This is a genomic window from Bordetella genomosp. 9 (assembly GCF_002261425.1).
Lineage (GTDB): Bacteria > Pseudomonadota > Gammaproteobacteria > Burkholderiales > Burkholderiaceae_B > Bordetella_C.
Genome location: NZ_NEVJ01000003.1, coordinates 3082837 through 3313522 on the forward strand (window position 1 = coordinate 3082837; position 230686 = coordinate 3313522).

Sequence of the window (230686 nt, forward strand, 5' to 3'; positions counted from 1 at the left end):
GGCCAGCTGGTGCCCAGGAAAACCGGCGTGCCGAGCGGCACGAACGAGGTATCCACGGCGATCGACCGGCGCGCCGTCAGGCTCAGGCCATACGCGCCGCGCGGACCCGCCTCCGGATCGGTGACTGCCTCTTCCTTGAAGAAAACCACCGCCGGATTGGCGTTCAGCATCTCGCGCACCCGCTGGGGATTGCGCTGCGCCCAGGCGCGGATGTTCTGCATCGAAGCCTGGTCCGCCGTCAATTCGCCTTTGTCGACCAGCCAGCGGCCGATGGAGACGTAGGGCTGTCCGTTGTGGTCGGCGTAGGCCACGCGTATCGTCTTGCCGGCATCCGGGCCGTCCGTCAGGAGCACGCGGCCGGAGCCCTGCACCTGCAGGAAGAAGTTGTCGACCGGATCGTCCACGTAGACCAGCGCCGGCGGACGCCGCGCGGGATTGTTCTCGAGCTCGGCGCGGGTGTCATAAGGCACGACGCGCTTGCCGTCCAGCTTGCCACGCACCCGCTTGCCCGCCAGCTCGGGGTAGATGGACCCGAGGTCGATGGTCAGCAGATCCTTGGGCGGGGCGTAGAGCGGCCATTGGTTCAGCCCGCCCTGCACGCGCGAACCGCGCACCAGGGGTTCGTAGTAGCCCGTGACCATGTTCGACGCCGGCTTGCCGTCCGGGGCCAGCAGGCGCCAGGGCTGCAGATACGTCTGCAGGAAGCGCCGCACGCTTTCCGCGTCGGTGGCGACGGGCCGGCGCGAGGCGTCTATCGCCGCGGCGCACACGGGCTGCCAGGCGCGCGGCGTGGCCCGCGCCGGCAGGGTCAGGTTGCCGGACGTCGGCCGCATCAGGCCCTTGCAATTGCGCAGGAACACCTGCCAGAACTGGGCCAGGTCGTCGTCGCGCCAGGCGGGAATGTCGCTGAAATTGACGCGCTGGAAGCGGCCCGCCAACGGCCGGGTCGGCGAGTCGGGCAGGCTGGCCAGGGGCGGCACCACCAGGGGCGTTTCCGCGGCGGGGCTGGCGGCCGCGCCCGCGCCGGGCGTGGTGGCGGCCTCTTCCGGAGGAATGCCGTTTTCGACGGTGGAACAGCCGGCCAGGATGAGGCCCAGCAGGGCAAGCGGGGCCAGGCGATACAGGGAATGCTTCATCTAAAAGGGGGCGGTATCTGGGCGTGCCCGCGACGGATGCGCGGGCGGAGTGTCAATGCAGGGTGCGCGGCATGGCCAGCAGGAATTCCTCTATCTGCACCTCGAAGGGAATGCCATTTTCGCCGACGCAATGGTAGCTGCCCCGCATGGTGCCCACGGGCGTGGGCAGCGGACAGCCGCTGGTGTATTCGAAGGTTTCGCCAGGCGCGAGCAGCGGTTGCTGGCCGACCACGCCCAGGCCGCGCACTTCCCTGACGCGCTGGTTGCCGTCCGTGATGATCCAATGCCGGCTGATCACCTGGGCCGGATGCTCGCCGGTATTGGTGATGCGCACGGTATAGGCGAACACATATTCCTGTTCGCCCGGATTGGACTGCTCCGCCACGTAGCGCGGCTCGACAGCAACGGTTAGGTCGTAGGGTTTCACTGGCTTTCCGGCCTTTAGGGGTGGGTCGGTCGATTGGACAGCGGGCGTCGATCCCGGCGAACTACAATATTGGCACATTATCCCTTGAATGCCGCCGACCATGTCCTTCCTATCCCCGGCCACCCGCATCGCGCCCAGCATCCTGTCCGCCGACTTCGCCCGCCTGGGCGAAGAAGTGCGCAACGTCGTCGCGGCGGGCGCCGACTGGATCCACTTCGACGTCATGGACAACCATTACGTGCCGAACCTGACGATAGGCCCCATGGTGTGCGCGGCGATCCGGCCGCACGTGGAAGTGCCCATCGACGTGCACCTGATGGTCGAACCGGTGGACGAACTCGTGCCCCAGTTCGCCAAGGCGGGGGCCAACATTATTTCCTTCCATCCCGAAGCCACGCGCCACGTCGACCGCACGCTGTCGCTGATCCGCGACCATGGCTGCAAGGCGGGGATGGTGTTCAACCCGGCCACGTCCCTGGACCACATGGACTACGTGATGGACAAGCTGGACGTCGTCCTGATCATGTCCGTGAACCCCGGCTTCGGCGGCCAGAGCTTCCTGCCTTCGGCGCTGCACAAGCTGCGCGAAGCGCGCGCGCGCATCGACCGCTGGGCCCTGGAAGGCGGCCAGCACATCGCCCTGGAAGTCGACGGCGGCGTCAAGGTCGACAACATCGCGGAAATCCGCGCGGCGGGCGCCGACACCTTCGTCGCGGGATCGGCCATCTTCGGCCACCCCGACTATGCCCGGATCATCGGCGACATGCGCGAGCAGATCGCCCGGGCCGGCACGTTGTCCGCCTGAACCGGCGTCCCGCATCTTGGCCTGTTTCCGGGCCTGAAGGAAATCCGCTATGAAACCCTTCCAAGCCGCCCTGCTCGACCTGGATGGCACCCTGCTGGATTCCGTGCCGGACCTGGCCACGGCGGCCAACGCCATGCGCGTCGAACTGGGGATGCCGCCGCTGCGCGAAGACGTCATCGCCACGTTCGTCGGCAAAGGGGTGGACCGGCTCGTGGAGCGCGCGCTGGCCGGCTCGCAGGACCACGATACGCTGGATGCGGAGCTGTACGCCCGCGGGCGCACCTCTTTCTACCGCCACTATCACTTGGTGAACGGCGACAAGGCCGCGGTCTTCGACGGCGTGCTGGACGGGCTGAAGGCGATGCGCGAGCAGGGGCTCAAGCTGGCGGTCGTGACCAACAAGGCGACGGAATTCACGATACCGCTGCTGCAGCGCACCGGCCTGGCCGGTTTCTTCGCGGCGGTCGTCTGCGGCGACACCTGCGCCCGCAAGAAACCCGACCCGCAGCCGGTGCTGCACGCCTGCTCGCTGCTGGGCGTGCGCCCGGACCGCGCCGTGACCATCGGCGATTCCATCAACGACGCGCAGGCCGGGCGGGAAGCCGGCACGTCCGTGCTGGTCGTGCCCTACGGGTACAACGAAGGCGTCGATGTGCGCACGCTGGACGTCGATGGTATAGTATCGTCGCTGGTCGAAGCCGCGCAGTGGATCGCGCGGGGCGGCGCCCAGTCGGGGATCGCCCCCGGCCGAGGCGTGCTTTCTACCGGCACCCACGCTGAAAAATTCGACTGACAGCTAAAACTGACAGATACCCAAGCAGACCCGCGAACGAAATGAACGTCTCCACCCCCATCCAAATGCTCGGCGCCTCGTGGCGTTGGTGGCGTTTGTCTTCCGGGTGGCGATGAAGCGATAAGCGAGCTAGTCCCGGCGTCCGACGTTCACGAACCAGGCGCCGCAGCAGAATCCCCAAAGCCCGGAACCAGCATACTGGCCGGGCTTTTTGTTTTTCGTCTTTCGCCCGGCTCGACAGCAGAAAGAACCCGAACGAGACCGATATGACAGAACTGGAATTCAAAGCCCTCGCCAACCAAGGCTACAACCGTATCCCGCTGGTGGCCGACACCTACGCCGACCTGGACACGCCGCTGGCGATCTACCTGAAGCTGGCCCATTCAGGCCCGGAAAACGGCCGCAACAGCTGCCTGCTGGAATCCGTGGTCGGAGGCGAGCGCTTCGGCCGCTATTCCTTCATCGGCCTGCCGGCCCACACCGTCATCCAGGCGCGCGGCACGGTGACGGAAGTCGTGCGCGAGGGCAAGGTCGTGGAAACGCATCATGGCGATCCCCTGGCCTTCATCGAACAGTACCAGTCCCGTTTCAAGGTCGCGCTGCGTCCGGGCATGCCGCGCTTCGCCGGCGGCCTGGCGGGCTATTTCGGCTACGACACGGTACGGCACATCGAGCCGCGCCTGGGCCCGGCGGTCAAGCCCTTCCCGCCCGGCATGGACGAAGGCACGCCGGACATCATGCTGCTGCACGTGGACGAACTGGTCATCGTCGATAACCTGGCCGGCCGCATCTACCTGATGGTCTACGCGGATCCGGCGCAGCCGGAGGCCTATGCCCGCGCGCAGCAGCGGCTGCGCGAACTGCGCCAGAAGCTGCGCAAGCCCGTGGACATCCCCTACAGCCACGCCAGCATGCAGACGGAGGAAAGGCGCGACTTCAAGAAGGAAGACTACCTGGCCGCCGTCAGGCGCGCCAAGGAATACATCGCCGCCGGCGACCTGATGCAGGTGCAGGTGGGCCAGGTCATCACCAAGCCCTTCCGCGATTCGCCCCTGTCGCTGTACCGGTCGCTGCGCTCGCTGAACCCGTCGCCGTATATGTACTTCTGGAATTTCGGCGATTTCCACGTGGTCGGCTCGTCGCCCGAGATCCTGGTCCGCCAGGAGCGCGTCGTGGAAGACGGCGAGCCCAAGTCGCGCATCACCATCCGGCCGCTGGCCGGCACCCGCAAGCGCGGCACGACGCCGGAAGAAGACGCCGCCCTGGCCGCCGAACTGCAGGCGGACCCCAAGGAAATCGCCGAACACGTCATGCTGATCGACCTCGCCCGCAACGACGTGGGCCGCGTGGCCGAGACCGGATCGGTGAAAGTCACCGACACCATGGCCATCGAACGCTATTCCCACGTGATGCACCTGGTGTCCAACGTGGCGGGCAACCTGGACCCCGCCATGACCAGCATGGACGTGCTGCGCGCGGCCTTCCCCGCCGGCACGCTGACCGGCGCGCCCAAGGTGCGCGCCATGGAAATCATCGACGAACTGGAACCCGTGCGCCGCGGCATCTACGGCGGCGCGGCGGGCTACCTGAGCTACGGCGGCGAAATGGACGTGGCCATCGCCATCCGCACCGGGGTGATCAAGGACGGCACCCTGTTCGTGCAGGCCGCCGCCGGCATCGTCGCCGATTCCAATCCGGAATCCGAATGGGCGGAAACCGAAGCCAAGGCCCGCGCGGTGCTGCGCGCCGCCGAGCAGGTTCAGAACGGCCTGGACCAGCCGTTCTGAACCGCCGGACACCCCGAGAACTGGAACAAGGGTAGAGCCATGAGCCTCCTGATGATCGACAACTACGACTCCTTCACCTACAACCTGGTGCAGTATTTCGGCGAACTGGGCGAAGACGTGCGCGTCGCGCGCAACGACCAGATCACCCTGGAAGAAATCGCCGCGATGAAGCCCGACCGCATCTGCGTGTCGCCCGGCCCCTGCTCGCCCACCGAGGCGGGCATCTCGGTGCCGGTGATCCAGGAATTCGGCGGGCGGATTCCCATCCTGGGCGTGTGCCTGGGCCACCAGGCCATCGGCACGGCCTTCGGCGGCGATATCGTGCGCGCGCCGACCATCATGCATGGCAAGACGGTGCGGATCAGCCACACGGGCACGGACATCTTCACTGGCCTGCCCACCCCGTACACGGTGATCCGGTACAACTCGCTGACCATCGCGCCCGACACGCTGCCCGATTGCCTGGAAGCCACCGCCACCGCCGAGGACGGCGACATCATGGGCGTGCGTCACAAAAGGCTGCCCATATACGGGGTACAGTTCCATCCCGAATCGGTGCTGAGCGAACACGGGCATGCCTTGATGCGCAATTTCCTGAACATCCGATAAAGAACCGGGAAGCCGGTCCACCAGGAGGGAGTCCATATGACCATCACCGCGACCGAGGCGCTGACCCGCTGCATCGAGCACCGCGAGATCTTTCACGACGAGATGCTGCACCTGATGCGCATGCTGATGAGCGGTGAAATGTCCCCGCAGATCGCCACGGCCTTGCTGATGGGCCTGCGGGTCAAGAAGGAAACCATAGGCGAAATCACCGCCGCCGCGCAGGTCATGCGCGAGTTCGCCACCCCCGTCCATACGCCCTATCCCGAGCAATTGCTGGACATGTGCGGCACCGGCGGCGACGGCAGCCAGACCTTCAACATCTCCACCGCCGCCATGTTCGTCGCCGCCGCCGCGGGCGCCAAGGTCGCCAAGCACGGCGGCCGCAGCGCATCGTCGTCCTCGGGCAGCGCCGACGTCCTGGAGGCGCTGGGCGCGAACCTGCAGATCAATCCGGAACAGGTCGCCGAATGCATCGCCAACGTGGGCATCGGCTTCATGTTCGCGCCCGCCCACCATGGCGCCATGAAGAATGTCGCCGCGGTCCGCAAGGAACTGGGCGTGCGCACGATTTTCAACATCCTGGGCCCGCTGACCAACCCCGCCGGCGCGCAGAATCAGCTGATGGGCGTCTTCCATCCCGATCTGGTGGGCATACAGGTCCGCGTGCTGGAACGCCTGGGCTCGCGCCACGTGCTGGTGGTACATGGACGCGACGGGATGGATGAAGCGTCCCTGGGCGCGGGCACCCTCGTGGGCGAGCTGAAAGACGGCAAGATCCTGGAATATGAAATCCATCCGGAAGACTACGGGCTATCCATGATGTCCAACCGGGGGATCAAGGTGTCCAATCGTGAAGAATCGCGCGACCTCATCCTGGAAGCGCTGAACGACAAACCGGGCCCGGCACGCGATATCGTTGCCCTGAACGCCGCCCTCGCCATCTATGCGGGCAACGTCGCTCCATCGATTGAAGCCGGCCTGAAACTGGCGGCTGATACGATTGCCTCTGGTGCCGCTCGCGGCAAGCTGGAAGAATTTTGCGCCTACACCCGGAAGTTTTGAAATGAACGACATTCTTGCGAAGATCCTCGCCGTCAAGGCCGAGGAAGTCGCCACCGCCCGCCAGATGCGCAGCGAAGCCGAGCTGCTGCGCGAAGCGCAAGCCCGCCAGGACGTGCGCGGCTTCGCCCAGGCGATCGAAGACAAGATCGCGGCGGGCAAACCCGGCGTGATCGCCGAAATCAAAAAAGCCTCGCCGTCGCGCGGCGTCCTGCGTGAAAACTTCAGCCCGTCCGAGATCGCCGCGTCCTATGCGGTGCATGGCGCGGCCTGCCTGTCGGTGCTGACCGACGTGCAATTTTTCCAGGGCTCGCACGACCATCTGCGCCAGGCGCGCGCCGCCTGCCCGCTGCCGGTGCTGCGCAAGGATTTCATCATCGATCCCTACCAGGTGGTGTTTTCGCGCGCGCTGGGCGCGGACTGCGTACTGCTGATCGCGGCCGCGCTGGCGCCCACGCAGCTGAAGGACCTGGAAGCCTGCGCCATGGACCTGGGCATGGACGTGCTGGTGGAAGTGCACGACGCCGCCGAGCTGGAATTGGCCACGCAGCTGCGCACGCCGCTGATCGGCATCAACAACCGCAACCTGCGCACGTTCGAAACCACCTTGCAGACCACGCTGGACCTGCTGCCGCGGGTGCCCGCCGGCCGCCGCGTCGTCACCGAAAGCGGCATCCTGCGCCCGGAAGACATCCGCATGATGCGCGAAAGCAAGGTCGACGCCTTCCTGGTGGGCGAAGCCTTCATGCGCGCGCCGGATCCCGGCGCGGAACTGGCCAGGCTGATCGCCTGAAGCAGGACGGGATACAGAGCATGGACGAAGCTTTCAGCCACCAGTTGTCGATGACCATCCTGATGACCCCGGACATGGCCAATTTTTCCGGCAATGTCCATGGCGGCCACATCCTGAAGTACCTGGACCAGGTCGCCTATGCCTGCGCCAGCCGCTACGCCGGCCAGTACGTGGTCACGCTGTCGGTGGACCAGGTGGTGTTCCGCGAACCCATCCACGTGGGCGAACTGGTGACCTTCCTGGCCTCGGTCAATTACACCGGCCGCACCTCCATGGAGATCGGCATCAAGGTGGTCACCGAGGACATCCGGCAGAAGCTGGTGCGCCACACCAACAGCTGCTACTTCACCATGGTGGCGGTGGACGAACTGGGCAATCCCACGCCGGTGCCGCCGCTGGAGCCGCGCAACGAAGAAGAGCGCCAGCGCTTCGAAGCCGCCGACCAGCGCCGCGCGCTGCGCCAGGAAATGCAGCGCCGCCACGTCGCCATCAAGCGCAACGTCGCGGACAGCGGAATCACCGCTGCAGAGCCTCGCTGACCATCGCGGCCAGCTGATCCAGATTGAAGGGCTTCTGCAGCACGCGTTCGTGCTCCAGCACCGTGCCGCCGACCTGCGCGTCGGCGTAGCCGGTCGCGAGGATGACGGGCAGGTCCGGAAACAGGCTGCGCGCGCGCTCGATCACCTCCGCGCCGTTCAGCTTGGGCATGACGAAGTCCACCATCAGCAGGTCGGGCGGCTGTTCTTCCAGCATCGCCAGGCCTTCTTCGCCATCGGCGGCCTGCCGCACCTCATAGCCCAGTATCTGCAGGCACTCGACGATCAGGTGACGCACCGATGCGTCGTCGTCGATCACCAGGACGCTGGCGGCGCGCGCCTTCGCCGGCGCGCTGACGTCGGTGGATGGCATGCCGTCCACGGCGGCGTGATCGGCCAGCGCGAGCCAGATTTCCACCACCGCGCCGTGGCCCTCCACGCTGGAGACGCGGGCCGTGCCCCCGGACTGGCGGGCAATGCCGTAGACCTGGCTCAGGCCCAGGCCCGTCCCCTTGCCCACGGGCTTGGTCGTGAAGAAGGGGTCGAACACCTTGTTCAATACGTGGGGCGGGATGCCGGTGCCCGTGTCCTTCACCGCGACGACGATGTAGCGGCCCGCCGGCAGGTCGCCATCCCCGCTGTCGCGCACGGCGGTCGCCAGGCTGACTTCGCCGCCCGCCGGCATGGCGTCGCGCGCGTTCAGGCACAGGTTCAGCACCGCCAGCTCGAGCTGGTTCGCGTCCGCCGTGGCCAGCGGCAGGTCGGGCGAGAAATCCGTCAGCACGCGTACCGTGGGCCCCAGGGACAGGCCCAGCAGTTCGCGCATCCCGGCCAGCAAGGCGTTGATGTCGGTGGGACGCAGATCCAGGTTCTGGCTGCGTGAAAACGCCAGCAGCTGGGACGTCAGCTTGGCGCCGCGTTCGACGGCATGCTTGGCGTTGAGCGCGAGCCGCCGCAGCCGATCGTCCGATGACGTACGCTGTATCAGCTCCACGCTGCCCATGATGACGTTCAGCAGGTTGTTGAAGTCATGGGCCAGCCCGCCGGTCAGTTGGCCGATGGCTTCCATCTTCTGCGATTGCACCAGCGCGCTCTGCGTGCGTTCGCGTTCGCGGATCTCCTTCATCAGCCTGTCGTTGGCGCGGGCCAGGGCATGGGTGCGCTCGGCGATGCGGGTTTCCAGCGTCTCGTTGAACAGGCGCAGCGACTCTTCGCTCTGCCCCTGGCGATGCAGCGCCGCGCGCGCCTCGTATTGCCGGCCACGTCCGCGCAAGGCGGTGGTGACGGCGCGGTGCAGGACGTCTTCGCGCAAGGGCCGCTGCAGCAGGGTCACGTTGCCGAGCCGATCGCAGGCGTCAACCGGATCGGCACCGGCGGCGCCGTTCGCCGCCCGCGCTGGCGGCGAGGCGGGCTCCATCACCAAAAAAGAGAAGTCGGACCACGGTTCCTGCCGGGCCACCCAATCGGCCAACTCATCCAGCACCGACGCATTCAACGATTCTTGTGCGACGATGGCGCAGGCAGCGCCCGTGCGCAACGCGGCCAGCAGCTGCGCCGCGTCAGCGCAAGCCAGGCCTTGTCCGCCCACCGCGTTCAGCGCCCTGCCTATGATCCGCCCGTCATCGCCATGCGGGGCCAGCACCAATACTTGCATGGCATTGTCCACCGTAGCTCCCGTTGTTCTTCGATGACCCATTACATCAGCTCCCGCGAAGGGGTGGCTGTTACGCCGTGTTGCAGCGGGTGCGGGATATTTTCTCTGCGGAGCATGCCTAAGCATTCCATTACGAGTTTGCGTACATGATAGGCTTTGGCCCATCCATGACGCCTTGGGAGAACTGCGCTTCATGTCGAAACCGCTGGAAGACTACGGAATCATCGGCAATATGCTGTCCGCCGCGCTGGTGTCGCGCGACGGCTCCATAGACTGGCTGTGCCTGCCGCATTTCAACTCCGCCGCCTGCTTCGCCGCCCTGCTGGGCACTGAAGAGCATGGCTGCTGGCGGCTGCGGCCGCGCGGCGTGTTCAAGTCCCACCGGCGCTATATCAGCGGCACCGCGGTGCTGGAAACGCGATTCGAAACCGCCACCGGCGCGGTCACGCTATTCGATTTCATGCCTTTGAGCGATGACGAAGAACGCGTGGACGTCGTGCGCATCGTGCGCGGCGACCAGGGCCAGGTCGACATGGATATGGACCTGGTGCTGCGGTTCAACTATGGCCAGGCCGTACCGTGGGTGCGCCGGCGCGACTATGGCATCAGCGCCGTGGCGGGGCCCGACGCCGTCGAGCTGCATACCCAGGCGCCCCTGGAAGGCAAGGACCTGCGCACCGTTTCGCGGTTCACGGTGCGGGCCGGCGAACACGTGCCTTTCACGCTTTCCTATCATCCGTCGCACAAGGTGCCGCATTTCGTTCCCGACCGCCTGGAAAGCCTGGATCGCACGGTGGCATGGTGGAAGGAATGGTCCAAGCGCTGCCGCTCCGACCACCGCTTTCCCGAATGGCACGACGCCATCGTACGTTCGCTGATCACGCTGAAGCTGCTGACGTTCCGGCCCACCGGCGGCATCGTCGCCGCGCCCACCACGTCGCTGCCCGAGAACATCGGCGGCACGCGCAACTGGGACTACCGCTATTGCTGGCTGCGCGACTCCGCGCTGACCTTGTACGCCCTCTTGAACGCCGGCTATCGGGAAGAAGCCGAAGCCTGGCGCATGTGGCTGATGCGCGCGTCGGCCGGCCATCCCAACCAGCTGCAGATCATGTACGGGATCGCCGGCGAGCGCAGCCTGCCCGAAATGGAGATCCCCTGGCTGCCAGGCTATGAAGGCAGCACGCCGGTGCGCATCGGCAACGCCGCGTCGGGGCAGATCCAGATGGATATCTACGGCGAGCTGATCGATACGCTGCATGCGGCGCGCGAAGCCGAACTGGCGCCGCTGGAACAGGCATGGCGGCTGCAGCGCATCCTGCTTACGCCGCTGGAGCACGGCTGGAATACGGACGATCATGGCATCTGGGAAGTACGCGGCGCGCGGCGGGCGTTCACGCATTCGCGCCTGATGTGCTGGGTGGGCTTCGACCGCGCGATCAAGTCGGCGGAACGCTTCGGCCTGCAAGGCCCCGTGCAGCGCTGGCGCCATATCCGCGACACGATACGCGCGGACATTCTGCAGAACGGCTTCGACAGCGGACTGAACAGCTTCGTGCAGTACTACGGGGGCAAGGGGCTGGACGCCAGCCTGCTGCTGATCCCGCAGGTGGGATTCCTGCCCATCGACGATCCGCGCGTGGCCGGCACCGTGCAGGCGATAGAAAAAGGCCTGCTGCGCGATGGGCTGGTGATGCGCTATGTGCCGGAACAGTCGGACGACGGCCTGGCGCAGGACGAAGGCGTGTTCCTGGCATGCAGCTTCTGGCTGGCGGACAGCTACGTCATGCAGGGCAGGCTGGACGAAGGCGCCGAGCTGTTCGAGCGGCTGCTGTCGCTGCGCAACGACCTGGGCCTGCTGGCGGAAGAATACGATCCGGTGCGGCAACGGATGGTGGGCAATTTCCCGCAGGCGTTTTCGCATATCGGGCTGGTCAACACCGCCTACAACCTGCTGCAGGCGCAAGGGCCGGCACGGCAGCGCTCGCGCAGCGCGGCGCCGCACAACGGGTCGGGCGCGCACAAGGAATCGCAGTCGGCGGCCGCTGCGACGGAGGCGGCCGACGCGCATGCCGCGACCGCGCATTCGGCCAGCGAGCAGCCCGCGGCCGGCGGCCCCCCGCCGCGATAGCGGGACTGGTCACAGGGGCTAATCCGCCGCCACGTGCTGCAGTTCCGCGTCATCGGCGGCCTGTTGCGCCGATGGCTGCCCCGACGCCGGCCGCCGGGTGCGCATGAAGATCAGGCACGGGATGGCCGCCAGCGTCAGCCACATCATGAAGCGGAAGTCGTCCAGATAGGCGATGAAGGCCGCCTGGTTGTTGAGGATCTCGTTCATGCCCGCCATGCCGGCGGGCGTGCTCATGTCGAACATGCGCGACAGCGCATCCGGATGGATCATCATGGCGCCCGCCGTGATATAGGCGCCCAGGGACGCATGCAGGATCGCGGTATTGCGCACCAGCAGCGTTTGCATGGCGGAGATCCCGATGCTGCTGCCGATGTTGCGCGACAGGCTGTAGATCGCGGTGCCATCGGATCGCAGCGACCGGTCCAGGGTCGAGAACGTCATGGTGGTCAGCGGCACCGACGTGAATCCCAGGCCCAGGCCCTGGATGAATCCCGGCACGATCACGTCCCACTCGGTGATCTGCGGCGTATAGCCGGACATCTGCCACAACGACAGCGTGGTGAGCCCGAACCCCAGCGCAATGACCAGGCGGCCATCGATCTTGCCCACGATGCGCCCGGCCACCAGCATGGACACCATGGTGCCGAGGCCGCTGGGCGCCGTGACCAGGCCGGTGGTCACGACCGGGTAGCCCAATATCGTCTGCAGCAGCGGCGGCAGCAGCGCGCGCGTCGCGTAGAGCAGCAGGCCCAGCAGGAAATAGAAGGCCAGGCCCATGGCGAAGTTGCGGTCGCGCAGCAGCGCGACCTTGAAGAAGGAGTGTTCGCCGCTGGTCGCCGTATGCAGGATGAAGAACGTGAACGACACGAAGGCGCAGACGGCGTAGATCCGGATCTCGATCGAATCGAACCAGTCGGCCTGCTCGCCGCGGTCCAGCATCAGCTGCAGCAGGCCGATGGCGATCGCCAGGGTGGCGAAACCGAAGACGTCGAAACGGTTGTCGCGCCGCGCGCCGTCGTCGTGGATGAAGCGCGCGACCCCGTAGAAGGACATCAGCCCCACCGGCAGGTTGATCAGGAAGACCCAGCGCCAGTTCATGTTGTCGGTCAGCCAGCCGCCCAGGGTCGGCCCCAGGATCGGTCCCAGCATCACACCCATGCCCCACACCGCCATGGCCTTGGCGTGGTCCTTGGGTTCGTTGACGTCCAGCATCACCGCCTGCGACAAGGGCACAAGCGCGGCGCCGAAGGCGCCCTGCAGCAGTCGGGCCAGCACGATCTGCGCCAGGTTGCCCGCCGCCCCGCAGGCCAGGGACATGACGGTGAACCCGGCAATGGACACCAGGAAGACCGACTTGAGCCCGTAGCGTCCCGTCAGCCAGCCGGTGACCGGCGTCGCGATCGCCGCGGCGACGATGTACGAGGTCAATACCCAGGTGATCTGGTCCTGCGACGCCGACAGTCCGCCCGCCATGTGCGGCAGGGCGACGTTGGCGATGGTGCTGTCCAGGGTCTGCATGATCGTCGCCAGCATGATGGAGACGGTGATCATCGACTTGTGCGGGACGGCGCCCGGATGGCCGGCGGGGGACATGGATTTAATAACCTACGTTACTATTTGAAGAAAAAAAGGGAGCGCTTCCGCCCCCGCTCGCCCTACTCCACCTGGGTCAACAGCTTGCGCAGCAAGCGCTCCAACGCATCGACTTCCGCCGCGTCGAAGCTGGCGAATAGCGACTTCAGCTGCGTGCGCCGGCGCGGCAGGTATTGCCGCACGAACGTCTGCGCCTTCGGCGTCAGTTGCAGGAACACCTGCCGGCGGTCGCTTTCCCCGGCCAGCCGGGTCACATAGCCTTGCCTTTCCAGCTCGCGCGCCACCCGCGTGCTGTTGGTGCGCGAGGAATTCATGAATACACTCAGGTCGGACGGCTTGAGGCGGTGCTGTTCGCTGGCATAGATGACGACCAGGGAAGTCCACAGCGTAGAATTCAAGCCATGTTCGCGCAGCGGCGCATCCATGTGATCCCCCAGCCGCGCGGCCACATGCATGAATAGCCGGCTGATCACCGATTCGCGCAATTGATGGCGCGATGCCAGGCGCAGGGACAGTTCGTCCATGGCCTGCTCGAAGGGATCGAAGGAAGACGGGGGCATCGCGGCTCAGCGCATCCGGCGCAACTAATAACGTACGTTATTATATCGCCGATCCCGCTGACGAAGGACTGAACCGGGCGCCAAGCCCGGACCGAATCCGCTGTCCCGCGCGTCGCGATTCGGTTTAAATCCGGGGTTCCGGCCAGCGCGCCCCCAGCCTATCGACACCATGCCCGTGCAATCCGAAAACGTACCCCACAGTTCCGACACCCTGACCCTGCGGGCCGACCTGGCGCTGGCGCTGCGCGCCGCCGCCTACCACGGGCTGGAAGAAGGCGTCTGCAACCACTTCAGCGTCGCGCTCGACGACGGCAGCGACCGTTTCCTGATCAATCCCCACGGCCTGCACTGGAGCGAGGTCGAAGCTGACGACATCGTGATGGTGGACGGCCGGGGGGCCAGGCTGGCCGGCCGGCACAACGTCGAAGCCACCGCCATGTTCATCCACGCGGCGATACATCGCATCGCCCGCAAAACCTGTGTGCTGCATACGCACATGCCCTACGCCACGGCCTTGACCCTGACGGCCCGGCGCGGCCTGGATACGCGGCTGTCGCAGAACGCCATGCGCTTCCACGGCCGGGTGGCCATCGATGCGCGCTACGACGGCCTGGCGCTGGATACGGCCGAAGGCGAACGCATCGCGCGCGCCATGCACGGCGCCGACGTGGTGTTCCTGGGCAACCATGGCGTGGTGGTGTGCGGCGAACGCGTCGATTACGCCTACGACGATCTGTACTTCCTGGAACGCGCCTGCCAGGCCGAAGTGCTGGCGCTGTCCACCGGCGCGCCGCTGGAGCCGGTGCCGGAAACCATGGCGCGCCACGTGGCGATGCAGATGCAGGGCGAGCGGCTGCAGTCGACGCTGTTCTTCGAATCGCTGCGGCGCCGCCTGGGCGGGGCGTCGCGCGATAAGGAACGCGATACGGGACGCTAGCTGGCCCGCCAGGCAGGCCCCATGCCGGTCCGCCGATCCGGCGTCAGAACGCCGGCACCACCGCGCCCTTGTACTTTTCCAGGATGAACTGCTTCACCGCGGGCGTATGCAGGGCCTGCACCAGCTTCCGCACGGCGGGCCGGTCCTTGTCGTCGGGCCGGGCCACCAGCACGTTGGCGTAGGGCGAGTCCGCGCCTTCGATGAACAGCGCGTCCTTGGTCGGCACCAGGCCGGCTTCCAGCGCGTAGTTGGTATTGATCAACGCCAGGTCGACGTCGTCCAGCGAACGCGGCAGCATGGCGGCTTCCAGTTCCTGGAATTTCAGTTTCCTGGGGTTGTCGGTGATATCCAGCGGCGTCGCGCGGATATTGCCGGCGTCCTTGAGCTTGATCAGGCCCTGCTTCTGCAGCAGCAGCAGGGCGCGGCCGCCGTTGGTGGGATCGTTGGGGATCGCCACCGTCGCCCCGCTCTTCAGATCCGACACGCGCTTGATCTTGCGCGAATAGGCGCCGAACGGCTCGACGTGCACCTTGGCGATCGCCACCAGGTTGCTCTTGCGATCCTGGTTGAAGGTGTCCAGATATGGCTGATGCTGGAAGAAATTCAGGTCCACCTGCTTGTCGACCAGCTGCACGTTCGGCTGGACGTAGTCGCTGAACACCTTGATGTCCAGGTCCACGCCTTCCTTGGCCAGGGTGGGCTTCACGAACGCCAGGATCTCGGCGTGCGGCACCTGGGTCGCGGCGACGACCAGCTTGTCGGCCGCGGCGGCGGGCCAAGCCACCAGGGCGGCCGACACCCCGGCCGCCAGCAGCGCCATGCCGGCCATCCAGGCGCGGCGCGCGGGGTGCGCGGGCGCGTCGGTTGCGGACGCGCGCCGGCCAGCGTCGGCCAGGAGCTGCGCGGCACGCGCGCGCGGCAATGATCGATTCATTTTTTTTCCTCCTTGTCGGGGTTCCCGCTTGGACCGTTTAATACGAAAGGGATCAAATCTACATGAACCCGGCTTTTTTGTACTCCATCTGTTTATTACGCGCTGGCATAAGACTCAACGGGTAATACAATGCCGTTCAGCGGCGGCGACCGCGCCGCATGCGCCCGTCGCGCTCGTCTTTCGCGCCCCTATCCATCATCGCGTTTTCCAGCCGCCATGACTGCCAATTCCGATACCGCCGCCCTGTCTCCCGCGCTGAAGGCCAGCGTTCTGTCCGAAGCCTTGCCCTATCTGCGGCGCTTCCACGGCAAGACCATCGTCGTGAAGTACGGCGGCAACGCCATGGTCGAAGAACGGCTGCAGGAAAGCTTCGCGCACGATGTCGTGCTGCTCAAGCTGGTGGGCCTCAACCCCGTGGTCGTCCACGGCGGCGGGCCGCAGATCGACGACGCCCTGCGCCGCGTCGGCAAGAGCGGCACCTTCGTCCAGGGCATGCGCGTGACCGACGCCGAAACCATGGAAGTCGTCGAATGGGTACTTGGCGGCCAGGTGCAGCAGGACATCGTCCTGATGATCAATGAAGCCGGCGGCAAGGCCGTGGGCCTGACCGGCAAGGACGGCGGCCTGATCCGCGCTCGCAAGAAGCTGATGGAAAACAAGGAAAATCCCGACCAGCCGCTGGATATCGGCTTCGTCGGCGACATCACCCAGGTCGATCCGGCGGTGGTGAAGGCGCTGCAGGACGATCAGTTCATTCCCGTGATCTCGCCCATCGGCTATGGCCAGGACGGCAAGGCGTACAACATCAACGCCGACGTGGTGGCGGGCAAGATGGCCGAAGTGCTCGGTGCGGAAAAACTGCTGATGATGACCAACACGCCCGGCGTGCTGGACAAGGATGGCAAGCTGCTGCGCAGCCTGTCGGCGCGCGCGATCGACGAACTCTTCGCCGACGGCACGATTTCCGGCGGCATGCTGCCCAAGATTTCCTCGTCGCTGGACGCCGCGCGCAGCGGCGTGAATTCGGTACACATCATCGACGGGCGCGTGCCCCACTGCCTGCTGCTGGAACTGCTGACGGACCAGGGCGTGGGCACGATGATCACGTCGCGCTGATGCAGATCCGCCGGCATTTGCTGCGGCCGGCGGCGCGCCTGCGCCGCTCGCGCCGCACGGCCACGGCCTCACCCCAGCGCCTGTGGCTGTTCGATCTGGACAATACGCTGCACAACACCTCGCATGCCATCTTCCCGCGGATCGACGCGGGCATGGCGCGCGCCGTGGCGGAAACCCTGGGGGTGGACCTGGACACCGCCAACGCGCTGCGCACGAAGTACTGGAAACGCTACGGCGCGACGGTGATCGGCATGGTGCGCCATCATGGCGTGAATGCCGAAACCTTCCTGCGCATGAGCCACGATTTCGACGTGCTCCCCTTGCTCAAGTCGGAAAGCGGCCTGCCGGCCAAGCTGCGCCGGTTGCCGGGGCGCAAGGTGCTGCTCACCAATGCGCCGCTGCATTACGCCCGCACGGTGCTGCGGCACCTGGGCCTGCTGTCGCATTTCGACAGCCTGTGGGCGATCGAGCACATGAACTGGCACGGCAACTTCCGCCCCAAGCCTTCTGCCATCCTGCTCAAGCGCGTGCTCGCGCGCGAAGGCGCGTCGGCCGCGCATACCGTGCTGGTCGAGGACACCCTGGAAAACCTGCGCGGCGCGCGCCGCGCGGGCCTGCGCACGGTGCACATACACCATCCGGGCACACCCTTCAGCAAGGGCGGCCGCAACCGGCCGGGCTATGTCGACTTGCGAGTACACTCGGTCAGCGAGCTGCTACTGCAACGCCGCCCCTTGCGGCGCTAGCGCGGTCCTTTTCAGTTTTTGTTTCCTGAACTCAATTACCGGCCGCCTCGCGGACGGCCACACCCATGGCAAGCAGACCCGGCGAAAAGAAAACGCAGATCCTGCAGACCCTGGCGGAAATGCTGGAGCAGCCTCACGCGGCTCGAATCACGACAGCGGCCCTGGCGGCGCGCATGCAGGTTTCGGAAGCGGCCCTGTACCGGCATTTCGCCAGCAAGGCGCAGATGTTCGAAGGCCTGATCGAGTTCATCGAGCAGACGATATTCACGCTGGTCAATCAGATCGGTTCGGCGGAGCCCGATGGCGTCGGCCAGGCACGGCGCATGGTCAACATGCTGCTGACATTTTCCGAACGCAACAAGGGCATGACGCGCGTGCTCACGGGCGACGCGCTGGTGACGGAAGACAACCGTCTGCAGGAACGGATCAACCACATCAACGATCGCATCGAAGCCTCGTTCCGCCAGGCCTTGCGCACGGCGGTGCACGACGGGGCCTTGCCGGCGAATGCCGATGTCAGCGCGCATGCCAGCCTGTTGACGCATTTCGTGCTGGGACGCTGGCTGCGGTATGCGCAAAGCGGTTGGCGCGTGCCGCCGACCGTGCACCTGGACGAACAGCTTCGCCTGGCCTTGGGCTGACGCCAGCGTCAGCGCTTCGGTAGTGGCCTTCTTTCCGCGCAAATAGCGCATTCCTCGTCGCGCGGGACGTTCAGGCTGCGCCATTGCATGGCCAGGCCGTCCAGGCACAGCATGCGGCCGGCGAGCGTTTCGCCGATACCGGCCAGCAGCTTCAAGGCTTCCGCCGCCTGCACGCTGCCGATGATGCCCACCAGCGGCGCCAGCACGCCCATGGTCGCGCAGTTGGCTTCTTCGACGTCGTCCGCTTCCGGGAACAGGCAGTGATAGCACGGCGAGGTCTCGCCACGCAGGTCGAATACGCTGACCTGCCCATCGAAGCGGATGGCCGCGCCCGACACCAGCGGCTTGCGGTGATGCACGCACGCGCGGTTGATCGCGTGCCGGGTGGTGAAGTTGTCGGAACAATCGAGCACCACGTCCGCGCGCGCCACGGCGGCGAGCAGGGCATCGCCCTGCAGGCGCTGGGCAATGGTGTCGACGACGATCTCCGGATTGAGCGACAGCAAGGCGCGGCGCCCTGATTCCACCTTGGCCTGTCCCAGGCTTTCCGTGGCGTGCAGCAACTGCCGCTGCAGGTTGCTGAGTTCGACGACGTCGTCGTCGACCAGCGTGATATGGCCGACCCCCGCGCTGGCAAGATACATCGCGGCCGGAGAGCCCAGCCCCCCTGCCCCGATGATCAGCGCACGCCCCGCCAGGATTTTTTCCTGTCCTTCGATACCGAGTTCGTCGAGCAGGATGTGGCGGGCATAGCGCAGCAACTGCTGGTCGTTCATTTTGCCTTGGCGGGCTCGACTCCGGACGGCGTGATCGTCATGCGTTCCGTCGGCGCCTGCGCGGCGCCGGCGGTCTGCTGCGGCGCGCCGGCCTTGTCATTGGACGCGGTCTTGGGCACGGCCTTCTGGATCGGCTTGCCGTCCAGCAGGTTCAGCGCCTGCTTGAGCTGGAAGTCTTCCTTGCCGCCGAACTCGAACGTCTTGGGCAGCTCGATATTGGCCGGGTCATTGGCGGACTTGATCTCGCCGTTGGGCGCTTGCTGGTTGGCCAGGTGGCGCTGCAGATCGGCTTCGCGCGGCAGGCGGAACAGGTCGCCGGTCGCCGTATCGGCCACCACGTAATCCGGTTCGATGCCGGTCGCCTGGATGGAACGGCCGCTGGGCGTGAAATAGCGCGACGTCGTCAGCTTGATGGCGGTGTCTTCGCTGAGCGGCAGGATCACCTGCACGGAGCCCTTGCCGAAGGTACGGTTGCCCATCACCTTGGCGCGCTTGTGATCCTGCAGCGCGCCGGCGACGATTTCCGAGGCGGACGCGGAGCCCACGTTCACCAGCACCACCATGGGCACGGTCTTGACCCAACCCGGCAGGCCCGAGAGATAATTGCCTTCGCCGCGCGCATATTCGGCCGGGGTGGCCAGATACTTGTGGCGCGCGTCGGGCGTGCGGCCATCGGTGGATACCACCAGCGAATCCGCCGGCAGGAAGGCCGACGCCACGCCGATGGCGCTGGTCAACAGGCCGCCCGGGTCATTGCGCAGGTCCAGCACCAGCGCGCGCGGCGGCTGCTTGGCGCCGAGCTCGGCAAGCTGGCGGGCCATGTCGGCGCCCGTCTTTTCCTGGAACTGGGCAATGCGCACATAGGCCACGTTGCCGTCCAGCATCTTGCTGCGCACGCTGCGCACCTTGATGACGTCGCGCATGATCTTCAGCACGATGGGCTGCGGATGATCGGCACGCATGATGGTCAGCGTGATCGGCGTCTTGGGCGCGCCGCGCATCAGCTTGACGGCGTCGTTCAGCGACATGCCCTTGGTGGGCGTATCGTTGATCTTGGTGATGAGATCGCCCGCCATGACACCGGCGCGCGCGGCCGGCGTGTCTTCGATGGGCGAAATGACCTTCACGTAGCCGTCTTCGGCGCCGACTTCGATGCCCAGGCCGCCGAACTCGCCTTGCGTGGCGGTCTGCATGTCGCGATAGGCATCGGCGTCCAGATAGGCGGAGTGCGGATCGAGGCCGGACACCATGCCGGAGATGGCATTGTCGATCAGCGTCTTGTCGTCCGTCGGTTCGACGTAGTTGTTCTTGATGGCGCCGAAGACGTTGGTGAACTGGCGCAGTTCCTCCAACGGCAAGGGGCTGCCGCCGCGCTGTGCGACCGCGGTCACGCCGACGCTTAGCAAAACACCGGCGACAACACCGAGCGACACCAGGCCGAAACTGCGAAACTTGCGAGTGCTCATGCACACTTCCTGAATTGGTTTAGCCAAACGCTTCTACTGGGCCAACCATTGGGCTGGGTCCACCGGCGCGCCGCCATGACGAATTTCAAAGTATAGGCCCGATTCCACCTGCCCGCCCGTCGCGCCGGCCGAGGCGATGGTGTCCCCGGCGGCGACCCGATCGCCCACCTGTTTCAACAGGGACTGGTTATACCCGTAGACCGTCAAGTACTGCTGGCCGTGATCCACGATGATGAGGTTACCGAAGCCCCGCAGCCAATTGGCGTAAACCACGGTGCCGGGCGCCACGGCGCGTACCGGCGTGCCTTCGGGCACGCGCAGCACGATGCCCCGCCAGACGCCGCCGTCCGGGCGGCCGAGGCCGAAGCGCCCCTGCACGGTGGCGCCCGAGACGGGCACCGGCAGGCCAGGCCGCAGGCCGCGGCCCGCCGGGGGGAGCGGCCGGGCGGGCGTTGAAGACGCCGAGGAAGCGGACGATGGGGCGGAGGAGGCGGACTGGGCGTCCGCGGTCTCCGCCGTCTTCGGTTCGGCCGACTTCGGTTCAGCTGGCTTTAAGCCTTCTATATTGCCGCGCGCCACCGGCAGGCTGGCTTGCGCCGCCCGGCGCGCGGCCGCTTCGGCGTCTTCCGCCTGCCTGGCGGCGGCGGCCGCCTGGCGATCGGCGGCCGCGGCGGCGTCGGCGTCGCGGCGCGCGGCGGCTTCGACCTGCTCGCGCGCCTGCGAGGCCTCGCGCGCTTCCTGCGCGCGGCGGGCGGCGTCGGCGGCCTTGCGGGCATCGTCGGCGCGCTTGCGGGCGTCTTCCGCCTTGCGCCGGGCTTCCTCCAGCGCCAGGCGCCGCGCCTCTTCGGCCTTGCGGGCGGCCTCGGCCTCCGCCTGCCTGCGCGCTTCCTCGGCCTTGCGGCGGGCCTCTTCGGCCTTGCGCGCTTCCTCGGCCTGCTTTTCGATGGCCACCTGCAGGTCGTCGATCAGGCGCGACATGCGCTGATCGTCGCGGCCCAGCTTGACGGCCTCTTCGCGCTGCGCGGTGATCTGGCCTTCAAGGCGCGCCAGGACGCTGGCGCGCTCCTTCTGCTGCGCGACCAGCTGGGTTTTCTGATCGGCGGTTTCCTTGACCACCTGGGCGATTTCCTGGCGCCGCGCGTCGGCCTGGCCCTGCAGGCGCGCCAGTTCGTCCAGGTCGCGGCGCAGCGCCTGCACCGCTTCGGCCCGGGCCTGGGAGACATAGCCCAGATAGGCCAGATTGCGGCCCAGCTGCTGGGGGTCGTCGCCGGACAGCAGCGCCGTCCAGGGCGACAGGCCGCTGGTGTACTGGGCGCGCAGTTGCCTCGCGAGCTCCTCGCGGCGCTGCGCCAGCACCGCCTGCTGCGCCGTCATCTGGCGTTCCAGGCCGGCCAGGTCGGCTTCCGCCTGCTTGCTCTGCGCGGCCAGCTCGGCCAGGCGGCGGTTGATCTGCGAGATCGCGGTTTCCGACTGGCGCAGCGAGTCAGCGGCTTCCTTGCGCGCCGATTCGCGTTCGTCGATGGTTTTCTGCAGTGACTGGATGCGTTCGCGCAATGCCGACTGCTGGCGTTGCGCCTCGGTCTGTTTCTCCGCCAGGTCCGCGGGCGCGGCCCACGCCGCGCCCGCCGCCAGCGCCATCGTCAGCGCGGCGGCCGTCCATCCACTGCCAGCCAGGCGCATCGGTCAGGCCTTTTTCGCCTTGCCTTGCGCAGCCACGGCGGCCATGGCGGCTTCGATTTCGGCCGGATCGCCCAGGTAGTAATGGCGCAGGGGGCGCAGATCGTCGTCGAGTTCGTAGACCAGCGGCTGCCCGGTGGGGATGTTCAGCCCCACGATATCGTCGTCCGAGATGCCGTCCAGGTGCTTGATCAGGGCGCGCAGGCTGTTGCCATGCGCCGAAATCAGCACGCGGCGGCCGGCGCGGATGGCGGGCGCGATCGACTCGTTCCAGAAAGGCAGGACGCGGGCCACGGTATCCTTCAGGCACTCGGTGGCGGGCAGTTGAGCCGCCGGTATGCGCGCGTAGCGGCTGTCGAAGCGCGGATGGCGCTCGTCGTCCACGGGAATGGGATCGGGCGCGATGGCGTAGGCACGACGCCAGATCAATACCTGTTCGTCGCCGAACTTGGCGGCGGTCTCGGCCTTGTTCAGGCCCTGCAGGGCGCCGTAATGCCGCTCGTTCAGCCGCCAGCTGTTGCCGATGGGGGTGTACATCGCGTCCATGGCGTCCAGCGCGATCCAGAGCGTGCGGATGGCGCGCTTCAGGACGGAGGTGTAGGCCAGGTCGAACGCGTAGCCCTCGCGCTTGAGCAGTTCGCCGGCGGCGCGCGCCTGTTCGCGGCCGGTATCGGTCAGGTCGACGTCGGTCCAGCCGGTGAAACGGTTTTCCAGATTCCACTGGCTTTCGCCGTGACGCATCAGAACGAGTTTGTGCATAGTGCGGTCGCTTGAAACAGAGTTGAAAGATGCCGGATTGGCATCATTTTATAATTGCCCGGTTATGCCCCTTCCGGACGGTCCCGCGCCGCCGCCCGCCGGGATGCGGCGCCCGGTGGGCCTTGATCGCCCATTAACCGTCATACTTCAGGACGTTCCGTGGATTTTGTGCATTTTCTGCTAGGTCAGAACAATATTTTCATCGTCGCCGCGGCGGTCGTGTCCGGCATCATGCTGGCCATTCCCGCGCTGCGCAAGACCGGCGGCGGATCCGCCATCGGAACGGCCGAAGCCATACAGATGGTGAACCAGCGGCAGGCGGTATGGGTGGACGTACGTCCGGCCGAACAATACCAGGCTGGGCACATCGCGCAGGCACGCAGCGTGCCGGCAGCGGACATCGACAAGAAATCCGCCGGCCTGCCCAAGAACAAGCCCCTGGTCGTGGTGTGTGAGCAGGGACGCGACGCCAGCCGCGCCGTGTCCAGGCTGAAAGCCCAGGGGTTCGCCGAAGTGGTGGCCCTGCAAGGCGGCATGAAGGCCTGGAGCCAGGCCGGCCTGCCCGTCACGCAGAAAGCCTGACGCGTATCCCGCCAGGGCGGGCGCCGGCGCCGACTGTCGCCCCTTCCGCTTTTCAACGTAGAGAAACGACGATGAAAAAAGTCCTGATGTACAGCTCCGCTGTCTGTCCCTATTGCATCCGTGCCGAAGCCCTGCTCAAGCAGCGCGGCGTCAGCGAGATCGAGAAGGTCCGCATCGACCTCGACCCGGCCCAGCGCGCCACGATGATGGAGCGAACCGGCCGCCGCACCGTGCCGCAGATCTATATCGGCGACACGCACGTGGGCGGCTACGACGACCTGGCCGCGCTGGACCGCGCCGACAAGCTGGTCCCCATGCTGGCCTGATTTGCTGGCCTGATTTGCTGGCCTGATTTCCGGCGCCGTCCGGCGGACGGCGCCTCCTTTGCCTGCCTCAGGCTTTACTCCCACCCTTTCCGGAATTCTTCATGGCCGATCAAACCAACCAGGCGGGCGACGACGCTCCGTCGTTCAATCTGCAGCGCGTCTACCTGAAGGACCTGTCGCTGGAAATGCCCAACGCGCCCCACGTATTCCTGGAACAGGACACGCCGCAGGTTGAGGTCAGCATCAACGTCGGCGGCCAGCGGCTGACCGAAACGCTGTTCGAGTCCACCGTCACCGTCACCGTCACCACGCGCGTCACCGACAAGGTGCTGTATCTGGTCGAAGGCACCCAGGCCGGCATTTTCGAGCTGGCCAACATCCCGGGCGAACAGCTGGACCCGCTGCTGGGCATCGTCTGCCCCACCATGATCTACCCCTATCTGCGCGCCAACGTGGCGGATGCGATCACCCGCACCTCGCTGCCCGCGCTGCATCTGGCGGAGGTCAACTTCCAGGCGCTGTACGAACAACGCATCGCCGAGATGCAGCAACAGCAGCAGCAATCCGGCAATGACTCCGGCATCATCCTGCCGCCCAATGTCACGCGCCAGTAATCCCGCGGACATGCCCCGTCCGCCCGCCGGCACCCAGGTGCCGCCGCGGGTGGCGGTGCTGGGCGCCGGCAGCTGGGGAACGGCGCTGGCGGCCGTGGCCGCGCGCCGTCGTCCCACCTTGCTGTGGGCGCGCCAGGCCGCGCAGGCCGACGCCATGAGCGCCACACACGAAAACGCCCGGTATCTTCCGGGCGTTTCTTTGCCTGCCTCGCTGGAAATCGGCAGCGACTTCGATCGCGCGCTTTCCATGACGGCCGCCGATGGCGGTGTGCCGCTGCTCATCCTTGGCGTGCCGGTGGCGGGGCTGGAAGCCATGTGCCAGGACCTGGCGCGGCGCCTGCCCGCGCTGGGCTGCGCCGGCTGGCACGTGGTCTGGACCTGCAAGGGCTTCGACGAATCCCAGGGCCGGCTACCGCATGAAATCGCGCTGGCGACGCTGGCCGACACCCCGGGCGTCCGCGTCGGCGTGCTGTCGGGACCGAGCTTCGCGCGTGAAGTCGCGCAAGGCCTGCCTGTCGCGTTGACGGTCGCCAGCGGCGACGCCGCCCTGTGCGCGGCCACCACGGCCGCGCTGCATGGCGGCGCGGTGCGGGTGTATGCCGGTTCCGACGTCGCCGGGGTGGAAGTCGGCGGCGCGATGAAGAACATCATTTCCATCGCCTGCGGTATCTCCGACGGCCTGATGCTGGGCACCAACGCGCGTGCCGCGCTGATCACCCGGGGCCTGGCCGAGATGACCCGCCTGGGCGTGGCGCTGGGCGCCCGCGCGGATACGTTTTCCGGGCTGACCGGCCTGGGCGATCTCGTGCTGAGCGCGACCGGCGAACTTTCGCGCAACCGCCGGGTAGGCCTGGACATCGGCGCCGGCCGCAAGCTGGCCGACATCCTGGCCGGGGGCATGACCGCCGAAGGCGTGCGCGCGGCCCGCTCGGCCCTGGCGCGCGCGCGCGCCCTGAATGTCGACCTGCCCATTACCGCCGCGGTCTGCGCGGTGCTTTTCGACGGCGTGTCTCCCATGACGGCCGTGTCCACCCTGCTGGCGCGCGACGCCCGACCGGAAAGCGGAGACCTGCGCGTGCCCGACTAAGCGCCTGCCCCCGGCAGGCCGTTCACCCCAAAACAGCGCACGATCGCCCGACGCGATCGGCCATCCAAGCCAAAGGAGAAATCGATGTTCCTGTTCAATCCCGGCCCCCATGGCGCACGCCTGCCACGGCTGTGGCTGGCCCTGGCCAGTATCGCCACGGCGCTGACGCTGGGCGCGCCCGCGCATGCGGAATGGCCGGAGCGCCCCATCGACATGATCGTCCCCTTCCCCGCGGGGTCGTCTCCGGACCTGCTGGCGCGCATCGTGTCCGAACCGCTTTCGCAGGCCCTGGGCAAGCCCATCATCGTGCAGAACAAGCCGGGCGCCGGCGGCAACATCGGCACCCGCCTGGCCGCCGAGGCCAAGCCCGATGGCTACACGATGCTGTTCACCATCAACGGCCCGTTGACGACGGCGCCGACGCTGTATCGCAAGACGCTGGGCTACGATCCCTTCACCGATCTGGCGCCGGTCACGCTGGTGGCGACCAGCCCGAACGTACTGGTGGTGCCCAGCAGCCTGGGCATCAAGACCGTGGAACAGTTCGTCAAGCTGGCCAAGGAAAGGCCGGGCGCCCTGAATTACGGCTCGGTCGGCCCCGGCAGCGCGTCCCAACTGGCCATGGAAATGTTCAAGGGCCAGGCCGGCCTGGATATCGCCCACATTCCCTATCCCGGCTTTCCGCAGGTGATCAGCGCGATCATCGCGGGCGACATCCAGTCGTCCTTCATGGTGCCGGCCATCGCGATGCCGCAAGCCCGCAACGGCAAGGCGACGGTGCTGGCCGTCACCAGCCTGGAACGCACCGAGACGCTGCCGGACGTGCCCACCATGGCCGAGCAGGGCTATCCAGGCTTCGAGGCGATCTCGTGGGATGCGATCCTGGTGCCGGCCGGCACGCCCAGCGGCGTGGTGGAAAGGCTCAACAGCGAGCTGGCGCGCATCATCAGCAGCGACAAGGTGCGCGAGCAGATGGCGGTGCAGTACTTCACGCCCGCGCCTTCGTCGCCCGAGCAATTGTCCACCCGCATGCGGGACGAGAAGGCGCGCTGGGATGCCGTGATCGAGAAGCTGAACCTGTCGCTGGATTGATCGCGCCGGGTTGATCGCGGCGGGTCCGCGATCAGGCGGCCGCGGGCGCCGGCGGCACGGCGGGCGCCGCCGGAGACACCGAAGCCGGAGCCGACGCCGGGTCCGCCTGGGTGTCCGGCACGGCTTCCACCGGCGACGAACGTTCCGCATAGCGATTCATCGGATTGTTCGCGTCGAACGACCTGCCGGAATTCAACAGGGCCTGCTGGTAGTACCGGTAGATAAAGCGGTTTTCCTCGCCGATCGTGCTGGTGACGGCGTCGGTCTTGAGGAAGTCGTCCATGTGGCCTTCGTACCGGCCCAGCCGGGCCAGCATCTTGTGCATGTGCGTCTGGTTCAGGCGCGCCCACGCGGCGTCGTAAGTGGTGAAGTCGCCGGTATCCGGGCCGGACCACATGCCCCCGTCTCTTTTGATCAGGCTGTCCAGGGACTGCTTGATGCCTTCATAGTCCTTCTTGGAATCACGGTCGAACTTGTCCGACAGACGCACGAGCAGATAGGCGTGGCTGCGCGCTTCCGGCTCCTGCTCAACCGCCTCGCGCAGCGCCGCCCAGCCACGATAGGCCGTCTGTTGCCATTCCATGGAAGCGCGCGGCATCTGGCGCCCGATGTCGACGAATTTGTTGCGCCACCAGTCCTGCACGGTGGTGACCCAGGCGAAGCGCGGCGCCTTGAACCGCATATCCGGGCAAGGCTCCTGCAGATTCCGGTACAGGTTCTTGAGCGCATCCGGCCCCAGCGTCGCCACCGCACGGGAGAATTCCATGCGCAGGTAGCGGTCGCAGGCTTTGGCGGGAAACTGGCTGGCCGCGAAGTGGGCGCGCAGGTCGTCCGCCGCGATCAGCATATCGCGGAACGTGCGCCGCACTTCCTGCGCATCGGCGGGATAGCGCTCCAGGGGCTTGAACGCGTCCTGTATGCGCTGGTACAGGTGGCCCGTGTGATACGAAAAGCGCGCATGCTCCATCCTGGCGCTGCTGCCGATCACCAGGTAGCCGGCCCAGAACGAGACCTTGTCCCACACCTTCCGCAACGGACCGCGCTTCTTTACCAATAGCGCGCCTTCCACGGCGTCGAAGTCCGTCAGGTCGCGCCAGCGCGTCCTGCTGCCTTCGCTGGGGGGCAGCGCGTCGCCTTTCAGGATCACATGCATTTCCTGCAACAGGCGGCGATACTGCGGCACCATCAGGTCGCCGTTCGCGGTGATGCGGCCGATGCCCGCCATCAACGCGTCCAATACGGCGTCCTTTCGCCAGGTCGTCGTTTCCAGCAGTGTGGCGCGCACGTCCGCCGGGGCGCGCTCCATGATCAGGCGCGACAGATAGGCGGTGCGCTGGTCGTCGCCGCGCATGGACAGGCACATGCCGCGCAACAGGGCATGCACGGCATTCTTGCCTTGCAGGTACAGATCCAGCTGATCGGGCAGGGGCACTTCGTCATCGGCGCAGCCGCGATCGCTCATGCCCTGGATCGCATTCGATTCGATGCGCCGGGCCAGCGCGGCCAGTTCGCGCAGCGGCTCGATTTCATAGCGGCGCATGCGTTCGTCGTTGACGGCCTCGCGCCAGGCTTCGAACACGCCCGCGGACTTGATGCGATCGGCCTGGATCAGGATGGCGCCCATGTACCCGCCGGGCGACGCGGCGCGGCAGACCTCGTCGAAGGCGTTGTCGGAAAGGCCGCGCAGGGCCCGGCCCACATGGCGCTTGATGAAGTGCTGGGTTTCGGCGGTCGTGGGCGGCAGCAGGTCCAGGTCGCGCGCCAACTGGCGCATCCAGTCGTCGCGGCCGGGATTGGGCAGGCGCTTGACCCCGTCGATCCGGTCGAGCATGCCCGCGCAGGGTCGGGCTTTTTCGCTTTGGAAATCCGCCAGGGCCTGGTCCCACTGGCCAAGTTCCGATGGACGCTTCCGGCGCAGGGACTCGCCGCTTTCGATCAGGGTGCGGCATTGGTCTATGGTGCTTTCCAGGGACTCGCTGGTGGGGACCTTGCCGCGCAGCCTGGCCAGTTCGTGCGCGAGGCGGTCGGCGTTGGCTTCTTCCTGGCCATGCGTCCACAGGCGATCGATGAGCTGCGCGGCTTCTTCCAGGGTCGGCCTGGAGGACAGCCCGGTGACTTCCCTGCCCTTCTGCAGCAGGCTTTCGAGCAGGCCCGGCCCGTGGCCGCTATCCACACGCGCCTGCGCCACGGAAAGCGTCGGCAGGCCGCCGCACAGGTGGGTGCTGTCCTTTTCAAGCTGGCGGCGTACGTCCTTGCGGCATTTGATGACGGCGGCTTCGATGCGGCCGAGCTTCTTGAGCGTGGCCTTGACGGTGGGCCGCGCTTTCTTGAACGCCTTTTTGTGCGTGCGCAGGTCCGCGATATCGCCGTCGAGCTGGCGCCGCGCCAGTTCCTGCGCGGGATCCATCGCCGCCTTGATCGCGAGCCGGCGCATGGCGCCGGTGCTACCGGGCGCCAGCTTTTTCAGGACGCGCATGCCGGCGTGGATGCATGCGTGCTCCACCTTGGCAACCGCCTTGCCGATATGTTTTTGCAGCCGGCTTTCGGCCGTTTTCACGGCGACCACGCAGCTGTTCACCGCCGGCGTGCCGGCGTGGCCGACGCGCCCGTCGTGCCCGTCGTGCCCGTCGTGACGAGGCCTGCGCTTGGCGGACCTGGCCACGAATTGCCTGCCGTCCTCCGGTGCCGTGCCGGCAAGCGACGAGGCGGAGTTCAGGCGGCCGCGTGCGTGGGATTGGGTGCGGTCGTCCTGGACGAGCGAGCCAGCGCCGGAAGTGGGATAGACGGGCATGATGCGATCCTTCTGCTGCGGTTGGACACGACGCGGCCGCCGACGGCACTTTCCGATCTGTTCCGGTCGTTGCCGCGGCCATCTGTATCGCGATGGTCGTGTGATGGGTACACACCGCATATGCACGGTTCCGCGGAACAGCGCGCGCGCGTTCGACGCACCGGCGGAATGCGATGCGGATCGTCGCGATATTCCACGCAAGCGTTGAAGTTTTATTTACCGCCGGCGTGTTGCCGGTCGCGGCGCGCTAGATGCCGCCGGTATAGCCGGCCTGCCGCCAGGCTTCGAACACGACCACCGCCACCGCGTTGGACAGGTTCAGGCTGCGCTGGCCCGGACGCATCGGCAGGCGCAGGCGCTGGGCGGGCCCAAACAGGGCCAGTTGCGCCTCCGACAGGCCCGCGGTTTCGCGTCCGAAGACGAACACGTCGCCCGGCTGGAAGGCGGCGCCGGCGAAGGAATGCTCGGTACGCGTGGTGAAGGCGAACACGCGATCCGGCGCAGCGCCGGTCGCGGCGATGGCGGCGGGCAGCGATGCATGCAGGCGCACCGGCCGCCACTCGTGATAGTCGAGGCCGGCACGGCGCAGGCGCGCATCATCCAGTTCGAATCCCAGCGGCTGCACGAGATGCAGCTGGGCGCCCGTATTGGCGCACAGGCGGATCGCGTTGCCGGTATTGGGCGGGATTTCGGGTTCGACAAGGATGACGTGATACATGACTGGGGACATGCCGCGCCGGGCGCGGCGGAGCCTAGGGCAGGTGATATTGTGCCAGTACACCGCCCGCATCCGCGGGCGCCCGCGCGGCGACCAGCCCGATGACACTGGCGGCGCCGGCCGCGCGCAGCGCCAGCGCGGCGGCGTGCAGGGTGCTGCCGGTGGTCATCACGTCGTCCACCACCGCGACGGTGCAGGGCGGAACGGCCGTCGGGCAGACGTAGGCATCGCGCGCGACGTGCGAACGGGCCTCGCGCGACAGCGTGCTCTGCTTGGGGCCGTCGCGCCCGCGCGCCAGCCAATGCGGGCGCAGCGGCAGGCCCGTCCGTCGTGCCAGCGCGCGCGCAAGTTCGGCGGCCGGGTTGAATCCCCGGCGCCGGAGCGAGGTCCGCGACGAAGGAATGGGAACGAGGACCGTGCCCGGCGCCAGCGCGGCCGGTGCGCTGGAGAAGTTGCGCAGGATCAGGTCGGCCAGCGGTTCGGCCAGGGCGTAGCGCAATTCGATCTTGTAGCGGGTGATCAGCATGTCCCCCGGCGATTCGTAGTCGAATCCGGCGTACACGGCCGCCAGCGGCGACGGCCGCCGGGCGCAATCCGGGCAAGACGTCCGCCCCGGCCGCAGGCGCAGGGCGCATCGCCGGCAGCGCGGCTGGCCGTCGCGCATGGTGGCGATGACGTCGCCCACGCAAGGCGGACACGGCCGTCCGGCCGCCGCCGGCCCGCCGCACATGGGGCAGTCCGTGGCGATGCGCGAGACCATGCGGTCCCGGGCGGCGCGCCACCCGCGAACCAGCCTGGACGCGCCGGCCGCGAACCCATCCATGTCGATCCCCCACGGACAATTCCCGCGACGCCGCATGGCCCTTGGCGGGCGCGGGCGCGGCGGTGCGCAATAATGAGGGGCTTATCTCATCACATCCGCGCGGGGCCCCGGGCTCCGACGCGACCGAAATGTCCCAGACCCCGCCCGATCTCCCCATCGTCAGCGCCCACGTGGCGCGCCAGTTTGCCCGCCGCGGGGATCTGGAAAATGCCCAGTTCCTGTATGGCGAAATCGGCCGGCGCATGCTGGACCGCCTGCGCTACATCCGGGCACAACCCGCCTTGCTGCTGGACGCGGGCTGCGGCGCCGCCGCCAGCCTGCCACTGCTGCAGGAACGCTATCCGGATGCCGCCTACATCGGGCTGGATAGCTGCGGGCCCTTGCTCGACATCGCGCGCCAGCGGAACGCGCCCCGCCGCGGCGGGCTGCTCGGCCTGGCCGCCCAATTGGTCGGGCGCGGCGACAAGGCGGCCGCGCCCCGCTTCGTCCAGGCCGACCTGTCCGACACCGGCCTGGCGCCGGAATCACTGGACCTGGTCTGGTCCAACCTGGCCCTGCATTGGCATCCGCGTCCCCATGCGGCCCTGGCCGAATGGCGGCGCGTGCTCAAGGTGAACGGGCTGGCGATGTTTTCCTGCCTGGGCCCCGGCACGCTGCGCGAGCTGCGCCAGGCGGTCGCCGACGCGGGCCTGGCCACGGCCACGCCGTCTTTCGTGGACATGCACGATTTCGGCGACTTGCTGGTGGAAAACGGTTTTGCCGATCCCGTCATGGACCAGGAAACCCTGACGCTCACCTATCGGACGACGGACAGGCTGCTGGAAGACGTGCGCGCGCTGGGCGGCAATCCGATCGCGGGACGCAAGGCGTCGCTGGCCACCCGGGCCTGGCGCGACCGGCTATGCAAGGCGCTGGAAGCCCAGCGCCGCGCGGACGGCACGATCGCGTTGACGATAGAAGTCGCCTACGGCCACGCCTGGCGAGCGGCGGCGCGGCAGGCCGCGCCGGGAGAAACCCGCTTGTCCGTCAGCGCGATCGGGGGCCGGCGGCAGCCTGGCCCCTGACATACCTGACATCGGCCTGGGGGGGCTCAGTGCAGGCGCCGCGGCACCACCCCGGGCTCGGCAAGCGTCTGCACGCCCACCCCGCCCAGCGGTTCTGAATTGGCGCGGACGCGCCGGCGCAGCACCGACGTCGGATCGGTGCCGGCCATGCCGACCAGGCCGCTGTCGCCACGGAAGGCGCCCGTCATGGATTCGACCACCGACGGCAGGTCGCGCAGTCGGTGGAACTGGGCGCGCAGCCATCGCGCGTCGTTGCCGGCACGCAGCGCGTCGTCGCGCAGCGACGTCAGCATATCGGCGGTGCCGAGCTCGTCGGCCACCGGCATCAGGCGGCCGAACAGCCCGCGCAGATGGTCGATCAGCCGCAGGCGCTGGCCTTCGCCCGTGACGTAGCTGCCCTGCAAACCGAAGCGGCAGGCCTGGAAATGATTGCTGCGATAGGCCAGCCACAAGCCGCCTTCCGGCGCGGGGTCGCGCTGCAGCAGCACCGCCAGCGCCTGGGCGAACGCCGCCAGCTGGCAGGCGCGCTCGACGGTCAGCGGCGTGTCGCACACGCGGATTTCCACGGTGCCGAAATCCGGCTTGGGACGGATGTCCCAGTACAGGTCCTTGATGCTTTCCGCCAGCCCCAGGTTGCGCAACTGCGCCAGATGGGCCTCGAACTGGTACCAGTCCGTGACCTCGGGCGGCATATGGCCCGCCAGGGGAAAACTGTTGACCGCGTTCAGGCGGCAGCACGAGAACAGCGTATCCACGCCTTCGTAATAGGGCGAGGAAGCCGACAAGGCGATGAAGTGCGGCACGTAGGCCGACAATTGCCGCGTCAGCTTGATGGCCTGGTCGCCGCTTTTGACGCCCAGGTGGATATGCTGGCCGAAGACGGTGAACTGCCGCGCCAGGTAGCCGTACATCTCGGCCAGGTACTGGAATCGCGGCGTATCGGAAATCGAGCGCTCCTGCCACCGCATGAAGGGGTGGGCGCCGCCACCGGCGACGGAAACGCCCACGGCGTCCGCCGCTTCGCACAGCGCGGCGCGCATTTCGCGCATTTCGGCCAACAGGCCCACGGGATGTTCGTGCACCGAGGAATTCAGTTCGATCATGGACCGGGTGATCTCCGGCTTGACCCGGTCGGCGATGGGATGGTCGGCCATCTGGGCCAGCAATTCGTCCGAAGCAGCAGTCAGGTCAAATGTCCGCGGATCGATCAGTTGCAGTTCGAGTTCTATGCCCAGCGTATTGGGGGCGGAAGGGACGAAGGGGATCTGTTCCATTTCCTGCTCCTATGTATCTTATGGTGGGGGACGGCGCCAGGCGCATCCTGGGCCCGGCCCGGCGGAACCTGAGGTCCGGGGCGGTGCCGAGCGGTGTCTGGTGGGTCACGCGAAGCCGCAGTTTAGCCGCCCGTTGCGGTCATAAACGGTGAAAATCGTGACATTAATGCGCAACAACGCGTAACCCGATGGCTTCTCCCCCTTATCTCGTAAGCAAGCACTCACAAGCGAGGGTATCTCCGGAGACGGTCAGCGGCGCCAGAAGGCAGGCGTAAAAAGCAGTAGCACCGTGAAAAGCTCCAGCCGGCCTATCAGCATGCCGAAGGTGCAGAGCCAGGTCTGGAAGTCGGTCAGGATGGCGAAGCTTCCCATGGGGCCTATCGGCCCCAGCCCCGGACCGGTATTGTTGACGCTGGCCACCACCGCGCTGAAGGCGACCACCGGATCCAGGCCGGAGATCAGCATCAGTATGGTCAGCACGGCAATGGACATGCCGTAGAACAGCATGAAGGCCAGGACGGAAGTCATCACGCGGTTGTCCACCACCCTGCCCCGCAGGCGCACCGGGCTGACCGCGTGCGGATGCAGCATGGTCACCAGCTCGGTGCGCGCCTGCTTGGCCAGCAGGATGGCGCGGATCATCTTGATGCCGCCGCCGGTGGATCCGGCGGAGGTGGCCACGCCCGACAGCAGCAGCATCAGCAGCGGGGCGAACAAGGGCCACTGCGTGTAGTCCACGTTCGCGTACCCGGTCGTGGTGATGACGGACACCGCGTTGAAGACGCCGTAGCGCAGGGCTTCGCCGGGCGTTCCGTAGACGCCATCGACATACAGGAACACCGAGATCGCCAGCGCGGCGCCCAGGGTCACGGCCAGGTAAGGGATGGTCTGCGGACAGGTCAGGTAGGGCCGCGCGCTGCGCGCCTGCCACGCGCTGAAGTGGGTGGCGAAGTTCACGCCGGCGATCAGCATGAAGACGATCGCGACGATTTCCACCGGCACCGAATCGAAATGCGCGAAGCCGTCGTCCCAGGTGGAAAAACCGCCCAGGCCCATGGTAGTGGCCATGTGGCACCAGGCCTCGAACCAGGGCAGCCCCGCCACGCGGTAGGCCACCAGGCACAGCAGGGACAAGCCGAAGTAGATGGCGTAAAGGGCCTTGGCCGTGCTGGCGATGCGGGGGGTGAGCTTTTCGTCCTTGATCGGTCCCGGCGTCTCGGCGCGGAACACCTGATGCCCGCCCACCCCCAGCAGCGGCAGGATGGCCACCGCCAGCACCAGGATGCCCATGCCGCCCAGCCAGACCAGCGTCGCGCGCCACAGGTTGATCGAAGCCGGCAGGCGATCCAGCCCGGTCAGCGCGGTGGCGCCGGTGGTCGTCAGGCCGGACATCGCCTCGAAATAGGCATCGGTGAACGACAGCGGCGTGCCCGCGCGGTGGAAGTAGATCAACAGCGGCATGGCGGCCAGCGCCGGCAGCACGGTCCAGACCATGGAGACCAGCACGAAACCGTCGCGGGGACGAAGCTCCGTGCGATGGCGGTGGGTCGCCGCCCACAGGAGGCCGCCCGCCGCCATGGAGATCAGGGCGGCGTCGACGAAGGCGGCCAGCGCCGCGTCGCCGGTATAGACCGCCAGGCCCAGCGGCAGGATCATGGTCAGCGAGAACAGCGCCATGATCAGGCCCAGCAGGTTGAACACGGCCGCCAGGCGGCCATCAAGGATACGAAGGGCTGGCATGGGCGCCGTAGGGTTCAGAAGAAGGACGCGGACACCTGGAACAGCTTTTCCACGCGGGCCATCTGGTTGCGGCCCGGCACGAAGACGATGACATGGTCGTCCTGCTGGATGACGGTATCGGGGTCCGGCATGATGATTTCGTCTTCCCGGACCAGGGCGCCGATGACCGCGCCCTTGGGCAGGCGCACCTGGCAGACCTGGCGGCCGACCACCCGCGAGGTTTTCTGGTCGCCATGGGCGACAGCTTCCAGGGCTTCGATCACGCCCTGCCGCAGCCGGTGCACCGCGACCACGTCGCCGCGCCGCACGTGGCGCAGCAGTTCGCTCATGGTGGCATGGGAAGGCGAGACGGCCACGTCGATATGGCTGCCCTGCATCAATTCCCCATAGGCCTGGCGATTGATCAGCGCGATGACGCGGCGCGCCCCGAGGCGCTTGGCCAGCAGCGACGACATGATGTTGTCCTCGTCGTCGCTGGTCAGCGCCAGCCAGGTATCCATGTCCTCGATGTTCTCGCGTTCCAGCAGGCCTTCGTCGGTGGCGTTGCCATGCAGCACCAGGACGTTGGAGGGCAGCTTTTCCGCCAGGTACTGGCAACGGGCGGCGCCGTGCTCGATGATGCGCACGCTGTAGTTTTCCTCGGCCAGTTCCTGCGCCAGGCGCAGGCCGATGTTGCCGCCGCCGGCGATCATGATGCGGCGCGCGGTCTTTTCCGCCGAGCGCAGCTGGCGCACCGCGCGGCGCGCATGCCGCGTGTCGGCCACGACCACGACTTCATCGCCGGGCTGGATGACGGTGCCGCGGCCCGCCTGCAGCGGCCGGCCATCCCGCATGATGTCGACGATGCGCGCCGAGACGTCGGGCCAGACCTCCGGCAGCGCCTCCAGCGGCCGGTTGGCCATGGCGCTGCCGCGACCGACGCGGGCCGTCACCACGCTGACGCGGCCGCCCGCGAACTCGACGACCTGCAGGGCTTCGGGAAATTCGATCAGGCTGTGCAGATAGGTGGTGACGCTGCGTTCCGGACTGATCAGGGCGTCGATGCAGAAGCCGTCGTCGCCGAGCAGTTCAGGGTGTTCGGCGACATCCGACGACCGGACGCGCGCAATGCGGCGCGGAATGTTGAACACCTGCCGCGCGATGCGGCATGCCACCAGATTGACGGTATCCGAGGCGGCGCAGGCGATGAAGAGATCGGCGTCCTCCGCGCCCGCCTCACGCAGGACGGACACCTGCGCGCCGTCGCCGCGCAGGCCGCGCAGGTCGCAACGTTCCTGCAGGTCCTGCAGGTTGCGCGCGTCGGTATCGATGACGGTGATGTCGTTCTGCTCGGACACCAGGTTTTCGGCCACGCTCGTGCCCACCCGTCCCGCGCCGACGATCAGGATCTTCATGTACTGCGCTTGCGCGCCGACTCGATGCCCAGCTGCTTGAGCTTGCGGTAAAGGTGGGTGCGCTCCAGGCCGGTCTTTTCCGAGACCCGGGTCATGCTATGGCTTTCGCGCACCAGGTGGTATTCGAAGTAGATGCGTTCGAAGGCGTCGCGCGCTTCGCGCAAGGGCTGGTCCAGCGAGATGCTGCCCAGCAAGCCGTTGGACCCGGCGGGCGTTTCGGCGGCGGCGGACGGCAGGGAGGGCACGTCCAGTTCGTCTTCCAGCGGCACGGCCGACAGGGCGGCCGCGGGCGCGGGTTGCGGCACGCGGCCACGCGCCAGCGCTGCCGAAATAGTTTTTAACAACCGCTGCAGCGTAATGGGCTTTTCGAGAAAATCGAGCGCCCCGATGCGGGTGGCCTCGACCGCGGTATCGATGGTGGCGTGGCCGCTCATCATGATGACCGGCATGTCCAGCAGGCCTTGCGAGCCCCATTCCTTGAGCAGGCTCACGCCGTCGGTATCGGGCATCCAGATGTCCAGCAGGACGAGGTCGGGACGCGAACGTAGGCGAGCGGCACGGGCCTGGGCCGCATTTTCGGCCAGTTCGACCGTGTGTCCTTCGTCGTACAAGATTTCTGACAGAAGCTCGCGAATGCCAACTTCGTCATCAACCACCAGAATTCTGGCCATAAACCCGTCCACCTATTGCGTAGCCGCATTATCCTGTTGTTGTGCGGTTGCGTCCAGAGTATCGACCCCGCCCGCCAGGCGGGTCAACAGTATCGAAATGCGCGCCCCGCCTTCGCGCCGGTTCGCCAGATCGATGCGCCCGCCATGCTCTTCCACGATCTTGCGGACGATCGCCAATCCTAACCCAGTCCCGTGCGCCTTGGTGGTCACGTAGGGCTCGAAGGCCCTTTGCATGACCTGCGGCGAGAAGCCCGGGCCGGTATCGGCCACCGTGAAACGCAGGGCCAATTGCTCTTCGCCATCGCCCTGGCGCGCGCGGGTCAGCTGCGTGGACACGCGGACCTTGCCCTCCTGCTGGCCGGTAATGGCATCGCGCGCATTGGCCAGCAGGTTGTGTATGACCTGCCGCAATTGCGTGGGATCGCCTTCGATGGGCGGCAGGCCGGGCTCCAGGGCGACTTCCAGATTGAGCGAATTGACATGATCGCGCATGAGACCTTCGACCGGATCCCAGCCGTACAGGGTCAGGACGTCGGAGACCAGTTCATTGAAGTCGATGCGCTTCATGACGGCCGGCGGCGTACGCGCGAATTCACGGAAATCGTCGACCATGTGCTTGAGCGAGGCGACCTGGTTGACGATGGTGTTGGTGGAGCGCTCCAGCATGCTCCTGTCCTTGGGCTCCAGGCGGTCGGCGAGCTTCATGGCGAGGCGTTCCGCCGACAGCTGGATGGGGGTCAGGGGGTTCTTGATCTCGTGCGCCAGTCGGCGCGCGACTTCGCCCCAGGCGACGGCGCGGTTGGCCGACATCAGTTCGGTGATGTCGTCGAACACCACCAGATAGCCGTTGCCCCGGCCATCCACGCGCAGATGGGTGCCGCGCGCCAGCAACGTGGCGGCCTGCTGGGCCGCGGGGTGGCTGGCGGCGGGACTCAGCTGGATTTCGAACTGCTGCTGCCAGTGCAGGCGCTCCGACCCCACGGCGGTGTGCGCGGCAAAGGCCTGCCGGACGATTTGCGCGAAGGGCAGCATGCCCTCGACGGTTTCCAGGGGCCGGCCGATGACCGAGCGCAGGTCGGCCTGCAGGATGGTCTGCGCGCCCTGGTTCACCGTGGTGACACGGAATCCTTCGTCGAATACCAGCACGCCGGAGGACAGGTTCGACAGCACGCTTTCCAGGTAGACGTTGGAGCGCTCCAGCTGCTGGCGGTTGCTTTCGACCATGCGGCGCGCTTCGTCCAGCTGGCGCGTCATGGCATTGAAGGAGCGCGTCAGCTGGCCGACTTCGTCACGTTCCGGGGGTTCGGGCAGGGGCCGGTAATCGCCGATGCCCACCGCCTGCGTGCCGGCGGCCAGGCGCAGCAGCGGACGCACCAGCCGCTTGGACAGCGACAGCGCGACGGCGATGGCGGTGAAGACCGACACCAGCAGGGCCAGCGTCAAGGTGATGCCATAGAGCTTGCGCAGGCCCAGCCGCGACAGCGCCAGCTCCTGGTAGTCGCGGAACCCCTGCTGCACGCGGTTGGCGTTGTGCGCGATCTGGTCGGGTACCGGCTGCACCAGTTGCAGCCAGCGGGGTTCGCCGCCGGCGCTGCCCAGGGTGTCGAAGCGGTCGGGCGAGATCAGCGGGATCACCACCCGCAGGTGCAGGCCGCCCTGCCCCCGGTCCAGCGGATCGTCGGCTTCGGCCGCGGAATAGCCGCGCGACAGGCGCAACTGGTTCAGCACCGTGGCGGGCGGCAGTTCCGGCAGCAACTGGCCGTACTGGCTGGTGGAAAAGGCGATCATGCGGCCGCCGCCCGTGAATACCAGGGCTTCCTGCACACCGTTGGCTTCGCGCAGGCGGGTCAGCGTCAAGGCGATGTTGGCTTCGCTGGAGCGGTTCAGTTCCGTGGCCATGGAACGCGCCCGCGCATCCAGGTCGGCCAGCAGCGAGTCCAGCGCGGCGCGGCCCAGGTTCAGGCCGGATTCCAGGGCGCTGTCGACCCGCACGTTGAACCAGGACTCGATGGACCGCGACATGAACTGCACCGACAAGGTGTAGATCAGGGCGCCCGGCACCACGCCGATCAGCGTGAAGGCCAGGGCGAAGCGCGCCGTGAGCCGTGCGCCGAACTGGCGCCGCCGGATCTGGCGCACGAGCTTGACGGTCAGCGCCACCACCCAGGCGAACAGCGCCAGCGCGACCACGCCGTTCAGCAGCAGCAGCGCGTCGTAGTAGCGCGCCAGGCGCGAGGCATTGCCGGTGGACCAGGCCAGCAGGCCCAGCAGCAGCATGCCGGCCAGCGCACCCGCGACCAGGGCGATGCGCAGGAGCAGCCTCATCGCTTGTCTCCCGCGGGATCGGCGAGGGCGAAGTCGAAGTCCTTCCACGGCGTGGCCACGGACCAGGAACTACTGTTCAGGGCGTTGACCTGGAAGGGCCGCGCCAGCATCGACGTATCCAGGCGCAGGCGCAGGCGGCCGTCGTAGCGCACGCCGGTCGCCAGGTCGGCGGCGTCGGCCACGGCCCAGCCGCGTATGTGGCGCACCATGTCCATGGCGGCGTCCAGCGACTGCACCGGCAGATTCAGTTCGCCGACGCCGGCGCGCCATTGGCGCGTCAAGGCGTTGTAGACGATGCGCCAGGTCATGTTGGTGTCGGCCACCGTGGTGTCCAGCCACCACCAGCGCGAACGCGTGATGACGACGTCGGCGGTGAAATACAGCGGCACGCCGCGTTCGGCCGCCTCGCGCAGCTGGTCGTTCAGTTCGACGCGGATGTCGGCGTCGATTTCCACCTTGCCATTGCGGATGACAGGATCGACGTTGACGACCTTGGGATCGGCGGCGTGCGCGATCCCCGCCCACGGCAGCGATAGCGCGGTGGCCAGCAAGAGCACGAACAGGCGCGTGGATATGGGCATACGATGAATCAGCGCTGCAACCCCTTTATTCTTGGCGATTCAGCTGGCCTTGGCAAACAAGGCATAGAAAAAGCCGTCATGTTGTGTCGTGTCTGTTGCGCCGGACGCGACGGGCAGCAACTGCCCGGGCGCTTCCAGACGCCGCGCGTCGGCGTGGCGGGCGGCGAAGGCCGTGGCCTGGCGCTCGCCTTCATCGGGAAATACCGAGCAGGTCACGTACAGCAGCCGGCCGCCCGGCGCCACGGTGCGCCATAGCGCATCGACGATACGGGCCTGCAGCTTGACGGTGCGCGCGACGTCGTCGGGCCGCCGCAGCCAGCGGATGTCCGGGTGCCGCCGGACGATGCCCGACGCGGTGCATGGGACGTCCGCCAGCACGGCATCGAAAGGCTTGCCGTCCCACCAGGCGCCCAGGTCGGCGGCATCGGCGGCGCGCAGCGCGACGCGCGGCGCGTCCAGGCCCAGCCGGCGCAGGTTGTCGCCCACGCGCTGCAGGCGGCCCGCGTCGGCGTCCAGGGCCAGCAGGTCGATATCGGCCAGCTCGAGCAGGTGGGCCGTCTTGCCGCCGGGCGCGGCGCAGGCGTCCAGCACACGCATGCCATCGGCTGCACCCAGGAGCGGCGCGGCCAGCTGCGCCCCGGCGTCCTGGACCGACCACCAGCCGTCGTCGAAACCCGGCAGGCGCTGCACCGGACGGGGCTGGTCCAGCATGATGCCCATGTCGGCCACCGGTTGCGCGCCGATGCCGGCCGCCTGGAATGCGTCCAGCACCTGCTGCCGCGTGGCGCGGCGGCGATTGACCCGCAAGGTCAGCGGGGATGGGATGTTGGCGCCCGCCAGTATGGATTCCCAGTGTTCCGGGTAAGCCGATCGCAGCTTGTCCACCCACCATTGCGGGTGGTTCCAGCGCGCCTCGATCTGGCGCGCGAGCTGCGGCAGCAGGGTGTCCCGGTCGCGCAGGAAGGAGCGCAGCACGCCGTTCACCAAGCCTTTCAGCGGCTCGACGCGGGGCATGCCGGCGGCGGCCTGCACGGCCTGGTCGACGACGGTGTAAGGCGCGTACACCGGCGCCGAGGTCCCGGAAGGCGCGGTATCCGGCAGCAGCAGCGTCAGGCTGACCAGCAACAGCGCTTCGGCCAGCGGCTCCGGAGGCGTGCGCGGCGCCAGGATGCGGCGCAGGGCGCGCGCTTCTCCCAGCCGGCGCATGGCATGGAAGGAAAGCGCCTGCGTGCCGGCGCGCAAGGGCGCCGGGACCTCGGCGATGGCGTCGGTCATGGAACGGCCCGCCAATACCGCCCGCGCGACCGCGGCGCTTTCCGCAAGGAGATCGCGCAACGGCGCCGCGGCCGCGGGGGATGACGTCGGGTCTGGCATGGGGAAGCGATAAGGCGGGGTGGGTAACCCCGTAATGGTACCTGCTCGCGGGCGGCGGAACCGGCGTTCAGAACCGATAGCTGATTCCCACGATGCCAAAGGCCGAGGTGCGGCGCTCGACGATGGGACTGTCGCGCGCGTCGCCCAGCAGACTGCGCACGCCCAGCGTGGTGGACAGGCTCCATTGCGTATCCAGGGCGTAGCGCCAGTTGGCGTACAGCGTGGCGGAACGAAAACCCGCGCCCGCCGAATAGCTTCCCAGCCCGGCCTCGCTGCGCGCGGACTCCGCGCTGCTGACGCCGAACCACGTCGACATGTCGTCATGGCTGCCCCAGGTCGTCTCCGCGCCCAGCCGCACGGCGTGGGGCCCGGACTGCCAGACGGCATAGGATCCGTTCAGCTCCACGCGGGTGCCATAGCCCGACCGCAAGGCCTGGATCGCGGTGGCGGTCACGCGCCAGCGGCCCGGCTGCCAGCGCACGAAAGCGCCCGCGGTGGCATGGGTGTCGATATCGTCCAGGCCTTCCAGGCGGTCGTAATCGTCCGCGTCCCGCCCCAGCCGCAGACCCGCGAACACGCCGGCCTGCCAGTCCGGCGCCAGCCTGGTCTGCAGGCCCAGGGACGGCAGGCCATCGTTGGTGCCGACGAAGAATGCGCCGCGCTCGTAGGAAAGCTGCGGCACAGGCCTGGCGCGATAATCCTTGGCGCCGGCGTATTCGGGTACGATCCCCACGCCCAGGCCCACGCTGTTTTCGGCGCGGACGGCGCCGCCGGCCAGCATGGCCCACACGCCCAGCCCCGCCCAGGCGGCGTGCAGCCGGCGCCCTGCGAACGATGCGCCGCGGGAACGCAGCACCCTTGATCTGATTGCCATTGATTTACCCTCGCCCATGGCCGCGCGACGGGGCGGCCTTCCGGGCTGGGATTCTCGGCAAGGCGTTTTAAAAGTTTTTTAATTCCGGACCCGTAATCTGCGCGTCATTCCCGAACCGGAGACCACGCCTTGCACATCCTGCTTATCGAGGACGACCCCATGCTGGGGGACGCCCTATGCGGCGGTCTGCGGGAAGCGGGCTATGCGGTCGACTGGATGACCGACGCGGCGCAGGCGCGCGCCGCGGTCACCGACCACGACTACGGCGCGATCCTGCTGGACCTGCAACTGCCGCACGGTTCCGGCCTGGGCATCCTGAAAAGCGTGCGCGAACGCTACGACGCCACGCCCGTCGTCATCCTGTCGGCGCGCGACCGGCTCAGCGACAGGATCAAGGGGCTGGACGAAGGCGCGGACGACTACCTGGTCAAGCCCTTCCCCGTCGAAGAACTGCTGGCTCGGCTGCGCGCCGTGACCCGGCGCGCCAGCCACCGCGTGGTGCCGCTGATGCGCATTGGCGACGTGCAGGTCGACCCCGCGCGCCGCCACGTCAGGCTGGCGGGCCAGCCGGTCAAGCTCAGCATCCACGAGTACCGCACGCTGGTCGCGCTGCTCGAACGCCAGGGCCATGTGGTGACCCGCGAACAGCTCGAGGACGCGGTATACGGCCGCCATGGCACCATCGAAAGCAATACCGTCGCGGTCTATGTCCACCAGTTGCGCCGCAAGCTGGGCAACGATCTGATCGCCACGGTGCACGGCTTCGGCTACCGCATAGGCGAGGCGCAGCCATGAGGGCCTGGCGCGCCCTGGCCGCGCAGCACGACAGCCTGCGTGTCCGGCTGCTTTGCGCCATGCTGATCGGCATCGTCGCCTTCGGCGGCGCCTGGTATTCGCTGCGGGCCTGGGATATGAAGCGGCCCGAAACGGGCTACCTGGACGAGCGGCTGCGCGACATCGCCAGGCAAATCGTCGAGTCCATCCCGCGCACCTTGTCGCCCCATGACTCCATCGCCGCCTACAGCCTGCCGGACAGCGAGGCGGATCCGAAAGGAGACATGCTTTTCCAGGTCTGGCACATGCCTTCGGGCAAGCTCATCCTGCGCTCGCCCCGAGCGCCTGACCTGCCCATGAAGCCCAGCTTTTCCGAAGGCTTCAGCTCCATCGACGCGGACAATGAGACCCGGCGCGTGTATGCGCTGTCGGACCGCACCGGGACGATACAGGTGCAGACCGCCAAAGGCCAGTCGGAGCTGGCGGCGACCTACAAGGCCTGGGTCAGGGAAGGCGTGTTCGCCGCGATCGGGATCTTCCTGCTGCTGGCGATCATCATGTGGACGGCGGTCCACCTGAGCCTGCGCGCGCTGGACCAGGCCCGCGACGTGATCGCGCGCCGCTCGCCGTTCGACAACTCGCCCTTGCGGCAGGACGGTTTGCCCAGCGAGATCCGCCCGTTCGTCGTCGCCATCAACCAATTGCTGGAACGCCAGGAGGCCGCGCTGGCGCGCGAACGCCAGTTGATCGCGGATGCCGCGCATGAACTGCGCACGCCGCTGGCCGCGATCCAGGCGCAGGCCCAGCGCGCGACGTCGTCGCACGACATCGACACCACGCGCGCCGAGGCCGCCAAGCTGCAGGCCGCCGCCGCGCGCGCCGCGCGCATCGTCGAGCAATTGCTGGACCAGGCCCGCCTGGATTCGGACGAGGCCCTGCCCATGGAAGATGTCGACCTGGCGGATATCGTCGACCTGGTGGTGCGCGATTTCGAGGGCAAGGCCGCGCACAAGTCGCAGAAGATCGCGATCGCCGCGGAAAGCTGCCCGGTGCGGGGGAACATCGACGCCCTGGGCATCCTCTTGGGGAATCTGGTGGATAACGCCGTGCGCTATACGCCGGAACAGGGGCACATCAAGGTGTCCTGCGGCCTGGACCACGGTGCGCCCGTGCTGGCGATCGCCGACGACGGTCCGGGCATACCCTCCGCCTATCGCCGCCGCGTTTACGACCGCTTCTTCCGTGTGCCCGGCAGGACCGAAGGCGGCACCGGCATCGGCCTGTCGCTGGTCGCGCGCATCGCGCGGCTGCACGCTGCCGAGCTGGTGGAAATGCCGGTGGTACGCGGATTCCATCTGACCGTGCGATTCCCGGCGCGCATTGATGGCGCGTTGAAGGTTTCCTGATCGCACAGGGGTCGCCGTCTCACGCGGCTTCCGTCCTGAACGACATGGGCGACACGCCCAGCCGGCGTTCGAAGGCGCGCGCCATTTGCTGCCGCCCGGAAAAGCCGCAGCGCAGCGCGATCTTGTCCAGCGACTGGTTCGTGCCGGACAGCAGTTCCCGCGCCAGGTCCACCTGGGCCGCCCGGATGTATTGGTTGGGCGACAGGTCGAATACGTCCTTGAACGTGCGCGCCAGCTGGCGCGTGCCCAGGCAGACGTGCTCGGCCACTTCGTCCACCGTCACGCCATGCTCCAGCCGCGCGAGGATGAAATCGGTGGCCCGCCGCAGGCGATCGGTGGAACCGCCGTAGGCGGCCAGCGCCGTGCTTTGCTGGCCTTGTCCCGGCGCTCGCACGCGGAACACCACCAGATCGCGCGCGATCGCCAGGGCCAGCTCCCTGCCGAAATCCTCGTCGACCAGGCTCAGGGCAAGATCGATGCCGGCGGAAGCGCCGGCCGACGTGAACATCTTGCCCTGGCGCGTGAACAGCGTGTCTTCATGCACGCGCACCGCCGGATAAAGATGGGCGAAGCGTTGGATATATCCCCAATGCGTCGTCGCCGGCCCGCCATCCAGCAGGCCCGACTCGGCCAGCACGAACGCGCCCGTGCAGACCGAGCCCACGCGCCGCACGCGGGGCGCCACCGCCAGGAGCCAGTTCCTGAGCTGCAGGTCGTGCTTCGCATTCATCACGCCGGGTCCGCCAGCGACGATCAGCGTGTCGAAGGCGCAGATGTCGGGCGGCGGCAACGCGGCGCTCTGCAGGCGCAGGCCGGAGGACGTGGCGATCTCGCCGCCGAACGAGGAAATCGCCGTGACGCGGTAACGATCCGGTTCGTCGGCACGGCGCTGGTGATGATTGGCCCGGCTGAACACGTCGGCGGGGCCGGTCGCGTCGAGCAGCAGGACGTCGTTGAAAACGACGATCCCGACTTCCCGAGTGCCCACGGCGGGCAGGCGCGCCACGACCGCGTCAGTCCGCGGCGAAACCGATTTCCTGGACAACCTGCTTCCACTGGGCATATTCCCTCTTCATGGTGTCGGCCAGCGTGGCGGCGTCCCCATCGCCGATCTCCAGCCCCGCCGCCAGCAGCGGGGCGCGGACTTTTTCATCCTTCACGAGGGCAAGCAAGGCGCTTCGATAGCGAGCCACGGTGGCGGCGTCGACGTTGCGCGCCAGGAAATAGGAAAACCACTCCCGGCTGACCAGCGCCTTGTAGCCTTCTTCGGGAAACGTCGGCACGTCGCGCAGCTGCGAGGTGCGCGAGTCTCCGGTCACGGCCAGTATCTTGAGCTTGCCCGCGCGATGATGATCGAGGATATCACTGGTCGCCAGGAAGGCGAACGGGATTTGCCCGGACATCACGTCGGCCAGCGCCGGCGCTGAACCGCGATAGGCCACGTGCGTGAACTTGCAGTCCATCTCGCGCTGGAGCAGCACGCCTGAAAAGTGGAAGACGCTGCCGGAAGCCGGCGAACCGTAGAAGCCGAACTCGGGGTTCTGGCGGATCAGGGCGATCGCTTCCCTCAAGGTCTTGGCCGGCACCGTCGGCGCGCAGGCGAAGGCGATCGGCGCCGTGGCCACGGTGCCGACGGGCACGAAGTCCTGGAACGGGTCGTAGGGCAGGTTCCGGTAGGTGTGGGGGTAGATCACCATCGACGAACCTATGGTCTGCAGCAGCACGCTGCCGTCGGCCGGCCCGGTCTTCGCGAAGCCCACGGCGACCTGTCCGCCCGCGCCGGAACGATTCTCCACCACGACGTTGGCCTGCAACGCGGCCGCCAGGACCGGCGCCACCACCCTGGCGATCCTGTCGCCCGTCGCGCCGGGCGGAAATCCCACCAGTACGCGCACCACGCCCGGATGGGCGTCGGCGGCGATCGAAAGTGCCGGGCGTATCAACGCCAGGCCGCCCAGCATCTGCAGGGCTATGCGTCTGCGATTCATGATTGACCTTTATATAGACCGCCGACGGGCGGTTCCCCTAGCTGCGAGTGTCGCCGTCCGCGGCCATGGCGACTGGACATTTGCATGCCATTTCAGGACATTCCCGTTCCGCGAATCGCGGCGATGTCTTCAAATGGCACATAAATGTCCGGCACGGACGCCGCCATGCTGGCAGGGTGACATCATGAAAACCGATACCGAAAGCCGCGCCGCGCAAAGCCCGGACGCCAAGGACCAGTCCCGCAAGACCCGCAAGACCCGCATCGGGATGCTGGTCTTCCCGCTGGTGACGTCGCTGGACATCCTGGGACCCTTCGAAGTCCTGGCGCGCGCGCCGGATTGCCAGGCCGAGCTGGTCTGGAAAAGCCGCGAGCCCGTCAGGGGCGACACCGGCCTGGTGCTCACGCCCGACAGGAGCTTCGACGACGCGCCGCAGTACGACGTGATCGTGGTGCCGGGCGGACCGGGACAGACGCCGTTGATGGAGGATGACGAGGTCATCGGCTTCCTGCGGCGGCAGGCGGCCGGCGCGGAGCTGGTCACCTCGGTCTGCACCGGGTCGCTGTTGCTGGCGGCCGCGGGACTGCTGGACGGACGGAAGGCCACCTGCCATTGGCTGTCGATCGACCAGTTGGCGTTGTTCGGCGTCGAGGCGCTGCCGGATCGCGTGGTGGTGGACGGGGACCGGATCACCGGCGGGGGCGTGACGTCCGGCCTGGATTTCGCATTCACGGTGCTGGCCAGGCTGCGCGGCGAAGGCCCCGCCAAGGCGCTGCAGCTGATGCTGGAATACGATCCCGCGCCGCCGTTCCAGAGCGGCCATCCGCGGGTCGCGGCGCCCGAGCTGGTCGAGCAGGTGCGGGCGTCCGCGCGCGACATGCTCGAGCGCCGGCGCGAAGTGTCCGCGCGCGTCGCCAGGAGTCGCGGCGCATAGCAGGCGGGTCGGGGGCCCTGCTGCCCCTGCTGCCCCTGCTGCCCTTTGGCCCCTGCGGCCGCTACGGCTCCTGAGGTCCAAGGTCCCCTGCGCATCCTCCCATCACGGGAATACGGCAATGCCGTATAATCCCGCGCTCATCCCCGTGCCGCCGAGGCACGGCGGCTAGAACCAGGGTGGCGGCGCGCAGCCGCTCCACCCACGCATCGATCAATCATGGAAAAAACCACCCCGCCGGCGCGCGCCGCCCGGCGGCAGCCGTCGCGCATCAGCGAAGCGCGCAGCCGCGTCGGCCTGCCCCAGGCGGACTTCGCGGAACTGCTGGGCGTCAGCGTGCGCACCTTGCAGGATTGGGAGCAGGGCCGGCGCAATCCGTCCGGCGCGGCCAAAACCCTGCTGCAGGTGGCGATGCTGCACCCGGAAACCCTGCGCGACCTGCCGCGCTGGCATGCGGACGAGTCCGGCCTGCCGCCCGCCTGAATCGAAACGACTATCCCGCCGCACGGCCTGGACCCGTGCGCGTAACCACGGTGAACTAGATTGGAAATCCTGGAAAAATCGCGAGCCGCCAATGGCTCCAGCAATACGGCCGCCAGCAAGGCGGCGCCCGCCGGCATGAACGGCGGCACCGGCAACGGCGCGACCGCCAATAGCGGCGGTGGCGGCAACGGCCGCGCGCCGCGCGTCGGCTTCGTTTCGCTGGGCTGTCCCAAGGCGTTGGTCGATTCCGAACGCATCCTGACCCAGCTGCGCACCGAAGGCTACGACGTCACGCCGTCTTATGACGACGCCGACGTGGTGGTGGTGAACACCTGTGGCTTCATCGACAGCGCCAAGGCCGAATCGCTGGAAGCGATCGGCGAAGCGCTGGCCGAGAACGGCAAGGTGATCGTGACGGGCTGCATGGGCGTCGAGGAATCCGCCATCCGCGACGTGCATCCCAGCGTGCTGGCGGTGACCGGCCCGCAGCAGTACGAGCAGGTGGTTCGCGCCGTGCATCAGGCCGCGCCGCCCAGCGCGACGCACAACCCCTACCTGGACCTGGTGCCGCCGCAAGGCGTCAAGCTGACGCCGCGCCACTATGCCTACCTGAAGATTTCGGAAGGCTGCAACCATCGCTGCAGCTTCTGCATCATCCCGTCGATGCGCGGCGACCTGGTCAGCCGGCCGGTGGGCGACGTCCTGAACGAAGCCGAGCGGCTGGTGAAGGCCGGCGTCAAGGAACTGCTGGTGATTTCGCAGGACACCAGCGCCTACGGCGTCGACCTGAAATACCGCAGCGGTTTCTGGAACGGCCGGCCGGTGAAGACTCGCATGACCGAACTCTGTTCGGCGCTGTCGGAACTGGGCGTCTGGACCCGCCTGCACTACGTCTATCCCTACCCGCACGTCGACGAAGTGATCCCGCTGATGGCGGAAGGCAAGATACTGCCTTACCTGGATATTCCCTTCCAGCACGCCAGCCCGCGCATTCTCAAGGCGATGAAGCGGCCGGCGTTCGAAGACAAGACCATGGCGCGCATCAAGCAATGGCGCGAGGTCTGTCCGGACCTGACGCTGCGGTCCACCTTCATCGTCGGATTCCCCGGCGAAACCGAGGAAGACTTCCAATACCTGCTGGACTGGATGAGCGAAGCCCAGCTGGACCGGGTCGGCTGTTTCCAGTATTCGCCGGTGGAAGGCGCGCCCGCCAATGCGCTGGGCGATGCCGTGCCGGATGAGGTCAAGCAGGACCGCTGGGAGCGCTTCATGGCGCACCAGCAGCAGATTTCGGCGGAGCGCCTGCAGGCGCGCGTGGGCCGCGAGATCGAGGTGTTGATCGACGAGGTCGACGAAGACGGCGCCATCGGCCGCAGCAGCGCCGATGCGCCGGAAATCGACGGCAGCGTCTACGTGGCGTCGGAACAGCCGCTCAAGCCGGGCGACCTGATCCGCGCCACGGTGACGGACGCGGATGAATACGATCTGTGGGCCGACGCGATCGAGCGTTGATACCGCAGCAAGCCGGAGACGGCCGCGCCGCCGCCCGGGCCTGATCGCCCGGGCGGCGCGCCGGTCAGTCCAGGAAGTCCGACAGGTCGTCGGCGTGTTCTTCTTCCACGGCCAGGATTTCTTCCATCAGGCGGCGCGTGGTGGGATCGTCTTCGCCGATATAGTCCACGATCTGCTTGTAGCTATCGATGGCGATCCGCTCGGCCACCAGGTTTTCCTTGATCATGTCTTCCAGCGTGGACGCTTCGACATATTCGGAATGGCTGCGCTTGGCGAGGTTGGCCGGGTTCATGTCCGGCTCGCCGCCCAATTGAACGATCCGTTCGGCGATGCGGTCGGCGTGCTGCTGCTCTTCCGTGGCGTGCTCGGCGAATTCCGCCGCCACCGGCTCGGCGTTCATGCCGCGCGCCATGAAAAAGTGGCGCTTGTAGCGCAGGACACAGACCAGCTCGGTGGCCAGGGCGTCGTTCAGCAGGCGCAGCACGGTCTCTCGATCGGCACGGTAGGTTTCGGTGACCGCGCCGTCTTCCAGCCCCTTGCGGGCGCGCTCGCGCATCGCCTGCACGTCGACGTGGAAATCGGCCTTCTTCGATTGGGTGGACATATCCATATAAGACTCTCCTTGTCTAGGGCGTTGTATCGCCGCCCCGGCGGTTGCGCGCCGAAATATGCGTAAACTACCGGGCTTCGGGCTTGGTTTGGGGGGCTACGCAAGTTTCGCGCCCGGCCTCGCCCCTGGCCTTGCGCCCGGCTTTTTCGCGCCACCGCGCCGGGCCTGGCGCATGCGGGATGTGGAATCCAAATTCCGAAATCCGGAATGCGGGACGCAGCCCCAGGCCGTCACGATTACAAGCGATGCAAGCATGAAACTCGAAAACATCTGTGTGTACTGCGGCTCGAATGCCGGCCGGCAACCTGTCTATGCCGAAGCCGCCCGCGCCTTCGGCCGCGAGCTGGCGCGGCGCGGCCTGGGGCTGGTGTACGGCGGGTCCAGCAACGGCATCATGGGCATCCTGGCCGACGCGGTGCTGGAAAGCGGCGGCCGCGCCATCGGCGTGATCCCCGAAGCCCTGGTCAAGAAAGAACTGGCCCACCGCGGACTGACCGAGCAGCACATCGTGACGTCCATGCACGAGCGCAAGACGCTGATGGCGGAAAAGGCCGATGGCTTCGTGGCGCTTCCCGGCGGCGTCGGCACGCTCGAAGAAATTTTCGAAACCTGGACCTGGGCGCAGCTGGGCTTTCACGCCAAGCCTTGCGGCCTGCTGAACATCGCCGGCTATTTCGACAAGCTGACCGAATTCCTGGACCACACCGTGGAAGAAGCCTTCATGCGGCCGCAGCATCGCGCCATGCTGGCGGTGGAAAGCGATCCGGGCCGGCTGCTGGAGCAATTCGCCGCCTACACGCCGCCCACCGTGTCGAAATGGATAGCACCCGCCAAATGATGGCGACGGCAGGCATCCACATCCAGGCGACGGATCAACGCCACGCAGGCGACGCGACCAGGACAGACTCATGAAAACCACCACCGAACAGCTGCTGCGCGATTACTTCCACGCCAAGGACGAAAACCGCCCCTGGTACATGGCCCGCGCCTTCGCCCCGGATGCGCGCCTGAACATGGTGCTCAAGACGCAGGCGATCGCCTTCCCTTCCGAAGTCGCCGGCGAACCCGCCATCGCCGATACGCTGTCGCGCGCCTTCGGCCAGACCTACGACAACGTCTACACCTTCTACCTGGACCGTCCCGCGCCGGACGCGGTGCTGGGTGAATTCAGCTGCGACTGGATGGTGGCGATGACGGAAAAGGCCAGCGGCAAGGTACGTGTGGGCTGCGGCCGCTACGACTGGCGCTTCCAGGCCGAACCGCATCGGGTCAAGCACCTGACCATCACCATCGAATCGATGGCGACGCTGCCCGCCGACACCATGCCGGCGGTGTTCGGCTGGATCACCGCACTGCCCTACCCCTGGCTGGCGCGCGGCGCGCTGGACAGCATGCCGGCGGTGCCGGGATTGGAAGACCTGCGCTGGCTGACGCGCTGACAGCACAGCGCTGAACGCACGGCGCTGAAAGGACTGGGCTGAAAGGACAAGCTCACGCGTCCCGCCGCACCAGGTGGTGGCGGATCATCAACGGACCGATCACTTCCTGGCGCCATGCTCCCTGCGCGGCCGGCGTCAGCCGCACGTCGCTGGCCATCGACGCGAAGCTGCGCACCGGATCCAGCCTGATCGCGGAACCGTCGAAGGCCGTTGCGGTATCGAGCCGGTACCAATAGGGATTGATGCGTACGGTATAGCTGCCATCCGCCATGCGCTTGATGTCGGTACGCATGTAGGCCATGCCCCCGGGCAGGACCGCGACCCCATCGTCCATCCTGACCGGTCCTGATTCCCCCAGCGCGTGGAGCCCACAGATGAAGCCGGCCGCGGCGGTTTGCGTGAGATAGGTCGTCAGCGCCGCCGTGTCCGGACCGGCCAGCCTGCGCAGCGCCAGCAGGCCGCGCTCGACGCCCGGGACGTGCGAGTCTTCCCCGGCGTGGGCACTTGAAGTGGTGTAGGGAATGTAGTTGCCCAGGCGATCGACGCCCGTGACGGAGAACTGCGCGGAGACGCGCATGATCCCGTCCACCCGCAATTGCTCGTCGATCTCCACCACGGTGGGGCCGGCGGGACCGGCGATCTCGTACTGCGTGAGCGTCCGGGGCGCCAGGTCGCCGTTCAGCAGCTCGGCGGCGAAGCGTTCGTGCTGCGCGCGGCTCATCAGCAAGGCGCAGCGCCCGCGCGCCGGGTCGTACTTCACTCCGAAGTGATCGGCGACCGCCCTGCGCAGGTCGGGCGTCCAGCCGTCGATGAACGCTTCGGACCCCGCCGAACGCGATCCGGAATGGTCGTCGGCATCGTCGTCCGGAATGCACACGGCCTGCAGGGCCTCCATCAGCTGGGAAGCGAGCCGCAGGCGGCTGACCGCATGCGACTCGAGCCGATCGCGCCAATCGCCGTCGGATGGCGGATCGGCGTCCAGATCCTGTACCAGGGCGGAGGCCGCGTCGTTCAAGCCGTCATGCAGGATATAGCCCGAGCGCAGCAGGGCGGCTTCGGCGTTCCGGCGGCTGCCCGCGTGATGCGCGATGAAGCGGCGCCAGGCGAGGCTGGCGATCCGCGTGCATACGCGCATGACGTCGTCGGCCGCCATGTCGGTGAAGCTGGCGCATTCCGCGCAGGCCGACGCGGCGGATTCGGCGCCTTCGCGCAAGGCACGCATGGCGTGTTCCGGATCGGAGGCGCCACGTGCCAGGGCCTGCGCGACATCGGCCAGGTGATCGGCGGCGGTTTCCACATGCGGGGCGGCGCGTTCGAGGGCGATCGCCGCCAGGGCATCCTTGTCCAGTGACAGCCCGTAAGGCCGCAGCAGGGGTTGAGCGATGCGCAGGCACTCGACTTCGCGGTTGCACAGGGTCTTGATCGCGGCCTTATCCAGGACTCGCACGGCCAGGACTCGCACGGCCGGGGCGCGGCCGGCAGACGCGCGAGAATCGGCCGGCAGGCCGGGGGATCCGCCAGGGCGGGGACACAAGCCATCGAGGGCCCATTGCACGGCGGCTCGCAGATCCTGTTGGACGTCCGTCGGCAGGGTCAGGCCCGCGGGCAGGCAATGGCTTTCCCAGGCTTGGACCGCCTGGGCCAGCGTTTTGAGGCCTTGCGCGATGGGCCATCGCCGCGCGCCGCCAGCCTGCGTTTCAAGATCGCGCAGGCTGGCGGCCAGCCTGTCCAGATAGCCTTGCGCGTGATGGTCGCGCACGCTGCATAGCAGCGCGGCCGCGCCCGCGTAGTCGGGTGCGGCGCTTTGCATGGCCCGCACCAGTTGCGTCAACGTCCGTACATCCAGGCCATGGGTGTAGGCCAGGACGTCCTTCAAGGGTTTGCCCAGCAAGGCGGCGGCGATCAGCCGGGGCGCGAGCACGGGCGCGCCGCCCGGCGCCAGGACGTCGGCGTAGCCCATGACGGCCAGGCTTTTCGTCAGCGACCCGGCGGCCAGGTCGTACACGGCCTGCGGCGGACGACCCTGCGCGAGCTGGACGTCGATCAGGCGCGACGTCGTGTGGACGAAGTAATCCAGCCGATCGCAGACCGTGCGGTTGGCGGCCGCCCGGAGCTTGCCCATCAGCCCGAGCCGCTGTTGCCAAAGGTCCGGCGATGTGTCCGGCGATGCGTGCAAGTGCCGCAGCGCCCGCCCGAGCGGGCACCGTGCAAGCGCGTCAACCCCGGCCGCGCCGGGCGGGGGCGCGAGCTGCGTGGCCAAGGTTTTCAGTTCGACATGCGACAGCTGCCCCAACGCGACGGCCAGCAGGCTTGCATCCGCGTCCGCCCCGCCGGCGCGGCACAAGGCGGTGGCAAGGCGGGCGCACGCCAGGTCCAGCGCATGGCCGTCGGCTCGGGGCGGTACCGGCAAGGCCTGGATGACCTGCTTCAATGCCGGCAGCAGCGCGCGGCGCGCCAGCTCGCCATCCAGCATCGTCGAAAATGCCGCCCAGGACTCGCGCGCGGGGTCCGCCTTGGGCGCGCGCATGACCCACGGGACCGGACCCGGCGTGGCGCTACCCAGCGATTGCCGCAAGGCCGCGAGTTGGCCGGTATCGGCGCCGGCGAGATAGTTTTCGGCGATGCGATGAAACACCTGGGCATGCGCCTGACCCGCGCAGCGGCGCGTGACGCGGTCGTACAGGCGCTGCATATCGTCCTGGCAAACCGCGCCGCCGGCGTGGGTGCGCGACCACTTCACCATGGCCCGCACCCGATCGGCGCTGCCGGCCCTGGCGTACACCAGGGAGAGCTTGCCGCGCAGGCCGTGCATCTGGCGCATGTCGCCGATCAGGGTTTTCAGCCTTTGGCGGCGGCCGGGACGCGCACGGAAAGCGGCGCGGGCGCCGTCCCCGGCGGACGCCGCCGTCAGGTTGTCCGTCGTGCCATCCATGGGATAGGCCAGGCCGCCGGCAACCCCCAGTCCATCCACCGCCATCACGCTCTCCTGTCCCCTGCATGCGCACGCCCGCGCAAGGCAGCCGCGCATCGTATGGGGTCCGGACACTCGGGCCCACGGGCGGGCGCATATTTGCGGCGGAGTCCGATGGCGCGAGCGGGGACATCCGGCGCGGCATCTGGGCTACCATGGCAGCGCTGGCTCCCAGGCACGCCCGGGAGCCGGACCCTGCCATCGATGACAAACCACGCAATGACGATCGACGACGCGCACCGGATTGCCGACCTGGATGCCCTGACCGCGCTGTACGGGCAGCCCAAGGACACCTCGCTGCTGAAAGAAAGCGCCACCCTGCATCCGAACTACTGCGCGTTCATACGCGCCGCGCCGTTTGTCGCGCTGGCGACCAGCGGTCCCGGCGGCCTGGACGTCTCGCCCCGCGGCGACACGCCGGGCTTCGTGGAGATCCACGACGAACGGACGCTGCTGCTGCCGGACCGCCGCGGCAACAATCGCGTCGACAGCCTGCGCAATGTGATCGCCGATCCGCGCGTGGCGCTGCTGTTCCTGATCCCGGGTATCGGCGAAGCGCTGCGCGTCAACGGACGCGCGCAGATCACGGTGGATCCCGCGCTGCTGGAAAAGCTGTCGATGGACGGCAAGCCGCCGCGCTCGGTCATGGTCGTCAACGTGGAGACAGTGTTCTTCCAGTGCTCGCGGGCGGTGGTGCGGTCGCGGCTATGGGACCCGGCCACGCAGCTGCACAGGGATGCGCTGCCCAGCGCGGGACGCATCCTGCGCGATCTGATCGGCGGCGGTTTCGACGGCGATCAATACGACCGCGAATTGCCGGATCGTGTGAAGAAGACGCTTTACTGAGAGGCTGTTCGGGGGCCTACGCCTTCGCCTGCCAGCCGCGCGCGAAGATCTCGACCGGCTGGCGCTTGCCGCCGGCTTTCTGCAGTTCCAGCAAGCGCAGGATGCCATCCGCGGCGGCGATATCGATGCCGGTGGGCAATACGCGCAACACCGTGCCGGGCACGGTGGCCGACTCCCCGGGCAAGGCCTGGGCGCGCCATACCTTGACCGGCTCGTCCAGACCCGGCAGGCGCACGGTGGCCCCGGGCACCGGGTCGAAGGCGCGCACCCGCCTGGCCAGGGTTTCCGCCGACAGCGAAAAATCCAGCGCCGCTTCGGCCTTGTCCAGCTTGGCCGCGTAGGTCACGCCCTGTTCCGGCTGCGGCGTCGGCGTCATGCCGCCGGCGGCCAGGGCAGCCAGGGCTTCCACGATCGCGGCGGCGCCCGCCGCCGCCAGGGCATCATGCAGCGACGCCGCATTCTGCTCGGGACCGATGGGTACGCGGCGCACCAGCAGCATGTCGCCGGTATCCAGGCCGGCGTCCATCTGCATGATGGTGACGCCGGTTTCCGTATCGCCCGCTTCGATGGCCCGCTGGATGGGCGCGGCGCCGCGCCAGCGCGGCAACAGGCTGGCGTGGATGTTCAGGCAGCCATGGGGCGGAAGGTCCAGCACCCATTGCGGCAGGATCAAACCGTAGGCCGCGACCACCATGACGTCGGGCGCGGCGGCCAGCAGTTGGTCGCGGGCCTGCGCGGCTTCCTCGGGATAACGGCCGTCCAGGCGCAGGCTGCGCGGCTGATCGACGGGAATGCCGGCGGCCAGCGCCGCCTGCTTGACGGGACTGGGCGTCAGTTTCAGCCCGCGCCCGGCGGGGCGGTCCGGCTGCGTAAGCACCAGGGGCACGGTATGGCCCGCCGCCAGGATCGCTTCCAGCGCCAGGCGGGCGAAATCGGGTGTCCCCGCGAATACAACCCGCATCGTTACCCTACTTTTTCGGCTTTGCGCATCTTGGTCTTGATGCGGTTCTGCTTGAGCGGAGACAGATATTCGACGAACACCTTGCCGTCCAGGTGGTCGAGTTCGTGCTGCACGCAGACCGCCAGCAGGCCTTCGGCTTCCATCTCGTAGGGCTGGCCTTCCGCGTTCAGCGCCTTGAAGCGGATGCGCGCCGCGCGTTCCACTTCGTCGTAGATGCCGGGCACGGACAGGCAGCCTTCTTCGTAGGTCTGCTTTTCTTCGCTCTTCCAGGTGATTTCCGGGTTGATGAGCGTCAGCAGCTGGCTGCCGTCCTCGGACACGTCGATGACGACCACGCGCAGGTGCACGTCCACCTGCGTGGCCGCCAGCCCGACACCGGGGGCTTCATACATGGTGTCCGCCATATCGCGGACAAGTTTGCGGATGCGGTCGTCCACCTCCGCCACGGGCTTGGCCTTGATGTGCAAGCGCGGACTGGGGTAGTGAAGGATGTTGAGCAAAGCCATGGAAAGCGCCGTATCCCGCGGCCGCGGATGCTGCGGGCGGGAAACAGGAGAGGATGATTGGAATATCGTAATAATAATTCATTAAGGGCTTGATTTCTAATAGTTTCCGGCTAATGAACGTATAGCGGGACGGATGGGACATTCCGGTCTCTTCCCGCTGCTCCGGCGGCCATGATCGTGCGACACTGCGCCCCATGCTTTCGGACACCACACGCGACGAACTCGCCGCCTGGCTGCGGCTTTCCCTGGAACCCGACCTGGGCGTGATGGGCGCCATCGGCCTGCTCAGCGCCATCGGCATGCCGGAGCAGATCTATGCCTTGGGGGCCCCCGCCCTGTCCCGCCACCTGCCCCAGGAACTCGCCCGCCAACTGGCGGCGCCGCCGCCGTCCGCCATGGCCAGCCTGATCGACGACACGCTCCGCTGGGCCGAAGGCGCCGGCCATCACATCGTCACGCTCGCCGATCCGCGCTACCCGCGCGCGCTCCTGACCACGCCGGATCCCCCATTGCTGCTTTACGTGCGCGGCGACCCCGCCCGCATGGCCGGGCAGGCCCTGGCCGTCGTGGGCTCGCGCAGCGCGACGGCGGGCGGCGCGGAAAACGCGCGCGCCTTCTCGCGTCATCTGGCGCAGCACGGCTGGTGCATCGTCAGCGGCCTGGCGCTGGGCATAGACGCGGCCGCCCACGAAGGCGCCCTGGACGCCGGGCCCGCGGGCGCCGGCACGGTCGCCGTCATGGGCACCGGGATCGACCAGGTCTATCCGCCGCGCAACGCGGGGCTGGCGGAACGGATCGCGGCGCAGGGGGCGCTGGTGTCGGAATTGCCCCTGGGCAGCCCGGCGATCGCCAACCATTTCCCGCGGCGCAACCGGCTGGTGGCCGGGCTCGCGCAAGGCGTGCTGGTGGTGGAAGCCGCGCGCCAGAGCGGTTCCTTGATCACGGCGCGGCTGGCGGCCGAGAACGGCCGCGAGGTTTTCGCCATCCCCGGGTCCATCCATTCGCCGCTGTCGCGCGGCTGCCATGCGCTGATACGGCAAGGCGCCAAGCTGGTGGAAACGGCGCGCGACATCACCGACGAATTGGGGGGTGCCGGCGGCTCGGGCGTTGCCCGTGCAGGCGCGGGCCGTGCAGGCGCGGGCCGTACAGGTGCGGCCGGCTCAGGTGCGGCCGGCTCAGGTGCGGCCGGCTCAGGTGCGACCGCCCGAGGCGGCGCCACGGCCCGGCGGGCCCGCGACGAAGACGTCCCCGCCCCGGCCGGCGAGGAAACCAGCGCCGGCGCGGCGGCCGTCATCGACGCCCTGGGTCACGATCCGGTCCATCTGGACACCCTGCTGGGACGCACCGGCCTGGACCTCGCCACACTGTCCGCGCGTTTGCTGGAGCTCGAACTCGCCGGCACGATTGCCCGCCTGGATGGCGGCCGTTTCCAGCGTTTGGCCGGCGCGCGGCGCGCCGCCAAAGGCTAATATCGCGCTATATCGCCGCATTCAGCCAGGAATACGCCATGCCTGCTCCCTCCCGCGTCAAAATCGTCGAAGTCTCCCCGCGCGACGGCCTGCAGAACGAAAAGGATTTCGTTCCGACCGACGTCAAGATCGAACTCGTGAACCGGCTCGCCGCGGCGGGCTTTCCCAACATCGAAGCCACGTCCTTCGTGTCGCCCAAGTGGGTCCCCCAGATGGCCGACGCCGCGCAGGTGATGGCGGGCATAGACCGCAAGCCGGGCATCATCTATTCCGTATTGACGCCCAACATGAAGGGCTTCGAAGCCGCCCGCGACGCCGGCGCCGATGAAGTCGTGATCTTCGGCGCGGCCAGCGAAGCCTTTTCGCAGAAGAACATCAACTGCTCGATCGCCGAGTCCATCGCGCGCTTCGAGCCGGTCGCGGCCGCCGCCAAGGCGGCGGGGCTGCGGCTGCGCGGATCCATCAGCTGCGCGCTGGGATGTCCCTACCAGGGCGACGTGCCGGTGGCCGCGGTGGTCGACGTGGCGCAACGCTACCTGGCGCTGGGCTGCGATGAGATCGACGTCGCCGACACCATAGGCGTGGGCACGCCCCGGCGCGTGCGCCAGGTGATGGACGCGGTCACCGCCGTGGTCGATCCGGCGCGTATCTCGGGCCATTTCCACGACACCTACGGCCAGGCCGTGGGCAACATCGCGGCGGCGCTGGATAGCGGCATTGCCATCTTCCATGCCTCGGTGGCGGGACTGGGCGGCTGTCCCTATGCCAAGGGCGCCACGGGCAACGTGGCCACGGAAGACGTGCTGTATCTGCTGCGCGGCATGGACATCGAGACCGGCATCGATTTCGACGCGGTCGTCGACATCGGGCAATGGATGTCGGCGAACCTGCATCGCAAGTCTTCCAGCCGCGCGGGCAACGCCGTCGCGGCCAAGCGGGCGGCCTGACAGCCCGCCGCCTAACCATCAGCCACCCGCTGGAGGCGCCGACGCGCAAACCATGAACCGCCCCGCCGAGCCGCCTTCATACATTCCGCTTGCCGCATTGCTGCAAGAGATCGGCCCTTTGCCGCTCAACGGCCAGGCCTGGCCAGACTGGGTGAAGATCCTCGCCTGGATACTGCTGGCGGCGTTGGGATGGGAGATCGTCACTACCATCATCCGGCTGTACAGCGGCACCTTGAATCCGCTGCTGCTCGGCGGGGTGCTGGTGTGCTTCCTGGCCTTGGGCGTGGTGGCGTGGTCCATGCAGACCTCCATCACCACGATAGACAGCCAGGGCTTGCGGCAGACCTGGCTGACGAAACGCGAGATCGCCTGGGACGACATCGGCAGCGCGCGCTTCGTGCCGATGATCTTTTCCAAGCGGCTGATGATCGTCAGCCGCGCGGGCAGGACGCTGACTTTCCAGGGCGGCACGCGCGACCTGGAAAAGGCCTTCATGCAGATCGCTGCGACCTACCAGGGCAGGCCGCCGGCGGCCCGCTGATATCAGCGGATGGGCAGCGCGTACATCAGCCCGCCCTGGTTCCACTGCGCGTTCAGGCCGCGCTGCAGTTTCAGCGGGCTGCCCTGGCCGACATTGCGCTCGAAGCTTTCGCCGTAGTTGCCGACCTGCTTGACGATGTTGTAGGCCCAGTCTTCGCCCAGCCCCATGTTCTTGCCGGCGCCCGCGGTCACGCCCAGGATGCGCTTGATGTTGGGGTTTTCGGTGCTGCCCTTCAACTGGTCCACATTGGCCGAGGTGATGCCGTATTCCTCGGCTTCGATCATCGCCGACAGGGACCAGGACACGATGTTCAGCCAGTTGTCGTCGCCCTTGCGCACGAAGGGGCCGAGCGGCTCCTTGGAAATGATCTCGGGCAGGACGACGTAGTCGTCCGGATTGTGCAGCTTGGAAATGCGTATCGACGCCAGGCCCGAGGCGTCCGTGCTGAACACGTCGCAGCGGCCGGCGGCGAAGGCATTGACCACTTCGTTGAACTGCTCGATGACGACCGGCTTGTATTCGATGCGGTTGGCGCGCGCCCAGTCCGCCAGCGTGTTTTCATTGGACGTCCCGGCCTGCAGGCACACCGTCGCGCCGTTCAATTCCTTGGCGCTCTTCACGCCCAGCGACTTGGGCACCATGAAGCCCTGGCCGTCATAGAAGTTGACGCCGGCGTGGATGATGCCCAGCGCGGTGTCGCGCTGCTGCGTGACCGTGGTGTTGCGGGCCAGCAGGTCGATTTCGCCGGATTGCAGCGCGGTGAAGCGCTGTTGCGCGTCCAGCGGCACGATCTTGGTCTTGTTGGCATCGCCCAGGACCGCCGCGGCCACGGCGCGGCACAGGTCCACATCCAGCCCATGCCACACGCCCTTGGCGTCCGGCGCCGAAAAGCCGGCAAAGCCGGTGGTGGTGCCGCACAGCACCATGCCGCGCTGGCGCACGGTGTCCAGCGTCGCGCCATGGGCGGCCTGGGCCATCAGCGCCAGCAGGACGGCGCCGACGATGGCCGGCAGTTTGAACAAACGGGAGGGGAGTCCGATACGCATGAGTTTCCTTCTTGCTAACAGCCTGGATGATGCGCGGCGCCCGTGGATGGGGCCGCCAGGCGCCAAGCTTAACGCGCCGGCATCGATCGGTGAACCTGAAGCTTATAAGCTCAAGCGTGGTTACGCGTGTCGTCGATGACCTTGCCGTCATTGGGCAGGCTGTCCGGCGCGCACAGGATGACCTCGGCGCGCAGCTTGGCGACGTCGCGCACCGAGCGCGCGATGGCCTCGGCCAGGCCGGCGGGCGCGGCGTCGGCCTCTACCCGCAGGGTCATCGTATCGGCGCCGATCTCGCCGCCGATCACCAGGCGAGCGCGCAATGCCTCGGGATGGCGGCGCAGGATATCGGCGACCTGCGACGGATGCACGAACAGGCCGCGGACCTTGGTGGCCTGGTCGGCCCGCCCCAGCCAGCCGCGGATGCGCGTATTGGTCCGGCCGCAGGGCGACGTGCCGGGCAGCACGGCGGACAGGTCGCCGGTGCCGAAGCGCACCAGCGGGTAATCCGGATTCAGCGTGGTCACCACGACTTCGCCGACTTCGCCTTCCGGGACGGGGTCGCCGGTGCCCGGACGCACGATCTCGACGATGATCTCCTCGCCCAGCACCAGGCCTTCGCGGGCCGGCGTTTCGTAGGCGATCAGGCCCAGGTCGGCGCTGCCGTAGGCCTGGTAGGCATCGACGCCGCGCGCCGACAGGCTGTCGCGCAACGCGGCGGGAAAGGCCTCGCCCGATACCAGCGCGTGGCGCAGCGTCGGCAAGGCAAGGCCAAGTTCGTCCGCCTTGTCCAGGATGATCTTCAGGAAGCTGGGCGTGCCGGTATAGGCGGCCGGCGCCAGGTCGCGGATGGCGCGCACCTGCTGCTCGCTCTGGCCGGTGCCGCCGGGGAATACCGTGCAGCCGATCGCATGCGCGGCGGTTTCCATCATCGAACCGGCGGGGGTGAAGTGATAGGAAAAGCAGTTGTAGACCAGTTGGCCCGGGCGGATACCGGCCGCGTACAGGGCACGGCCGAAGCGCCAGTAATCGCGGCGCGCGCTCTCCGGTTCGTAGATGGGGCCGGGCGAGGCGAAGACGCGCAGCGCCTGTCCCCAGCCGATCGCGGCGAATCCGCCCATGGCCCGGGCGGCGCCGTCCGGCCCCGGGTCGCCGCCAGCCGCGGCGCCATCGCGGCTGGCCTGCTGCCGCGCCAGCAGTTCGGACTTGCGCAGCACCGGCAGGCCGGCCAGGGCCTGGCGCGATACGACGGCATGCGGGTCGACGCCGCCAAGCTGCGCGGCGATCGCGGGCGCGCGCGCCATGGCCTGGGCGATGGCCTGCGGCAGGGCCGCCATCAGTTCTTCTTCGCGCGCCTCCGGCGGCCGCGTTTCCAGCGTATCGAAGTAAGCGGCGTGGCGCATGGGATCGGCTCCGGCGATGCGTGGCTTGGTGGGTATGCCGGCCGGCCTCAGGCCAGCCAGCGCTTGCGGCGGCGATAGAACTTGGTGTCGCGGAAACTGCGCCGCGCGCCGCTGGAAATGCCCAGGTAGAACTCCTTGACGTCCTCGTTGCTGCCCAGCGCGGCGGCGTCGCCGTCCATCATCACGCGGCCGTTCTCCAGGATGTAGCCGTAGTCGGCGTAACGCAGCGCGATATTGGTGTTCTGTTCCGCCAGCAGGAAACTGACGCCTTCGCGCTGGTTCAGGTCGCGCACGATCTGGAAGATTTCCTCGACGATCTGCGGCGCCAGGCCCATGGACGGCTCGTCCAGCAGGATCATGGCGGGACTGGCCATCAGGGCGCGCCCGATGGCCGTCATCTGCTGTTCGCCGCCCGACGTATAACCCGCCTGGCTGCCGCGCCGCTGCTTGAGCCGCGGAAAATACTGGTACACCCTTTCCAGCGCGGCTTCGGTATCGGCGCGGCCCAGCCGGCGCGTGTAGGCGCCGGTGCGCAGGTTGTCTTCCACGGTCAGGTGGGCGAAGCAATGGCGCCCTTCCATCACCTGCACCACGCCGCGTCGCACCAGGTCGGCCGGCGACAGGCGGTCGACCCGTTCGCCGCGGTAGCGGATGCTGCCCTTGGTGACCTCGCCGCGCTCGCCCCGCAGCAGGTTGGACACCGCGCGCAAGGTGGTCGTCTTGCCCGCGCCGTTGGCCCCCAGCAGCGCCACGATGCGCCCTTCCGGCACGCGCAGCGACACGCCCTTCAGCACCAGGATCACGTGGTTGTAGATGACCTCGATGCCGTTGACGTCCAACAGCGGCGCGGGCTCCGCGGCGGCGCTCACCCCTGGGCCCCGCAATTGACCGGGGTGATGTTCTTCTCCTTGGCGTACTTGGCCGCGGTTTCCTTGACCAGGGGATCGACCATGCTCTTGTCGGCCTGGTACCAGTCGGAGACCACCTTGAACTTGGACCCATCCCATTGCACGATGCGCGACCAGTCCGCGCCCAGGTGGTTGGCGCAGGATGTCTTGAACGGCCGCACGATGTTGCCGAAGCCCAGCTGATTCAACCGTTCCTGCGTCAGGTTCAGGTTCTCGAAGCCCCAGCGCACCTGTTCCGGCGTCATGGACTTGCCCTTGCCGTATTTCTCCTGCGCGGTGCGGATGGCCTCGACCTGCAGCATGGAGATGATCATGCCGCGCATATGGGCAATGGTGCCCACGGAATTGCCGGTCTTGTCGCTGCCGTCACCCTTGTCGTAGACGAACTTCTTCAGGTCTTCCGACACCTTGCCGGGCTCGCCGCTGTTGTGGATGGTGATGGCGTTGTAGCCCTTCGCCACGGCGCCCAGGTCCTTGACGTCGCCTTCGGAACCGGCCCACCAGATGGCATACATTTTTTCGCGCGGATAGCCGCTGGCCTGGGCTTCGCGGATGGCGGTCGGCGTCATGATGCCGGCGCTCCACAGCAGCACGTAGTTCGGCCGCGACTGGCGGATCTGCAGCCAGGTGGATTTCTGTTCCACGCCGGGCGCGGTGACCGGATAGAGCAGCAGTTCGAAGCCGTCCTTGGCGGCGCGCCGCTGCAGTAGCGGAATGGGTTCCTTGCCGTAGGGCGAGTCGTGATAGACCAGGGCGATCTTCTTGCCCTTCAGGCTGCCGCCCTCTTTCTTGGTGATGTCCTGGATCATGGTGTCGGCCGCCGTCCAGTAGGTGCCCAGCAGCGGAAAGTTCCACTGGAAGACCGAACCGTCGACAGCCTGCGACAGGCCATAGCCCACCGTTTCCACCGGCACCTTGTCCTGCGGCGCCTTGTCGCTGACCGCGAAAGTGATGCCGGTGGACTGCGTGTCGAAGCCGGAGGCGCCGGTCGGCGCATGGGCCTTCAGGCGCTCGTAGCACTCCACGCCGCGGTCGGTGGCGTAGGCGGTCTCACACTCTTCGAAGGTGATCTTCACGCCGTTGATGCCGCCGTCGCGCGCGTTGACCAGCTTCAGGTAGTCCAGCTTGCCGTCGGCCCAGGGGATGCCCAGCGGTGCGAAGGACCCGGTGCGATAGACCAGCAGCGGGACGAACTGCTCGTCCGCCCAGGCCGGCAGGCTGGCCGAACCGAGCACGGCGGCGAGCCCGGCGGCGACCGCCGCGTATCGAATATTCAAGCGTTTCATCTCCATGTCCTCCAGGGTGGTGTGCGTGACACCTGTTTGTGCCCGGGTCCGGCGCTCGGCGCCGGCCCGGAACGTTATGGATATGCCTGTCAATGCGGGAACGGCCAGATGCGCAGTTTCTCCTTGCCTATGCTCCACAGGCGCGCCAGTCCATGCGGCTCGGCGATCAGGAAGAACACGATCAACGCGCCGAACACCATGTGCTCGATATGCGATGCGATATCGACGGCCAGCGGCAGCCCGAGCACGCGCGGAATATTCGTCAGCAGCACCGGCAGCAGCACGATGAAGGCGGCGCCGAAGAAGCTGCCCAGGATCGATCCCAGGCCGCCGATGATCACCATGAACAGCAGCTGGAAGGAACGCCCCAGGTCGAAGGCCAGCGGTTCCCATGCGCCCAGGTGGATGAAGCCCCACAGCACGCCCGCCACGCCGACGATGAAGGAACTGACGGCGAAGGCGGTCAGCTTGGCGTACATGGGCCGGATCCCGATGACGGCGGCGGCCACGTCCATATCGCGGATCGCCATCCATTGCCGGCCCATGGCGCCGCGCACCAGGTTCTTGGCAAGCAGGGTGAACACCGCCACGACGGCCAGGACGAACAGGTATTTCTGCACCGAGCTCTGCAGCGGCACGCCGAACACTTCCAGCGGCGGCACCGATACGCTGCCCGACGGCGAGTAGTTGGTGAAGAACGGGATGCGCAGGAACGCCCAATCGACGAAGAACTGGGCAGCCAGCGTCGCCACCGCCAGGTACAGGCCGCGGATGCGCAGGCTGGGGATGCCGAATACCACCCCGACGGCGGTGGCGCACAGGCCGCCCAGCACCATCTGCAGCAGCAAGGGCATCGCGGGGATGCGCACGCCGAAATTCCAGGCCGCGTATGCGCCCACGGCCATGAAGGCGCCGGTTCCCAGGGATATCTGCCCGCAATAGCCCACCAGCACGTTCAGGCCGACGGCGGCCAGCGACAGGATCAGGAACGGGATCAGGATGGCGCGCAGGAAATAGTCGCTGGCCAGCAGGGGCACGCCGATGAAGGCGATCGCCAGCAGCACCGCCACGAAAACCTTGTCCTGCAGGATCGGGAAGATCTGCTGGTCGGCCAGGTAGCTGGTCTTGAATTGTCCGTTCTCGCGATAGAGCATGGCGCTTTCCTAGTCCCTTGGCGACCGTCGCCCTAAACCCGATCGATGATTTTTTCGCCGAACAGGCCCTGCGGCCGGAACAGCAGGAAGGCCAGCGCCAGCACGTAGGCGAACCAGATTTCGATGCCGCCGCCCACCATCGGACCCAGATACACCTCCGACAGCTTTTCGCCGACGCCGATGATCAGCCCGCCCAGGATGGCGCCCGGAATCGACGTCAGGCCGCCCAGGATCACTACCGGCAAGGCGCGCAGCGCGGCTGTCGACAAGGTGAACTGCACGCCGAACTTCGAACCCCAGATCACCCCGGCCACCAGCGCGACCAGGCCGGCCACGCTCCACACCACCACCCAGATGCGGTTCAGCGGAATGCCGACGGATTGCGCGGCCTGATGATCGTCGGCCACGGCGCGCAGCGCCCGCCCGGTGCCGGTGTACTGGAAGAACAACGCCAGCAGCGCCACCATCAAGGCGGCGATCACGGCCGCGGTCAGGTCCTCCAGGTTGAGCAGCAGCCCGCCTTCGAACATCTTGTCCAGGATCAGCGCGGGCTCCTTGGGCATGCCGACGTTGATGGAGTAGACCGAACTGCCGAAGGCGATCTGGCCGGCGCCATCCAGGAAGTAGCTGATGCCCAGCGTCGCCATCAGCAGCGTGGTGGCCTCCTGGTTGACCAGATGCCGCAACACCAGCGCTTCCACCACGCGCGCCAGCGCCATCATCAGCGCCGCGCTGACGATGAATGCCAGCGTGTTGGCCAGCAGGGGCGAGTCGAAACCCAGCCAGCGCGGGATCCATTCGGAAAACCGCGCCATCGCCAGCGCGGCCACCAGCACCATCGCGCCCTGGGCGAAGTTGAACACTCCCGACGCCTTGAAGATCAGCACGAAGCCCAGGCCGATCAGCGCATAGAGCATCCCGCTCATCAGTCCGCCGAACAGGGTTTCCAGGAAAAATCCCATCGCGCGCTCCTTGTCGCGTCAGTGCGATACGCCCAGGTAGGCGCGCACGACTTCCTCGTTGGCGCGCACCTGGTCCGGATCGCCGTCGCCGATCTTGCGGCCGTAGTCCAGCACGACGACGCGGTCGGAGATGTCCATGACCACCCCCATATCGTGTTCGATCAACACGATGGTGGTGCCGAACTCATCGTTGACGTCGAGGATGAAGCGGCACATGTCCTGCTTTTCCTCGATGTTCATGCCGGCCATCGGCTCGTCCAGCAGCAGCATGCGAGGCTCCATGGCCAGGGCGCGGCCCAGGTCCACCCGCTTCTGCAGGCCGTACGGCAGACGGCCGACCGGCGTTTTGCGATAGGCCTGGATTTCCAGGAAATCGATGATGTTCTCGACGAACTCGCGGTGCCGCACTTCCTCGCGGGCGGCGGGGCCGATGCGCAGGGCCTGCGCCAGCAGGCCGCATTTCATGCGCAGGTTGCGGCCGGTCATGATGTTGTCCAGCACGCTCATGCCCTTGAACAGCGCCAGGTTCTGGAAGGTGCGGGCGATGCCCATTTCCGCGGCACGGCGCGGGGTCATGCGCGCATAGTGCTGGCCCTGGAATACGATGGCCCCCTGCTGCGGCGTGTAGACGCCGTTGATCACGTTCAGCATGGAGCTCTTGCCGGCGCCATTGGGACCGATGATGGCGCGGATTTCATGTTCCCGCACGTCGAAGGAAATATCCGTCAGCGCCTTCACCCCGCCGAAGCGCAGCGAGATGTTCTGCATGTCCAGGATCACGCCGCCGATCCGGCGCGCGCGGTCCGGATGGTCGCTGCGCGCGGCCTGCGCCGACGCCGCCTGGGCGGCGTCGGCGACGTTTGCGGTAGGAAGCGGCATAGCCGCGCTGTATGCCATCTCAGGCTGCCTTGCCGGCGACGGCGGAATATGTTCGCACATCGCGAATCGCGAGGTCGGCGGCGATGCGTCCTGTCCGCCCGTCTTCGAACTTGACCTCGGTTTCGATGTGGCGCGACGCGCTGCCGTCGTACAGCGCATCCACCAGCACCGCGTACTTCTGCGCGATGAAGGCGCGGCGCACCTTGCGCGTGCGCGTCAGTTCGTCGTCGTCCGGGTCGAGCTCCTTGTGCAGGATCAGGAAGCGCCGCACCTGCGACGCGGCCAGGCGTTCGTCGCGCGCCAGTTCGGCATTGGCCTGTTCCACGCAACCGGCGATCAGCGCATAGACCACGTCCTTGCCCGCCAGATCGGTGTATCCGGCATACGGCAGCCCGCGCCGCTCCGCCCAGTTGCCCACGGCTTCCAGGTCGACGTTGATGAAGGCGCAGACCGCGTCGCGCCCGGCGCCGAAGGCCACGGCTTCCTTGATGTAGGGAAAGAACTTGAGCTTGTTCTCGATGTACTTGGGCGCGAACAGGCTGCCATCCGCCAGCTTGCCCACGTCCTTGGCGCGATCGATGATCTTCAGGTGACCGTCCGCATCCAGGAAGCCGGCGTCGCCGGTGTGGAACCAGCCCTCTTCGTCGCGCGCCGCGCGGGTCGCCTCGTCGTTTCGGTAGTACTCCTTGAACAGGCCGGGACTCTGCACCAGGATCTCGCCGTTTTCCGCCACCTGGATGCGCACGCCGCGCACCGGCGGCCCGACCGTGTCGGCACGCACCTGGCCATCGGGCTGCACGCAGACGAACACCGATGTTTCGGTCGAGCCGTACAGCTGCTTCAGGTTGATGCCGATCGAACGGTAGAAGGTGAACAGGTCCGGGCCGATGGCCTCGCCCGCCGTGTAGGCCACGCGCACGCGGCTCATGCCCAGCGCGTTGCGCAGCGGGCCGTACACCAGCAGGTCGCCCAGCGCATAGCGCAGCCGATCGACGACGCCGACGGATTCGCCGTCCAGCAGGCGCACGCCCACGCGGCGGGCCAGCGCCATGCAGGACTTGAACAGGCGGCGCTTGATGAAGCCGGCGTCTTCCATGCGTATTAGCACGTGGGTAAGCAGGTCTTCCAGGATGCGGGGCGGCGCGAAGTAGTACGTGGGCCCGATGTCGCGCATGTCGATCGCCACGGTGGCCGGCGATTCGGGATGGTTCACGGTAAAGCCCGTGACCAGCAGCTGCGTATACGAGAACATGTTCTGGCCGATCCATGCCGGCGGCAGATAGGCCAGTACGTCTTCGCGGTCGGTCAGGTGTTCCATGGCTTCGACCGCGCGCGCCCGGTCGATCAGCGCCGCATGCGTCAGCACCACGCCCTTGGGCTTGCCGGTGGTGCCGGACGTGTAGAACATCGCCGCGGTGTGGTCCGGCCGCACCGCGGCGGCGCTGCGCTCGAAGAAGGCCGGATCGGCCTGGGCGCGCTCGGCGCCCAGGCGCAGCAGTTCGTCGAAGGACATGAGCGCGGCATCGCCGTAGTGGCGCAAGCCGCGCGGATCGTCATAGACGATATGCCGCAGCGCCGGGCAGATTTCCCGCGCCTCCAGCATCTTGTCGACCTGTTCCTGGTCTTCGGCGATCGCGACGCCGACCTCCGCGTCGCGCAGCACATAAGCCATTTCCTGCGCGACGGCATCCTGGTACAGCGGCACGGGTATCGCGCCCAGCGCCTGCGCCGCCATCATGGCGATGTACAGCCGCGGCCGGTTTTCGCCGACGACGGCCACGTGCTGCCCGGGTTGCACGCCGAGCGCCGCCAGTCCGTGGGCGACGCGGTCGGCCAGGCCGGCCACCTGGGCCCAGGTCAGGGCCTGCCAGATTCCCAGGTCTTTTTCGCGTATGGCGGGACGCTGCCCGCGCAGTCGCGCATGCATAAGCAGCAGGGCGGGGAAGGTATCCGCCGCCGGCCCCGGCGGGGCTACGGGCTGGGATGGCGCCACGTTGTCTCCTGTATGGTTCCGCCATGCCGGCCTGCCGGGCGATCGTGCCGCCACGGCGTTGCCGGTCATCGCGGACCGCGCATGTTGTGATGCAAAGCTGCGCTGCAATGTGTGGTTAAGGTATAAGCTTGCATCGGACCCAACTGTCGCATTCGCGACAATTCTGGGCGATTCAGGGACGATCTAGGGTATATCCCGATGCAAGTCATCGACTCCTTGCAATTGGCTGCTGCGTGGTTTCGTTTGCTGACAGCGGACGAACAAGCCCGTGTGGAAAAAGACCTGACGGTGCAGCAAGTGCCGGCCGGCACCATCATCGAGCGCAAGGGCCAGATGGCGCAGGCGTGGATCGGCGTTTTGGCGGGCCTGGTCAAGGTGTCGGTCGGCAACGCCGAAGGGCGCATGGCGTCCCTGACCGGCGTGCCCGCCGGCGGCTGGTTCGGCGAAGGCTCGCTGTTGAAGCGCGAAGCGCGCAAGTACGACGTGGTCGCGTTGCGCGACTCGGTGATCGCGCGCCTGCCGGCGGCCACGTTCGAATCGCTGCTGGACAGCAGCATTCCCTTCAACCGCTACCTGCTGCACCTGCTGAACGAGCGCGTGGCGCAGTTCATCGGCAAGGCCGAGAACGACCGCCTGCTGGATGCGGACGCGCGCGTGGCGCGCTGCCTGGCGGAGTTGTTCAATCCCATCCTGTATCCCGGCATGGGGCTGCGCCTGAGCATCACGCAGGAGGAAGTCGGCTACCTGGCCCGCGTATCGCGGCAGCGCGCCAATCGCGCGCTCTGCAATCTGCAGGAAGCCGGCCTGCTGAAGGTGGAGTATCGCGGCGTGCGGGTGCTGGACCTGAACGGCCTGAAGGACTACGAAGCCGCCAAGCGGCGCTAGCCGCGCGCCGCTAGCCGCGCGCCGCTAGCCGCGCACCGCCGACCACGCGGCGCGGGATACGTGGCCCGATCGGGCGCATGGAACTCGGCGGGGTGCCGCAGGACACACGGCGCAAGCTTGCCGACCCACCCCGCCACCGCGCCCCCGCCCGTCGCCATCCCATGTACCTTCACGTCCAGCCCCGTTTCGACACCGCATTCTGGAGCCCCTATACCCCGCCCTCCCGCCAAGCCGAACGCGGCGGCGACCGGCCGGCGGACGACGCCGCGCCGCTGAGCTATTCGGAAGCGCGGCACGGCCCGCATGCCGCGTTCCGCGACGGGCCCGACTTCCCTGCCTACAAGGAGGAAATGCGTACCGGCCTCGCGTTCCTGGCCGACTTCTGCCGGCGGCATCGCCTGCCCGACGCGGAAGGCATCGCGGCCAACCTTGACACCTTCTTTCGCCATCGCTTCGACGACCCGCACTATTTCAGCACCCGCGCCGGCATCGTCGATTCGCGCGGCAAACAATCGCTGGATGAGTTCTGCTGGATGATCCGCCACGACACGATGGACCTGGACGTGAAGAAAGCCGCCGTCCGCGATCTGGCGATGGGCATCACGGAATGCGCCGACGGCGCGGTGTCGAATCTCGTCTCGGCGGCGCGCAAGCTGGCCCTGGCCGCCGGCGGCGTGCGCGGCACGCTCTGGGAAATCAAGGAGCAGGCCGCGCGCGATACGCTGTTGGGCGCGGTGCAGGAATATTTCGCCCGGCAACCGGGCTATCACCCCGGCAACGAAATCCACTACGTCACGACCGCGTGGAACAGCCTGGCCGGAGGCTTCGGATTCGACCCGGACCCCGATGGCACGAGGATGCCCGACGCGCAGGACTGCAAGTTCCTGCACATCTGCGGCCAACGTCTCGGCTTGGCGCTGACGCCGGACCGGCTCGCCCTGACGCTGGCGGAAACCTGCCTGGCCCGGTTCAACGAAAGCCTCCCCACGCATCGGGACCCGCCCGCGGCTTCCTGGACGCCCGCCGTGCAGGAAGCCTTCATGGACAAGTTGCGCCAGATCGGCGGCGACTGCGGCCTGACCTGGGAAGATGGCGAGCGCCTGGACGCCGACACGCAAACCTGGCGGCACCGCGAAAGCGACCTGCGCCTGCGCAGCTTCGTCAAGCTGCGGCAACGGGACGATGCCTGCACCTACCTGCCGCGCACCGATGCATCGCTGATCGCGCTGGACATCCTGCGCGCCATGGCGGCACTGCGGCTATTGCCAGCAGGCAATCAGCCGAAAAACTACGGCGAATGGATCGAGGCGGACGGCACCCGGGGCGCGCTGTTCGCCTACGGCCAGTTGGCATGGATCGCGCGTGCCGACGCCAGCGCGGCTTTCGCCCCACCGCTGTGGGACGCCACCGCCGTGGACATCGAGCTGTCCACCTTGCGCGACCTGCTGCGGTGGCGGGACACATCGCTCGGCGACGACCGTCCCCTCCCGCCCAGGCCGGCATTGCTGCAATCCATCCGGAACACCGACGCGGCCCGGCTGGCGCGGATGCCGATACAGTGGGTGAACGACCCCGACTGCGCCGAGCCCTTCCTGGCAAGGCTGGGCGAGGATGGCACGACGCAATACCTGGATGCCCACGCGCGCACCCTGGGCACGTTGGCGCCGTACGAACGCGACAGGCTGCTCACCGGCCTGCTGCGCGCGAACATGCGGCGGTCCATTCCGGCCGTGACGCGGCACTGGTCCGCCAGTCTGGCGGTACGGGTGGATATCGTCCATGACCTGCTGCGCTGCCACGCCATCCCCGAGTTGCGCGACGCCCTGCTGGCCGACGATGCCGCCGCGGCGGTCATGGCATGGCTCGCGGCGTGGCGGACGCCGGGGTTGCTGGATTTCATCGCGCCCAGGATCGGCCGCCTGCTGAACGCCCTGTACATGGGCTCACCCGTGCTATCGACCGCCTTGCGTTCCGGCCGCGCCGCGCCGGTGGATGCATTCTTCATGCTGTTGAGGGAACTGCTGAAGGACGAGCACATCCGCTCGCACCTCCAGCATGGGCTGCCCGAACTGCTGCGCGCCATGGACTTCCTGGGCGCGCCCACGCTTTCCCTCGCCATGGCCAGCGGCCATACCGCGGCGGTGCAGGCCTACTACGACGGCGTCAGCGGATTGCTCGCCGAGCCGGTCCACGCGGCGATCGGGCCGGCGCTGCGGGGCGCATTGCCGGACTTGCTGACGGCAACCGCGGAGGCGGGCGACTCGGGATTGGCCTATGCCCTGGCGAACGGCCATGCGGCGGTGATCAAGGCCTTCCACGACATCATCGTCAAATTCCTGGGCGACGCCGGCACGGCGCCCTGGATCAGCCCGCGCCTGCCCGATATGCTCGACGCGGTGGACGGCGACGGCAGGGCGGGCCTGATGCTGGCCGTGAAGGGGGGCCATGCGGACGCGGCGTTCGCCTACGTCGCCTTGCGCTCGGACCCCGTCATCATGGCGTTGTTGCCGGCGGATCGGCAAGCGGCGCGCTAATGGCTGGTGCCCAGGTAGGCGGCGACCACCGCCGGATCGCCCTTCAGTTTCTGCGGCGTGCCATGCACGGAAATACGGCCGTTTTCCAGCACATAGCCGTAGTCGGCGACGTTCAACGCGGCGGCGGCGAACTGCTCCACCAGCAGCATGGTCACGCCCTGCTCCTTCAAGCGGCCGATGATGCGGAACACTTCCTCCACCAGGATGGGCGCCAGGCCCATGGACGGCTCGTCCAGCAGGACCAGCTGGGGATTCAGCATGACCGCGCGCGCCATCGCCAGCATCTGCTGCTCGCCGCCCGACAAGGTGCCCGCCAGCTGCTCGCGCCTTTCCTTCAGGCGGGGAAACAGGTCCATGGCGCGGTCCAGGTCGGCCCGGACATCGCCGCGCGGGCGGCTGCCGGTCAGCCGGGGATAGGCGCCCAGCAGCAGGTTGTCCGTCACGGACAAAGTGGGAAAGACGCGCCGTCCTTCCGGCGAATGGGCCAGCCCCAGCCGGGCGATGCGGTGCGACTCCAGGCCGTCGATGCGGCGGCCTTCCAGCGTGATCTCGCCCGCGCTGGGCTTGATCATGCCGGACAGGGCGCGCATGGTGGTGGTCTTGCCGGCGCCGTTGGAGCCGATCAGGGTCACCACCTTGGCTTGCGGCACTTCCATGCTGATCCCGTGCAATACCTTGACCTTGCCGTAGCCGGCTTCCAGGTTGCTGATCGATAACATGACGGTTGTTCTCCTTGTGTCCGGCTGTTGCACCACGCCTGGCCGGCTTAGGCCGTCACCGCGCCGCCCAGGTAGGCTTCCACGACGCGGCTGTCGGCCTGCACCTGGGCAGGCTGGCCTTCGGAGATCTTCTGGCCGAAGTCCAGCACCGACACGGTGTCGCAGACGCTCATCACCACGTCCATGTGGTGTTCGATCAGGATCAGCGTGATGCCGTGGTCGCGCACCTTGCGGATGATCTGCAGCAGTTCCGCGATGTCCGGCGCGGTCAGGCCGGCTGCCGGCTCGTCCAGCAGCAACAGTTGCGGGTCCAGCGCCAGGGCGCGGGCGATTTCCAGCAGGCGCTGCTTGCCGTAAGGCAGGTTGCGGGCTTCTTCGGCCGCGTACGACTCCAGCCCGACGAAATCCAGCAGGGCCAGCGCGCGGGCGCGCGCGGCGGTTTCCTCGCCCTTCCAGCGGGGGGTGCGCAGCGCGATGTTGGTCAGTCCGGTCCGGAAGCTGTGGTGCAGGCCGACCAGCACGTTTTCCAGGGCCGTCATTTCGCCGAACAGGGCGACGTTCTGGAAGGTGCGCGCGATGCCTGCGCCGGCGATCTGCGCCGGCACCATGCCGGCCAGCGATCGGCCATTGAACTCCACGGTGCCGCCGGTGGGTACATAGATGCCGGTCAGCACGTTCATCATCGTGCTCTTGCCGGAGCCGTTGGGGCCGATCAGGCCATGGATGGTGCCACGCCGGACCACCAGGTCGACCTGGTTCAGCGCCTTCAGCCCGCCGAACTGCATCACCACGCCCTTGGCGTTGAGCAGGACGTCGCCGCCGTCCGCGCCCGCGGCCTGCGGGACGGCCTCGATGCGATGCGCCAGCTCGGTGCTGACCGCCAGGGCCTTGCGGCCGGTCTGGAAGAACAGGTTGCGCACGAAGCCGACGATGCCGTCGGGCAGGTAATACACCACGAACAGGATCATGGCGCCGAAGATGGTCAGGCGCCAATCGGTCAGGGCCTCGACCCAGAAGGAAAACACCGCCAGCAGGATGGTGCCGGCCACCGGCACCGCCATCCGGTTCGGCGTCGCGCGACCCTTTGCGATGGCGATCGCCGCGCCCACCGCCATCAGGATGGCCAGCGTCAGGGCAATCGCGCGGAAGGTGCCGATGTCGTCCAGCATCTTGGGCAGCAGCACGACGATCGCGGCGCCCAGCAGCGCGCCGACCCGCGATTTGCGCCCGCCCATGATGATCGCCAGCAGGAACAGGATGGTGAGCTCAAAGTTGTAGGTGTTGGGCGAGATGTACTGCTCCGAATAGGAGTACAACGCACCCGCGAGGCCGGCGAAACCGGCGCTGATCACGAAGGCCACCACCTTGTAGCGGTAGACGGAAACACCCATGCAGTCGGCGGCGATGGGGCTGTCGCGCAGGGCTTCGAAGGTGCGGCCGATGTGCGATTTCAGGATGCGGTGCACGACCAGCAGCGCCAGGACCAGCAGCACCGCCACCAGCCAGAAGTATTCGGCCTTGGTCAACACGTGGCCGTTGAAGGATGGCTTGTTGATCTTGATGCCCAGCGGCCCTTCGGTCAGGAAGGTCATTTCGTTGATCAGGATCTGGATGATGGTGCCGAAGGCCAGCGTGACCATGGCCAGGTAGGGGCCGGTCACCCGCAGCGCGGGCAGCGCCAGCACCGCGCCGAACAGGGCGGCGATCAGGATGGCGGCCGGCAGGATGATGCCGATGGGCATCTGCAGGTGGAACACCATCACGCCCGCGACATACGAGCCGATGCCGAACAGGCCGGCGTGGCCCAGCGATACCTGCCCCGTATAGCCCACCACGATATCCAGCCCGAACAACAGGATGGCGTAGATCATGATGGTCTCGATCAGGTGCAGGTAATACGGATTCGTGACGGCCAGGGGCAAGCCCGCCAGCACGACGATGCCCACTACCGAAGCGATGAAGGTCAGCGATCTCATGTCTGGGGCCTCACACCTTTTTTATAGCGGTTTTTCCGAAGAGGCCCGCCGGCTTGACGGCCAGCACCAGGAGCAGCAGCACCAGCCCGGGGACATCCTTGTAGCCGGTCGAAATATAGAAACCCGTGGTCGTTTCCGCGATGCCCAGGATCAGCCCGCCGACGATCACGCCGGTGCCGCTGGACAGGCCGCCGATGATGGCGACGGCGAAGGCCTTCAATCCCAGCACCGCGCCCATGGTCGCGCCCGTCAAGGTCAGCGGCGCGATCAGCACGCCAGCGAACGCCGTCGTCAGCGACGACAGCGCGTAGGACAAGGTGATGACCAGATTGGTATTGATGCCCATCAGTCCCGCCGCGGCACGATCGGCCGACGTCGCCACGAAGGCCTTGCCGTAGATGGACTTGCGATTGAACAGCTCCACCAGCAGCATCATCGCCAGCGCGCCCACCACGACCAGCAGCTCCATCGGCAGCACGTTGGCTCCCGCCACCTGGATCGGCGACATCGGCAGCGGCGAAGGAAACGGCAGGTCGTCGCGGCCCCATACGTTTTCCGCGACATTGCGAAAGATGATGCCCAGCGCGATCGTCGCCATGATCCAGCCGAACTCCGAGCGCGTCTTGATGGCCGGCCGCACGCCGACCCGCTCCACCACCGCGCCCTGCAGGAAACCGAACAGGCAGACCAGCGGAATCATGACCCAGTAGTTCACGCCCTCGCCCACCAGGGACAGGCCCACCAGCGCGCCCAGCATCAGCGCTTCGCCCTGGCCGAAGTTCAGCGTGCCCGAGGTGGCGAACGTCAGCTGGTAGCCGAACGCGATCACCGCGTAGATCATGCCCAGCGCGATGCCGCTATAGATAAGCTGTAGAAGAATCATGGGACATCCACGTCAAGGAACCGCCGCCCCGCGCCCAGGCGGCGCGGGCGGCAGCGGGAGTTACCGCAAGACAGGCGTCGCGGACGGCTACTTGGCCTGGGCCGATGCAACCTTGGCGCTGGCGTCCTTCTTGCGCGGCTGCGCCGTGGCCTTGATGTCGTCCGGATAGGCATAGACCACGCGGCCATCCTTGACCTCGCCGAACACCACCAGGTTCGCCGTGATGGCGTCGTGGTCGTCATGCGTGAACGGATGGTCGTAGGTCATGACCACGCCTTCCACCGGCGTCTGCAGGTTTTCCAGGGCGGCGCGGATCTTCGGCCCATCGGTGGAGTTGGCCTGCTTGATGGCCGCGGCCAGCAGATAGATCGAGTCGTAGCCCTGCGCCGCCGACACCGGGGAATCGATGCGGTTGTTCTTGGGCTTGAACTTGGCCAGGTAGGCGTCGATGAAGGCCTTGCGCTTGGGCGTATTGGGTTCCTGGATGAAGGTCTGCGGCATCCGCGCGCCCGAGCCGTTGGGTCCGGCGTTGTCGATGTAGTTGGCCATCGACAGCGTCCAGCTGCCTATCATGGGCACCTTCCAGCCCAGCTTGGCCATGCCGTTGGCGATCTGCGCCAGTTCCGGGCCGATGCCGTAGGTCAGGATGGCCTCGGCGCCAGCCTGCTTGGACTTCAGCAGCTGCGCCGTCATGTCGACGTCCTTGATGTTGAATTTTTCCACGGCGACCGCCTTGACGCCCTTGGCCGCCAGCGCCTTTTCCAGGTCCTCGCGGCCCAGCTGGCCGTAGTTGGTGGAGTCGGCCAGGATCGCCACCTTTTTGTAGCCGTCGCGCACCACCGCTTCTTCCACGATCATCGGCGCCTGGATGCTGTCGTGCGCGGCATTGCGGAACACGTAGTTGTCGGCGTCGGTGAACTGGTGAGTGATCACGCTGCCCGTCGCCACGTTGTTGAAGACGGGGATCTTGGCGTCCTGGTAGAAACGCTGCGACGCCAGCGCCACGCCGGTGTTGATGAAGCCGACCGTGGCGACCACCTGTTCCTTGTTGATCAGTTCCTGGGCGATCTGCACGCCGCGCTCGTTCTTGGCTTCATCATCGCGTTCGATCAGCACCAGCTGCCGGCCCAGCACGCCGCCGTTCTTGTTGATTTCCTCCGCTGCCAGCCGCACGCCGTCGCGCATGCTGACGCCCATGGAGGACGAGCCGCCGGTATAGGGGCCGGACACGCCGATCTTGATGGGGTCGGCGGCATAGGCGCCGCCGGTCAGTGCAATTGCAAGGGTTCCTACCAGCAGTTTTAAACGATGGTTCATCGTTGTCTCCGTTGTCGATATCGATGCTGCGTTGGAAAACCGTTCTGTGCGATCAGAGGATTGCGGTGGCGAGGCTCCTGACGGGGTCGCCCGCGCGCGCCGCCGCGACGATGCGCGGCAGGGGTGCGACGAAGCTGGAAAAAGATGGCCGATGCGGAGTGCAAAGGTCATGAGGCAGGGGCGTCGCGGCAGGGGCGACGCTCGTGTGTCCGTATTCCGCGGCGGCGGAAACCATGCCTTCTCCCTCGATCTTCTTTTATGCGGCCGGGGCCGTGCGAGGCGGGTGCGTGCATTATGTGGCGCGTGTCGACGCAGCCGCTGTCTCCTCGCGCTCAATGATAGTGAGCGCGCAGCGCGGGCTCAATGCTGCTTTCATTAGGGATTGCCCGCGCGCCGAAAGTTTCGCGTAAGTTCCACTGCCTTACCGCGCGCGAACCGGGCCGTCACCGGGGTTTTATGTCGTGGCGCGAGCGAAACTGTCGACAAAGCGAAGGCGGCGGCACGGCCGCTCCCTACAGCACGCGCGCCAAGCTACAGCACGCGCGCCAAGAGCCGGCACGCGAGCGCGGCCATGACGATGGCCATGCCGCCATCCAGCAGGCGCCAGGCGCGCGGATCGCGGAACAGCGGCCGCAGCAGCCGCGCGCCGCCGCCCAGCGCCAGCAGCCATAGCAGGCTGGCGGTCATGGCCCCCGCCGCGTAGGCCGCGGCGTTGTGGCCGAAACCCTGGGCCAGCGAGCCGACCAGGATGACGTCCATCCAGAAGTGCGGATTGATCACCGTGAAGCCCAGCGCGCCCAGCATGGCGGCGCGCCGCGTTCCGGCGGCCTGGCGCGCGGGCGCGAGCCCGCCCCCGGCGGACCAGGCGCGCCGCGCCGCGCGCGCCGCATACAGGGCCAGGAAGACGGCGCCGGCCCAGGCCACCGCCGGCATGATCCAGGGCGCCTGGCCAGACAGCGTGCGCCAGGCCATCACGCTGAGCGCGATGCACAGCGCGTCGGCGGCGGCGCACACGGCCAGCACGCTGCCGATGTGGGCGCGCTGCAGGCCCTGCCGCAGGATGAAGGCGCTTTGCGCGCCCACGGCCGCGAACAGGCCCAGGCCGGTGCCCAGCCCGGATAGCCACGGAAGAAAAATGGAAGCGTTCATGATGGCGGCCATTCTGGCTTGCCGTGGCCATGAAGAACAGCTAAATTTCCTAATCCATATTTAGCAACGCTAATGCATATGAACCTGGATCATGCTCAGCTGCGCGCCTTGGCCGCCGTCGTGCGCGAAGGCAGTTTCGAGCGCGCCGCGGCCGCCCTGCATGTGACGCCGTCGGCCGTTTCCCAGCGGATCAAGGCGCTGGAAGACCGGGTCGGCCGCCTGCTGGTGCAACGGACGACGCCGACGACGGCGACGCCGGACGGGCGGGTCCTCGTCCAGCTGGCGGAGCAGGCGACGCTGCTGGAGCACGACGCCCTGAACCGGCTGGGCGTGGCCGAAGACGCGCCGCAGGCCACGCTGCCGGTCGCGGTCAACCACGACAGCCTGGAAACCTGGTTCATGGACGCGGCGGTGAACTTCGCCGCCCGCACGCGCGCCACGCTGGACCTGCGGGCGGAAGACCAGGACCACACCGCCGAACTCCTGCGCGGCGGCGCCGTGATGGGCGCGGTCACCACCCTGGCCGAACCGGTGCAGGGCTGCCGCCTGCATGCACTGGGCAGCATGCGCTACGCGGCGACGTGCAGCCCCGACTTCCACGGACGCCATTTCGCCGACGGCGTCGATGCCCGTTCGCTCAGCCAGGCCCCGGTGCTGGTCTACAACCGCAAGGACGCGCTGCAGGGGCGCTTCGCCCGGCGCATCCTGCGCGGCGCGGCCTGGCAGCCGCCGGTGTGGTGGCTGCCTTCGGCGCGCGCCTTCGTGCGCGCCTCGCTGGCGGGATTGGGCTGGACCATGAATCCCCTGGCGCTGGTGCAGGCTGACCTCGACGCGGGACGGCTGGTGCTGCTGCGGGCGCGCGCCTTCGAAGACACGCCGCTGTACTGGCAGCACTGGCGGGTGGCGTCCGACACCATGGCGGCGTTGACGGACGCCGTGCTGGCCGCCGCGCGCGGGCTGATACGCCGGCGCGGGGGCTGAGTAAACTAGCCCCATCATCCTTGGAGACTACTTATGCCGTTTTCCCGCCTGGCCATCGCCGCCGTCGCCCTTGCCCTTTACGGCACCGCGCAGGCGCATGACTACAAGATCCGCGACATCGAGATCGAAGATCCCTGGGTACGCGCCACCGCGCCCGGCCAGACGGCGGGCGGGGGCTATATGGAAATCGAGAACGACGGCGCCACGGAAGACCAGCTGATCGGCATCAAGTCGGATGCGGCCAGCAGCGTCAGCCTGCACCAGACTGTGACCAGCAACGGCGTGTCCACGATGCGGGAAGTCGACGGCGGCGTGACGGTGCCCGCCAAGGGCGAAGTCAAGTTCACGCCCGGCGGCTACCACGTCATGTTCGAAAAGCTGAAGGCGCCGTTCAAGGAAGGCATGGAAATCCCAGCCACCCTGACCTTCCGCCACGCCGGCGACGTGCAGGTCAAGTTCGAGGTCAAGCCGCTGACGTACAAGGCGCCCGGCGCGGGCGCGAACATGCAGGGCGGCGACATGGGCCATATGCACCATATGGGGAACATGGGGAGCATGGGCGGCATGCAGGGCCAGGGCACGCCAGCCCCTGCCGGGCGCTAGGCGCTAGTAGCGGGGCGATCGGGTCCTGCCGCCGACCGGCCCGCTCTGCTCCAGGCTGCTGTTCCAGGCTGCGGTTCCAGGCTGACTACTGACCTGCTATTCCAGCCTGATATTGGCCTTCTTGATCACCCCCGCCCACATGGCGCGTTCCTGCTCGGCGTAGGCCTTGAATTCCACCGGCGGCATGGGCATGGGAATGACGCCCATCTCCTGCAGCTTGGCCGCGACGTCGGGCTGCGCCAGCGTTTTCTGCAGATCGGCGCTGAGCTTTTTCACCACGGCATCGGGCAGGCCGGCGGGACCGACCACGCCCTGCCAGGCGTAGGCCGTGAAGTCGGCCACGCCCTGCTCCGCCATGGTGGGAACGTCGGGCAGCACCGGCAGGCGCTGCGGCGTGGCGGCCGCCAGCACGCGCAGCTTGCCGGCCTTGACGTTGGGCAGCCCGGCCGCCAGGTCGATGAACATCAGGTCCACCTGGCCGCCCAGCAGATCCGTGATGGCGGGCGCGGCGCCTTTGTATGGAACGTGAAGCATATCGACACCCGTGCGCTGCTTGAAGAGCTCCAGCGCCAGGTGATGCGGCGATCCGGAGCCGGCCGACGCCACGGTCAGCTTGCCCGGCGTGGCCTTGGCGGCCGCCAGCACGTCGGCCACGGTCTTGTAGGGCGAATGGGTATTGACGGCCAGCAGCAGCGGCAGCTTGGCCAGGCCGCCGATATAGGTGAACTTGTCGGGATCGTAGGAAAGCTTGGCGTACAGCGACGGGTTGTAGGCCAGCGTGCCCGAGTCGGCCGTGCCCACCGTGTCGCCGTTGGGCACGGCTTGCGCGATGGCGGTGGCGCCGATGATGGTAGCCGCGCCGGGACGGTTTTCGACGACGATGGTCTGGCCCAACGACTTTTCCAGCGCGGCGCCGACGTTGCGCGCCACCACGTCCGATCCGCCGCCGGCGGGATAAGGCACGATCCAGCGTATGGGCTGCGTCGGCCAGTTCTGCGCGTGGGCGGACGTGACGGCGGCGGCGGCCAGCGCGGCGCCGATGGCCGCGCGCCTGACGAAAGCGAACATGGTTGTCTCCGTGGCGCCCGCGTCGATGCGCGCGGGGTCGGCGCACATTATGCCGACAAGTCAGGCCGGCGCGCCATAATCGCGCGCGCCGAACAGCGCGCTGCCGATGCGAAGTTCCGTCGAGCCTTCCTGGATGGCCAGTTCGAAGTCGCCGCTCATGCCCATGGACAGGCGTTGCATGTCGACGCCGGCTATGGCCTCGTCGCGCAGCCGGTCACGCCAGGTGCGCAGGAGACGAAAGCACGCGCGGACGGCTTCGTCGTCTTCCGAATTGACCGCCAGCGTCATCAGGCCGCGCACGCGCAGCGCGGAATGATCGCGCGCCACGGTGCGCACGAAGTCCGGCAGTTCGGCGGGGTCCAGTCCGTACTTGCTGGGTTCGTCGGAAGTCTTGACCTGCACCAGCACATCCAGCACGCGCCCTTCCTGGCGCAGGCGACGGTCCAGCGCCTGCGCCAGGTCGAGGCGGTCAAGCGACTGCACTTCGGCCGCCAGGCGCGCGGCGTCCTTGGCCTTGTTGGTCTGCAGATGGCCGATCACCACCCACTCGACCGCGCAGTCGGCCAATGCGGCCGCCTTGTCGCGGACTTCCTGCATTTTGCTTTCGCCGAAGCGGCGCAGGCCCAACGCCATGGCCGCGCGTATCTGCTCGGCGGGAAAGGTCTTGCTGACCGGCAGCAAGGCGACTTCGGCCGGATCGCGGCCGGCACGAACGCAGGCGGCGGCGATGCGGGCCTGCAGGTCCGCCAGGCGGGCGGCGAAGGTATCGGTGGAAGACATGGTCATGCGGCGGTGGACAGCCAGGAGTCTAAACCGAAACGGCGCCCCGGGAAAAACCGGAAAGCCTCCCGCGGCCATCGCCGCGGGTTTAGAATGTCCGCCGCGTTCCGGCCCGCTCCGCGCGGCACCCAGTTCCTGTTTCGGGATCCATCATGTCCTCCCACTCCGTGTCCGGCTACTCGTTCGCGGCACCCTTCCAGATTCCGGCGCCCTCCCCCATCCGCTCCCTGGCGCCATACGCCAATCGTCCCGGAACGATCAGCATGGCCGGCGGTTATCCCGCGACGGAGCTCTTCGACGTCGACGGCCTGAACGCGGCGGCAGCCAAGGTAGGCGGCCGGCTGGCGTCCTGCCTGCAGTACTCCAATATCGACGGCCAGGCCGGGCTGCGCATGCAGCTGGCCCGGCTTTCCGCCGAACGCGGCATACGCTGCGATCCCGACACCGAACTCGCGGTCACCGGCGGATCGCAGCAATCGCTGGCGCTGCTGGGCCGGGTGCTGCTGCAACCCGGCGACGCGGCCATCATCGAAAGCCCGGGCTTTCCGAATTCGCGGCAGGCGCTGCATTACACCGGCGCGACGCTGCACACGGCGCCGTCCGGTCCCGATGGCGTGGACGTCGACGCGCTGGCCCTGCTGGTGGAACGGGTCCGCCCCAAGCTGGTCAGCGTGGTGGCCACCTTTTCCAATCCCTGCGGCGCCACGCTGAACCTGGAGCGCCGCCGTCGCCTGGTCGAGCTGGCCGCGCGCTACCGCTTCCTGCTGGTGGAAGACGATCCTTACGGCGAACTGCGTTTCGAAGGCGAACCGATTCCGCCGCTGCTGGCGCTGGCCGAAGGCGAACAACGCAAGTGGGTCGCCTATATCGCCAGCATGTCCAAGACCATGGCGCCCGCGTTGCGCATGGGCTGGCTGATCGCCCCCGACGAAATCCGCCGCCGCTGCGTCAGCGCCAAGGCCGCCGACGATATGGCGTCGTCGGCGTGGATCCAGGAGATCGTCGCGCAGTACATCGAGGACGGCCGTTACCACGAGCATGTGCCGCGCATCCGCGCGGCCTACGCGGCGCGCGCCGATGCGCTGGCCCGCGCCCTGGCCGAGGAGATGGGCAGCCAGGTGGACTTCCGCAAGCCGCAGGGCGGCATGTTCTGCTGGGCGCGGCTGACCGGCGATATCGACAGCACCCGGCTGCTGCCATACGCCATCGAGCATGAAGTGGTCTATGTGCCCGGCAAGGCCTTCTACGGCGACCCCGCGCAGGCGGACCTGCAGGCCATGCGGCTGTCCTTCGCCACCATGAACGAAGCGCAGATCCGCACCGGCATCGTGCGCCTGCGCCAGGCCCTGCAGGCCTGCGCGGCGGGCGAACCCACGACCATTACCGTGCCGACGTAGGCGCGCTCGCGCCGGCCAGCAGGTCGGTGAACAAGGCGGGCGCGCCCATCTGGCCGCCCTTCAGCATCAATTCCACCCCATCGGCGGGATGGCCCGGCGCATGCACGCGGCAGACGGCGACGCCCGGGCTGGGGCTGTAGGAAAACGTCAGCGCCCGCGCGCCCCATGATTGCACCGCCAGGCTGGACGTATCGCCGCCCGCGAAACCGGCACGGGCAAGCGGATGCGCGGCCAGGACGTCGGCCATCAGGCCGCCGCAGGCCAGCGCCAGCGCGCGGGTGTATCCGGGACGCCGCGCGCCGCTGTCGTCGCTCAGCGTGCTGTGCGCGACCACGCTGCGGCCGGCGCGCAAGGCCTGCACGATGCGGCCGTCCAACGAGGCGCGATACTCCGCGTCGCCGGCCGCCATGGCGGCCGCGTCGAGCGCGATGGAATCGAAACCGGCCTGCTCGGCGGCGGCGATCTGCGCGGCCGTGATCGGCGAGCGGCTGCCGGCGACGATGAAAGTCTGGCTGACCTTGCGCGCCCGCGCGGCGGCGGAAGGCGGCGCGGCACGGTCGGTATCGGCCGCCAGCAAGGCCTGCAGCGCGCCCGTGGGCCCGACGGTCAGCAACGGTCTGCGTTCCACGGCCAGGCGATGCCGGAGCAGCGCGCCGATGCGCGCCAGGTCGGCGGCGCGGGCGGCGTCGAACAATACCCCGGCCGCGCCATCCGCCAGCAATGCGTCCAGCCGCGCGGCGGCGGCGTCCGGCGTGGCGTCCAGCATCGCCAGGTCGAAGGATGCGATGCCATCCAGTCCCTGGCGCGCGAGATGCATCCTGAGGTCCGACTCGTCCATGGGCGTGACGGGATGCCGGCTCATCGTGGGGTGGCGGTCCAGGCGGTACACCGGGCCATCCTGGCCGGCGCGCGCGTACAAGTGGCCGAAGCTGCAGTAGCGGCCCAGGTTGGGCTGGCCGCCGACGATATAGGCCGGTCGCGACCCGAGTTCGCCCCAGGCCAGCCGCACCGCGTGGCCGATGCTGCCGACGTGCGGCGCGCTGTCGAAGGTGGAACAGCATTTGTAGTGCAGGACGTCCGCGCCGGTGGCCGCCAGCCCACGGAATATCCGCGGCAGGGTGGCGTCCATTTCCGCCGGCGACATCGCCCGCGCGGTCCCGGCCACGCCCACGCAGTCCAGCGGACCGAAGCGCGCCAGTTCGTCGGCCGTGGGCACATCCAGGAACAAGGCGGCGCGCAGGCCGGCGGACACCACCGTGGCCAGCGTATCGGTGGATCCGGTGAAGTCGTCGCCGTAGTACGCCAGGCGCGGCCGCCCGCCGCGTGGTTCAGCCATAGAAATCCAGCGCGTGCGCCAGCGCCGGCCGGTCGCGCGCGAAGTCGGCCAGGGGCACGCCGGCGCGTGCCGCGTCCCAGGCGTCGCGGATGCTCTGCACGCCGGCGGCCGCGCCGTCCGGATGCCCGAGGATGCCGCCGCCCGACAGGAAGATCAGGTTCTCGCTTTCCAGCCCCTGGAAGGTGGCCGGCACCGTGCCGGCCCATTGCCCCGACGAAAACACCGGCATGACCGCGTCGTCGCCCGCCATGGGCGTCAGGCAGGCGCGCGCCGATTCGATGACGCTGGCGTCGCTTTCGTAGAACTTGCCGCCCAGTCCGTTCACGTGCAGCTGGTCGACGCCGGCCAGGCGCCACAAGGCCTGGTAGGCCGGGAAAGCGATGCCCAGCGCCGGATGGCGCGACATCATGGCCATGCCGTTGCGGTGGCCGTGTATCGCCAGCGGGCTGGTGCGGCGCAAGGCCTGGATGGCGCTGAAGCCGCACCAGTTCAGGCTGGCCATGACACAGGTGCCGCCGGCGGCTTCCACGCGGGCGGCATGGCCGCGCATGGCGTCCAGGTCATCCGAGATATTGAACGCATACATGACCTTGCGGCCGGTGCGTTGGGCATGGTCCTTGATCACCCGCATGACGGCTTCCACCCGGCGCGCCAGGGGCGAATGCGGCGGATTGGCCATGCATTCGTCATCCTTGATGAAATCGACGCCGGCTTCGCACAGGCTGGCGACCACACGCGCGGTCTGCTCCGGCGTCATGCCGACGTTGGGCTTGATGATGGTGCCCAGGATGGGCCCTTCCCCGCGGCCCGTCAACGCCCGCGTGCCGGCCACGCCGTGGCGTGGCGCGTCGAACAGTTTCACGTATTCGGCGGGCAGGTCCAGCGACAGCAGCTTGACGCCGGTCATCTCGCCCAGGTCGTAGATGTTGCCGCCCACCGTGGCCGCCAGGGTCGGCAGGTTGGCGCCGACGTTGTCCACTGGGAAGGACACGGTGATGATGGCTTGCCGGTACGGTCCCTGGATATCGCGCCGCTGCAGGAAGGCGTTGGGCAGGCTGGGCGTGGCGATCGTGCCGACCTGCTCGATCGACTGCACGATGGCGCGCGAACGCCGGCGCAGGTCGTCGGTTTCGCCGGCCACCCTGACGAAGGTGCCGCTGGATTGTTCGCCGGCCAGCACTTCGGCGGCCTGCTCCAGCGGGAAAGGCGTCTCGATGAAATACCGGGCGCGGAAATCGCGCCGATTGGTGTCCGTCATGGCGGGTCTACAGCGTGGAGAGATCGGGAAAGGGGCGCACGGGATCGCTGCCGTCCCAGCCGATCGAGGCTTCGCGGATCAGGCGGAACAGGCGGCCCTTGGGGCCGGCGATCTCGGACAGCTCGATCACGGTGCCGGGATGGGTTTCGGTTTCGTAGTAAACGTAGCGGCCGCGTTCCCCGACTTCGCCGCTCATGCCGACCTTCAAGCCATGCTCGGCCAGCCGGCGCACGTCCTCGTCGAAGTTCTCCGTCCAATAGGCCAGGTGCTGCAGGCCGGTGTGGCCGGCATCCAGGAAGGCCTTGTACATGGACGGCGCGTCGTTGCGCTGCTGGATCAGCTCGATCTGCAGCGGACCGGAATTCGCCAGCGCCACCGATACCTCGATGGGAGAGGGCTGGCCGCGATACATGAAATTCCTGACGGGCACGCGGTCGGCATAGAACCAGGGACCGATACCCAGGGTCTCGCTCCAATGCCGCATTTCCTTGTGGATATCGCGCACGACATAACCTGCCTGGCGCACTTCGCCGAACAACCGACTCATGGCTACACCTCGATCACAGAAAACCCGTGGAGATCCACGGAATGAATGCCACCAGCAACACGCCGGCCACCAGCGCGACCAGGTAGCCCCACATATAGGGCATGGCCTCGTCCGGGCTGACCTTGCTGATCGCGCAGGCGCCGTAGTAGCCGACGCCGAAGGGTGGCGCGAACAGGCCCAGCCCCATGGAAAGAATCACCACCATCGCGTAGTGCACTTCGTTCACGCCGACGGCACGCGCGATGGGGAACAGCAGCGGTCCGAACAGCACGATGGCGGGGATGCCCTCCAGCACGCTGCCCAGCACCACGAAGGCGACGATGGACACCAGCAGGAAACCGGCGGTGCCGCCGGGCATGCGACGCATGAATTCGGCCAGGTCCTGGGAGAAGCCCGATTGCGTCAGGCCCCAGGCCATCGCGGTCGCGGCGCCGACGATGAAAATGATGGCGCCGGACAAGGCCGCGGTATCCAGCAGCATGGACGGTATGCGGCGCCAATCGAAGCGGCGGTACAGGAACAGGCCGGCCAGCACGGAGTAGGCGATGCCGATGGTGGAGACTTCCGTGGCGGTGGCCACGCCTTCCACCACCGCGGCGCGGATCAGGAAAGGCAGCAACAATGCCGGCACGGCGACGCAGAACAGCCGCGCGATCTCGCGTCCCGGCGCGCGGCGCACGCCTGACAGGTCTTCGCCCCGGCTGCGGCGCCATACGATCACCGCCAGCGCGAGCCCGAGCGCGGCGCCCGGCAGCATGCCGCCGGTGAACAGCGCCGCGATCGATACGCCGGTGACCGAGCCGATGGTGATCAGCACGATGCTCGGCGGTATGGTTTCCGTCTGGGCGCCGGTGCACGACAGGAGCGCCGCCAGATTGCCCGGCCGCGCGCCGCGCTGCTTCATCTCGGGAAAGAGCGCGGGCGCGACGGCCGCCATGTCGGCCACCTTGGAGCCCGATATGCCGGACACCAGGTACATGGCGCCTATCAGCACATAGGACAGGCCGCCGCGCACGTGGCCCAGCAGGCTGGCCAGGAAACCGATCATGGCGCGCGCCATGCCGGTCATTTCGATCAGCAGGCCCAGCAGGATGAACATCGGCACGGCCAGCAGGATCAGGTGCGACATGCCTTCGTCCATGCGCCCCACCATGACCATCAGCGGCGTTTGCGTGGTCAGCGCCAGGTAGCCGAAGGTGGCCAGCGCGAAGGAAAACGCGATCGGCACCCCGAGGAATACGTTGGCCGCCACCAGGCCGACGAAAAACACCAGCAGGTTGGCCTTGCCCAGCGTCACAAGCAGCGGCTGCGCCAGCAGGAACAGCCCGGCGATGACCGCGATGGCGGCCACCGCGCCCCCCACCTGCCGCCATGAACCGACCCGCGCCAGGCGCAGCAGCGCGAACAGCGTCATCAGGACGAAACCCACCGGCAGCGCCGCCGCGCGCCACGCATTGGAGATTTCCAGCGCCGGGGTGGTGACCACGGATTCCTCGCTGGCATATTCCCAGGCGTGCGGCAGCACCATCAGCATGAAGCACAGCGACGCCGCGATCGCGGCGACGTCCAGCCAGGCGCGCAGCGCCGGCGTCGCGCGCGCCACCAGCGCGGTCATGCGCATATGCTCGCCGCGCCGCAGGGCCACGACCGCGCCCAGCATGGACAACCACAGGAACAGGATGGAGGCCAGCTCGTCGCCCCACACCAGCGGGGCGTGGAACACGTAGCGGGCGATCACGCCGGACAGCAGGACGGCGATTTCCGCCAGGACCAGCAGGGCCGCCGGGATTTCCGCCGCCAGGCCCAGCACGCGGTCCAGCCCGTCCAGCCAGCGGGCCGCCGCGCCGCGCGCGCCGGCAGCCGGGCGCGGGCCCTTGGCGTAATAAGCGGCGTGTGTCTGCATGATGTCTCCAGGGCGTCGGCGCGGCGGGCAGGCCCGGCAATCCGTTGCCATCGTTCGCGCCATCGCGCATCGCCTGTGGTTCAGGCGTGTCGTATCGTTCCGCCGCCGGGCCAAAGGCGGCCGCGAATCCGCTTCAAACCCGGCTTCAGGCCAGCTTGCCGACGGCGCCTTCCAGCAAGCCCCAGGCTTCGTCGCCGAACTTGCCGCGCCATTCCTGGTAGAAGCCCGCCTTGCGCAATTGCGCCTGGAAGCTGTCCGCCTTGGGCTGGTTGAACTTCAAGCCCTTGGCTTCCAGGTCGCTCTGGATGGACTGGTTCATCTTGCGCAGGTCTTCCCGCTGCAGCATGCCGGCATCGTTGAAGGCGGTTTCCCACAGCTTCTGCAGGTCGGGCGGCAGGCGACGATAGGCGCGGGCATTGGCGATGAACCAGTAGCCGTCCCAGATATGGTTCGTCAGCGAGCAATACTTCTGCACCTCGTACAGCTTGGCGGCCTGGATGATAGGCAGCGGATTTTCCTGCGCGTCGACGATGCGCGTCTGCAGCGCGGAATAGACCTCGCTGAACTGCAGGCTGGCGGGCGCGGCCGACAGGGCCTTGAACATGGAGATGGACAGCGGGCTGACCGGCACGCGTATCTTGGTGCCGTCCAGGTCGTGCGCGTCGGCGATCGGTCTGCTGCTGGTGGTGACCTGGCGAAAGCCGTTGTCCCAAATCTTTTCGAAGGCGTACAGATTGGCCTTGCCTATTTTCTCGCGCACGTGCGCGCCCAGCGCGCCGTCCATCGCTTTCCAGACCTGGCCGTAATCGGAAAACGCGAAGCCCACCGCGTTGATGGCCGCGACCGGCACCACCGTGGCAATCACCAGGGCCGAGGGCGTGAACAGCTCGATGCCGCCGCTGCGCACCTGCGACAGCATGTCGGTGTCGCCGCCCAGCTGGTTGTTGGGAAATATGGTGATTTCCAGCCGGCCGTTGGATTCCTTGCGGATGCGGTCCACGGCTTCCTGCGCGCGCAGATGCAGCGGGTGCGTCATGGGCAGGTTGTGGGCGTACTTGTAAGTGAACTCCGCGCCGGCGCGGGCCAGGCGGGGGACGCCCAGGGCCAGCGCGGGGCCGGCCGCCATGGCGCGCAGCAAGGTGCGGCGGGTCATCGTGGTCATTGTCTGTCTCCTCGGCGCCGGCGCGTGCGGCCGGCGCGTATTTATTCGTGGCGCACGCGGGCGGGCCGGCGCGCAGCAGAAATGTACCGTGGCGACTAGAATCGGAGAAGCCGAAAATTTGGATCGATTAAGCGATGAAAGAGATAAATCTCTCGACCCGCGACCTGCGCGCTTTCCTGGCGCTGGTGGAGCAGCGCAGCTTCACGCGGGCGGCGCGCCAGTGCCATCTGTCGCAGTCGGCCTTCAGCTCGCTGATCCGGACGATGGAAGACACGCTGGGCTACCGGCTGTTCGACCGCGACACCCGCAACGTGGAATTGACGCCGCAGGGCCGGCTGCTGGAAGCGTCGGCGCGCCGGGTGCTGGATGGCTTCGACGGCATGATCGACGATTTTCGCGGGCATGCCATGCTGGACAAGGGCCGCGTGTCGGTCGCCGCGCTGCCTTCCATCGCATCGGGCTGGCTGCCCGGCGTGTTCGCCGAATTCCGGCAGCGCCATCCGGGCATCGAAATCGAGCTGGCCGACGTGTTGTCGGCGCCCTGCCTGGAACGCGTGCGCGCCGGCCGCGCCGACCTGGCGTTGGCGTCGTCGGGAATCCCGGCGCAGGACCTGGATGCCAGCCTGCTATGCAATGACCGTTTCCACCTGGTGTGCCGGGCGGACCACCCGCTGGCGCGACGGCGCGAAATCGGCCTGCCCGATCTTTCCGCGGCGCCGTTCATCCATCTGGCGCGCTCCCACAGCGTGCGCCTGCAATTGGAACGGGCTTTTCATCCTTATCCGATGAAGACGGTCATGGAAGTCGAACAGCTGGCGACGGTGACGGGCATGATCGCGGCGGGCATCGGAATCACTGTGGTGCCGGCCCTGACGCTGTACGAGTTCGAGCGGCCGGATCTGGTCAGCCGGCCGTTGAAGATACCCGGGCTGGTGCGCCGCATCTACCTGGTGACGCGCCGCGGCCTGAGCCTGCCGCCCGCGGCCGAACGGCTGCGGACGCTCATGTTGGAACGCCGGCCCGGGCAGCGCCGGGGCGGCACGCGGCAGGGATGAAAGACAGGACTGAGCCGCGAGGGTGAACGGCGGCGAGGGGGAATGGCGGCGGCGAGGCCGGTTGAACCAGGCGGCCGCCCGCTCAGACGGGCCCGCCTTCGCGGGCCCAGCGCACGGCGTCCTCGACCCGGTCGTTGCCCCAGAACATTTCCCGCCCGGCGAACATCATGGGCGCGCCGAAGATCCCCAGTGCCTGGGCCCGGTCGACCTGCGCGCGGAACGCCTGCCTGATTTCGTCGCTGCCGGCGCGCGCCAGCACGGCTTCGGCATCCACGCCCAGCGCCCCGAGGCGGTCGCCGACGACGTCCCGCTTCTGGATATCCAGGTCGTCGACGAAATTGGCCCGGAACATCGACAGGCAGAACGCCTTGCCCCAATCCGCCTGCAGCCCGATATAGGCCACCCGCGACGGCAGCACGCCGACCCGCGGGAACTCGGTCGGGCGCCGATAGGTGACGCCATACCTGGCCGCCAGCCGCTGGACTTCCCGCATCATGTATTCGCCCTTGTCGGGGAATAGGCGGAACGGGCTGTCGTCCCAGCCGCGCGCCTTGAATATCGGCCCCAGCAGGAAGGGCTGGTAGTTCACCGTGACGCCCTGCGCCGCGGCGATCGGCTCGATGCGCTCGATCGCCAGAAAGCTATAGGGGCTGGCGAAATCGAACCAGAACTGCAGCTGCCCTTGCGCGGCCGCGGCACCTGATGCCGCCGGCGGGGTCTCCATCCGCGTCATGTCGCCTCTCTCTATATTGTTGGGCGTGTTGTTGGGCGTGTCGTCGGGCGCGTCGTCAGGCGTGTCGTCGAGCGTGGCCGGGCAACCCGTCAGCCGACCTCGACCCCCGGTTCCCCGCGGGTCATCCGCCCGACCACGGCGGCCTGGCCGAAGCCTTGTTCCCGCAGCACGTCCAGCACTCGCGGGGCGGTCGCGGCGTCGCAGGCCACCAGCAGCCCGCCGGACGTCTGCGGATCGGTCAGCAAGGCGCGCGCGACCTCGTCCACCCCCGGCGCCAGCGCGATCGCGGCGCCATACGACGCCCAGTTGCGCCCGGACGCGCCGGTGATCATGCCCGCCTGCGCCATGTCCCGCACTCCGGGCAGCCAGGGCAAGGCGGCCAGATCGAGGCGCGCGCGCAGGCCCGAGCCGCGGCTCATCTCCAGCGCATGGCCCAGCAGGCCGAAACCGGTGACGTCCGTCAGGGCGTGCACGCCGGGCAGCGCGGCCAGCGCCGGCCCCGGCGTATTCAGGCGCGTCGTGCTGGCGATCATGGCCTGATAGCCCGCCGCGTCCAGCTGGTTCTTCTTGAGCGCGGCCGACAATATGCCCACGCCCAGCGGCTTGCTCAGTATCAGCACGTCGCCTTCGCGGGCGTCGGCGTTGCGCCGGACACGGTCCGGATGGACCAGGCCCATGGCGGCCAGGCCATAGATGGGTTCGACGGAATCGATGGTGTGGCCGCCTGCCACGGGGATGCCGGCCTGGGCGCAGACGTCCTGTCCGCCGCGCAGGATTTCAGCGATGACTTCGCGCGGCAGCACATTGATCGGCATGCCGACGATGGCCAGCGCCATGATGGGCGTGCCGCCCATGGCGTAGACATCCGACAGGGCGTTGGTCGCCGCGATGCGCCCGAAATCGTAGGGGTCGTCGACGATGGGCATGAAGAAGTCGGTGGTGGCGATCAGCGCCTGCTCGTCGTTCAGGCGATACACCGCCGCGTCGTCCGCGGTTTCCGTGCCGACCATCAGGCCGGGGAAAGCCTGGGTGGGGGCGAAGCGCGCCAGCAGGTCCGCCAGCACACCCGGGGCGATCTTGCAGCCGCAGCCGCCGCCATGCGAAAGCGAAGTCAGGCGCGGCTGCAGGCGCGGCTGCACGCCGGCGCTAGCGTCTAGGGTCATGCGAGTCTCCAGGAAAGCCGGGAAAGCATAGCACCGGCCCGCGGCCCCTACACAAGAGCCGTCAAAACGTCCTACTATCATGATCCTTCCAAGCACATACGCGCCCAGGCCCGAACGAGATGACGACTCTGCTTCCCGACTGTCCGCTATGCCAGCAGCACGGCGGCACGCTGCTGTGGCAAGGCACCCACATGCGCGTGGTGGAGGTCGACGACGCCGATTATCCCGGCTATACCCGGGTCATCTGGAATTCGCACATTCCGGAGATGACCAGCCTGTCGCGCCATGGCCGCGAACTGATGATGGAAGCGGTCTGGCGCATAGAGGAAACGCAGCGCGAAATCCTGCGCCCGGACAAGATCAACGTGGCGTCGCTGGGCAATATGGTGCCGCATCTGCACTGGCACGTGATCCCGCGCTGGCGCGGCGACCGGCATTTTCCCGACGCCGTGTGGGCGGCGCCGCGTATCGCGCCGGGCCAGGAACCGCCCGAATGGACGCCGCGCATGCAGGCCATCCGGTCCGTGATGCGCCGCTACCAGGACCGCCTGCTGGAAACCCTGAATGCACTGCCGCGCCACTGACCCGACGCCGGCGTACCCGGCGCCCTGGATTTTCATGACCGCGCAAATGCCATGAACACTCGCCTTTCCGCCTTCTCTCTTCCTACGCTGCTGGCCGCGCTGGGACTGATGGCCGCCGCGCCGGCGTGCCTGGCCGCGCGGCCCATCAACACGCCCTGCCCCGGCACCCTGGAGCTGACGCAGACGCCGGTCAACACGCCGGGGGGCTGGTCGGTCATGCCCGATCCGCGCCGCGACACGGACCACCGCCTGCAGGGCATCACCTTTTTCGCCGGCGATCCGCGCAATATGGTGGCGCTGGCGCCCGATACCGAAAAACGATCGACGCGCGGCTACGCATCCACCTGGCATTTCCATCCGGACGAACAGGGCTACTGGATAGGCTGCAGCTACACCGATACCAATCTGCTAGCGGTGCGCAAGCTGGCGGACAACATCAGCCAATGCGACATGATGCAATACCTGGCCGACCGCCGCCGTCCGGGCGGTGCCGTGGAAGTGGTGTGCTACTGAATGGAAAACCGCCTGCGCACACCTCTTTCGCGATTGCTTGCCCAACTGCCGCCGGATTGGGCCCCCGCTTTGGCGACGCCCGCCGCGGCGCGCGTCCTGCCGGAGCTCTGCGGACACGTCGACAGCCGCGTGGACGCGGGCGTCACGGTTTATCCGCACGCGCCCTTCCGCGTCCTGGAGCTGCTGCGCCCGCGCGACGTCAAGGTCGTGATCCTGGGCCAGGACCCCTACCACGGGCCCGGACAGGCGCAGGGGCTCGCGTTTTCCGTGCCGGACGCCTGCAAGCGGCCGCCCAGCCTGCGCAATATCTTCAAGGAAATCGCCGCCGAGTATCCCGACAAGGGCATACCGGCGGGCAATGACCTGACGCCCTGGGTCGAACAGGGCGTACTGCTGCTGAACACGTCGCTGACGGTGGAAGACGGCCAGCCGGCCTCGCACGCCAAACGCGGTTGGGAAGCGATCACCGATGCCCTGATCGAACTGGTGGCCCGGCAGCCGCAGCCCAAGGTGTTCATGCTGTGGGGCGCGCACGCGCAGTCCAAGCAGGCACTGTTGCCGGCGAACCACAACACCCTGGTACTGATGGCGAACCATCCGTCACCGCTTTCGGCGTCTCGGCCGCCCGTGCCTTTCCTGGGTTGCGGCCATTTCCGCCGCGCCAACGAGTGGCTTCTGACGCATGAGCAGGAAATTGTCGATTGGGGTTTGCCCGAGAAAACACTGGCGTCACAGCAGGCATTCAGGTTATGATTTTCGCGCTGCACAAAAGAACGGCATTTTTCCGCATTGCTAGTCCGCCGCCGGCACGCCGACGGCCTCGAAACAAGTCACGGTGTATGCAGCTTCGCCAGGTAACAGGGTAACCGCCCGGACCTGGCCCATGCCGCTCTTCATCGCTTCCTGACCCCTTTCCTTACGCCAGCGTCCCCATCTGGACGCGACATGCGCATGGTTGATCCGGTCGGCGTCGATGCTCCATCAACCTGCGCTGGATCCGGCACACACACCCCGGCCCGGCCTGATACGTGCCGCCAAAAGCGGCAAGGATAAGTCATGTCTTTCGAATCCCTGGGACTCGAGCCCACCCTGTTGTCCGCCGTTCAAGAAGCGGGCTTCGATACCCCCACTTCCGTCCAGGCCGCCGCCATTCCTCAGGCCATCGCCGGCCAGGACCTGATGGTGTCGTCGCAGACCGGCAGCGGCAAGACCGCGGCCTTCATGCTGCCGGCCCTGAACCGCATCGCCAAGATGCCCGCCAACAAGGGCACCGGCGTGCAGGTGCTGGTGCTGACCCCCACGCGCGAACTGGCGCTGCAGGTCAATGACGCCACGCGCCAGTACGGCAAGAACCTGCGCGACCTGCGCACCGCGACCGTGGTGGGCGGCATGCCCTACGGCGCGCAGTTGAAGGCGCTGTCGCGCCGCGTCGACGTGCTGGTCGCCACCCCGGGCCGCCTGCTGGACCACCTGCAGGCCGGCCGCGTCAAGCTGAACACCGTGCACACCCTGGTGCTGGACGAAGCCGACCGCATGCTGGACATGGGCTTCATCGAGGACATCGAGACCATCGTCGGCCGCCTGCCGGCCGATCGCCAGACGCTGCTGTTCTCGGCCACGCTGGACGGCACGGTCGCCAAGCTGGCGGCCAAGATGATGCGCGAACCGCAGCGCATCGAGATCGCCGGCGCCAAGGAAAAGCATTCCAACATCACCCAGAGCCTGCTGTACGCGGACGACGCCGCGCACAAGATGCAGCTGCTGGACCACGTCCTGCGCGACACGGCGCTGGACCAGGCCATCGTTTTCACCGCCACCAAGCGCGGCGCGGACGATCTGGCCGACCGCCTGTCCGACCAGGGTTTCGCGGCGGCGGCGCTGCATGGCGACATGAACCAGCGCCAGCGCACCCGCACCCTGAGCATGCTGCAGAAGCGCCAATTGAAGGTGCTGGTCGCCACCGACGTGGCCGCGCGCGGCATCGACGTGCAGGGCATCAGCCACGCCGTGAACTTCGACCTGCCCATGCAGGCGGAAGACTATGTGCACCGCATCGGCCGCACCGGCCGCGCGGGCCGCGACGGCCTGGCCTTTACGCTGGCCACGCATGCGGAACGCCACAAGGTGCGCCGCATCGAGCACTTCATCGGCCAGACGCTGACGCCGCAGATCATCGCCGGCCTGGAACCCAAGCGCACGGCGCGTCCTGCGTACGAGCGTTCCGGTACCGGCAAACCGGGCTTCGGCAAGCGTCCGTTCAATCGCGACAGCCGCGGCGGTTTTGGCGCCCGGCCCTTCGATGGTCCCCGCCGCGAGTTCCGCGAAGGCGCGGGCCCGCAACGTGAGCTGTCCGGCGATCGTCCGCAGCGCGCCTGGCGCGACGGGCCCCGTCCCGTCCGCCCCGAAGGCGAAGCGCGCCCCTTCCGTGCGGAAGGCGAAGCCCGTCCTTTCCGTGCCGAAGGCGATCGGCGTCCCGCCGACCGCGGCTTCCAGCGCAATGACCAGGGTTACCGCGGCGAAGGCGCTGCCCGCAAGACCGAACGCAGCGGTGACGAAGGCGGTTTCCGCGCCGAGCGCGGCTTCCGCCAAGGCGACCGTCCCCAGCGTCCCGAAGGCGCTTTCCGCTCCGCCCCGCGGTCGGAAGCCGGCATGCGCGCCGACAAGGCCGCCCGCGAAGGCAATCATGCGGGCCGCACCACGGAAGGCTATGCCCGCCCCACCGGCAGGCCGGCCTTCGACAAGGGCGCCAGCCGTTCAGGCAAGCCCTTCAAGCCGGCCTACGCCGGCCGCCGGGACTGATCGTCATCGGCAGGGCGGGTGACAACATCACCCGCATCTGAAGAGAAAAACGGCGCGGCGCCCACCGCGCCGTTTTTCATTTCCGGTCCGCCAGGATGAGCCGCGTGGCGCGGCGGACGGGATTTCCTGAAACAATGCGGGTATCGCTCACCTTCCGCAGCCGTGGTTCATGCCCCAGACTTTCCCGCCCCCCTTGGATGACGCATCGCAAGCCCATACCGCCCGCATGGCCGCGCATCTGCGCGCCGCGATCGCGCAGGCGGGCGGCTGGCTGTCCTTCGAGCACTGGATGGCGGAAGCGCTGTACGCGCCCGGGCTGGGCTATTACGCGGCGGGCAGCGTCAAGCTGGCCGAAGCCGGGACCGGATCCGGATCCGGCGCGCCGCCGGCGGGCGATTTCGTCACCGCGCCTGAGCTGACGCCGCTTTTCGGCCAGACCCTGGCGATGCAGGCGGCGCAGGTATTGCGCCAGACCGGCACGAACACCATCCTGGAGTTCGGCGCGGGCACCGGCGCGCTGGCCGAGCAGGTGCTGGCGGCCCTGGACGCGGAAGGCCTGGATGCGCGCTACCAGATCGTCGAGGTATCCGCGGACCTGCGCGCGCGCCAGCAGGCCCGGCTGGCCGCGCACGGCGATCGCGTCAGTTGGCTGGACCGCCTGCCCGATGCCTTCGAAGGCTGCGTATTGGCGAATGAGGTCCTCGACGCCATGCCGGTGCAGGTCTTCCGCTGGGATGAAACGGGCGCCCTGCTGGAACGGGGGGTCGTGGTGACTCCGGAAGATGGCTTCGCCTGGGCGGACCGGCCCGCGCCGCCACGGCTCGCGGAAGTCATGGCGCAGCGCATGCCGCCGCTGGAAGGCTATGTGTCTGAGGCCAACCTGCAGGGCGAGGCCTGGGTGCGCGGCATGGGGCAATGGCTGCGGCGCGGCGTGGCGCTGTTGATCGATTACGGCTTTCCGCGCCACGAGTACTACCACCCGCAGCGCGCCGCCGGCACGCTGATGTGCCACCTGCGGCATCACTCGCATGCCGATCCCTTCCTGGCGCCTGGATTGCAGGACATCACCGCGCACGTGGACTTCACCGCCATGGCGGATGCCGCCTTATCGGGTGGGCTCGATGTGCTGGGCTATCTGTCGCAGGCGCGCTTCCTGGTGAACGCGGGCCTGATGGAACGGCTGGCGACGCTGGACAGCAATGACGCCGCGAACTACGCGCGCACGGTCGCGCCGGTGCAGAAGCTGGTCTCGGAAGCCGAGATGGGTGAACTGTTCAAGGTGCTGGCGGTGGGCCGCGACGTCGATCCGCCGCTGATCGGCTTCCGCCGTGGCGACCGGCGCGCCATGCTGTAAGGCGCACGCGGCCATCGCGGCGCGGCCTTTGTGGACGTCGCGGCGCGACCGCCCGAAGCCGGGCCACGGGTAATCCTCAGGACTTGCGCAGCGCGCGCAGCCGCGCGTCGCGCAGCGCCTGCTTGATGCGCGTGGGATCGCCCGTGTGTTGCCGGGCGATCGCGCCCGCGTCGATGCCCTGGATCGCCTCGAGCGCGGCACGCCATGCCGCCTGGTCCACCGCCACGCGCACGTCCGCCGCGCGCAGCAGGTCCAGGAAGCGTCCGGGCTTGCGCAAGGCGTCGCAACGCTCCATCAGCGCCAGCATCGCCTCGGCATCGGCGCTGGCATCGGCACCGTCGGCACCATTGGCGGCGGCCGGCGCGGCCAATCCATCCAGCACCAGCGGCAGCAGCCGCGCATGATCCGCGCAGTCAGTGGGAACGCGTAGCCGCGCCGACAGATCGGCGCGTTGCGGCGAGTCCAGGCACAGCAGCGCGTAACGCGCGGCCAGCGGCAGCCCGCGCCGGGCGGCTTCGTCCAGGTCGGCCTTGACCCGGTCGTCCAGGTGCAAGCCCGGCAGGACGCGAGGCAAGGCGCCCGCCTGCTCCAGTACGTCCATCATCCTGGCGGGATGTCCGGCCATCAGCCCGCGCGACAACTCCTTCCATACGCGTTCCGGCACCAGGGCGTCGGCCTCGCCCGCGTCGACCATGGCGCGGCACAGCGCCAGGGTCTCCGGCGCCACGCTGAAATCGCCGAAACGCGCCGCGAAGCGCGCCAGCCGCAGTATGCGCACGGGATCCTCGGCGAAGGCGTCGCCGATGTGGCGCAGTACGCGCGCATGTACGTCGCGCACGCCCCCCAGGGGGTCGATCAGTTGGCCGTCGGCATCGCGGGCAATCGCATTGACCGTCAGGTCGCGCCGCGCCAGGTCGTCTTCCAGCGTGACGTCGCTGCCGGTGTAGAAGGTGAATCCCTTGTACCCGCGCCCGGACTTGCGCTCGGTGCGCGCCAAGGCATATTCCTCGTGCGTGACGGGATGCAGGAAAACCGGAAAATCCCCGCCCACCGGCGTGAAGCCGCGCCGCATCATCGCTTCCGGCGTGGCGCCCACCACCACCCAATCGCGGTCGCCCGCCGGCAGGCCCAGCAGTTCGTCGCGCACGGCGCCGCCGACGATGTAGGCCCGCAAGCCGCCCAGCACGGGGTCGGTCATCGTGTCACCCGGACGCCATGCCCGGCCGCCATCACGGCAGGTCCGTCCGTTCCGCCGGCTGCGGCCCGATCTGGCCCAGGCGCTGTTTGAGCGACTGCGGCTGGCCGGTGAACAGCGCCGCGTAGTACGTGGCGTTGGCCATGACGTTCTTCACATAGGTGCGCGTTTCGGTGAAGGGTATGGTTTCGGCGAAGATCGCGCCTTCCACCGGATGCGTCAGCGACGCGCGCCAGCGGATCGGCCGGCGCGGCCCGGCGTTGTAGCCTGCGCTGGCCAGCACCTGCGAGCCATCCACGTCCTGCAGCACCATGCTCAGGTAGGACGTGCCCAGCAGCGTATTGGTGTCGAAGTCGTTGACCTGCCCCGGCGTGAAATTGCTCAGGCCGATCTTGCCGGCGACCCATTTCGCGGTGCCCGGCATCAGCTGCATCAGGCCCGACGCACCGACGGAGGACCGCGCGTCCATGATGAAGCGCGACTCCTGGCGGATCAGGCCATACACCCAGGCCGGATCCAGCGCCACCTGGCTGGCCTTGGCCGCCACGCGTCCTTCGAAGGGTGCGATGTAGCGCTGCGTGAAGTCGAATTCCTTTTCGGTGCGCTCCGACGTATTCACCACGCGATCGTAGATATTCTCGCGGCGCGCCAGTTCGGCGGCCGCCAGCAGCTGGCGGTCGTCCATGCCGCGCAACGCGAAATTCCACTCGGGCACGGCGTCGCCGCGCCAGCCCAGGCGGAACAGCGCGATGGCGCGCTGCAGGCCCTGGTTGGCGCGCGCCTGCGCCATTTCCTGCGTGCTGGGCTGCGGCGCGCGCGGCGGTACGGTGATGGCGCGGCCCAGTTCTTCCGCCGCCAGCTGGCCATAGAAATTGAACTTGCCGGCGATCTGGTCGTACTCGCGCTGCGCCTGTTCGCGGCGGCCCAGCGCGGCCAGGCCGCGCGCATGCCAGTAGATCCAGGCCGGTTCGTCGCGCGCTTCCGGCGACATGGCCTCGATCGACGCGACGACCCACTTCCAGTCGATGCGCTGCTGCCTGAGCGCGGCGCGCACCTTCCATTCCTCGTTGTATTGCGTCAGGCGGATGTGGCCCGCCTCGACATACCAGTCGTGAGCGCGCGGGTCCTGGTTCAGCACCGCGACCAGCGCCAGCTGCGCGCGCACCCAGGCCAGGTCCTGGCGCGGCAGGCTCTTGGCCCATTCGCGCCGCACATAGGAATCCGCGACATCCAGGTTGCCGCGCGCCAGGCGGGCCAGCGCGATGGTGACCAGCTCGGTTTCCGCCGGCGTGCGCAGGGTCCGCGGCTGGCGCACCAGCCATTTCATGGGATCCTTCATCATCGCGTCGTAGGTTTTCTGGTCCGGCGGTTCGAACAGATAGCCCACGTACTTGCGCGCGTCGGTCAGCTTGTTGTCTTCGATGGCGTCGCGGAACCGGGGCTGCAGGTCGTTCCAGCCCAGGACGCGGTTGGCGACCAGGTCGTCGTAGAGCGACCAGCACCAGGCGCCCGGCGCGAAGGCCCGCAGCGCATCGGCCGCGCTGACCTTGCGGCCCGTCATGTAGCGCGCTTCCATTGCGGCGCACTCGGTCTGCGCATTGCCGTTCTTGACGGGCGCCAGCTTGTTGACGGTGTCGTAATCGCCCGAGCGCGCGGCCGCCAGCAGCCAGTCCGCCCGCAGCTTGTCCGCCAGGTAGGCGTCCGGGTTGCGTTCGATGAAGCGGCGCAGCTGGTCCACCGGCCACTGCGCGCGCGGCATATTCCACACCTGATAGCGCAGCAGCCAATACTCGGGATACATGCCCAGCACGTCCTCGCGCGCCTGCGGCACCACCACGGCCAGCGCCGACCATTGCTTGCGCGTCATGGCATCGCGCGCGGTGATCACCGCCTGCCGCGCCGGCGTCAGCGGGTCGGTGGTCAGCAGCGAGACCTGTTCCGGTTGCGCGCTGGCGGTCGGATCGTTCGCCAGGCTGGTGACCGGCGCGGTGGCCAGCGCGGCGGGCGATCCGCTGCCCGGGACGCCGTCGGCCAGGCCGGGCGCGAGCTGCGCCTGCGGGGCGTGCTGCTGCGCGTCCACGGGCGCGCACGCGGACGTCAGCAATCCCAGCAGCGGCAAGGCGCGGCCCAGCAGGCGCGCGGCATCCACCCCCGGCGATTTCTGATAACGTCCCCCTTCCCGCCTACGCATCAGCTCTCCTTACGCCTGTACCGAATGACTACGAAAAATATGACAAAGGATAACGCAGTCGCGCTGCGCAAGCGATTGCGCGACGCCCGCGCATCGTTGAACGATGCGCAGCGCCAACGCGGCGGGCTGCTCATGCGGGGCCGGCTCTACACCTGGGTGGGGCTGGCGCGCGACGCGGCACGCAAGGCGGGTCGGCCCGAACTATCGGTCATCGCGGCGTACTGGCCGCTGGCGGACGAGCCCGACCTGCGGCCCCTGCTCAGCCAGTGGGTGGAAGCCGGCATCACGGTCGCCCTGCCGGTGGTGCGCGGTCCGGACCAGCCGCTGGAATTCCTGCCGTGGACGCCCGATGCGCCCATGCGCGAAGGCGCCTACGGCATCGCCGAACCCGCGGCCGGCGCCGCCGTGATCCCGGAGCTGGTCCTGGTGCCCACGCTGGGCTATACCGGACAGGCCGACCGGGTGGGCTATGGCGGCGGCTATTACGACCGCACGCTGGCGGCCCTGAAGGCGGCCGGACATGCCTGCACCACCATCGGCGTCGCCTGGACCACGGGCCGCCTGGAAGACACCCATGTTCCCGAACCGCACGACGTCCGCCTGGACGCCATCCTGACGCCGGACGGCTGGGTGCCGAAGGCGCCCTGAGCGCGCGTACAGTCCGCGATCGGCCCCATCGGCGCCCCATGGGCCTGCCATGGGGGCCAGAGGAGCACCAAGGCGGTGCAATAATCGACCTTTATGGGGCGCCGCCCACGCACCGGACCGGGGCCGCCCCGCGTGGCGGCCCGCCCGGAAAATTTGGCACAACTGTTGCTTCTTATATTTCGTAAACGGGCGTCCCCGTCTATCGCCCGGGTATAAGGCGAAGACGCCGCCCCCGACCGGGAGGAGCGCAATCATGGACCAGCCGTCCGGCCCAGTCCGCGCCTACGACGAGATGTACGACAGCCAGGGCGGGGTGCGCCAGCACTACAGCGCCCTGCAACAGTGGCTTGCCACGCAGACCGATGAGGTCATGGCCGCGCGGCGGCTGGAAGCCGACTTCAACTTCCGCCGCGTCGGCATCACGTTTTCCGTGGCCGGCGACGACGCCGGCACCGAAAGGCTGATTCCCTTCGACCTGATTCCCCGCATCATTCCCGCCGACGAATGGCGCGAACTGGATGCCGGGCTGAAGCAGCGCGTGCGCGCGCTGAACATGTTCATCCACGACATCTACCACGGCCACGACATCGTGCGCGCGGGCATCGTGCCGGCGGAACAGGTCTTCCTGAACTCGCAATACCGGCCGGAGATGCAGGACGTCGACGTCGCCGAGAACATCTACTGCCACATCGCCGGCGTGGACGTCGTGCGCGCGGGCGCGGGCGCCTTCTACGTGCTGGAAGACAACCTGCGGGTGCCCTCCGGCGTGTCGTACATGCTGGAGAACCGCAAGATGTCGATGCGGCTCCTGCCCGATGCCTTCAGCCGCCTGAAGGTGGGCCCGGTGGCCCACTATCCCGATCTGCTGCTGGACAACCTGCGCGAGGTCGCGCCGCGCGGCAACGACGATCCCACCGTGGTCGTGCTGACGCCGGGCATGTACAACTCGGCGTATTTCGAGCATGCCTTCCTGGCCCAGCAGATGGGCGTCGAGCTGGTCGAAGGCCGCGACCTGTTTGTCGACCACAACACCGTCTACATGCGCACCACCCGCGGCCCCCGCCGCGTCGATGTGATCTACCGGCGCGTGGACGACGACTTCCTGGATCCGCTGTCGTTCCGCGCCGATTCGGCGCTGGGCGTGCCGGGGCTGCTGTCGGTGTACCGGGCCGGCCGCATCACGCTGGCCAATGCCATCGGCACAGGCATCGCCGACGACAAGTCGACCTATCTCTACGTGCCGGACATGATCCGCTTCTATCTGGGCGAAGAGCCCATCCTGCAGAACGTGCCGACCTGGCGCTGCGCGCGGCCCGACGAGCTGTCGCACGTGCTGGCGAACATGCACGAGCTGGTGGTCAAGGAAGTCCACGGCGCCGGGGGCTACGGCATGCTGGTCGGCCCGGCGTCGACGCGGGCGCAGGTGGATGCCTTCCGCGAACGCGTGCGCGCCAACCCCGCCGCCTATATCGCGCAACCGACCCTGGCCTTGTCCACCGTGCCCACCTATGTGGAAAGCGGCGTCGCGCCGCGCCACGTCGACCTGCGCCCCTACGTGCTGTGCGGCAAGGAAATCCACACCGTGCCGGGCGGCCTGTGCCGCGTGGCGCTGACGGAAGGATCCCTGGTGGTCAACAGCAGCCAGGGCGGCGGCACCAAGGACACCTGGGTGCTGGAGGAATGACCATGCTCAGCCGCACCGCCGATAGCCTGTTCTGGATGTGCCGCTACATGGAGCGCGCCGAGAACATGGCCCGCATGCTGGACGTCAGCCTGCAGATGTCCCTGCTGCCGCAGGACCCTGCGGCGCGCGAGCGCTCGTGGCGCGCCCTGATGCGCATTTCCGAGCTGCAGACCCTGTTCGACCACCGCTACCCCGAAGGTTCGCCGCGCGACGTGCTGCGCTTCATGGTGCGCGATCCGGACAACCCGTCTTCCATCTATGCCTGCCTGCGTGCCGCCCGTGAAAACGCCCGCGCCGTGCGCGGCAGCCTGACGACGGAACTCTGGGAAACGTACAACACCACCTGGCTGGAACTGCTGCGCCACCTGCGCGCCGAGCTGCCGGAACGCAACCCGGGCGAGTTCTTCGAATGGGTCAAGTTCCGCTCCCACGTGTCGCGCGGCGTCGCCGTGGGCACGATGCTGGAGGACGAAGCCCTGTACTTCATGCGCCTGGGCATGCACCTGGAACGCGCCGACAACACCGCGCGCATGCTGGACGTCAAGTTCCATGAATACGACGACGCCGCCGAAGGCATGCGTGCCGACGCGCAGCGCGGCGCGGCGGTGCGCGACGAGTTCTATCGCTGGGCGGCCATCCTCGGTTCGGTATCGGGGCTGGAGGTCTACCGCAAGGTATACCGGGATGTCGTGACGCCGGACCGCGTGGCCGAATTGCTGATCCTGCACGGCGACATGCCGCGCTCGCTGCTCAGTTCGGTGCAGGCGGTGACCGACAACCTGGCGTTGATCTCGAACGACCGCTCCGCCGAAACGGAGCGGCGCGCCGGCATGCTGTGTTCGGAACTGCGCTACGGCAAGGTGGAAGACATCATGGCGAGCGGCCTGCATGGCTATCTGGAACGCTTCCTGGACCGCGTGAACGATCTGGGCAACCGCATCAGCCACGACTTCCTGCTGCCGCTTTCGGCTTAGCGGACAGGGACATCGGGCGCCACGGGACCAAGGGCATGAGACACTTCATCAAACACGTTACGCAGTACCGCTACACCGCGCCGGTGAGCTACAGCATCCAGACGCTGCGCCTGACGCCGCGCGGCGAAGACCACCAGCGTTCGCTGCGCTGGCACATCTACGCCCCCGGCGAACTGGCGGAGCAGGTGGATGCCTATGGCAACACCACGCATACCCTGACCCTGAACCGCCAGCACAACGAAATCGACCTGCTGGTGACCGGCCAGGTCGAGATCGATCCGCTGACCGACGGCCTGCTCAAGAGCGAGGAAAACCGCCTGCCGGTGGACGCCTATCGGGTGCCCACGTCGCTGACCATGCCGGACAGCACCATCGCCGCCTTCTGCGCGCGCGTGCTGCCGAACGGCCTGCGCGAGCCGGGCGACGCGCTCAAGCTGGCGCAGGCGATCTCCGACCACGTGGCCTATGAGCCAGGCATCACCGACGTGACCACGGCGGCCGCCCAGGTGCTGGCGTTGGGCCACGGGGTATGCCAGGACCATGCGCATCTGTTCCTGGCCTGCGCGCGGGCGCTGGGGGTGCCGGCGCGCTATGTCAGCGGTTACCTGTATACGGTCAACGACCACGCCGCCAGCCACGCCTGGGCCGATATCTGGCTGCCGGGCGGCGGCTGGTGCAGCGTGGACATCACCAACCGGCAATTCGCGTCGGATTGCCATTGCCGGCTGGCGGTGGCGCGCGACTACGACGCGGCCAGTCCGGTGCGCGGCGTACGCCACGGCGGCGGCACCGAGTCGATGGTGGTGAACGTGCAGGTCCAGTCCGCTCAGCAGTAGCGGCGTGGCGCGGCCGATGTTGCGACGTACCGACGCGGCCTTGGCGGCCGCCCTGTCATTTTTCGCCTGGTTCACTAAAATGCCCAGGTTGCCCCTCATCCCACGTCCATGACTTACTGTGTCGCGGCCCGATTGCACACGGGCCTGGTTTTCCTGGCGGATTCACGCACCAATGCGGGCGTGGATCAGATCAGTGTGTTCCGCAAACTCAACGTCTTCGAACGCCCCGGCGAGCGCGTCATGGTGCTGCTGACGTCGGGCAACCTGGCGATCAGCCAGTCGGTGATGAACATGCTGGCCATGCATGACAGCGCCGATCCGGATTCCATCTGGAACGCGCCCAATATGTTCGAAGCCACGCGCATCGTCGGCGAAGCCATCCGCGAAGTACATCGTCGCGACGCCGAAGCGCTGCACGACCAGGGCGTGGAGTTCAACGTCAACCTGATCTTCGGCGGCCAGATCGGCACCGAACGCTGCCGCCTGTTCCAACTCTATTCGGCCGGCAACTTCATCGAAGCCCACGCCGAATGCCCCTATTTCCAGATCGGCGAATCCAAGTACGGCAAGCCCATCCTCGACCGCGTGCTCGAACCCGGCACGACGCTGGATGAAGCGGCCAAGTGCGCGCTGATCTCCATGGATTCGACGCTGCGTTCGAATATCTCGGTCGGTTTGCCGCTGGACCTGCTGGTGTATGAAACCGGATCGCTGCGGGTGACGCGCTTCGCCAATATCGACGAAAACAATGCCTATTTCCGCATGATCCGCGGCAGCTGGGGCGAAAAGCTGCGCCAGGTCTTCGCGGAAATCGACGATCCGGTCTGGAGCAACCCCGCGTCGCCGGAAAGCCTGGTCCCCGCCGGGCGCATCCACCAACCCGTACGCGTGCTGCCCGGCAGCGCCGAGCCCACCGACGTCGCCCCCGTGCAGGCGCTGGCCGAAGGCAAGGAGCCGTCCCAGGCCGGCTGAAACCAGCTGAAATATTTCTGAACGCGCGGCCGCCGGTTTCGGCAAGTGAGTTTGATTCTCATTTAGTACAATGTGCGACCTTCAGTCGGCTCGCACATGAACAATCCCGCCCGGCGTTCCTATTGGCTCAAGACCTTGCACCAGTGGCACTGGATCAGCGCCGCGCTGTGCCTGGTCGGCATGCTGCTGTTCGCCGCCACCGGCCTGACCCTGAACAATGCCGGCCTGATCGAGGCGAAGCCCGACGTCTCCACCTTCCGCGCCCGCCTGCCGGACCCGCTGCGCGCCGCGCTGGAAACCGAAGCGCCGTCCCATCGCGGCGCGCGCCACCCCCTGCCGCCGGATGCCGTGCGCTGGCTCGACGACGCCCTGCGCATCGACGCCCGCGGCAAGGCGGCCGAATGGTCCGCTGACGAGATCTACCTGTCGCTGCCGCGCGCCGGCGGCGACGCCTGGGTATCCCTGGACCTGGCCAGCGGCGCCGTCGAGCACGAAGTGACCGACCGCGGCTGGATCGCCTACTTCAACGACCTGCACAAGGGCCGCAACACGGGCAGGGCCTGGAGCTGGTTCATCGACCTGTTCGCCGTGGCCTGTCTGGTCTTTTCCCTGACCGGCCTGTTCCTGCTGGTCATGCACGCCGGCCGGCGCCTGGCGACCTGGCCGATGGTCGGCCTGGGGCTCGCCATTCCCTGCGTGCTGGCCTTGCTGTTCATCCATTGACCCCCGCGAAGAGAACGTATGCGCAAACTGCTAGTCACCGCCTTCCTGGCCGGCACGATCACCCGCGTCGCGCACGGCGCCGACCTGAATGTCAGCGTCGAGATTCCGCGCCTGGACGTGGCCGAATACCACCGCCCCTATGTGGCGATCTGGATCGAAAACGCCGACCAGAGCGCGGCCGCGGACCTGGCCGTCTGGTATGACGTGGCCAAGCGCAACCATGAAGGCGAACAGTGGCTGAAGGACCTGCGGCAGTGGTGGCGCCGCAGCGGCCGCACGCAGCAATTTCCCATCGACGGCGTCAGCGGCGCGACGAAGCCCGTGGGCACGCACGCCGTCCGCCTGGACGGCCGCTCGCCCGCGCTCGCGGCGCTGAAACCCGGTAAGTACGCGGTGGTCGTCGAGGCCGCCCGCGAAGTCGGCGGACGCGAGCTGGTGCGCGTGCCCTTCGAATGGCCGGCCCAGGCGCCGCAGCGGCTGGCCGCGCGCGGCCAGCACGAACTGGGCGCCATCGCCGTCGATATCGCCCCCTGACCCTTGCACAACCGGAGCCCCGACAATGAAGCGTTTCCGCCGCCTGGCCGCCATCCTGGCGTTGAGCCTGCCCGCCCTCTCGCAGGCCCACGATATGTGGATCCTGCCCTCTTCCACCGTCCTGTCCGGCGACCAGAACTGGATCACCGTGGACGGCGCCGTCGGCAATGACAAGTTCTACTTCGACCATGCGCCGCTGCGCCTGGACGGCCTGGATATCGTCGCGCCCGACGGCACGGCGGCGCAGGCCGAGAACGTATTCCGCGGCAAGCTGCGCAGCAGCTTCGACCTGCAGTTGAAGCTGCAAGGCACGTATCGCGTGGCCGTCGTCAACGACGGCGTCTTCGCCCGCTGGAAAGACGAGGACGGCAAGCCGCAGCGCTACTTCGGCAAGCCCGACGGGCTGCGCGCCGTGCCGGCGAACGCGCGGGAGCTGGTCATCCAGCAGAGCATGGGCCGCGTCGAAACCTTCGTCACCGCCGGCAAGCCCAGCGCCGTCAAGCCGGTGGGCAAGGGACTGGAGGTGGTGCCGGTGACGCACCCGAACGACCTGTATGCGGGCGAAGCCGCGACCTTCCAGCTGAACGTGGACGGCAAGCCCGCCGCCGGCATGGAAGTGAACATCGTGCCCGGCGGCAGCCGCTATCGCGACAAGGTCGAGGAAATCAAGCTGACCACGGGCGCGGATGGACGCTTCCAGGTGCAGTGGCCGCGCCCCGGCATGTACTGGCTGGAGGCCGCCACGGAAGACGACAAGACCACGGTGCCGCGCGCCACCAAGCGGCGCCTGGCCTACTCCGGCACCTTCGAGGTGTTGGCGCAATAACGTGGCCGGCAATCCTTGCGCCTCCGGCGTCCCTGGGATTCCTGGGGTTCCCGACGCGTCGGGCTCCCCCGGCGCCCCCGCGGCCCCTCACGTTCCCGGCGCCACCTATGCCATGGGCGCGCCCCATGGCGGCGCCATCCGCGCCCGGTTCGACGGCGTGCGCGGCCTGCCGCGCGCGCTCGCCGGCGCCAGCATGGGCACGACCTGGTCGGCGCGGCTGGCCGCACCCGTGGGCGTGGCCGAGCACCTGCTGCGCGCGGCCATCCAGGGCGCGCTGGACGAGGTCGTGGCGCAGATGAGCCACTGGGAGCCGGATTCGGACATCACCCGTTATAACGGCGCCCCCTCCGGCTGGGTCGCGCTGCCGGCCGCCTTCCGCGCGGTGCTGGACTACGGCCTGCACGTGGCCGACGCCACCGATGGCGCCTATGACCCCGCGATCGGCGCGCTGGTGCGGGCCTGGGGCTTCGGTCCGCGCCAGCGCGCCTACGAACCGCCTTCGGGCCCGGCGATCGAGGCCGCGCGCCAGCGCGGCGGATGGCGCCGCGTACGGCGCGAAGGCGACCGCGCCTGGCAGGACGGCGGCGTGCAGCTGGACCTGTCCGCCATCGCCAAGGGCTACGGCGTGGACCGCGCGGCGTGGGCGCTGGACGCCCTGGGCGTCCGGGATTATCTGGTCGAGGTCGGCGGCGAACTGCGCGCGCGCGGCAACCGTCCCGACGGCCAGCCATGGCGGGTCGCCGTGGAGTGGCCGGACAGCGGCGCGCAGGCCGCCGCCGTGGTCCTGCGCGGGCAGTCCATCGCGACGTCGGGCGACTACCGGCGCTACTTCCTGCACAAGGACGACGCGGGCGTGCGCCGCCGGTATTCGCATACGCTGGATCCGCGCAATGGACGGCCGGTCGACAACGACGTGGCGTCGGTCACCGTGCTGCACCCCGGCTGCATGCAGGCCGACGCATGGGCCACGGCGCTGACCGTGCTGGGGCTGGAAGCGGGTTTGCAATGCGCGCGGCGCCACGGGCTGTCCGCGCTGTTCATCGTGCGGGCAAGGGCTGGGCAGCCACAGGGCTTGCGGATGCGGGCGACGCCAGGCTTCCTGGACTGCATCGAGGAAGCATCGTGACCGTCCGGCTCTGCATGGCGTGCGTCGTCGTGATCGCCTGGCTGCTGCTGTGCGCCTGGGCGTGGCGGCGCCAGCGCGGCCGCGGTACGGCCGTCGGTATGACGATCGGCACGGCCGCCGGCGCGCGCGCCGGCGACGCGGTCCTGGTCGTGCACGCCAGCCAGACCGGCCAGGCGCTGGCCCTGGCGTCGGCCACCGCGCGCGTCCTGCGGGCCAGCGGCCTGTCCGCGCACGCCGCCAGCATCGAGCACGTCGACGCGAAGAGACTGGCCGCATGGCCCAGCGTGCTGTTCGTCGCCAGCACCTATGGCGAAGGCGATCCGCCCGACGCGGCGGCGGATTTCGCCGGCAAGGCCATGGCGCGCGCCGCCGACCTGCCGGGACTGCGTTACGCGGTCCTCGCGCTGGGCGATCGCGGCTATCGGAATTTCTGCGGCTTCGGCCACCGCCTGTCGGCGTGGCTGCGGGCCGCGGGCGCCACGCCGCTATTCGAGACCGTGGAAGTCGACCGCGGCGATCCGGCGGCGTTGCAGCGCTGGCGGACGCAATTGGCTGTCTTGCAGCCCCAGGCCATGGCCGATGCTGATTCCCACGTCGATACCGGCATTGATAGCGGCCTCGATGGCAGCTCGCATAACCGCCCGAATGGCCGCCCGAACGACCGCCTCGATGGGGCGGCCGATGCCGATCCCTTTGGCGTCGCGGCGCCCCTGGCGACCTGGCGACTGGTTCAACGCATGCACGTCAACGAAGGCAGCAGCGGGGCGCCGTGCTTTCACCTCGCGCTGGCGCCGCAAGACGGCGCCGCCGACTGGCAGGCCGGCGACATCGCCGAAATCGCCCTGCCCGGCAACACCGGTACGCAAGCCATGCGCGACTACTCCATCGCGTCGCTGCCCGCCGACGGCGCCATCCACCTGCTGGTCCGGCAGCGGCGCGACGCCGAAGGCCGGCTGGGCCCCGGCAGCCGCTGGCTGACGCTCGATGCGCCCCTCGGCAGCGCGCTGCGACTGCGCATACGGCCCAATCCCAATTTCCACGGCCCGGCGGACGACCGCCCCATGATCCTCATCGGCAACGGCACCGGCATCGCCGGCCTGCGGGCCCACCTGAAGGCGCGGGCCGCCCGCGGCCACCATCGCAACTGGCTGCTGTTCGGCGAGCGGCATGAGGCCCATGACCGCCCCTACGGCAGCGATATCGACGCATGGCGGCAAGCCGGCGTCCTGGAAAGGCTGGACCGCGCCTACTCGCGCGACCTGCCGGCCCGCCGCCTGGTGCAGCACGCCTTGCGCGACGCCGCCGACCTGCTGCGCGCCTGGGTCGCCGCCGGCGCCGCCCTCTACGTCTGCGGCAGCGCGACCGGCATGGCGCGCGGCGTCGACGAAACGCTGCGCGAAATCCTCGGCGATGCGGGCCTGCATGCCCTGTCGCGCGCCGGCCGTTACCGCCGGGACGTCTATTGACGCCTGCCGGTCACCCGCCAGCGGCGGCAGCCAGGTCCACCGCCTGTCGCTCAGCATGCCGACGTCCCGCGCGAGCGCGGCGGCCACGTCGGGACGTATACAGGTGACGTGGATATGGAATTGATCCTGGGTGCGGCCAAACACGGAATCGGCGGCAAAGCCGATCTGCGTGCGCCGCAGCGGCTTGCCCCGCACCTTTTCCACATAGCCGCGGTTTTCGTACGCGGCGCGCCAGTAGTTGGGCGTAGCGGTCATCCACAGGAATGGTGCCCAGCATCTACGCGCTTGGATCGTCCACCTGGGCAGCACCGTCACGCGCCTGTCAGGCTTGGCTGGTCAGGTTTTTCCAGATCGCCATGGGCGCTTCCGCGCTGTTCAAGGTGTAGAAGTGCAAACCAGGAGCGCCGCCGTCGAGCAGCTTGCGGCACAGATCCGTCACCACGTCCACGCCGAACGACCGGATCGACGCCTTGTCGTCGCCGAACTCGGCCAGCCGCAACCGTATCCAGCGCGGAATCTCGGCGCCGCACATCTGCGAAAAGCGCGCCAGCTGCGTATGGTTGGTGATCGGCATGATGCCCGGCACGATGGGTACCGACACACCCTTGGCCGCGACACGCTCGACGAAATCGAAATACGCGTCCGGGTTGAAGAAATACTGGGTGATGGCGCTGTCGGCGCCCGCGCGCACCTTGTCCACGAAATGATCCAGGTCGCGGGACGGATTGTCCGCCTGCGGATGCATTTCGGGATAGGCCGCGACTTCGATATGGAACCAGTCGCCCGTTTCCTTGCGGATGAAGGCGACCAGGTCGCGCGCGTACTTCAATTCGCCGGCGTCGCCGCCCATGCCGGAGGGCAGGTCGCCGCGCAAGGCCACGACCTGCCGCACGCCTTCTTCGCGATAGGACGCCAGGATGGCGCGCAGGTCGGCCTGCGTGGCGCCCACGCAGGACAGATGGGGCGCGGCGTCCACGCCCAGGTTGCGCAGGGTGCGCACCGTGCCGGCCGTGCCTTCGCGCGTGGAGCCCCCCGCGCCGAAAGTCACGCTGACGTAGCGTGGATGGATGGCCAGCATCTGCTTGGCCGCGCGCAGCAGGCGTTCCTGCGCGGCGATATCGCGTGGAGGAAAGAATTCCAGGCTATACGCCGGCGTCGTGGTATCGGTCATGAGACGAGCAAAGTGGACAGCAGGCCCGAGATGATGCTGTACAGAATCGCACCGATCACCGCCCACCAGAAGCCGTTGACCTGGAAGCCCTTGAGGATGGACCCGGCGAACCAGAACAACAGCGCATTAAGGACGATCAGGAACAGGCCGAGCGTGACCAGGGTAATGGGCAGCGTCAGCAGCACCAGCACCGGCTTGACCAGCATGTTCAGCAGCCCCAGCACCAGCGCGGCGATCAACGCCGATCCGAAGCTGGCCACCGCAATACCAGGCAGCAGATAAGCCACCACCAGCAAGGCCACCGCGTTAAGGATCCAGACCAGGATCAGGCTCAGCATGTTCGATTCTCCCGCATCGAGTCGTTGAAAGGGGCGGCGGTAGCGCAGAGCATCGCCGTCCCTTGCAAGACTACACCATCAATAGCGGTAGTGATTGCTCTTGAAGGGGCCGTTGACCGGCACGCCGATGTAGGAAGCCTGGTCGGCGCGCAGCGTGGTCAGGTTGGCGCCCAGCTTTTTCAAGTGCAGGCGGGCAACCTTTTCGTCCAGCTGCTTGGGCAGCACGTAGACCTGGCCCTTTTCATAGGCGTCGTTGCGCGTGTACAGCTCGATCTGCGCGATGGTCTGGTTGGTGAAGGACGACGACATCACGAAGGACGGATGGCCCGTGGCGCAGCCCAGGTTCACCAGACGGCCCTTGGCCAGCAGGATGATGCGCTTGCCGTCCGGGAAAATGACGTGGTCGACCTGCGGCTTGATTTCTTCCCACTGGCAGCCTTCGAGCGAGGCGACGTCGATTTCGTTGTCGAAGTGGCCGATGTTGCAGACGATGGCCTGGTCCTTCATGCGATCCATGTGATCGCGGGTGATGACGTTGTAGTTGCCGGTGGCGGTGACGAAGATGTCGGCCTTGTCGACGGCTTCTTCCATGGTCACGACCTTGTAGCCTTCCATGGCGGCCTGCAGGGCGCAGATCGGGTCGATTTCCGTGACCCAGACCTGGGCGCGCAAGGCCTGGAGCGCCTGCGCGCAACCCTTGCCCACGTCGCCGTAGCCGGCCACCACGGCGATCTTGCCGGCCACCATCACGTCGGTGGCGCGCTTGATGCCGTCCACCAGCGATTCGCGGCAGCCATACAGGTTGTCGAACTTGGACTTGGTGACCGAGTCGTTCACGTTGATGGCGGCGAAGGCCAGTTCGCCGCGTTGCGACATCTGGTACAGGCGGTGCACGCCGGTGGTGGTTTCTTCCGTCACGCCGCGGATCTGCGCCAGGCGGGTCGAATACCACTTGGGGTCACGCGCCAGGGTGGCCTTGATGGCGGCGAACAGCACGCGTTCTTCCTCGCTGCCCGGCTTGCCCAGCACGGACATATCCGATTCCGCCTTGGCGCCCAGGTGCAGCAGCAGCGTGGCATCGCCGCCGTCGTCCAGGATCATGTTGGCGTGCTGGCCATTGGGCCATTCGAAGATCTTGTGGGTGTATTCCCAGTACTGCTCCAGGGTTTCGCCCTTGACGGCGAAAACCGGCGTGCCGCCTTCGGCGATGGCGGCCGCGGCGTGATCCTGCGTCGAGAAGATGTTGCACGAGGCCCAGCGCACGTCCGCGCCCAGCGCCTTCAGCGTTTCGATCAGCACGGCGGTCTGGATGGTCATGTGCAGGCTGCCGGCGATGCGCGCGCCCTTCAGCGGCTGGGCGGCGGCGTATTCTTCGCGCGTGGCCATCAGGCCCGGCATTTCGGTTTCCGCGATGGCGATTTCGCGGCGGCCCCAGCCGGCCAGGCCGATGTCGGCGACGATGTAGTCGGAAACGGATTTTTCGGAAACGGTATTCATGGGTTTGGCTCCACGTATGAACGGACGGCGCCACACCGCGGCCGAAACGTGCGCTAGGTCCAGGCCGGCAGCATCATTTCCGCTACGGCCGGGAACACACCATGAAGGATAGTCGCGCCCCGCCTCTGCCACGCATGCGACAAAGGTGAGCGCCGTTGCAAGCCGCCACGCCCTGCGTGGACAGCCGAACTGGTGCCTGAGCCTGGCGGGGGACATCGTGATTGCTATCTACCGCAATCGCGATCCGCGTCCACCCCGTCGCAACGCTCCTCAGGCGTGGGCGATATTGTAGCGGGTCGCCGGGGTCAGCGGAACCAGCGCGTTCAACAGATCCGTGGCGATGGCGTCCCAGGTACGGGTCAGCGCATGCTGGCGCACCCGCTCGCGGTCCAGCCCCTGCGCCCGCAGGCAGGCGTCGCGCAGGTCGTCGCGCAGACAACCGGTGACGCCTTCCTCGAGCACCGCCAGCGGCGCGTCCGTGCGGAAGGCCGCCACCGGCGTGCCGCAGGCCATCGCCTCCAGCATGACCAGGCCGAAGGTGTCGGTCAGGCTGGGGAACACGAAGACATCGGCGGCCGCGTAGTAGTTCGGCAACACGTCGTCGGCCTGCATGCCGGTGAAGCGCACGCCGGGATACTTGCGGTGCAGCCGCTCCTCATCCGGTCCGCCGCCGACCACCACCTTGCTGCCGGGCAGGTCCAGCGACAGGAAGGCGTCCAGGTTCTTCTCGCGCGCCACGCGGCCCACGCTCAGGAAGACCGGCCGCGGCAGGCCGGCGTAGATGCCGTCCGCATCGGCGCGCGTCGCGGGCTGGAAACGCTCCGCGTCCACCCCGCGCGACCATACCTGCAGATTCTTCAGGCCATGGCGCGACACCGTGTCGCGCACCGTCGGCGTCGGCACCAGCACGCGCTGCGACGGCTTGTGGAACCATTGCATGAAGCGCCACGGCAGCCAGGCCGGTATGCCCATCCTTGCCTCCAGGTAATCCGGAAACATGGTGTGGAAGGACGTGGTGAAGCGCCAGCCCCGGCGCAAGGCCATGCGGCGCGCGGCCAGGCCCAGGGGACCTTCGGTCGCGATGTGCAAGGCATCCGGCACCACGTTGCCCAGCAGCCGCTTCAGTTGCTTGCGCGGCTGGATGCACAGCCGCAGCTCGGGCTCGGACGGCGCCGGCACGGTGCGGCTGCCTTCGGGGCTGATGACGATGACCTCATGGCCCCAGCTCCGCAGGATTTTCAGCATGGTCGTCCAGGTGCGGACAACCCCGTTCACTTGCGGATGCCAGGCATCCGTAACCAGTGCGATCAGCATGGACGTTCGACCGGCCGGCAAGCCGGAGTAGCCAGAAAGCCCATATTTGGCACGGGGTTTATGACACCCTGGCGACAGTCATGACGCCGCCGGCGCCCGCGCTAGCGCCGGGGATACCCCTGCGCCTTGATGCGCTGCCATACGACCTGCTTTTCCTCTTCCGTCATGAACACCCAGTTCGCCACTTCCATGGCGGTGCGGCCGCAGCCGCGGCAGACGTCGTCGAACAGGGTGGAGCACACCGCCACGCAGGGAGAATCCGTGGCGGAAAGGGAACGGTCGGCGCCGGCGGCTGCCGGCGGGCAAAGGTCTGGAACGGGGTCGGGCATGGCCCAAGGATAGCACCGGCACGGGCGGCCCCCCCGGGACGTCAGGTCGGCTGATGCGCCGGTTCGGATTCCTGATCGAAGAAGTCCAGCGCCTCGCGGCCGATCTCGTCCGGCAGCTCTTCAGCCAGATAGTGCGCGCCATCGACGGCATGGCCGTCCACGGTGGTGGCGACGTTGCGCCATAGCGACAGCACGTCGAAATTGCGGCCGACGGCGCCGCGCGCGCCCCACAGGACACGCAACGGGCACTGCACGCGGCGGCCCGCCGCGCGATCCTGGCGGTCGTGCTCCAGGTCGATGGTGGCGGATGCCCGATAGTCCTCGCAGATACCCGTCGGCAGGCCGGGAGACGCGGCGCAGCGTTCATATTCGGCGAGCGCGCGCGGATCGAATATCGCCAGGCCGCCGGGGCGGCCGCCCATGATGGAACGCACGTAGAACACCGGGTCGTGCCCGATCATGGTTTCCGGCATGGGCGCCGGCTGGATCAGCCAGAACCAATGGTAGTAGGCCTGCGCGAAAGCGCGCGTGGTGTTCTCGTACATGTCCAGCGTGGGCGCGATATCGAGCAGCATCATGCGCCGCACGCGATCGGCGTGATCCAGCGCCAGCCGGTGCGCCACGCGCGCGCCGCGATCGTGCGCCAGGACATTGAAGCGTTCATGCCCGAGCTGCCGCATCACGTCCACCATATCGGCGGCCATGGCGCGCTTGGCCTGCGCGGCGTGGTCGGACGTGGCGTCGGGCTTGCCGCTGTCGCCATAACCGCGCAGGTCCGCCGCCACGCAGGTGTAGCGCGCGGTCAACGCCGGCCACACGAGATGCCACATCGCGCTGGTCTGCGGATGGCCGTGCAGCAGCAGCAAGGCCGGGCCTGTTCCCGCCACCCGCGCCGCGATGTGCGTGCCCTGCACGTCGAAGCGGCGCACCGGTACGTCGAAGAAAGATGCCATGGATATGTCTCCCGAAGCTTCCGCGCAGCAGCTTACCGCGCCCCTTGCGTGCGAGCCAGCCTAGGATCCGGCAGCCGTATCGGCCGCGAGCGCCTTGCGCGCGTTGTCCTTCAGCCAGGGCCGTGCGCGCCAGTGCCGCGCTTCGTAGGCGTCGATCGCGGCCTGTTGCGCCAGCGTGGCGCCGACCATGTCACGCCCGTGCAGGAACATCTCGCGATGGCGCGCCGACAGCGCGAAATCGGCCAAGCCGCCCGATCCCGCGTCGATCCGTCCGTGCCGCACGTCGATGCGCAGGCGCGCCCGCGCGGGATCGGCCACCTGCGCCAGCAAGGCCTGCACGCGCGCCTCGTCCAGCGCGACCAGCAGCAACCCGTTGTTCATCGCGTTGGAAAAGAAAATCTCCGCGAAGCCTGGCGCGATCACCGCGCGTATGCCGTACTGCAGCAGTCCCCACACCGCGTGCTCGCGGCTGGACCCGCAACCGAAGTTCGGTCCGCCCACCAGGATGGACGCCTGCCGCCAGGGCATGCGGTTCAGGATGAACTCGGGCTTTTCCGCGCCGGTTTCGTCGAAGCGCATGTCGTAAAGCAAGCCCCTGTCCAGCCCCCGCTTGTCGATGCCGCGCAGGAACTGCTTGGGCATGATCTGGTCGGTATCGAGATTGCTGTAGGGCAGCGGCGCGGCGCAGCCTTCGATGATGTCCATGCCGGCGTTATTCATGGCGTTCCTGCCCCAAGGTGCGCACGTCGGTGATGCAGCCCGCCAGCGCCGCCGCGGCGGCCATCAAGGGACTCATCAGATGCGTGCGGCCGCCGCGTCCCTGGCGGCCTTCGAAGTTGCGATTGGTGGTGGACGCGCAGCGCTCGCCAGGGGCCAGCGCGTCGTCGTTCATGGCCAGGCACATGGAACAACCGGGCTGGCGCCATTCGAAGCCGGCATCGATCAGCTGCCGCGCGATCCCTTCCGCCTCGGCCTGCCGCCGCACCGCGCCGGAACCTGGCACCACCATCGCACGCACACCGTGCGCCACGCGGCGGCCGCGCACCAGCCCGGCGACCGCGCGCAGGTCTTCGATCCGCCCGTTGGTGCATGAACCGATGAACACGCGGTCCACGGGCAATCCGTCCAGGGCGTCGCCGGGCGCGAGACCCATGTAATCGATGGCCTTGCGCAGCGCCATGCGTGCGAGCGCGTCGTCCGCGCCATCCGGATCGGGCACGCTGCCGGTGACCGGAAGCGCCTGGTCGGGACTGGTGCCCCAGGTAACGTAAGGCGCGATGGCGCCGGCATCCAGCACGTGCTCCGCGTCGAAACGGGCGCCGGGGTCGGTGCGCAAGCCACGGCTATCTTCCAGCACCGCGTCCCATTCCTGCGCGGAAAGATGCCTGGCGCGGTCGCGCACATACGCCAGGGTGACCGCGTCGGGCGCGAGCAGGGCCGCGCGGGCGCCGGCCTCCACGGCCATATTGCACAGGGTCATGCGGCCCTCGGCGCTCAATGCCGCGATCGCTTCGCCGCAGAATTCCACCGCATAACCGCGCGCGCCCTGCGCGCCCAGGCGATGGACAACGTGTATCACCAGGTCCTTGGCCGTCGTGCCCGGCGGCAGCACGCCATCGACGCGCACCCGCATGGTCCGCGCCAGCCGATAGACCAGGGTCTGCGTCGCCAGGACATGCTCCACTTCCGACGTGCCGATGCCGAAACCCAGCGCCCCCAGCGCGCCATAGGTCGTCGTATGGCTGTCGCCGCACAGCACCGTCATGCCCGGCAGGATCATGCCGCGCTCCGGCGCGACAACATGCTCGATGCCCTGGCCGGGGTCGGTCGTATCGAAGAGCGCGATGCCGTGCGCGACGCAATTGCGCTTCAGGTTGCGCGCCTGCAGCGCGGATGCGGGATCCGCGATCACGCGCGCCGCGGGCGGCACCGGATGCGTGGGGATCACGTGGTCCACCACGGCCATCTGCTGTCCCGGACGCCGCACGGGGAGCGCGCGTTCGTCCAGGCCCGCGAAGGCCTGCGGACTGGTGTATTCGTTCATGATGTGCAGGTCGACGTAAAGCAGCACATGCTGGTCGTCCAGGCGTGCCACCTCATGCGTCCGGACCAGTTTCTGGTAAAGGGTCATCGCGGCCATCGCGCGGCTCCGGCATGAAAGAACCAAGGCAGTTTAGGCGCAGGCGGCTCATTTATAATCAAGCTGAAGTGGAAGCATCTTTCAATTCAATTTGATAATGGACGCGATTTCGGAACTCGCATTCTTCGCCCTGCTGGCGCGCCACGGCAACCTGTCGGCGACCGCGCGCGAGCTCGGCCTGACGCCGGCGGCGGTCAGCACCCGGCTGTCCAAGCTGGAACAGCGCCTGGGCGTGCGCCTGCTGAACCGCACTACGCGGCGCGTCAGCGTGACGGAAGAAGGCGAACGCTACCTGGCCGAAGGCGCGCGCATCCTGGACGACCTGGACGCGCTGGAACGGCGCCTGGCCGGCAGCCGGGCGCAGCCTCGCGGGCTGCTGCGCGTCAACGCCACCTTCGGCTTCGGCCGCAAGCACATCGTTCCGGCCGTTTCCGATTTCGTGCGCCGGTATCCCGACGTCGACGTCCAGATCCACCTGACGGATCGCCCCCTGCCCTTGCGCGACCATGGCTATGACGTCGGCATACGGTTCGGCGATATTCCCGACGCCAGGCTGACCGCGCGCCGTATCGCCGGCAACCGCCGGCTGCTATGCGCGGCGCCGGCCTACCTGAAGGCACATGGCACGCCGCAATCGCCGCGCGAGCTGCAACAGCATGCCTGCCTGGTCGTGCGGGAGAACGATGCCGCCTACGGCACCTGGCACCTGCAGGCCGGCCAGCGCACGGAAACCATCAAGGTCCGTGGCCCGCTGAGTTCGAACGATGGCGAAAGCGTGCTGCAATGGGCGCTCGCGGGCCACGGCATCGTCCTGCGCTCGGAATGGGAAGTCGCGCCCTATCTGCGCTCGCGCCGGCTGGCGCCGCTGCTGCAAGGCTGGATGGCGCCACCGGCTGACATACACGTGCTCTACGCGGAGCGCGGCAATCTTCCGGCCAGGGTAACGGCGTTCGTGGATTTCCTGCTGGCGCGATACGCCGGCCAGCGGCGGCGGGCGGCGCGCGGCGAACTGCTCTGGTAACCACGCACCGGCGCCGGGAACATGCCCGGCGCTTCAGGCGTCGCGGGGCACCGTCCGCAACACTTCTTCCAGCCCCGCCACGTCCACCGGCTTGGTGAGGTATTTGTTGAAGCCCGCTTTCGCCCCGCGCTCCATCATCGCGCTTGCGGTATAGCCGGACAGGGCCACCAGCATGCTGTTCGCCGCCGTCGGCGAACGTCGCAGCGCGGCGGCCACTTCGAACCCGTCCACGTCGGGCAGGCCGATATCGATGACGATCACCTGCGGCGCCAGTGCCTTGGCGCTGGCCAGGCCCGCCTCGCCGTTGCCGGCCGTGGCCACGGTATGCCCGGCATCCTGCAACAGGAGGCGCAGCGACTGTACGGCGTCTTCGTTGTCGTCGATCAGCAGCACGCGCAGGCCGCGGCCGCTGGGCGCCTGTGCCGGCGCCGGCGCGAGCACCGCCGCGTCCGGCCGCGCCAGGCGGGGCATGTCGACGATGAAGGTACTGCCCTGCCCCAGCCCTTCGCTGGCGGCGGTGACGATGCCGCCATGGGCGGCCGCCAGGCGCTGCACCAGGGTCAGGCCGATACCCAGGCCGGCGTCCGTGCGACCGAGGCTGGTATCGGCCTGCGAAAACAGGTCGAAGACGCGCGGCAGCATGTCGGCGGCGATGCCGATGCCGTTGTCCCGCACGACGATCTGCACACGGTCGTCGCTGGCCCGCACTTCCAGCTTCAACACGCCGCGCTCGGGCGTATAGCGTGCCGCGTTGTGCAGCAGATTGCTGAGGATCTGCCGGAAGCGCACGCGATCGGCGCGCACCCAGACGTCGGCGGGCGCCGGCACGTACTCCACGGTATGGCGCTTGGCATTGATGGAGCCCTGCGTCATCTCCAGGGCCTGTTCCACCAGTTCGCCGACCGGCAGCGCTTCATGGTTGAGTTCGATCTTGCCGCGGGTCACCCGCGAAACGTCCAGCAGGTCGTTGACCAAGCGGGCCAGCTGCTCGGTCTGCCGGGATACCAGCGCGGTCAGGCGGCGCGTATCTTCCGGACTGGCGTCGCGCTTGCGCTTCATCAGCTCCAGCGCGGTGCCGATCGCCGACAACGGATTGCGCAGTTCGTGCGCCAGCATCGCCAGGAACTCGTCCTTGCGTTCGTCGGCTCTTTCGAGTTCGGCCTGGCGCAAGCGCAGTTGCTCCAGGGTCAGCAGCATTTCGCGGTTCTGCTGTTCCAGCTCTTCCACCGGTGTCTGCAATTTGCGCCGCGCGAGCTTTTCGATCCGACTCGCCAGGCCCGTCGGTTCGATGGCCGGGTGCAACACGGGCAAGCGCATTTCCAGCGTGACGGTCGTGCCCTTGCCGGCCGCCGACTCGATGTGGAAGCGATCGACCAGGCGCTGCGCGCCGCTGATGCCTACCTGGACCTTGCCGTCGACCCGGTGCGTACCGGCGAGTATCGCCGGCAGCTCCGCGATGCCGGGTCCATCGTCGGCGATGGTGACGACGATGGCCTGCGGCTCCATCGGGCTGGCCGGACGGAAGGCAAAATCGATGCGGCCGCCGCGAGCGTAGTCCACCGCGTTGCGGGCGATCTCCGATACCGCTGTCACCAGGCGCGTGCGCTGCAGGTCATCCAGGCCGAACACGTCGCCAACCTGACGCGTACGGTCGCGCGCGCCCACCAGGCCCTGGTCGCTGGCGATGCGGGTGCTCAAGATTCGATGGTTCATGAATGGCAGCCTTTTGCGACGACAACGGTCGCGTCATCCGTCGACCTGGCGAAATCCCGATGCATGACGCCGGCGATCAGCGATGGGTGGCGCGCCAGCAGCGAAGCCTGCTGCGCCAGATTCCAGCGCGACGACAGGCCGTCGCTCGCCAGCACCAGCACGGACGAAGGCGTCCACGTGTACGACTGCTCGCGTATGGCGCGCACGCTGTAGCCCACGGTGCCGTCCATCGAGGGCAGCCGCCGCTGTTCATGGTCCTGGATGAGCACCGCCGAGATATTGCCGATGCCGGCGAATTCCATGGTCCCCAGCATGGGCCGTACCACGGCCACGGCCATCACCACGCCGCGCGTATGCTTGAGCTCCTTGTGCGCCGCGCGCACGACTTCGTAGGGGGTCGCGGTGCCGTCCGCCTGGTGGAACACGGCCACCGCCTGGGTGGCGGCATAGGCTGCCTGCGGGCCGTGGCCCAGCCCGTCCACCGCGACGACCCAGAAGGCACCGTCCGCCCAGCGCGCCGACCAGGCATCGCCGCAGGACTCCTGCCCAGCCTTGGCCGTGGCCAGCCCGCTGACTTCGATCGGCCGCCGGCGCGCGGGGGGCGCCGCGGCGTCCGGCGCGGTTTCCTCGAGCAATCGAGCCAGTATCGCGGTCCCTGTCCCCTGGGACGTGTAGATGTCCACATGCGAAGACAGCCGGGCGATGGAGCCCATGCCGACGCCCAGGCTGCTGCCGCTGGAATAGCCGTCGTTCATGCTTTGTTCGATCGACGCGATGCCGGGGCCTTTGTCCAGGGCCAGGATCTCCAGGCCGGCCTCGCCGGGTGTCGGACAGGGACGGACGATCACTTCGCCGCCGCGGCCGTATTTGACGAGGTTGGTCGCGAGCTCCGTGATGACCAGCGCGGCGCGGTTCTGCAGCGTTTCGGATAGTCCGTTGTTCTTCGCGGTGGCCACGGCCTGGCGCCGGGCCTCCGCGACCTGGCTCTGTTCCGTGACGCTTATCGGCGTTTCCATTGCGTCAGGCTCACGCGGGTACCTTGACCCGGTTGGGATTGCACGTCGAATTCACTCACCAGGCGCTTCGCGCCGCCCAGCCCCAGGCCCATGCTCTTCGCGGTGGAAAAACCATCGGTCAGGGCCTGCCCCAGATCGACGATGCCGGGTCCCGTATCCTCGAAGTAAAGGCGCAGGCCGCGCACGCCCTCATCGTTCACGACTTCCGTGATGGTCATGCGGCCGCCCAGGCCGTGCACCAGCGTATTGCGGCCGATTTCACTGGCCGCGGTAATGAATTTGGTGCGGTCCAGCGTCCCGAATCCCAACTGGGTCGCCCATTCCTGAACGGTGCGTCGCACCAGGCTCAGTTGATCCTGGGTACGGAGTTCAAGTACGGCCTGCCTGGCCTCGGTGATCACGCGAGGTCCGAGCCGTAGACATCGGATTGGCGCAACAGATCCATGCCCTTGTCGACGTTCAAGGCGGTCTTGATCCCGCTCAGCGACATGCCCAGTTCGATCAGGGTGATGGCCACCGCCGGGCGCATGCCGACGATGACCGTATTGGCGTCCATGATGCGTGCCATGGAAGCAATGTGGGCCAGCGTGCGGCCGATGAAGGAATCGACGATCTCCAGGGCCGAGATATCGATCAGCACGCCGCGCGCGTGCGTCCGCGACAACTGTTGCGTCAGGTCGTCCTGCAAGGTGACGGCCAACTGGTCATGCAGTTCGACCTGTATGGTCACCAGCAGGTAGTCCTGCAGCTTGAGTATCGGAATACGGTCCATGGCCTTACGCCTTGCCGCCCTGCATCCGAGCGACCTGCTGGCCGGTCTTGAACAAGGCCACGCGCAGGGCTTCCGACAGGGTCGACTTGGTGACGACGTCACCCAGCTCCACGCCCAGGTGCACGATGGTCTGGGCGATCTGCGGCCGGATGCCGCTGATGATGCACTCGGCGCCCATCAGGCGCGCCGCGGCCACCGTTTTCAGCAGATGCTGGGCCACCAGCGTATCGACCATGGGTACGCCGGTAATGTCGATGATGGCGATCGTCGCTTCGTGCTCGACGATGCCTTCCAGCAGGCTTTCCATGACGGTCTGCGTGCGCTCGCTGTCCAGCGTGCCGATCAGCGGCAGCGCCAGGATGCCGTCCCAGATCTGTACCACGGGCGTGGAAAGCTCCAGCAACTCCTGCTGCTGGCGCTGGATGATCTGTTCGCGGCCCTTCTGGTAGGCCTCCACCGTGAACAGCCCCAAGGAATCCAGGATCAACGACAGCTTCCAGAATTCATCGGCCAGGCGGCCCGGATCGTCGCCGAATTCCCGGCGCAGCGCCGACAGCAGCGGCTGCTTGAGCGAGAACACGAAGACCGCCGTGTCGGACGGCGAAAAGCCCTGCACCGCACGGCTGCGCGACAGCGCCGACAGGAAGGCGCGGACTTCATCCCACGCCGCGCCGGGCATGCGCGCGTCCATGTTGTCCTGGATGGCGGCAGCGAAGACATTCAGGAAATTGCTGGCCTGTGCGCGCAGCTCGGTGTCGTTGATCAGGCCCTTCGCATTGGACGACTCCAACTGCAATCCGATCCATTCCTTCAGGATCGTCTGCTCGGTCTCGCGCACGACGGCGGACAAACTGCTGCTGGATACGCTCACTTATTGCTCCAGGAAAGTCTCTAATTGAGTGCGGCAACGATCGACGGATCGCGCGGGCCCCGAAAGCGGGGCCAAAACGACGCACAGGTTAACAGGTCGCCAAAGAATATGTATTCGATTGCGACGACGTCGTGGCTGTAAGACACAGGAATGCGGAAGCTGCCGCTTATGGATGAGCAGCAGCTTGGCGGGACCGACCGGCGGCGACAAAAACGATGCCGCGACGTCACCGTCGCGGCATCGGGGTGAATCCTGGGCAGCGGCCTACGCCGCCGCGCCTTGCCGGCGCGCCTGGCCGGTATTCAGGCCGCTTTTTTAAGCGTGGCGACCTTGTCCGTGGCTTCCCAGCTGAACTCCGGCTCCGACCGGCCGAAGTGGCCGTAGGCGGCCGTCTTGGAATAGATCGGACGCAGCAGGTCCAGCATGTTGACGATGCCCTTGGGGCGCAGGTCGAAGTGCTCGCGCACCAGCTTGGACAGTTGCTCGTCCGGGATCACGCCGGTGCCGGCCGTGTAGACCGTGATGTTGATGGGTTCGGCCACGCCGATGGCGTAGCTGACCTGCACTTCGCACTTGCGCGCCAGGCCCGCGGCCACGATGTTCTTGGCCACGTAGCGGGCGCCGTAGGCGGCGGAGCGGTCGACCTTGGACGGATCCTTGCCCGAGAACGCGCCACCGCCGTGGCGGCACGCGCCGCCGTAGGTGTCGACGATGATCTTGCGGCCGGTCAGGCCGCAATCGCCCTGCGGGCCGCCGATGACGAAGCGTCCGGTCGGGTTGACCAGGAAGCGGGTCTTGGGCGTGATCAGGCCGGCCGGGAAGCACGGCTTGATGATGTCCTCGATGACGGCTTCACGGATGGTTTCCTGGGAGACTTCCGGCGCGTGCTGGGTGGACAGCACCACGGTGTCGACTTCGGTCGGGCGGCCGTCGACGTAGCGGAAGGTGACCTGCGACTTGGCGTCGGGACGCAGCCACGGCAGACGGCCGTCCTTGCGCAGTTCGCTCTGGCGCTGCACCAGGCGGTGCGAATACCAGATCGGCGCCGGCATCAGGTCCGGCGTTTCGTCGCAGGCATAGCCGAACATCAGGCCCTGGTCGCCGGCGCCCTGGTTCAGATAGTCTTCCGACGTGCGATCCACGCCCTGGGCGATGTCGGGCGATTGCTTGTCGTAGGCGACCAGCACCGCGCAGCCCTTGTAGTCGATGCCGTATTCGGTGTTGTCGTAGCCGATGCGGCGGATCGTGTCGCGGGCGACCTGGATGTAGTCGACGCTGGCCGAGGTGCTGATTTCGCCGGCCAGCACGACCAGGCCGGTGTTGCACAGCGTTTCCGCGGCAACGCGGGCGTTGGGATCCTGCGTGAAGATCGCGTCCAGGACGGCATCGGAGATCTGGTCGGCGACCTTGTCCGGATGGCCTTCGGAAACGGATTCGGAAGTGAAGAGAAAATCGCTATGTGCCACGGTTTTGCATTCCTTGCAGGACCGCGGGGCACTGGCCGGGGCATGGCCCGGGCCTGACCGCCAGCGGTCGGATTGACGAAGGTGCGTTGCACCTGGCTCGCAATCCGGAAAGATTTTGACCACGGCGCGACGCTTTAGCGGATTTTGCGTGCGAACCCAGCGGTAAGCCCCTGGACTGCGCGCGTCGCCCCGCAAGTTGTCGGTTAACTCGGCGACCTTTGCCATTTTAAGCGAAAATGGCGGCTTTCACCCATTACCCCCGCATGCTGCTCGTCGCCCTGTTCCGCCTGCTGGCCCGCCTGCCGCTCTCCGTGCTGCATGGCATGGGGCGTTTCTTCGGCGTTCTGGCCTATCTCTGGCCCGGCAAATACCGCCGCCGGCTGCGCGCCAACGCCGCCCAGGCCGGCTACGGCGCCCCCCGCTTCGCCCGCGAGGCCGCCGCCCAGGCCGGCGCCATGATCTTCGAAATGCCCAAGGTCTGGTTCCAGACCGACGGCTGCCTGGCGCGCGTTCGATCGGACGACGAAGCCATCGTCCAGGCCGCCCGCGCCGAAAATCGCGGCGTTCTCTTCATGACGCCCCATCTGGGGTGCTTCGAAATCATGGCGCGGCACCTGACGCGCCAGTTGCCGCTCACGGTCATGTTCCGGCCGCCACGCCAGCCCGCCCTGGCGCCGCTGCTGGATGCCGCGCGCAATACGTCCAGGCTGCGCGCCGTGCCCGCCACCATGCAGGGCGTGCGCGAATTCGTGCGCGCCCTGCGGCGCGGCGAAGGCATCGGCATGCTGCCGGACCAGGCGCCGAAGGAAGGCGACGGCGTCTGGGCGCCCTTTTTCGGCCGCATGGCCTATACCGTCACCCTGCCCGGCAAGCTGGCTTTTCCCCACGACGTCCCGGTCATCCTCACCGCCGGCGAACGGCTGCCGCGCGGACGCGGCTGGCGTGTGCACTATGTCCGCGTGCCGGGCCCCCTGCCCGCCGACGCGGCAGCCCAGGCCGCGTTGTTCAATGCCGCCATGGAAACCCTGATCCGCCGCTTTCCCCAGCAATACCTGTGGGGCTACAACCGCTACAAGACCCCGCGCGGCGCCCCACCCGCCCCGGACGCCGGCGTCGCCGTGGCCTCCGCGGATGGCATCCAATGAGCGGGATCAAGCACCGGGCCCTGGTCGCCCTGTTTTCCTGGTTCGGCCGCGTCAGCCCCGCGACGCGGCTGCGCGCCGGCGCGATCCTCACCTGGTTCACGCTGCTGTTCGCGCGCCGCCGGCGGCGCATCGTGCGCATCAACCTGGATCTCTGCTTTCCCGATGAAAGCCCGGAAACCCGCCGGCGCTGGCTGCATCAGCATTTCCGCGCGCTCTGCCAGTCCGTGGTCGACCGCGGCGTGCTGTGGTACGGCACGCCCGAGGCCATCCGCGACATGGTGACGGTATCCGGGCACGAGGAATTCCTGCGCCTGGGACGGGAAAAGCAGCCGCTGATCCTGCTGGCGCCCCACTTCATCGGCCTGGACGTGGCGGCCACGCGGCTGACGATGGAATCGCCCACCGGCGCCACCATGTATACCCCGCAGCGCGACCCGGACGTCGACGCCATCGTGCGGGCGGGCCGCCAGCGTTTCAATGAAGTGCACCTGGTCAGCCGCAAGGAAGGCGTGCGCGGGCTGATCCGCCACCTGCGCGAAGCGCGGCCGGTGTATTACCTTCCGGACATGGACTTCGGCCGCGAAGGCGCCATCTTCGTGCCCTTCTTCGGCGTGCAGGCGGCGACGATACCCGCCACCGCGCAGATCGCCCGCAAATGGCATACGCCGGTGATTCCCGTCATCGAGTTCTGGGATCCGGACACCGGCCGCTATCACGTCGACGTGCTGCCCGCGCTCGAGGATTTCCCCGGCGACGACACGCTGGAAGAAGCCACCGCGCGCCTGAACCGCGAATTGGAAACCTGGGTGCGGCGCTGCCCCAGCCAATACTATTGGGTGCATCGCCGCTTCAAGACCCGCCCGCCCGGCGAAGCCAAGGTGTACTGAAGCCCCGCGGCGCCGCATGCGTCAAGCGGCGGGATTGGGCGATAATGTCGCAATCATGTGGAACTTCACGAAAATGCACGGCGCCGGCAACGACTTCGTCGTCCTTGACGGCGTGCGCCAGGCCATCACGATGACGCCCGAACGCGCCAGGGCGCTGGGCGACCGTCACTTCGGCATCGGCGCCGACCAGATCCTGCTGGTCGAACCCGCCACCGTCGCCGACGCGGATTTCCGCTATCGCATCTTCAATTCCGACGGCAGCGAAGTCGAACATTGCGGCAACGGCGCGCGCTGCTTCGTGCGCTTCGTCCACGACACAGGCCTTTCCGACCGCAATCCGCTGCGCGCGCAGATCGCCACCGGCATCCTGGTGCTGGACGAAGGCGATGACGAACAGGTCACCGTGGACATGGGCATCACGCGTTTCGAACCGGTGGATCTGCCCTTCGACGCCGCGGGCCTGGCGTCGCGCAAGGAAGGCGTGGATACGCTCTACACCCTGCCGCTGCCCGCCGGCGATGCGCCGGCCATGCCGGCCAGCGTGGAGATCTCCGTGGTCGCCATCTCGAATCCACACGCGGTACAGGTGGTGGACGACGTCGATCGCGCGCCGGTCCATGTGATCGGCCCGGCGGTGGAGTCGCACGCGCGCTTTCCGCGCCGGGTCAACGCGGGCTTCATGCAGATCGTCGACCGCCACGACATCCGCTTGCGCGTCTACGAACGCGGCGCCGGCGAAACGCTGGCCTGCGGCACCGGCGCCTGCGCCGCGGTCGCGGCCGGCATCCGCCGCGGCCTGCTCGATACGCCGGTGCGCGTGCAGGCGCGCGGCGGCGTGCTGACGGTGGACTGGGACGGCCGCGCGCTGCGCATGACCGGCCCGGCGACCTCTGTCTACACCGGCGCGGTCGACATCGACAAGCTGGTCTTTTCCATGGCCTTGAACCGTTAAGCGAGCCGTACCGCACCCTATGACCGACAACGCCCTCAGTCCGCAACAGGTCGCCGATTTCCTGCGCGACCATCCGGATTTTTTCACCTCGCATGCCGACGTCTTCGCGGACATGCACGTGCCGCACCCGCATGGCGGCGGCGCGATATCGCTGGGTGAACGGCAGATCCTGATGCTGCGCGAACGCAATCGCGAACAGGAATGGCGCCTGAACGAGCTGATCCACAACGCCAATGCCAACGAAGGCATCAGCAGCCGGCTCACGCTATGGTGCTCCCGCCTGCTGGCCGAAACGCAGATCGACCGCATCCCCGGCGAAATCGCCCTGGGCCTGGCGCGGGAATTCGACCTGAACGAAGTCGGCCTGCGGCTGTGGCGCCTGTCCGGCATGCAGGAAAGCGGCTATGGCGAACCGGTGTCCGAAGACGTACGCACGTTCGCGGACAGCCTGAAAGCGCCCTACTGCGGCACCGATACGGAATTCGAGGCGGCCAGCTGGCTCAGCGCCAAGCCGCGCTCGCTGGCCTTGATCCCCCTGCGCCCCGGCGCGGACGCGCCCACGGTCGGACTCCTGGTGCTGGGATCCAACGACCCCGAACGCTTCGCGCCGGATATGTCCACGACCTTCCTGGACACCGTGGGCAAGCTGGCGTCGGCGGCGCTGCGCCGACTGGCCTGAGGCCTCGCCCCATCATGGACCGCCCGCTGCCCGCGCCGATGCAAGCGTGGCTGGCGCACCTTGCCGGCCAGCGCCGTTACTCGGCGCATACGCTGGACGGTTACGGGCGCGATCTGCGGCAGCTGGCTGAACTGGCCGGCGATATCCCGCTGGAACGGCTGGCGCACGGCCATATCCGTCAATTCGTGGCGCGCCTGCATGCCCGCGAGCTGGGACCGCGCAGCCTGGCGCGCGCGCTGGCGGCATGGCGCGGTTTCTACCAATGGTGGGCGCCACAGGCTGGACTGCCGGGCAATCCCGTCGCCGGCGTGCGCGCGCCCAAGGCGCCCCGGCCGCTGCCCAAGGCGCTCTCCGTCGAACAGGCCCAGGCGCTGATGGACCGCCCCGCGGCGGGCGGCGGCCACGACCCGGTGGCGCTGCGCGACCAGGCCATGCTGGAACTGCTCTATTCGAGCGGGCTGCGCTTGTCCGAACTGACCAGCCTGGACTGGCGCTACGAACGCGGCGCCGACCACACGTCGGCAAGCTGGTTGAACCTGGATGAACGGGAAGTCGTCGTGCTGGGCAAGGGCGGCAAGCAGCGCGCGGTGCCGGTGGGAGCCGCCGCGGTGCAGGCCTTGCAGGCCTGGCTGCCCGCGCGCGCGGCGCTGCTGGGCCCGCGCTCCACGCCGTCCGACGCGGCCGCGCTGTTCCTGGGGGCGCGCGGCCATCGCATCTCGCCGCGCGTCGTGCAGTCGCAACTGGCCAAGCTGGCCCGCGTCGCCGGCCTGCCCGTGCACGTGCACCCGCACGTGCTGCGCCATAGTTTCGCCAGCCACGTGCTGCAATCGGCGCAGGACCTGCGCGCCGTGCAGGAAATGCTGGGGCACGCGAACATCACCACCACGCAGGTCTATACGCGCCTGGATTTCCAGCACCTGGCCCAGGTGTACGACAAGGCGCATCCCCGCGCCGGCAGGAAATCCTGAGCCCTGCGTTTCCGGCCTGGATTCCAGGGCGGCATTTCAGGGCCGGGGTTCAGGGCTGGCGTTCAACGATTCAGGGCTTCAGCGCCGCCATGAACTGCGACAGATTCCACTGGAACATGCCCAGGTAGGTGGCGGCCGGCAAGCCCGGCCTGGCCAGCGCATCGGAATACAAGGTCCCGCCCAGCTTGGCGCCGCTTTCGTGCGCGATGCGCTGGCCCAGGCGCGGGTTGCTGACGTTCTCCAGGAACACCGCGGGCACCTTTTCACGCTTGACCTGGTCGATGATGCGCGCCAGATCGGCGGCGGAAGGCTCGGCGTCGGTGGAGATACCCATGGTCGAAATGAACGTCACGCCATACGCCTGGCCGAAGTAGCCGAAGGCATCGTGGGACGTCACCACGCGGCGCCGTTCGGGCGGCAAAGCCGCGAAGGCCTGCTTGACCTGCTTGTCCAGGGCTTCGATCCTGGCGACGTAGGCATCCGTGCGCTGCCGGTAGGCATCGGCGTGCGCCGGGTCCGCCTTGGCCAGGGCCGCGCCGATGTTGCGGGCATAGATCGCGCCATTGGCCAGGCTCTGCCAGGCGTGCGGATCGGTATGGGCATCGTGGACGTCATGCGCGCCATGAGCACCATGAGCGTCATGAGCGTCATGCCCTTCACGCGCGCCGCGTCCGGCGGAGCCGCCGCCCTGCACGCCCGCCTCGGCGGCCTGGCCGGCGACGTCATCGGCGCCGAAGTCACGCGGCTGCACGCCTTGCGACGCCACCACGGTGGCGCCCTTGAAGTTCGCGCTTTTCACCAGCCGGCCCAGCCAGGTCTCGAAATTCAGGCCGTTGACCACCAGCAGTTGTGCGGCGCTCAGGGCCCGGGCATCGGCCGGCGTCGGCTCGTACTCATGCGCGTCGCCATCGGGCCCCACCAGCGTATCGACCTGCACGTCTTCCCCGCCGATCTGCCTGGTCATATCGCCCAGGATGGAGAAACTCGCGACCACGCGCAAAGGACCGGATGCGGCATTGGCGGGCGGCGTCGCGACGCCCGATGTAGCGACGCCCGGCGTAGCGACGCCCGGCGCATCGGCCGCGTACGCGAACGCCGCGCACCAGGCCAGCGACATGCCGCCCAGCCAGGCGGCCGCCCGCCGCGCCATCGTCGATTTCAAGAATCCGATCACCATACCCGTGCCTCCAGACTGCTTCAACGCGCGGCGCCGCGCGCGCGCCGCGATAGATCCAGCAAACCGCCCTGCGGGCCGCATGCCACCGAAACCAGATAAACCACGCCCGCGCTCAGGATGATGGCCGGCGACGCCGGCAGGCTGTAGTGGTAAGAAACCAGCAGGCCAGCCAGCGACGCGGCCGCGCCCAGCAGCGCCGCCAGGGGCATCTGGCCCGCCGCGGTCCGTGTCCAGAACCGCGCGGACGCGGCGGGCAGCATCATGATGCCGACCACCATCAGCGTTCCGAGCACCTGGAAACCCGCCACCAGGTTGAACACCACCAGCATCAGGAACGCCATGTGAACCAGCGAGCCCCTGCCGCCGGAGGCGCGCAGGAAGCCGGGATCCAGGCATTCCGCCACCAGCAGGCGATACAGCCCGCCCAGCGCCAGCAAGGTAATGGTCGCGCAGGCGGTGACCAGCAGCAGCGCATCGTCGTCCAGGCCCAGCACGGTGCCGAACAGCACGTGCAGCAGATCCATGTTCGAGCCGCGCAGCGACACCAGCAATACGCCCAGCCCCAGCGAAATCAGATAGAACGCCGCGAAACTGGCGTCTTCGCGCAAAGGCGTCAGGCGCGACACCAGCCCGGCCAGCAGGGCCACCGCCAGGCCCGTGACGATGCCGCCCAGCAGCATCGCGCTCAGCGACAGGCCGGACAGCAGGAATCCGGCGGCCACGCCGGGCAGGATGGCATGCGACATGGCATCGCCCATCAGGCTCATGCGGCGCAGGACCAGGAACACGCCCAATGGGGCGGCGCCGAACGCCAGGGCGAACGAGCCCGCCAGCGCGCGGCGCATGAAGCCGTAATCCAGGAAGGGCGATACCACCCAGTCGACCAGGGTCATGCCAGCTCCCGATCGCGCAGTTGCCGGGCCGTGCGCAGATTGGCGTCCGTCAGGACCTCCGCCGTCGGCCCCCAGGCAACGACATCGCCGGACAGCAACAGGGTGTGCGGAAAATGCGCGCGCACCAGCTCCAGGTCGTGCAGCACCGCGACGATGGTGCGCCCCTGCCCATGGCATGCGGCCAGCAGCCGCATCAAGTCGTCAACGGTGTGGGAGTCCACCGCCGCGAACGGTTCGTCCAGCAAGAGCACGTCGGCATCCTGCAGCAGCAATCGCGCGAACAGGGCGCGCTGCAACTGCCCGCCGGACAGCGTGCCGACGATGCGATCGCCCGCGCCGCCCAGGCCGACCGCTTCCAGCGCCTGCCGCACGCGTTCGCGTTCGTCCGCGCCATAGCGGCGCCAGGCGCCGACCCTGCGCCAGGCGCCCATCGCCACCAGCTCATGGACGGTGATGGGGAAACTCTTGTCCAGCTCGGCCGCCTGCGGCAGCCAGGCCAGATCGCGGCGTCCCGCGCCGCTCACGGTCACGCGCCCCGACATCGGCCGCAGCACGCCCATCACGCCCTTGATCAGGGTGGACTTGCCCGCGCCATTCGGCCCGACGATCGCCGTCATCGTCCCGGGCATGAAACTGCCGCTGACCTCGTTCACCGCGCGACGTCCCCGCCAGCCGAAGGATGCCGCTTCCAGCGAGATGCGCGCCGGCGCGCGCGCCGTCTCTACCACCATCCCATCGCCCACGCGGTAAGTCCCCACAGGGCGCCGCTGACCAACACCGCCGCGGCCATGCGTTGCGCGGCGGAGGCCAGCAGCCAGGAGCCGTGTCCCGCGAGACGCGGGCGGCGCGCGGTGGATGAGCTGGGGGGAATGGGATCGGAAGTCATCGGGGTCAGGCAGGGAAACGGATGGATGGCCCCGGGGGCAAGCCGCGGCGACGCATTGTTATATCATAACAAAACCAACCGCTTCGCCGGACGCCATACCGGCCGGAGCCTGGCCGGCGATCAGGTCGGGTATCCTCTATCCCGTCCACGCCCGGCCCTCCACGGCCCGCTCGCCTTATGCCCACTTCCACCCCAACGTCTGAACCCGATAGCGTCGGCGCCCAACTGGATCTCGCCGAAACGCTGTGCGCGCAACGCGGCCGGCGCCTGACGCCGATACGGCGCAAAGTGCTGGAGCTGCTGCTGCGCCACGGCCGCAGCCTGAAGGCCTACGACCTGCTGGAGGCCATGCGGGCCGTGCATCCAGGCGCGGCGCCGCCCACGGTCTACCGCGCGCTGGACTTCCTGATGGATGAAGGACTCATCCATCGATTGGATGCCGTCAATGCCTGGACGGCCTGCCATGACGCCGGCGGCGCGCCGCACGACCTGCTCGTCGTCTGCACCGGCTGCGGCGCGGTGGCGGAAGTCAACGATCCGGCCATGGGCCGCCAACTGGCCGAACGCGTCGCCCATACCGGCTACGCCCTGACGTCGCACGAAACCGAGATCCGCGCCTTGTGCCCCGCCTGCCAGCAACAGCGCGCGGCCGGCGCTGCGGACCACGCCGCGCATGGGGATGGCCATGCCCATCCGCATCGCCATTGAACGCGGCTGGTCCCTTGGCACGCCATACGATGGAGCGGCGCGACCGCGCCGGCACGACGCAGTCGCGCGCACCCGATGGGGCTCCTGCGTTCTATGGATAAAGGATTACGGATAATTTCCGATCCTGGTGTTGAAATCCCCACATCTGCCCCCATTTGGCTGCAATCTTCCTTTAAACCAGGGTAGGCCCGGGGTTTGCCCGGCGTCGCCGACTGTGCTGTAATCCTGCGTCCGGGCGGGAAGGCAGCCCCTGAGACGGCGGCCACGACACCCACGCCCCCCGCGCTTCGCGCAAGGCCCAGGCGACACGCCAGGGCGTTACGCCGAAGCATTGAATCGGCAGTCATTATGAATACCTTGCGCAGTCTGGACGAAATGGTCCCCGTCACGATCCTTACCGGCTTTCTGGGTGCGGGCAAGACCACGCTGCTGAAACGCATCCTGACCGAATACCACGGCCGCCGCGTCGCGGTCATCGAAAACGAATTCGGACCGGAAAGCATCGACAACGACCTGCTGGTGCAGGACAGCGACGAAGAAATCGTCGAGCTCAGCAATGGCTGCGTGTGCTGCACCGTGCGCGGCGACCTGATGCGCACGCTGAGCGACCTGAAGGCCAAGCGCCAGGCAGGCGAACTGAAATTCGAACGCGTCATCCTGGAAACCACCGGGATGGCCAATCCTGGCCCGGTGTGCCAGACGTTCTTCATGGACGACGACATCGCCGAATACTATCGGCTGGACGCCGTCGTCACGGTGGTCGACGCCAAGCACGGCATGGCCACGCTGGACGCGCAGGAAGAATCGCAGAAGCAGATCGGCTTCGCCGACCGCATCCTGATTTCCAAGCGCGACCTGGTGAACGACGCCGACTACGAAGCGCTGCGCGCGCGCGTCGTGCGCATCAATCCGCGCGCGCCCATCACGCCCGTCAACTTCGGCGAAGTGGACCTGAAGTCCATCATCGACATCAGCGGCTTCAACCTGAACTCGATCCTGGACATCGATCCGGAATTCCTCGACCAGGAGCACCCCGACGCCCGCCACGACCATGATCACGATCACGACCATGCTCATGATCATGACGGCGACTGCGGCCCGGGATGCGGTCACGAGCATCACCACCATCATCACGCGCACCACAACGACGAGATCGGCGCCTTCGTGTTCCGGTCCAACAAGCCGTTCGACCCCGTCCGCCTGGAAGAATTCCTGGGCGGCGTGGTCCAGGTGTACGGCCCCGATCTGCTGCGCTACAAGGGCATCCTCTATATGAAAGGGGTGAACCGGCGCATGCTGTTTCAGGGCGTGCACATGATGATGGGCGCCGAGCCCGGCAAACCCTGGACGGCCAGCGAAAAGCCGTCTACCAAGATGGTCTTCATCGGCCGCAAACTGCCCCAGGAAATATTCACCCGGGGACTGGAGCAGTGCCTGGCGGGCGCGTCCTGATCATTGGGACACGACCCCTCAGGTCCGATTCATAGTGTGGAGTACTTTCATGGCTACCAAGGCAGCAACGAAAAAATCAAGCAAGTCGACGAACGAGACGCCGGTTGATCTGCCCAGCGAACAAGAATTGCTGGCCATGCCCGAATCCGACTACATGAACGATCGCCAACTGGCGTTCTTCAAGGATCGGTTGAAGCAGCTGGAGCAGGACATCCTGAACAACGCCGGCGAGACCACGGAACACCTGCGCGAAACGCAGTTCGTTCCCGATCCCGCCGACCGCGCCACCATCGAAGAAGAACACGCGCTGGAACTGCGCACGCGCGATCGCGAGCGCAAGCTGCTCAAGAAAGTGCAGCAGTCCATCGCCCGCATCGACAGCGGCGAATACGGCTGGTGCGAGGAAACCGGTGAACCCATCGGTATTCCCCGCCTGCTGGCACGTCCCACGGCCACCCTGTCGCTGGAAGCGCAGGAACGCCGCGAGATGCGCCAGAAGCTGTACGGCGACTGATCAGGCACCACGCCGCGCAAGGGCCGGATCCGCAAGGGGTCCGGCCCTTTTTCTTTGGCGCGGCGCGCGGCGGGCTGTCGGAGATAACCTTGAATCCTCGTCCCGCCGACCCCATATGCGATCGTTCAGGCACCCGCTCAATGTTTCCAGGTGTGCCGTCCGCCTCGGCGCGAAGGAAAGCAATCATGGATCAATATCACGGCACCACCATCGTCAGCGTGCGGCGCGGCAATCGCGTCGCGCTGGGCGGCGATGGCCAGGTCACCCTCGGCAACATCGTCATCAAGGGGACGGCGCGCAAGATCCGCCGCCTCTATCACGACAAGATCCTGGCCGGCTTCGCCGGCGCCACCGCGGACGCCTTTACCCTGCAGGAACGCTTCGAAGCCAAGCTGGAAAAGCATCAGGGGCACCTGATGCGCGCCGCGGTCGAGCTCACGCGCGACTGGCGCACCGACCGCGTGCTGCGCCGCCTGGAAGCCATGCTGATCGTGGCCGACCGCGACCACACGCTGGTGCTGACCGGCAACGGCGACGTGCTGGAACCCGAACACGGCCTGGCCGCCATCGGCTCCGGCGGCGCCTATGCCCAATCGGCCGCGCGCGCCCTGCTCGATCACACGGATATGTCGCCCGAGGAAATCGTCAAGAAGTCGCTGGAGATCGCCGGCGAGATCTGCATCTATACCAACCAGAACCACCTGATCGAAACGCTGGGCGAATAAGCCAGCCGCGCCCAAGGATACAAGCATGTCCGCAACGTCCATGACTCCCGGGGAAATCGTCTCCGAACTCGACAAATACATCGTCGGCCAGAACCGCGCCAAGCGCTCCGTCGCGGTCGCCTTGCGCAATCGCTGGCGCCGGCAGCAGGTGGCCGAGCCGCTGCGCCATGAAATCCACCCCAAGAACATCCTGATGATCGGACCGACGGGCGTGGGCAAGACCGAGATCGCGCGGCGCCTGGCCAAGCTGGCCAATGCGCCCTTCATCAAGATCGAAGCCACCAAGTTCACCGAAGTGGGCTACGTCGGCCGCGACGTCGACACCATCATCCGCGACCTGACGGAATACTCCATCAAGCAGACGCGCGAACTGGAAATGCGCCGTGTCCGCTCGCAGGCCGAAGACGCCGCCGAAGACCGCATCCTGGACGCCCTGGTGCCGCCGCCGCGCACCGCCAGCGGCGATCCCGACCGCAACGAGGAAAGCAGCGCGCGCCAGACCTTCCGCAAGCGCCTGCGCGAAGGCAAGATCGATGACCTGGAAGTGGACATCGAAGTCGCCCAGCCCATGCCGCAGATGGACATCATGGGCCCGCCCGGCATGGAAGAAATGACGGAGCAGCTGCGCGGCATGTTCGCCGGCCTGGCGCGCGACAAGAAAAAGTCGCGCAAGCTCAAGGTCAAGGAAGCCTACAAGCTGCTGATCGAAGAAGAAGCCGCCAAGCGCGTCAATGAAGACGACCTGCGCAGCGCCGCCATCGCCAACGTCGAACAGAACGGCATCGTGTTCCTGGACGAGATCGACAAGATCGCCGCGCGCCAGGAAAGCGGCGGCGCCGAAGTTTCCCGGCAGGGCGTGCAGCGCGATCTGCTGCCGCTGGTGGAAGGCACCACGGTGAACACGCGCTATGGCATGGTGCGCACCGACCACATCCTGTTCATCGCCTCGGGCGCCTTCCATCTGGCCAAGCCGTCCGACCTGATCCCGGAACTGCAAGGCCGCTTCCCCATACGCGTCGAGCTCGATTCGCTGTCCGCGGCGGACTTCGTGCGCATCCTCTCGGACACCGACGCGTCGCTGACCAAGCAGTACACGGCCCTGCTGGCCACCGAGGACGTCCAGCTGGAGTTCACCGACGAAGGCATACAGCGGCTGGCCGAGCTGGCGTTCAGCGTGAACGAAAAGACCGAAAACATCGGCGCGCGACGGCTGTACACCGTCATGGAAAAGCTGCTGGAAGATCTGTCGTTCGACGCCACGGCCAGCTCCGGCGGCGTGGTGCGCATCGACGCGGCCTACGTTGACGACAAGCTGGCGGAAGCCGCCGGCAGCCAGGACCTGGCGCGCTACGTGTTGTGATCCGCGGGGAACCGCCGGGGAAACGCCCCCGGCGGCTTGCGGCCGTGGCGGCGTGCTACTAGCATAGCGCCACTTTTCCACGGAAGACGACTCGGAAGACGATCTTGGCCGCAACCACCCCCTACATCATCCGCCCCGCCACGCCGCAGGACATTCCCGGGATCCTGGGCCTGATGCGCGAACTGGCCGAATACGAAAAACTGCTGGATATCTTCAAGGCGACGGATGACAGCCTGCGCGCCTCGCTGTTCGGCCGCACGCCCTCCGCGGAATGCCTGGTGGCGCAGCGCACCGACGAGCAGGAGCCGGCGCTGCTGGCCTATGCGATCTGGTTCCACAACTACTCCAGCTTCCTGTCGCGCCGCGGCCTGTACCTGGAAGACGTCTACGTGCGCGCCGACCAGCGCGGCCAGGGCATCGGCGGCGCGCTGCTGCGGCAACTGGCCGCCATCGCGGTCGAACGCGGCTGCGGCCGCTTCGAATGGACAGTGCTGGACTGGAACCAGACCGCCATCGACTTCTATGAAAGCCTGGGCGCCGACGTATTGCCGGAATGGCGCATCGTCCGCGTGACCGGCGCCGCGCTGGACAAGCTCGGCCGCGCGGGCACCGCGCCGCTCGCGGGCCAGCGGCATGCCTAAGCGCTTGACGGTGATCGCCACGCGTGCCGGGGACGACGGCACGACCGGTCTGGGCGACGGCAGCCGCGTCGCCAAGGACAATGCGCGGATCGCCGCGCTGGGCGACGTCGACGAGCTGAACAGCGTGCTGGGCGTGGTGCTGGCCGAGCCCGGCCTGGATGCCAACATCGTGGAAGACCTGCGCGACGTGCAGCACACGCTGTTCGACATGGGCGCGGAACTTTCCATCCCCGGCTATACCCGGCTGGACCGCAATCACGTCAGCTATCTGGATGGCCGGCTCGCGCATTACAACGGTACGCTGCCGGCCTTGAACGAGTTCATCCTGCCGGGCGGATCGCGTCCCGCGGCGCTGCTGCACGTCGCGCGCACGGTATGCCGGCGCGCCGAACGCGCGGTCATCGCCTTGCAGCGGCAGGAGCCCGTCAACAAGCCGGTGCTGCAGTACCTGAACCGCTTGTCCGACCTGCTCTTCGTTATGGCGCGTGTGGCGAACCGGTCGCTGGGCATGGGCGATGTTTACTGGCGCAACCCCAACAAAGGCGAGTGGAAGTAAGCCTTGCGTGGGGTGTGGGCGCGGGACTTGCTCTGGATGGGATGACGCCAAATGGCGCAACTCACCAAGGAGCATTTCATGACGACACGCTTTATCACTCGCGGCCTGCTGGCCGCCGGCGTCCTGGCGATGAGCACCGGAGCCTGGGCCCAGCCCGCCGCCTCGTCCCCCACGGACAGCACGCCGAAGAAGATGGAACAGCGCAGCACGCTGGCCAGCGCCGACAAGGACTTTTTGGAAAATGCCGCGCAAGGCGGCAATGCCGAGATCGAAGGCAGCAAGCTGGCCCAGACCAAGAGCAGCAACCCCGACGTCAAGAAGTTCGCCGAACAGATGATCCAGGATCACACCAAGGCGAATCAGGAACTGATGGCGCTGGCCAAGCAGAAGGGCTATACGCCGCCCAATGAGCCGTCCATCATGCAGCGCACCGAGCTGAAGGCGCTGAGCGCGACCAGCGGCACGACCTTCGACAAGATGTACGTCAGCCGCATCGGCGTCGCCGCCCACGAAGATACCGTCAAGATGTTCCAGAAGGCTGCGTCGGACGCCAAGGATCCCGACATCAAGGCCTGGGCCGCCAAGATGCTGCCCGCCCTGCAGCATCACCTGGAAATGGCCAACGCGCTGCACCAGAAGGTCGACGCGGAAAGCAAGGCCAAGAAGTAAGCAGCAGTCAGTCAGCAGCGATCAGTCAGCAGCAATCGTCTGAACCGCGGCGCCCGTCCATCGGGCGCCGTGTTCAGTTCATGCCTCAGTTCACGCCGGCCGCGTGCGCCTGCTGATCGGCGTGATAGGAAGAACGCACCATCGCGCCCACCGCGGCGTGGCTGAAGCCCATGTCATAGGCTTCGCGCTCGAACATCGCGAAGGTATCGGGATGGACGTAGCGCAACACCGGCAGATGATGCTCGGACGGCTGCAGGTACTGGCCGATGGTAAGCATGTCCACGCCATGCTCGCGCATGTCGCGCATCACCTGCAGGATTTCCTCATCGGTTTCGCCCAGGCCCAGCATCAGGCCGGATTTGGTCGGCACGTCCGGATGCAGGCGCTTGAACTCCTGCAGCAGTTTCAACGAATGCGCGTAGTCCGAACCGGGGCGCGCCTGCTTGTACAGGCGGGGCACGGTCTCGAGGTTATGGTTCATGACGTCGGGCGGACCCGCGTTCAGGATCTCCAGCGCGCGGTCCAGGCGGCCGCGGAAGTCGGGCACCAGCACCTCGATGCGCGTGGACGGCGACTGCTCGCGAACCTGGCGGATGCACTCGACGAAATGGCCGGCGCCGCCGTCACGCAGATCGTCGCGATCGACGGACGTGATGACGACATACGACAGCTTCAACGCGGCGATCGTGCGCGCCAGATTGCGCGGCTCGTCGGCGTCCAGCGGGTCGGGGCGGCCATGCCCCACGTCACAGAAGGGGCAGCGACGCGTGCACTTGTCGCCCATGATCATGAAGGTGGCCGTGCCCTTGCCGAAGCATTCGCCGATATTGGGACACGAGGCCTCTTCACAGACGGTATGCAGGTTGTGCTCGCGCAGGATCCGCTTGATGTCGTAGAAGCGCGACCCCGGCGTGGCGGCGCGCACGCGGATCCACTCCGGTTTTTTCAGCCGCTCGGCCTGCACGACCTTGATCGGAATGCGCGCGGTCTTGGCCTGCGATTTCTGCTTTTCGGTGGGGTCGTAGGGCTTGGCCGAGGTTTCCGCGGCGTGGGCCGCGCCGGCAGCGCCGGTCAGCGGCTGGGCGTGCGGAACATCGGAAGCGGCAGGCGTCGAAAACGAGTGATCTGCGGGCGAAGACATAAGTCGGCTGCGCGCGGCGCCCAGGGCGCCGCCTTTGGGAAAAACCCTAGTGTACTCCCGCCCCCCCGGCCGCTCAGGCCAAAGCCCCGCCGGCATCCAGCATGCTCGCGAGCGCCGGCGCCGGCCCTGCGCGCAGCATGGCGGATCCTTCGCGCAGGAAGGCCGGCGTGGCGCTTTCCGGCACCCGGCGCAGCCAGGCGATGGCCTCGTCGCGGCGCCCGTGTTCCAGCAGCAGGCGGCCGTAGTGGAACATGCCCCGGAAATCGCCGCCTTCGGCGCTGCGGCGATAGCAGTCCAGCGCCGCGTCCATGTCGCGCGGGACGACGTCGCCGGCTTCCAGAAAACGTCCGACCACGCCGATGGACTTGGCGTGCCCCAGGTCGGCGGCGCGCCGGTACCACGCCAACGCCGCGGCCCTGTCACGGGGCACGCCGCCCCGGCCGTCGCGCAACATGTGCGCGTGGTTGTACATGCCCCAATCCAGCCCGCGTTCGGCCGCCAGCCTGAACCAATATGCCGCCACCACCTGGTCGGGCGCGGTGCCCCAGCCGTTCTCGTAGCAGCGCCCCACCATGTTGATGGCCATCAGGTGATCCGCGTGCGCGGCGCGCTTGAACCAGGCCAGGCCGGCCGCCGGATCGCGCTCCACGCCCACGCCATCCAGCAGCATCTGGCCCAGGATGGCCTGCGCTTCCAGCAGGCCCAGGTCCGCCGCCGCCCGGATCCAGGGCGCGAATTCCTCAGGGGGGCCGGCCATCAGCCGCGCCAGTTGCTCGGGGGTGGTCGCGGCCACTTCGGCGGCGGTCAGGGCGATCATGGGACAGGCAGCGAATCGACAATGGTTCGCATTATCACCCAAAGCGGTCCAGCCTAGGACGCCAGGCGTGCAATGCGGCTCGCCAACCTGTCGCCGGCCTCCCGCACGGTAGCCGCGACCCCGCAGCCTGCCATGTCCACGGTCGCCAGGTTCTCGTAGCCGCAGGGGTTGATGCCCTGGAAGGGCGCCAGGTCCATCGCGACATTCAAAGCGATGCCATGATAGGCGCAGCCAGCGCGTATCTTGATGCCCAGCGCGGCGATCTTGGCCAGTTCGCCCCCGGCGGCGGGCACGGGCACGTAGACCCCGGGCGCGCCGGGCTTGCGGCAGGCCGCGATCCCGTAGCTCGCCAGGGTGGCGATGACGGCGTCTTCCAGGAAGGCGACGTATTCCTTGACGTACATCCCTGCCTTGCGCAGGTCGACCAGGGCATAGGCCACCACCTGCCCGGGCCCGTGATACGTGACCTGGCCGCCTCGGTCGGTGCGGACGACGGGGATGGCGCCCGGATTCAGCACGTGCTCCGGCTTGCCGGCCTGTCCCAGCGTGTAGACGGGCGCATGCTCGCAAAGCCAGATTTCGTCGCCCGTGGCCGGGATGCGCGCCGCGGTGAAGGCCTGCATCGCCTGCCATACCGTCTGGTAATCAGCCGGCCGGTCCAGCCACTTGATCATCGAAGCGCCTACAGCACCACGGAAACCATGGGATGGCCGTGCAGCGCGCGATACAGCGCGTCCAGCTGCTCGCGGGACGTCGCGCGCACGGTGAAGGTCAGGCCGATGTAGTTGCCGCCCTTGCTGGGCCGCATCTCGACCGTGGCCGGATCGAAGCCGGGGTCGAACTGCAACACGACTTCGGTCAGGGTCTGGGCGAATTCCGGATGCAGCTTTCCCATCACCTTGATGGGAAAGTCACTGGGATATTCGATCAGGGATTCTTCGGGCGGGATAGGCTTCATGGGTACTAGATGAGGGCGCCGGCGCCTTTTCCAAGCAGCGCGGCGATGCGGTCATCATACCCCTGGCGCAGGCGCGTATAAACGGGACCGGGCTTGCCCGTCCCCACCGGCCGGCCGTCCAACGTCAGCACCGGCAGGAGCTCGCGGGTGGCCGACGACACCATCAATTCGTCGGCGTGCTCGACCTCGGCACGCGCAATCGGCCGCGTCTCGAAGGGAATGCCGGCTTCCTCCGCCAGTTCGGCCAGCAGGCCGTAGCGTATGCCTTCCAGCACCAGATTGTTCTTCAGCGGGCCCAGCAGCTTGCCGCCGGAGGCCACCCAGATGTTGCAGGTGGCGCCTTCGCTGAGCATGCCGTCGCGGAACTGCACGACTTCGTCGGCGCCCGCGTCGGCGGCGCGCTGCTTGGCCAGCACATTGCCGAGCAGCGAGACGGACTTGATGTGGCAAAGCAGCCAGCGCTCGTCGGGGATGGAGATCAGCGACACGCCCTGCTCGCGCAGTTGCGCGCCGGGCCGTGTGAACGGCGACGTCATGCCAAAGACGGTCGGCGTGATGCGTTCCGTGGGAAAACCATGATCGCGCTTGGCCACGCCGCGCGTCACCTGCAGATAGACCACGCAGGACGGCGTCAGCGAGCGGTCGATCAGGCCTTGCACCACGTCCAGCCATCCCGCCGCGTCGAACGGCGATTCGATGCGGATGGCGGCCAGGCTGCGCTCCAGGCGCGCCAGATGTTCGGCCATGCGGAACGGACGGCCTTCGTACACCGGCACGACTTCGTAGACGCCGTCGCCGAAGATGAAGCCCCGGTCCAGCACCGAGATTTTCGCGTCCTGCAGCCGCAGGAATTCGCCATTCAGATAGGCCAGGCTATCGCCCGGCACGCCCGGAATCATGTGTGCTCCTTGCAATGGAAGTGGTGGCGCCGTCCCGCGCCAGGGACGGCCGCCAGCTTACACCGCAAGGCCGGGCCGCGCAGGCCGGGCTGCGCAGGCCGGGCCGCGCAGGCTTGCTACTGCATCCAGCGCTTGACCATATCGATCATGCGCCCGAAGAACCCGGCGCGTTCGACCGGTTCGCGCACGACCAGCGGTTCGGTACGCAGGGTCTTGCCGTCCAGCGTCAGGCGCAGCGTACCCACGCGCTGGCCTTTTTCCAGGGGCGCCACCAGCGGATCGGTCCGTTCCGCGACCGGCTTGACATCGGCGGCCTTGCCGCGCGGAACGGCGATCCAGACGGGCGCCGGCGGCCCCAGCTTGACGGTTTCCGTCTTGCCTTCCCAGACGCGCGCGTCCAGCGCGGGCTGGTTGGCGTCGAACAGCTTGACCGTATCGAAGTTCTGGAAGCTCCAGTTCAACAGCTTGAGGCTTTCTTCCGCGCGGGTGGCTTCGCTATCCGCGCCGACCATCACGGTCAGGATGCGGCGATCGCCGCGCAAGGCCGTGGCCACCAGGCAATAGCCGGCGGATTCGGTGTGGCCGGTCTTCATGCCATCCACCGACGGATCGGCCCACAGCAGGCGGTTACGGTTGGGCTGGTTGATCTTGTTGTAGTTGAAGCTGCGCTGCTTGTAGTAGTGGAAATAATTGGGATGATCGGTGATCAGATGGGTGGCGATGGTGGCCAGGTCCCGCACCGTCGTGGTGTGCTGCGGATCGGGCAGGCCGGTCGCGTTCATGAAGTGCGAATGCTTCATGCCCAGCCGCTCGGCCTCCTGGTTCATCATCTGGGCGAAGGACGGCTCGCTGCCGCCGACGGCCTCGGCCAGCGCCACCGAGGCGTCGTTGCCGGACTGCACGATCACGCCCTGCAGCAGCTCATCCACCGTCACGGGTTTGCGCGGCTCGATGAACATGCGCGAACCGCCAGTGCGCCAGGCGTGTTCCGACACCGGCACCTGCTGGTCCAGCGTCAACCGCTTCTCATCCAGCGCGTCAAAGACCACATAGGCGGTCATGATCTTGGTCAGCGACGCCGGCTCGACCTGCTGGTCGGGGTTCGAGCCCGCCAGGACCTGCCCGCTGTTGACGTCGATCGCGATCCAGGCGCGCGCGGCGATCGCCGGCGCCGGGATGGGCGACACCGCCACCACCTGGGAAATGCCGTTGACGTCGGTATCGGCGACCTGCGACGACGAGGCGCCGGAAGGCGCGGTGCCGGACTGCGTTGGATTCGTGGCGGGGGCGGCGGCAGGCGCCGCGGGCTTTGCCGCCGACTTGCCCGAAGCCTGCGCCCAGGCGGCGGGCGTCCCTATTGCCAGCGCCGCGATCAGGCTACCGGCGACGGCACGCCGTCCAACTATCGAAAGGGAAAAACGGGTCAAACGCGAATTCGTCATCAGCAATCGGGCGCGGGGATCGGTAGGAGCATACAAACTGCACGATTATAGGCAGCCCTACCCGGGCCAACATCGGGGAAAGCGTGCCGCCGTGGGGCTTAAGATGCAACGCTATGCAACGATTAACAAGGATGCTTACAACCTGAAGCCTTACAGTACGATGTCTACACCCCGGAGACCGCCACACTGCACTAAATGCGCATACTGTCGTCTTGATGAAACGAAGTTCACGGTCGGGTCTCGTGTCTTGTATGGCAGCAGATACATTATTGTTACTATGCTGAGCCATTCGACCTGAAGCCGTTTGGTAGCCGGCGCACCCGGCTCTATGCAGTTTCCTACTCTGCAGTCCACCATCATGAGCGGCACCTATCTCGTTGGGACGATACTCCTGTCCCTGATCGTCGTGGCGCTGGCCGCATATACGGCGGTTCTGGCTGCGCGCTTCGCGGCCTCGCGGCGCTCGCTGGATGGATCGCTGCGCGAGGTCAGCAGCGCCCTGCAGCGCCTGGCCACCACCGACATGCTGACCGAGCTGCCGAACCGCACCGCGCTGGCCGGCGCGACGGACCTGGCGATCACGCGGGCCCGCCAGACCGGCAATGAGTTCGCCGTCCTGCTGATGGACCTGGACGGCTTCAAGCACATCAACGACTCGCTGGGCCACAGCATCGGCGACGGCATGCTGCAGGCCTTTTCCCGCCGTCTGCAAACCTGCGTGCGCAGCGAAGATACCGTGGGGCGCCTGGGCGGCGACGAATTCGTCGTGCTGGTGGAAGGCCTGAACAGCCGCGAAGGCGCGGCCCGCGTCGCGCAGGCCGTCAACACGGCCATGCGCGACGATCTCGTTTTCCAGGGCATGACCCTGCGCCTGACCGCCAGCATCGGCATCGCCATGTTCCCGCACGATGGCGAAGACGTCGAAACGCTGATGAAGAACGCCGACATCGCGATGTATGGGGCCAAGGAGCGCGGGCGCAACGGTTTTCGCTTCTATGAGCCGCACATGGGGGAAAGCTACCGGCGCATGCTGATGATGCAGCAGGGCTTGAACGACGCGCTGGTCCACGAACAGCTCAGCCTGGACTACCAGCCGGAGTTCGCCGACGGCGGCGACCGCGTCACGGGCGCCGAAGCGCTGCTGCGCTGGAACCACCCGCGGCTGGGCCTGGTGCCGCCCGGCGAATTCATCCCGGTCGCGGAACGGTCGGGACAGATCATCGAGATCGGATTCTGGGTCATGCGTACGGTATGCCGGCACATGAAACGCTGGGATGCCCGCGGCCTGCCCGCCCTGAAGGTATCGATCAACCTGTCGACCAAGCAGTTGTCCCAACCCGATTTCGTCGAGCGCATGGTCGAGATCGCTCGCCAGGAAGGCGTGCCGCCGACCCGCCTGGTGTTCGAGATCACCGAATCGGTGGCCATGCAGGACGCGGAGCTCAGCTCGCGCGTGATCCGCGCGTTTCGCGCGCATGGCTTCGGCATCGCGATAGACGACTTCGGCACGGGCTATTCCAGCCTGGCCTACCTGCAGCAGTTCCGCGCGCAGCAGTTGAAGATCGACCGCTTTTTCACCCAGGGCCTGGATACCCATGGCGAGGAAGGCCGCGCCATCGTGGCCGCGATTCTTGCCATGGCCCATACGCTGAACATGGAAGTCGTGGCCGAAGGGGTGGAAACGACCACGCAGCTGGATACGCTGCGTGCGCTCGCATGCGACCACATGCAAGGCTATCTGCTGAAACGGCCCATGCCCCTGGCGGCTTTTGAATATTTCCTTGAAGGCCTGCGCGGCGACACACCCGCGGCGGACAAGACCCTGGAAGGCGGCCTGCCCGCCTGATTCCCGCCATTGCGGTCCCAGGGTTTGTCCCGTAGGGACGGCTAGCCGGTTTATTTGTAGCATTGACCAGACAAGGATACTTGGCGCACCGGCAGCCTCAGGAGGGCCGATGGACGCGTACGAATGGCAGGAAGCCGCGGCGCGCTGGACGGTAACGGGCGTCGCGCGACACGACGGCGGGGCCGCGCCACCGGTCATCGCCCGCGCACAAGGTCCCGTCATCCATGACACGCAGGGGCGGCGGTACCTGGATTTCGGCGCCATCCCCACCGGCGCCGTGCTGGGCCACAACCATCCCCGCTATGTGACCGCGGTCCGGCAAGGCCTGCAGGTCATCGGCAGCGACGTATTCCTGGATGGCGACGCCTTGCGGCTGCATCGCCGGCTGGGCGAAATCCTGGCGCCGCCGCTGCAGAAATCGATACTGGCCCCGCGCGGCGAAGCGACTCGTCTGGCGGCCGGCATCGCGCAAGCGGTCACCGGCGCGACCGGCCTGATGGCGGTCTGTCCCGCCCCTGACGGCGTATTGCGGTTCTTCCATCCGGCAGCCGCCATCCAGGCGCAAGCGCCGATCGTTCCGATCGCTCCGAATACGCCGATCGCGCCGATGGCTCCCCTGGCAAGGCCCGCCGGAGAAGCGGCCCGCGCCTGTCCCGATCCCGCCCAGTGCGTCTGCGGCAAATCGCCAGGCGAACGCCCCTGCCCCTGGGTCGCCTTCGACACCGCGCTGCAGGCTTGCAAACGCAAGCCCGCGGGGCTGCTCATGGCGCCTTTCGCGGGCGGCGCGTTCGGGGGAGGATACGGCTGCGCCCGCCTGCTGCGGCGCCTGTGCCACCAGCACGGCATGCTGCTGGTCGTCGACGAATCCGCAACGGGTTACGGCAGGACCGGCCGCATGTGGGGACACCAGCACGACGATATCGTCCCTGACATCCTGATCACATCAGCCAGCTTCGGCGCGGGCCTGTCGATCGACGCGGTATGCGTGCCGCCGGACATCGCCGAACAGGCGGCCAGCAGCCGTGTGCCGTTACATGAGGCGCCGTATGGGGCGCTGGATCTCGGATGGCATGACCCGGTGGCCTGCGCGGCGGCCGTCACGGCCATCGATATCGTGCAGGACGAAGACCTGGTCGCTCGCGCGGCGGCCATCGGCGAGCATCTGAAGCTGCGGCTGGGCGCGATGGCCTTGGACAAGCGCCTCATCGGCGCCGTGTACGGCCGCGGCACGCTGTTCACGATGGAACTGACGGCCGGCGGGAACCCTGGCATATCCGCGCGCGCACTGGCGCGCACTTTCACGTGCGCCTGCCGCGACGAAGGCCTGCTGCTGCCGGCGCCCGCCATCGATGCCGCGGGTGGCGTGATCCATCTGGCCCCGCCCATGGTGACGACCATCACGCAGCTCGACGAAGGCCTGGATATCGTGGACCAGGTCCTGCGCGAGATGAACGACAGCGTGGGCGCGGCTACCGGTTCAGGGCAGGACGCGTTGCAGCCGGGTCAGCACCAGCTGGCGCAATAGCAGCAGCTTGCCGTGAAAGAAATGGGTGGCGCCGGGAATGACGACCACCGGTACGGCGCGCTCGCGGGTCCAGTCGAACACCTCGCCCAGGGGGACCACTTCGTCCTGCTCGCCGTGCACGATCAAGGTGTCGTCCGGCAAGGCGACGTCGCGGAACTGGAAGCGCCATACCGCGGGGCCCGCCAGTATCAGGGCCGCCGGCCGCGCCGCGCCGTCCGCCGCCAGCGTGGCATCCAGTTGGGCAGCAACGGCAGTGCCGAAGGAAAACCCCGCCAGCACCCAGGGCAAGCCGGCCAGCGACGGCTGGCGTTCCAGCCATTGCGCCACCAGTTCGCGCATATCCGCGGTTTCGCCCTGCGCCTTGTCGAACGCACCGGCCGATGCGCGCACGCCGCGGAAATCCGGGCGCAGCGCCACCAGGCCCTGCTGCGCGCAGGCGCGTGCGATGGTCGTGACGACCTTGTTGTCGCGCGTCCCTTCATGCAGCGGATGGGGATGCAGCACCAGCGCCCAGCCGCGCGGCTCGTCTTCCGGCCAGTCCACCGCGCAGTCGATGCGGCCGGCCAGGCCATTGAACTCAAGGGTTTCGGTACGGGCGGACATGGCGGATGCTCGTCAAGGCAAAGAGCGGAATGTTAAACCGGCGCGCGCCGTGTCCGCCGTATCCGCCGGAGACACCGACGCAGCACGCGCCGACGCGGGGTTCGCCGATGCCGAGCTCGCGGCCAGGCTCCGGTCCACCCATGCGGCCAGATCCGCCGCGGCGGCGTCGGTGGCCGCACGCAGCGCCTGCACGCCGCCTTGCGCATCCTGCGTGGGCGCGGGCGCGCCACGCGCGAGCCGCACGGCGTCCACCACGCGGCGGTCGCGCAGCAGCACCGCCTGCAAGGCCACCTGCCCCGTACTGGCGCCGCCATCAGGCGCGTAGACCTGCTCGAAGCGGGTCAGCGTGACCTGCAGCAGCGGCGCGCGCGGATCGACGCCGTCCTGCACCACGGGCCCGGCGGCGGACAGGCGATCGACGACGCGCTGCTGCACCAGTTGCGAAGGCGGCGCCGCCCAGCGGTAGGTGGCGTAGGAGTGCGGGCTGGCGCTATCGCCGACGCGCCAGATCACGCCGGTATCGGTCAGCATCTGCGCCGCCGAGAAACTCACCGCCACCGCCTCGCGGCGCGCGCCGGTTGCCGAGGCGGATGCCGGGGCAGCGCCGGCGCCTGGCGCCGTCGATGGTCCGGACGTCGCGGACGCAGCGGACGCAGCGGGCGCCGTGCTTGACGGCCCCAGATCGAACAGCTGCGCGGGCGCGGCGCCGCGGCCCAGGCTGCAGCCGCCCAGAACCACCGACAACGTCAGCATCAGGGGCAGCTGCCACTCCACGCCCCGTATCGCATATCCCGCCATGCGCTTGCTCATTCCCGTGCTCTCCCGAATCCTTCGAAGCCGGCTTCGCCCGGCCCTGGCCGGGGCGGCGGCGCGCCAAAAATGATCGATTGCGGCGTGTCCCCGACGCGGCGCACGGTCGACGACAGATTGCGCGCCGTGGCGCTGACCTGGTTCGCCATGCCGCTGACGGCCGGCAGCGTCTCGTTCGACAGCCGCGACGCGGCGTAGGCGATTTCGCGCAGGCTGCGTGTGGCCACCGCCAGCGGACCGTCGGGCGCATCCAGGCGCGCCACCGCGACCCGCGCCTGCTGCGCCAGCGCCGAGATATCGCGCGCGGTCCCCTGCGCCTGGCGGGCGGTTTCGTTCAGGCTGTCCACCAGGGGCCCGATCCTGGCCATCATGGGCCGCAACTGCGTGCTGGCGTCCTTCAACGACGCCGAGACGGTCGCCGCGTCCTGCAAGGCCGACTGCAGCGCCTGCACGTTCTGGTCGTTCAAAAGCACGGCCAGCTGGCTGGAGATCCTGTCGAGATTTCCGACGATATTCCCGCCGCCTTGCGACAGGCGCTCGAATAGGCCCGGCCGCAAGGGGATCTCCGGCAATGCATCGCCTTGGCGCGTCAGCCGCACATGCGAACTGCCGTCATCGCGCAGATCGATGTTCGCCAGGCCCGTCACGCCCTGCACGCCCAATTCCGCCCAGGTCGCCGACGTCACCGGCGTGGTGGGCGCCACGCCGATGCGTATGCGCACGCGTCCAGGCACGTTGGGGTCGAAGCTCAGCGATTGGACCTTGCCCACCGGCACGCCCTGGTAACGCACCGGCGACTGCTGGGTCAGCCCGCTCACCGCCGTCTTGGAAACGATCTCGTATTCGGTCAGCGTCGTACGGTCGCGATTGATGAACAACGCGATCAACAGCACGGCCGCCAGCAGCACCAGGGTGAAGGCACCCGCCAGCAGCGCGTGGCTACGGCTTTCCATACATCAACTCCTTTGGAGCCAGGTCGCCAAGCGCGCGCCGGCCGCGCTCGCCCAGGAAGAAAGCGTGGATGAAGGGATGATCCACCTTGAGGATCTCCGGCACGGTATCGCAGGCGATGACGTGCTTGTCGGCCAGCACGGCCACGCGCGACGACAGCGCGAGCAGCGTATCCAGGTCATGCGTGACCATCACCACGGTGAAATGCAGCTGCCGGTGCAGATTGCGCACCAGATCGACGAATTCATCGGAGCGCTGCGGATCCAGTCCCGCCGTCGGCTCGTCCAGGAACAGCAGTTGGGGATCCAGCGACAGCGCGCGCGCCAGGGCCACGCGCTTGATCATGCCGCCCGACAGATCGGCCGGACGCTTGTGCGCGTCGTCCGGCGACAGGCCGACCATTTCCAGGCGGCACATCACCACGTCCTGCACCAGCCCCTCCGGTATGGTGCGCAGCTCGCGCAGCGGCAAGGCGACGTTGTCGAACACCGACAGCGCCGAAAACAGCGCGCCGGCCTGGAACAGCACGCCCCAGCGTCGCGCGAGCTGCCCGCATTCGAAGGTGCTCATCTCCGACACCGGCATGCCCAATACGGTCACGCTGCCGGCCGCCGGCTTGTCCAGGCCCATGATCTGCCGCAGCAGCGTGGTCTTGCCCGAGCCCGATCCGCCCACCAGCGACAGGATTTCGCCGGGGTAGACCGTCAGGTCCAGGTTCTCGTGCACGACGTGATCGCCGAAAGCCGTCTTCAGCCCCACGACCGAGATGATGGGCTCCACCGTCAGCGCGTTGTCGGTGAACAGATGCCGCTGTTGACTGATATCGTCCTTCATAAAGGCACCCCGCTCAGTATGACGGCATACAAGGCATCGACCAGGATCACGCCCGTGATCGACGTCACCACGGACGTCGTCGTACGGCGCCCCAGGCTTTCCGTATTGGGCTCGATGTTCAGCCCGAAATAGCAGGCCACGAGCGCGATCACCACGCCGAAGGTGGCGCCCTTGACCAGGCCGATGCCGTAGTTCGACAAGGTCACCGCGTCGGGCAGCGAATTCAGGAACCAGGACAGCGGCACGCCCAATTGCGCGCGCGCGGCCAGCATCCCGCCCAGCAGCGCCAAGGCGTCGGTCCATACCACCAATAGCGGCATCGCCACCGCCAGGGCCACCACGCGCGGCAGGATCAGGCGCTGGCTGTACGAAATGCCCATGACGGCCATGGCGTCGAGCTCCTGCGTGACGCGCATCACGCCGATCTGCGCCGTGAAGGCGGAGCCCGAACGGCCCGCCACCAGGATGGCCGCGAGCACCGGCCCCAGTTCCCGCACGATCGACGTGCCGAGCAAGCGCACGATGAAGCGGTCGGCGCCGTAATTCTGCAGTTGCTGCGACGACAGGTAGGAAATGACCACGCCGATCAGGAAGCCGACCAGCGCCGTGATACCCAGCGCCTGCGCGCCGGCGCGATAGATCTGCGCGGATATCTCGCGCCAGGGCCCACGCGCGGGATTGCGGATCAACGTCCCCAGGTCCAGTATCAACTGGCCCAGCATGATGATCATGGCATAGCCATGGCGCGCGCCGACCAGGATGGCCTCGCCCAGCTTGACGACGGGGCCCAGGCGGTCTTCCGGCGGCGGAGGCGGCGCCACGGTTTCGTGTGGATGGGCGGCCAGGGCGTCGAAGACTTCCTTCATGCCGCCCGACAGGCGTACGCGTTCGGGCAGCTTGTCGCCCCAGGCATGCCAGATCAGGTTCGCGCCGACGGTGTCGAGCCGCCCGATACCGGTCAGGTCCCAGCGGGCATCCTGTCCGGCGGCCTCCAGGGCCCGGCAGCGCGCCAGGACCTCGCCACGCCGCGCCAGGGCGTGGACGCTCCAATCGCCGCTCACATAGCAGACGCCGCCGGACAGACGGAAAGGCGGCGCGGCGGCGGACGACGGAGTCAGGGCGGTCTGGACCATGGGCGAATCGATGGGGCCGGTCTGGCGCCGACCCTCGTGGGCGCGAACAGGGCTAATGATACGCGGAGTGGGTTGCGGGGCGGGTGGCCGTGGCACAGTCATCACGGCCAGGTGGTCGCGGCCTCGGTGGTCGCGGCCATTCGGGCCTTGAAGTCAGGACCTGGGCCATCATGGCCCGCGTCCCGCCGCGCATCCCGGCGATCTGGAAGGGAAAAGGCAGCACTGACTATAAAATCCGGCCTGGATGTCCGTTGACCTGCCCTGGTCTTCCCCTCGCGGAAGAGCCGCCCTGCCTCAGCAATCGCCGTTCCCCAATGCCACGCCCACCCGAACTCCCGTCGCCCGAACACATGGCCACCGCGCTGCGCGCGCGGCTGATGGACGGCGCCGCGGCGCCTTTCGGGCGGGTGGATTGGGTGGCGGAGACCGGATCGACCAATGCGGATCTGCTGGCTCGAGGGCGGGAGTCGGGGCGGCAGCCCGTTCAAGCGCGAGGAGCGGCACCTGAGCCCGGAGCGGCCCAGGCCGCGACCGGCCATGGTCCTTCCCCCGACCACGCCAGCACGCGCAAGCCATGGCTGCTCGGCGCACACCTGCAGCAGACCGGCCGCGGCCGCGCCGGGCGCGCCTGGCAGAACCGCCCCGGCCAGGCCCTGATGCTCTCCTGCGCCTTCGACACCTCGCTCGCCGCCGCCAGCCTGCCCGTCCTGTCGCCGCTGGCCGGCCTGGTCGCCTGCGAGGCCCTGCGTGCCATCGCGGGACCGGGCGGCGATCGCCTGTGCGTCAAATGGCCCAATGACGTGCAATGGGGCAATGGCAAACTCGCCGGCGTCCTGGTCGAGACCACGCGCAATCCGGGCCCGCCGGCGGCGGGCCATACGGTGGTGATCGGCATGGGCATGAATCTGCTCGATGGCGCGGCGCTGTCGCAGGCGCTGGGACGCGACGTCGCGGATTGGACTTCGAGCGGATGCGGCGCGGCGCTCAGCGACGTGGTGGCCGACGTCGCCCTGGCCTGGCGCGCGGCGCTGGCCCAGGTGGAAAGCGAAGGCTTCGCGGCCTTCGTCGGCCGCTTCCGGCGGCTCGATGCGCTGGAGGGACGGGATATCCAGGTGCTGGACCGCGGCAATGTGCTGCATCAGGGCCTGGGCTGCGGCGTCGATGCACAGGGCAGGCTGTGCGTGCGCACCTGGGAAGGTGAAGTGCCGGTGTCCGTCGGCGAGATCTCGGTGAGGCCGGCATGAAGACGATTTTGTTGATCGATTCGGGGAATACGCGGCTGAAGGTCGCGGTGGTCGCGGTGGGCGCAGGGGGCTTCGTGGGCTCGGTCGACGCGGCGAGGGCGGCCGACGCGCTGGCCGGAACCGTCGGTGACCGCCCCCTGGCCGCGACTGCCGGCGGCATACGCGCCCACGCCATCGACACCCACGACGCCCAGGGATTCGCTGATTGGCTTGCGGGCCTGCCAGCCGCGCCAGTCGGCGCGTTGGGCACCAACGTCGCAGGCGCGGCCCGCGCCGCCGGCATCGAGGCAGCCCTGGCGCAGATAGGCTGCCCCACGCGCTGGATCCTGCCGCAAGCCCAGGCCTACGGGCTGACGTCCCGCTACACGCAGCCGGAACAACTCGGCGCGGATCGCTGGGCCTCCATGCTGGGCGTGATGACGCTGCGAACGCCAATGTCGCCCACGCCCACCGCCGGCCATACAGCGGCAGAAAGAGAAACACCCTCGCCTTTCGTGCTGGCCAGCTTCGGCACCGCCACCACGATAGACACCGTCAGCGCGGATGGTGTGTTCGAAGGCGGCCTGATCCTGCCCGGCCCGGCGCTGATGAAAAGCGCCCTGGCCGCGGGCACCGCCAACCTGCCCTTGGCCCAGGGCCAGGTCACGGCCTACCCGACCGACACGCAACAGGCGATCTCGTCCGGCGTCGCGGCCGCGCAGGCCGGCGCGGTGCTCAGGCAATGGCTGGCTGGGGTGCGGCGCTATGGCACGCCCCCGCGCATTTACGCCGCCGGCGGAGGCTGGCCGGAAGTCGAAGGGGAGATCCGGCGCTTGCTCGGCGACGCGGCGGAAAGCATGGGCTGCTTGCCGCCCACCATCACCGTGATCGAAAATCCCGTACTGTATGGCCTGGCGCGCATCGCCCGCGCCGAGAACCTGGGGCTGTCCTAATGCGCATACTCTTCATCCTGATCGTGCTCGCCAACGTCGTCGTCTATGGCATCGGCCAGGGGTGGCTGGGCGTGCAGCCGGACGATGAAGGCCGGGATCCGATGAAGCTGCAGCAGCAGTTGAATGCGGATAAGGTGGTGGTGGGGAAGTAGCCGGTCACCCATCGGCAGCGCGACGCCTTCCCATCCATCAGGAAATTGCCTTGGTCAGCGTCTTCACGATGTGGTCCTGTTGCGCTTCAGTCAAACCTACCCACAACGGAAGGCGAACCAGACATTCCGACTGCACGTCCGTCACTGCCATGGACCCGTGCACGCGGCCATAGCGCCGGCCGGCGGGCGACGAATGTAGCGGCACGTAATGCGAGACGGGATAAATCTCGCTGCGCTTCAATTCGCCGAGCACCTTTTGGCGCTGTACGCCTGGTCGCAGAAGCACGTAATACATATGGGCGTTGTGCTGGCACTCCACGGGCACCATGGGGCGGCGCAGTAAACCCGCGCGTTCAAGGGGCTCGATCAGATCGTGATAACGATTCCAGCTCGCCAGCCGTTCCCGTGTTATCCGCTCCGCTTCTTCCAATTGCGCCCAGAGAAACGCGGCGATCAATTCTCCCGGCAAAAACGAAGACCCGACTTCCTGCCAGGTATATTTATCAACTTCACCCCGAAAGAACCGGCTGCGGTCGGTCCCCTTTTCACGGATGATTTCCGCGCGTGCGGCCAGATCGGCGACGTTCACCAGCAGGGCGCCCCCTTCGCCGGATATGACGTTTTTTGTCTCGTGAAAGCTGTACGCGCCCAAGTCGCCGATGCTACCCAGCACTCGGCCCTTGTAGCTTGCCATCACACCCTGCGCCGCATCCTCCACGACTTTAAGGTTGTGGCGTTTGGCCACGGCCATGATCGTGTCCATCTCGCAGGCCACGCCGGCATAATGCACCGGAACGATCGCGCGCGTGCGTGGCGTTATTGCTGCTTCGATCAGCCGCTCATCCAGGTTCAAGGTGTCTTCTCGTATGTCGACGAACACCGGCACACCGCCGCGAAGCACGAATGCATTGGCGGTGGACACGAATGTGTACGAAGGCATGATGACCTCGTCGCCCGGCTGGATATCCAGCAATAACGCGGCCATTTCGAGCGCCGCAGTGCAGGAGTGGGTCAGCATCGCCCTATTGCAACCGGTGCGCTGTTCGAGCCAGTGATGGCAACGCTTGGTGAAAGGCCCATCGCCCGCCAGCATATTCCCGAACTTTGCTTCGGTGATGTAATACAGTTCCTTCCCCGTCATGTAGGGGCGATTGAACGGTATGAGACCGTCGGTCATCGTTTTCTCTCAGGTCGTTTGCTTTCGCGCCACAATAAGGCGGGATCCGCCAATCGGGAATCGCACGTTTGCGCGTATCAATCTCAGCTCCGCCGACATGACGGCATAAAAGGCGGCGTTCACATGGCGCGACAGTTTAAATTCCTTGGCGGGATCCGGATTCGCCTTCTTGTTGAGCGCGCGCGCCAGATACATGACCGGCAGCAACAACGATACGAATGATGTGCTGAGACGAATATCGAACCCGGCCGCGCGAAGCTTCGCGTGCATGTCGGTGGCGGAATAACGCCTGACGTGACGAGCACGCTCGTCGGCCGCGCTCCATAGCCATTGATGCTGCGGCACGGTGACCAGCAAGTGTCCGCCGGGAAGTAACGCGTTATGCAGTTGCGCGAGTACCTCCGAGTCCTCCTCGATATGTTCGAGTACATCGAAGGCGCCGATGGCGTCGAATTCGTCGCAAAACGGCATACGTCGGGCGTCCACCTGCATGAAGCTGGCACGCGGGACACGGCGGGCTGCAAACCCGAGCCCTTCGGTGAAAATCTCGCTGCCGTACAGCCGAGATTGAGGGAATTCCCGGGCGAGCCCGGCGAGCACATAGCCGGTCCCGCACCCGACCTCGAGAAATGCGCGGAGTCCAGGAACGTACTTTCTCATTGCCCAGATGATCAGCCGGTTCCTTGCCTCGAACCAGAAGTACCCATCTTCCAGTGCGGCAAGCTCCGAGAAATAGCTGGCTTCGAAACCGCCACCGCCATGGGCGAGCTCCGGCGCGTACGCATCGAAACCGTCCACTATTTGGGGACGATAGCCGCAACCGGGACATTCCGTGCCGGCGGAATAACAGCTGTCGCAGGCTAGGCAACGCCTCATTCCGCCTCCGATGGCACGCTGCGCGGCCTGAATACAAAAAGCTTGTACGCGCTGAAGAGAAAGGCCGCGACGATGAAGATCGCCGCGGCTTGCACCGCTTGATGAGGATAGCCCAGCTTGTCCACGAACATGGACAGGATGGCGAGGTTCAACAGATAACCCATCAACTGTATCAGCAGGTATTTGACCGCGGTTCCCATGACATTGCCCTTATGCGCGAAGGTCAACCTGCGGTTCCCCCAGAACCCGATGGCCGCGCCGACACCGTAGAGTATCGTCATGGTCAGCTTGGGCGTCGCGCCAAGATAAGTCGCGGCCAGATAGATCAGATAGCCCACCAGGTTGTTACCGACGCCGACCACGCCATAACGCAGCAACTGCGCGAAGGTGTAGTCGGACGCCCACCACCGACCGTTTGGCGTCTTTTGCGAAACGGGCACCTGACGGTCAGCCATCACGACAATTCCAATATCCTGTCGACGCCATAGAGCGAATCGAGCCACGCCGTCCTGCCTTTCGAATCAGGAAACTCTTCCTCGAATAGCTCCCTAAGCGGATTCGACATACCGCCATCACGCTTGACGATCACAGCACCCGCATATCCGGCACGAAGGGCACCCAACGCATCGCGCCACGGGCTATCCCCCACCATGAGGAGCTTTTCAGCGCTCAGGTGCAGTCTTTCCGCGACTTCCACGAAGCCTCTTGCATCGGGCTTGGGCGCCGATAGCGTATCGGTCAGCACCACGGCATCGAAGGTCATCCCTACCGGCAGTCGGGCTATCTTTTGCCGTTGCGACGCTGCGGGATTGTCGCTCAGCAGCGCGACAGGAATATCGCGGGCCTTGACCGCCCGCATGAGCGCCAACGCGTCCTGGTGCACGACGACGGCTCCCGGGTCCGCTCCCCGCCACAGTTCGATCAAGCCGCGCGCATGGTCCGCCCCTAACCCGGTGCGGGCGAGTGCCAGATCTATCAATTGAGGCCACGGCCCCTCGTCGACGATCCGTAACGCTTCCAGACGAAGCCTGGCGAGAATCTCGGGCTCCATCGATTCCTGCAGGTTTGCCAACACGCACCCCAGCTTGGCGCGCATCCAGCTTTTCTGGCATATCAGGGTCTCGTCCAGATCGAAGACGACTCCCTCAATCTGGCCATTCAACCTGGGAAGGAAACGTTCCGCCAGAGTCCTGACGACGAGCCCTGGAACCGGAGCGGACATCTCGGCGCCCGATACCAGGAACGCCACCAGATTGGCCCCGGCTGACAAGGCGCATACGGATGAGGTCCCTGGCCGAGGATTGATGTCGTTCAACCACAGAGCACCGTTCGGCTCCTGCAGGAATTGGATATTGAACAGACCGCACGCGCCGATACTTCGCAACCATGTCGCGGCATCGCCCGCCAGGCCGGAGACCGCCGCATCGTGAACCATCTCGCTGACGACGGCAAATCCGCCTGATGCCCTCAGCCTGCGCCGGCACACCATGGGCGAACAATGCCCGTCGGGCCTGACGGCAAAGTCGACGGACCATTCGACGAATTCAGCGAGCAACGGCTGCCATAGATACGCATCCGGCGATACTTCGCGCCGTTTCCGCTGCCATTCCTCCCAGCTGGAAACCGCCACGATGCCGAGGCCGCCCCAGCCGTGACGCGGTTTGCCGATAAGTGGCCACGAGATGCCGTCCTGGTCGGGACCGACGATGGGCAGCACCGGCAGCCCCGCGGCCGCAGCCGCTGACATGGTTCGCGCCTTGTCGCTCAGAAGGTCCACCAGTTCAGGAGTGCTCACGAATACGGCAAGGCCCATGCCCTCCAGTTCCGGCCGTAACGCCGCCAAAGCAGGCAGGTCGAACATCGTGGTGGGAAACACGCCTCGGATTTCGTGCTGCTTTGCCGCGGATATCAGCTCCGCCCGAAAAGCCTCCTGGCTTTTCACCAACGGCATAAGGTGAAAAGCATCTGCCTCGAAGCGGTTGAGACTTTCGGAAACGCTATCCGCGATCACGACCCGCCAACCGATTGCATGCAGGCCCCTCAGCACAGGGAGACCCTGGAAGCCTCCCCCGCCCACCACCATGGCGGTGTTCATCGATGGACCCGGGCACCGGGAACGCGGATCTCCGCATACAGACCATAGGCGTATTCCGGAGCAAGGTCGCCCGCGTGTATCAGTACGTTCCAAACCGCCTCAGGCAGGTTCAGCATCTCCAGCTGCGAGGTGGAGAACGGCTTCAACAACAAGCCTGTCTCGCGGCTGACATCAAGATTCAAGCCCTCGAACAAGGCGCGGAAGGAGCTACGATCGAAATAACGCTTATGGCCAAGCTTGTAGTCCCATTCGTTCAGGGCATAAAGGTCGGGCAACAATCCAGCGCGTGCGCCCAGCACGCGATGCATGGAAAGCGCGTTGGGCACGGCTGCGCATATCACGCCGCCCGGCTTCAGCAGCCTGGAAAACCGGTCGACGATCAAAGCCGGATCCGTCACATGCTCCAGGACGAACCCCATCTCGATAACGTCAAAGCGCCGGTCTGTGTCGAAGGTCTCAAAGTAACCATGGACCAGTTCGAAGTCATAAGGAACATCGGCCTGCTTGCCATAGCGTTCTATCAGCAATCGCGAGCCTTCGACAGCGGTGTAAGTGCGGATCTTATCCGCCAGATGGAGAACGATGCTGCGACTGACGGTTTCGTAGCCGATTCCAAGGCTGCAGATATCGATCTTGCCGTCGAATCCCTGGCATGCGGAAACCAGTTCCGCCGCATAGGCGGTAAGCACGCCGTGGTTGTCCCTTGCATAGGGGAAAGAGGCATCGTATGCATCTACGTATTGGTCGAGGTCTTCCATGTTTCAGCGCTCCCCGCTCTTGCTGTGTACGTTTCTCACAATGAACAACGGCCTCGCCTGGACCTGCCGGAATATTCGATGGATATAAAGTCCGATGACCCCGAGGCCGATCAGGATCGCTCCGGAGCTGCCAACCGAAACCAGCGCCAGGAACGTGAAGCCGTCGACAACCGAATCAGGAAACAGCAGGCGTCGTAGCAGTAGATAAACAAAATACAGGGCACTCAGAAGCGATATCCCAAACCCCAGCCAGAAAATAAGCTTCAAGGGCGCGCTTGAGAATGAGCTGAGCGCTTCGACCATCAACTGGAGGCGACGAAACGGCGAGTAGGCACCTTTGCCGGTCCGGGGGGTCTTGACCAGACGGACAGGAACCTGCCTGAAACCCGGCCAATAGAACATCCCGCCCAGGAACAGATTGCGATCGCCCATGGACAGCAACGCATCAAGATACTTCCTGTTCATCAGGCGCTCGGTCATGATGTCCGACGGCACATCCGTGTCCGACAGCGCGTTGAACAACCGCCAGAAGAGGCCTCCAAACACCCGCGTGCCCGTGGAGCCCCGTCGCGTCTCTTGTACACCGTAGCTGACGTCAGCGCCGCTCGCGTCCATCTCGGCCTTGAAGGCGGAGAGGACGGCGGGGTCGACTTCAAGGTCGCTATCGATCAGAAAGCAAAACTCGCCACGCGCGTGCTGCATCCCGCAAACAAAAGCGGGATGGTGCCCGAAATTGCGGGCCAACTCTATGACCTTGATGCGGCCGTCCGCATCGGCGCGCCGCTCGGCGATTTCCCGAGACGCGTCGGGAGAGCCGTCGTCGACCACGACGATTTCGAACTCTCCGCCGAACGCTTCGCCGGCGCGAACAGCCTTGTCCAGGAACTGGTCGACGAAACGCTCCGACTTGTAGAGGGTAGTGACGATAGAAAGTCTCATGCGCTCACGTACTTCATATAGCGGGGAGCATCCTTTCCACAGTTGAACAGCAGATCCAGAACCGTCACCCCGTGTGTGAATTCGCCCCAGAGCTGTGGGTACTCGGGATAGCCAGCATAATCGAACCATGTGAGTTTGATGGATTGGGCGGCAAACAGCGACTCATCCACATAACTTTTGGCGGCCGGCCCTGAAATGTATTCGGTCGCACCCGCCTGCACACACAGGCTGACCAGCCGTTCGGTCTTGCCATCCCCCAAGTCATAATCCCACGAATTTTTTATGACGGTAGTGATCCCGAGATAACGGCAGATTGCCTCGATGAAACCCCTATTGAGGCCCGAAATACGGGAATATTGGCAGCTTGAATAAAGGGGCTCGAGCCAGGCAGCGATTTCCTCGAAGTGGGGCGCGCGGCGATAGTTTTGAACCAGGGCCTTCCAGTGGTCACCCGCCCAACCGCGCCCATCGATCTCCGTTTCGCGGATCTTCTGGTTGAATCGGCTTTTCACCATCACCGGAACGGTAAGCCACTGGACCCCTTGAGGGGTTTTTATCTGATTCCGGTTGCGCCAATCCCGCCGGGTATATTGCATGTCGTCATACAGGATGAATTCGTCCACGGCGGCAATCATGTCGAAATAGCCTTTCCATGGAATATAGCTGGACTGCAGGATGGCGACTTTTTTCATTGGCATAGGACCTCAATGGGATCCGGCATCCTTGGCCCGAAACAGCAAATAGTCCGGATTGGGAGACACTTCGATTCGATCGAAATTGTCGAGAACATATTGATAAACCAGCGCGTGGGTATTGCTGAATCGGAGTTCGGCACGCCCATCTAACGCGAGATTGTTAATTACGACAATACCAGGAGCTGCCGCCTTCAGCTCCCGTATCTGCTGACGCTGGTAGTCGGCTGACCGGGGGAACAAGGCATATATCTCCCAGATGGGAGATTTGCGTTCAAGGACGGCATACGCGCCCGGCCAGAACGGAGTGGCGAAAATAGAGCGCCCCCCCGGAGCATATTGCTCCGCCAGCCGCCGCAGCAGTACCACATCGCTGGCGGTGCCCGGATCCATAATCAAGCTGCTTCCCGACACTTCCACGGCCACGCAGTTCTGCGCGCGTTCGCATTGCCATCCCGGGTGGTACGGCAGGTTCACCCACACACTGGCGACCGCCAGAATGGAAAGCGACAGCCATCGCATCCATCCGGATGCCTTGCATATCACAGCCGTCACTCCTAACAGCAAAGGAAAAACGGACAGAGTCAGATGGGAGAAATCCGCACGCGAGTAAGCGTAATGGGAGTACGCCAAACTAAGACCCGCGCAGGCAACCGTAATCGCATGCACCTGTCCCGCGCCTCGCCTCTTGAAAAAGGCCCACGCCACCCCGATCAGGCCGTAGGCAACAATTGCAATAAAACCGAGGCCGGCGATGAGCTGTCGCACTGCTGCTCCTGCATCGATGGAGGAGAATTGGACATCCCATGGCCACGGCACAGGTAATGGAAGATTCGTGCCTTTCACCTCGAACATGAAGCGCACACTATCGACGAAGGCGGTGGCGAAACCCGGCGCGAACAGACACATCAGCAGGATTGGACTGAATCCCAAGACCACGCCTGCCGCCCACGTCGCCAATCCGCGTAACACTGCCTGCACCCCAATGGCACCGGTCGCAAGCCAGGCTATCCCGATCAGCATGCCGAAGGCTGCATAGACACCATGATTGCGCCCGAACACCGCTGCCATGCCTGTGTAAACACCGGCCAATAAATATCTTCTACCAACCGGGCGTTCAAGCAGATAAACCACCATTCCAACGGAAAAAATCGAAATGGAAGTGTCGAAGAGCTTGTGGCGTATGCACATCCACGACACCAACGTAATCCCAGTCAATATCGTGCAAAACACAACGCTTTTGCGCGAGGCCTGAATCTCCCTGCTTACGAGATAAAGCCCGGCAAACAAGCCTAGTGCCTCGAAAACTGCACAGGCGGCGCGCACGGCCATTATTCCGTAATCCCCCCAGGGCATCAGCAACGCCGCTGCCCAGTAGTACCTGCCAGGGTCGTACGCCATAAAGTCGCGGACGGGGACCTCCCCTGCAACAACCCGTTGGACGCCGTACCAGAGGTAGCCCTCGTCCCAGAGGCTGAATCCCTTATTCCCTTCCCAGATGAATACCACAAGCACTGCGCAAGTAGCTACAACAAATGACCAAAGCGCGCGGCGTCTATTGTCGGCGGCAACTAGTAGCATGAGAGTGGGGCCGGAAAAAAGGGAAAAGTATATCGCGCGCCGTGGGTGCAAAGCGCCTCAAGGAGCGACGTGAAATAGCGATGCGATCTCTGGGTCGTCCGGCTCAATTTCCCAGCCAGGGGCGCAGCAATTCAACAATGCGGTCGGTTGCGCCGGCATGCGACGCGGTCCACGCGCGCGCGGAACGGCTCATCCCCGCCCGTCTTGCATCGTCGGAGAGCAGCGCATATGCCGCACGCACCGCCGATTCCGCATCCGTAACCTGCAGCGCGGCGCCAGCTGCTACCGCGTCCCGGGTTGCCTGAGCGAAGTTGTGCATATGCGGGCCGACGATGACCGGCGTACCGGCGACACAAGCTTCAATGAGATTTTGCCCACCGAGCGGCGCGAAGCCCCCCCCAACAATGGCGACATCCGCGGCGCCGAGGTAGAACGACATTTCGCCTATCGTGTCGCCGAGAAGGACGGATATACCTGGCGTAGGCATCCCCTCGCTGGAAGATCGCCGCGCGAATTTCACTCCCTCTCGCTGAAGTAGCGCCTCAACGTCGCTGAATCGCTGCGGGTGGCGGGGAATGATGATATGGAGTACGTCTTCGAGACCGGGTGTAAGCTCCCTGGCCCGTAGCGCACCCAGGAACCATCGTTCCTCGCCGTCGCGCGTGCTGGCAATGGCTAACACGGGCCTACCAAGCGACTGGCGGAAACGCCGACCTTCCTCCAGTTGAGGTTTGGAAAGGCTCACATCGAACTTCAGGTTACCAACCACGCGCGGACCCCGCGCGCCCACCCGCTGGAGCCGTTCGGCGTCTTCGACAGTTTGAGCCAGGACCAGATCCAAAGTTGAATAAGCGCGACGCAGAGCGCTTCCGAACCACCGCGCCTGCTTGAGCGATGACAACGATAAGCGTGCGCTCACCAGGACAACGGACACGCCTTCAACTCGAGCTTCGTGGATTAGATTCGGCCACACCTCGCGTTCTATGAGAATGCCGCATCGGGGTTTGAAGAAACGAAGGAATCGACGCACCGAACCAGGAAAATCGTAAGGCAGCCATGCCTGCCGCAGCCTACCGTTGGCGATCTCGCCGCCATACACCCGCGCGGCCTCGTCCCAGCCGGTAGGCGTCGTATGCGTCAGCAATAGCGGAAAGCCCCGGTCCAGCAGCGTCCTGATCAGGGGATGCGCCGCGCGGACCTCCCCCAGGCTCACCGCGTGAACCCAAACCCGACCGATCCGGTCACGATCCTGTTCCCGTTCGACATAGCGACCGAACCGAGCCGGAGCCAGGATCTGCCAGCGATCGCCATCCTTGCCCGCGCGCGCACGCATCCAGAGCCAGATGAGCGGCGCGAATATACGTAGCAGTACGGTGTACAGGAATCTCGTCATGGCATCAGGTTAGGCGGACGACGACGCCGTCGTGTGCCATACATCTCAGGCGGCAAGTGCCTGCTCCACGGCGGCGACGACGGCTTCGCGCGAAGGCGGCGCCCCGCGGTCTCCAAGGCTTGCGGTATAGGCGTCGCCAACCAAAGGCGTGCGAACGGGTGTCGATGCCCGGTATATGCCCACGGTAGGCCGTCCCAGCGCCGCCGATAGATGGGTAAGACCGCTGTCCAGGCCAACCATCAGGCGCGCACCCGCCAACAAATGAGCCACCGAAGTAAGATCCATCCGCGGCATGACTTCGGCGCCCGCTATACCCGAAATCAACTGAGTGGCACGCTCTGTTTCCTGCTCACTGCCGGCGAGCAGACGCAGCTTGCAACCCGCGCCGCGCAGCACTTCAAAAACTGCGCGCCAATCCGCTTCAGGCCATAGCTTGTCCGGACGGCTGGCGCTAGGCATGATGACCGCATAATCGGACAAGCCACCACTGCGGTCACCGGCAAGCTGCGCTTGCCGCGCCAGTTGCTGCAGACCAAAATCCGGTTTGCCGGTTGCGGTATAGCCGAACGTCAGACCGGCTAGCGCTCTTTGGCGTATGACCGCAGGCTGCCAGAATTCGACCTTGTGGCGCACATCGTAGAAGAGAGACGCCAGGGGTTCGCGCGCGGAACGCCAATCCAGCCCATGCCGCACGCCCCGCGCCTGCCTGACCAACCATGCCGATTTGAGCAAGGCCTGCATGTCGAGCACGATGTCATACCGCGTGTCGCGCAAGCGTTCAGCCAAAGCTTTACGCTCTGTCCGTGCCGACGATGACCACCAAGCCTTGCGCCAACGGCGATGGGCCACTTTGATCACGCTGCGGACAGCGGGATGCCATGCAGGTATTTCCGCGAACGATTCTTCGGCGATCCAGTCGATATGCACGTCCGGCACATGCCGTGCAATGTCAGACATCGCAGGCAACATGTGCACCAGATCGCCCAGCGAAGACGTGCGGACAATGAGAACTTCCACGGCGTGGACCCGAAGGAGATGAAGCCCGGTATTTTAAGCGATGGGCCGGCGCGCCTTGATGCCGGAAAGCGGGCCGGACAAGACCGCGCTCGACCCGTGGCGGACATTCAGGCTGGCGCGTTACGGGCAAGCCGCCAGGGACGCCGGCCCAGAATGAGGTCCCTACAAGGCTTTTCGATAAGCACGTGCACCAATCCGGCCAGTATCAGTGTGGATATCCAGTAAAGCGCACCGCTGTACGGCAAGGCCACGATGGCTGGCCGCTGCTCGAACCATAGAAGCGTGGTGGCGTGGAACAGGTATAGCGCGAAACTGGACTCGCCCAGGAACACGATCGGGCTCCAACGCAATGCCGCGGACAGGGCGCCCTTGCCATAAGCGAACACGACGATGGCGAACGCGAAAATCGGGGCGCTGCCGCTGTTGATCAATACATACTGGACAACCTCCACCCAACCCGGCGGAACCAGGCTAGCCACGGGCAGGCGAGGCGTTTTATGCAACGAATATACGCATGCGGCGACCGTTGCGACCTCCACGACGGTCCAGCACCCCGGCGATTTCCATAAAGAGCCGCGTATTCCGTCCATCCGGGCACGCGATACCTCAAAGCACCGCCAAGCGACAATTCCCAAAACGAATTCCGTGAGTCTCGCCAAGGGATTCGTATAAAGGACGCCCATCACGCTGAAACTGGCCCGCCCGACGTCGGAGGAGATGTGATAACGCACCGCCAACCACATGAAGAACGCGGTAAGCCCCGCCGCCGCGGCCAGGGGCAAGACCCACGAGCGACGCAACGAAATCATCGCAAACGGGAAGGCCAGGTAGAAAAAGGCCTCGGTCGAAATGCTCCACGCAACCCCGTTGAACGTCAGGAACGATTCCCTGAAAGGCACCCAAGCCTGCACAAGCAAGGCGTTGCCGAGCAGCACATACACGATATCCATCGCGCTCATCCCGGCGGAATTCCATGTGCCTGCTATCAACGGCAAGGCCAGGATGGCGGCGATATGTGTGGGCCAGAGACGCGCGATGCGTGCTCGATAGAACGAAGCCAGCCGTTCCTCGACCCTGGGATAGTTGTAAGCGAGGATGAATCCCGACAATACGAAAAAGAACGACACTCCCTGGGCCAAGGACAGGTTGAGAGCAAGGCCGAAAGAGCCGAAAGCCGCATGGCTATGGCCCAGAACAATCATCGCTGCCGCGAAGAAACGAAGCGAAGTTAGAGGTAGTAGTTTGTCACGCTGCGCCACAACGAGTCGCCCGGCCAATTAAGACATCGCGCAGGATACCTTATCCGCCGCAGGGGTGGCGCGCCCAGGGACCGGGGGAGCGCCTATGTCATAATTCGCCAGCCCACCCGCCAGCCGGGTCGGAATGTTTTTGGACCGCAAATGAACCCTCACGTAACGCCGCCGGCTTCCCCGGCAGCCTTGCTGCTCAGCATTTCGAAGCACCGGCAATTGATCGGTCAGATGATTCGACGTGAGGTCGTCGGCAGATATAAAGGTTCGGCCCTGGGGCTGGGCTGGTCCTTCTTCAATCCTTTGCTCATGCTGTCCGTCTATACGTTCGTGTTCTCGATCGTATTCAAGGCCCGCTGGGGCGTCACTCACGCCGACGCGCCGGAAAGCAAGGCGATGTTTGCCGTGGTGCTTTTCATCGGGCTCATCGTCCATGCGTTGTTCGCCGAGATCCTGACACGCGCGCCGACATTGATCACTGGCAATGTCAACTACGTCAAGAAAGTGGTGTTCCCACTGGAGATCCTGCCGGTGGTGACCACTGGCGCCGCGCTGTTTCATGCCGTGGTCAGTCTCGGCGTCTGGTTCCTTGCTTACCTGGTATTCGTCGGCCCACCGCACTGGACGCTGCTACTCCTCCCCCTTATTTTTCTCCCGCTCATCATCCTGGCGCTGGGCTGCGCCTGGATTCTTGCGTCGCTGGGCGTCTTCCTCAGAGACGTCAGCCAGACCATAGGCATATTGGTCACCGTGCTGATGTTCACGGCGCCGGTTTTCTACCCGATCAGCAACCTGCCGCCGAGAATCCAGCCCTTGGTAATGCTCAATCCGTTGACTTTCATCATTACCGAGGCACGAGACGTGGCGATATGGGGCAATATGCCCCGCTTCGATTTGCTGGGCGTGTATTTCCTTATCTCGGTTCTGGTCGCTTCGGCCGGCTTCGCCTGGTTTCAGAAAACTCGCAAGGGCTTCGCCGATGTCCTCTGACACCGCCATCCGCGTATCGGGCTTGAGCAAGTGCTTTCACATTTACGAGAAGCCGCGAGACCGCCTGCTGCAGATGCTGGCTCGTGGCCGGCGGAAATACTTCAGGGAATTCTGGGCACTTCAAGACATCAATTTCGAGGTCCTCCGCGGCGAATCGATTGGTATCGTGGGGCGCAACGGCAGCGGAAAATCGACGCTCTTGCAGCTCATTTGCGGAACACTGACACCGACGACCGGGGATATCGAAACCTTCGGCCGCGTCGCCGCTCTGCTTGAACTTGGCTCCGGCTTCAATCCGGAATTCACGGGGCGTGAGAACGTCTACTTGAACGCGTCCGTGCTGGGACTCTCGACGGCCGAAATCGATGCCCGTTTCGACAGCATCGCGGGATTCGCCGACATCGGCGAGTTCCTGGACCAGCCTGTGAAGACGTATTCGAGCGGGATGGCGGTCAGGCTGGCGTTTGCCGTGCAGGCCCAGGTAGACCCCGACATCCTGATCGTCGACGAAGCCCTTGCGGTGGGCGACGCGCGCTTCCAGGCAAAATGCTTCGAGCGGCTGCGGCAACTGAAGGAAAGCGGGACCAGCATCCTGCTGGTCACGCACTCCGGCGAACAGGTCGTCACGCATTGCACACGCGCCATCCTGCTCGACACCCACAGGATCCGCATGATCGACGCGCCGCGCGCCGTGATCAACCGGTACATGGATCTGCTGTTCGGCCGCGAACCGTCGGACGCAAATGACGGTGCCGCAGGCGAGGCGGCGGATCCGGACGCACAAGCGCTCCCGACCGACGAGCCGGACGCGCACCCGCTGAGCGTGACCGAAGACGTCTTCGCGACGAAGCCGCATTACAACCCCCATGAATACCGCTGGGGCGACGGCGCCGCGACAATTCTGGATTTCCGCTTGACGGCGGATGGTCGGGAGTTTTCCCATGGCGTCAAAACCGGCGCCAGCATGCAGATCGACGTTGCCGTACGCTTCAACGCAACGGTGACGGCGCCGATCTTCGGCTTCACGTTGAAAACCAAGGAAGGGGTTACCGTCGCCAGCACCAATACGTACGTCGGCAACGAACCAACCTTCCGGCTGCTCGGCGACAAAGGCACCGTGGCCTTTGTGCGTCTGCGGTTTGCCGCCCGGCTGACGGGTGGAGATTATTTCCTGTCGCTGGGTGTGGCTTCACGACAATCGGAGGACATCGTCCCACACGATCGTCGCTACGACTCCATCCATCTCGTCGTCGAGCCAACCGATACGTTCTACGGCCTGGCCGACCTATCGATAGATCTCGCCGCCAACCCTTGATCGAAGGAACCACGACCGCACTCGCGGTTGTTCAATGCCGGATGACCGTTCGATAAACGGCTTCGGTATCCCGCACCATATCGGCCACGGTGCGGGGAAAGGCGGTGTTGCGCTTCATGAACTCCAACAGACCGTCCTCGGACACGAACCGGTTCATCTTGCGCGCCAGGTCGTCGCAGGACCCACGCTCGAAGAACAGGCCGGTCTCCCCTTCGTTGACCATTTCCGTCATGCCTTCCACGTCGGCGACGATTACCGGCGTGCCGGTGGCCAGGGCGTCCAACAGGACCAGTGGGCTGTTCTCGTACCAGCGGGACGGAATCACGATGACATCGACGTTGGACAACACCCGGGCCATTACCGATTTGGGAAAGGTCCCGTGATAACGAACGCTATCCCCGAATGAAGCCGACAATCGATCGAAGTATGCGATGTCCTGGTCTCTCGGCCCATAGATGTCCAGCGTTGCGCTTCCTTGTGGCAATCGCGCGAATGCGTCCACCAGCAAGTCAGTGCCTTTGTGCGGCGCTATCTGCCCGATATAGCCGAATCGGACCACCCCTTCCGGACGCAACGATTTACCCAGCGCACGGTCGATGTCCGTGCCGAACCATACCGAATGCATGGGAAGACGGAAGCCATTCCGCTTATATGCGTTCTGCAGGAAGCTGGTCGGCGTGATGACCGCGCTGTACTGGTCATACAGGCTCAACAATGTCTGCGGCCGCACACGGAGATCGCGGATCACACTCGCGAAGTGCGACCCTCTTATCGGAGGCAGGCGTCTCATTCGGACCGCCACCGCGGCGGCCTTCTCTGCCCATTCATCGTTGGCGAAGACACGATACCGAGCCGGCGCTCCGCCTTGTTCAGCCACAGCCTTGCCATAGCAGGCAACGCAGTTGGATCGCGTTGCGTTGGGGCCGGCGCACAACTCGCCGGCTGCATTTTCCAGCTTGTTGTTGAAACAGATGCCAAAGAAATCCGTAAAGGTAGCAACCGTCTTAATGCCCATTTCATTCAGCACCTGCAAAAGCGTGGCTGTATGGTTTATCAGGTGCGTGACATGGACCAGGTCCGGCTGTTCCTGCGCCAGTATCTGACGATAGACATCCGCAACCGCTGGCTGGTAATAGGTATCCTGCACCCTGACATTGGGCAGGTGATTCTTGTCAACTGCGATGACAGGAACACCCTGGTGTTCATACTTCTGGATCAGCTCGTCGCCACCCGGCTCGCCTGGAAATATGGCGGTAATCACCACCGGCTGATGCCCCAGCTGCTGCAGATGTTGCGCCAGATTCAGCGTGTAAGTTTCAGTGCCGTAAAAATGGCGCGGAAAAAAACAATGGACGAAGAGCGCTATTTTCATTGGATGACCAGTTCGTCAGCCTTGGCCACGGTTGCGGCGAAAACTTCCTGATATAAATCATGGTAGGCGCCTATCATGGCATCCAGGGCGAAGTAACGCTGTGCACGGGCCTGATGCGCCAATGCGAGATCACGCCGAGCGCTGGTGTTGTTCAGAAGGCCGCTGATGATGCGCGCCAGGGCGCCCGCGTCCCCGGCCGGCGCGACATAACGACCATCATCGATGATTTCGGGAATCGCGCCCACGTCGTAGCCGACAACTGGAACGCGCATATTCATGGCGAACGGGCTGACCTGCCCGAAGCTTTCCTTCCATACCGGTGCGACAAAAACCGCCATGCGACGATACAGGCTCGGCAGTTCGTCGTAGGCGACGTAACCGGTGAACTCGAACTGACTGGCAACGCCCGCGCTCTCGACCGCTTGCCGGTACGGGTCAAGTAGCGACCCGCCGCCCACGATCAGCATGCGCGCGGCCGGATTCTGTTTCGCTACGAGGATGAAAGGCTCGATTGACGCCTCGTTCAGCTTGTCGCGCTCCAACCGATACACCATTCCAACACAGTTGCCCGCCGGCTCTTCACCCGCTTTCAACGAGAAATGCGAGAAGTTGGATCCAGGGTAAATGACCCGGGCCGCCTCGCCGGGCACCCCGAAAGTCTCTTGGACATACCGGCTTACATACACGTAGTGCAACACGGCGGACGACGCAAAAGGCTCCACTGGCGTGTTGACGTTCTGGATGACACCGATGCCCAGGTTTTCCGCAGCAGCGAACGCTTGAGCGTACCAGGGCTCATCCACGTCCCCCCAATAATGCACGTGGATCAGGTCGGGGCGATGCTCTCGCAGGTAAGCGAGGAAGGGCTCGGCGGACTCGCGGCTGCGGATCTCGTGGACGGGGATCCCCTCATAGGCAGGCGGGTCCGGCAGAAAGCTGGTCAGCACCGATTGCTCGTATCGATGACCCAGTCGTTCGTACAGATCGACCACCAGCTGGGAAGATCCTCCAGTCATGAAGTTCGCGAGTACGTGCAAAACCCGAGGCCGTCGCGCCAACGGCGGCTTCTCCTGGCGGACGATGTAGGCTGCCCGCTTGGCACCCGCACCATTGGTGATGGGCTTGTTTGGTAGTTGCGGGATCGCTTCGGATTCAAGCGGCGCGAACACGCGTTTCGCTCGCCTTGCAAGCGGGCCCAGCCGCGAGCGCAGCGGGCGCGGCGCCAGCATTGCCACGCCCAGATAACAGGATTTGGCGAACTCGCGGATACCAAAAGGCCGCGTTCCCAGGGTCCTGTACAGTCGTTGCCACTTTGTCTGTTCGATAGCAGCGAGCCGCGCGCGCAGCACCACGAGCTCCGCGTCCCGTGAGGCGACATTGGCATTGGAAATCTGCAAATTCGTCGACATTTCCTCCGAGACAGTGAGCCGCGCCTCCAGCAAGGCTTTCAATGCCACGATTTCCGAATCCTTCTGTTTCAGGGTCTCTTGCAGCGATGTCTCTTCGCGGATGTCCCGAGACAGTTGAGCGAAAACCTGCTCCCGTTCCTGTATATGCTCATTCAAGCGCCGGACCTCGGCAGTCAGGGCTTCGATTTCCTTCCCTTTATTCTCGATAAACAAGTCCAGCCGCTTGATCTCCGTCGCCTGTTCAGCCAGGGCACTCAGCTTCAGCATCAACTCTTCATTGAGCCTGGGCACTTCGTCCAGCGGATTGCGCACCACGCGCAGTTCAGCAGCCAGCACGTCCAATGCAAGCTCGGTGGATCGTCCCGATACTAGTCGCTGCAGCTCCGCCTCCCGTTGGCCATAGCCGAGCAATGCCTCGTTGTCGAACGCATGACCGAGCCGCGCCAGTACGCCGGCGAAAAGCTCGCTGAATGAGAGCGGCGTTCCGCCAGCCGGCGGTGCCACGGTGCGAATTTCCCACAAGGAGCAATAGACTGCCCTGAACAGCAAATAACCGAATTCGATTGTCTCGCCGTAACGCCATTCCAGATCGATGAACCGCGGGTGGCCGTTTTCGAAGATCAGGTTGCGCGGTATGGCATCCACAAGGACGCCATCCACGGGCTCCGACAGACCTATGCCATCAGCCGTGCCCAGCGCATGTACGGTGCACAGCGCATCGAGCCAGCCACAGAACCACTCGAGGAATTCATGCTGGGACCAGCCTGGCCGGGAAACGATGAGACTCAGCCGGTGTTGCCAGTGTTCGCCGCTTATGAAACGCTGCGGGGGAACATCGAGCGGCTGCAGGCTGGATTCCGCCCGAGGCGCCTCCGGAAACAGCCGGCGATTCAGGACCTGGAGATCGCCATGTTCGGCCCCGGCGCGGATTTCCACTTCCTTGGCAAACACGGGCAAGCGATCAACGGAATAATGGTATGCCTTGCCGGGTAATTCGAAAGGGGGGCGCACGCCCTGCGCCGCGACGACGAGAAACGAATTGGCAAGGTCGTGAGCGAGGCCATTGCGATATATGGGCCCCCACGTGCGCTCCAGTGAAAAGACCTCGTAGTAAGGGCGTTGCGGGTCTCCCGCAGACGCCCCTGCAATCATGGCACTGAAATCACCGGGCAGCCGGCCCGCCAGGGCATCCTCGCCGAGCAGCGATACAGGCAGCTTGTAATCGGGAAAGGGGTACCACCACTCCTGGCTGCCATAGCCAGCCGAGTCGAGGTGTTCCGCAAGCTCGATGCGGCCGAAAGTAGCCACGCCATCCGCGCTGTAGCGGTCTTCGATGCCGAACATCGCCGCGCCGGTATGGTCCTCGGCTGCGCCGGCAAAATACTTGAGCCCGAGCCGATTTTCGATAGCCAGAAACAGCACGCCATCCGGAGACAGTTGCTGCCGACACGCGCGCAAAAGGGCCTGTGTGCCATCGGGACCAAGAAACTTGCGGGCGTATTCCAGCACGCCGATAAGCATGACCGCATCGAAGGTACCCAATCGATCGATGACCTGGCTCGTAGCGTGGATGATGTCGACCTTCGGCAAATCCCGCGTACGTTCGCGTGCGATGGCGGCGCGCACCGGGCTACCTTCCACTGCGACGATCTGCGCGCCCGCCTCGCCCAGAAAACGCGTAATCGCGCCGCAGCCGCAACCGATCTCCAACACCCGGCGTCCCTTGAGCCAATCGCGGAACGGCCGGACGATATTGCCGCGGCGCGGACTCAGGTGATACAGCGAGGGCCAGTCCTTGACCTTGGACGCCAATTCCCGCGAAGTCGTGCTTACGTCGCTCGAGCTACGCAGCGCCTCCAGCATATAACGCTCTTGTTCTTCACCATCCGAATAATCGAAAGGACGCGCCGCCGGATCGCGCCAGACTCTAGCGCCTTCATCAAAAACAAAATGCTGAGAAAAATCCATATCGACTTTATATATTCGGGTTACGAGGCGCCGTCCAGACAGACCGCCCTTACGGAGGTTGAAAAACGCCGAGCTACGGCCGCTCCATGCCCTTCCAGTACATTGCGCAGCCCTGTTCAAGGCTGATTTCCGGCTTCCATTGCGTAGCGCCGCGGATCTTGTTCACATCCAGGTATATCGCCCGCACATCAAATGGACGGGCCGGCCCAAATTTGATTTTGGGTTCCAGTCCGGTTACTCGGGCGACGTGGTCGATGACATCGCGCAAGGAATGGCCGACGCCGCTACCGACATTGAACAGATTGAACCCCCGCAACTCCGCGACCGCCAGCATGGCGCGCACCGCGTCGTCCATGTGGATGTAATCGCGCACCGCGCGGCCGTCACCCCAGATCTCGATGGCGTCCCCATTTACCACCTTGGAGAATATGGTCGGGATGACACCTTGAGTGCCGATCAATGTCTTGCCGAGGCCATATGGGTTCGAAAGACGCAGAACTGAAATGTCGAAATCATGCAGGGTCGAATACAGCCGCATGTAATTCTCAATGGTGGCTTTCACGACACCGTACGACGAGATCGGGCGCAGGACATGGTCTTCGCGGACCGGCAGCTCTTCCGGATTTCCGTATACCGTTCCGCCTGAAGACAGAAAGACCAGCCGGCGCACCTGTGCCGTGGCCATGGCGTCCAACAGCCTTAGCGAGCCAACCAGATTGGTTTCCACGTCCAATATGGGATTCGCATTGGAAGTTCCCGGAATGGTGGAACTGACCAGGTGATAGACCAGATCCACGCCCGCGAGCACCTCGCTATAGGCGACTTGGCCGGCAATATCCCCTTTTACGTATTCCACGCCGCCATCGACGCCGGACGTGCAACTTCTGCCCATGACCCGCACCTGGGCCCCCGCGCGCACCAGCGCCGCGGTCAGATGGCAACCGATAAACCCATTGCCGCCCAGTACCAGGATTCTCTTGCCCGCCACCGCGGCAGCCGCGGAAATTGGCTCGATCAACGTCACACTCCTAATGGAAAATACGAAGAGGGTGTTGCCCCCATTCCGGCGTGGGGGCAAACACCAAGGCCTCATCAGAAGACGAAGCTCAGGGCCGCCCGGCGCTTAAGCACGATGACGGCTCGCTTTGCTAGTCGGCGCGGCGCGAAGCCGGGTATTGTACTTGAGGGTATTTATATGGCTGGCATCACGCCCCCTTCAAATTGTGTTTGACCACCACCATCTGTTAGTAAGCTCGGGGGCGCGGCTCAGCGGCCGAACTACAATCGCGGTGATTCAAGCTTTGTAGCATTCAAATGGACGACAACAAGGCCGAACACACCGGCAACAGCAAGGATCTTCGCCTCTCCGGTCGCGTCATGCGACACGTTATACGTCGGTACGCATCGCGCATCAGGCGGCTGCTGGGCAGGCTGCTGGGGCGCGGCAGGTCCCCGGGGGCTGTCGACGTCGGCGACTTCGACCGCATGTACTACCTCAAGCACAATCCCGATGTGGCGGCTAGCGGGATAGACCCCTACCAGCATTATGTAATGCACGGTAAGACCGAGGGCCGCATCGCGGCGCCGCTGCGCCTGGGCTCGACCATGGGATTCCAGCGCCTTCCACGCGACCGTGATAGCGTGCTGCTGGTTTCGCACGAAGCTTCCCTGACTGGCGCGCCCGTATTGAGCTGGAACCTGGCCGCCGAACTGACGTCCCGCTATAACGTGGTCGTATTGCTACTGGGCGGTGGACCCCTGGTCGACGACTTCACGCGGACCGGAGCAGCCGTGGTCGGACCGTTTCGGAACATCATCCAGGCGCCGCAGATCGCCGACTCCGTCCTCGACGAAATCCTCGAACAGGTGCCGCTAAGCTTCGCGATAACAAACAGCGTGGTGTCCACCGCGGTATGTGCCGCCCTGGCGGGAAGATTTATCCCCAACGTCCCGCTGATACACGAGTTCGCGGCCTACACAAGGCCGCGCGGTCTTTTCGAAAGCGCCGCGCTATGGTCCGGACAACTGGTGTTCTCTACCCGCCTGACGCTGCAGAATGCACTTGAAGACGAGCCGGCGGTCGCAAAGTGCCGGCGCGAGATTATTCCTCAAGGGCTGTGCCGGCTTCCACCGCGGGAGATCGTCGAGCAGTTGCCGACCGAACAGGGCGAACGCCTCAAGCAAGCCATCCTCGGCCCGGCGCCACGCAGTGATGAATTCGTCGTCCTGGGGCTGGGAACCGTTCAGCTGCGCAAGGGCGTGGAACTCTTCATTGCCGCGGCGCATCGCATGGTCATGCTGGACCCGACCACGAATTTCCGGTTCGTCTGGATCGGACCCAACTTCCGCCCCGCGAACGATTTCGAGTACTCCGCTTACCTAGTGGATCAGATAAAGCGGTCGGGGCTGACGGAACGACTCACCATCCTTCCCGAGACGCCGGATATCGAAGTCGCCTACGGCGTCGCCGATATCCTGCTGCTCAGCTCGCGCCTGGATCCTTTGCCGAACGTGGCGCTGGACGTCATGAGCCGGCGCATTCCCCTGGTCTGTTTCGACCAGACCACTGGGCTGGCCGACGTGTTGGCGGACGAAGGATTGGGCGACCGCTGCGTGGCCGCGTATCTGGACGTCCACGATATGGCGGACAAGGCCTTGGCCTTCGCGCGCGATGCCGAGTACCGCACGGCCACCGGAGCGGCACTGCAAGAGATCAGCCAACGACGTTTCGACATGGGCCGCTATGTCACACAATTGGAGGGACTCGCGGCGATCCGGCGGGCGGAGATCGATGTCGAGCGGGACCAGGCGCAACGCATCGCGAAGGCGCAGTTGCTGGACCCGGCGTTCGCATTGCCACCCACCGTCATGTACCTGTCCCAGGAACAGGCAGCCAATTTTCACATACGCTGCTGGACCTCCGGGATATCCCGGCGCAAGCCCTTCCCCGGCTTCCATCCCGGCGTGTATCGCGAAGCGGGGATGCCGGACGGCGATACGCAGGATTCGTTGCTGCATTACATCGAGGCCGGCCGTCCCGACGGCCCCTGGTCCACCGAAGTCATCACCGAACATAGCCCCTTGGTGGAACCGCCCGCCGGAGCACGCATTGCCTTGCATCTGCACGTGTATTACGCCGACATGCTGCCTGCCATACTGCGCGCATTGGAAGGCAACAATACGCTGCCCGATCTACTGATCAGCGTTCCTGCCGACACCGTGCGCCAACAAATAGCCGGTGCGCTGCAGGGCTATCGTGGCAAGGTGGCACGCGTGGCGGTCGTGCCGAACAGGGGCAGGGATATCGGCCCCATGCTAACGGAGTTCGGCGACTTGATTCGTGACGGCTATGACGTCTTCGGACATGTACACACCAAGAAGACCGTAGACATCGCCGACGTGCGTGTCAGCGAGAAATGGACCGACTTCCTCTTCGAGAACGTGCTCGGCGGCGCCCATCGCATCGCAGATCGCATCGTGGGCAGACTTGCCACGGATCCGGGGCTCGGCATGATATTCCCGGATAATCCCGGTTGCATAGGCTGGGACAAGAATAGGCCCCATGCCGAGGCGCTGGCCGCCCGCCTGGGTATCCTGCGACTCCCGACCGAGTTCAACTTTCCGGTCGGGACCATGTTCTGGGCCAGAACGGATGCGCTGCGCGCATTGCTGGAGCTGGAATTGGCATGGGAAGACTATCCCACCGAGCCCCTGGGCTATGACGGATCGATGCTGCATGCCCTGGAACGCCTGCTACCTTTGATCGTGCAGAACGCGGGAAAAAAGATCGCGGTCACGAGGTGGGGCAAATCGAATCGTTAATCACTTATTGAAAAGCAGCAGATGAGAGTACGCCGTACACCGTACCTGAGCAGGACCCTGCGCGTCGCCACGCTGGCCGTGCTCGTGTATACGCTGGCCTGCCTGATGATCCCGTTCGACCCCGCGATGCCGGGATCCGGCATCGATCCGTCATGGCGCTATGCCCTCAACGAGGCAGTGGCCCGGCACTTCGTTTTCGGCAAGGATCTGATCTTCACCTTTGGTCCATATGGATCGCTGTACACCCAGATGTACCATCCCGCCACGGACGCCCGCATGCTCACCGGCAGCGCCTACCTGGCGCTGTGCTTCATCGGGCTGCTGGTCTGGCTGACCCGGCGCATTAACGTGGCATGGCGGCTCCTGCTGATCCTGCTGTTCGCGGGCGCGACGTACCTGACGGACGCGCTGTTCTTCGCCTATCCGCTCATGGTGGCATTGCTCGCCTACCGCCTGGCGACACCGCCTGTCGATGAAGCGGATCGCCCGGCTGCCCCGCGTGGCACTGCGGCGCTGACGATCCTCCTGTTTTCGCCGTTGGGGCTGATCCCGCTGGTCAAAGGCTCCATGTTGCCGCTCTGCGTGGCGGTAGCCGCGCTCTCCTTCCTGTACGCGCTGATACACAAGCGTCGGGGGCTCGCCGCCATATACATACTCTCGCCGATTACCTCCTTGATCCTGCTGTGGACCGGTGCGGGACAACCCCTACAAGCGCTGCCCGGATACTTCTGGAACATGGTCCCGATCATTTCCGGCTATACGGAAGCCATGATCTTCCCGGCGCCTGGAGCCGCCAACGAGAAATACGTGTATGTCGCGACCACGTTGATGGTCCTGGCCGCGCTGCTCACGGCGCGGCGGCTCCCGCTAGTGGCCCGTCTTTACTTGGTGTCGGCATTCACCTCTTACCTATTCCTCTGCTTCAAGGCGGGTTTCGTCCGTCATGACGGCCACGCGCTGATCGCCCTGACCGGCGGGCTGCTAGGCGCCATACTTGCACGCACGGTCGTAGACAGCATATTGATTCGCGTGGCCACCCTCATCGCGATCGGCGGCGTCGTCATCGGCATGAAGACCTACATTGGCCCACCCATTCAGCAAACCTACTGGCGCATGGCCGAGGTGTATCGCTCGGGACCGACGGGTCTGCGTCTGCGGCTCAAGGATCCGGAACGACTGGAACGCCATTTCGGGCGCACGCGCGACGTGTTGCGCAAGGAAGGCGACATGCCCTTGATGCAGGGCACCACCGACGTCTATCCATTCGATCAGGCCTACCTTCTGGCAACGCAGAATCAGTGGGCGCCGCGTCCCGTACTGCAAAGCTATTCTGCCTACACGGAGTCGCTGGAAGAACTGGATGCACAGCATGTCGCCGGCAACCACGCACCGGACAACATTGCCATGCGCATTTTCTCAATGGACGGACGTTACCCCTCGCTGGATGACGGCCCCAGCTGGCCGATCTTCTTCGCGAGATACGAATTCATCTCGCGGTCAGGCTTGTTCTCTTATTTGCGCAAAAAACCGGATTTCGTAGCGCCGATATACACCGAACTTGCGGACCTGACGGCCTCGCAAGGCCAATGGGTCGATGTGCCCAAGGCGACGATGATTTACGTGAAGGTGCAAATTCGCCATACCCTCAAGGGCAAGATCATTGCGCAGCTATACCGCCCCTCGCCTCTACGCATACGTGTTAGGCTGGAAGATGGTACGGTGCGCGACTATCGGCTGGTCTCGCGGATGGCCGCAGCAGGTTTTGTTTTGTCGCCCTTGATCGAAACGGGAGAAGACTTCGAGAACGTCTATCGGGCACCACAGACGCTCGCCAACAAGGGCGTAAACGCGATGCAGATTGTGGCCGAGTATGGCGAAACGCAGTGGGCCGACACCTATGGCTTGAAGTTCTACGCGGTCAGCCCATAGTCGCCGGACCAAGCCCTTACTGCCATATCCACAACATCGCTGCCCTGATCCCATAATCGGCCGATATCCTCTCGACCTCGAGGCCGCAGCCTACGGCGCTGACGGCTTAGAGTCGAGCTGAGTCGCCTCGAGCGGTGTTGCTCATTCCCGCCGGTACGACCTTTTGAAGCTCTACCATATCAAGGATGATCCCGTACAGCGCTATCATTCGGCCTCAATGAATCAGAATAAAGGATAAGAAGTGGCCAAGGTCATTGCCCACATACGCTTGCACGCCCTAACTTGGCTGTGTATGGTAATCTGCGCCGCCGCAACCCTGATGGGCATTCTCCAAGTCGCGCGGAGAATGCGGGTGTTCCCCTACATCGATGATTGGTGGTACATCTCGCCTTTCATCAAGGGGTTCAACTGGAGCTTCGTTGAGTATCTTTTCCAGCTCCACAACGACCACCGCATCCCTATCCAGAAACTTCTGCACGCCAGCCTTCTATGGGCAACCGGCTATGACTTTCGCTATCTGGTCGCACTGAATTTCCTGGCTGCTGGCGCTGCTGCGGTCTTCCTGGTTCTAGCCGCGAAGAACTATCGCGGGCACAACAGTCTGGGAGACCTAGCGATTCCATTCCTGCTCTGTATATTTGGAGCATCGTGGACATTTATAGGCTTTAACTTCCAGTTCCTCTCCTGCATTTTGTGTGCGGCAGCGTTTCTCTATTTCGTATCCGTGTATCAAGCCCATGGGCGTCAGAGAGACATGGCGATAGCCCTCTGGGTCATGTTCGCATGCTCTTGGTGCGGCATGAATGGCGTCGTATTATCCCTGATATGCCTCGCTGGGACTGGAATGTACATTTTCCTCAATCGTCCGCGCTTTGGGTTGTCGGTGTGGGCCGTGCTCATTGCCGGCGTGGCCTCGTGCATCCTCGTGATTGCATTATGGCGACCGTCGCCCGTCAGCGATGAACTGGCTACTCTGTTCCAGATTCTTCGCTTCTCTTGGCAGATGTCGGCAGCAAGTCTGTCGCAGTGGGCGTCCCCACATAAGTTATTGAAGTGGGCCGTCATAGCGGCGCTTTGCATTGCAGGGCTCTGGAGTTACATCAGAACGCGAGCGTACAAAACACCTTTCGGGGCTGCGCTTGGATCTGTCTGGGTAGCATCGTTTATGTTGATCGCCGCCGTCGCGAAAGGGCGCGCAGGACAAGGGCAATGGAACTCCGGATTCGACGGCCATTACGGTTATCTCGCGGCGTTAATTCCGGCCCTTGCCTGGATCGCTCTATCTGTATCGAAGCGCATGGCGCAGGGTGCATCGCTGCTCGTAGCTGCATTCTTCGGGATAGCCGCCGTCCATAATTATGTGTGGAGGATTGACTATGCTAGATACCAGGAACCTACGTTCGTGATGGTTCAGAAGAAAATCGCGTCCAATGTGCCGGCGTTAGAGATCGTCAACGAGGATTTCGATGCTCTCTATATGGGTGATAACCGCGCTGCATTGAAGCAGTATCTCGCCACTTCCATCGATGCTTTGCGCACACATGGTGGAGCAATATATCGGCCTCGATGAGCAACGCTGTGTATTAAAAATGGAAGAGCAGATGCTCGGGCACTAAAGTGTCCGAGCTGACGCGGCGGCGCTCCTTGGCAATTCGCCTCACCCCCTCCAGTCCGAGGGAGTCTGATTACCGCGCCGCCCACACCGGCCAGCGGTCAGTTCTGACCGGCGTTGACAACTCACCAGCTACTTGAACGTTACCATTTTGTGCCCAATGTAGCTCGTCCCGATAGGGAACAACACCCCGATCAAGTGGGCGATGGCTTGGGCGTGCGGCACGCCAAGCGGGCCGAACACCCACCGCACTAACGCGATACTGATTACCAGGGTCTGCAGTACCGCCAATAGGTTCACAGCGGTGAACTTGGCCACCTGTGGACCCAGGCGCCCCTCGCGCGCATCGAATACGAGTGTCCGCATAAGCACGAAGGCTACGATCATCCCGACGATATACGCGCAGACGATGGCCCAGGCGTAGGGGAGCCAGAGGCTGAAGGCAAAGCGCGACCCGTAATTCGCAGCCGCAGCGATCCCGCCTGCTATAAGGAAGCGGCCGAACGGGCTGGCTAAGAGCCCCAGCAGCTTCCTCATGCCCCACCCGCGCCTTCGGCCATCTTCGCCATGTTGCGACCGAACCCGATGCTTTCGGAGATACCCCGATCCTCGGGGTAATAGTAGGAGGTGTCCGCCACGAATAGACCCGTAATCGGCAAGGCGACCGGCGGAAGCTTGTCCAGATAGCCGGGATCGCATATCGGTTGGGCATACCGATAGCGGCTCGCCCGCATGGCGATGAAGTCCGCGTCCGTCAGATCAGGATTGATTTTCTTCAGGTAGCCCCTCACTTTCGCAAGGAAGACCTCATCCGGGTCCTGATAAGTGGGATGTTCGCCCGGGAGATAGAACGGTACGTAGACCACCGTGTCTTTCAGGGGGCGCAGGTTGGTGTATTCGACGACGCCCGGGATGTCCATGCCGGGGTCGTTGGTATTCAACCAGAAATTCCGGGTGACCGGCTTGCGCAATTTCGCGATCACGCACACCACCGCGATATTCCGGATGTCCTTGAATTTCTGGAGCACATCAGCCGGCAGGTCGGGGATGACGCGCGGGACGAAGGGAAGCGGCACGGTGCTGACCACCGTATCGAAAGCATGGAATTCGCCCCTGCTTTCGAGACCCTGCACGCGACCCTCCGACAGCACGACGCGCGACACCGGCGCGCCCAGCCGAAACTCGCCGCCGTGTGCTTCGATATCGGCGCGCATGGCCTGGAGCAGCGTCTCGGAGCCGCCCTCCAGATAACCCAGCTTCTCGCGAAACAGGTCGTAGCGTGACCGGCCGATTCTACGCACCCTGCTCCATATCCAGGCGGCGGACAGGCCTTCCGCGTAATCATAGAATTTGAGATCGAAAAGCTTGCGCCACAACACCTCGTAGGCTTCCTTGCCTACCCAGCGCTTTATCCAGCCAGTTGCCTCCAGCTTGTCGAGCGGCCGCCAGTCCTTGCGCTTGGTCGACAGGAATGCATGCAGGCCGTAGCGGAACTTGGCCACCATCCCCAGGCCCTTGAAACGCAGCAGCGCAAGAGGATTCCCCCAGGGCTGCTCGCGCCCCTGATAGAAATACCCCATCTTCGTCTCGACCCAATGCATCTTGCTGGAAAGACCAAGCTCGTCCAGCATCTGTAGGAAGGCGGTGTCCGAAGTGCAATGGAAATGGTAGTAACGCTCGATGGACAGCCCATCGAAATCGAAGGCGGCGGTCATGCCCCCTATGCGATCATCGGCTTCGAAGACGACTGGGTGATAGCCGTCCTTGGCCAACTGATAGGCCACCGCCAGGCCCATGGGCCCCGCTCCCAATACCGCGATACGCTTGCCCGCTCCGCTGCTCATGTCAAAACTCCAATTCGATCTGGCTGTAGCGAGGATCGTTGAAGGTTTCGTCAATGGCCTGCGCGAATGGCGTATATCGGACGCCGAAAATACCGGGCCAATCGATGATCTCGAACTCGTCCTTGGCGACGAGGGCCTCCAACTGCTGGGTGGTGAACGGCGGATTGCTATCGAAGATTGCCCAGGTCCTCAGCAGGAAATGGAAAAGTCCATACGGTATCTTGACAATCGCCGCGCGGGCGCCGGTCACCCGCTTGATATTGCGGATGATATCGATGTAGTCAATGTATTCCTGCCCAGAGATATTGAATATCCCTGGGCCTTTCCGCTGCTCGATGCAGTTGATAATAATGTCGCAGAAATCGCCCGCATAGAGCGGCTGCCGCATGAAGCGCCCGTCTCCAGGAATCGGGAACACGGGTACTTTTTTCATGAAGCGGGCCAGCCAGCCCAGGTGCTTGCGGTCGAACCAACCGTACATCAGCGTTGGGCGCAGGATGGGGCAAGGGACGCCGCTATCCAGCACCAGGCGTTCCTGTTCACGCTTGCTGCGCGTGTAGAAATCATCGGCCACTGATTCCACTACCGATGAACTGATGTGCACCAGGTAGGGGGCGCTGCCTGCCTTGATTGCTTCGAGCACCAACCGCGTGGAATCCACGTTGTTGCGCTGGAAGTCGCGATAGTCGTTTCCACCGATCTGTGCTTGCAGCATGACGACGACAGCGGCGTCCTCGATGTGGCGCATCCATGTGCCTGGTTCGGCGATGTCCGCGAACTCGACGACGATATCGGGCTGCACGCGCCGTAATACTTCGACATTGGCCCGGTGCTTGTCCAATACGACGATATTGGTGTAGCCGCGCGCCTTCAGTCTTGCCACCAGGTTCTGGCCCACCAGGCCCGCGCCGCCCGGCAGAACGATTTTCTCCGTCTTCATTCAATCTTCCCAGATTGCCGGGATACACCCGGCATATTGCTCTCACGCACTCTTGATACGCACGCTGCAAGAAGCGCCAGTGCTCCTATGAGCATCGCTACAAATGCGTGCGCAAGCAATTCTTGTACAAGGGCATCGAGTCGGCCCTTGTGGCGTGGCTTATCTTCAGCCGGCATTATGGCAGCCGGCAGGGTACTTCGTATGGCAGGATCGTCCAACAGGCCTTGCAGGCGGTCAGGCCTGGGATACGGGATATCGAGCAGCGCCTTGCCGAACAGGAAACTCTTGTCGCCCGTCTTCAGGTATCCCCGCACATTACTCAACTCGGTCATGCTATTCGCCACCTTGTCCGCCAATTGCTCTTCGATACGGCCCCATTGCTTGTACATCGCGAAGGCGACGTAGATCACCCAGATCACGCAGACCGCGGCGCGAACCGCGCGCCGCCACCTGGCTTGCCCCAGGGACCACATCAAACAAACAAAATTGACCAGCAACCCGATCGCATACAGATCAAGGTACCTAGAACTGCGCACCAAGACGGACCTGCCGTAGGCCAGGCTGACATCCTGGCCCCATACCCACACGATCAATGCGATAAGAAACCAATGCACTGTCGCCACAGGCTCCCGGCGCCGAAGCCATTGCAGCACCAGATAAGCAACGGCGGGTATCTGCAGAACCGTGGCGATCAGGAGCTGCGGCTTTCCGGGCCAACTGAGGCCGACCTTCAGGGCATGCACGAACTCCATTATGGAGTGCGCCTTCATCTCGGCGTTCTGGGCCACATCCGGTGTGAGAGCATACCCAATCACAAACAACGCCGCGAGCAGCATTGCAGCCGTCGCGCCGGTCCCCTTGCGGCGTTGCCCCCATATGCATTGCGCGGCCGTGACGGGCACGGTTGCGGCCAATGAGAACAACCCCGACGCCAGCGACAGGCATGCCAGGATGGCAAAGCCTAGCCCTATCCACCACGCCTTGGAAAATGAAGGACTTCCCACCAGCAGCCACAAGGCAATGAAGCTGAATAGCAGATTGAAGTAATACTGCGTCTGAAAGCCTGCCAAGGTGTTTTCCCAGGCGTACGGGATGCAGAATAGGACCAGACAGAAAATCAGCAGCGCCCAGCGCTGCCATTGCGAGAGCGCCTGGTTTAGGTAAGAGAGCAGCAATACCAGCACGCCAACGATGACCACAGCATTCAGGACCATCTGCAGCAGTGGATTCCACGAGCCATTGACAATGAACAGCCCCAGCGCAAAAAGCCGCGTGGTCAGGATACGGTGTTCATTATGCGGCTCGAATAGCATGGCCCAGCTGAGGTCGCCCTTGACGTAAGGTCCATACAAGGTTGCGGCCTCGCCATCCCATTGGTCCCAATACGGCACAGGACTGCCATGGTGGTGAATCAGCCACCAGCGCGCGCCGACGAGCAGTAGCGCAAACCCCAGCAAAGCCAGGGGCGTTACGCAGCGGTTTCGTGATTTGTCGTGTCGATACATTGCATGCGAGACACGATCACAGGTTGCTGCGCTTCAGTATGAAACTCGGCAGCAGCCGGATCACTGTCATGATCAAGCGCCAGAACCCCGGCGTGTAAAGCACGTCCTTGCGCCGGCTGATGGCGCGAACGATGTCGGCGGCGACCTTGTCCGGTTGCGCGGTCAGTTTCGTGGGCAGGTCCAACCCCGCCGTCATGGGCGTCGCGACGAATCCTGGCTTGATGGTCAAAACGTGCACGCCGACCTTAAACATGCGCGCACGCAACCCGGATGCATAGGCGCCGATGGCCGCCTTCGCCGCGCCATAGAGATAATTGCTGCCTCGCCCGCGATCGCCCGCGACGGATCCGATGACCGCGAGTACGCCCCGGCCCTGCGACTCGAAGCGATTGGCAAGCGCAGCCAGAAATGCGATCGCGCTTTCACCATTGGTCCGAAACTCCCTCAACGCATACTCCCAGTCCGTTTCGGTTCGCGTCTGGTCCGGCAGCGTGCCGTGCGCAACCAAGGCTACGTCCACCGGCGGCAGGGCCTGCCACGCGGCCATGCACATGGCCTCGATGCCCGCGTAGTCGGTCGCGTCCATGCAATAGGTCTGAACCCGCGCCGCGCCACGCGCTTGCAAGTCGGAGGCGACCAAATCGAGTTTTTGCCGATCGCGAGCGACCAGAAAGAAGGAGGCCTGCTCGCGGGCGTAGCGACGGGCGACCGCCTGCGCGATCGCCGAGGTTGCGCCGACAATGACTATATTCAGACTCATAGGGCCACACGTTTCCAGAAGTGGGACATCAACACAGGATCGCGCACCGCTTCCACCTTTTCCCAGGCGGGATAGGCCCGCTTGAAATGTGCCGCGCTCATATGGGCGTCCTTGGCGGGATATAGCCTTCCGCCTGCCTCGTCCACCAGGGCGTCCAACCGGCCGAAGAGGCGGCCGATCGACGGTTCGCGCTGCGGAAAATCCAGCGCCAGCGAGGCACCCTGCATGGGGAAAGACATCCATCCAGGCGATAGCGCCGGGCCGCATTGCTTCAACACCGCCAGGAATGATCCCATGCCGCTGCGGCCGATCTCCCGCAGTATCTCGCCGATCACCGGCTCCGCGTCGGACGCCGGGACGACGCATTGATATTGTTGAAAGCCGCGCCGCCCATACATGCGGTTCCAGTGCAACAGCTTGTCCAGCGGATAGAAGAACGGATCATATCCAACCAGCGAACGTCGCTCCCGCCTCCGCTGCCGGTGGTAATACAGGGAATTGAATCCCTTGAGCGTCAGCCCGTTCACCAGCGAAAAAGGCGGGTCCACGGGTATGGAGAGGCGTCCAGGCCTCGCTGGAAGCCGGTAACCGCGAGGGGCGTGGTCCCCGCTTATGTAATGGCCGCGTCCCATGGCGCGTCCGGTGGCCAGGCAGTCGATCCACGCGACGGTATATTCGTGGGCGGCATCGTGCTCCCGGCTGAGCGCGAAGAACTCGTCAAGCGCGCCGAACCGTATCGACCGCTGCGCAATCATGCCGGAACCGACGGGACGCAGCTGCAGCTCTACCGCCTGGATGATCCCGGTCAGACCCAGTCCGCCTATCGTCGCCGAGAAGAGATCGGCGTTTTGCTCAGGGGTACAGATCACCTGGCCGCGGTCGGTGCGCTCCAATACGATACGGCGGACGTGCTGGCCGAACGTACCCATGACGTGATGGTTCTTTCCGTGGACGTCGTTGGCGACGGCGCCACCCAATGTCACGAACTTGGTGCCGGGCGTGACCGGCGGGAACCAACCGCGCGGCAAGCCCAGGTCGATCAGTTCCGCCAGGGTGACGCCAGCCTGGGCGAACACCCTGCCGGTATTCCAGTCGGCTTCGATGAAATTGTCCAGGCCGCGCATGGCGATGACGCGATCGGACTCGGCCAGGCAGGAATCGCCGTAGCTGCGGCCACAGCCGTATGCCAGGGTGCGACCCACCGCGCCTTCGACGTGGCGCGCCAGCAGGGGCGCCACTTCCCAAGGCCAGGACGGCGCATCCGCGGCTTGCAGTCGCCGCGGATAACGCCCCCAGGACAAGCGGGCCGCCATCAGAAGCTCGCTGCCGCGAAGGACAACAGGAACAGGGCCCCGACCCATCGGCTTAGCCGGTCGCGGAAGGCGAAGACGATGGGATCGTCATGCATTTCGCCTCGGTGGGCCAGCAGCCAGACCCGGCTCAGCCAGAACAGCAACAGGGGGCAGGCCGCCCACATCCATTCCGGATGGCGATAGAGCTCCCAGTGGCTCGCATCGTTGATGTACAAGGCCAGGACCAGGACGGAGATATATCCCGCCGCGCCGCCCAGGGCGGCGAGCAGTTCGAAGTCGGAAGGGTAATAGCCGCGCCCCGCGGCCTTCTGCACGCGGCCCTCCAGGCGCGCGTCCCGCAATTCCGTGTAGCGCTTGACGAAGGCCAGGCTCAGGAAGACGAACATGCAGAACGCCAGGATCCAGAACGTGGGCGCGAGCGCCAGGGCAGCCGCGCCCGCGATCACACGCACGGTGTACAACATGGCCAAGGTGACCACGTCCAGCATCACGACCCGTTTCAACCGCAGGGAGTACGCCAGCGTCAGCACGTAATACACCGCTAGAACGGCAAGGAATTGCCACGGCAGCAGGATGGCCGCCATGACCGCCGCCCCTACCAGCAACAACGGCATGATGACCAATGCGTGCATGATGGGCATGGAGCCCGCAGCCAGCGGCCGGAAGCGCTTGCTGCGATGCAGCCGGTCATCCTGCAGGTCCAGCAGGTCGTTCAGCAGATAGACGCTGGAGGCGCAAAGGCTGAAGGCCAGGAACGCGACAGCTCCCGCCAGCAGCAATTGCACGTCGAAGACTTTGTGCGAAGCCACTAAGGGCACGAACACCAGAACATTCTTGGCCCACTGATGCACGCGCAGCGCCTTCGCGAGCACCTTGAAATAGCGCTGGCGATTATCGAAGACCTCGCCGACCGTGCCCAGCTTGCGCGCCGCATTCAATACACCGCTTCCCGCATTGGCAACGTGTATGCGAGAGGCCGCCTCCCATACTTTCAGGTCCGGCGTGGCATTGCCGACATACTCGAAACCGCGCGGACCATACCGTGCGACCAGCGCATCGCGCTTGTGGGACGCCGACAGATTCACACCGGTGTCTGTCCCCAATACCTCGTCGAACAAAGTCAGATGATCCGCGACACGCCGGGCAATGCGATGGTCGGATGCGGTGGCCAGCACCAGCTTCGCCCCTTCCCGACGCCGCGTGTGCAGCCATGACACCACGGCTTCGTTATAGGGCAGGCGGGTCGCGTCAGGCAGCACCGCGTCCGCCAGCCGCGTCTTGAAATAGGCCTTGCCTTTCAGCAGCCACCGAAACAGTGCAAACACCCGTAATGGATGCATGCGCAGGAACAGGAACAGGTTCTCGACCAGCATGTCAGTGAGAACCAGTGTCCCGTCGAGGTCCACAACGACATGGGCAGGCTTCTTCATTTCAGACATCATTCACCCGTGCAGCGAAGGAATGACCGGCGTGGCCGCAATCCTGGGCGGCCACGCATAGGAGAAATCCTCGTAGTCGCGGGTCAGGTTGGGGCTGTACGCGGGGTCGGCAGCCAGGATGCCGGGCCACGTGGATTTCATGTATTCCGATTCGGCCTTGAACCTGGCCTTTTTCTCGGGGGTATCTTCAAAGCCGCGCGTGACCGACTCATGGTGGTACAGCTCGGCATAGCCGGCGTAGACATTTCGATATCCCGCTTGACGAAGGCGTATGCAGAAGTCCACGTCGTTGAAGGCCACCGACAGTTTGTTTTCCTCCAGCCCGCCGACTTCCTGGTAAATCTGCTTGCGCACAAGCAGGCAGGCCGCGGTGACCGCGGACATTTCCTGTGTCAGGATCGCACGAAAGAAATACCCAGGATGATTGCGCGGGAAATGCTTGTGGCCATGACCGGCAATGCCGCCCAATCCCAAAATCACGCCGCCATGTTGCAGCAGGTTATTGGGATAAAGCAGTCGCGCGCCCACGGCGCCGATGCCGGGTTGCAGGGCCAGCGACACCATTTCCTCGAGCCAATCGGGCGAAATGACTTCGATATCGTTGTTCACCAGCGCGACGAACTCGCCGCGCGCCATGGCCACGGCCTGGTTGTTCAATGCCGAATAGTTGAAAGGCCTGTCGTCCCGCACAACGGTGACGCCATCGGTACGCGCCAGCTCGCCGAAATATCGCAGCGCCGCGGGATCGTCCGAACCGTTGTCCACCAGGATGATCTCGTAGTTCGTATACCGTGTCTTCTCGCGGATGCTGTCGATGCATTGCCGCACCAGAGCCTCGCCATTGCGAGTCGGGATGATCAGCGACACCAGCGGCAAAGCTTCCGGCAGCTCATAGTGGACCCGATAGTAGCCACGCGGTTGCAGCGTCGCGCGCGCCCGCACGCCGATGCGGCCCAGATGGTCGTTCAGCGCTTTTTCGCCCGCCACCAGCGCATAAGGCTTGGCATCCCCCGCCTGCGCGGTGCTGCTGGCATGGATGCGCCAATGATAGAGAACACGGGGAACGTGGATGATCTGCTCCGGCCGCAGCGTTTCCACATAGCGCAAGGCGAGATCGTAGTCCTGAGCGCCCTCGTAACCCAGACGGAAACCACCTAGAGCCTTCACCGCGGCGGTCCGATACGCGCCAAGATGGCTGATCAGGTTATAGGACAGGAATAATGTGTAGTTCCAGTCCGGCTTGAAGTGCGGCTCGCGCCGCTCATCCTTTTCCGTGATCTTGTCTTCGTCGGAATACACCAGTCCCGCGCCAGGATGCGTGGCGATGGCTTCGGCGATCCAGAACAGCGCGTGCTCGCTCAGAAGGTCGTCGTGATCGAACAGGCATATCCATTCGCCGCTTGCCAATTCCAGCGCGGAGTTGGACGCGGCGGAAATATGTCCATTGCGATCCCGGAACACGATCTTGATGCGTGCATCCTTGGCCCGGTATTGCTCCAACGTTTCGCGGATGCGTGGATCCCCGGACGCGTCATCCGCGATGCACAATTCCCAATCGGGATAGATCTGCTTGCGAACGGACTCTATCGCGGCCACCAACCACTTCGGGTCGGGGTTGTATACCGGCATCAGCACCGAAATGGTGGGCCGCAGGGGCATCTGCGCCACGGCAGCCGTCAAGGCCTGCCGCGTCTCGTCGGTCACGGTGTCATAACGCGCGACCCATTTTTCGTAGTTGTTCCTGTCCAGCGACGAACGACCGGACACGAGGGTGCTGATGAACGTCAGGCCTTGACGAATGCCAGCCACGCCGTCGCGGCGATACATGGCCCACGCCTTGCGCATGACATTGCGTGCACCTCCCAGTTGGCGCAGGCCGCGCCGCAACGACGTCACAAGCCGCAGTGGTTTGAGCAGCTTGTCCTTCCACGGATTGCCTGCTTGAGTCGCTCGGTTCATTCAAAGAGGTCGGCGTCGGCCAGCTTCAATCCCAGCTTGTCCTTGTCCGACAGCCGGACTTCGGCGCCCCGCAGCTGATCGAGAGGCCACTGGATGGACAACGAGGCGTCGTCCCATGCAATGGTGCGCTCCGCCTGCGGCGCGTAATAATCGGTCGTTTTGTACAGGAAGTCCGCTGTGTCGGACAGCACCAGGAACCCATGCGCGAATCCCTCAGGGATCCACAGCATTTTCTTGTTTTCCGCGCTGAGCGTTTCGCCGACCCATTGGCCGAAGGTGGGCGACGATTTGCGCACGTCGACCGCCACGTCATACACGGTGCCTATCACCGCTCGCACCAGCTTCCCCTGCGCCTGCGAAATTTGGTAGTGCAATCCCCTCAGGACACCCTGTACCGAACGGGAGTGGTTGTCCTGTACGAAATCGACATCGCGGCCGACAGCCTCGGCGAATTGCCGCCGATTGAAGCTTTCAAAAAAGAAACCGCGATCGTCGCCGAATACTCGCGGTTCGATGACCAGAACATCAGGGATGGCGGTGGGAGTGATCTTCACGTACGAACCTCGTTCTTCAACAGCCGCATAAGATATTGCCCGTAGCCGTTCTTTGCCAATGGCAGCGCAAGCTTTTCCAGCTGCGCCGCGTCGATGAAACCTTGGCGGTAGGCGATTTCCTCAGGGCACGCCACTTTCAGACCCTGGCGGTGTTCTATCGTTTCAATGAAATTGCTGGCCTCGATAAGGCTTTCATGTGTTCCGGTATCCAGCCAGGCATAGCCGCGGCCCATGATTTCCACGGACAGCTGGCCCCGCTCCAGATAGATACGATTGGCATCGGTGATCTCGAGTTCGCCGCGCGCGGACGGTTGGAGATTGGCCGCAATGTCGATGATCTGGCTGTCGTAGAAATACAGGCCGGTCACCGCGTAATTGGATTTGGGCTGCTTGGGCTTTTCTTCCAGCGACGTGGCCCGCCCCGAAGTGTCGAAATCGACCACGCCATAGCGCTCCGGATCGTGCACGTGATACGCAAACACCGTCGCGCCTTCATCGCGCTTCATGGCGCCTTCCAGCTGGACATGCAGGTCATGTCCATAAAAAATGTTGTCGCCCAGCACCAGTGCCGACGGTGCGCCGTCCAGGAAATCCTTGCCTATGATGAACGCCTGCGCCAGGCCGTCAGGACTGGGCTGCACGGCATATTGCAGATTGACGCCCCACTCGCTGCCGTCCCCCAGCAATTGCTGGAACCGGGGAGTGTCCTGCGGGGTGGAGATGATCAAAATGTCGCGCAGTCCCGCAAGCATCAATGTCGCGAGCGGGTAATAGATCATCGGCTTGTCATAGATAGGCAGCAACTGCTTGGACACAGCCTTCGTGACCGGATAGAGCCGGGTACCGGAGCCACCGGCGAGGATGATGCCTTTACGTTGTCGTTGGACGGTCATGGTTTGTTCTCGGAAATTTCAGCGATCATGCGCTCGACGCCCGACTGCCAGGCAGGCAGGGACACACCGAAGGCGCCACGCAACTTTGCTGTGTCCAGCCGTGAATTCAGGGGGCGGCGGGCTGCCGTCTTGTAGGCGCTGGTGGGCACCGGGGCGACCTTATCCGGCGTGGCCTTCAAATCGAAGCCGCGCGCCAGGGCGACGTTCAAGACCAGTCTGGCGTATTCATTCCAGGATGTCTCGCCAGCCGCCACCAGATGATAAAGACCGCAAAGAGCGGGGTCGCCAACCGCGCGAACCATGGCATGCGCCGTGACATCGGCGATCAGGTCCGCCCCGGTCGGCGCGCCCTTCTGGTCGTCGATGACCGACAAAGCGTCGCGCTCGCCCGCCAGCCGCAGCATGGTTTTGGCGAAATTGCCGCCACGCGCGGCATAGACCCAGCTGGTACGGAAGATCAGATGACGGCATCCCGCCGCCACGATGGCTTGCTCACCCTGGAGCTTGGTACGCCCATACACGCTGACCGGCCCGGTGGCATCGGTCTCGCTCCACGGCTTTGTTCCAGAGCCGTCGAAGACATAGTCGGTGGAATAATGCACGAGCAGCGCGCCCGATGCGGCGGCTTCGCGCGCGAGAACGCCTGGCGCCAGGCCATTCAGCAACTCCGCCTGTTCCACATCGGTTTCGGCTTTATCGACGGCCGTATAGGCAGCGGCATTGACGATGACGTCGGGCCGCACCGCGCGAACCGTCCGGGCCAGGCTGTCCAGATCGCACAGGTCGCCGCATAGCGTATGGCCGGCGGCGTCCATGGCTTCCCGCCCAAGGGCGACCAGTTCGCCCAACGGCGCCAGCGCCCGCTGCAGCTCCCAGCCGACCTGACCATTCTTGCCTAACAGCAGTATTCTCACTGTTCGCGGCCCGTGTAGTTCTTGTCCAGCCACTGCTGATACGCACCGCTCTGGACGTTGGCCGTCCAGCCGGTGTTCTCCAGATACCAGGCCACCGTTTTGCGGATGCCCGTTTCGAAGGTCTCCGCCGGTTTCCAGCCCAGCTCGCGTTCGATCTTTCCTGCGTCGATAGCATAGCGCCGGTCGTGTCCGGGGCGGTCGCGCACGAAGGTAATCTGTTCGGCGTAGGAGCGGCCGTCCGCGCGCGGACGCAACTCATCGAGTATCCCGCAGATCGTCTTGACGACGTCCAGGTTGGCCTTCTCGTTCCAGCCGCCTACGTTATAGGTCTCGCCAAGCTTGCCGCCGGCCAGCACGGTGCGGATGGCCGAGCAGTGGTCCTTGACGTAAAGCCAGTCGCGGATCTGTTGTCCGTCGCCGTAGATAGGCAGCGGCTTGCCGTTCACGGCATTCAGGATAACGAGCGGAATCAGTTTCTCGGGAAAATGATAGGGGCCGTAGTTATTGCTGCAATTCGTCGTCAGGACAGGCAGGCCATACGTGTGGTGCCATGCACGGACCAGATGGTCGGACGCGGCCTTGCTCGCCGAATAGGGACTGTTGGGTTCGTAGGCGTTGGTTTCCGCGAAAGGCGGGTCGGAGGCCTCCAGCGAGCCATAGACTTCATCCGTCGACACGTGCAGGAACCGGAAGGCGGCTTTTTCCGCTTCCGGCAGCGTCGACCAGTAGCCGCGCACGCTTTCAAGCAGGTTGAAGGTGCCGACGACATTGGTCTGGATGAACTCGCCCGGGCCGTCGATGGAGCGGTCGACGTGCGATTCCGCCGCGAAATTGACCACCGCGCGCGGTTTATGATCGCGCAGCAATTGGCCGATTATCTCGCGGTCGCCGATGTCGGCCTTGACGAAGGTATAACCCGGCCGGCCGGCCAGCGTGGCCAGGGTTTCGAGATTGCCCGCGTAGGTCAATTTATCGACATTGACCAGCGCTTCGTCCGTTTGCGCGAACCAATCCAGCACGTAATTTCCGCCGATAAAGCCCGCGCCACCTGTCACCAGTATCGTCATATCTATAGTTTCTTGAAAAAAGCGGCCACGATAAGACCGATATTGCCGGCAAGGGTTTGCCGGTACACGCCCGAACGCTTCAGCCCGACGAGGCGGCGTACGATACCACCGTGCCGGGATGCATCGAATTCCAGGAAGATCTGCTGCTGCGCGGCCGGCAATTGCGCCGTAATGCGGCGTATACCGGCCACATTGGCATCTATCCACCGTCGCAGTTGCCCTTGCATGAGCATGCGCAGGCGTAGCAGCCGCGCCGACAGCCCCTGATTGGAACCAATCAGGTTGCCGCCATGCTGACGATACAACAGGCTGGGCACCGGGTCATAGACGACCCGGCCGCCGGCCGCCGTGATCGCGAGATAGGTCCACCAGTCATGCGCGACCACGTCCACGTCCGGGCCGGCCGCCATCAGGACCCGCCTGCCCGCTGCGTTGAACACCATGGTGTTGCCGCCGCCCACATTCTGCACAAGTGCGTTCCGGAAATCCGGCTTTTGTGTAAAGAGAGGTGAAAGCCCCAGCGCTCCGCCCTGCTCGTCGACCAGTTCGGTGCGCGCGCAGTAGAGCGCGGGCCCTTGGACCGCCAGCGCCCGCAGCCCCGCGAGGCCGCGCGCCAGCTTTTCCGGCGCCCACACGTCGTCCTGGTCCGCGTACGCGAAATAATCGGCGTCGATCTCCGGCCGGCAGACCAGGGACAGGAAATTGGCCGCGAAGCCGCGTGAAGGGCCGCGCAGCACTTCCAGCCTGTCCGGCCCCCAATCCCGCCTATATTCCGAGAGGATTTTCAACGTGCCGTCACTGGATCCGTCGTCCGAAACCCACACCTTCCAGTCGATATGGGTCTGCGTCCGGATCGAATCGAGCTGCTCGCGCAGGAAGCGCTCCCCGTTGTAGGAACAGAGCAGGACGGCGACGTGGGCAGCGGCGGTTCCGGGCGCGATGGCGGGCCCATCCGTGACGACGCTGGAAGCGCTGATGGTGGCCGCGCTGCAGGGGGTCTCGATCAAGGCTCGTCCGCCTCTTTCTTCACCATCAGCCAACGCGGCGTGGCGAAACGAACCAGCGTCCGGTAAAGCATGATGTAGACAATGGAAAATGCCGCGACGAATCCCATCAGCACATATTGGTATTGCCAGAAAAGCACGGCCGGAATGACGGCGAGCGAGGACAATACCCATAGATAGGGAGAAGTCATCGCATTACGCTGGGTTTTATGGCGCGCCTCGGTCGAACCGACCGCCCAGCGCACCAGGCGCTTATAGACCAGCATATGCAGATGCACGCCATCCGGCATGCCGGGAGAACGGCCGCGCAGCCATCGCTTGCGATAAATCGAAAACAGGGTTTCAAACACGGGATAAATACACAGCAGCAGCGGAAACCACGCCGAAACATGCGGGTGCCGATACAGCAGCAATATGGATAATTAGCCTATCATGTAACCGATGAAATATGCCCCGCCATCGCCGAGGAAAATAAGGCCGCGCGGATAATTCCAAATCAGAAACCCGCCGATCGCGCCCATCATTCCGATCGACGCCACCACCAGAAGCCGGTCGCCAAGGTAAAAGGACACATAGGCCATGCCGGCGAGGATCATGATGGAAACCACCGCCGCCAGCCCGTTGTAGCCATCGATGATATTGATGGCGTTCGCCGCGCCGCCGACGGCGATGGCCGTGCACAGCAGCGAGACGAACCAGAATTGCAGCAGCCAATCGATGCCGATGATGTCCAGGCGCAGCACCGCGGCGTTCAACAGCCAGAAAGCCAGCGTGCCGGCCAACATGGCGAGCAGCAGGCGCCAGATGGCCCGCACGCGCTTGGTCAGGTCCTCCGCCAGCCCGCCCAGGAAGGCAGGCAGACTACAGAGCAACAGCAGGAGCAGGGGCTTCACCAGCGCCGGCTCGCGCCATCCGGCGGCGGCCGCCACCACCAGCATGCCGACCACCAGGGCGATGCCGCCCACGCGGGGCACCGGGCGGACGTGGTACTTCTGCACGCCCGTCAAATCCGTATCGCCGGTATAGCGCAAGTGCCAATGTCCGAGCCTGAGCGTCAAGAGCGTGAACGCGGCAGACGCGAGAAAGGCGATGGACACATAAAGCATCGAGTATTACCTACCCCTAGGACTCTTTTCCGGTTTTTAGGGTCGGCTGCACGAAACCATTTCGTGCGATCGGAAGACTATTCCGGCGCAGCTCATCGTTACCCCATTGATGGCGCAACGATTTTACTTCTTTTTCCAGCATGGCCTTTCCCGCCGCATGCTTTCCGTATGTCACTGAGTCAATACAAAAATTTAGCTGTAAACGCTTATTCATCGCGGCCGGCGCCGGGCTCCCCGGTCGGCGTGGAACACGGGCTAAATTTTTGTCACATCTGACGTATTTAGATATATCCCGTCGGCCCCAAGATCTCGGCGTCAGCGCAAGTTCAGTTGCAACCCGGCCCCCCGCTTGGTATTCCACCCCGTAGCCTTTCGCAGCAATCAGGTCCAGAATGATCCTCAGAAGGTCAAATATAAGGAGACAGCCATGCGCATTTCCGATGCTCAATGGATTCCTTCTACCCAGCATCAAACCTGGGAAGCGCTGACCGATTGCGCGGTCCTGCGCCAGTGCATACCCGGCTGCGTGGACGTCGAATGCCGGTCCCCGACGGAATATGCCTTCACCGTGCGCGCCAAGGTCGCCGGCCTGGGCGCCGACTACCAGGGCGAAGTCCTGCTTTCGGACGTGAACGCGCCGCACGGCTGTACCCTGGTCTTCGAAGGCAAGGGCAATGCCGCCGGCCTGGCGATCGGCACGGCCCAGGTGAACCTGACGCCCAAGGACCACGGAACCCGGCTTTCGTACACGCTGGCCGCGATGGCCGGCGGCAAGCTGGCCGAAGTGGGCGAAGGCACGCTGCTGAAAGCCGCCGAAAAAATCGTCCAGAAGTTCTTCCTGAACTTCATCGACCACATGGCGGCGCAGCCCCACGTGGCGCCGCCCCCGCCTCCCCCGCCGCCGGATCCGCACGGCCTGCGGAACTCGCGCTGGTCCTGGGCCGTCGTCACCGTGCTGATCCTCGCCTTCGTGGGCTACCACACCTTCTTCACTTAGGCGCCTGCCCCAGGCAGGAACCGGAGCGCGCCGCCCGGCGGAAGGTGTATGCTGCGTTCCCTCTCTGGCATACCCGCGTTGATCCATGCGCAGCCGTGACCTGACAGACCTGCTCGTATTGGCCGCCGTGTGGGGCGGCTCCTTCCTGTTCATGCGCATCGGGGTCCCGGAGTTCGGGCCGGCTCCGTTGATGGAGCTGCGGGTGGGACTGGCGGCGCTGGCGCTGCTGGCCGTGCTGGCGTGGCGCGGCGGAATACGGGCAATGTTGCGGCATTGGAAGCCGATACTCTGGGTCGGCGCCTTCAACGCCGCCCTGCCCTTCCTCCTGTATGGCTACGCGGCGCAACGGCTGGGCGCGGGCTTCCTTTCCGTATCGAATGCCGTGACGCCGATGTGGGGCGCGGTGATAGGCTGGATCTGGCTGCGCGACCGCCTGCCTGCCGGCAGGGTGGCGGGACTGGTCATCGGGTTCATGGGCATCGTGGTGCTGGTCTGGGACAAGTTCGATTTCAGTGATGGCGGAACGGGCCTGCCGGTGATCGCCGCCTTGTTGGCGCCGCTGTGCTACGGCGTGGCCGCCAACAGCACCAAGCGCTACCTGGCCGGTGTCGATGCGCTGAGCGGCGCGACCGGCAGCATGGTCAGCGCGGCCCTGCTGTTGATGCCGTTCGCGATCTGGACGTGGCCATCCCAGCCGGTTTCGGTTCAGGCCTGGGGTGCGACGATTACCCTGGCGCTGGTGTGCACGGCGATCGCCTACGTGATGTTTTTCCGGCTGATCGCCAGCGTCGGCCCGACCGCTGCCGTCAGCGTGACCTTCCTGGTTCCCGTGTTCGGGGTGCTGTGGGGCACGCTGCTGCTGGGCGAAACCGTGACCGCGACGATGCTGCTGGGCGCGGCGGTGATCCTGGTCGGCACGGCGCTGTCGCTGGGCCTGGTGGGACGACCCAGGACGGCGCGCGCGTAGACGAGCCGGCTTTCCCCCGCCGCTGCGCGTGCAGCAGGCCCGGGGAACGAGCGCCGACGAAGCAACGACGGCGCAGCGGCGCCAATGCCCGCTACACCCGCTCGAATATCCCCGCCGCCCCCATTCCGGTTCCCACGCACATCGTCACCATCCCGTACTTGGCCTGCCGCCGCCGCAGGCCATGCACGACGGTCGCGGCACGGATGGCGCCGGTGGCGCCCAGCGGGTGGCCCAGGGCGATCGCGCCGCCCAGCGGATTCACTTTTTCCGGGTCCAGTCCCAGATCGCCGATGACCGCCAGCGATTGCGCGGCGAAGGCTTCGTTCAGTTCGATCCAGTCGATATCCTGCTGGCTCAAGCCCGCCTGCTTCAGTACGGCCGGGATGGCCTCGCGCGGGCCGATGCCCATGAGCTCGGGCGCCACGCCGCGCACGGCGAAGGAGACGAAGCGCGCCAGCGGCGTCAGGCCGTGATCGCGCACGGCGCGCTCCGACGCCAGGATCAGCGCGCCGGCGCCATCGGAGGTCTGCGAGCTGTTGCCCGCGGTGACGCTGCCGCGCGCCGCGAACACGGGTGTCAGGCGTGCCAGGGCCTCGATGGAGGTATCCCGCCTTGGGCCCTCGTCGCGCAGGAATTCGCGTTGGGCGATGGCGATCTCGCCCGATTGCAGGTCGGCCTGGCGTGCGACGACGGGCACGGGCGTGATCTCGCCGTCGAATTCGCCGGCATCCTGCGCCGCGATGGCGCGCTGGTGTGACCGCAGGGCGAAGGCATCCTGGGCCTCGCGCGTGATCTTCCATTGCGTCGCCACACGTTCAGCGGTCAGGCCCATGCCGTAGGCGATGCCGACGTCTTCGTCGTTGGCGAAGATGCGCGGCGAGAACGAGGGAGCAACACCCATCATGGGCACCTGGCTGAGCGACTCGGTGCCGCCGGCGATGACGACGTCGGCTTCGCCGACGCGGATACGGTCGGCGGCCATGGCGATGGCGCTGAGACCGGACGCGCAGAAGCGGTTGACGGTGATGCCCGGTACGCGGTCCGGCAGGCCCGCGAGCAGCACGGCGATGCGCGCGACGTTCAGGCCTTGCGAGCCTTCCGGCCGCGCGCAGCCGATGATGGCGTCATCGATGGCGGCGGGGTCCAGCGTGGCGGCCTGGGCCAGCGCGGCGCGCAGGATGTCGGCCAGCAGTTCGTCCGGCCGGGTGTTGCGCAGCGCGCCCTTGGGCGCCTTGCCGACCGGCGATCGGGTGGCAGCGACGATGTAGCAGTCTTGCAAGGTTCGGGTCATGTCGGCTTTCCTTTCGTGTGCGGTGCCTGCAGTGGCCGCGGCAGCTGCGCGGCCAGCCTGTCGGCGGGCGGACGGCCCGCCGATGCGGGCATGGCTAATTCCGTACCGGCTTGCCGGTCTTCAGCATCCCCAGGATCCGCTCATGCGTGCGGGGATTGCCCAACAGGCGCAGGAAAGCGCGACGCTCCAGCGCCAGCATCCACGCTTCGTCCACCAGGGTGCCCGGATCGACGTCGCCGCCGCAGATGACGTGGGCGACCGTGCGCGCGAGCTCGTAGTCGTACTCGGAGATGAAGCCGCCGTCGCGCAGGTTGACGAGTTGGGCGGACAGGGTCGCGGCGCCATCCGTGCCCGCCACCGGGAACGGCGCATCCAGCGGCGGCCGCCAGCCCGTGTCGGCCAGGGCGGCGGCATGGCGGATGGCGGCGTACAGGAGTTCGTCTTCGTGCATGACGATGGGATCGGACTCGCGCAGATAACCGATCTGGCGCGCCTCCAGCGCCGAACGCGAAACCCGGGCGGTGGCGACGGCTTCGGCGAATTTCTGCAGGAAGGGCAGCAAGGGCATGTCCGGCGCAGTGGCGGCGCGCTGTTCGGCGGCGCGCCGCGCGCAGTAGGCGAGGCCGCCCGCGCCCGGCACCAGCCCGACGCCGATTTCCACCAGGCCGATATAGGTTTCAAGATGGGCCACGCGGGCCGCGGCATGAACCGCGATTTCGCAGCCGCCACCCAGCGCGAGCCCGGTCATGGCGACGACCGTGGGCACCAGGGCATGGCGGAAGCGTTGCGCCACGCGTTGCAGGTCGCGCTCCAGCGGCTCGATGGCGGCGGGACCGCCCTGCATGAAGGCCGGCAGCATGGCCTGGAGGTCGGCGCCCGCCGAAAACGGGGGCTGTGTCTGCCACACCACCAGGCCGCGGTAGCGCGCTTCCGCCAGATCGACGGCGCGCAGCAGCCCCTGGGTGACCGCGGGGCTGATGGTGTGCATCTTGGTCTTGAACGACGCGATCAGCACGTCGCGGTAGCCATGGCCCTCCACCAGGGTCCAGAGCCGGATCGCCTCGTTTTCGAAGACCGTGCGTCCAGGCGCCTGGTCCGGCTCGCCGACCAGGCGCGGCGGCACGAGCTGGCGCCGGTACACCGGGAGATCGTGCCGGGGCTCGAAAACGCCCGCGCGCGGATTCCAGGAGCCGCCGGCCGCATGGACGCCGCCGTCCTGCACCACCAGGCCGCCGTTGACCCATTCGGGCAGCGGCTCGGCCGACAGGGCCAGGCCGTGATCGATGTCTTCCTGTATCCACCCGGCCACGGTGGACCAGCCTGCGGCCTGCCAGACCTCGAAGGGTCCTTGCGCGTGGCCGAAGCCCCAGCGCATGGCGAAGTCGACATCGCGCGCGGTGTGGGCGATGTCGGCCAGATGGACCGCCGCGTAATGGAAGGTGTCGCGCAGCAGCGCCCACAGGAACTTGCCTTGCGGATGGGTCGATTCGCGCAAGGCGCGCAGGCGCCGCGCGGGATCGCGTTCCGCCAGCGCGGCGGCGACCGATGCATCCACAGCGCCGTCGGCCGGCACGTACCGCCGCGATGCCGGATCCAGGCGCAGGATGGCCTTGCCGTCCTTGCGATAGAAACCGGCGCCCGTCTTCTGGCCCAGCGCGCCCTGGTCGAGCAGGGCCGTCAACACCGGGGGCGTGGCGAACGCCGCTCGGAAGGGATCGTCCGGCAGGCCGGTCTGCATCGTGCGTATCACATGGGCCAGGGTATCCAGGCCCACCACGTCGGCGGTGCGGAAGGTGCCGGACTTGGCGCGGCCAAGCCGCGCGCCCGTCAGCTCATCGACGACGTCATAGCTCAGGCCATGGCGGTCGGCTTCGATCATGGCCGCCAGGATGCCGAACACGCCGATGCGATTGCCGATGAAATTGGGCGTGTCCCTGGCGCGCACGACACGCTTGCCCAGGTCCGACACCAGGAAGCTTTCCAGCCTGTCCAGCAGGCGGGACTCGGTGACCACGGCGGGGATCAGTTCGACCAGCGGCATGTAGCGCGGCGGGTTGAAGAAGTGCACGCCGCAGAAGCGCGGCCGCAGCGCCTCCGGCAGGGTCTCGGCCAGCGCGGCGATGGACAGCCCCGACGTATTGGTCGCCAGGATGGCATGCGGCGCCAGCGCGGGCGCGACGCGCTGGTAAAGATCGCGCTTCCAGTCCAGGCGTTCCGCGATGGCCTCGATCACCAGGTCGCATTCGCGCAGTCGCGCCAGATGCTCGTCGTAGTTGGCCGGCTCGATGTGCGCCGCCAGCTCGGGCACGGCCAGCGGCGCGGGATTCAGGCGCTGCAGGCCGGCGATCGCCTTGCGGGCGATGGCGCTGCGATCGCCGCCATCGGCGGGCAGGTCGAACAACACGACCGGGACGCCGGCGTTGACGCAGTGCGCCGCGATCTGCGCGCCCATGACGCCCGCGCCGAGCACCGCGATCCGCCGGATGCGTGCGGGGCCGTCGCCCTGGAGGTCGTTATGTCCGTTCGCGACGGAACGCGATGCGGACGGGATATCGCCAGCGGGGGTCATGGCCTGTGTCTCCTGCGGTGCCGGGCTCGCGCCGTCCGCCGCGGTATCGGCGGACGGCCAGATAGCATTGTGTCGGAACTCGCGATGGAGCGACACCCCGGCGATACATGCTGAACCAGACGGCCCGGCGTCGGCACCGGCCGCCCTGGCCTCAATACCGCGAGGACTGTCCCGTCAACGCCACGCCGATGCGCAGCATGGTGTATGCGGCGTTGTCCATCAGCCGCCGCAGCCAGCCGCGACCATGATGGTCGTTGGCGCGCACCAGCCGGCCGCCACGGGCGATCGCATGCTCCAGGCTGTCGTACAGCGCTCGCGCAAAGGCGGCATCGTCGACGACCACGTTCGCTTCGCGCGCCAGCAGCAGGCTGAAGGGATCCAGGTTGGACGAGCCCACGGTCGCGACGTCGTCGATCACCGCCACCTTGGCATGCAGGTAGCTGGGCATGTATTCGTAGATTTCTATCCTGGCGTTCAGCAGGTCGGCATACAGCACGTGCGTCGCGTAGTACTGCAGGCGGTACTCGACCTTGCCCTGCAGCAGCAGGCGCACGCGCACGCCACGCGCGGCGGCACGCTTGAGCGCGCGGCGGAAACGCAGGCCCGGGAAGAAATAGGCGTTGGCGATCAGGATTTCGCGTTGAGCGCGGTTGATGCCATACAGATAGGCCCGTTCGAACGTCTGCCGCCAGCGCAGGTTGTCGCGCAGGACGAAGGCCGCGCGCAGGCCGCCGCGCGCCTGGCCGGACGCCGTGCCCAGCGCCTCGTCCGGCGGCGGCCCGTACAGGCGGCGCAGCCGGCGCGTTTCGCGGGCCCGTTCGCCGCGGCGCAGCGCGGCGGGACTCAGGCGTATCCAAAGCAGGTCCTGTGCGTGGACCGCATGCGCGACCAGCGGCCCGCGCACTTCCACGGCGTAATCGAAACGCGGATTGGCGGCGATCCCGTCAGCGGGCTCCAGATCGTCGTAATCGTCGACGATGTTGATGCCGCCGACGAAGGCGACCCGCCCGTCGATCACGGTCACCTTGCGATGCAGCCGCCGGAGCCTGCTGCGCGAGAACAGCAGCCTTTGCGGCCAGCCCGGTTCGGGCCGGAAGATGCGGCATTGCGCGCCCGCGTCGATCAGGCGGCGCCGGACCTCGTCCACCCACTCCCAGCTGCCGAAGCCGTCGATGACCACGCGCACCTTCACGCCGCGCGCGCAGGCGCGCGCCAGCGCGTCCAGCACCCGCCGCGCCGTGCGATCCAGCGTGAAGATATAGGTTTCCAGATGCACGGTCGTGCGGGCGGCATCGATGGCGTCGCATAGCGCGGGAAAGAATTCCGCGCCGTTCTCCAGCAGCCGGATGGCGTTGCCATCGGACCAATGCAAGCGCAGCGGCTTGGGTCTCACGGCAATTCGAGCTCCGCGAGCAGGGGCGAATGATCGGACAGCTTGGCCCAGGCGCGCCCGCGCAGCACGCGCGCGCTGCGCACGCCGAAACCCCGCTGGTAGATGCGATCCAGGCGGAACCAGGGAAACACCGCGGGGAAGGTGCGCGGCGGCCGCACGATGCGCAGGTTGCCGTCCATGGTCAGCTGGTTGTTGCGTTCCAGCATGGCCAGGCTGTTGGGCACGCCGCGCAGCACATTGCTCAAGCGGCGCATGCCTTCGCGCAGGCGCGGGCCTTCGCCGCCGACCAGCCTGGGCGCGTGGGAGAACACTTCATAGACACCCAGGCGTTGCACGAACAGCGGCGCCAGGCGATCGTTCCAGTCATTGAAGTCGCCCGCGATCAGCATCGGGGCGCCCGCCGGCACCGTGCGGTCGATGCGATCCACCAGGGCCTGGATCTGCCGCGAACGGCTGCCGGCGAACAGGCCCAGGTGGACGACGAAGCAATGCACCTCGCGATTGCCCACGCCAATCGTGGCGTGCAGCAGGCCGCGCTGTTCCAGCCGGTGATCCGAGATATCCTGGTTTTCGTGCTCCAGGATGGGATAGCGCGACAGCAGCGCATTGCCATGGTCGGTATGATCGCGCACCGCGTTGCGGCCGTAGCACATCTCCATGTGCAGCGCGGCCGCCAGCGACATGTGCTGGGCGTCCAGCACGCCACGGTGTTCGTTGCGGCCCTGGACTTCCTGCAGGAAGACCAGGTCCGGGCGCAATCCGTACAGGCCCAGGCGCAGCTCTTTCAGGGAGTCCCGCGCGCCCAGCGCGGAACGGCCCTTGTGGATGTTGTAGCTGACGATGCGCAGGACGGACATGGCGCCGGCTTATCGCACGGGTTACTTCACTTCCGCGTTGCGCAGACGGATATGCAGCTCGCGCAGCTGCTTTTCGTCCACGGGCGAAGGGGCCTGCGTGAGCAGGTCCTGGGCACGCTGCGTCTTGGGGAAGGCGATCACGTCGCGGATCGACTCGGCGCCGCTCATCATGGTGACGATGCGGTCCAGGCCGAAGGCGATGCCGCCGTGCGGAGGCGCGCCGTACTGCAGCGCGTCCAGCAGGAAGCCGAACTTCTGGCGGGCTTCCTCGGCGTTGATCTTCAGCGCGCGGAACACCTTGCTCTGCACTTCCTCGCGGTGGATACGGACCGAGCCGCCGCCGATTTCCCAGCCGTTCAGCACCATGTCGTACGCCTTGGCGTAGGCCTTGCTGGGATCGGTTTCGAGGAAGTCCTCGTGGCCGTCCTTGGGGCTGGTGAAGGGGTGGTGGGCGGCGGTGTAGCGGCCTTCTTCCTCGTCGTATTCGAACATGGGGAAGTCGATGACCCACAGCGGGCGCCAGCCGGGCGTGAAGAGGCCCGAGGTCTTGCCGAATTCGCTGTGGCCGATCTTGACGCGCAGCGCCCCGATGGAATCGTTGACGACCTTTTCCTTGTCGGCGCCGAAGAAAATGATGTCGCCGTCCTGGGCGCCGGTGCGCTTGATCAGCTCGGCCAGCGCCGCGTCGTGGATATTCTTGACGATGGGCGACTGCAGGCCGTCACGGCCCTTGGCGGCTTCGTTGACCTTGATCCAGGCCAGGCCCTTCGCACCGTAGATGCCGACGAACTGGGTGTAGCTGTCGATCTCGCTGCGCGACAGCGAACCGCCGCCGGGCACGCGCAGGGCCACCACGCGGCTGCCCGGCGTGGCCGCGGCCGACGCGAACACCTTGAAGTCGACGTCGCGCATGATGTCGCTGATGTCGGTGAATTCCAGCGACACGCGCAGGTCGGGCTTGTCCGAACCGTAGCGGCGCATGGCTTCCGTCCAGGTCATGCTGGGGAAAGGCTGCGGCAGGTCGACGTTCTGCACGACCTTGAAGACGTGGTGGATCATGCTTTCGAAGATCGCGCGGATCTCCACTTCGTTCAGGAACGAAGTTTCGCAATCGATCTGGGTGAATTCCGGCTGGCGGTCGGCGCGCAGGTCTTCGTCGCGGAAGCACTTGGTGATCTGGTAGTAGCGGTCGAAGCCCGACACCATCAGCATCTGCTTGAACAGCTGCGGCGACTGCGGCAGCGCGAAGAACTGGCCGGCGTTGACGCGCGACGGCACCAGGTAATCGCGCGCGCCTTCCGGCGTGCTCTTGGTCAGCATGGGCGTTTCGATATCGATGAAGCCCAGGGAATCCAGGAATTTGCGCACTTCGATGGAAACGCGATAGCGCAGCATCAGGTTGCGCTGCATCTGCGGGCGGCGCAGGTCCAGCACGCGATGCGTCAGGCGCGTGGTTTCCGACAGGTTGTCGTCGTCCAGCTGGAAAGGCGGCGTGACGGAAGGATTGAGGATTTCCACTTCCTTGCACAGCACTTCGATTTCGCCGGACGCCAGTTCCGGATTGGCGGTGCCTTCCGGCCGCGGGCGCACCAGGCCGGTGACGCGGATGCAGAACTCATTGCGCAAGCGTTCGGCCGTGGCGAAGGCGGCGTTGTCGGGGTCGAAAACGATCTGCGCCAGGCCGGCGCGGTCGCGCAGGTCGATGAAGATGACCCCGCCGTGGTCGCGGCGGCGGTTTACCCAGCCGTACAGGGTAACGGTTTGACCGAGGTGGTCGCGGCAAACCTGGCCGGTGTAGCAGGTACGCATTGCGGGATGACTCCGTTTCTACTTTGTTGGGGCGCCTTGGAGCGTCACGATAATGGATCGAAGGGCGGGCCGCATGCCCGCCCGGATTCTGTTCAGGGGGCGTCCTCTCCGCGCTGGCGGACGCCGGGCGCGGTGGGGATTTCGATGGGCTGCTCGGGGACCACCGGCGGGGGCGGCGCCACCACCCCCATGGACACGACGTACTTCAGGGCGGAGTCCACGCTCATGTGCAGATCGACGACCTCGGCGCGCGGCATCATCAGGAAGAAGCCGGACGTCGGGTTGGGCGTGGTGGGAACGTAGACGCTGACGTGGTCGCCGGGCAGGTGCGTGGCGACCTCGCCGCTGGGAATCCCCGTCAGGAAGGCGATGGTCCAGGATCCGTGGCGAGGATATTGCACCAGCACGGCCTGGCGGAACGCCTGTCCATTCGGCGCCAGCACGGTATCGCTGACCTGCTTGACCGAGTTGTAGATGGAACGCACCAGCGGGATGCGGCCCAGCAGCTTTTCCCACTGGTCCAGCATGGTGCGGCCCAGCAGGTTGGCGGCGAAGACGCCCGTCAGCAGGACCACCAGGATGACCAGCAGGAAGCGGAACCCGGGGATGTCGACGCCGAACAGCGACTCCGCCGACAGGAAGCCGGGAACGAAGCCTTCCAGCGTGGCGATGAGTACGCCCAGCACCCACACGGTGATCACCAGCGGGACCCAGATGAGCAGGCCCGTGATGAAGTACTTCTTGAAGATGCGCATCGCCATGACGGGGGCGTCAGGTAGCCGAGGTGGACGGTGCGGCAGGCGCGGCCGCCGGCGCGGCAGGCGCCGCGTCAGCCGGCTTGGCGCCACCGCCGTCGGCGCTGGTGTCGCCCTTGGCATCCGCCTTGGCGTCCGTCTTGGCGCCGCCCGAGGAGGCCGCGGCCGAGCCGCCGCTGTTGTTGTTGCGGAAATCGGTGACGTACCATCCCGAGCCCTTGAGCTGGAAGCCGGCGGCGGTCACCTGCTTGGAAAAGGTGCTGGCGCCGCATTCCGGGCATACCGTCAGCGGTGCGTCGGAGATCTTCTGCAGTACGTCCTTGGCATGGCCGCAGCTGCTGCATTTGTAAGCGTAGATAGGCATTCAATCCACTCCCTGGCCCGCCGGCACGAGACAACCCGCCCGAGGGCGCCGCGTCGGCACGTGTTCGTGGGACAGGCGGCGCGACAGGAGCGGGGCCGGCAAAAATACGGGAAAGTCTTGAATTTTAGCGGGTTTTTGCCCAAGGCCCGTGACCGCGATCACGCCGCGGTCACGAGGCCGGCCCCGCCTGCTGTCCGGCCTCGCGGTCAGACAGGTAACAGGAACATCCCCGCCGCCACCAGCGTCGGCAGCAGGGCCGCCAGGAAAAGCCGCCCCGCGGCGATGCTGCCGTCGGGAAAGTGGTTCTTCAGGATGGCGAAGCCGGCCGGATTGGGCGCATTGGCGATGACGGTCAGTCCGCCCCCCGTCACCGCACCCGCCACCAGCATGTAGCGCCAGGTCTCATTGGTGCCCTGCACCAGCGACCCCAGGTAGGTCAGGGCCGCATTGTCGGTGATCGCCGTCAGGGCGGTGGCGCCCCAGAAGAGCAGCGCCGGCGACAGGTTGCCCAGCAGGTCCTGCAGCCACCATTGCTGCAGACCGCCCAGCACGACCAGCCCGGCCAGGAAGAAGCCGACCATCAGGCCTTGATTGATCATCAGCGGGTTCTGGTGACGCTTGTAGGCCTCGGTGAAACCGATGAACAGCATCATCAGGCCCATGAAGATCGCCGGATGGTGGGCGTTGAGCACGACGAGCACCAGGAAGACCAGATGGATGGCGATTACCGGCAGCGGGACGGGCGCCCGCCCGCCATCGCGCGCCGCCGCATCCTGACCCTGGCCGACTTCGCGCAGGACGCCGCGGCACACGAAGGTCAGCACGCCCGCGTTGATGAATACCGCCAGGGCCGCCCGCCAGCCGAAATGCGTGGCCATGTGGGCAGCATCCCAGCCGAAGGTGGATGCCACCATCAGGACCGGCGGCGCGGCATAGGAGGTCAGCACCCCGCCGATCGACACGTTGACGAACAACACGCCCAGCGTCAGGTATTTGAAGCCAGCCCGCCCGCTGACCCGGAAATAGGCGTCGCGCAGCAGGATGGCCGCCAGCGTCATGGCGGCGGGCTCGGTGATGAACGACCCCGCCAGCGGCACGATCGAGAGCACCACCAGGTAGGTGCTGAGTTCGTTGCGGATCGGCAGGACGCGCGCGATGAATCGCACCACGGCATCGACGAACTCGAGGATGGGACGGCTGGCGGCGATGACCATGATCACGAACACGAACAGCGGTTCCGTGAAGTTGCGCGTGTCCATGTATTCGATGGCTTCGTCGCCGCCCGCCAGCAGGGCCATGCTGACGATCAGGACGAAGGCCCAGACGCCGAACACCGCTTCCACCTCGGCCAGCATGTGCCAGACGCCGGCGTGCGGGCCGTTGCGATGCGCCAGGCGGGCGAAGAACGGGACGGAAAACGTGTGCAGGACGGCGATGGCGAACAGCAGCGTCGCGATCGCTTCGATCAAATTGGGCATGGGCTGCGCTGACTCCTTGCTGAAGCAGCGCAGACTATACAGAACTCCCGGCGCGATGCGCCATGGCGAGGCGACATCGCAAGCCCCCGCCATCCCGGTGCGGGGCCTGAGCCCTGGCCAGCAGGCACCGCATGTTGACCGGCCGCGACGTGGCCCGTATCGTTCCTGACCACCGACACCCAAGCCGACCAGACCCCGTATGACGGTGCTGAGATCCCTGCTGTTCGCCCCCGCCAACCACCCGCGCCGCGTGGAAAAGGCCCTGACGCTGCAGACTGACGCAGTGATCCTGGACCTGGAGGATGCCTGCGCGGTATCCGAAAAAGTCGCCAGCCGCGCCAAGGTCAGCGACGCCATGGCCTTGCCGCGCAGCTGCCTGGCCTATGTCCGCGTGAATCCGCTCGCCACCGAATTCGCCTACGGCGATCTGGTCGAGACCGTGCGCCCCGGATTGGACGGGGTGGTCTTGCCCAAGGTGGAATCGGCCGCGGAGCTGCTGACCGCGGACTGGCTGATCCGCCAGATGGAGCGCGAGCGCGGCATGCCCGACGGCGGCGTGGACCTGATCCCCATCATCGAAACCGCGCGCGGACTGGCCTGCCTGCCGGAAATCCTGGCAGCCACGCCGCGCGTGAAGCGCGCCGCTTTCGGGGCGGGCGACTTTACGCTGGACCTGGACCTGATCTGGACGCGCGACGAAAGCGAGCTGAACGCCTATCGCGCCCGGATGGTGCTGCAGTCGCGGGCGGCGGGCATCGAAGCGCCGCTGGATACCGTGTGGATGAACCTGCAGGATCCGGAAGGCTGCGCGGGGTCCGCACGCAAGGCACGCGAACTGGGCTTCCAGGGCAAGCTGTGCATCCATCCGGACCAGCTGCCGGCGGTCAACGCCGCCTTCACACCCAGCGCCGCGCAGATCGAGCGCGCGCGCCGCGTGCTGGAAGCCTTCGCGCAGGCCGAGGCGCAGGGCTCCTCGGCCATCCAGCTGGACGGCCAGTTCATCGACTACCCGATCGTCCATGCCGCGCGGCGCGTCATGGCGGTGGCCGCGAAGATCCCGCCGGAATGAAGCCGGGCCGGCCAGCGCATGCTGGCCGGCCCGGTGGCGCATCGCCCCCGCGGACGGCGCCGGTCACCCGGCGATTTCCAGGTGATGACCCGCCGATCGCCGTGAAATTACCAGCTGTACCGGTAACCCACCTGCCCGAACACGCCCCTGCGCTCTTCACCGCCCAGGTTCTTCGCCAGCTTGATGGTGGCGTAGAGCTGGCCGCCCTTGCCGACCGCCTCGTTGATGCCGAAACCGACTTCACCCCAGGTGCGTCCGAAGCTCGAGCGCACCGAGGTATCGCCCACGGTGACCGCGCGCGCCGGGATGAAGTCATGCAGCACGTCGAAGGTCATGTAGGGCGTACCCGATCCGGCGCCATCGTCCGTCTTCAGGTTGGGCGCGAACAGGCGGAAACCCAGGCGGCCGCGCAAGGCATTGCTGCTGTTGCCCGAAACGCGCGAGATACCGTCGTCGAAGCTGTCCAGCTTCAGGTACTGGTACACCAACTGCGCCTGCGGTTCGATGGACAGCTTGGGCATCAGCGCGAAGGGCTTGCCGACTTCCTGCGACAGCGCGATGCCGACGCCGTTCTGGTTGCCGCTGTTCCCGTACACGTCGTCGTACTTGTTCCGGTAGTGCGTGACCTGCGCCACCGAATCCCAGTAGCTGCCATCGCGCCAGTACTTGGTGTAGTAGCCGCCCAGGCTCTGCGCCTGCGTCGTCGCGCTGCCCGCCTTGTCCGACAGCGTGGCGTTCAGGTCGCGCTTGCCGTCCTTGAAGTCGGAATCGGTCACGCCCAGTGTCGCCGTCACGCCGGCGTGGGTGCTGCCGCCTTCCTCGGATTGCGACAGGGTCCAATCCTTGCCGAACTGCATGAAGAAGGTGTGCTGGTTCACCGAGAAGCGGCCCGAATCGGCGTTCAGGCCATCGCCGCCTATGCGCCCCCAGAAGCCGTCCTTGTTGCCCTTCTGGTTCTGCTCCGTGGCGTAGACGTCGCCCACCCGCTCGTGCAGGCGGCCCAGCATCGCGAAGCCGTAGTCCAGGTTCAGCGCCGGCATCAACGCGTATCCCGCGACGGCGGGACGATAGGCGACCGGCCCCGTCGGCGTGGGATCGCTCGGCGACGTCGGCCCGCCCAGCGTGGAACGCAGGAAGTAATCGTCCGCGCTGGCGCTGCCGCCGCGATACAGCAGGTACTCGTGCGCGCCAGCCTGCACCGGCGCGGCCAGGCTGAACGCGCCCGGCGCGGTCGTGCCGCCATTGGTCACCGCCACCACGTTGATGCCGTCCCCGGTGGTGCGCGCGCCCCCGCCCCCGGTGTTGTTGATACGCAGCGCGGTGGTGCCCGTGGCCGTGCCGCCGTTGATGACCAGGCGATCCGACGGCGCACCGTCGCCGGCCACATAGGTGTTCAGCGCGATGGCGCCGCCATTGCCGCTGTAGCTGCTGGCCGTGACGGTCTTGTAGCTGGCCGCCTGCGTGGGATCGCCGACAGGCGCCTGGTAGGCGATGGTGCCCGCATTCGACAAGGCCGCGGTTTCCGAGCTGCCCGTGACGTTCCAGACGCTGCTCGAATCGATGCTGACGGCCAGTGGATCGATGCGGCCGGTCAGGGTCGTGCCATTGCGCAGGACCACCGAGCCGCTGCTGCTGGCATCGGCGATCAGGTCGCCGTTCAGCGACACGCCCTGCGCATCGAGGTTGACCACGCTGGCGTTCGTCAGGTTCAGCAAGGTGCCGGTCGATGCCGTGATCACGGTCCCCGGGCGCACGCTGATGTCGGCGCGCGCGCCGGTCACCTCGATCGCATTGCCGGCCTGCGCATTGAACGTGCCGCCATTGAGCACGATGTTCGAGACGTTGCCGGTCGCGGCGGTATCGGTCACGGCGATGGCGGCCGTGCCGCCCTGCACGGTGCTGTTGTTCAGCGTGACCGTGCCGCCCGCATTGGCCAGGACGCCGGGACCGCTTGCGCTGCGCATCACCGTCCCGTTGGCCGTGGCGGCGCCCGCCGGTCCTTCGACCTGCAAGGCCGCGGCGTTCGCGCCGCTGGCCAGGATGGACCCGCCCATCAAGGCGGCGGTCGCGCCGCTGTCCAGCATGATGCCCGAGGCCAGATCGCCGGCCGTGGTCACGGTGGCGTTCGTCAGCTGCAGCGTGCCCGCGCTGCTGATGTGGATGCCCGCTGCCCCGGCGCCCGTGGTGGCGATACTGCCGCCATTGACCACGACGTCGCCGTTGGCGCCGGACGAGCTGATACCGGCCGCGCCCGAGCCGCTGGTCGTGATGCTGGTGTCGGTCAGCGCGATGACGCCGCCGGCGGCCTGGTTGTCCAGCGCGATGCCCGTACCCGAAACCGTGATGCTGCCGGCCGTGCCGACCACGCTGCCGCCGACCGCGCTGGGATCCAGCAGGATGCCGTCGGCCGAACCGCTCGCCAGGATGGCGCCCGTGCCGGAGAAGGCCACCGACGCGCCCGCCCCGGTCAGGTGTACCGCGGCGGTGCCGTCATCGGCGCGTATCACGCCGTTGTTGACCAGGCTGGCATTGGCGCCCTGCACCAGCGCGCCGTCGCCATGCGCGACCTGGATGGTCGCGTTGTTCTGCACGGTGCCCTGCGCGCCGACCACCACGCCGGTGGAAGACCGGCCGGTGAAGGCGATGGTGCTGTTGTTGACCAGCGTGCCCTGGTTGCGCGCGACGAAACCGACGACGCCGTCGGACGACGACTGGATGGCCGCGTTGTTGACCAGCGTGGTGGGCACCGCATCGCCCGCGGCCGCGCCGGTGATGTCGTGGCCCTGGCCATCGACGATGCCGGCCGTCGCGCCCGCGTTCGACAGCATGATGGTCGTCCCGGCGTCGATCGTGCCGGCGGCGCCGCCTTCGTTGACGATGGCGACCGCGCCGCCCGCGCCGCCGGCCGCTCCGCTCACGCGCCAGGTCGAGTTGCCCGTCGACAGCGTGGTGCCCTTCCCGGTAGCGACCACGCCGCGCGCATCCTTGCCGGCGACCGTGATGTCGAACGCGCCCGCCGTGGATCCGCCGGTGAAAGCCGCGCCGTCACCGACGCGGAACAGCGTCGAACGCTCGGTATCCACGGTCATCGTGGTGGCCGACACGTTGATCGCCGACCCGGCGCCGGACGCATAGAAGCCGATCTGGTCGGTGCCGCCGACGAAGCGCGGCACCGCGCCCGCCGCGACGTTGACCGTGCCGCCGTTCTGGGCGAACACGCCGATGGCGCCCACGCCGCCCAGGTTGACCGCGCCGCTCACCGAGGCCACGCCCTGCGCGCCGTCCACCCAGACGCCGAAGTTGCGCGTGCCGCTGGCAGGGTCGGCATTGCCGTTGACGTTGATCGTGCCCGTCGATTCGGCGTTCGCCGCGATGCCCGGATCGGCGTTCACCATGACGCCGATGCCGTTGACGCCATTGACATTGATCGTGCCGGCATTGCGCACGATGGCGTTGGTGCCGGCGGCGCCGTTGTCGTCGGCGAGCATGCCGATGTTCGACAGCGGGACGCCGCCCGCCGCGCCGTTGATGTCGATCGTGCCGTTGTTCTGCAGGAGCGACGTGACCGGCGCAGTGGAAAACATGGCCACCGCGTTCTGCGCCTGCGAACCGATCACGATATGGCCGTCATTGATGGCGGTATCGCCCGTATCCATGATGCGTACGCCATAGGTCGGCCCGGCGATTTCCACATCCGCCACGGCGTCGGTGGTGGCGTACTGCGCGGCGCGGCCGATATACAGCGTGCCGCCGGCCGTGTTGGTGAAGGTGCTGCCGCCGCGGACATTCACACCCACCACGGTCGCCGTGTAGTCGGGATTCACGCCGATATTGATGGAGCCGTTGTTGGTGCCCGCCGCGCCGTTGGCCAGCCCGATGCCCGTGGTGGTATAGCCGTTGAAGCTCATGCCCGACACGTTGACCACGCCGTTGTTCACTACAGTGGTGCCCTGGCCCGAAGCCACGATGCCGGAGCCGGTGTAATAGAACAGGTCGTCGGTCGCGGTGCTGGCCTTGTCGCCGACCAGATACCCCGCGGATACCACGCCGTTGGCGGCGTTGATGAAGTGCGAACCGCTTTCGACTCGGGCCACCTGCTGGATGACATTGCCCGACAGGATGCCGTGGTTGGTGATCGTGGCGCCGTTGGTAGCCTTGACCGCGCCCGAGGCGCGCTCCATGTCCAGCTGCGCGCCGGCGGCGATGGTCGCGCTGCCGCGCGCGCCGTTGGCCAGGATGGCGTAGCGGTCGCCGTTGGGCACACGGGTCAGGTCGCCATCGGACGTGTTGGTCGTGTAGGTGACCGGCGTATCGACGGTGTTGAAGGCCTGTGCGAAAGCCGTGTCGTAGGCGTACTGCGAGGTGATGACGCCGTTTTTCAGCGCGTCGACCAGCACGTTGTTGTACGCCGCCAGTTCCGCGGCGTTGGTGACGGAATAGGTGGCGCCATTGAAATTCACCGTGCCGGCATAGGTGGTCACGGGCACGTACACCGTCAGGCGGCCGTTGGCGTCCGGCGTGGGCAGGCCCGGATCGATGCCCATGTCGATGGCATTGCGCGATTGCCAGACGACGCGGCTGTTGGCGTTGCCGCTGCCGTCGGCCGACGTCAGGTAGGTCTGCTTGGACACCATCAGGATGGCGTTGGACGATGGCGAGCCCGTCGGCGTGGCGCCCAGGTTCACGTTCAGGGTACCGCCGCTGTTTTCGACCCGGCCCAGCGAGGCCTTGTAGTACATGTCGCCGTTGACGTCCTCGAACTGGTTGACCGGCGTGGCCAGGTTCGACTGGTCGGCCAGGGACGCCGAGTCGAAGGTCCGGAACACGACGTTGGCGCCGGTGGCGGGATTGCGCGCGCTGATGGCGACGTTCTGCGGCCCGGTGACCAGCGCGCTGGAATCGAAGGTGCCGGAGACCACGTTGACCGTATTGGCGGGCACCGTGGTGTTGCCGTTGTAGCCGGTGCCGACCACCGACGTGCCGCGCAACGTGACGGTCTGGCCGTGATTGACCACGGCTTCGCCGACGCCCTCGTTGCTGACCGGGGGGTTGTAGTCGGCGATGGTGCAATGGCCGCCGACCGGCCCGGATTGATCCGCCGTGCCGGTCTTGCAGCTGGACGCCGCCGACAGGCCGGGCGTGAGCATGCCTGCCGCCAGCAGCGACAGGAAGGGAATGACGGCGCGCGCCGTCAATGCGCGGGTCGCGCGGCTGGAAGACGTCGACGCCGATTTGGCGTGTCCACGGGCGACTTCCGACGTGACGATGAATTGCTGCCTGGCCGAGTTCCAGACCGTCTTATGGAACAGATTCATTTTTACGGGCCTACCATGTCTCGTATGGTTGAGGACCTCCGCTTGGCGTAGTACGGCACAAGCGGAAGCGTTGGCCCATGATTCGGTCGAATCGTCTCGTAACCAATTGACGATTCGGTCTACGGCGTACAGGCGTCATGAAGGTGGCTGACCGAAGGCCGCCACGCCGTGGGTGTAGGGATGGATGAATGCCGCGGGGGGCGCCCCCTATGGCAACGCCGCCGCCACATGGCCGATTAAGCGGGTGGTCAAGGCAAACGGACTAGGACAAAGGCCATGCGGCCTACGTCCGTCCTAGTCAAACCGGTGGGAGGTCCTGCGATCGGCTTTGCGTCGCGCCCACGCCACGGCATGCCGCCCAGGCGGCCTTTGCCGCTACACCGCCGCCATCGCCGGCGATTCCTCGGCCGGGACGGACGATGCCAGCCGCGATGCGCGGCGGTCTTCCAGGATCATCCGCGCGCCCTTCTCGGCGATCATGACGGTGGGCGAATTGGTATTGCCCGACGTGATCGTGGGCATGATGGACGCGTCGATGACCCGCAATCCGTCGATGCCGTGCACGCGCAGCCGCGCATCCACGACGGCATGCCGGTCCACGCCCATCCGGCAGGTGCCGACGGGGTGGAAGATCGTGGTGCCGATATCGCCGGCGGCGCGCGCCAGGTCCTCGTCGCTTTCCAGGTGCGGGCCGGGGCGGTATTCCTCGGGCTGGTAATCGGCCAGCGCGGGTTGCGCCACGATGCGGCGCGTCAGCCTTACGCTCTGCACCGCCACGCGACGGTCCTCGTCGGTGGACAGGTAGTTGCACAGGATCTGGGGATGATCCGCCGCGTCAGGCGTGGCGATGCGCACGTGGCCGCGGCTGGTGGGCCGCAGATTGCACACCGACGCGGTGAAGGCCGGAAAGGCATGCAGCGGCTCGCCGAATTTTTCCAGCGACAGCGGCTGCACGTGGTATTGCACGTTGGCGCGCGCATGCTCGGGCCCGGACCGCGCGAAGGCGCCCAGCTGCGACGGCGCCATGGTCAGCGGGCCCCGCTTCATGAACAGGTACTGCAGCCCCATCATGCCCTTGCCCCACAGGGTGCCGGCGATGGCGTTCAGCGTCTTCGCGCCGGTGACCTTGTAGATCAGGCGCAGTTGCAGGTGGTCCTGCAGATTGCCGCCCACGCCGGGCAGATCGTGCAGCACCGGCACGCCGTGCGATTGCAGCCACGCGCCGGGCCCGATGCCGGACACCTGCAGCAGCTGCGCCGAGCCGATGGCGCCGGCGGACAGGATGACCTCCCCGCGCGCGCGTGCCAGCTGTTCGCCGCCCGTGGCGCCGCGAAAGCGCACACCGGCCGCGCGGCGGCCGTCGAACGCCAGGCGCGTGACGCGCGCGCCGGTGACGATGCGCAGGTTGCGCCGCTTGAGTATCGGCTTCAGGAACGCGCTGGAGGCATTCCAGCGCACGCCGCGCCGCTGGTTGACGTCGAAGTAATCGCAGCCTTCGTTATCGCCGCGGTTGAAGTCGTCGATGGACGGAATGCCCGCCTGCGCGGCGGCCTGGCGGAAAGCGTCGAGCAGGCCCCAGGACAGGCGCTGGCGTTCCACCCGCCATTCGCCGCCCTTGCCGTGATAGGGCCCGTCATCGCCGTGATAGTCCTCGGTCTGCTTGAACACCGGCAACACGTCTTCCCAGCTCCAGCCGGGATTGCCGGCCGCGGCCCAGCCGTCGTAGTCCTGGCGCTGGCCGCGCATGTAGATCATCCCGTTGATGGACGAACTGCCGCCCAGCACACGCCCGCGCGGATAGCCCAGGTCGCGGCCGTTCAGGCCTGGGTCCGGCTGGGTGCGGTAGCACCAGTCGGTGCGCGGATTGCCGATGCAGTACAGATAGCCCACGGGTATGTGGATCCAGTGCCAGTTGTCCGGGCCGCCGGCCTCCAGCAGCAGGACCCGTACATCCGGATCGGCGGACAGGCGGTTGGCCAGCAGGCAGCCGGCCGAGCCGGCGCCCACGATGATGTAGTCGAAGTCCAGGCCGTCGGCGCCGCCCGTGCGTGCCGTATCGCCGATGCGCGCGGTCGCCCGAGCCGACACTCCTTCGCCTGTCGCCATCGCCATGGCTGTCTCCATATTGCTTATCGGCCATGGCCCCCGCGCGTCGCGCGAGGACCAGGACGCTTGTTTTTCGCCGCCCCGCCGTCATGCCGGCAAACGGGGCGGTCCACTGGCGTTTTAGATCACTTGCCTGCCGAGGGCAAGGCCGCGACGGCGGCCGCGAGCGCCGCGCGCAGTTCGGCGCCCGGCGCCGTCATGGGCGCGCGCGGCGTGTCCTCGCATCCATGCAGGGACGCCAGCACCGCCTTCAGCGGTCCGGGGTTGGGGTGCGCGTACAGCAGCCGGATCAGCGGCGCCAGCGCATGGAAGATGGCGCGCGCGTCCGCCCAGCGGCCCGCGTCGGCGGCATCGAACATCGCCACGTACAGATCCGGCCTGACGTGCGCCGTCGCGATGATGGCGCCGGCTCCGCCCAACGCCAGGGTGGTCAGTGCCTGCAGGTCTTCGCCCGCCATGACGGCCAGGCGGCCATCGGCGATCAGGGCGATGGTCTTGTCCAGCGATCCGCCGCAGTCCTTGATGGCGACGATATTGGGATGCGCGGCCAGCGCCAGCAGCGTGGCGGTTTCCAGCGTCGCCCCGGTCCGGTAGGGAATGTCGTACAGCACCAGGGGCGCGCGCGCGGCGTCGGCCAGCGCTTCGAACCATGTACGCAACCCGTCCTGCGCCGGCCTGACGTAGGCGGGCGCGGACGCCAGGACGCCCGCCAGCGGCCGCGCGGAGAATTCGCGGATGCGGTCGACGGCGTGGTTCAGATGGTTGCCGGACAGGCCCATCGCCACGGGCAGGCCGGCGGCTTCGTCCAGGATGGTGTCGAGCACCAGCAGCTGTTCGCGCGCGTCCAGCGCGGCGGCCTCGCCGGTGCTGCCGCAGGCCACCAGGCCGTGCACGCCGGCGGCGCGGTAATGACGCACCAGGCGGCGCAGCGCGGCCTGGTCGACTTCACCGTGCTTGAAAGGCGTGACCAGCGGGATCCAGATGCCGCGGAAAGTTGTGGAAGGTTCGTGGGCAGGGCTGGGGGTTTCCATATCGACTCCAATGAACGACCGTGGGCGGTCCGCTGGAAGCGCGCCGGATACGTATGGATCGGTATGGAGTGAAGTAGGCCTCCGCCCTGCCGCTGTTCCGTCGCTCTTCTGACGGAACAGCTGCTCCGGTCAGGTGAGCGGCTGTTTTTTGACGCCGGGCCGTCCCAAGTCAAAAAGCCCCCTCGGGGGGCAGCAAGCCGGTTTCACCGGCGCGGCGTGGGGGCATTTCCCGGCTTTGGCGATGTGCGCGCGGGCTTGCGCCATGCCAGGAGCATGGGCAGTAGTGTGCGGGATAGGGAAGGCGCGCGTAGCCATGAGCGGGATCATACCCTGCCTTATGCCCGCAGGCTGTCCAGGAATACCTGGCACAGCGCCTCCATGCCGACGCGATCCTCGTCGTCGAAACGACCAGGCACCGGGCTGTCGACGTCCCACACGCCGATCAGCTGGCCATCCCGCACCAGCGGCACGACGATTTCCGATCGGGATGCCGCGTCGCAGGCGATGTGGCCGGGAAAGGCATGCACGTCCGGCACGACCTGGGTGCGCCGCTGGCTCGCGGCCGCGCCGCAGACGCCGCGGTCCAGCGCGATCCGCACGCAGGCGGGCTTGCCCTGGAATGGCCCGACCACCAGTTCCTTGCCGTCGTAGAAATAGAAGCCCGCCCAGTTCAGCTCCGACAGCGACTGGTAGACCAGCGCGGAGAAATTGGCGGCGTTGGCGATACGGTCGTACTCGCCGGCCAACAGCCCGCGCGCCTGGTCGACCAGTTCGGCATAGTGTTCGGACTTGCTGGCGGCGGTGGATGGCGCGGCGGTAAACATGGCGTTGGCTCCGGGATCGCCCCCCGCGTCGCCCCTTGAAAACGGGGACACTGCCGGGACGTGCGCATTTGGGCACAATCCACGGACGCGGGCCGGGCATCCTCGCAAAAAGTGGGAGAATACCGCTTTGCCGTCCCTCTTACCCGCCGCCTGATCCCCCGTCCTGGTTTTGCGCCCGGATGCCGTTCCGGCCCGGGCCCGGCTCGGCCTTCGCGCGGCCCATCCGTCGGCCGCTTTCCACCCGTTCTTTGATGCCACCTTCCATGGACAAGCCTTTCGAACCCGAATGCACCTTTTCTGAACGCGCCCTGCAGCTGACCAGTTCGGCCATCCGCGAGATCCTCAAAGTCACCGAGCGGCCGGACGTCATCTCTTTCGCGGGCGGCCTGCCGGCCCCCAGCGGCTTCCCGGTGGAAGTCGTACGCGAAGCGTTCGACAAGGTACTGGTTTCGAATGGCCGCTCCGCGCTGCAGTACGGCCCGACCGAAGGCTACAGCCCCTTGCGGGCCTGGGTCGCCGACGACCTGAACCGCAACGGCGCGCACGTCACGCCCGAGCAGATCCTGATCGTCTCCGGCTCGCAGCAGGCGCTGGACCTGCTGGGCAAGGTGCTGATCGACAAGGACAGCAAGGTCATGGTGGAAACGCCCAGCTACCTGGGCGCGCTGCAATCCTTCAGCCTGTACCAGCCGCGCTACGAATCCGTGGCTTCGGACGAAGGCGGCCTGATTCCCGAAGCGCTGACGCCGGCGACCGCCCGCGGCGCGCGTTTCCTGTACGCCTTGCCGAACTTCCAGAACCCCACCGGCCGCACGCTGACGCGCCATCGCCGCGAAGCCCTGGTGCAGCAGGCCGCCCGCCTGAACCTGCCGGTGGTGGAAGACGATCCCTACGGCGAACTGCGCTACGCCGGCGAACATCAGCCCAGCCTGCTGTCGCTGGGCGGCGAAGCCGGCGCCCATGTCATCCGCATGGGCTCGTTTTCCAAGGTGCTGGCGCCCGGCCTGCGCCTGGGCTACATCGCGGCGTCGCGCGCGCTGATCGACAAGATGGTGCAGGCCAAGCAGGCCACCGACCTGCACACGTCCACGCTGACGCAGATGGCGGTGTACGAAATCGTCAAGGACGGCTTCCTGGCCAAGCACCTGCCCACCGTGCGCGAACTCTATCGCCAGCAGTGCGGCTACATGCTGGACGCCCTGCAGCAGGAATTCCCCGCCGCGGCGACCTGGACCCGTCCGGAAGGCGGCATGTTCATCTGGGTCACGCTGCCCGAAGGCATCGACACGGCGCAATTGCTGCAACAGGCCATCGCCGAAAAAGTCGCCTTCGTGCCCGGCCAGCCCTTCTATGCCAACACGCCGTCGCCGCGCAATACGCTGCGGCTCAGCTTCGTCACCGTGCCGGAAGAGAAAATCCGCAGCGGCATGGCCACGCTGGGCCGCCTGATCAAGGCGCAATTGGGCTGAGGCCGGCGGCATGTCCACGCAGCAAGCGCGGCGCGGCCCCGACGGCGCCATCGACCTGAACGACATCGAGTTCGACGACTGGGTGGCCCGTTGGCTGCCCCGCTCGTGGGGGCCGTACGCGCGGCTGTGCCGCCTGGACCGGCCCATCGGCACCTGGCTGACCCTGCTGCCCGCGCTCGCCGCGCTGGCCCAGGCGGCGGGCGGCTGGCCCGAACCCTGGCGCGTCGTGGTCTTTTCGCTGGGCGCGCTGCTGATGCGCGGCATCGGCTGCACCATCAACGACATTTTCGATCGCGACATCGACAAGCACGTCGAACGCACGCGCTACCGGCCGCTGACCAGCGGCCAGCTGACGCTGCGGCAGGCCCTCTGGTTCCTGTTCGCGCAGCTGGCCGTGTGCGCGTCGCTGTTGCTGGCCATCAATCCCATGAGCCGCTGGCTGGCGGTCGCGCTGCTGCCCATCGTGGTCATCTATCCCCTGTGCAAGCGCATCACCTACTGGCCGCAGGCGGTGCTGGGCGTGTGCTTCAACTGGGGCATGCTGATGGCCTGGTCGGACACGCGCAACGAAGTCCCCCTGGGCGCGATCGCGGTGTATATCGGCACCATCCTGTGGCAGATCGGCTACGACACCATCTATGCGTACATCGACGTGCGCGACGACCGGCGGCTCGGCCTGCATTCCACCGCGTTGCGCTTCGGCGCGGCGGGCAAGGCCTGGATCGGCGGCTTCTACGCCGCCACGCTGGCGCTGTGGGCCTGGGGGGGTTATGCCATCGGCATGGGCTGGCCCTATGCGGTCGGCATGGTGCTGATCGGCATCCACCTGGCCTGGCAGCTGCGCAGGCTCGACCTGGACCGGCCCGAACTCGGCCTGGGATTGTTCCGCGCCAATCTGTGGGTAGGCGTGATGCTGGTGGCCGCCTCCGTGTTCGGCGGCCTGGCGGGCTGAACGCCTACTGGATCCGCCGTATCGTCGGCGGCTGCCACAAGCCCTCGATGGCGTCCTGCCCCGGCTGGTACAGGCGCATGACCAGCGTGAAACGGCCGCTCTGCGGCGCGGGCAGCCAGTTGCGGACCTGCTCGCCGGTCGGCTGCGCGTACTGCACATAGGCCGTCAGGACACCGCCCTGCCCGGGCGTCAACGGATGGCGGGTGCCCATCGCATACACGTTCACCTGATTGTCGTACAGCTCGCGGCGGTCGTTGTACAGCGTCATCGACCACAGCACGTCGGCCGGCGGCAACTGGCCACGGTCGAAGCGCACTTCGTACCGGAAACTGCCGTCCAGCGGACGCCCGTCCGAATCCGCGTGCGCGCGCAGCACGATCTCGTCCTCCGGCAAGGCCACCGCGCCCTGCGCACGCGCGGCCCGCGCGCGCAGGGCGTAATCCGTCCCGTAGCTGCCCAGGCGCCGGTCAGGCATGCGCCACGCGTCGCCGCCGCGCGGGCGCGGTTGGACGGGCGAACGCACGCTGGCCTGTCCGCGCTGCACGCCGGCCTCCACCGCCGCCTGCAGATTGGCAGGCAGGCTGGCCCAGTCGAAACGCTGCCCCGGAACCAGGCCCAGCCGCGCCATGCGCTGCAACATGGGCCCGTCGCCCGCGTGCGGCGGATAGCGCGAGACCAGTTCGGCAAAGGCCGCGAAGTAGGCCTGCGGCTTCATCTCCGCGACCTGGTCGACCGGCGCGCGCCGCGACAGCGCCACGTCGAATTGGCCGTCCGGCGGTACGGTCTTCTTGCCCCAGCGCGACAAGGGTGTCGCGTCCAGCGCCATCTGGAAACCCTGTGCGCCCCCCAGGTCGCGCACGCCGCCATAGGCGATGCGCACGCGCAGCAGGCCTGCCGCCGTGGGCGCGCGGATGATTTCGGCCGGCTTGGGCAGCTTGCCATGCCAATCGGGCGCGACGATGGCGTACACGCGCGCGCCGTCCTGCACGGTGCGGCTGCCCGGGGCGGCGAAGGCATCGGCCCACATGTCCGTCAGCGTGATGGCGTAGTAGCGCCCGCGCGCATCGGGCACGTCGATCAGCAGCGGTTCCCGCGACACGTCGAACCACAGCTGCGACCACAGCGTGTCCAGGTCGGGGTAAGGCAGCCCGTGCAGCAGCGGCTCCGCGGCGCGGCTCATATGCGCGAATCGGTTGACCGGCGCGCCGGCGCCCAGGGACGTGTCGGGCGCCTGCACATTCGTCTGCACGCGTCGCGCGACGTCCATCAGGACCATGGGATAGGCATAGACATAGGCGTCGGCCGCGATCTCGCGCGCCTGGTTGGCATCCATCGGCGGCGCCGCCATGGCCGGCGTGATCTCCAACCCCGTCACCAACCCCAGCGCCGCCCCCAGCGCCAGCTGGCCCATGCAGCCAGGAATCGCGGCGCCCGCGATGCGGCCGACCCCCGCCTGAAGAAGACGCTGGAAGAACTTCCGTAGCGACATACCTGCTCCGATACCGACCCGCATGGGCACACGGCAGGTCCCGCCCACGCCCGAGCCCGCCTGCGCCATCCTAGTCCGTCCGGCCATCCTTTCGAATCGGCGAAAGGCGCGAATAACGCCTTAGTCCACGGTGCGTTCGCGCGGGCGGCCGGCGGCCTGCATTCCGCCGCCGCAGCCGATAGAATGCGCCCTATAGGTGCATGCCGCGGGGCAATGCGCCGCCACGTTCATCCACTCTCAGGCACGCCCATGTATCCCACCGTCACCGACGGCGAGCAAGCGCCGCGCAAGCCCATCACCCTCGCCACCCTGTCCGCCATGCACCAGCGCGGCGAAAAAATCGCCATGCTGACCTGCTATGACGCCAGCTTCGCGGCGCTGCTGGACCGCAGCGGCGTGGACATCCTGCTGATCGGCGATTCGCTGGGCAACGTGGTGCAGGGACAATCGTCGACCCTGCCCGTGACGTTGGAGCAGATGATCTACCACACCGAATGCGTCGTGCGCGGCAACAAGACGGCGTGGGTGCTGGCGGACATGCCCTGGGGCAGCTATCACGAATCGGCCGCGCAGGCCTACGCCAGCGCGGCCCGCCTGATGGCGGCCGGCGCGCAGATGGTCAAGGTCGAAGGCATGGACGGCCGTACGCCGTGGATGTCGGATATCGTGGCCTGCCTGACCGAACGCGGCATACCGGTGTGCGCGCACATGGGCCTGACGCCGCAGTTCGTGCACGCGCTGGGCGGCTACCGGGTGCAGGGCAAGGACGAGGCAGGCGCGGCCTACCTGAAGCAGCAGGCGCGCGTCATGCGCGACGCGGGCGCCAGCATGCTGCTGTACGAGATGGTGCCTGCCGCGCTCGCCGCCGAGATCACCGCGGACGTGAACATCCCGACGATAGGCATAGGCGCGGGTCCCGGATGTACCGGGCAGGTGCTGGTGCTGCACGACATGCTGAACGTCTTCCCGGGCCGCAAGGCGCGCTTCGTGCGCAACTTCATGGAAGGCGCGGGCAGCATCCAGGAAGCCGTCCAGGCCTACGTGCGCGCCGTCAAGGACGGCAGCTTCCCGGCGCAGGAACACTCGTACTGACGGTCACACCGTGTAGTTGAGCGCCAGCCGCCCGCCATCGATGTAAAGCGTCTCGCCCGTGATGTAGCTGGACGCGTTGCTCAGCAGATAGGCCACGGCGTCGGCGACTTCCGCCGGTTCGCCCAGGCGGCGCATCGGCGTGCGGCTCATCAGCCGCGCCCGCGTGGCTTCGTCGGCCAGCACGGCCTTGCTCGCCAGCTCGGTGGCGATGGTACCCGGGCCGACCGCATTGACCCGTATGCCGTGGTCGACCAGCGCCAGCGCCATGACGCGCGTCAGCTGCGCCAGCCCGCCCTTGCTGGCGTTATAGGAAGCGATGGTCGGGATCGCCATGACGGCGTTGACCGAGCTCATGTGGACGATGGCGCCGCCGCCCTGCTCCACCATCAGGCGCGCCACGGCCTGGCCGACCAGGAAGGCGCCTTTCAGGTTCACGTCCAGCACGGCGTCCCAATCGTCTTCCGTGATGTCCAGGAAGCTGCACGGGCGCACGATGCCGGCGTTGCTGACCAGTTGATCGATGCGGCCGTAAGCCGCGCGCGTGGCGGCCACGGCGGCATCGACGGACGCCTTGCTGGCGACGTCGCAGCGCACGTAGCCGACGCGCGCGCCGTCGCGCGACAGCGTTTCCGCCAGGGCCTGGCCCGGCGCATCGGCCACGTCCCAGATGGCGACCGCGGCGCCGGCCCGCGCCAGGCGACGCACGCAGGCTTCGCCTATGCCTTGGGACCCGCCGGTCACGACGGCGACCTTGCCTTGGAAATCGAAAGTGGTGTCGCTCACTGGGCGGGTCTCCTGTGCGTATCGTGGCGGGGGGCGTGGCGGTTGCGTGGCGGGTGTCCCGTCAACGCTCGACCGTGCGGTTCCAGCGCGCATTGAAGGCGGCGCGCGTGGCGTTAATGGTGTCCCAGTCCAGCACCTTGGCGGTTTCCATATACGTCTGGAACTGCTTCAGCGTGTCCTGGTTGGCGGGATCGGCCTGCACCTTGCGGTTGGACGGGAAGTGGCCGCCGTAGCGCAAGGCGTTTTCCTGCGCCTGCGGCGACAGCAGGTACAGCGCCAGCTTCTGCGCCAGATCCGGTTCGCTGTTCTTGGCGATCACGCATTCTCCCACCATCAGGATGACCGAGCCTTCCTTGGGCTGCGCGTATTCCACCGGGATGTCGCGTTTCTTAAGGCGCGCGATGGCGGTGGGCGTCAGCGGAAAGATGGCCGCTTCGTCCGACTGGATCATTTCCGCGACCTTGGCGGAATTGGGGATGTACTCGAGCACGTTGGGGCCTATCGTGCTGCTCCACTTGGCGAAGCCGGGATCCGTATGCTGGTCGTCGCCGCCTTCGATGCGGTTGAACATCAGGAAGGCGTGCAGCCCGAAGGTGCTGTTCGACGCCGACTGGAACACCACCTTGCCCTTGAACTTGGGATCGGCCAGGTCCATCCACGAGGTCGGCGCGGCCCAGCCGTTCTTCTTGAACAGGCGGGTGTTGTAGCCCAGTCCGGTCATGCCCATGTCGATGCCGGCGGCCATGCCGTCCTTCATGACGGCGGTGGGATAGAGATCCTTCAACACGGGATCGTCGCGCAGCTTCTCGCACAATCCCATGGACGCCGCGCGCGCCATCACGCCGTCGTCCAGGAACATGACGTGCATCTGCGGCGAGTCCTTGTAGGCCTGCGCCTTGGCCAGGATTTCCGTGGAAGTGCCCGGCACCACCACGATCTTGACGTTGTTGGCCTTTTCGAAATCCGGGAACACGTGCTGAGTGAAGGCGCGCTCCATATCGCCGCCGTTCATGCCCACGTACAGGGTCTTCTGCTGCGCCCAGGCGCCGGCCGGCACGATGGACAGCGCGGCCACCAGGGCGGCGCCCGCCAGCCGCAGGGCGCGTGATTGGGTATCTCGATTGCGGTTGCTCATGTCGACTCCAGCTCTTGCCCATGGCCTGTATGCAGACGAAGCGCGGCCGCATGAGCATCGGCAGCGTATCGGTCGATGCGGAATGCATCGATGGGAATTGCGGTGCGGCCGGTCGCGGCCAGGTCGGCCAGGACTTCGCCCGCCGCCGGGCCGACCTGGAAGCCGGCGCCGGAGAATCCGAAGGCGTGGAACAGCCCCGGCGTGGTAACGCTGGGGCCCAGCACGGGATTGTGGTCGGGCATGTTGCCTTCCACTCCGGACCAGAAACGGATGATGTGGGCGCCGTGCAAGGGCGGCAGCAGCGCCGCCGCCTTGGCCAGCAGCGTGCCGATCTGCGCGCGGCCCGGGCGCGCGTAGTCCGGGCTGGACGACACGCCGCGGCCGCCGCCGATCACGCAGTTGCCGCGATCGACCTGGCGCGCGTAGATGCCGCCGCCCTGCACGCCCAGGCTGGCTGTCATGAAACGCGGCAGGGGCTCGGTGACCATCATCAACGGGTGGATGGAGGTTTCCGGCACCGGCTCGCCGAAGCGCGCGGCGAAACCGCCGGCCCAGGCGCCGGCGCAGTTCAGCAACACGCGGGCGCGGATGTCGAGGGTGGCGGCGGGGCCGGCGGCATCGGCGGCCGCGGTGGCGGTCGCAGTCGAAGTCGCAGTCGCAGTCGAAGTCGCGATGGCGGACAGCGCGGACGACACGAATGACGCTGAGGGCGCGCAGCGCAGGATGAACCCGTCGCCGTCGCGCGCCGCGTCCACGACGCGCAGCTGTTCGCGCACGTCGGCGCCGGCGTGGCGCGCGGCCTGGGCGAAGGCCGGCGACACCAGCCGCGGATTGGCATGGCCGTCTTCCGCGCAGAACGAGCCGCCGACCACGCCACGGCCCAGCCAGCCGAAGCGGCGATCCAGCGCGGCACGGTCCAGCATCTCCAGATGCATGCCGAAACCGCGCGTGGCGGCACGATACCGTTCGAGCTCGGCCATGTCGGCGTCGGTGTACGCCAGTTTCAGATGGCCGCAGCGCTGGTACTCGCCGTCCGTGCCGATCAGGCCGGGCAGGTCCGCCCAGAGTTCGTGCGCGCGCTGCGTCAGCGGCATCTGCGCCAGCGAACGGCCCTGGCGGCGCACGCCGCCGTAGTTGACGCCGCTGGCCTTGGCGCCGCAGGCGCCCGCGTCCAGCAAGATTACCGGCACGCCGCGCCGTCGCAGGAACAGCGCCGCGCTGGCGCCGACGATGCCGCCGCCGATGATGGCGACTTCGGTTCGCAGCGCCTGCATCAGCGTCCCCCGCCTGACAGCGCGGAATCCGGCGCTTCCCGCGCGTCCAGCGAAAACAGCTGGATCGGTATGGGCTTGACGGGAGGCTGGGCGCGCAGCCAGCCCACCTGCGGCAGCGCGACGCCGCTGGCGCGCGCCAGCACTTCGGCCGCGGCCGCGCCGCACATGCGGCCCTGGCAGCGGCCCATGCCGACGCGCGTCAGCGCCTTGCCGCGATTCAATTCGCGCGTGCCCTCGATATGCGCCGACGCGCGCAACGCGCCGACGGTGATTTCCTCGCAACGGCACAGGACGACGTCGTCGTCCAGCGACGCGGCCCAGTCGGCGGGGAAAGGAAACGCCCGTTCCAGCGTATCGCGCACACGCTCCTGTCGCGCCAGCTTGCGCCGCAGCACCTTGGCGCGCGCGGCGTCCACGGACATGCCCAGGTCGGCCAGCAGCGCCAGGGCAGCGCGCTCGCCCGCCAATTCGGCGGCGTCCGCGCCGGCGATGCCCGCACCATCGCCCGCCAGGTAGATGCCCGGAACGGAAGCGCGTCCCGCCGTGTCCTTGACCGGCAACCACGCTCTATCACGTTCGTGATAATCGAAGCGGCAGCCCGCCACCGATGCCAGCTGGGTTTCCGACCGCAGGCCCAGGCCATAGGCCAGCGCGTCGCAGGCGATGCGCAGCGGCTTGCCGCCGTCGCCTTCGCCCTGCCGGCACACCAGGCCGGAGATACGCTCGTAGCCGATGGCATGGTCCGGCCGCACGCCGCTGTACATGGGTATGCCGTGAAGGCGCAGCCAGCCCATGGTGTACACGCCCTTGGCCGCCAGGCCGGGGGCGAGCAGCATGCCGGGGAGGCTGGACAGGCGAGCCGCGGTGGTGGCGGTGTCGAGCACGGCGGCCACCTGGGCCCCCGCCTTGGCGTATTGATACGCCACCAGGTACAGCAACGGGCCCGTGCCCATGAACGCCACGCGCTGGCCCACGCCGCAGCCCTGGAATTTCAAGGCGACCTGCGCGCCGCCCAGGGTGTAGACGCCGGGCAGGGTCCATCCCGGGAAGGGCAGCACGCGGTCCGTGGCGCCGGTGGCCAGGATCAGGTGGCTGTAGGCGATGGTCTCGTTGCTGCCGTCGCGCAGCACGTCCAGCACGCCGTCCTCGCAATTCCATACCAGCGCGCCAGGGCGGTAGTCGATGGCCGGCATCAGGTCGCGCATCGTCGCGTGCAGCCGCGCCGCCTTGCGGTGCTCGAAGCCGTACAGCTCCCGGCCGGAACGCTGGAAGCCGGCGGGCGGCTGGCGATAGATCTGGCCGCCGGCACGCTGGGCTTCGTCCAGCACGATGGGGCGCAGGCCTGCCTTGACCAGGGCCTGGGCGGCGCGTATGCCGGCCGGGCCGGCGCCGACGATGACGGGGCGCGGTTCAGGCGGAGCGGCCGGGTTCATGGCGGTCCTCCTTGTGTGCGTTCGACAGCAGCCGCATGCCGGCCGCGATGAACGTGGTGCAGGCGCGCAGGCGGGTGCCGTCTTCGAGACGCATCCAGCAATCCTGGCAGGCGCCCATCATGCAGAAACCGGCGCGCGGGGCGCCGCTGAATTCGGTTTCGCGCACATGGTCGGCGTGCGTCAGGACGGCGGTCAGCACGGTGTCGCCTTCCAGCGCCCGCAGCGGGCGGCCGTCCAGCATGAAGTCCACCGGCGCGCGATCCCGCTCGGCCAGCCGGGTCAGCAGGGCTTGCGATGGCGTGGCGTTCATCGCTGCCCCACCAGGACGCGGTCCAGGCCGTAGACGCGGTCCAGCAGCAGCATGGCGACGGCGGTCAGCGCGATGACGGTGGCCGATACGGCGGCCATCATGGGATCGATGGACTCGGTCGCGTACATGTACATGCGCACGGGCAAGGTGATGGTGGAAGGCGCGGTGATGAACACCGACATGGTGAGCTCGTCGAAACTGTTGATGAAGGCCAGCAGCCAGCCGCCGAAGACGCCGGGGATGATCAGCGGCAACGTGACGCGGAAGAACACCGTGGCGCGGCTGGCGCTGAGCGACAGCGCCGCATGCTCGACGGAGCGGTCGAAGCCGGTCAACGAACCGACCAGCAGGCGCAGCACGTACGGCGTGACGACGACGACGTGGCTGGCCACCAGCCAGGTGAAGCTGCCGGCGCTGCCGATCAGGGCGAAGAAGCGCATCAGCGCGACGCCCAGCACCAGGTGGGGAATCATCAGCGGCGACAGCAGCAGGCCGTTCAGGAGGTCGCGACCCGGAAACTTGTAGCGCGTGATGGCGCTGGCGGCCGGCAGCGCCAGGCACACCGCCAGCGTGGCCGACAGCGTCGCCAGCAGCAGGCTGTTGCGGAAGGACTGCATGAAATCCGAATGCGCGAACAGCGCGCGGAACCAGCGCAGCGAGAAATCGTGGATCGGGATGCTCAGGGTCGACGCGGGCGTGAAGGCGACCAGGCAGACGACGACCAGCGGCGCCAGCACGAAGGCCACGACCAGGGCATTGAAGGCGAGCGCCAGGGGACCGTTCTTCAGCATGTGTTATCCCAGGCTGCGGCGATAGGACCGCTCGATGACGCGGTTGTAGGCCATCATGATGATGATGTTCGCGACCAGCAGCAGGATCGCCAGGGTGGCGCCCAGCGGCCAGTTCAGTTCGGTCAGGAACTCGTCGTAGACGATGGTGGCCACCATCTTCAGCCGGCGGCCGCCCAGCAGCGCGGGGATGGCGAAGGAGCTGGCGCTCAGGCCGAACACGATCAGGCTGCCGGACAGCACGCCCGGCATGCATTGCGGCAGCACCACGCGCAGCATGGTCTGCAGGCGGGAGGCGTTCAGGGAATACGCGGCATGCTCGACCGAAGGGTCCAGCTTCTGCAGCGACGTCCAGACGGGGATGATCATGAAGGGCAGCATGATGTGCACCA

At 66.5% G+C, this 230686-nt stretch carries 207 protein-coding genes, 2 pseudogenes and 1 riboswitch (2 of these 210 running past the window's edge); of the genes and pseudogenes, 80 read left to right on the plus strand and 129 right to left on the minus strand.

Annotated features, from left to right (window positions below):
* A protein-coding gene (gene mltA / locus CAL26_RS25055) for a murein transglycosylase A (protein WP_094850071.1) crosses the window boundary here: on the minus strand, nt 1–1124 show its 5' portion. 190 nt of this gene lie to the left of the window's left edge; 1124 of the gene's 1314 nt are visible here — the first part of the coding sequence; its start codon is at nt 1122–1124; the stop codon falls past the left edge of the window.
* A gap of 64 nt (nt 1125–1188) precedes the next feature.
* Nucleotides 1189–1563, minus strand: coding sequence for a Co2+/Mg2+ efflux protein ApaG (gene apaG, locus CAL26_RS25060; protein WP_086067265.1), 375 nt, complete (start codon nt 1561–1563; stop codon nt 1189–1191).
* Nucleotides 1564–1663: 100 nt separating this feature from the next.
* Here apaG and rpe point away from each other — a divergent pair, with 100 nt between their 5' ends.
* The 7 genes from rpe to CAL26_RS25095 all read left to right on the plus strand — a co-directional run bounded on the left by rpe (nt 1664) and on the right by CAL26_RS25095 (nt 7948).
* Nucleotides 1664–2368: a ribulose-phosphate 3-epimerase gene (gene rpe / locus CAL26_RS25065; protein ID WP_373454505.1), complete on the plus strand. Its 705-nt coding sequence runs from the start codon at nt 1664–1666 to the stop codon at nt 2366–2368.
* Nucleotides 2369–2417: 49 nt separating this feature from the next.
* Nucleotides 2418–3161, plus strand: a complete 744-nt coding sequence (locus tag CAL26_RS25070; RefSeq protein WP_094849356.1) for a phosphoglycolate phosphatase — start codon at nt 2418–2420, stop codon at nt 3159–3161.
* Nucleotides 3162–3427: 266 nt separating this feature from the next.
* Nucleotides 3428–4948, plus strand: a complete 1521-nt coding sequence (trpE, locus tag CAL26_RS25075; protein WP_086067268.1) for an anthranilate synthase component I — start codon at nt 3428–3430, stop codon at nt 4946–4948.
* Nucleotides 4949–4987: 39 nt separating this feature from the next.
* Nucleotides 4988–5557: an anthranilate synthase component II gene (locus CAL26_RS25080; RefSeq protein ID WP_094849357.1), complete on the plus strand. Its 570-nt coding sequence runs from the start codon at nt 4988–4990 to the stop codon at nt 5555–5557.
* A gap of 36 nt (nt 5558–5593) precedes the next feature.
* A complete protein-coding gene (gene trpD, locus CAL26_RS25085; protein ID WP_094849358.1) occupies nt 5594–6619 on the plus strand; it encodes an anthranilate phosphoribosyltransferase in 1026 nt (341 codons plus the stop codon).
* Nucleotide 6620: 1 nt separating this feature from the next.
* Nucleotides 6621–7409, plus strand: coding sequence for an indole-3-glycerol phosphate synthase TrpC (gene trpC, locus CAL26_RS25090; protein ID WP_094849359.1), 789 nt, complete (start codon nt 6621–6623; stop codon nt 7407–7409).
* A gap of 20 nt (nt 7410–7429) precedes the next feature.
* Entirely contained in the window at nt 7430–7948 is a 519-nt protein-coding gene (locus CAL26_RS25095; protein ID WP_086067272.1) for an acyl-CoA thioesterase, read from the plus strand.
* Here CAL26_RS25095 and CAL26_RS25100 read toward each other — a convergent pair.
* The gene (locus CAL26_RS25100; RefSeq protein WP_094850072.1) at nt 7926–9599 is read right to left on the minus strand and encodes a response regulator; all 1674 of its coding nucleotides are present in this window, start codon (nt 9597–9599) and stop codon (nt 7926–7928) included. The genes CAL26_RS25095 and CAL26_RS25100 overlap by 23 nt on opposite strands.
* A 193-nt stretch (nt 9600–9792) precedes the next feature.
* Between CAL26_RS25100 and CAL26_RS25105 the strand changes: the two genes are divergently transcribed.
* Nucleotides 9793–11730, plus strand: coding sequence for a glycoside hydrolase family 15 protein (locus tag CAL26_RS25105; protein ID WP_094850073.1), 1938 nt, complete (start codon nt 9793–9795; stop codon nt 11728–11730).
* An 18-nt stretch (nt 11731–11748) separates the two neighbouring features.
* On the opposite strand, the gene CAL26_RS25110 is transcribed toward CAL26_RS25105, so the two are convergent.
* A complete protein-coding gene (locus CAL26_RS25110; protein WP_094849360.1) occupies nt 11749–13323 on the minus strand; it encodes a DHA2 family efflux MFS transporter permease subunit in 1575 nt (524 codons plus the stop codon).
* Between the two features lie 62 nt (nt 13324–13385).
* Nucleotides 13386–13883, minus strand: coding sequence for a MarR family transcriptional regulator (locus CAL26_RS25115; protein ID WP_094849361.1), 498 nt, complete (start codon nt 13881–13883; stop codon nt 13386–13388).
* A gap of 169 nt (nt 13884–14052) precedes the next feature.
* Here CAL26_RS25115 and CAL26_RS25120 point away from each other — a divergent pair, with 169 nt between their 5' ends.
* Nucleotides 14053–14820 carry an aldolase gene (locus CAL26_RS25120; RefSeq protein ID WP_094849362.1) on the plus strand — a complete coding sequence of 256 codons (768 nt, stop codon included), beginning with the start codon at nt 14053–14055 and terminating at the stop codon, nt 14818–14820.
* Between the two features lie 43 nt (nt 14821–14863).
* Here CAL26_RS25120 and CAL26_RS25125 read toward each other — a convergent pair whose 3' ends face one another.
* Nucleotides 14864–15640, minus strand: a complete 777-nt coding sequence (locus tag CAL26_RS25125) for a MetQ/NlpA family ABC transporter substrate-binding protein (RefSeq protein WP_373454525.1) — start codon at nt 15638–15640, stop codon at nt 14864–14866.
* A 330-nt stretch (nt 15641–15970) separates the two neighbouring features.
* Here CAL26_RS25125 and argB point away from each other — a divergent pair, with 330 nt between their 5' ends.
* From argB to slmA, 3 genes are all read left to right on the plus strand, one after another.
* Nucleotides 15971–16870, plus strand: a complete 900-nt coding sequence (gene argB / locus CAL26_RS25130) for an acetylglutamate kinase (protein WP_086067276.1) — start codon at nt 15971–15973, stop codon at nt 16868–16870.
* Nucleotides 16870–17616, plus strand: coding sequence for a pyrimidine 5'-nucleotidase (locus CAL26_RS25135; protein WP_179283479.1), 747 nt, complete (start codon nt 16870–16872; stop codon nt 17614–17616). The genes argB and CAL26_RS25135 overlap by 1 nt, the downstream gene beginning before the upstream one ends.
* Before the next feature lie 65 nt (nt 17617–17681).
* Nucleotides 17682–18257, plus strand: coding sequence for a nucleoid occlusion factor SlmA (gene slmA, locus CAL26_RS25140; RefSeq protein WP_094849364.1), 576 nt, complete (start codon nt 17682–17684; stop codon nt 18255–18257).
* An 8-nt stretch (nt 18258–18265) separates the two neighbouring features.
* Here slmA and CAL26_RS25145 read toward each other — a convergent pair whose 3' ends face one another.
* From CAL26_RS25145 to gpmA, 4 genes are read right to left on the minus strand one after another with little or no spacing between them, the layout of a single operon-like run.
* Nucleotides 18266–19033 carry a HesA/MoeB/ThiF family protein gene (locus tag CAL26_RS25145; RefSeq protein WP_094849365.1) on the minus strand — a complete coding sequence of 256 codons (768 nt, stop codon included), beginning with the start codon at nt 19031–19033 and terminating at the stop codon, nt 18266–18268.
* Nucleotides 19030–20499 (minus strand): S41 family peptidase, encoded by a 1470-nt coding sequence (locus CAL26_RS25150; RefSeq protein WP_094849366.1) that lies wholly within the window; start codon nt 20497–20499, stop codon nt 19030–19032. The genes CAL26_RS25145 and CAL26_RS25150 overlap by 4 nt, the downstream gene beginning before the upstream one ends.
* A gap of 33 nt (nt 20500–20532) precedes the next feature.
* Nucleotides 20533–22179 (minus strand): murein hydrolase activator EnvC family protein, encoded by a 1647-nt coding sequence (locus tag CAL26_RS25155; protein WP_094849367.1) that lies wholly within the window; start codon nt 22177–22179, stop codon nt 20533–20535.
* Between the two features lie 3 nt (nt 22180–22182).
* Complete coding sequence (gene gpmA, locus CAL26_RS25160) at nt 22183–22935, minus strand: 2,3-diphosphoglycerate-dependent phosphoglycerate mutase (protein WP_094849368.1); 753 nt, start codon at nt 22933–22935, stop codon at nt 22183–22185.
* Nucleotides 22936–23094: 159 nt separating this feature from the next.
* On the opposite strand from gpmA, the gene CAL26_RS25165 reads away from it, so the two are divergent.
* The 5 genes from CAL26_RS25165 to CAL26_RS25185 all read left to right on the plus strand — a co-directional run bounded on the left by CAL26_RS25165 (nt 23095) and on the right by CAL26_RS25185 (nt 26636).
* Entirely contained in the window at nt 23095–23517 is a 423-nt protein-coding gene (locus CAL26_RS25165) for a rhodanese-like domain-containing protein (protein ID WP_179283480.1), read from the plus strand.
* A gap of 71 nt (nt 23518–23588) precedes the next feature.
* On the plus strand, nt 23589–23843 hold the full coding sequence (grxC, locus tag CAL26_RS25170; RefSeq protein ID WP_094849369.1) for a glutaredoxin 3: 255 nt from the start codon (nt 23589–23591) through the stop codon (nt 23841–23843).
* Nucleotides 23844–23944: 101 nt separating this feature from the next.
* Complete coding sequence (gene secB / locus CAL26_RS25175) at nt 23945–24457, plus strand: protein-export chaperone SecB (RefSeq protein ID WP_094849370.1); 513 nt, start codon at nt 23945–23947, stop codon at nt 24455–24457.
* A gap of 10 nt (nt 24458–24467) precedes the next feature.
* A complete protein-coding gene (locus CAL26_RS25180) occupies nt 24468–25544 on the plus strand; it encodes an NAD(P)H-dependent glycerol-3-phosphate dehydrogenase (protein ID WP_094850076.1) in 1077 nt (358 codons plus the stop codon).
* An 84-nt stretch (nt 25545–25628) separates the two neighbouring features.
* Nucleotides 25629–26636: a Bug family tripartite tricarboxylate transporter substrate binding protein gene (locus tag CAL26_RS25185; RefSeq protein WP_094849371.1), complete on the plus strand. Its 1008-nt coding sequence runs from the start codon at nt 25629–25631 to the stop codon at nt 26634–26636.
* 31 nt (nt 26637–26667) lie between these two features.
* On the opposite strand, the gene CAL26_RS25190 is transcribed toward CAL26_RS25185, so the two are convergent.
* The 3 genes from CAL26_RS25190 to CAL26_RS25200 all read right to left on the minus strand — a co-directional run bounded on the left by CAL26_RS25190 (nt 26668) and on the right by CAL26_RS25200 (nt 30968).
* Nucleotides 26668–29427, minus strand: coding sequence for a hypothetical protein (locus tag CAL26_RS25190; protein WP_094849372.1), 2760 nt, complete (start codon nt 29425–29427; stop codon nt 26668–26670).
* 247 nt (nt 29428–29674) lie between these two features.
* The gene (locus tag CAL26_RS25195; RefSeq protein ID WP_094849373.1) at nt 29675–30145 is read right to left on the minus strand and encodes a tRNA (cytidine(34)-2'-O)-methyltransferase; all 471 of its coding nucleotides are present in this window, start codon (nt 30143–30145) and stop codon (nt 29675–29677) included.
* A gap of 34 nt (nt 30146–30179) precedes the next feature.
* Nucleotides 30180–30968: a ComF family protein gene (locus tag CAL26_RS25200; protein WP_094849374.1), complete on the minus strand. Its 789-nt coding sequence runs from the start codon at nt 30966–30968 to the stop codon at nt 30180–30182.
* Between the two features lie 128 nt (nt 30969–31096).
* Here CAL26_RS25200 and CAL26_RS25205 point away from each other — a divergent pair, with 128 nt between their 5' ends.
* Complete coding sequence (locus CAL26_RS25205) at nt 31097–32032, plus strand: methyltransferase domain-containing protein (RefSeq protein WP_094849375.1); 936 nt, start codon at nt 31097–31099, stop codon at nt 32030–32032.
* Between the two features lie 26 nt (nt 32033–32058).
* Here the strand turns inward: CAL26_RS25205 and CAL26_RS25210 are convergent, their stop codons facing one another.
* From CAL26_RS25210 to CAL26_RS25245, 8 genes are all read right to left on the minus strand, one after another.
* Nucleotides 32059–33306 carry a YbdK family carboxylate-amine ligase gene (locus tag CAL26_RS25210; protein WP_094849376.1) on the minus strand — a complete coding sequence of 416 codons (1248 nt, stop codon included), beginning with the start codon at nt 33304–33306 and terminating at the stop codon, nt 32059–32061.
* Nucleotides 33307–33555: 249 nt separating this feature from the next.
* Nucleotides 33556–35046: a TrkH family potassium uptake protein gene (locus CAL26_RS25215; protein WP_094849377.1), complete on the minus strand. Its 1491-nt coding sequence runs from the start codon at nt 35044–35046 to the stop codon at nt 33556–33558.
* A 14-nt stretch (nt 35047–35060) separates the two neighbouring features.
* Nucleotides 35061–36440, minus strand: a complete 1380-nt coding sequence (gene trkA, locus CAL26_RS25220; RefSeq protein ID WP_094849378.1) for a Trk system potassium transporter TrkA — start codon at nt 36438–36440, stop codon at nt 35061–35063.
* The gene (locus tag CAL26_RS25225) at nt 36437–37111 is read right to left on the minus strand and encodes a response regulator (RefSeq protein WP_094849379.1); all 675 of its coding nucleotides are present in this window, start codon (nt 37109–37111) and stop codon (nt 36437–36439) included. The genes trkA and CAL26_RS25225 overlap by 4 nt, the downstream gene beginning before the upstream one ends.
* Nucleotides 37112–37123: 12 nt before the next feature.
* Nucleotides 37124–39436, minus strand: coding sequence for a sensor histidine kinase (locus tag CAL26_RS25230; protein WP_094849380.1), 2313 nt, complete (start codon nt 39434–39436; stop codon nt 37124–37126).
* Entirely contained in the window at nt 39433–40017 is a 585-nt protein-coding gene (locus tag CAL26_RS25235) for a DUF4390 domain-containing protein (protein ID WP_094849381.1), read from the minus strand. The genes CAL26_RS25230 and CAL26_RS25235 overlap by 4 nt, the downstream gene beginning before the upstream one ends.
* A 39-nt stretch (nt 40018–40056) precedes the next feature.
* Complete coding sequence (gene rsmB, locus CAL26_RS25240) at nt 40057–41391, minus strand: 16S rRNA (cytosine(967)-C(5))-methyltransferase RsmB (protein WP_094849382.1); 1335 nt, start codon at nt 41389–41391, stop codon at nt 40057–40059.
* A 67-nt stretch (nt 41392–41458) separates the two neighbouring features.
* Nucleotides 41459–42265 (minus strand): MipA/OmpV family protein, encoded by an 807-nt coding sequence (locus CAL26_RS25245; protein WP_306437107.1) that lies wholly within the window; start codon nt 42263–42265, stop codon nt 41459–41461.
* Nucleotides 42266–42394: 129 nt separating this feature from the next.
* Here CAL26_RS25245 and CAL26_RS25250 point away from each other — a divergent pair, with 129 nt between their 5' ends.
* Both CAL26_RS25250 and CAL26_RS25255 read left to right on the plus strand, forming a co-directional pair.
* Entirely contained in the window at nt 42395–43060 is a 666-nt protein-coding gene (locus CAL26_RS25250; protein WP_094849383.1) for a response regulator transcription factor, read from the plus strand.
* Nucleotides 43057–44445 carry a sensor histidine kinase gene (locus CAL26_RS25255; protein ID WP_094849384.1) on the plus strand — a complete coding sequence of 463 codons (1389 nt, stop codon included), beginning with the start codon at nt 43057–43059 and terminating at the stop codon, nt 44443–44445. The genes CAL26_RS25250 and CAL26_RS25255 overlap by 4 nt, the downstream gene beginning before the upstream one ends.
* 19 nt (nt 44446–44464) lie before the next feature.
* Here the strand turns inward: CAL26_RS25255 and CAL26_RS25260 are convergent, their stop codons facing one another.
* Entirely contained in the window at nt 44465–45451 is a 987-nt protein-coding gene (locus CAL26_RS25260) for a GlxA family transcriptional regulator (RefSeq protein ID WP_179283481.1), read from the minus strand.
* A 7-nt stretch (nt 45452–45458) separates the two neighbouring features.
* The gene (locus tag CAL26_RS25265) at nt 45459–46433 is read right to left on the minus strand and encodes a tripartite tricarboxylate transporter substrate-binding protein (protein WP_094849386.1); all 975 of its coding nucleotides are present in this window, start codon (nt 46431–46433) and stop codon (nt 45459–45461) included.
* 268 nt (nt 46434–46701) lie between these two features.
* Between CAL26_RS25265 and CAL26_RS25270 the strand changes: the two genes are divergently transcribed.
* From CAL26_RS25270 to rimO, 3 genes are all read left to right on the plus strand, one after another.
* The gene (locus CAL26_RS25270) at nt 46702–47367 is read left to right on the plus strand and encodes a DJ-1/PfpI family protein (protein WP_256988689.1); all 666 of its coding nucleotides are present in this window, start codon (nt 46702–46704) and stop codon (nt 47365–47367) included.
* Nucleotides 47368–47583: 216 nt separating this feature from the next.
* Nucleotides 47584–47847, plus strand: a complete 264-nt coding sequence (locus tag CAL26_RS25275) for a helix-turn-helix domain-containing protein (RefSeq protein WP_094849388.1) — start codon at nt 47584–47586, stop codon at nt 47845–47847.
* 135 nt (nt 47848–47982) lie between these two features.
* Nucleotides 47983–49359, plus strand: a complete 1377-nt coding sequence (gene rimO, locus CAL26_RS25280) for a 30S ribosomal protein S12 methylthiotransferase RimO (RefSeq protein WP_094850078.1) — start codon at nt 47983–47985, stop codon at nt 49357–49359.
* Between the two features lie 64 nt (nt 49360–49423).
* Here the strand turns inward: rimO and CAL26_RS25285 are convergent, their stop codons facing one another.
* Nucleotides 49424–49969, minus strand: a complete 546-nt coding sequence (locus CAL26_RS25285; protein ID WP_094849389.1) for a ferritin-like domain-containing protein — start codon at nt 49967–49969, stop codon at nt 49424–49426.
* A 253-nt stretch (nt 49970–50222) separates the two neighbouring features.
* Between CAL26_RS25285 and CAL26_RS25290 the strand changes: the two genes are divergently transcribed.
* Together CAL26_RS25290 and CAL26_RS25295 are read left to right on the plus strand one after the other, a co-directional pair.
* Complete coding sequence (locus CAL26_RS25290; RefSeq protein ID WP_094849390.1) at nt 50223–50807, plus strand: LOG family protein; 585 nt, start codon at nt 50223–50225, stop codon at nt 50805–50807.
* 70 nt (nt 50808–50877) lie between these two features.
* Entirely contained in the window at nt 50878–51408 is a 531-nt protein-coding gene (locus tag CAL26_RS25295; protein WP_094849391.1) for a hypothetical protein, read from the plus strand.
* A 52-nt stretch (nt 51409–51460) separates the two neighbouring features.
* On the opposite strand, the gene CAL26_RS25300 is transcribed toward CAL26_RS25295, so the two are convergent.
* Nucleotides 51461–54385 carry a hypothetical protein gene (locus CAL26_RS25300; protein ID WP_094849392.1) on the minus strand — a complete coding sequence of 975 codons (2925 nt, stop codon included), beginning with the start codon at nt 54383–54385 and terminating at the stop codon, nt 51461–51463.
* 213 nt (nt 54386–54598) lie between these two features.
* Here CAL26_RS25300 and CAL26_RS25305 point away from each other — a divergent pair, with 213 nt between their 5' ends.
* Nucleotides 54599–55225, plus strand: a complete 627-nt coding sequence (locus CAL26_RS25305) for a pyridoxamine 5'-phosphate oxidase family protein (RefSeq protein WP_094849393.1) — start codon at nt 54599–54601, stop codon at nt 55223–55225.
* 16 nt (nt 55226–55241) lie between these two features.
* On the opposite strand, the gene fmt is transcribed toward CAL26_RS25305, so the two are convergent.
* Nucleotides 55242–56186 carry a methionyl-tRNA formyltransferase gene (gene fmt / locus CAL26_RS25310; protein ID WP_094849394.1) on the minus strand — a complete coding sequence of 315 codons (945 nt, stop codon included), beginning with the start codon at nt 56184–56186 and terminating at the stop codon, nt 55242–55244.
* 2 nt (nt 56187–56188) lie between these two features.
* Nucleotides 56189–56692 carry a peptide deformylase gene (gene def, locus CAL26_RS25315; RefSeq protein ID WP_086067314.1) on the minus strand — a complete coding sequence of 168 codons (504 nt, stop codon included), beginning with the start codon at nt 56690–56692 and terminating at the stop codon, nt 56189–56191.
* Nucleotides 56693–56886: 194 nt separating this feature from the next.
* Here def and dprA point away from each other — a divergent pair, with 194 nt between their 5' ends.
* From dprA to CAL26_RS25330, 3 genes are read left to right on the plus strand one after another with little or no spacing between them, the layout of a single operon-like run.
* Nucleotides 56887–58161 carry a DNA-processing protein DprA gene (gene dprA / locus CAL26_RS25320; RefSeq protein ID WP_094849395.1) on the plus strand — a complete coding sequence of 425 codons (1275 nt, stop codon included), beginning with the start codon at nt 56887–56889 and terminating at the stop codon, nt 58159–58161.
* Between the two features lie 38 nt (nt 58162–58199).
* Nucleotides 58200–59108, plus strand: a complete 909-nt coding sequence (locus CAL26_RS25325; RefSeq protein WP_094849396.1) for a hydroxymethylglutaryl-CoA lyase — start codon at nt 58200–58202, stop codon at nt 59106–59108.
* Between the two features lie 52 nt (nt 59109–59160).
* A complete protein-coding gene (locus CAL26_RS25330; protein ID WP_094849397.1) occupies nt 59161–59649 on the plus strand; it encodes a hypothetical protein in 489 nt (162 codons plus the stop codon).
* 2 nt (nt 59650–59651) lie between these two features.
* Here the strand turns inward: CAL26_RS25330 and CAL26_RS25335 are convergent, their stop codons facing one another.
* The 8 genes from CAL26_RS25335 to CAL26_RS25370 form a co-directional block, all read right to left on the minus strand.
* Nucleotides 59652–60626: an amino acid ABC transporter substrate-binding protein gene (locus tag CAL26_RS25335; protein WP_179283528.1), complete on the minus strand. Its 975-nt coding sequence runs from the start codon at nt 60624–60626 to the stop codon at nt 59652–59654.
* 179 nt (nt 60627–60805) lie between these two features.
* Nucleotides 60806–62095 carry a phenylacetate--CoA ligase family protein gene (locus CAL26_RS25340; RefSeq protein ID WP_094849399.1) on the minus strand — a complete coding sequence of 430 codons (1290 nt, stop codon included), beginning with the start codon at nt 62093–62095 and terminating at the stop codon, nt 60806–60808.
* A 47-nt stretch (nt 62096–62142) separates the two neighbouring features.
* Complete coding sequence (locus tag CAL26_RS25345; protein WP_094849400.1) at nt 62143–62964, minus strand: ABC transporter ATP-binding protein; 822 nt, start codon at nt 62962–62964, stop codon at nt 62143–62145.
* Nucleotides 62961–64295 carry an ABC transporter substrate-binding protein gene (locus tag CAL26_RS25350; RefSeq protein ID WP_094849401.1) on the minus strand — a complete coding sequence of 445 codons (1335 nt, stop codon included), beginning with the start codon at nt 64293–64295 and terminating at the stop codon, nt 62961–62963. Before CAL26_RS25350 ends, CAL26_RS25345 begins: the two co-directional genes overlap by 4 nt.
* An 83-nt stretch (nt 64296–64378) precedes the next feature.
* Complete coding sequence (locus tag CAL26_RS25355; protein ID WP_094849402.1) at nt 64379–65443, minus strand: branched-chain amino acid ABC transporter permease; 1065 nt, start codon at nt 65441–65443, stop codon at nt 64379–64381.
* 32 nt (nt 65444–65475) lie between these two features.
* Nucleotides 65476–66405 carry a branched-chain amino acid ABC transporter permease gene (locus tag CAL26_RS25360; RefSeq protein ID WP_094849403.1) on the minus strand — a complete coding sequence of 310 codons (930 nt, stop codon included), beginning with the start codon at nt 66403–66405 and terminating at the stop codon, nt 65476–65478.
* Between the two features lie 18 nt (nt 66406–66423).
* Nucleotides 66424–67173: an ABC transporter ATP-binding protein gene (locus CAL26_RS25365; RefSeq protein ID WP_232464998.1), complete on the minus strand. Its 750-nt coding sequence runs from the start codon at nt 67171–67173 to the stop codon at nt 66424–66426.
* A gap of 130 nt (nt 67174–67303) precedes the next feature.
* Nucleotides 67304–69277, minus strand: coding sequence for an AMP-dependent synthetase/ligase (locus tag CAL26_RS25370; protein WP_373454506.1), 1974 nt, complete (start codon nt 69275–69277; stop codon nt 67304–67306).
* A gap of 198 nt (nt 69278–69475) precedes the next feature.
* Between CAL26_RS25370 and CAL26_RS25375 the strand changes: the two genes are divergently transcribed.
* Nucleotides 69476–70162, plus strand: coding sequence for a Crp/Fnr family transcriptional regulator (locus CAL26_RS25375; RefSeq protein WP_094849405.1), 687 nt, complete (start codon nt 69476–69478; stop codon nt 70160–70162).
* Between the two features lie 161 nt (nt 70163–70323).
* Nucleotides 70324–72696, plus strand: a complete 2373-nt coding sequence (locus CAL26_RS25380) for a hypothetical protein (protein WP_094849406.1) — start codon at nt 70324–70326, stop codon at nt 72694–72696.
* Here CAL26_RS25380 and CAL26_RS25385 read toward each other — a convergent pair.
* The 5 genes from CAL26_RS25385 to CAL26_RS25405 form a co-directional block, all read right to left on the minus strand.
* Nucleotides 72693–73415, minus strand: coding sequence for an ABC transporter ATP-binding protein (locus CAL26_RS25385; RefSeq protein ID WP_094849407.1), 723 nt, complete (start codon nt 73413–73415; stop codon nt 72693–72695). The two genes, CAL26_RS25380 and CAL26_RS25385, sit on opposite strands and share 4 nt — an antisense overlap.
* A gap of 47 nt (nt 73416–73462) precedes the next feature.
* Nucleotides 73463–75391, minus strand: coding sequence for a branched-chain amino acid ABC transporter ATP-binding protein/permease (locus CAL26_RS25390; protein WP_094849408.1), 1929 nt, complete (start codon nt 75389–75391; stop codon nt 73463–73465).
* A gap of 10 nt (nt 75392–75401) precedes the next feature.
* A complete protein-coding gene (locus tag CAL26_RS25395; protein ID WP_094849409.1) occupies nt 75402–76274 on the minus strand; it encodes a branched-chain amino acid ABC transporter permease in 873 nt (290 codons plus the stop codon).
* 87 nt (nt 76275–76361) lie between these two features.
* Nucleotides 76362–77591, minus strand: coding sequence for an ABC transporter substrate-binding protein (locus CAL26_RS25400; protein WP_094849410.1), 1230 nt, complete (start codon nt 77589–77591; stop codon nt 76362–76364).
* A gap of 531 nt (nt 77592–78122) precedes the next feature.
* Nucleotides 78123–78752 carry a LysE/ArgO family amino acid transporter gene (locus CAL26_RS25405; protein ID WP_094849411.1) on the minus strand — a complete coding sequence of 210 codons (630 nt, stop codon included), beginning with the start codon at nt 78750–78752 and terminating at the stop codon, nt 78123–78125.
* A gap of 66 nt (nt 78753–78818) precedes the next feature.
* On the opposite strand from CAL26_RS25405, the gene CAL26_RS25410 reads away from it, so the two are divergent.
* Nucleotides 78819–79721: a LysR family transcriptional regulator ArgP gene (locus CAL26_RS25410; RefSeq protein ID WP_094850080.1), complete on the plus strand. Its 903-nt coding sequence runs from the start codon at nt 78819–78821 to the stop codon at nt 79719–79721.
* A 33-nt stretch (nt 79722–79754) separates the two neighbouring features.
* Nucleotides 79755–80324: a copper chaperone PCu(A)C gene (locus CAL26_RS25415; RefSeq protein ID WP_094849412.1), complete on the plus strand. Its 570-nt coding sequence runs from the start codon at nt 79755–79757 to the stop codon at nt 80322–80324.
* 96 nt (nt 80325–80420) lie between these two features.
* Here the strand turns inward: CAL26_RS25415 and CAL26_RS25420 are convergent, their stop codons facing one another.
* The gene (locus CAL26_RS25420) at nt 80421–81392 is read right to left on the minus strand and encodes a Bug family tripartite tricarboxylate transporter substrate binding protein (protein ID WP_094850081.1); all 972 of its coding nucleotides are present in this window, start codon (nt 81390–81392) and stop codon (nt 80421–80423) included.
* A gap of 60 nt (nt 81393–81452) precedes the next feature.
* The gene (locus tag CAL26_RS25425; protein WP_094850082.1) at nt 81453–82172 is read right to left on the minus strand and encodes a YggS family pyridoxal phosphate-dependent enzyme; all 720 of its coding nucleotides are present in this window, start codon (nt 82170–82172) and stop codon (nt 81453–81455) included.
* 152 nt (nt 82173–82324) lie between these two features.
* Here CAL26_RS25425 and CAL26_RS25430 point away from each other — a divergent pair, with 152 nt between their 5' ends.
* Complete coding sequence (locus tag CAL26_RS25430; RefSeq protein ID WP_094849413.1) at nt 82325–83569, plus strand: aminotransferase-like domain-containing protein; 1245 nt, start codon at nt 82325–82327, stop codon at nt 83567–83569.
* Here CAL26_RS25430 and CAL26_RS25435 read toward each other — a convergent pair.
* The 5 genes from CAL26_RS25435 to CAL26_RS25455 form a co-directional block, all read right to left on the minus strand.
* Entirely contained in the window at nt 83553–84905 is a 1353-nt protein-coding gene (locus tag CAL26_RS25435) for a four-carbon acid sugar kinase family protein (protein ID WP_094849414.1), read from the minus strand. The genes CAL26_RS25430 and CAL26_RS25435 overlap by 17 nt on opposite strands.
* Nucleotides 84898–86163 carry a ribulose-bisphosphate carboxylase large subunit family protein gene (locus CAL26_RS25440; protein WP_094849415.1) on the minus strand — a complete coding sequence of 422 codons (1266 nt, stop codon included), beginning with the start codon at nt 86161–86163 and terminating at the stop codon, nt 84898–84900. The genes CAL26_RS25435 and CAL26_RS25440 overlap by 8 nt, the downstream gene beginning before the upstream one ends.
* A gap of 7 nt (nt 86164–86170) precedes the next feature.
* The gene (locus tag CAL26_RS25445) at nt 86171–86710 is read right to left on the minus strand and encodes a VOC family protein (RefSeq protein ID WP_094849416.1); all 540 of its coding nucleotides are present in this window, start codon (nt 86708–86710) and stop codon (nt 86171–86173) included.
* Nucleotides 86711–86723: 13 nt separating this feature from the next.
* Nucleotides 86724–88613 carry a TRAP transporter large permease gene (locus CAL26_RS25450; RefSeq protein ID WP_094849417.1) on the minus strand — a complete coding sequence of 630 codons (1890 nt, stop codon included), beginning with the start codon at nt 88611–88613 and terminating at the stop codon, nt 86724–86726.
* Nucleotides 88614–88758: 145 nt separating this feature from the next.
* Entirely contained in the window at nt 88759–89775 is a 1017-nt protein-coding gene (locus tag CAL26_RS25455; protein ID WP_094849418.1) for a TRAP transporter substrate-binding protein, read from the minus strand.
* Between the two features lie 134 nt (nt 89776–89909).
* Here CAL26_RS25455 and CAL26_RS25460 point away from each other — a divergent pair, with 134 nt between their 5' ends.
* Nucleotides 89910–90830, plus strand: coding sequence for a LysR family transcriptional regulator (locus CAL26_RS25460; RefSeq protein WP_094849419.1), 921 nt, complete (start codon nt 89910–89912; stop codon nt 90828–90830).
* 82 nt (nt 90831–90912) lie between these two features.
* Here the strand turns inward: CAL26_RS25460 and CAL26_RS25465 are convergent, their stop codons facing one another.
* Nucleotides 90913–91563 (minus strand): 2-hydroxychromene-2-carboxylate isomerase, encoded by a 651-nt coding sequence (locus CAL26_RS25465; RefSeq protein WP_256988584.1) that lies wholly within the window; start codon nt 91561–91563, stop codon nt 90913–90915.
* Between the two features lie 89 nt (nt 91564–91652).
* On the minus strand, nt 91653–92726 hold the full coding sequence (gene selD, locus CAL26_RS25470; protein WP_094849420.1) for a selenide, water dikinase SelD: 1074 nt from the start codon (nt 92724–92726) through the stop codon (nt 91653–91655).
* Between the two features lie 119 nt (nt 92727–92845).
* On the opposite strand from selD, the gene CAL26_RS25475 reads away from it, so the two are divergent.
* The 5 genes from CAL26_RS25475 (at nt 92846) to CAL26_RS25495 (ending at nt 97976) form a co-directional block, all read left to right on the plus strand.
* Nucleotides 92846–93310, plus strand: a complete 465-nt coding sequence (locus tag CAL26_RS25475; RefSeq protein WP_094849421.1) for an HIT family protein — start codon at nt 92846–92848, stop codon at nt 93308–93310.
* Nucleotides 93311–93361: 51 nt separating this feature from the next.
* Nucleotides 93362–93823: an STY0301 family protein gene (locus CAL26_RS25480; RefSeq protein WP_094849422.1), complete on the plus strand. Its 462-nt coding sequence runs from the start codon at nt 93362–93364 to the stop codon at nt 93821–93823.
* The gene (locus CAL26_RS25485) at nt 93824–94576 is read left to right on the plus strand and encodes a uracil-DNA glycosylase (RefSeq protein ID WP_094849423.1); all 753 of its coding nucleotides are present in this window, start codon (nt 93824–93826) and stop codon (nt 94574–94576) included. It abuts the gene before it with no gap.
* Between the two features lie 303 nt (nt 94577–94879).
* On the plus strand, nt 94880–96622 hold the full coding sequence (locus CAL26_RS25490; RefSeq protein ID WP_094849424.1) for a DEAD/DEAH box helicase: 1743 nt from the start codon (nt 94880–94882) through the stop codon (nt 96620–96622).
* A 169-nt stretch (nt 96623–96791) separates the two neighbouring features.
* A complete protein-coding gene (locus CAL26_RS25495) occupies nt 96792–97976 on the plus strand; it encodes a class I SAM-dependent methyltransferase (protein ID WP_094849425.1) in 1185 nt (394 codons plus the stop codon).
* A gap of 76 nt (nt 97977–98052) precedes the next feature.
* Here CAL26_RS25495 and CAL26_RS25500 read toward each other — a convergent pair whose 3' ends face one another.
* Both CAL26_RS25500 and CAL26_RS25505 read right to left on the minus strand, forming a co-directional pair.
* Nucleotides 98053–99174, minus strand: coding sequence for a CCA tRNA nucleotidyltransferase (locus CAL26_RS25500; RefSeq protein WP_094849426.1), 1122 nt, complete (start codon nt 99172–99174; stop codon nt 98053–98055).
* 31 nt (nt 99175–99205) lie between these two features.
* Nucleotides 99206–101365 carry a transglycosylase SLT domain-containing protein gene (locus CAL26_RS25505; RefSeq protein WP_444876515.1) on the minus strand — a complete coding sequence of 720 codons (2160 nt, stop codon included), beginning with the start codon at nt 101363–101365 and terminating at the stop codon, nt 99206–99208.
* 21 nt (nt 101366–101386) lie between these two features.
* On the opposite strand from CAL26_RS25505, the gene CAL26_RS25510 reads away from it, so the two are divergent.
* The 10 genes from CAL26_RS25510 to CAL26_RS25555 all read left to right on the plus strand — a co-directional run bounded on the left by CAL26_RS25510 (nt 101387) and on the right by CAL26_RS25555 (nt 111151).
* Complete coding sequence (locus CAL26_RS25510) at nt 101387–102010, plus strand: 5-formyltetrahydrofolate cyclo-ligase (RefSeq protein WP_094849428.1); 624 nt, start codon at nt 101387–101389, stop codon at nt 102008–102010.
* Nucleotides 102011–102302: 292 nt separating this feature from the next.
* Nucleotides 102303–103694: a circularly permuted type 2 ATP-grasp protein gene (locus CAL26_RS25515; RefSeq protein WP_179283529.1), complete on the plus strand. Its 1392-nt coding sequence runs from the start codon at nt 102303–102305 to the stop codon at nt 103692–103694.
* A 2-nt stretch (nt 103695–103696) separates the two neighbouring features.
* Entirely contained in the window at nt 103697–104668 is a 972-nt protein-coding gene (locus CAL26_RS25520; RefSeq protein ID WP_094849430.1) for an alpha-E domain-containing protein, read from the plus strand.
* 35 nt (nt 104669–104703) lie between these two features.
* Nucleotides 104704–105504 (plus strand): transglutaminase family protein, encoded by an 801-nt coding sequence (locus CAL26_RS25525; RefSeq protein WP_094849431.1) that lies wholly within the window; start codon nt 104704–104706, stop codon nt 105502–105504.
* A 108-nt stretch (nt 105505–105612) separates the two neighbouring features.
* On the plus strand, nt 105613–106476 hold the full coding sequence (locus CAL26_RS25530) for a proteasome-type protease (protein ID WP_094849432.1): 864 nt from the start codon (nt 105613–105615) through the stop codon (nt 106474–106476).
* A 96-nt stretch (nt 106477–106572) separates the two neighbouring features.
* Nucleotides 106573–107199: a PepSY-associated TM helix domain-containing protein gene (locus tag CAL26_RS25535; RefSeq protein WP_094849433.1), complete on the plus strand. Its 627-nt coding sequence runs from the start codon at nt 106573–106575 to the stop codon at nt 107197–107199.
* 18 nt (nt 107200–107217) lie between these two features.
* Nucleotides 107218–107733: a DUF2271 domain-containing protein gene (locus CAL26_RS25540; protein ID WP_094849434.1), complete on the plus strand. Its 516-nt coding sequence runs from the start codon at nt 107218–107220 to the stop codon at nt 107731–107733.
* Nucleotides 107734–107758: 25 nt separating this feature from the next.
* On the plus strand, nt 107759–108559 hold the full coding sequence (locus tag CAL26_RS25545; protein WP_094849435.1) for a DUF4198 domain-containing protein: 801 nt from the start codon (nt 107759–107761) through the stop codon (nt 108557–108559).
* A gap of 112 nt (nt 108560–108671) precedes the next feature.
* Entirely contained in the window at nt 108672–109685 is a 1014-nt protein-coding gene (locus CAL26_RS25550; RefSeq protein WP_218831575.1) for an FAD:protein FMN transferase, read from the plus strand.
* Entirely contained in the window at nt 109682–111151 is a 1470-nt protein-coding gene (locus tag CAL26_RS25555) for a sulfite reductase subunit alpha (RefSeq protein WP_179283339.1), read from the plus strand. Before CAL26_RS25550 ends, CAL26_RS25555 begins: the two co-directional genes overlap by 4 nt.
* Before the next feature lie 21 nt (nt 111152–111172).
* Here CAL26_RS25555 and CAL26_RS28875 read toward each other — a convergent pair.
* From CAL26_RS28875 to leuC, 9 genes and pseudogenes are all read right to left on the minus strand, one after another.
* Nucleotides 111173–111406 (minus strand): annotated as a pseudogene (locus CAL26_RS28875) (CDP-diacylglycerol diphosphatase); the annotation flags it as partial.
* A 67-nt stretch (nt 111407–111473) separates the two neighbouring features.
* Nucleotides 111474–112322 carry a methylenetetrahydrofolate reductase [NAD(P)H] gene (gene metF / locus CAL26_RS25565; protein WP_094849436.1) on the minus strand — a complete coding sequence of 283 codons (849 nt, stop codon included), beginning with the start codon at nt 112320–112322 and terminating at the stop codon, nt 111474–111476.
* The gene (locus CAL26_RS25570; protein ID WP_086068135.1) at nt 112319–112657 is read right to left on the minus strand and encodes a phage holin family protein; all 339 of its coding nucleotides are present in this window, start codon (nt 112655–112657) and stop codon (nt 112319–112321) included. The genes metF and CAL26_RS25570 overlap by 4 nt, the downstream gene beginning before the upstream one ends.
* Before the next feature lie 81 nt (nt 112658–112738).
* Nucleotides 112739–114157 carry an adenosylhomocysteinase gene (gene ahcY / locus CAL26_RS25575; RefSeq protein WP_094849437.1) on the minus strand — a complete coding sequence of 473 codons (1419 nt, stop codon included), beginning with the start codon at nt 114155–114157 and terminating at the stop codon, nt 112739–112741.
* A gap of 140 nt (nt 114158–114297) precedes the next feature.
* Nucleotides 114298–114435: riboswitch (S-adenosyl-L-homocysteine riboswitch) on the minus strand.
* Nucleotides 114428–115471, minus strand: coding sequence for a glycosyltransferase family 4 protein (locus CAL26_RS25580; protein ID WP_094849438.1), 1044 nt, complete (start codon nt 115469–115471; stop codon nt 114428–114430). Its footprint overlaps the riboswitch before it by 8 nt.
* A gap of 101 nt (nt 115472–115572) precedes the next feature.
* Entirely contained in the window at nt 115573–115800 is a 228-nt protein-coding gene (locus CAL26_RS25585) for a DUF1289 domain-containing protein (protein WP_094849439.1), read from the minus strand.
* Nucleotides 115801–115841: 41 nt separating this feature from the next.
* On the minus strand, nt 115842–116753 hold the full coding sequence (locus CAL26_RS25590) for an alpha/beta fold hydrolase (RefSeq protein ID WP_094849440.1): 912 nt from the start codon (nt 116751–116753) through the stop codon (nt 115842–115844).
* Between the two features lie 60 nt (nt 116754–116813).
* A complete protein-coding gene (gene leuD / locus CAL26_RS25595) occupies nt 116814–117473 on the minus strand; it encodes a 3-isopropylmalate dehydratase small subunit (protein WP_256988585.1) in 660 nt (219 codons plus the stop codon).
* The gene (gene leuC / locus CAL26_RS25600) at nt 117466–118893 is read right to left on the minus strand and encodes a 3-isopropylmalate dehydratase large subunit (RefSeq protein ID WP_094849441.1); all 1428 of its coding nucleotides are present in this window, start codon (nt 118891–118893) and stop codon (nt 117466–117468) included. The genes leuD and leuC overlap by 8 nt, the downstream gene beginning before the upstream one ends.
* 97 nt (nt 118894–118990) lie before the next feature.
* Between leuC and CAL26_RS25605 the strand changes: the two genes are divergently transcribed.
* On the plus strand, nt 118991–119914 hold the full coding sequence (locus tag CAL26_RS25605; protein ID WP_094849442.1) for a LysR family transcriptional regulator: 924 nt from the start codon (nt 118991–118993) through the stop codon (nt 119912–119914).
* Nucleotides 119915–119947: 33 nt separating this feature from the next.
* Here CAL26_RS25605 and CAL26_RS25610 read toward each other — a convergent pair whose 3' ends face one another.
* The 6 genes from CAL26_RS25610 to metK all read right to left on the minus strand — a co-directional run bounded on the left by CAL26_RS25610 (nt 119948) and on the right by metK (nt 125752).
* The gene (locus tag CAL26_RS25610; protein WP_094849443.1) at nt 119948–121627 is read right to left on the minus strand and encodes an ATP-binding protein; all 1680 of its coding nucleotides are present in this window, start codon (nt 121625–121627) and stop codon (nt 119948–119950) included.
* Nucleotides 121624–122643, minus strand: a complete 1020-nt coding sequence (locus tag CAL26_RS25615) for an ATP-binding SpoIIE family protein phosphatase (RefSeq protein ID WP_094849444.1) — start codon at nt 122641–122643, stop codon at nt 121624–121626. Before CAL26_RS25615 ends, CAL26_RS25610 begins: the two co-directional genes overlap by 4 nt.
* A complete protein-coding gene (locus tag CAL26_RS25620; RefSeq protein ID WP_373454507.1) occupies nt 122628–123044 on the minus strand; it encodes an anti-sigma regulatory factor in 417 nt (138 codons plus the stop codon). Before CAL26_RS25620 ends, CAL26_RS25615 begins: the two co-directional genes overlap by 16 nt.
* Nucleotides 123041–123415, minus strand: a complete 375-nt coding sequence (locus tag CAL26_RS25625) for an STAS domain-containing protein (protein ID WP_094849445.1) — start codon at nt 123413–123415, stop codon at nt 123041–123043. The genes CAL26_RS25620 and CAL26_RS25625 overlap by 4 nt, the downstream gene beginning before the upstream one ends.
* A gap of 4 nt (nt 123416–123419) precedes the next feature.
* Complete coding sequence (locus CAL26_RS25630; RefSeq protein ID WP_094849446.1) at nt 123420–124286, minus strand: STAS domain-containing protein; 867 nt, start codon at nt 124284–124286, stop codon at nt 123420–123422.
* Between the two features lie 302 nt (nt 124287–124588).
* Nucleotides 124589–125752, minus strand: a complete 1164-nt coding sequence (gene metK / locus CAL26_RS25635) for a methionine adenosyltransferase (RefSeq protein ID WP_094849447.1) — start codon at nt 125750–125752, stop codon at nt 124589–124591.
* Between the two features lie 266 nt (nt 125753–126018).
* Here metK and CAL26_RS25640 point away from each other — a divergent pair, with 266 nt between their 5' ends.
* From CAL26_RS25640 to xerC, 5 genes are read left to right on the plus strand one after another with little or no spacing between them, the layout of a single operon-like run.
* Nucleotides 126019–126897 carry a lysophospholipid acyltransferase family protein gene (locus CAL26_RS25640; RefSeq protein WP_094850087.1) on the plus strand — a complete coding sequence of 293 codons (879 nt, stop codon included), beginning with the start codon at nt 126019–126021 and terminating at the stop codon, nt 126895–126897.
* On the plus strand, nt 126894–127784 hold the full coding sequence (locus tag CAL26_RS25645) for a lysophospholipid acyltransferase family protein (protein ID WP_094849448.1): 891 nt from the start codon (nt 126894–126896) through the stop codon (nt 127782–127784). The genes CAL26_RS25640 and CAL26_RS25645 overlap by 4 nt, the downstream gene beginning before the upstream one ends.
* A gap of 34 nt (nt 127785–127818) precedes the next feature.
* Nucleotides 127819–128736 carry a diaminopimelate epimerase gene (gene dapF / locus CAL26_RS25650; RefSeq protein ID WP_094850088.1) on the plus strand — a complete coding sequence of 306 codons (918 nt, stop codon included), beginning with the start codon at nt 127819–127821 and terminating at the stop codon, nt 128734–128736.
* A gap of 19 nt (nt 128737–128755) precedes the next feature.
* Entirely contained in the window at nt 128756–129415 is a 660-nt protein-coding gene (locus CAL26_RS25655) for a DUF484 family protein (RefSeq protein ID WP_094849449.1), read from the plus strand.
* A 14-nt stretch (nt 129416–129429) separates the two neighbouring features.
* Nucleotides 129430–130383: a tyrosine recombinase XerC gene (gene xerC / locus CAL26_RS25660; protein WP_094849450.1), complete on the plus strand. Its 954-nt coding sequence runs from the start codon at nt 129430–129432 to the stop codon at nt 130381–130383.
* 70 nt (nt 130384–130453) lie between these two features.
* Here the strand turns inward: xerC and CAL26_RS25665 are convergent, their stop codons facing one another.
* The 3 genes from CAL26_RS25665 to aztA are packed head-to-tail and all read right to left on the minus strand — an operon-like array spanning nt 130454 to nt 133184.
* On the minus strand, nt 130454–131560 hold the full coding sequence (locus tag CAL26_RS25665; RefSeq protein ID WP_256988586.1) for a metal ABC transporter substrate-binding protein: 1107 nt from the start codon (nt 131558–131560) through the stop codon (nt 130454–130456).
* Nucleotides 131561–131580: 20 nt separating this feature from the next.
* Nucleotides 131581–132453, minus strand: a complete 873-nt coding sequence (locus tag CAL26_RS25670) for a metal ABC transporter permease (RefSeq protein WP_094849451.1) — start codon at nt 132451–132453, stop codon at nt 131581–131583.
* A complete protein-coding gene (gene aztA, locus CAL26_RS25675) occupies nt 132450–133184 on the minus strand; it encodes a zinc ABC transporter ATP-binding protein AztA (RefSeq protein WP_094849452.1) in 735 nt (244 codons plus the stop codon). The genes CAL26_RS25670 and aztA overlap by 4 nt, the downstream gene beginning before the upstream one ends.
* A gap of 332 nt (nt 133185–133516) precedes the next feature.
* Between aztA and CAL26_RS25680 the strand changes: the two genes are divergently transcribed.
* From CAL26_RS25680 to CAL26_RS25715, 8 genes are all read left to right on the plus strand, one after another.
* A complete protein-coding gene (locus CAL26_RS25680; RefSeq protein ID WP_094849453.1) occupies nt 133517–134047 on the plus strand; it encodes a Fur family transcriptional regulator in 531 nt (176 codons plus the stop codon).
* Nucleotides 134048–134395: 348 nt separating this feature from the next.
* Nucleotides 134396–135499, plus strand: coding sequence for a CobW family GTP-binding protein (locus tag CAL26_RS25685; protein WP_094849454.1), 1104 nt, complete (start codon nt 134396–134398; stop codon nt 135497–135499).
* Between the two features lie 49 nt (nt 135500–135548).
* Nucleotides 135549–136013, plus strand: a complete 465-nt coding sequence (gene dksA, locus CAL26_RS25690) for an RNA polymerase-binding protein DksA (RefSeq protein WP_086067378.1) — start codon at nt 135549–135551, stop codon at nt 136011–136013.
* A 185-nt stretch (nt 136014–136198) separates the two neighbouring features.
* On the plus strand, nt 136199–136738 hold the full coding sequence (hslV, locus tag CAL26_RS25695; protein ID WP_086067379.1) for an ATP-dependent protease subunit HslV: 540 nt from the start codon (nt 136199–136201) through the stop codon (nt 136736–136738).
* 25 nt (nt 136739–136763) lie between these two features.
* Nucleotides 136764–138098, plus strand: coding sequence for an ATP-dependent protease ATPase subunit HslU (hslU, locus tag CAL26_RS25700; RefSeq protein WP_094849455.1), 1335 nt, complete (start codon nt 136764–136766; stop codon nt 138096–138098).
* A gap of 173 nt (nt 138099–138271) precedes the next feature.
* Complete coding sequence (locus CAL26_RS25705; RefSeq protein ID WP_094850090.1) at nt 138272–138739, plus strand: GNAT family N-acetyltransferase; 468 nt, start codon at nt 138272–138274, stop codon at nt 138737–138739.
* Nucleotides 138732–139295: a cob(I)yrinic acid a,c-diamide adenosyltransferase gene (locus CAL26_RS25710; protein ID WP_094849456.1), complete on the plus strand. Its 564-nt coding sequence runs from the start codon at nt 138732–138734 to the stop codon at nt 139293–139295. Before CAL26_RS25705 ends, CAL26_RS25710 begins: the two co-directional genes overlap by 8 nt.
* A gap of 78 nt (nt 139296–139373) precedes the next feature.
* Nucleotides 139374–139964 carry a DUF4142 domain-containing protein gene (locus tag CAL26_RS25715; RefSeq protein ID WP_094850091.1) on the plus strand — a complete coding sequence of 197 codons (591 nt, stop codon included), beginning with the start codon at nt 139374–139376 and terminating at the stop codon, nt 139962–139964.
* A gap of 85 nt (nt 139965–140049) precedes the next feature.
* Here the strand turns inward: CAL26_RS25715 and lipA are convergent, their stop codons facing one another.
* The 6 genes from lipA to CAL26_RS25745 all read right to left on the minus strand — a co-directional run bounded on the left by lipA (nt 140050) and on the right by CAL26_RS25745 (nt 145221).
* Complete coding sequence (gene lipA, locus CAL26_RS25720) at nt 140050–141105, minus strand: lipoyl synthase (protein WP_256988587.1); 1056 nt, start codon at nt 141103–141105, stop codon at nt 140050–140052.
* 73 nt (nt 141106–141178) lie between these two features.
* Nucleotides 141179–141922 (minus strand): tetratricopeptide repeat protein, encoded by a 744-nt coding sequence (locus CAL26_RS25725; protein ID WP_094849457.1) that lies wholly within the window; start codon nt 141920–141922, stop codon nt 141179–141181.
* A gap of 53 nt (nt 141923–141975) precedes the next feature.
* On the minus strand, nt 141976–142596 hold the full coding sequence (lipB, locus tag CAL26_RS25730; protein WP_094849458.1) for a lipoyl(octanoyl) transferase LipB: 621 nt from the start codon (nt 142594–142596) through the stop codon (nt 141976–141978).
* Nucleotides 142597–142604: 8 nt separating this feature from the next.
* Complete coding sequence (locus tag CAL26_RS25735) at nt 142605–142880, minus strand: YbeD family protein (RefSeq protein ID WP_094849459.1); 276 nt, start codon at nt 142878–142880, stop codon at nt 142605–142607.
* 5 nt (nt 142881–142885) lie between these two features.
* Nucleotides 142886–143779 carry a D-amino acid aminotransferase gene (locus CAL26_RS25740; protein WP_094849460.1) on the minus strand — a complete coding sequence of 298 codons (894 nt, stop codon included), beginning with the start codon at nt 143777–143779 and terminating at the stop codon, nt 142886–142888.
* A 116-nt stretch (nt 143780–143895) separates the two neighbouring features.
* Nucleotides 143896–145221 (minus strand): D-alanyl-D-alanine carboxypeptidase family protein, encoded by a 1326-nt coding sequence (locus CAL26_RS25745; protein WP_094849461.1) that lies wholly within the window; start codon nt 145219–145221, stop codon nt 143896–143898.
* A 328-nt stretch (nt 145222–145549) separates the two neighbouring features.
* On the opposite strand from CAL26_RS25745, the gene CAL26_RS25750 reads away from it, so the two are divergent.
* On the plus strand, nt 145550–147067 hold the full coding sequence (locus CAL26_RS25750; RefSeq protein WP_094849462.1) for a putative bifunctional diguanylate cyclase/phosphodiesterase: 1518 nt from the start codon (nt 145550–145552) through the stop codon (nt 147065–147067).
* A 109-nt stretch (nt 147068–147176) separates the two neighbouring features.
* Nucleotides 147177–148592, plus strand: a complete 1416-nt coding sequence (locus CAL26_RS25755; protein ID WP_094849463.1) for an aminotransferase class III-fold pyridoxal phosphate-dependent enzyme — start codon at nt 147177–147179, stop codon at nt 148590–148592.
* On the opposite strand, the gene CAL26_RS25760 is transcribed toward CAL26_RS25755, so the two are convergent.
* From CAL26_RS25760 to CAL26_RS25780, 5 genes are read right to left on the minus strand one after another with little or no spacing between them, the layout of a single operon-like run.
* Nucleotides 148545–149195, minus strand: coding sequence for an alpha/beta hydrolase (locus CAL26_RS25760; protein ID WP_094849464.1), 651 nt, complete (start codon nt 149193–149195; stop codon nt 148545–148547). The genes CAL26_RS25755 and CAL26_RS25760 overlap by 48 nt on opposite strands.
* Nucleotides 149196–149207: 12 nt before the next feature.
* Nucleotides 149208–149969 carry an ABC-type transport auxiliary lipoprotein family protein gene (locus tag CAL26_RS25765; protein ID WP_094850093.1) on the minus strand — a complete coding sequence of 254 codons (762 nt, stop codon included), beginning with the start codon at nt 149967–149969 and terminating at the stop codon, nt 149208–149210.
* A gap of 32 nt (nt 149970–150001) precedes the next feature.
* Nucleotides 150002–150958, minus strand: coding sequence for an MlaD family protein (locus CAL26_RS25770; RefSeq protein WP_094849465.1), 957 nt, complete (start codon nt 150956–150958; stop codon nt 150002–150004).
* A complete protein-coding gene (locus CAL26_RS25775; RefSeq protein ID WP_086067393.1) occupies nt 150945–151790 on the minus strand; it encodes an ABC transporter ATP-binding protein in 846 nt (281 codons plus the stop codon). Before CAL26_RS25775 ends, CAL26_RS25770 begins: the two co-directional genes overlap by 14 nt.
* Nucleotides 151787–152923: an MlaE family ABC transporter permease gene (locus CAL26_RS25780; RefSeq protein WP_086067394.1), complete on the minus strand. Its 1137-nt coding sequence runs from the start codon at nt 152921–152923 to the stop codon at nt 151787–151789. The genes CAL26_RS25775 and CAL26_RS25780 overlap by 4 nt, the downstream gene beginning before the upstream one ends.
* A gap of 314 nt (nt 152924–153237) precedes the next feature.
* Here CAL26_RS25780 and CAL26_RS25785 point away from each other — a divergent pair, with 314 nt between their 5' ends.
* The 3 genes from CAL26_RS25785 to CAL26_RS28430 are packed head-to-tail and all read left to right on the plus strand — an operon-like array spanning nt 153238 to nt 155251.
* On the plus strand, nt 153238–154167 hold the full coding sequence (locus CAL26_RS25785) for a biotin--[acetyl-CoA-carboxylase] ligase (protein ID WP_094849466.1): 930 nt from the start codon (nt 153238–153240) through the stop codon (nt 154165–154167).
* The gene (locus CAL26_RS25790) at nt 154164–155099 is read left to right on the plus strand and encodes a type III pantothenate kinase (protein WP_094849467.1); all 936 of its coding nucleotides are present in this window, start codon (nt 154164–154166) and stop codon (nt 155097–155099) included. The genes CAL26_RS25785 and CAL26_RS25790 overlap by 4 nt, the downstream gene beginning before the upstream one ends.
* Nucleotides 155099–155251 (plus strand): hypothetical protein, encoded by a 153-nt coding sequence (locus tag CAL26_RS28430; RefSeq protein ID WP_094849468.1) that lies wholly within the window; start codon nt 155099–155101, stop codon nt 155249–155251. The genes CAL26_RS25790 and CAL26_RS28430 overlap by 1 nt, the downstream gene beginning before the upstream one ends.
* A 37-nt stretch (nt 155252–155288) precedes the next feature.
* On the opposite strand, the gene rffA is transcribed toward CAL26_RS28430, so the two are convergent.
* The 11 genes from rffA to CAL26_RS25850 form a co-directional block, all read right to left on the minus strand.
* A complete protein-coding gene (rffA, locus tag CAL26_RS25800) occupies nt 155289–156428 on the minus strand; it encodes a dTDP-4-amino-4,6-dideoxygalactose transaminase (RefSeq protein ID WP_094849469.1) in 1140 nt (379 codons plus the stop codon).
* Between the two features lie 9 nt (nt 156429–156437).
* On the minus strand, nt 156438–157226 hold the full coding sequence (locus CAL26_RS25805; protein ID WP_218831577.1) for a class I SAM-dependent methyltransferase: 789 nt from the start codon (nt 157224–157226) through the stop codon (nt 156438–156440).
* Between the two features lie 74 nt (nt 157227–157300).
* Nucleotides 157301–157759, minus strand: a complete 459-nt coding sequence (locus tag CAL26_RS25810; protein WP_094849471.1) for a GtrA family protein — start codon at nt 157757–157759, stop codon at nt 157301–157303.
* Entirely contained in the window at nt 157759–159399 is a 1641-nt protein-coding gene (locus CAL26_RS25815; RefSeq protein ID WP_094849472.1) for an HAD family hydrolase, read from the minus strand. The genes CAL26_RS25810 and CAL26_RS25815 overlap by 1 nt, the downstream gene beginning before the upstream one ends.
* A complete protein-coding gene (locus CAL26_RS25820) occupies nt 159396–160157 on the minus strand; it encodes a class I SAM-dependent methyltransferase (RefSeq protein WP_094849473.1) in 762 nt (253 codons plus the stop codon). Before CAL26_RS25820 ends, CAL26_RS25815 begins: the two co-directional genes overlap by 4 nt.
* A 3-nt stretch (nt 160158–160160) precedes the next feature.
* Nucleotides 160161–161096 carry a glycosyltransferase family 2 protein gene (locus CAL26_RS25825; RefSeq protein WP_094849474.1) on the minus strand — a complete coding sequence of 312 codons (936 nt, stop codon included), beginning with the start codon at nt 161094–161096 and terminating at the stop codon, nt 160161–160163.
* Nucleotides 161093–161794 (minus strand): WbqC family protein, encoded by a 702-nt coding sequence (locus tag CAL26_RS25830; RefSeq protein WP_218831578.1) that lies wholly within the window; start codon nt 161792–161794, stop codon nt 161093–161095. Before CAL26_RS25830 ends, CAL26_RS25825 begins: the two co-directional genes overlap by 4 nt.
* Before the next feature lie 6 nt (nt 161795–161800).
* On the minus strand, nt 161801–163297 hold the full coding sequence (locus tag CAL26_RS25835; RefSeq protein WP_094849476.1) for a hypothetical protein: 1497 nt from the start codon (nt 163295–163297) through the stop codon (nt 161801–161803).
* Nucleotides 163298–163472: 175 nt separating this feature from the next.
* Nucleotides 163473–164762, minus strand: a complete 1290-nt coding sequence (locus CAL26_RS25840; protein ID WP_094849477.1) for a 3-deoxy-D-manno-octulosonic acid transferase — start codon at nt 164760–164762, stop codon at nt 163473–163475.
* Between the two features lie 45 nt (nt 164763–164807).
* Nucleotides 164808–165779, minus strand: a complete 972-nt coding sequence (gene waaC / locus CAL26_RS25845; protein ID WP_256988588.1) for a lipopolysaccharide heptosyltransferase I — start codon at nt 165777–165779, stop codon at nt 164808–164810.
* 107 nt (nt 165780–165886) lie between these two features.
* Nucleotides 165887–167038: an acyltransferase family protein gene (locus CAL26_RS25850; protein WP_143277499.1), complete on the minus strand. Its 1152-nt coding sequence runs from the start codon at nt 167036–167038 to the stop codon at nt 165887–165889.
* Between the two features lie 141 nt (nt 167039–167179).
* Here CAL26_RS25850 and CAL26_RS25855 point away from each other — a divergent pair, with 141 nt between their 5' ends.
* Both CAL26_RS25855 and CAL26_RS25860 read left to right on the plus strand, forming a co-directional pair.
* A complete protein-coding gene (locus tag CAL26_RS25855) occupies nt 167180–168019 on the plus strand; it encodes an ABC transporter permease (RefSeq protein ID WP_094849480.1) in 840 nt (279 codons plus the stop codon).
* Nucleotides 168009–169334, plus strand: coding sequence for an ABC transporter ATP-binding protein (locus tag CAL26_RS25860; RefSeq protein WP_094849481.1), 1326 nt, complete (start codon nt 168009–168011; stop codon nt 169332–169334). Before CAL26_RS25855 ends, CAL26_RS25860 begins: the two co-directional genes overlap by 11 nt.
* A gap of 31 nt (nt 169335–169365) precedes the next feature.
* Here CAL26_RS25860 and CAL26_RS25865 read toward each other — a convergent pair whose 3' ends face one another.
* From CAL26_RS25865 to CAL26_RS25875, 3 genes are all read right to left on the minus strand, one after another.
* Nucleotides 169366–170706 carry a glycosyltransferase family 4 protein gene (locus CAL26_RS25865; protein WP_094849482.1) on the minus strand — a complete coding sequence of 447 codons (1341 nt, stop codon included), beginning with the start codon at nt 170704–170706 and terminating at the stop codon, nt 169366–169368.
* Entirely contained in the window at nt 170703–174083 is a 3381-nt protein-coding gene (locus CAL26_RS25870) for a glycosyltransferase (RefSeq protein ID WP_094849483.1), read from the minus strand. Before CAL26_RS25870 ends, CAL26_RS25865 begins: the two co-directional genes overlap by 4 nt.
* A gap of 73 nt (nt 174084–174156) precedes the next feature.
* The gene (locus tag CAL26_RS25875; protein WP_179283482.1) at nt 174157–175101 is read right to left on the minus strand and encodes an NAD-dependent epimerase/dehydratase family protein; all 945 of its coding nucleotides are present in this window, start codon (nt 175099–175101) and stop codon (nt 174157–174159) included.
* A 296-nt stretch (nt 175102–175397) separates the two neighbouring features.
* Between CAL26_RS25875 and CAL26_RS25880 the strand changes: the two genes are divergently transcribed.
* The 3 genes from CAL26_RS25880 (at nt 175398) to CAL26_RS25890 (ending at nt 181404) form a co-directional block, all read left to right on the plus strand.
* A complete protein-coding gene (locus CAL26_RS25880; protein WP_094849485.1) occupies nt 175398–177905 on the plus strand; it encodes a rhamnan synthesis F family protein in 2508 nt (835 codons plus the stop codon).
* 21 nt (nt 177906–177926) lie between these two features.
* On the plus strand, nt 177927–179834 hold the full coding sequence (locus tag CAL26_RS25885; RefSeq protein WP_094849486.1) for a hypothetical protein: 1908 nt from the start codon (nt 177927–177929) through the stop codon (nt 179832–179834).
* Between the two features lie 241 nt (nt 179835–180075).
* Nucleotides 180076–181404 (plus strand): hypothetical protein, encoded by a 1329-nt coding sequence (locus tag CAL26_RS25890; RefSeq protein ID WP_094849487.1) that lies wholly within the window; start codon nt 180076–180078, stop codon nt 181402–181404.
* A gap of 174 nt (nt 181405–181578) precedes the next feature.
* On the opposite strand, the gene CAL26_RS25895 is transcribed toward CAL26_RS25890, so the two are convergent.
* The 15 genes and pseudogenes from CAL26_RS25895 to CAL26_RS28760 form a co-directional block, all read right to left on the minus strand.
* Nucleotides 181579–181983 carry a GtrA family protein gene (locus CAL26_RS25895; RefSeq protein WP_094849488.1) on the minus strand — a complete coding sequence of 135 codons (405 nt, stop codon included), beginning with the start codon at nt 181981–181983 and terminating at the stop codon, nt 181579–181581.
* Nucleotides 181980–183290 carry an NAD(P)/FAD-dependent oxidoreductase gene (locus tag CAL26_RS25900; RefSeq protein WP_094849489.1) on the minus strand — a complete coding sequence of 437 codons (1311 nt, stop codon included), beginning with the start codon at nt 183288–183290 and terminating at the stop codon, nt 181980–181982. The genes CAL26_RS25895 and CAL26_RS25900 overlap by 4 nt, the downstream gene beginning before the upstream one ends.
* Nucleotide 183291: 1 nt before the next feature.
* A complete protein-coding gene (locus CAL26_RS25905) occupies nt 183292–184230 on the minus strand; it encodes an NAD-dependent epimerase/dehydratase family protein (RefSeq protein WP_094849490.1) in 939 nt (312 codons plus the stop codon).
* The gene (locus CAL26_RS25910) at nt 184227–185735 is read right to left on the minus strand and encodes a hypothetical protein (RefSeq protein WP_143277500.1); all 1509 of its coding nucleotides are present in this window, start codon (nt 185733–185735) and stop codon (nt 184227–184229) included. The genes CAL26_RS25905 and CAL26_RS25910 overlap by 4 nt, the downstream gene beginning before the upstream one ends.
* 16 nt (nt 185736–185751) lie before the next feature.
* Nucleotides 185752–186495, minus strand: a complete 744-nt coding sequence (locus tag CAL26_RS25915; protein WP_094849492.1) for an SDR family oxidoreductase — start codon at nt 186493–186495, stop codon at nt 185752–185754.
* The gene (locus tag CAL26_RS25920; RefSeq protein WP_094849493.1) at nt 186492–187808 is read right to left on the minus strand and encodes an FAD-binding oxidoreductase; all 1317 of its coding nucleotides are present in this window, start codon (nt 187806–187808) and stop codon (nt 186492–186494) included. Before CAL26_RS25920 ends, CAL26_RS25915 begins: the two co-directional genes overlap by 4 nt.
* Entirely contained in the window at nt 187808–189238 is a 1431-nt protein-coding gene (locus tag CAL26_RS25925; protein WP_218831579.1) for a UbiA family prenyltransferase, read from the minus strand. The genes CAL26_RS25920 and CAL26_RS25925 overlap by 1 nt, the downstream gene beginning before the upstream one ends.
* 12 nt (nt 189239–189250) lie before the next feature.
* Nucleotides 189251–191092, minus strand: a complete 1842-nt coding sequence (locus CAL26_RS25930; RefSeq protein WP_373454526.1) for a glycosyltransferase family 2 protein — start codon at nt 191090–191092, stop codon at nt 189251–189253.
* 110 nt (nt 191093–191202) lie between these two features.
* A complete protein-coding gene (gene rfbC / locus CAL26_RS25935) occupies nt 191203–191760 on the minus strand; it encodes a dTDP-4-dehydrorhamnose 3,5-epimerase (protein WP_086067427.1) in 558 nt (185 codons plus the stop codon).
* Nucleotides 191757–192653, minus strand: coding sequence for a glucose-1-phosphate thymidylyltransferase RfbA (gene rfbA, locus CAL26_RS25940; RefSeq protein WP_094849495.1), 897 nt, complete (start codon nt 192651–192653; stop codon nt 191757–191759). The genes rfbC and rfbA overlap by 4 nt, the downstream gene beginning before the upstream one ends.
* Nucleotides 192650–193567, minus strand: coding sequence for a dTDP-4-dehydrorhamnose reductase (gene rfbD / locus CAL26_RS25945; RefSeq protein ID WP_094849496.1), 918 nt, complete (start codon nt 193565–193567; stop codon nt 192650–192652). The genes rfbA and rfbD overlap by 4 nt, the downstream gene beginning before the upstream one ends.
* Nucleotides 193564–194634: a dTDP-glucose 4,6-dehydratase gene (gene rfbB / locus CAL26_RS25950; RefSeq protein WP_094849497.1), complete on the minus strand. Its 1071-nt coding sequence runs from the start codon at nt 194632–194634 to the stop codon at nt 193564–193566. Before rfbB ends, rfbD begins: the two co-directional genes overlap by 4 nt.
* 2 nt (nt 194635–194636) lie before the next feature.
* Entirely contained in the window at nt 194637–195641 is a 1005-nt protein-coding gene (locus tag CAL26_RS25955) for a glycosyltransferase family 2 protein (protein ID WP_218831580.1), read from the minus strand.
* A pseudogene (locus CAL26_RS25960) lies at nt 195638–196744 on the minus strand (MraY family glycosyltransferase). Before CAL26_RS25960 ends, CAL26_RS25955 begins: the two are co-directional and overlap by 4 nt.
* 16 nt (nt 196745–196760) lie before the next feature.
* Nucleotides 196761–196886: a hypothetical protein gene (locus CAL26_RS28760; protein WP_256988590.1), complete on the minus strand. Its 126-nt coding sequence runs from the start codon at nt 196884–196886 to the stop codon at nt 196761–196763.
* 285 nt (nt 196887–197171) lie between these two features.
* Here CAL26_RS28760 and CAL26_RS25965 point away from each other — a divergent pair, with 285 nt between their 5' ends.
* Together CAL26_RS25965 and CAL26_RS25970 are read left to right on the plus strand one after the other, a co-directional pair.
* On the plus strand, nt 197172–197741 hold the full coding sequence (locus CAL26_RS25965) for an SRPBCC family protein (protein ID WP_094849498.1): 570 nt from the start codon (nt 197172–197174) through the stop codon (nt 197739–197741).
* Between the two features lie 85 nt (nt 197742–197826).
* Nucleotides 197827–198708, plus strand: coding sequence for a DMT family transporter (locus tag CAL26_RS25970; protein WP_094849499.1), 882 nt, complete (start codon nt 197827–197829; stop codon nt 198706–198708).
* A 91-nt stretch (nt 198709–198799) separates the two neighbouring features.
* Here CAL26_RS25970 and CAL26_RS25975 read toward each other — a convergent pair whose 3' ends face one another.
* The 8 genes from CAL26_RS25975 to CAL26_RS26010 all read right to left on the minus strand — a co-directional run bounded on the left by CAL26_RS25975 (nt 198800) and on the right by CAL26_RS26010 (nt 209224).
* Entirely contained in the window at nt 198800–199999 is a 1200-nt protein-coding gene (locus CAL26_RS25975; protein ID WP_094849500.1) for an acetyl-CoA C-acyltransferase, read from the minus strand.
* A gap of 94 nt (nt 200000–200093) precedes the next feature.
* Nucleotides 200094–202568 carry a 3-hydroxyacyl-CoA dehydrogenase/enoyl-CoA hydratase family protein gene (locus CAL26_RS25980; RefSeq protein WP_094849501.1) on the minus strand — a complete coding sequence of 825 codons (2475 nt, stop codon included), beginning with the start codon at nt 202566–202568 and terminating at the stop codon, nt 200094–200096.
* A gap of 151 nt (nt 202569–202719) precedes the next feature.
* The gene (clsB, locus tag CAL26_RS25985; RefSeq protein WP_094849502.1) at nt 202720–203961 is read right to left on the minus strand and encodes a cardiolipin synthase ClsB; all 1242 of its coding nucleotides are present in this window, start codon (nt 203959–203961) and stop codon (nt 202720–202722) included.
* A complete protein-coding gene (locus CAL26_RS25990; RefSeq protein ID WP_094849503.1) occupies nt 203958–204818 on the minus strand; it encodes an endonuclease/exonuclease/phosphatase family protein in 861 nt (286 codons plus the stop codon). Before CAL26_RS25990 ends, clsB begins: the two co-directional genes overlap by 4 nt.
* A 21-nt stretch (nt 204819–204839) precedes the next feature.
* A complete protein-coding gene (aspS, locus tag CAL26_RS25995; protein WP_094849504.1) occupies nt 204840–206627 on the minus strand; it encodes an aspartate--tRNA ligase in 1788 nt (595 codons plus the stop codon).
* 92 nt (nt 206628–206719) lie between these two features.
* Nucleotides 206720–207382: a DUF502 domain-containing protein gene (locus tag CAL26_RS26000; protein WP_179283532.1), complete on the minus strand. Its 663-nt coding sequence runs from the start codon at nt 207380–207382 to the stop codon at nt 206720–206722.
* Between the two features lie 16 nt (nt 207383–207398).
* On the minus strand, nt 207399–207746 hold the full coding sequence (locus tag CAL26_RS26005) for an FmdB family zinc ribbon protein (RefSeq protein ID WP_094849506.1): 348 nt from the start codon (nt 207744–207746) through the stop codon (nt 207399–207401).
* Nucleotides 207747–207952: 206 nt separating this feature from the next.
* Entirely contained in the window at nt 207953–209224 is a 1272-nt protein-coding gene (locus CAL26_RS26010) for a putative Na+/H+ antiporter (protein WP_094849507.1), read from the minus strand.
* 199 nt (nt 209225–209423) lie between these two features.
* On the opposite strand from CAL26_RS26010, the gene CAL26_RS26015 reads away from it, so the two are divergent.
* A complete protein-coding gene (locus tag CAL26_RS26015) occupies nt 209424–210293 on the plus strand; it encodes an HpcH/HpaI aldolase/citrate lyase family protein (RefSeq protein ID WP_094849508.1) in 870 nt (289 codons plus the stop codon).
* Between the two features lie 107 nt (nt 210294–210400).
* Here CAL26_RS26015 and CAL26_RS26020 read toward each other — a convergent pair whose 3' ends face one another.
* The 4 genes from CAL26_RS26020 to CAL26_RS26035 all read right to left on the minus strand — a co-directional run bounded on the left by CAL26_RS26020 (nt 210401) and on the right by CAL26_RS26035 (nt 219569).
* Nucleotides 210401–215608, minus strand: a complete 5208-nt coding sequence (locus CAL26_RS26020) for an autotransporter outer membrane beta-barrel domain-containing protein (RefSeq protein WP_094849509.1) — start codon at nt 215606–215608, stop codon at nt 210401–210403.
* Nucleotides 215609–215983: 375 nt separating this feature from the next.
* Nucleotides 215984–217720 (minus strand): GMC family oxidoreductase, encoded by a 1737-nt coding sequence (locus CAL26_RS26025; RefSeq protein ID WP_373454508.1) that lies wholly within the window; start codon nt 217718–217720, stop codon nt 215984–215986.
* A 119-nt stretch (nt 217721–217839) separates the two neighbouring features.
* Nucleotides 217840–218745: a 4-hydroxy-tetrahydrodipicolinate synthase gene (dapA, locus tag CAL26_RS26030; protein WP_094849510.1), complete on the minus strand. Its 906-nt coding sequence runs from the start codon at nt 218743–218745 to the stop codon at nt 217840–217842.
* 335 nt (nt 218746–219080) lie between these two features.
* Complete coding sequence (locus CAL26_RS26035; protein WP_094849511.1) at nt 219081–219569, minus strand: GAF domain-containing protein; 489 nt, start codon at nt 219567–219569, stop codon at nt 219081–219083.
* Between the two features lie 263 nt (nt 219570–219832).
* Here CAL26_RS26035 and CAL26_RS26040 point away from each other — a divergent pair, with 263 nt between their 5' ends.
* Nucleotides 219833–221038, plus strand: a complete 1206-nt coding sequence (locus CAL26_RS26040; protein WP_094849512.1) for an aminotransferase-like domain-containing protein — start codon at nt 219833–219835, stop codon at nt 221036–221038.
* 10 nt (nt 221039–221048) lie between these two features.
* Nucleotides 221049–221990, plus strand: coding sequence for a 4-hydroxybenzoate octaprenyltransferase (gene ubiA, locus CAL26_RS26045; protein ID WP_094849513.1), 942 nt, complete (start codon nt 221049–221051; stop codon nt 221988–221990).
* Between the two features lie 4 nt (nt 221991–221994).
* On the opposite strand, the gene CAL26_RS26050 is transcribed toward ubiA, so the two are convergent.
* Nucleotides 221995–223479 carry a DUF1254 domain-containing protein gene (locus tag CAL26_RS26050; protein ID WP_143277501.1) on the minus strand — a complete coding sequence of 495 codons (1485 nt, stop codon included), beginning with the start codon at nt 223477–223479 and terminating at the stop codon, nt 221995–221997.
* A 249-nt stretch (nt 223480–223728) separates the two neighbouring features.
* On the opposite strand from CAL26_RS26050, the gene panB reads away from it, so the two are divergent.
* Nucleotides 223729–224571: a 3-methyl-2-oxobutanoate hydroxymethyltransferase gene (gene panB, locus CAL26_RS26055; RefSeq protein WP_094849515.1), complete on the plus strand. Its 843-nt coding sequence runs from the start codon at nt 223729–223731 to the stop codon at nt 224569–224571.
* Between the two features lie 3 nt (nt 224572–224574).
* On the opposite strand, the gene CAL26_RS26060 is transcribed toward panB, so the two are convergent.
* The 7 genes from CAL26_RS26060 to CAL26_RS26090 form a co-directional block, all read right to left on the minus strand.
* The gene (locus CAL26_RS26060; RefSeq protein ID WP_256988591.1) at nt 224575–225354 is read right to left on the minus strand and encodes an SDR family NAD(P)-dependent oxidoreductase; all 780 of its coding nucleotides are present in this window, start codon (nt 225352–225354) and stop codon (nt 224575–224577) included.
* 61 nt (nt 225355–225415) lie between these two features.
* Nucleotides 225416–226489, minus strand: coding sequence for an ABC transporter substrate-binding protein (locus CAL26_RS26065; RefSeq protein WP_094849517.1), 1074 nt, complete (start codon nt 226487–226489; stop codon nt 225416–225418).
* Nucleotides 226486–227766 (minus strand): NAD(P)/FAD-dependent oxidoreductase, encoded by a 1281-nt coding sequence (locus CAL26_RS26070; RefSeq protein WP_179283533.1) that lies wholly within the window; start codon nt 227764–227766, stop codon nt 226486–226488. The genes CAL26_RS26065 and CAL26_RS26070 overlap by 4 nt, the downstream gene beginning before the upstream one ends.
* Complete coding sequence (locus CAL26_RS26075) at nt 227763–229196, minus strand: FAD/NAD(P)-dependent oxidoreductase (RefSeq protein WP_094849519.1); 1434 nt, start codon at nt 229194–229196, stop codon at nt 227763–227765. The genes CAL26_RS26070 and CAL26_RS26075 overlap by 4 nt, the downstream gene beginning before the upstream one ends.
* Nucleotides 229174–229506 (minus strand): (2Fe-2S)-binding protein, encoded by a 333-nt coding sequence (locus CAL26_RS26080; RefSeq protein WP_094849520.1) that lies wholly within the window; start codon nt 229504–229506, stop codon nt 229174–229176. Before CAL26_RS26080 ends, CAL26_RS26075 begins: the two co-directional genes overlap by 23 nt.
* Nucleotides 229503–230297 carry an ABC transporter permease gene (locus tag CAL26_RS26085; RefSeq protein ID WP_094849521.1) on the minus strand — a complete coding sequence of 265 codons (795 nt, stop codon included), beginning with the start codon at nt 230295–230297 and terminating at the stop codon, nt 229503–229505. The genes CAL26_RS26080 and CAL26_RS26085 overlap by 4 nt, the downstream gene beginning before the upstream one ends.
* A 3-nt stretch (nt 230298–230300) precedes the next feature.
* A protein-coding gene (locus tag CAL26_RS26090; RefSeq protein ID WP_094849522.1) for an ABC transporter permease crosses the window boundary here: on the minus strand, nt 230301–230686 show its 3' end. Its footprint extends 475 nt past the window's final position; only the last 386 of its 861 coding nucleotides appear in the window; the start codon falls outside the window, past its right edge — the gene reads right to left on this strand; the stop codon is at nt 230301–230303.

Coding starts and splice junctions, on each gene's coding strand:
- CAL26_RS25530 (WP_094849432.1), top strand. CDS start 105,613: ATGACTTACTGTGTCGCGGCCCGATTGCACACGGGCCTGGTTTTCCTG.
- CAL26_RS25290 (WP_094849390.1), top strand. CDS start 50,223: ATGAAACTCGAAAACATCTGTGTGTACTGCGGCTCGAATGCCGGCCGG.
- CAL26_RS26050 (WP_143277501.1), bottom strand. CDS start 223,479: ATGTCGCTACGGAAGTTCTTCCAGCGTCTTCTTCAGGCGGGGGTCGGC.
- CAL26_RS25415 (WP_094849412.1), top strand. CDS start 79,755: ATGCCGTTTTCCCGCCTGGCCATCGCCGCCGTCGCCCTTGCCCTTTAC.
- ahcY (WP_094849437.1), bottom strand. CDS start 114,157: ATGAATACCGTTTCCGAAAAATCCGTTTCCGACTACATCGTCGCCGAC.
- rimO (WP_094850078.1), top strand. CDS start 47,983: ATGAACGGCGGCACCGGCAACGGCGCGACCGCCAATAGCGGCGGTGGC.
- CAL26_RS25270 (WP_256988689.1), top strand. CDS start 46,702: ATGCTGGTCTTCCCGCTGGTGACGTCGCTGGACATCCTGGGACCCTTC.
- rsmB (WP_094849382.1), bottom strand. CDS start 41,391: ATGCCAGACCCGACGTCATCCCCCGCGGCCGCGGCGCCGTTGCGCGAT.
- CAL26_RS26015 (WP_094849508.1), top strand. CDS start 209,424: ATGACGGTGCTGAGATCCCTGCTGTTCGCCCCCGCCAACCACCCGCGC.
- CAL26_RS26040 (WP_094849512.1), top strand. CDS start 219,833: ATGGACAAGCCTTTCGAACCCGAATGCACCTTTTCTGAACGCGCCCTG.
- CAL26_RS25180 (WP_094850076.1), top strand. CDS start 24,468: ATGCCCCGTCCGCCCGCCGGCACCCAGGTGCCGCCGCGGGTGGCGGTG.
- CAL26_RS25355 (WP_094849402.1), bottom strand. CDS start 65,443: ATGCTCTATCGCGAGAACGGACAATTCAAGACCAGCTACCTGGCCGAC.
- CAL26_RS25785 (WP_094849466.1), top strand. CDS start 153,238: ATGCCACGCCCACCCGAACTCCCGTCGCCCGAACACATGGCCACCGCG.
- CAL26_RS25080 (WP_094849357.1), top strand. CDS start 4,988: ATGAGCCTCCTGATGATCGACAACTACGACTCCTTCACCTACAACCTG.
- argB (WP_086067276.1), top strand. CDS start 15,971: ATGACTGCCAATTCCGATACCGCCGCCCTGTCTCCCGCGCTGAAGGCC.
- gpmA (WP_094849368.1), bottom strand. CDS start 22,935: ATGCACAAACTCGTTCTGATGCGTCACGGCGAAAGCCAGTGGAATCTG.
- CAL26_RS25780 (WP_086067394.1), bottom strand. CDS start 152,923: ATGGTCCAGACCGCCCTGACTCCGTCGTCCGCCGCCGCGCCGCCTTTC.
- CAL26_RS25735 (WP_094849459.1), bottom strand. CDS start 142,880: ATGAAGCCTATCCCGCCCGAAGAATCCCTGATCGAATATCCCAGTGAC.
- CAL26_RS25110 (WP_094849360.1), bottom strand. CDS start 13,323: ATGTCCCCCGCCGGCCATCCGGGCGCCGTCCCGCACAAGTCGATGATC.
- CAL26_RS25340 (WP_094849399.1), bottom strand. CDS start 62,095: ATGCGCCACGCCGCTTACTTCGATACGCTGGAAACGCGGCCGCCGGAG.
- CAL26_RS25760 (WP_094849464.1), bottom strand. CDS start 149,195: ATGTCCGCCCGTACCGAAACCCTTGAGTTCAATGGCCTGGCCGGCCGC.
- CAL26_RS25610 (WP_094849443.1), bottom strand. CDS start 121,627: ATGAACCATCGAATCTTGAGCACCCGCATCGCCAGCGACCAGGGCCTG.
- CAL26_RS25230 (WP_094849380.1), bottom strand. CDS start 39,436: ATGAGGCTGCTCCTGCGCATCGCCCTGGTCGCGGGTGCGCTGGCCGGC.
- CAL26_RS25750 (WP_094849462.1), top strand. CDS start 145,550: ATGCAGTTTCCTACTCTGCAGTCCACCATCATGAGCGGCACCTATCTC.
- CAL26_RS25325 (WP_094849396.1), top strand. CDS start 58,200: ATGCCTGCTCCCTCCCGCGTCAAAATCGTCGAAGTCTCCCCGCGCGAC.
- CAL26_RS26000 (WP_179283532.1), bottom strand. CDS start 207,382: ATGCGCATCTTCAAGAAGTACTTCATCACGGGCCTGCTCATCTGGGTC.
- leuD (WP_256988585.1), bottom strand. CDS start 117,473: ATGAATAACGCCGGCATGGACATCATCGAAGGCTGCGCCGCGCCGCTG.
- CAL26_RS26005 (WP_094849506.1), bottom strand. CDS start 207,746: ATGCCTATCTACGCTTACAAATGCAGCAGCTGCGGCCATGCCAAGGAC.
- CAL26_RS25810 (WP_094849471.1), bottom strand. CDS start 157,759: ATGGCTGACCGTCAGGTGCCCGTTTCGCAAAAGACGCCAAACGGTCGG.
- lipB (WP_094849458.1), bottom strand. CDS start 142,596: ATGATCAAGTGGCTGGACCGGCCGGCTGATTACCAGACGGTATGGCAG.
- CAL26_RS25775 (WP_086067393.1), bottom strand. CDS start 151,790: ATGAAGGACGATATCAGTCAACAGCGGCATCTGTTCACCGACAACGCG.
- CAL26_RS25710 (WP_094849456.1), top strand. CDS start 138,732: ATGCCTAAGCGCTTGACGGTGATCGCCACGCGTGCCGGGGACGACGGC.
- CAL26_RS25070 (WP_094849356.1), top strand. CDS start 2,418: ATGAAACCCTTCCAAGCCGCCCTGCTCGACCTGGATGGCACCCTGCTG.
- CAL26_RS25580 (WP_094849438.1), bottom strand. CDS start 115,471: ATGCTGATCGCACTGGTTACGGATGCCTGGCATCCGCAAGTGAACGGG.
- CAL26_RS25820 (WP_094849473.1), bottom strand. CDS start 160,157: ATGGAAGACCTCGACCAATACGTAGATGCATACGATGCCTCTTTCCCC.
- CAL26_RS25745 (WP_094849461.1), bottom strand. CDS start 145,221: ATGACGAATTCGCGTTTGACCCGTTTTTCCCTTTCGATAGTTGGACGG.
- xerC (WP_094849450.1), top strand. CDS start 129,430: ATGGACCGCCCGCTGCCCGCGCCGATGCAAGCGTGGCTGGCGCACCTT.
- CAL26_RS25975 (WP_094849500.1), bottom strand. CDS start 199,999: ATGACCCGAACCTTGCAAGACTGCTACATCGTCGCTGCCACCCGATCG.
- selD (WP_094849420.1), bottom strand. CDS start 92,726: ATGACCCTAGACGCTAGCGCCGGCGTGCAGCCGCGCCTGCAGCCGCGC.
- CAL26_RS25625 (WP_094849445.1), bottom strand. CDS start 123,415: ATGGACCGTATTCCGATACTCAAGCTGCAGGACTACCTGCTGGTGACC.
- CAL26_RS25405 (WP_094849411.1), bottom strand. CDS start 78,752: ATGGCCGCCATCATGAACGCTTCCATTTTTCTTCCGTGGCTATCCGGG.
- CAL26_RS25525 (WP_094849431.1), top strand. CDS start 104,704: ATGAGACACTTCATCAAACACGTTACGCAGTACCGCTACACCGCGCCG.
- fmt (WP_094849394.1), bottom strand. CDS start 56,186: ATGCGGGTTGTATTCGCGGGGACACCCGATTTCGCCCGCCTGGCGCTG.
- CAL26_RS25205 (WP_094849375.1), top strand. CDS start 31,097: ATGTCCCAGACCCCGCCCGATCTCCCCATCGTCAGCGCCCACGTGGCG.
- rffA (WP_094849469.1), bottom strand. CDS start 156,428: ATGACCGACGGTCTCATACCGTTCAATCGCCCCTACATGACGGGGAAG.
- CAL26_RS25445 (WP_094849416.1), bottom strand. CDS start 86,710: ATGAGTCGGTTGTTCGGCGAAGTGCGCCAGGCAGGTTATGTCGTGCGC.
- CAL26_RS25410 (WP_094850080.1), top strand. CDS start 78,819: ATGAACCTGGATCATGCTCAGCTGCGCGCCTTGGCCGCCGTCGTGCGC.
- CAL26_RS25295 (WP_094849391.1), top strand. CDS start 50,878: ATGAAAACCACCACCGAACAGCTGCTGCGCGATTACTTCCACGCCAAG.
- CAL26_RS25885 (WP_094849486.1), top strand. CDS start 177,927: ATGAGAGTACGCCGTACACCGTACCTGAGCAGGACCCTGCGCGTCGCC.
- CAL26_RS25605 (WP_094849442.1), top strand. CDS start 118,991: ATGGACGCGATTTCGGAACTCGCATTCTTCGCCCTGCTGGCGCGCCAC.
- CAL26_RS25135 (WP_179283479.1), top strand. CDS start 16,870: ATGCAGATCCGCCGGCATTTGCTGCGGCCGGCGGCGCGCCTGCGCCGC.
- CAL26_RS25815 (WP_094849472.1), bottom strand. CDS start 159,399: ATGAACACCGCCATGGTGGTGGGCGGGGGAGGCTTCCAGGGTCTCCCT.
- slmA (WP_094849364.1), top strand. CDS start 17,682: ATGGCAAGCAGACCCGGCGAAAAGAAAACGCAGATCCTGCAGACCCTG.
- CAL26_RS25215 (WP_094849377.1), bottom strand. CDS start 35,046: ATGCCAGCCCTTCGTATCCTTGATGGCCGCCTGGCGGCCGTGTTCAAC.
- trkA (WP_094849378.1), bottom strand. CDS start 36,440: ATGAAGATCCTGATCGTCGGCGCGGGACGGGTGGGCACGAGCGTGGCC.
- CAL26_RS25520 (WP_094849430.1), top strand. CDS start 103,697: ATGCTCAGCCGCACCGCCGATAGCCTGTTCTGGATGTGCCGCTACATG.
- CAL26_RS25825 (WP_094849474.1), bottom strand. CDS start 161,096: ATGAGACTTTCTATCGTCACTACCCTCTACAAGTCGGAGCGTTTCGTC.
- CAL26_RS25400 (WP_094849410.1), bottom strand. CDS start 77,591: ATGAACCATCGTTTAAAACTGCTGGTAGGAACCCTTGCAATTGCACTG.
- CAL26_RS26080 (WP_094849520.1), bottom strand. CDS start 229,506: ATGAACGCCACGCCATCGCAAGCCCTGCTGACCCGGCTGGCCGAGCGG.
- rpe (WP_373454505.1), top strand. CDS start 1,664: ATGTCCTTCCTATCCCCGGCCACCCGCATCGCGCCCAGCATCCTGTCC.
- CAL26_RS25390 (WP_094849408.1), bottom strand. CDS start 75,391: ATGAGATCGCTGACCTTCATCGCTTCGGTAGTGGGCATCGTCGTGCTG.
- CAL26_RS25425 (WP_094850082.1), bottom strand. CDS start 82,172: ATGTCTTCCACCGATACCTTCGCCGCCCGCCTGGCGGACCTGCAGGCC.
- hslU (WP_094849455.1), top strand. CDS start 136,764: ATGTCCGCAACGTCCATGACTCCCGGGGAAATCGTCTCCGAACTCGAC.
- CAL26_RS25550 (WP_218831575.1), top strand. CDS start 108,672: ATGGGCGCGCCCCATGGCGGCGCCATCCGCGCCCGGTTCGACGGCGTG.
- CAL26_RS26020 (WP_094849509.1), bottom strand. CDS start 215,608: ATGAATCTGTTCCATAAGACGGTCTGGAACTCGGCCAGGCAGCAATTC.
- CAL26_RS25195 (WP_094849373.1), bottom strand. CDS start 30,145: ATGTATCACGTCATCCTTGTCGAACCCGAAATCCCGCCCAATACCGGC.
- CAL26_RS26085 (WP_094849521.1), bottom strand. CDS start 230,297: ATGCTGAAGAACGGTCCCCTGGCGCTCGCCTTCAATGCCCTGGTCGTG.
- CAL26_RS25275 (WP_094849388.1), top strand. CDS start 47,584: ATGGAAAAAACCACCCCGCCGGCGCGCGCCGCCCGGCGGCAGCCGTCG.
- CAL26_RS25685 (WP_094849454.1), top strand. CDS start 134,396: ATGAATACCTTGCGCAGTCTGGACGAAATGGTCCCCGTCACGATCCTT.
- CAL26_RS25665 (WP_256988586.1), bottom strand. CDS start 131,560: ATGGTGATCGGATTCTTGAAATCGACGATGGCGCGGCGGGCGGCCGCC.
- CAL26_RS25305 (WP_094849393.1), top strand. CDS start 54,599: ATGACGATCGACGACGCGCACCGGATTGCCGACCTGGATGCCCTGACC.
- CAL26_RS25120 (WP_094849362.1), top strand. CDS start 14,053: ATGCCCGTGCAATCCGAAAACGTACCCCACAGTTCCGACACCCTGACC.
- CAL26_RS25285 (WP_094849389.1), bottom strand. CDS start 49,969: ATGGATATGTCCACCCAATCGAAGAAGGCCGATTTCCACGTCGACGTG.
- ubiA (WP_094849513.1), top strand. CDS start 221,049: ATGTCCACGCAGCAAGCGCGGCGCGGCCCCGACGGCGCCATCGACCTG.
- CAL26_RS25455 (WP_094849418.1), bottom strand. CDS start 89,775: ATGACCACGATGACCCGCCGCACCTTGCTGCGCGCCATGGCGGCCGGC.
- dprA (WP_094849395.1), top strand. CDS start 56,887: ATGCTTTCGGACACCACACGCGACGAACTCGCCGCCTGGCTGCGGCTT.
- secB (WP_094849370.1), top strand. CDS start 23,945: ATGGCCGATCAAACCAACCAGGCGGGCGACGACGCTCCGTCGTTCAAT.
- CAL26_RS25200 (WP_094849374.1), bottom strand. CDS start 30,968: ATGGATGGGTTCGCGGCCGGCGCGTCCAGGCTGGTTCGCGGGTGGCGC.
- CAL26_RS25465 (WP_256988584.1), bottom strand. CDS start 91,563: ATGACGCGGATGGAGACCCCGCCGGCGGCATCAGGTGCCGCGGCCGCG.
- CAL26_RS25830 (WP_218831578.1), bottom strand. CDS start 161,794: ATGCCAATGAAAAAAGTCGCCATCCTGCAGTCCAGCTATATTCCATGG.
- CAL26_RS25155 (WP_094849367.1), bottom strand. CDS start 22,179: ATGCGCCTGGCTGGCAGTGGATGGACGGCCGCCGCGCTGACGATGGCG.
- CAL26_RS26035 (WP_094849511.1), bottom strand. CDS start 219,569: ATGTTTACCGCCGCGCCATCCACCGCCGCCAGCAAGTCCGAACACTAT.
- CAL26_RS26010 (WP_094849507.1), bottom strand. CDS start 209,224: ATGCCCAATTTGATCGAAGCGATCGCGACGCTGCTGTTCGCCATCGCC.
- CAL26_RS25655 (WP_094849449.1), top strand. CDS start 128,756: ATGACCGACAACGCCCTCAGTCCGCAACAGGTCGCCGATTTCCTGCGC.
- CAL26_RS25460 (WP_094849419.1), top strand. CDS start 89,910: ATGAAAGAGATAAATCTCTCGACCCGCGACCTGCGCGCTTTCCTGGCG.
- grxC (WP_094849369.1), top strand. CDS start 23,589: ATGAAAAAAGTCCTGATGTACAGCTCCGCTGTCTGTCCCTATTGCATC.
- metF (WP_094849436.1), bottom strand. CDS start 112,322: ATGACCGATACCACGACGCCGGCGTATAGCCTGGAATTCTTTCCTCCA.
- rfbA (WP_094849495.1), bottom strand. CDS start 192,653: ATGACCGTCCAACGACAACGTAAAGGCATCATCCTCGCCGGTGGCTCC.
- CAL26_RS25585 (WP_094849439.1), bottom strand. CDS start 115,800: ATGCCCGACCCCGTTCCAGACCTTTGCCCGCCGGCAGCCGCCGGCGCC.
- CAL26_RS25970 (WP_094849499.1), top strand. CDS start 197,827: ATGCGCAGCCGTGACCTGACAGACCTGCTCGTATTGGCCGCCGTGTGG.
- CAL26_RS25645 (WP_094849448.1), top strand. CDS start 126,894: ATGAGCGGGATCAAGCACCGGGCCCTGGTCGCCCTGTTTTCCTGGTTC.
- CAL26_RS25770 (WP_094849465.1), bottom strand. CDS start 150,958: ATGGAAAGCCGTAGCCACGCGCTGCTGGCGGGTGCCTTCACCCTGGTG.
- CAL26_RS25855 (WP_094849480.1), top strand. CDS start 167,180: ATGAACCCTCACGTAACGCCGCCGGCTTCCCCGGCAGCCTTGCTGCTC.
- CAL26_RS25910 (WP_143277500.1), bottom strand. CDS start 185,735: ATGTATCGACACGACAAATCACGAAACCGCTGCGTAACGCCCCTGGCT.
- CAL26_RS25185 (WP_094849371.1), top strand. CDS start 25,629: ATGTTCCTGTTCAATCCCGGCCCCCATGGCGCACGCCTGCCACGGCTG.
- trpC (WP_094849359.1), top strand. CDS start 6,621: ATGAACGACATTCTTGCGAAGATCCTCGCCGTCAAGGCCGAGGAAGTC.
- lipA (WP_256988587.1), bottom strand. CDS start 141,105: ATGTCTTCGCCCGCAGATCACTCGTTTTCGACGCCTGCCGCTTCCGAT.
- CAL26_RS25990 (WP_094849503.1), bottom strand. CDS start 204,818: ATGTCCGTCCTGCGCATCGTCAGCTACAACATCCACAAGGGCCGTTCC.
- aztA (WP_094849452.1), bottom strand. CDS start 133,184: ATGGTGGTAGAGACGGCGCGCGCGCCGGCGCGCATCTCGCTGGAAGCG.
- CAL26_RS25840 (WP_094849477.1), bottom strand. CDS start 164,762: ATGACGAGATTCCTGTACACCGTACTGCTACGTATATTCGCGCCGCTC.
- CAL26_RS25360 (WP_094849403.1), bottom strand. CDS start 66,405: ATGGGATTTTTCCTGGAAACCCTGTTCGGCGGACTGATGAGCGGGATG.
- dapA (WP_094849510.1), bottom strand. CDS start 218,745: ATGGAAACCCCCAGCCCTGCCCACGAACCTTCCACAACTTTCCGCGGC.
- CAL26_RS25125 (WP_373454525.1), bottom strand. CDS start 15,640: ATGGCGCTGCTGGCGGCCGGGGTGTCGGCCGCCCTGGTGGCTTGGCCC.
- panB (WP_094849515.1), top strand. CDS start 223,729: ATGTATCCCACCGTCACCGACGGCGAGCAAGCGCCGCGCAAGCCCATC.
- CAL26_RS25385 (WP_094849407.1), bottom strand. CDS start 73,415: ATGTTATCGATCAGCAACCTGGAAGCCGGCTACGGCAAGGTCAAGGTA.
- CAL26_RS25435 (WP_094849414.1), bottom strand. CDS start 84,905: ATGGCTGAACCACGCGGCGGGCGGCCGCGCCTGGCGTACTACGGCGAC.
- CAL26_RS25450 (WP_094849417.1), bottom strand. CDS start 88,613: ATGCAGACACACGCCGCTTATTACGCCAAGGGCCCGCGCCCGGCTGCC.
- CAL26_RS25545 (WP_094849435.1), top strand. CDS start 107,759: ATGAAGCGTTTCCGCCGCCTGGCCGCCATCCTGGCGTTGAGCCTGCCC.
- CAL26_RS25895 (WP_094849488.1), bottom strand. CDS start 181,983: ATGAGGAAGCTGCTGGGGCTCTTAGCCAGCCCGTTCGGCCGCTTCCTT.
- CAL26_RS25870 (WP_094849483.1), bottom strand. CDS start 174,083: ATGGATTTTTCTCAGCATTTTGTTTTTGATGAAGGCGCTAGAGTCTGG.
- trpD (WP_094849358.1), top strand. CDS start 5,594: ATGACCATCACCGCGACCGAGGCGCTGACCCGCTGCATCGAGCACCGC.
- CAL26_RS25380 (WP_094849406.1), top strand. CDS start 70,324: ATGTACCTTCACGTCCAGCCCCGTTTCGACACCGCATTCTGGAGCCCC.
- CAL26_RS25590 (WP_094849440.1), bottom strand. CDS start 116,753: ATGGCATCTTTCTTCGACGTACCGGTGCGCCGCTTCGACGTGCAGGGC.
- CAL26_RS25490 (WP_094849424.1), top strand. CDS start 94,880: ATGTCTTTCGAATCCCTGGGACTCGAGCCCACCCTGTTGTCCGCCGTT.
- CAL26_RS25330 (WP_094849397.1), top strand. CDS start 59,161: ATGAACCGCCCCGCCGAGCCGCCTTCATACATTCCGCTTGCCGCATTG.
- CAL26_RS25725 (WP_094849457.1), bottom strand. CDS start 141,922: ATGATCGCCCTGACCGCCGCCGAAGTGGCCGCGACCACCCCCGAGCAA.
- CAL26_RS28430 (WP_094849468.1), top strand. CDS start 155,099: ATGCGCATACTCTTCATCCTGATCGTGCTCGCCAACGTCGTCGTCTAT.
- hslV (WP_086067379.1), top strand. CDS start 136,199: ATGGATCAATATCACGGCACCACCATCGTCAGCGTGCGGCGCGGCAAT.
- CAL26_RS25860 (WP_094849481.1), top strand. CDS start 168,009: ATGTCCTCTGACACCGCCATCCGCGTATCGGGCTTGAGCAAGTGCTTT.
- leuC (WP_094849441.1), bottom strand. CDS start 118,893: ATGGCCGCGATGACCCTTTACCAGAAACTGGTCCGGACGCATGAGGTG.
- CAL26_RS25225 (WP_094849379.1), bottom strand. CDS start 37,111: ATGGCCAGAATTCTGGTGGTTGATGACGAAGTTGGCATTCGCGAGCTT.
- CAL26_RS25925 (WP_218831579.1), bottom strand. CDS start 189,238: ATGAAGAAGCCTGCCCATGTCGTTGTGGACCTCGACGGGACACTGGTT.
- CAL26_RS25740 (WP_094849460.1), bottom strand. CDS start 143,779: ATGATTCCGGGCGTGCCGGGCGATAGCCTGGCCTATCTGAATGGCGAA.
- CAL26_RS25705 (WP_094850090.1), top strand. CDS start 138,272: ATGCGCGAACTGGCCGAATACGAAAAACTGCTGGATATCTTCAAGGCG.
- CAL26_RS25245 (WP_306437107.1), bottom strand. CDS start 42,265: ATGGCAATCAGATCAAGGGTGCTGCGTTCCCGCGGCGCATCGTTCGCA.
- aspS (WP_094849504.1), bottom strand. CDS start 206,627: ATGCGTACCTGCTACACCGGCCAGGTTTGCCGCGACCACCTCGGTCAA.
- CAL26_RS25715 (WP_094850091.1), top strand. CDS start 139,374: ATGACGACACGCTTTATCACTCGCGGCCTGCTGGCCGCCGGCGTCCTG.
- CAL26_RS25670 (WP_094849451.1), bottom strand. CDS start 132,453: ATGACCCTGGTCGACTGGGTGGTATCGCCCTTCCTGGATTACGGCTTC.
- rfbB (WP_094849497.1), bottom strand. CDS start 194,634: ATGACGATACTGGTGACAGGTGGCGCGGGCTTTATCGGCGGAAATTAC.
- def (WP_086067314.1), bottom strand. CDS start 56,692: ATGGCTTTGCTCAACATCCTTCACTACCCCAGTCCGCGCTTGCACATC.
- CAL26_RS25300 (WP_094849392.1), bottom strand. CDS start 54,385: ATGGCGGTGGATGGACTGGGGGTTGCCGGCGGCCTGGCCTATCCCATG.
- CAL26_RS25865 (WP_094849482.1), bottom strand. CDS start 170,706: ATGAAAATAGCGCTCTTCGTCCATTGTTTTTTTCCGCGCCATTTTTAC.
- CAL26_RS25930 (WP_373454526.1), bottom strand. CDS start 191,092: ATGCGCAAGGCGTGGGCCATGTATCGCCGCGACGGCGTGGCTGGCATT.
- CAL26_RS25480 (WP_094849422.1), top strand. CDS start 93,362: ATGAACACTCGCCTTTCCGCCTTCTCTCTTCCTACGCTGCTGGCCGCG.
- CAL26_RS25755 (WP_094849463.1), top strand. CDS start 147,177: ATGGACGCGTACGAATGGCAGGAAGCCGCGGCGCGCTGGACGGTAACG.
- CAL26_RS25475 (WP_094849421.1), top strand. CDS start 92,846: ATGACGACTCTGCTTCCCGACTGTCCGCTATGCCAGCAGCACGGCGGC.
- CAL26_RS25255 (WP_094849384.1), top strand. CDS start 43,057: ATGAGGGCCTGGCGCGCCCTGGCCGCGCAGCACGACAGCCTGCGTGTC.
- CAL26_RS25980 (WP_094849501.1), bottom strand. CDS start 202,568: ATGACCCCCGCTGGCGATATCCCGTCCGCATCGCGTTCCGTCGCGAAC.
- CAL26_RS26065 (WP_094849517.1), bottom strand. CDS start 226,489: ATGAGCAACCGCAATCGAGATACCCAATCACGCGCCCTGCGGCTGGCG.
- CAL26_RS28760 (WP_256988590.1), bottom strand. CDS start 196,886: ATGCTGGAAAAAGAAGTAAAATCGTTGCGCCATCAATGGGGTAACGAT.
- CAL26_RS25235 (WP_094849381.1), bottom strand. CDS start 40,017: ATGCCCATATCCACGCGCCTGTTCGTGCTCTTGCTGGCCACCGCGCTA.
- CAL26_RS25210 (WP_094849376.1), bottom strand. CDS start 33,306: ATGGAACAGATCCCCTTCGTCCCTTCCGCCCCCAATACGCTGGGCATA.
- CAL26_RS25105 (WP_094850073.1), top strand. CDS start 9,793: ATGTCGAAACCGCTGGAAGACTACGGAATCATCGGCAATATGCTGTCC.
- CAL26_RS26025 (WP_373454508.1), bottom strand. CDS start 217,720: ATGGCGATGGCGACAGGCGAAGGAGTGTCGGCTCGGGCGACCGCGCGC.
- CAL26_RS25440 (WP_094849415.1), bottom strand. CDS start 86,163: ATGACGGACACCAATCGGCGCGATTTCCGCGCCCGGTATTTCATCGAG.
- CAL26_RS25115 (WP_094849361.1), bottom strand. CDS start 13,883: ATGCCCCCGTCTTCCTTCGATCCCTTCGAGCAGGCCATGGACGAACTG.
- CAL26_RS25190 (WP_094849372.1), bottom strand. CDS start 29,427: ATGCCCGTCTATCCCACTTCCGGCGCTGGCTCGCTCGTCCAGGACGAC.
- CAL26_RS26075 (WP_094849519.1), bottom strand. CDS start 229,196: ATGAACCCGGCCGCTCCGCCTGAACCGCGCCCCGTCATCGTCGGCGCC.
- CAL26_RS25680 (WP_094849453.1), top strand. CDS start 133,517: ATGCCCACTTCCACCCCAACGTCTGAACCCGATAGCGTCGGCGCCCAA.
- CAL26_RS25535 (WP_094849433.1), top strand. CDS start 106,573: ATGAACAATCCCGCCCGGCGTTCCTATTGGCTCAAGACCTTGCACCAG.
- CAL26_RS25915 (WP_094849492.1), bottom strand. CDS start 186,495: ATGAGTCTGAATATAGTCATTGTCGGCGCAACCTCGGCGATCGCGCAG.
- CAL26_RS25375 (WP_094849405.1), top strand. CDS start 69,476: ATGCAAGTCATCGACTCCTTGCAATTGGCTGCTGCGTGGTTTCGTTTG.
- CAL26_RS25515 (WP_179283529.1), top strand. CDS start 102,303: ATGTACGACAGCCAGGGCGGGGTGCGCCAGCACTACAGCGCCCTGCAA.
- CAL26_RS25265 (WP_094849386.1), bottom strand. CDS start 46,433: ATGAATCGCAGACGCATAGCCCTGCAGATGCTGGGCGGCCTGGCGTTG.
- CAL26_RS25335 (WP_179283528.1), bottom strand. CDS start 60,626: ATGGCCCAGGCCGCCCATGGCGCGACGCTGGACACCGTGCGCCAGCGC.
- CAL26_RS25095 (WP_086067272.1), top strand. CDS start 7,430: ATGGACGAAGCTTTCAGCCACCAGTTGTCGATGACCATCCTGATGACC.
- dksA (WP_086067378.1), top strand. CDS start 135,549: ATGGCTACCAAGGCAGCAACGAAAAAATCAAGCAAGTCGACGAACGAG.
- CAL26_RS25880 (WP_094849485.1), top strand. CDS start 175,398: ATGGACGACAACAAGGCCGAACACACCGGCAACAGCAAGGATCTTCGC.
- CAL26_RS25510 (WP_094849428.1), top strand. CDS start 101,387: ATGACTACGAAAAATATGACAAAGGATAACGCAGTCGCGCTGCGCAAG.
- CAL26_RS25495 (WP_094849425.1), top strand. CDS start 96,792: ATGCCCCAGACTTTCCCGCCCCCCTTGGATGACGCATCGCAAGCCCAT.
- CAL26_RS25430 (WP_094849413.1), top strand. CDS start 82,325: ATGTCCTCCCACTCCGTGTCCGGCTACTCGTTCGCGGCACCCTTCCAG.
- CAL26_RS25350 (WP_094849401.1), bottom strand. CDS start 64,295: ATGGAGATGAAACGCTTGAATATTCGATACGCGGCGGTCGCCGCCGGG.
- CAL26_RS25790 (WP_094849467.1), top strand. CDS start 154,164: ATGAAGACGATTTTGTTGATCGATTCGGGGAATACGCGGCTGAAGGTC.
- CAL26_RS25100 (WP_094850072.1), bottom strand. CDS start 9,599: ATGCAAGTATTGGTGCTGGCCCCGCATGGCGATGACGGGCGGATCATA.
- CAL26_RS25500 (WP_094849426.1), bottom strand. CDS start 99,174: ATGACCGACCCCGTGCTGGGCGGCTTGCGGGCCTACATCGTCGGCGGC.
- CAL26_RS25540 (WP_094849434.1), top strand. CDS start 107,218: ATGCGCAAACTGCTAGTCACCGCCTTCCTGGCCGGCACGATCACCCGC.
- CAL26_RS25920 (WP_094849493.1), bottom strand. CDS start 187,808: ATGGCGGCCCGCTTGTCCTGGGGGCGTTATCCGCGGCGACTGCAAGCC.
- CAL26_RS25900 (WP_094849489.1), bottom strand. CDS start 183,290: ATGAGCAGCGGAGCGGGCAAGCGTATCGCGGTATTGGGAGCGGGGCCC.
- CAL26_RS25365 (WP_232464998.1), bottom strand. CDS start 67,173: ATGCAGAACATCTCGCTGCGCTTCGGCGGGGTGAAGGCGCTGACGGAT.
- CAL26_RS25150 (WP_094849366.1), bottom strand. CDS start 20,499: ATGAGCACTCGCAAGTTTCGCAGTTTCGGCCTGGTGTCGCTCGGTGTT.
- CAL26_RS25395 (WP_094849409.1), bottom strand. CDS start 76,274: ATGATTCTTCTACAGCTTATCTATAGCGGCATCGCGCTGGGCATGATC.
- CAL26_RS25420 (WP_094850081.1), bottom strand. CDS start 81,392: ATGTTCGCTTTCGTCAGGCGCGCGGCCATCGGCGCCGCGCTGGCCGCC.
- trpE (WP_086067268.1), top strand. CDS start 3,428: ATGACAGAACTGGAATTCAAAGCCCTCGCCAACCAAGGCTACAACCGT.
- CAL26_RS25965 (WP_094849498.1), top strand. CDS start 197,172: ATGCGCATTTCCGATGCTCAATGGATTCCTTCTACCCAGCATCAAACC.
- CAL26_RS25615 (WP_094849444.1), bottom strand. CDS start 122,643: ATGGAAACGCCGATAAGCGTCACGGAACAGAGCCAGGTCGCGGAGGCC.
- CAL26_RS25905 (WP_094849490.1), bottom strand. CDS start 184,230: ATGAAGACGGAGAAAATCGTTCTGCCGGGCGGCGCGGGCCTGGTGGGC.
- CAL26_RS25485 (WP_094849423.1), top strand. CDS start 93,824: ATGGAAAACCGCCTGCGCACACCTCTTTCGCGATTGCTTGCCCAACTG.
- CAL26_RS25145 (WP_094849365.1), bottom strand. CDS start 19,033: ATGAACGACCAGCAGTTGCTGCGCTATGCCCGCCACATCCTGCTCGAC.